The organism is Hydrogenophaga sp. GW101-3F08 (assembly GCF_059424585.1).
The window spans coordinates 1-223,928 of the sequence record NZ_JBWKZP010000005.1 but is presented as its reverse complement, the minus strand read 5'-3'; the positions used below and the strand labels follow the sequence as shown (position 1 = coordinate 223,928).

The 223,928-nt window shown below is 66.4% G+C and carries 206 protein-coding genes, 2 pseudogenes and 1 riboswitch; of the genes and pseudogenes, 98 read left to right on the top strand and 110 right to left on the bottom strand.

What is annotated here, in order from left to right; all coding sequences use genetic code 11:
• The first annotated feature begins 167 nt into the window (after window positions 1-167).
• A riboswitch (guanidine-I (ykkC/yxkD leader) is annotated at window positions 168-286 on the top strand.
• A gap of 59 nt (window positions 287-345) precedes the next feature.
• The 9 genes from AC07YZ_RS15035 to AC07YZ_RS14995 all read left to right on the top strand — a co-directional run bounded on the left by AC07YZ_RS15035 (window position 346) and on the right by AC07YZ_RS14995 (window position 14,923).
• Window positions 346-1,278 (top strand): ABC transporter permease, encoded by a 933-nt coding sequence (locus tag AC07YZ_RS15035; protein WP_494795317.1) that lies wholly within the window; start codon window positions 346-348, stop codon window positions 1,276-1,278.
• A gap of 4 nt (window positions 1,279-1,282) precedes the next feature.
• A complete protein-coding gene (locus tag AC07YZ_RS15030) occupies window positions 1,283-2,125 on the top strand; it encodes an ABC transporter ATP-binding protein (protein ID WP_494795316.1) in 843 nt (280 codons plus the stop codon).
• Window positions 2,126-2,275: 150 nt separating this feature from the next.
• A complete protein-coding gene (locus AC07YZ_RS15025; protein WP_494795407.1) occupies window positions 2,276-2,974 on the top strand; it encodes an urea amidolyase associated protein UAAP1 in 699 nt (232 codons plus the stop codon).
• A 47-nt stretch (window positions 2,975-3,021) separates the two neighbouring features.
• Window positions 3,022-3,666, top strand: coding sequence for an urea amidolyase associated protein UAAP2 (locus tag AC07YZ_RS15020; protein ID WP_494795406.1), 645 nt, complete (start codon window positions 3,022-3,024; stop codon window positions 3,664-3,666).
• Between the two features lie 181 nt (window positions 3,667-3,847).
• On the top strand, window positions 3,848-7,468 hold the full coding sequence (gene uca / locus AC07YZ_RS15015) for an urea carboxylase (RefSeq protein WP_494795315.1): 3,621 nt from the start codon (window positions 3,848-3,850) through the stop codon (window positions 7,466-7,468).
• Between the two features lie 32 nt (window positions 7,469-7,500).
• On the top strand, window positions 7,501-9,330 hold the full coding sequence (gene atzF / locus AC07YZ_RS15010; RefSeq protein WP_494795314.1) for an allophanate hydrolase: 1,830 nt from the start codon (window positions 7,501-7,503) through the stop codon (window positions 9,328-9,330).
• A gap of 288 nt (window positions 9,331-9,618) precedes the next feature.
• Complete coding sequence (locus AC07YZ_RS15005; protein ID WP_494795313.1) at window positions 9,619-11,028, top strand: RNA/DNA-binding domain-containing protein; 1,410 nt, start codon at window positions 9,619-9,621, stop codon at window positions 11,026-11,028.
• Window positions 11,029-11,170: 142 nt separating this feature from the next.
• Complete coding sequence (locus AC07YZ_RS15000; protein WP_494795312.1) at window positions 11,171-12,244, top strand: DUF4365 domain-containing protein; 1,074 nt, start codon at window positions 11,171-11,173, stop codon at window positions 12,242-12,244.
• Window positions 12,245-12,610: 366 nt separating this feature from the next.
• On the top strand, window positions 12,611-14,923 hold the full coding sequence (locus AC07YZ_RS14995; RefSeq protein WP_494795311.1) for an nSTAND3 domain-containing NTPase: 2,313 nt from the start codon (window positions 12,611-12,613) through the stop codon (window positions 14,921-14,923).
• Between the two features lie 262 nt (window positions 14,924-15,185).
• Here the strand turns inward: AC07YZ_RS14995 and AC07YZ_RS14990 are convergent, their stop codons facing one another.
• Window positions 15,186-16,151, bottom strand: coding sequence for a helix-turn-helix transcriptional regulator (locus AC07YZ_RS14990; protein ID WP_494795310.1), 966 nt, complete (start codon window positions 16,149-16,151; stop codon window positions 15,186-15,188).
• Window positions 16,152-16,264: 113 nt separating this feature from the next.
• Between AC07YZ_RS14990 and AC07YZ_RS14985 the strand changes: the two genes are divergently transcribed.
• Window positions 16,265-16,870 (top strand): glutathione S-transferase family protein, encoded by a 606-nt coding sequence (locus AC07YZ_RS14985; RefSeq protein ID WP_494795309.1) that lies wholly within the window; start codon window positions 16,265-16,267, stop codon window positions 16,868-16,870.
• Between the two features lie 55 nt (window positions 16,871-16,925).
• Here AC07YZ_RS14985 and AC07YZ_RS14980 read toward each other — a convergent pair whose 3' ends face one another.
• On the bottom strand, window positions 16,926-17,456 hold the full coding sequence (locus tag AC07YZ_RS14980; RefSeq protein ID WP_494795308.1) for a DUF2889 domain-containing protein: 531 nt from the start codon (window positions 17,454-17,456) through the stop codon (window positions 16,926-16,928).
• A gap of 238 nt (window positions 17,457-17,694) precedes the next feature.
• Here AC07YZ_RS14980 and AC07YZ_RS14975 point away from each other — a divergent pair, with 238 nt between their 5' ends.
• Both AC07YZ_RS14975 and AC07YZ_RS14970 read left to right on the top strand, forming a co-directional pair.
• Window positions 17,695-19,257, top strand: a complete 1,563-nt coding sequence (locus AC07YZ_RS14975; protein WP_494795307.1) for a methyl-accepting chemotaxis protein — start codon at window positions 17,695-17,697, stop codon at window positions 19,255-19,257.
• Between the two features lie 78 nt (window positions 19,258-19,335).
• A complete protein-coding gene (locus AC07YZ_RS14970; protein ID WP_494795306.1) occupies window positions 19,336-19,848 on the top strand; it encodes a cupin domain-containing protein in 513 nt (170 codons plus the stop codon).
• Between the two features lie 10 nt (window positions 19,849-19,858).
• Here the strand turns inward: AC07YZ_RS14970 and AC07YZ_RS14965 are convergent, their stop codons facing one another.
• Window positions 19,859-21,064: a multidrug effflux MFS transporter gene (locus tag AC07YZ_RS14965; RefSeq protein ID WP_494795305.1), complete on the bottom strand. Its 1,206-nt coding sequence runs from the start codon at window positions 21,062-21,064 to the stop codon at window positions 19,859-19,861.
• A 108-nt stretch (window positions 21,065-21,172) separates the two neighbouring features.
• On the opposite strand from AC07YZ_RS14965, the gene AC07YZ_RS14960 reads away from it, so the two are divergent.
• Together AC07YZ_RS14960 and AC07YZ_RS14955 are read left to right on the top strand one after the other, a co-directional pair.
• A complete protein-coding gene (locus AC07YZ_RS14960; protein WP_494795304.1) occupies window positions 21,173-21,640 on the top strand; it encodes an EVE domain-containing protein in 468 nt (155 codons plus the stop codon).
• Between the two features lie 171 nt (window positions 21,641-21,811).
• Complete coding sequence (locus AC07YZ_RS14955) at window positions 21,812-23,005, top strand: Fic family protein (protein WP_494795303.1); 1,194 nt, start codon at window positions 21,812-21,814, stop codon at window positions 23,003-23,005.
• Between the two features lie 6 nt (window positions 23,006-23,011).
• Here AC07YZ_RS14955 and AC07YZ_RS14950 read toward each other — a convergent pair whose 3' ends face one another.
• Both AC07YZ_RS14950 and AC07YZ_RS14945 read right to left on the bottom strand, forming a co-directional pair.
• Window positions 23,012-23,293, bottom strand: a complete 282-nt coding sequence (locus AC07YZ_RS14950; protein WP_226494256.1) for a DUF2277 domain-containing protein — start codon at window positions 23,291-23,293, stop codon at window positions 23,012-23,014.
• A 107-nt stretch (window positions 23,294-23,400) separates the two neighbouring features.
• Window positions 23,401-23,829, bottom strand: coding sequence for an ankyrin repeat domain-containing protein (locus AC07YZ_RS14945; RefSeq protein WP_226494257.1), 429 nt, complete (start codon window positions 23,827-23,829; stop codon window positions 23,401-23,403).
• A gap of 167 nt (window positions 23,830-23,996) precedes the next feature.
• On the opposite strand from AC07YZ_RS14945, the gene AC07YZ_RS14940 reads away from it, so the two are divergent.
• The 3 genes from AC07YZ_RS14940 (at window position 23,997) to AC07YZ_RS14930 (ending at window position 26,258) form a co-directional block, all read left to right on the top strand.
• Complete coding sequence (locus AC07YZ_RS14940; RefSeq protein WP_226494258.1) at window positions 23,997-24,461, top strand: GNAT family N-acetyltransferase; 465 nt, start codon at window positions 23,997-23,999, stop codon at window positions 24,459-24,461.
• A gap of 316 nt (window positions 24,462-24,777) precedes the next feature.
• On the top strand, window positions 24,778-25,395 hold the full coding sequence (locus AC07YZ_RS14935) for a type IV toxin-antitoxin system AbiEi family antitoxin domain-containing protein (RefSeq protein WP_494795302.1): 618 nt from the start codon (window positions 24,778-24,780) through the stop codon (window positions 25,393-25,395).
• Window positions 25,392-26,258 (top strand): nucleotidyl transferase AbiEii/AbiGii toxin family protein, encoded by an 867-nt coding sequence (locus AC07YZ_RS14930; protein WP_494795301.1) that lies wholly within the window; start codon window positions 25,392-25,394, stop codon window positions 26,256-26,258. The genes AC07YZ_RS14935 and AC07YZ_RS14930 overlap by 4 nt, the downstream gene beginning before the upstream one ends.
• Here AC07YZ_RS14930 and AC07YZ_RS14925 read toward each other — a convergent pair.
• The 4 genes from AC07YZ_RS14925 to AC07YZ_RS14910 form a co-directional block, all read right to left on the bottom strand.
• Window positions 26,252-29,413: an error-prone DNA polymerase gene (locus AC07YZ_RS14925; RefSeq protein ID WP_494795300.1), complete on the bottom strand. Its 3,162-nt coding sequence runs from the start codon at window positions 29,411-29,413 to the stop codon at window positions 26,252-26,254. The genes AC07YZ_RS14930 and AC07YZ_RS14925 overlap by 7 nt on opposite strands.
• 114 nt (window positions 29,414-29,527) lie before the next feature.
• On the bottom strand, window positions 29,528-30,829 hold the full coding sequence (locus AC07YZ_RS14920; protein ID WP_494795299.1) for a Y-family DNA polymerase: 1,302 nt from the start codon (window positions 30,827-30,829) through the stop codon (window positions 29,528-29,530).
• Window positions 30,774-31,628, bottom strand: a complete 855-nt coding sequence (imuA, locus tag AC07YZ_RS14915; RefSeq protein WP_494795298.1) for a translesion DNA synthesis-associated protein ImuA — start codon at window positions 31,626-31,628, stop codon at window positions 30,774-30,776. The genes AC07YZ_RS14920 and imuA overlap by 56 nt, the downstream gene beginning before the upstream one ends.
• A 150-nt stretch (window positions 31,629-31,778) precedes the next feature.
• Window positions 31,779-32,459: a hypothetical protein gene (locus AC07YZ_RS14910; RefSeq protein WP_494795297.1), complete on the bottom strand. Its 681-nt coding sequence runs from the start codon at window positions 32,457-32,459 to the stop codon at window positions 31,779-31,781.
• A gap of 314 nt (window positions 32,460-32,773) precedes the next feature.
• Between AC07YZ_RS14910 and AC07YZ_RS14905 the strand changes: the two genes are divergently transcribed.
• Together AC07YZ_RS14905 and AC07YZ_RS14900 are read left to right on the top strand one after the other, a co-directional pair.
• A complete protein-coding gene (locus tag AC07YZ_RS14905; RefSeq protein WP_226494264.1) occupies window positions 32,774-33,214 on the top strand; it encodes a hypothetical protein in 441 nt (146 codons plus the stop codon).
• Window positions 33,215-33,425: 211 nt separating this feature from the next.
• Entirely contained in the window at window positions 33,426-34,682 is a 1,257-nt protein-coding gene (locus tag AC07YZ_RS14900; RefSeq protein WP_494795296.1) for an Hsp70 family protein, read from the top strand.
• On the opposite strand, the gene AC07YZ_RS14895 is transcribed toward AC07YZ_RS14900, so the two are convergent.
• Together AC07YZ_RS14895 and AC07YZ_RS14890 are read right to left on the bottom strand one after the other, a co-directional pair.
• Window positions 34,683-35,624, bottom strand: a complete 942-nt coding sequence (locus tag AC07YZ_RS14895) for an aldose 1-epimerase (protein ID WP_494795295.1) — start codon at window positions 35,622-35,624, stop codon at window positions 34,683-34,685.
• A gap of 151 nt (window positions 35,625-35,775) precedes the next feature.
• Entirely contained in the window at window positions 35,776-36,765 is a 990-nt protein-coding gene (locus tag AC07YZ_RS14890; protein WP_226494267.1) for an SMP-30/gluconolactonase/LRE family protein, read from the bottom strand.
• Window positions 36,766-36,887: 122 nt separating this feature from the next.
• Between AC07YZ_RS14890 and AC07YZ_RS14885 the strand changes: the two genes are divergently transcribed.
• Window positions 36,888-37,694 (top strand): SDR family NAD(P)-dependent oxidoreductase, encoded by an 807-nt coding sequence (locus tag AC07YZ_RS14885; protein WP_226494268.1) that lies wholly within the window; start codon window positions 36,888-36,890, stop codon window positions 37,692-37,694.
• A gap of 96 nt (window positions 37,695-37,790) precedes the next feature.
• On the opposite strand, the gene AC07YZ_RS14880 is transcribed toward AC07YZ_RS14885, so the two are convergent.
• Window positions 37,791-38,750, bottom strand: coding sequence for a LysR substrate-binding domain-containing protein (locus AC07YZ_RS14880; RefSeq protein ID WP_494795294.1), 960 nt, complete (start codon window positions 38,748-38,750; stop codon window positions 37,791-37,793).
• A gap of 123 nt (window positions 38,751-38,873) precedes the next feature.
• Between AC07YZ_RS14880 and AC07YZ_RS14875 the strand changes: the two genes are divergently transcribed.
• From AC07YZ_RS14875 to dgoD, 13 genes are all read left to right on the top strand, one after another.
• Window positions 38,874-40,325 carry an aldehyde dehydrogenase family protein gene (locus AC07YZ_RS14875; protein WP_494795293.1) on the top strand — a complete coding sequence of 484 codons (1,452 nt, stop codon included), beginning with the start codon at window positions 38,874-38,876 and terminating at the stop codon, window positions 40,323-40,325.
• A gap of 47 nt (window positions 40,326-40,372) precedes the next feature.
• Window positions 40,373-41,338: an ABC transporter substrate-binding protein gene (locus AC07YZ_RS14870; RefSeq protein ID WP_226494809.1), complete on the top strand. Its 966-nt coding sequence runs from the start codon at window positions 40,373-40,375 to the stop codon at window positions 41,336-41,338.
• A 75-nt stretch (window positions 41,339-41,413) separates the two neighbouring features.
• Window positions 41,414-42,484: a multiple monosaccharide ABC transporter substrate-binding protein gene (chvE, locus tag AC07YZ_RS14865; RefSeq protein ID WP_494795292.1), complete on the top strand. Its 1,071-nt coding sequence runs from the start codon at window positions 41,414-41,416 to the stop codon at window positions 42,482-42,484.
• A 107-nt stretch (window positions 42,485-42,591) separates the two neighbouring features.
• Window positions 42,592-44,109: a multiple monosaccharide ABC transporter ATP-binding protein gene (gene mmsA, locus AC07YZ_RS14860; protein WP_226494274.1), complete on the top strand. Its 1,518-nt coding sequence runs from the start codon at window positions 42,592-42,594 to the stop codon at window positions 44,107-44,109.
• A 1-nt stretch (window position 44,110) separates the two neighbouring features.
• Window positions 44,111-45,343 carry a multiple monosaccharide ABC transporter permease gene (gene mmsB, locus AC07YZ_RS14855; RefSeq protein WP_494795291.1) on the top strand — a complete coding sequence of 411 codons (1,233 nt, stop codon included), beginning with the start codon at window positions 44,111-44,113 and terminating at the stop codon, window positions 45,341-45,343.
• 142 nt (window positions 45,344-45,485) lie between these two features.
• A complete protein-coding gene (locus AC07YZ_RS14850; protein WP_494795290.1) occupies window positions 45,486-47,027 on the top strand; it encodes a sugar ABC transporter ATP-binding protein in 1,542 nt (513 codons plus the stop codon).
• Window positions 47,020-48,063 (top strand): ABC transporter permease, encoded by a 1,044-nt coding sequence (locus AC07YZ_RS14845; protein WP_226494277.1) that lies wholly within the window; start codon window positions 47,020-47,022, stop codon window positions 48,061-48,063. Before AC07YZ_RS14850 ends, AC07YZ_RS14845 begins: the two co-directional genes overlap by 8 nt.
• On the top strand, window positions 48,060-49,100 hold the full coding sequence (gene yjfF, locus AC07YZ_RS14840) for a galactofuranose ABC transporter, permease protein YjfF (protein WP_226494278.1): 1,041 nt from the start codon (window positions 48,060-48,062) through the stop codon (window positions 49,098-49,100). Before AC07YZ_RS14845 ends, yjfF begins: the two co-directional genes overlap by 4 nt.
• A 30-nt stretch (window positions 49,101-49,130) precedes the next feature.
• Window positions 49,131-50,864, top strand: coding sequence for an IlvD/Edd family dehydratase (locus AC07YZ_RS14835; protein ID WP_494795289.1), 1,734 nt, complete (start codon window positions 49,131-49,133; stop codon window positions 50,862-50,864).
• 7 nt (window positions 50,865-50,871) lie between these two features.
• On the top strand, window positions 50,872-51,804 hold the full coding sequence (locus AC07YZ_RS14830; RefSeq protein WP_494795288.1) for a dihydrodipicolinate synthase family protein: 933 nt from the start codon (window positions 50,872-50,874) through the stop codon (window positions 51,802-51,804).
• Window positions 51,805-51,937: 133 nt separating this feature from the next.
• Window positions 51,938-52,912 (top strand): 2-dehydro-3-deoxygalactonokinase, encoded by a 975-nt coding sequence (locus tag AC07YZ_RS14825; protein WP_494795287.1) that lies wholly within the window; start codon window positions 51,938-51,940, stop codon window positions 52,910-52,912.
• Between the two features lie 34 nt (window positions 52,913-52,946).
• Window positions 52,947-53,591 carry a 2-dehydro-3-deoxy-6-phosphogalactonate aldolase gene (locus AC07YZ_RS14820; RefSeq protein ID WP_226494282.1) on the top strand — a complete coding sequence of 215 codons (645 nt, stop codon included), beginning with the start codon at window positions 52,947-52,949 and terminating at the stop codon, window positions 53,589-53,591.
• A gap of 42 nt (window positions 53,592-53,633) precedes the next feature.
• Window positions 53,634-54,782 carry a galactonate dehydratase gene (gene dgoD, locus AC07YZ_RS14815; protein ID WP_226494283.1) on the top strand — a complete coding sequence of 383 codons (1,149 nt, stop codon included), beginning with the start codon at window positions 53,634-53,636 and terminating at the stop codon, window positions 54,780-54,782.
• Between the two features lie 31 nt (window positions 54,783-54,813).
• Here dgoD and AC07YZ_RS14810 read toward each other — a convergent pair whose 3' ends face one another.
• The 13 genes from AC07YZ_RS14810 to AC07YZ_RS14750 all read right to left on the bottom strand — a co-directional run bounded on the left by AC07YZ_RS14810 (window position 54,814) and on the right by AC07YZ_RS14750 (window position 71,362).
• Window positions 54,814-55,323, bottom strand: coding sequence for a hypothetical protein (locus AC07YZ_RS14810; protein ID WP_494795286.1), 510 nt, complete (start codon window positions 55,321-55,323; stop codon window positions 54,814-54,816).
• Window positions 55,320-55,883 carry a hypothetical protein gene (locus AC07YZ_RS14805; RefSeq protein WP_494795285.1) on the bottom strand — a complete coding sequence of 188 codons (564 nt, stop codon included), beginning with the start codon at window positions 55,881-55,883 and terminating at the stop codon, window positions 55,320-55,322. Before AC07YZ_RS14805 ends, AC07YZ_RS14810 begins: the two co-directional genes overlap by 4 nt.
• Before the next feature lie 58 nt (window positions 55,884-55,941).
• Window positions 55,942-57,537 (bottom strand): GspE/PulE family protein, encoded by a 1,596-nt coding sequence (locus AC07YZ_RS14800; protein WP_494795284.1) that lies wholly within the window; start codon window positions 57,535-57,537, stop codon window positions 55,942-55,944.
• Window positions 57,538-57,543: 6 nt separating this feature from the next.
• Entirely contained in the window at window positions 57,544-58,743 is a 1,200-nt protein-coding gene (locus AC07YZ_RS14795; protein ID WP_494795283.1) for a type II secretion system F family protein, read from the bottom strand.
• A complete protein-coding gene (locus AC07YZ_RS14790; protein ID WP_494795282.1) occupies window positions 58,740-59,222 on the bottom strand; it encodes a prepilin-type N-terminal cleavage/methylation domain-containing protein in 483 nt (160 codons plus the stop codon). Before AC07YZ_RS14790 ends, AC07YZ_RS14795 begins: the two co-directional genes overlap by 4 nt.
• Window positions 59,223-59,233: 11 nt before the next feature.
• Complete coding sequence (locus tag AC07YZ_RS14785; protein ID WP_494795281.1) at window positions 59,234-59,653, bottom strand: type II secretion system protein; 420 nt, start codon at window positions 59,651-59,653, stop codon at window positions 59,234-59,236.
• Window positions 59,640-60,149 (bottom strand): type II secretion system protein, encoded by a 510-nt coding sequence (locus tag AC07YZ_RS14780; RefSeq protein WP_494795280.1) that lies wholly within the window; start codon window positions 60,147-60,149, stop codon window positions 59,640-59,642. Before AC07YZ_RS14780 ends, AC07YZ_RS14785 begins: the two co-directional genes overlap by 14 nt.
• Window positions 60,146-62,437 (bottom strand): secretin GspD/PilQ domain-containing protein, encoded by a 2,292-nt coding sequence (locus tag AC07YZ_RS14775; protein WP_494795279.1) that lies wholly within the window; start codon window positions 62,435-62,437, stop codon window positions 60,146-60,148. Before AC07YZ_RS14775 ends, AC07YZ_RS14780 begins: the two co-directional genes overlap by 4 nt.
• Before the next feature lie 72 nt (window positions 62,438-62,509).
• Window positions 62,510-63,502: a hypothetical protein gene (locus tag AC07YZ_RS14770; protein ID WP_494795278.1), complete on the bottom strand. Its 993-nt coding sequence runs from the start codon at window positions 63,500-63,502 to the stop codon at window positions 62,510-62,512.
• A 24-nt stretch (window positions 63,503-63,526) separates the two neighbouring features.
• The gene (locus tag AC07YZ_RS14765) at window positions 63,527-63,826 is read right to left on the bottom strand and encodes a hypothetical protein (RefSeq protein ID WP_494795277.1); all 300 of its coding nucleotides are present in this window, start codon (window positions 63,824-63,826) and stop codon (window positions 63,527-63,529) included.
• A 285-nt stretch (window positions 63,827-64,111) separates the two neighbouring features.
• A complete protein-coding gene (locus AC07YZ_RS14760) occupies window positions 64,112-64,477 on the bottom strand; it encodes a hypothetical protein (protein ID WP_494795276.1) in 366 nt (121 codons plus the stop codon).
• Between the two features lie 37 nt (window positions 64,478-64,514).
• On the bottom strand, window positions 64,515-68,426 hold the full coding sequence (locus tag AC07YZ_RS14755) for an RHS repeat domain-containing protein (RefSeq protein WP_494795275.1): 3,912 nt from the start codon (window positions 68,424-68,426) through the stop codon (window positions 64,515-64,517).
• Window positions 68,427-68,482: 56 nt separating this feature from the next.
• Complete coding sequence (locus AC07YZ_RS14750) at window positions 68,483-71,362, bottom strand: SpvB/TcaC N-terminal domain-containing protein (protein WP_494795274.1); 2,880 nt, start codon at window positions 71,360-71,362, stop codon at window positions 68,483-68,485.
• Window positions 71,363-71,444: 82 nt separating this feature from the next.
• Here AC07YZ_RS14750 and rpoH point away from each other — a divergent pair, with 82 nt between their 5' ends.
• Both rpoH and AC07YZ_RS14740 read left to right on the top strand, forming a co-directional pair.
• Window positions 71,445-72,419 (top strand): RNA polymerase sigma factor RpoH, encoded by a 975-nt coding sequence (gene rpoH / locus AC07YZ_RS14745; protein ID WP_413465813.1) that lies wholly within the window; start codon window positions 71,445-71,447, stop codon window positions 72,417-72,419.
• A 235-nt stretch (window positions 72,420-72,654) separates the two neighbouring features.
• On the top strand, window positions 72,655-74,379 hold the full coding sequence (locus AC07YZ_RS14740) for a sensor domain-containing diguanylate cyclase (RefSeq protein ID WP_494795273.1): 1,725 nt from the start codon (window positions 72,655-72,657) through the stop codon (window positions 74,377-74,379).
• Window positions 74,380-74,466: 87 nt separating this feature from the next.
• Here AC07YZ_RS14740 and AC07YZ_RS14735 read toward each other — a convergent pair whose 3' ends face one another.
• The 10 genes from AC07YZ_RS14735 to AC07YZ_RS14690 form a co-directional block, all read right to left on the bottom strand.
• The gene (locus AC07YZ_RS14735; RefSeq protein WP_494795272.1) at window positions 74,467-75,501 is read right to left on the bottom strand and encodes a metallophosphoesterase; all 1,035 of its coding nucleotides are present in this window, start codon (window positions 75,499-75,501) and stop codon (window positions 74,467-74,469) included.
• Window positions 75,502-75,511: 10 nt separating this feature from the next.
• Window positions 75,512-77,059: a lysine--tRNA ligase gene (lysS, locus tag AC07YZ_RS14730; RefSeq protein ID WP_494795271.1), complete on the bottom strand. Its 1,548-nt coding sequence runs from the start codon at window positions 77,057-77,059 to the stop codon at window positions 75,512-75,514.
• 211 nt (window positions 77,060-77,270) lie between these two features.
• Window positions 77,271-77,987 (bottom strand): ABC transporter ATP-binding protein, encoded by a 717-nt coding sequence (locus AC07YZ_RS14725; RefSeq protein WP_226494301.1) that lies wholly within the window; start codon window positions 77,985-77,987, stop codon window positions 77,271-77,273.
• A 12-nt stretch (window positions 77,988-77,999) separates the two neighbouring features.
• Complete coding sequence (locus AC07YZ_RS14720; protein WP_226494302.1) at window positions 78,000-78,770, bottom strand: ABC transporter ATP-binding protein; 771 nt, start codon at window positions 78,768-78,770, stop codon at window positions 78,000-78,002.
• A gap of 13 nt (window positions 78,771-78,783) precedes the next feature.
• Complete coding sequence (locus AC07YZ_RS14715; RefSeq protein WP_226494303.1) at window positions 78,784-79,869, bottom strand: branched-chain amino acid ABC transporter permease; 1,086 nt, start codon at window positions 79,867-79,869, stop codon at window positions 78,784-78,786.
• Between the two features lie 13 nt (window positions 79,870-79,882).
• A complete protein-coding gene (locus AC07YZ_RS14710; RefSeq protein WP_226494304.1) occupies window positions 79,883-80,812 on the bottom strand; it encodes a branched-chain amino acid ABC transporter permease in 930 nt (309 codons plus the stop codon).
• 231 nt (window positions 80,813-81,043) lie between these two features.
• Window positions 81,044-82,351, bottom strand: a complete 1,308-nt coding sequence (locus tag AC07YZ_RS14705; RefSeq protein WP_494795270.1) for a replication-associated recombination protein A — start codon at window positions 82,349-82,351, stop codon at window positions 81,044-81,046.
• 17 nt (window positions 82,352-82,368) lie between these two features.
• Window positions 82,369-83,004 (bottom strand): outer membrane lipoprotein periplasmic chaperone LolA, encoded by a 636-nt coding sequence (gene lolA, locus AC07YZ_RS14700; RefSeq protein ID WP_494795405.1) that lies wholly within the window; start codon window positions 83,002-83,004, stop codon window positions 82,369-82,371.
• 46 nt (window positions 83,005-83,050) lie between these two features.
• Window positions 83,051-85,411, bottom strand: coding sequence for a DNA translocase FtsK (locus AC07YZ_RS14695; RefSeq protein WP_226494307.1), 2,361 nt, complete (start codon window positions 85,409-85,411; stop codon window positions 83,051-83,053).
• A 126-nt stretch (window positions 85,412-85,537) separates the two neighbouring features.
• On the bottom strand, window positions 85,538-86,212 hold the full coding sequence (locus AC07YZ_RS14690; RefSeq protein ID WP_226494308.1) for a Crp/Fnr family transcriptional regulator: 675 nt from the start codon (window positions 86,210-86,212) through the stop codon (window positions 85,538-85,540).
• Between the two features lie 157 nt (window positions 86,213-86,369).
• Between AC07YZ_RS14690 and trxB the strand changes: the two genes are divergently transcribed.
• The 3 genes from trxB (at window position 86,370) to rpmG (ending at window position 87,946) form a co-directional block, all read left to right on the top strand.
• The gene (gene trxB, locus AC07YZ_RS14685; protein WP_494795269.1) at window positions 86,370-87,317 is read left to right on the top strand and encodes a thioredoxin-disulfide reductase; all 948 of its coding nucleotides are present in this window, start codon (window positions 86,370-86,372) and stop codon (window positions 87,315-87,317) included.
• A 212-nt stretch (window positions 87,318-87,529) separates the two neighbouring features.
• A complete protein-coding gene (gene rpmB, locus AC07YZ_RS14680) occupies window positions 87,530-87,763 on the top strand; it encodes a 50S ribosomal protein L28 (protein ID WP_056269541.1) in 234 nt (77 codons plus the stop codon).
• A 12-nt stretch (window positions 87,764-87,775) separates the two neighbouring features.
• Window positions 87,776-87,946 (top strand): 50S ribosomal protein L33, encoded by a 171-nt coding sequence (gene rpmG, locus AC07YZ_RS14675; RefSeq protein ID WP_068173845.1) that lies wholly within the window; start codon window positions 87,776-87,778, stop codon window positions 87,944-87,946.
• Window positions 87,947-88,139: 193 nt separating this feature from the next.
• On the opposite strand, the gene AC07YZ_RS14670 is transcribed toward rpmG, so the two are convergent.
• Entirely contained in the window at window positions 88,140-89,366 is a 1,227-nt protein-coding gene (locus tag AC07YZ_RS14670; RefSeq protein ID WP_494795268.1) for a DesA family fatty acid desaturase, read from the bottom strand.
• 166 nt (window positions 89,367-89,532) lie between these two features.
• On the bottom strand, window positions 89,533-90,801 hold the full coding sequence (locus tag AC07YZ_RS14665; RefSeq protein WP_226494310.1) for an RsmB/NOP family class I SAM-dependent RNA methyltransferase: 1,269 nt from the start codon (window positions 90,799-90,801) through the stop codon (window positions 89,533-89,535).
• 79 nt (window positions 90,802-90,880) lie between these two features.
• Here AC07YZ_RS14665 and AC07YZ_RS14660 point away from each other — a divergent pair, with 79 nt between their 5' ends.
• Window positions 90,881-92,500, top strand: coding sequence for a peptide chain release factor 3 (locus AC07YZ_RS14660; RefSeq protein WP_494795267.1), 1,620 nt, complete (start codon window positions 90,881-90,883; stop codon window positions 92,498-92,500).
• Window positions 92,501-92,608: 108 nt separating this feature from the next.
• Here the strand turns inward: AC07YZ_RS14660 and AC07YZ_RS14655 are convergent, their stop codons facing one another.
• A complete protein-coding gene (locus AC07YZ_RS14655) occupies window positions 92,609-93,523 on the bottom strand; it encodes a porin (protein ID WP_494795266.1) in 915 nt (304 codons plus the stop codon).
• Window positions 93,524-93,803: 280 nt separating this feature from the next.
• Window positions 93,804-94,700 (bottom strand): porin, encoded by an 897-nt coding sequence (locus AC07YZ_RS14650; protein WP_494795265.1) that lies wholly within the window; start codon window positions 94,698-94,700, stop codon window positions 93,804-93,806.
• Between the two features lie 346 nt (window positions 94,701-95,046).
• Between AC07YZ_RS14650 and coq7 the strand changes: the two genes are divergently transcribed.
• Window positions 95,047-95,697 (top strand): 2-polyprenyl-3-methyl-6-methoxy-1,4-benzoquinone monooxygenase, encoded by a 651-nt coding sequence (gene coq7, locus AC07YZ_RS14645; protein ID WP_494795264.1) that lies wholly within the window; start codon window positions 95,047-95,049, stop codon window positions 95,695-95,697.
• A 21-nt stretch (window positions 95,698-95,718) separates the two neighbouring features.
• Here the strand turns inward: coq7 and AC07YZ_RS14640 are convergent, their stop codons facing one another.
• Window positions 95,719-96,168: an OsmC family protein gene (locus tag AC07YZ_RS14640; RefSeq protein ID WP_226494315.1), complete on the bottom strand. Its 450-nt coding sequence runs from the start codon at window positions 96,166-96,168 to the stop codon at window positions 95,719-95,721.
• 234 nt (window positions 96,169-96,402) lie between these two features.
• Here AC07YZ_RS14640 and ilvA point away from each other — a divergent pair, with 234 nt between their 5' ends.
• Window positions 96,403-98,028 (top strand): threonine ammonia-lyase, biosynthetic, encoded by a 1,626-nt coding sequence (ilvA, locus tag AC07YZ_RS14635; RefSeq protein ID WP_226494316.1) that lies wholly within the window; start codon window positions 96,403-96,405, stop codon window positions 98,026-98,028.
• A gap of 81 nt (window positions 98,029-98,109) precedes the next feature.
• Complete coding sequence (gene cobT / locus AC07YZ_RS14630) at window positions 98,110-99,144, top strand: nicotinate-nucleotide--dimethylbenzimidazole phosphoribosyltransferase (protein WP_226494317.1); 1,035 nt, start codon at window positions 98,110-98,112, stop codon at window positions 99,142-99,144.
• Window positions 99,145-99,165: 21 nt separating this feature from the next.
• On the opposite strand, the gene AC07YZ_RS14625 is transcribed toward cobT, so the two are convergent.
• The 3 genes from AC07YZ_RS14625 to AC07YZ_RS14615 are packed head-to-tail and all read right to left on the bottom strand — an operon-like array spanning window position 99,166 to window position 102,282.
• On the bottom strand, window positions 99,166-99,807 hold the full coding sequence (locus AC07YZ_RS14625; protein WP_494795263.1) for a 3'-5' exonuclease: 642 nt from the start codon (window positions 99,805-99,807) through the stop codon (window positions 99,166-99,168).
• Window positions 99,804-101,768: a DUF294 nucleotidyltransferase-like domain-containing protein gene (locus AC07YZ_RS14620; RefSeq protein WP_494795262.1), complete on the bottom strand. Its 1,965-nt coding sequence runs from the start codon at window positions 101,766-101,768 to the stop codon at window positions 99,804-99,806. Before AC07YZ_RS14620 ends, AC07YZ_RS14625 begins: the two co-directional genes overlap by 4 nt.
• A gap of 13 nt (window positions 101,769-101,781) precedes the next feature.
• Window positions 101,782-102,282, bottom strand: coding sequence for a type II secretion system protein N (locus tag AC07YZ_RS14615; protein ID WP_494795261.1), 501 nt, complete (start codon window positions 102,280-102,282; stop codon window positions 101,782-101,784).
• A gap of 111 nt (window positions 102,283-102,393) precedes the next feature.
• Between AC07YZ_RS14615 and gspG the strand changes: the two genes are divergently transcribed.
• From gspG to AC07YZ_RS14550, 13 genes are all read left to right on the top strand, one after another.
• Window positions 102,394-102,864 (top strand): type II secretion system major pseudopilin GspG, encoded by a 471-nt coding sequence (gene gspG / locus AC07YZ_RS14610; protein ID WP_494795260.1) that lies wholly within the window; start codon window positions 102,394-102,396, stop codon window positions 102,862-102,864.
• A gap of 144 nt (window positions 102,865-103,008) precedes the next feature.
• A complete protein-coding gene (locus tag AC07YZ_RS14605) occupies window positions 103,009-103,476 on the top strand; it encodes a prepilin-type N-terminal cleavage/methylation domain-containing protein (RefSeq protein WP_494795259.1) in 468 nt (155 codons plus the stop codon).
• Window positions 103,473-103,850: a type II secretion system minor pseudopilin GspI gene (gene gspI, locus AC07YZ_RS14600; protein ID WP_494795258.1), complete on the top strand. Its 378-nt coding sequence runs from the start codon at window positions 103,473-103,475 to the stop codon at window positions 103,848-103,850. The genes AC07YZ_RS14605 and gspI overlap by 4 nt, the downstream gene beginning before the upstream one ends.
• A gap of 146 nt (window positions 103,851-103,996) precedes the next feature.
• The gene (locus AC07YZ_RS14595; protein WP_494795257.1) at window positions 103,997-104,734 is read left to right on the top strand and encodes a PulJ/GspJ family protein; all 738 of its coding nucleotides are present in this window, start codon (window positions 103,997-103,999) and stop codon (window positions 104,732-104,734) included.
• A 302-nt stretch (window positions 104,735-105,036) separates the two neighbouring features.
• Window positions 105,037-106,032 (top strand): type II secretion system minor pseudopilin GspK, encoded by a 996-nt coding sequence (gene gspK / locus AC07YZ_RS14590; RefSeq protein WP_494795256.1) that lies wholly within the window; start codon window positions 105,037-105,039, stop codon window positions 106,030-106,032.
• Between the two features lie 160 nt (window positions 106,033-106,192).
• Window positions 106,193-107,500, top strand: a complete 1,308-nt coding sequence (gene gspL, locus AC07YZ_RS14585; RefSeq protein WP_494795255.1) for a type II secretion system protein GspL — start codon at window positions 106,193-106,195, stop codon at window positions 107,498-107,500.
• A gap of 5 nt (window positions 107,501-107,505) precedes the next feature.
• Window positions 107,506-108,039 carry a type II secretion system protein M gene (locus AC07YZ_RS14580; protein WP_226494327.1) on the top strand — a complete coding sequence of 178 codons (534 nt, stop codon included), beginning with the start codon at window positions 107,506-107,508 and terminating at the stop codon, window positions 108,037-108,039.
• On the top strand, window positions 108,039-108,833 hold the full coding sequence (gspN, locus tag AC07YZ_RS14575) for a type II secretion system protein N (RefSeq protein ID WP_494795254.1): 795 nt from the start codon (window positions 108,039-108,041) through the stop codon (window positions 108,831-108,833). The genes AC07YZ_RS14580 and gspN overlap by 1 nt, the downstream gene beginning before the upstream one ends.
• A 36-nt stretch (window positions 108,834-108,869) precedes the next feature.
• Window positions 108,870-111,047 carry a type II secretion system secretin GspD gene (gspD, locus tag AC07YZ_RS14570; RefSeq protein ID WP_494795253.1) on the top strand — a complete coding sequence of 726 codons (2,178 nt, stop codon included), beginning with the start codon at window positions 108,870-108,872 and terminating at the stop codon, window positions 111,045-111,047.
• A gap of 10 nt (window positions 111,048-111,057) precedes the next feature.
• Window positions 111,058-112,500 carry a type II secretion system ATPase GspE gene (gspE, locus tag AC07YZ_RS14565; protein ID WP_226494330.1) on the top strand — a complete coding sequence of 481 codons (1,443 nt, stop codon included), beginning with the start codon at window positions 111,058-111,060 and terminating at the stop codon, window positions 112,498-112,500.
• Between the two features lie 166 nt (window positions 112,501-112,666).
• The gene (gspF, locus tag AC07YZ_RS14560; RefSeq protein ID WP_494795252.1) at window positions 112,667-113,896 is read left to right on the top strand and encodes a type II secretion system inner membrane protein GspF; all 1,230 of its coding nucleotides are present in this window, start codon (window positions 112,667-112,669) and stop codon (window positions 113,894-113,896) included.
• A gap of 165 nt (window positions 113,897-114,061) precedes the next feature.
• Complete coding sequence (locus AC07YZ_RS14555) at window positions 114,062-114,958, top strand: 5'-nucleotidase (protein ID WP_494795251.1); 897 nt, start codon at window positions 114,062-114,064, stop codon at window positions 114,956-114,958.
• Between the two features lie 123 nt (window positions 114,959-115,081).
• Window positions 115,082-116,857 carry an ABC transporter ATP-binding protein/permease gene (locus AC07YZ_RS14550; RefSeq protein ID WP_494795250.1) on the top strand — a complete coding sequence of 592 codons (1,776 nt, stop codon included), beginning with the start codon at window positions 115,082-115,084 and terminating at the stop codon, window positions 116,855-116,857.
• Between the two features lie 6 nt (window positions 116,858-116,863).
• Here the strand turns inward: AC07YZ_RS14550 and AC07YZ_RS14545 are convergent, their stop codons facing one another.
• Window positions 116,864-117,784 (bottom strand): alpha/beta fold hydrolase, encoded by a 921-nt coding sequence (locus tag AC07YZ_RS14545; protein ID WP_494795249.1) that lies wholly within the window; start codon window positions 117,782-117,784, stop codon window positions 116,864-116,866.
• A gap of 39 nt (window positions 117,785-117,823) precedes the next feature.
• Window positions 117,824-119,284: an efflux transporter outer membrane subunit gene (locus AC07YZ_RS14540; RefSeq protein WP_494795248.1), complete on the bottom strand. Its 1,461-nt coding sequence runs from the start codon at window positions 119,282-119,284 to the stop codon at window positions 117,824-117,826.
• Window positions 119,285-119,371: 87 nt separating this feature from the next.
• Between AC07YZ_RS14540 and AC07YZ_RS14535 the strand changes: the two genes are divergently transcribed.
• From AC07YZ_RS14535 to AC07YZ_RS14505, 7 genes are all read left to right on the top strand, one after another.
• Window positions 119,372-119,992 carry a TetR/AcrR family transcriptional regulator gene (locus tag AC07YZ_RS14535; RefSeq protein ID WP_494795247.1) on the top strand — a complete coding sequence of 207 codons (621 nt, stop codon included), beginning with the start codon at window positions 119,372-119,374 and terminating at the stop codon, window positions 119,990-119,992.
• Window positions 119,993-120,080: 88 nt separating this feature from the next.
• Entirely contained in the window at window positions 120,081-121,199 is a 1,119-nt protein-coding gene (locus tag AC07YZ_RS14530; RefSeq protein WP_494795246.1) for an efflux RND transporter periplasmic adaptor subunit, read from the top strand.
• Complete coding sequence (locus tag AC07YZ_RS14525; RefSeq protein ID WP_494795245.1) at window positions 121,196-124,276, top strand: efflux RND transporter permease subunit; 3,081 nt, start codon at window positions 121,196-121,198, stop codon at window positions 124,274-124,276. Before AC07YZ_RS14530 ends, AC07YZ_RS14525 begins: the two co-directional genes overlap by 4 nt.
• Window positions 124,277-124,316: 40 nt before the next feature.
• Window positions 124,317-125,123, top strand: coding sequence for an oxidoreductase (locus AC07YZ_RS14520; protein WP_494795244.1), 807 nt, complete (start codon window positions 124,317-124,319; stop codon window positions 125,121-125,123).
• A 46-nt stretch (window positions 125,124-125,169) separates the two neighbouring features.
• Window positions 125,170-125,832 carry a Rossmann-fold NAD(P)-binding domain-containing protein gene (locus tag AC07YZ_RS14515; protein ID WP_494795243.1) on the top strand — a complete coding sequence of 221 codons (663 nt, stop codon included), beginning with the start codon at window positions 125,170-125,172 and terminating at the stop codon, window positions 125,830-125,832.
• Between the two features lie 2 nt (window positions 125,833-125,834).
• Window positions 125,835-127,019: an acetyl-CoA C-acetyltransferase gene (locus tag AC07YZ_RS14510; protein ID WP_494795242.1), complete on the top strand. Its 1,185-nt coding sequence runs from the start codon at window positions 125,835-125,837 to the stop codon at window positions 127,017-127,019.
• A 76-nt stretch (window positions 127,020-127,095) separates the two neighbouring features.
• Window positions 127,096-128,037, top strand: coding sequence for a LysR family transcriptional regulator (locus AC07YZ_RS14505; protein WP_494795241.1), 942 nt, complete (start codon window positions 127,096-127,098; stop codon window positions 128,035-128,037).
• A gap of 49 nt (window positions 128,038-128,086) precedes the next feature.
• Here AC07YZ_RS14505 and AC07YZ_RS14500 read toward each other — a convergent pair whose 3' ends face one another.
• From AC07YZ_RS14500 to flgB, 19 genes are all read right to left on the bottom strand, one after another.
• On the bottom strand, window positions 128,087-129,364 hold the full coding sequence (locus AC07YZ_RS14500; RefSeq protein WP_494795240.1) for a glycerophosphodiester phosphodiesterase family protein: 1,278 nt from the start codon (window positions 129,362-129,364) through the stop codon (window positions 128,087-128,089).
• A 148-nt stretch (window positions 129,365-129,512) separates the two neighbouring features.
• On the bottom strand, window positions 129,513-130,580 hold the full coding sequence (locus AC07YZ_RS14495) for a serine hydrolase domain-containing protein (RefSeq protein WP_494795239.1): 1,068 nt from the start codon (window positions 130,578-130,580) through the stop codon (window positions 129,513-129,515).
• 110 nt (window positions 130,581-130,690) lie between these two features.
• On the bottom strand, window positions 130,691-131,896 hold the full coding sequence (locus tag AC07YZ_RS14490; RefSeq protein ID WP_494795238.1) for a tetratricopeptide repeat protein: 1,206 nt from the start codon (window positions 131,894-131,896) through the stop codon (window positions 130,691-130,693).
• 5 nt (window positions 131,897-131,901) lie between these two features.
• Entirely contained in the window at window positions 131,902-133,008 is a 1,107-nt protein-coding gene (locus AC07YZ_RS14485; RefSeq protein WP_494795237.1) for an AAA family ATPase, read from the bottom strand.
• Between the two features lie 11 nt (window positions 133,009-133,019).
• The gene (locus tag AC07YZ_RS14480; protein ID WP_226494346.1) at window positions 133,020-134,114 is read right to left on the bottom strand and encodes an AAA family ATPase; all 1,095 of its coding nucleotides are present in this window, start codon (window positions 134,112-134,114) and stop codon (window positions 133,020-133,022) included.
• A 6-nt stretch (window positions 134,115-134,120) separates the two neighbouring features.
• A complete protein-coding gene (locus AC07YZ_RS14475; protein WP_226494347.1) occupies window positions 134,121-134,795 on the bottom strand; it encodes a hypothetical protein in 675 nt (224 codons plus the stop codon).
• Between the two features lie 233 nt (window positions 134,796-135,028).
• Window positions 135,029-135,769 (bottom strand): 7-cyano-7-deazaguanine synthase QueC, encoded by a 741-nt coding sequence (gene queC, locus AC07YZ_RS14470; protein WP_494795236.1) that lies wholly within the window; start codon window positions 135,767-135,769, stop codon window positions 135,029-135,031.
• Between the two features lie 36 nt (window positions 135,770-135,805).
• Window positions 135,806-137,029, bottom strand: a complete 1,224-nt coding sequence (locus tag AC07YZ_RS14465) for an HDOD domain-containing protein (protein WP_494795235.1) — start codon at window positions 137,027-137,029, stop codon at window positions 135,806-135,808.
• 27 nt (window positions 137,030-137,056) lie between these two features.
• Window positions 137,057-138,277: a flagellar hook-associated protein FlgL gene (gene flgL, locus AC07YZ_RS14460; RefSeq protein WP_494795234.1), complete on the bottom strand. Its 1,221-nt coding sequence runs from the start codon at window positions 138,275-138,277 to the stop codon at window positions 137,057-137,059.
• A 26-nt stretch (window positions 138,278-138,303) separates the two neighbouring features.
• A complete protein-coding gene (gene flgK, locus AC07YZ_RS14455; protein WP_494795233.1) occupies window positions 138,304-140,217 on the bottom strand; it encodes a flagellar hook-associated protein FlgK in 1,914 nt (637 codons plus the stop codon).
• Window positions 140,218-140,253: 36 nt separating this feature from the next.
• Window positions 140,254-141,150, bottom strand: a complete 897-nt coding sequence (flgJ, locus tag AC07YZ_RS14450) for a flagellar assembly peptidoglycan hydrolase FlgJ (protein ID WP_494795232.1) — start codon at window positions 141,148-141,150, stop codon at window positions 140,254-140,256.
• Complete coding sequence (locus AC07YZ_RS14445) at window positions 141,147-142,325, bottom strand: flagellar basal body P-ring protein FlgI (protein ID WP_494795231.1); 1,179 nt, start codon at window positions 142,323-142,325, stop codon at window positions 141,147-141,149. The genes flgJ and AC07YZ_RS14445 overlap by 4 nt, the downstream gene beginning before the upstream one ends.
• A gap of 46 nt (window positions 142,326-142,371) precedes the next feature.
• Window positions 142,372-143,061: a flagellar basal body L-ring protein FlgH gene (locus tag AC07YZ_RS14440; protein ID WP_494795230.1), complete on the bottom strand. Its 690-nt coding sequence runs from the start codon at window positions 143,059-143,061 to the stop codon at window positions 142,372-142,374.
• A gap of 127 nt (window positions 143,062-143,188) precedes the next feature.
• Entirely contained in the window at window positions 143,189-143,971 is a 783-nt protein-coding gene (gene flgG / locus AC07YZ_RS14435; protein ID WP_226494355.1) for a flagellar basal-body rod protein FlgG, read from the bottom strand.
• Between the two features lie 28 nt (window positions 143,972-143,999).
• A complete protein-coding gene (gene flgF / locus AC07YZ_RS14430; RefSeq protein ID WP_494795229.1) occupies window positions 144,000-144,737 on the bottom strand; it encodes a flagellar basal-body rod protein FlgF in 738 nt (245 codons plus the stop codon).
• Window positions 144,738-144,774: 37 nt separating this feature from the next.
• Window positions 144,775-145,989, bottom strand: coding sequence for a flagellar hook protein FlgE (gene flgE, locus AC07YZ_RS14425; RefSeq protein WP_226494357.1), 1,215 nt, complete (start codon window positions 145,987-145,989; stop codon window positions 144,775-144,777).
• A gap of 43 nt (window positions 145,990-146,032) precedes the next feature.
• On the bottom strand, window positions 146,033-146,695 hold the full coding sequence (locus AC07YZ_RS14420; RefSeq protein ID WP_226494358.1) for a flagellar hook assembly protein FlgD: 663 nt from the start codon (window positions 146,693-146,695) through the stop codon (window positions 146,033-146,035).
• Between the two features lie 14 nt (window positions 146,696-146,709).
• Complete coding sequence (gene flgC / locus AC07YZ_RS14415) at window positions 146,710-147,114, bottom strand: flagellar basal body rod protein FlgC (protein WP_226494359.1); 405 nt, start codon at window positions 147,112-147,114, stop codon at window positions 146,710-146,712.
• Between the two features lie 10 nt (window positions 147,115-147,124).
• The gene (gene flgB, locus AC07YZ_RS14410) at window positions 147,125-147,526 is read right to left on the bottom strand and encodes a flagellar basal body rod protein FlgB (RefSeq protein ID WP_226494360.1); all 402 of its coding nucleotides are present in this window, start codon (window positions 147,524-147,526) and stop codon (window positions 147,125-147,127) included.
• 240 nt (window positions 147,527-147,766) lie between these two features.
• On the opposite strand from flgB, the gene flgA reads away from it, so the two are divergent.
• The 3 genes from flgA to AC07YZ_RS14395 all read left to right on the top strand — a co-directional run bounded on the left by flgA (window position 147,767) and on the right by AC07YZ_RS14395 (window position 149,385).
• Window positions 147,767-148,531, top strand: coding sequence for a flagellar basal body P-ring formation chaperone FlgA (flgA, locus tag AC07YZ_RS14405; RefSeq protein ID WP_226494361.1), 765 nt, complete (start codon window positions 147,767-147,769; stop codon window positions 148,529-148,531).
• A gap of 126 nt (window positions 148,532-148,657) precedes the next feature.
• A complete protein-coding gene (gene flgM, locus AC07YZ_RS14400; protein ID WP_494795228.1) occupies window positions 148,658-148,987 on the top strand; it encodes a flagellar biosynthesis anti-sigma factor FlgM in 330 nt (109 codons plus the stop codon).
• 32 nt (window positions 148,988-149,019) lie between these two features.
• A complete protein-coding gene (locus AC07YZ_RS14395; RefSeq protein WP_494795227.1) occupies window positions 149,020-149,385 on the top strand; it encodes a hypothetical protein in 366 nt (121 codons plus the stop codon).
• Window positions 149,386-149,837: 452 nt separating this feature from the next.
• On the opposite strand, the gene AC07YZ_RS14390 is transcribed toward AC07YZ_RS14395, so the two are convergent.
• The 9 genes from AC07YZ_RS14390 to AC07YZ_RS14350 form a co-directional block, all read right to left on the bottom strand.
• Window positions 149,838-150,296 (bottom strand): DUF2846 domain-containing protein, encoded by a 459-nt coding sequence (locus AC07YZ_RS14390; protein ID WP_494795226.1) that lies wholly within the window; start codon window positions 150,294-150,296, stop codon window positions 149,838-149,840.
• A gap of 38 nt (window positions 150,297-150,334) precedes the next feature.
• Window positions 150,335-150,742 carry a hypothetical protein gene (locus tag AC07YZ_RS14385; protein ID WP_494795225.1) on the bottom strand — a complete coding sequence of 136 codons (408 nt, stop codon included), beginning with the start codon at window positions 150,740-150,742 and terminating at the stop codon, window positions 150,335-150,337.
• Window positions 150,743-150,750: 8 nt separating this feature from the next.
• A complete protein-coding gene (locus AC07YZ_RS14380; protein WP_494795224.1) occupies window positions 150,751-154,233 on the bottom strand; it encodes an EndoU domain-containing protein in 3,483 nt (1,160 codons plus the stop codon).
• Window positions 154,234-154,343: 110 nt separating this feature from the next.
• Complete coding sequence (locus tag AC07YZ_RS14375; protein WP_494795223.1) at window positions 154,344-154,883, bottom strand: DUF2059 domain-containing protein; 540 nt, start codon at window positions 154,881-154,883, stop codon at window positions 154,344-154,346.
• Between the two features lie 95 nt (window positions 154,884-154,978).
• Window positions 154,979-155,797, bottom strand: coding sequence for a hypothetical protein (locus tag AC07YZ_RS14370; RefSeq protein WP_494795222.1), 819 nt, complete (start codon window positions 155,795-155,797; stop codon window positions 154,979-154,981).
• Between the two features lie 136 nt (window positions 155,798-155,933).
• Complete coding sequence (locus AC07YZ_RS14365) at window positions 155,934-156,389, bottom strand: hypothetical protein (RefSeq protein WP_494795221.1); 456 nt, start codon at window positions 156,387-156,389, stop codon at window positions 155,934-155,936.
• Window positions 156,389-156,631 (bottom strand): hypothetical protein, encoded by a 243-nt coding sequence (locus AC07YZ_RS14360; RefSeq protein WP_494795220.1) that lies wholly within the window; start codon window positions 156,629-156,631, stop codon window positions 156,389-156,391. The genes AC07YZ_RS14365 and AC07YZ_RS14360 overlap by 1 nt, the downstream gene beginning before the upstream one ends.
• A gap of 146 nt (window positions 156,632-156,777) precedes the next feature.
• A complete protein-coding gene (locus tag AC07YZ_RS14355) occupies window positions 156,778-158,181 on the bottom strand; it encodes a hypothetical protein (RefSeq protein ID WP_494795219.1) in 1,404 nt (467 codons plus the stop codon).
• Between the two features lie 156 nt (window positions 158,182-158,337).
• Window positions 158,338-158,541: a hypothetical protein gene (locus AC07YZ_RS14350; RefSeq protein ID WP_494795218.1), complete on the bottom strand. Its 204-nt coding sequence runs from the start codon at window positions 158,539-158,541 to the stop codon at window positions 158,338-158,340.
• A gap of 231 nt (window positions 158,542-158,772) precedes the next feature.
• Between AC07YZ_RS14350 and AC07YZ_RS14345 the strand changes: the two genes are divergently transcribed.
• Entirely contained in the window at window positions 158,773-161,247 is a 2,475-nt protein-coding gene (locus AC07YZ_RS14345; protein WP_494795217.1) for an HAD family hydrolase, read from the top strand.
• Window positions 161,248-161,310: 63 nt separating this feature from the next.
• Here AC07YZ_RS14345 and AC07YZ_RS14340 read toward each other — a convergent pair whose 3' ends face one another.
• The 14 genes from AC07YZ_RS14340 to flhD form a co-directional block, all read right to left on the bottom strand.
• On the bottom strand, window positions 161,311-161,814 hold the full coding sequence (locus tag AC07YZ_RS14340) for a class I SAM-dependent methyltransferase (RefSeq protein WP_494795216.1): 504 nt from the start codon (window positions 161,812-161,814) through the stop codon (window positions 161,311-161,313).
• Complete coding sequence (locus AC07YZ_RS14335) at window positions 161,811-162,842, bottom strand: class I SAM-dependent methyltransferase (RefSeq protein ID WP_494795215.1); 1,032 nt, start codon at window positions 162,840-162,842, stop codon at window positions 161,811-161,813. Before AC07YZ_RS14335 ends, AC07YZ_RS14340 begins: the two co-directional genes overlap by 4 nt.
• Window positions 162,839-163,972: a hypothetical protein gene (locus AC07YZ_RS14330; protein ID WP_494795214.1), complete on the bottom strand. Its 1,134-nt coding sequence runs from the start codon at window positions 163,970-163,972 to the stop codon at window positions 162,839-162,841. The genes AC07YZ_RS14335 and AC07YZ_RS14330 overlap by 4 nt, the downstream gene beginning before the upstream one ends.
• A 137-nt stretch (window positions 163,973-164,109) precedes the next feature.
• Window positions 164,110-164,826: an RNA polymerase sigma factor FliA gene (locus AC07YZ_RS14325; protein ID WP_226494368.1), complete on the bottom strand. Its 717-nt coding sequence runs from the start codon at window positions 164,824-164,826 to the stop codon at window positions 164,110-164,112.
• 2 nt (window positions 164,827-164,828) lie between these two features.
• The gene (locus AC07YZ_RS14320; protein WP_494795213.1) at window positions 164,829-165,641 is read right to left on the bottom strand and encodes a hypothetical protein; all 813 of its coding nucleotides are present in this window, start codon (window positions 165,639-165,641) and stop codon (window positions 164,829-164,831) included.
• Complete coding sequence (gene flhF / locus AC07YZ_RS14315; protein ID WP_494795212.1) at window positions 165,634-167,124, bottom strand: flagellar biosynthesis GTPase FlhF; 1,491 nt, start codon at window positions 167,122-167,124, stop codon at window positions 165,634-165,636. The genes AC07YZ_RS14320 and flhF overlap by 8 nt, the downstream gene beginning before the upstream one ends.
• Window positions 167,121-169,202, bottom strand: coding sequence for a flagellar biosynthesis protein FlhA (flhA, locus tag AC07YZ_RS14310; protein ID WP_494795211.1), 2,082 nt, complete (start codon window positions 169,200-169,202; stop codon window positions 167,121-167,123). The genes flhF and flhA overlap by 4 nt, the downstream gene beginning before the upstream one ends.
• Window positions 169,199-170,356 (bottom strand): EscU/YscU/HrcU family type III secretion system export apparatus switch protein, encoded by a 1,158-nt coding sequence (locus tag AC07YZ_RS14305; RefSeq protein ID WP_226494372.1) that lies wholly within the window; start codon window positions 170,354-170,356, stop codon window positions 169,199-169,201. Before AC07YZ_RS14305 ends, flhA begins: the two co-directional genes overlap by 4 nt.
• 254 nt (window positions 170,357-170,610) lie before the next feature.
• Complete coding sequence (locus tag AC07YZ_RS14300; RefSeq protein ID WP_226494373.1) at window positions 170,611-171,225, bottom strand: protein phosphatase CheZ; 615 nt, start codon at window positions 171,223-171,225, stop codon at window positions 170,611-170,613.
• A 20-nt stretch (window positions 171,226-171,245) separates the two neighbouring features.
• The gene (cheY, locus tag AC07YZ_RS14295; RefSeq protein WP_226494374.1) at window positions 171,246-171,632 is read right to left on the bottom strand and encodes a chemotaxis response regulator CheY; all 387 of its coding nucleotides are present in this window, start codon (window positions 171,630-171,632) and stop codon (window positions 171,246-171,248) included.
• 49 nt (window positions 171,633-171,681) lie between these two features.
• Entirely contained in the window at window positions 171,682-172,719 is a 1,038-nt protein-coding gene (motB, locus tag AC07YZ_RS14290; RefSeq protein WP_226494375.1) for a flagellar motor protein MotB, read from the bottom strand.
• A 60-nt stretch (window positions 172,720-172,779) separates the two neighbouring features.
• Window positions 172,780-173,640, bottom strand: a complete 861-nt coding sequence (gene motA, locus AC07YZ_RS14285) for a flagellar motor stator protein MotA (RefSeq protein ID WP_226494376.1) — start codon at window positions 173,638-173,640, stop codon at window positions 172,780-172,782.
• A gap of 379 nt (window positions 173,641-174,019) precedes the next feature.
• Complete coding sequence (gene flhC, locus AC07YZ_RS14280) at window positions 174,020-174,556, bottom strand: flagellar transcriptional regulator FlhC (protein WP_494795210.1); 537 nt, start codon at window positions 174,554-174,556, stop codon at window positions 174,020-174,022.
• 155 nt (window positions 174,557-174,711) lie between these two features.
• Complete coding sequence (gene flhD / locus AC07YZ_RS14275; RefSeq protein ID WP_494795209.1) at window positions 174,712-175,050, bottom strand: flagellar transcriptional regulator FlhD; 339 nt, start codon at window positions 175,048-175,050, stop codon at window positions 174,712-174,714.
• A gap of 595 nt (window positions 175,051-175,645) precedes the next feature.
• Here flhD and AC07YZ_RS14270 point away from each other — a divergent pair.
• The 4 genes from AC07YZ_RS14270 to AC07YZ_RS14255 all read left to right on the top strand — a co-directional run bounded on the left by AC07YZ_RS14270 (window position 175,646) and on the right by AC07YZ_RS14255 (window position 178,959).
• The gene (locus AC07YZ_RS14270) at window positions 175,646-176,470 is read left to right on the top strand and encodes a flagellin N-terminal helical domain-containing protein (RefSeq protein ID WP_226494379.1); all 825 of its coding nucleotides are present in this window, start codon (window positions 175,646-175,648) and stop codon (window positions 176,468-176,470) included.
• 142 nt (window positions 176,471-176,612) lie between these two features.
• Window positions 176,613-178,028, top strand: coding sequence for a flagellar filament capping protein FliD (fliD, locus tag AC07YZ_RS14265; protein WP_494795208.1), 1,416 nt, complete (start codon window positions 176,613-176,615; stop codon window positions 178,026-178,028).
• A 200-nt stretch (window positions 178,029-178,228) separates the two neighbouring features.
• A complete protein-coding gene (gene fliS, locus AC07YZ_RS14260; RefSeq protein WP_494795207.1) occupies window positions 178,229-178,663 on the top strand; it encodes a flagellar export chaperone FliS in 435 nt (144 codons plus the stop codon).
• A gap of 2 nt (window positions 178,664-178,665) precedes the next feature.
• Window positions 178,666-178,959 (top strand): flagellar protein FliT, encoded by a 294-nt coding sequence (locus tag AC07YZ_RS14255; RefSeq protein ID WP_226494382.1) that lies wholly within the window; start codon window positions 178,666-178,668, stop codon window positions 178,957-178,959.
• 113 nt (window positions 178,960-179,072) lie between these two features.
• Here AC07YZ_RS14255 and fliE read toward each other — a convergent pair whose 3' ends face one another.
• Window positions 179,073-179,387: a flagellar hook-basal body complex protein FliE gene (gene fliE, locus AC07YZ_RS14250; protein WP_413465791.1), complete on the bottom strand. Its 315-nt coding sequence runs from the start codon at window positions 179,385-179,387 to the stop codon at window positions 179,073-179,075.
• Window positions 179,388-179,567: 180 nt separating this feature from the next.
• On the opposite strand from fliE, the gene fliF reads away from it, so the two are divergent.
• From fliF to AC07YZ_RS14175, 15 genes and pseudogenes are all read left to right on the top strand, one after another.
• On the top strand, window positions 179,568-181,247 hold the full coding sequence (gene fliF, locus AC07YZ_RS14245) for a flagellar basal-body MS-ring/collar protein FliF (protein WP_494795206.1): 1,680 nt from the start codon (window positions 179,568-179,570) through the stop codon (window positions 181,245-181,247).
• A 134-nt stretch (window positions 181,248-181,381) separates the two neighbouring features.
• The gene (fliG, locus tag AC07YZ_RS14240; protein WP_226494384.1) at window positions 181,382-182,377 is read left to right on the top strand and encodes a flagellar motor switch protein FliG; all 996 of its coding nucleotides are present in this window, start codon (window positions 181,382-181,384) and stop codon (window positions 182,375-182,377) included.
• Window positions 182,361-183,071: a FliH/SctL family protein gene (locus tag AC07YZ_RS14235; protein WP_494795205.1), complete on the top strand. Its 711-nt coding sequence runs from the start codon at window positions 182,361-182,363 to the stop codon at window positions 183,069-183,071. Before fliG ends, AC07YZ_RS14235 begins: the two co-directional genes overlap by 17 nt.
• Before the next feature lie 117 nt (window positions 183,072-183,188).
• A complete protein-coding gene (gene fliI / locus AC07YZ_RS14230) occupies window positions 183,189-184,643 on the top strand; it encodes a flagellar protein export ATPase FliI (protein ID WP_494795204.1) in 1,455 nt (484 codons plus the stop codon).
• Between the two features lie 16 nt (window positions 184,644-184,659).
• Entirely contained in the window at window positions 184,660-185,133 is a 474-nt protein-coding gene (fliJ, locus tag AC07YZ_RS14225) for a flagellar export protein FliJ (RefSeq protein WP_226494386.1), read from the top strand.
• Complete coding sequence (locus AC07YZ_RS14220; RefSeq protein ID WP_494795203.1) at window positions 185,130-186,527, top strand: flagellar hook-length control protein FliK; 1,398 nt, start codon at window positions 185,130-185,132, stop codon at window positions 186,525-186,527. The genes fliJ and AC07YZ_RS14220 overlap by 4 nt, the downstream gene beginning before the upstream one ends.
• Before the next feature lie 136 nt (window positions 186,528-186,663).
• Entirely contained in the window at window positions 186,664-187,230 is a 567-nt protein-coding gene (locus tag AC07YZ_RS14215; protein ID WP_413465793.1) for a flagellar basal body-associated FliL family protein, read from the top strand.
• Between the two features lie 19 nt (window positions 187,231-187,249).
• Entirely contained in the window at window positions 187,250-188,254 is a 1,005-nt protein-coding gene (gene fliM, locus AC07YZ_RS14210; protein WP_226494389.1) for a flagellar motor switch protein FliM, read from the top strand.
• Complete coding sequence (fliN, locus tag AC07YZ_RS14205) at window positions 188,244-188,660, top strand: flagellar motor switch protein FliN (RefSeq protein WP_226494390.1); 417 nt, start codon at window positions 188,244-188,246, stop codon at window positions 188,658-188,660. The genes fliM and fliN overlap by 11 nt, the downstream gene beginning before the upstream one ends.
• 131 nt (window positions 188,661-188,791) lie before the next feature.
• Window positions 188,792-189,157 (top strand): FliO/MopB family protein, encoded by a 366-nt coding sequence (locus AC07YZ_RS14200; RefSeq protein ID WP_226494391.1) that lies wholly within the window; start codon window positions 188,792-188,794, stop codon window positions 189,155-189,157.
• A complete protein-coding gene (fliP, locus tag AC07YZ_RS14195; protein WP_226494392.1) occupies window positions 189,144-189,920 on the top strand; it encodes a flagellar type III secretion system pore protein FliP in 777 nt (258 codons plus the stop codon). Before AC07YZ_RS14200 ends, fliP begins: the two co-directional genes overlap by 14 nt.
• A 9-nt stretch (window positions 189,921-189,929) precedes the next feature.
• On the top strand, window positions 189,930-190,199 hold the full coding sequence (fliQ, locus tag AC07YZ_RS14190; protein ID WP_226494393.1) for a flagellar biosynthesis protein FliQ: 270 nt from the start codon (window positions 189,930-189,932) through the stop codon (window positions 190,197-190,199).
• A gap of 139 nt (window positions 190,200-190,338) precedes the next feature.
• The gene (fliR, locus tag AC07YZ_RS14185; protein WP_068171703.1) at window positions 190,339-191,106 is read left to right on the top strand and encodes a flagellar biosynthetic protein FliR; all 768 of its coding nucleotides are present in this window, start codon (window positions 190,339-190,341) and stop codon (window positions 191,104-191,106) included.
• A gap of 41 nt (window positions 191,107-191,147) precedes the next feature.
• Window positions 191,148-191,300, top strand: a pseudogene (locus AC07YZ_RS14180) (IS630 family transposase); the annotation flags it as partial.
• A gap of 42 nt (window positions 191,301-191,342) precedes the next feature.
• Window positions 191,343-192,743, top strand: a complete 1,401-nt coding sequence (locus AC07YZ_RS14175; protein ID WP_494795202.1) for a PQQ-dependent sugar dehydrogenase — start codon at window positions 191,343-191,345, stop codon at window positions 192,741-192,743.
• A 201-nt stretch (window positions 192,744-192,944) separates the two neighbouring features.
• On the opposite strand, the gene AC07YZ_RS14170 is transcribed toward AC07YZ_RS14175, so the two are convergent.
• Entirely contained in the window at window positions 192,945-193,961 is a 1,017-nt protein-coding gene (locus tag AC07YZ_RS14170; RefSeq protein ID WP_494795201.1) for a zinc-dependent alcohol dehydrogenase family protein, read from the bottom strand.
• Between the two features lie 32 nt (window positions 193,962-193,993).
• Window positions 193,994-194,386 (bottom strand): nuclear transport factor 2 family protein, encoded by a 393-nt coding sequence (locus tag AC07YZ_RS14165; RefSeq protein ID WP_494795200.1) that lies wholly within the window; start codon window positions 194,384-194,386, stop codon window positions 193,994-193,996.
• 79 nt (window positions 194,387-194,465) lie between these two features.
• On the opposite strand from AC07YZ_RS14165, the gene AC07YZ_RS14160 reads away from it, so the two are divergent.
• Window positions 194,466-195,431: a LysR family transcriptional regulator gene (locus AC07YZ_RS14160; RefSeq protein WP_226494398.1), complete on the top strand. Its 966-nt coding sequence runs from the start codon at window positions 194,466-194,468 to the stop codon at window positions 195,429-195,431.
• Between the two features lie 154 nt (window positions 195,432-195,585).
• Here AC07YZ_RS14160 and AC07YZ_RS14155 read toward each other — a convergent pair whose 3' ends face one another.
• The 5 genes from AC07YZ_RS14155 to AC07YZ_RS14135 all read right to left on the bottom strand — a co-directional run bounded on the left by AC07YZ_RS14155 (window position 195,586) and on the right by AC07YZ_RS14135 (window position 199,368).
• Window positions 195,586-196,101, bottom strand: a complete 516-nt coding sequence (locus AC07YZ_RS14155) for an OsmC family protein (RefSeq protein ID WP_226494399.1) — start codon at window positions 196,099-196,101, stop codon at window positions 195,586-195,588.
• Window positions 196,102-196,349: 248 nt separating this feature from the next.
• Window positions 196,350-196,766: a hypothetical protein gene (locus AC07YZ_RS14150; protein WP_494795199.1), complete on the bottom strand. Its 417-nt coding sequence runs from the start codon at window positions 196,764-196,766 to the stop codon at window positions 196,350-196,352.
• A gap of 35 nt (window positions 196,767-196,801) precedes the next feature.
• Complete coding sequence (locus AC07YZ_RS14145) at window positions 196,802-197,245, bottom strand: VOC family protein (RefSeq protein ID WP_494795198.1); 444 nt, start codon at window positions 197,243-197,245, stop codon at window positions 196,802-196,804.
• A 41-nt stretch (window positions 197,246-197,286) separates the two neighbouring features.
• On the bottom strand, window positions 197,287-197,748 hold the full coding sequence (locus tag AC07YZ_RS14140; RefSeq protein WP_494795197.1) for a methyltransferase family protein: 462 nt from the start codon (window positions 197,746-197,748) through the stop codon (window positions 197,287-197,289).
• Between the two features lie 39 nt (window positions 197,749-197,787).
• On the bottom strand, window positions 197,788-199,368 hold the full coding sequence (locus AC07YZ_RS14135) for an MFS transporter (protein ID WP_494795196.1): 1,581 nt from the start codon (window positions 199,366-199,368) through the stop codon (window positions 197,788-197,790).
• Window positions 199,369-199,499: 131 nt separating this feature from the next.
• Here AC07YZ_RS14135 and AC07YZ_RS14130 point away from each other — a divergent pair, with 131 nt between their 5' ends.
• Window positions 199,500-199,757 (top strand): FitA-like ribbon-helix-helix domain-containing protein, encoded by a 258-nt coding sequence (locus AC07YZ_RS14130; protein WP_494795195.1) that lies wholly within the window; start codon window positions 199,500-199,502, stop codon window positions 199,755-199,757.
• Window positions 199,754-200,179 (top strand): type II toxin-antitoxin system VapC family toxin, encoded by a 426-nt coding sequence (locus AC07YZ_RS14125; protein WP_494795194.1) that lies wholly within the window; start codon window positions 199,754-199,756, stop codon window positions 200,177-200,179. The genes AC07YZ_RS14130 and AC07YZ_RS14125 overlap by 4 nt, the downstream gene beginning before the upstream one ends.
• Before the next feature lie 3 nt (window positions 200,180-200,182).
• On the opposite strand, the gene AC07YZ_RS14120 is transcribed toward AC07YZ_RS14125, so the two are convergent.
• From AC07YZ_RS14120 to AC07YZ_RS14105, 4 genes are read right to left on the bottom strand one after another with little or no spacing between them, the layout of a single operon-like run.
• Entirely contained in the window at window positions 200,183-200,605 is a 423-nt protein-coding gene (locus AC07YZ_RS14120) for a putative signal transducing protein (protein WP_494795193.1), read from the bottom strand.
• Window positions 200,595-201,026 carry a hypothetical protein gene (locus AC07YZ_RS14115; RefSeq protein ID WP_494795192.1) on the bottom strand — a complete coding sequence of 144 codons (432 nt, stop codon included), beginning with the start codon at window positions 201,024-201,026 and terminating at the stop codon, window positions 200,595-200,597. Before AC07YZ_RS14115 ends, AC07YZ_RS14120 begins: the two co-directional genes overlap by 11 nt.
• Window positions 201,027-201,057: 31 nt before the next feature.
• Window positions 201,058-201,687, bottom strand: a complete 630-nt coding sequence (locus tag AC07YZ_RS14110; RefSeq protein ID WP_068171679.1) for a response regulator — start codon at window positions 201,685-201,687, stop codon at window positions 201,058-201,060.
• Complete coding sequence (locus tag AC07YZ_RS14105; RefSeq protein WP_494795191.1) at window positions 201,665-202,819, bottom strand: hybrid sensor histidine kinase/response regulator; 1,155 nt, start codon at window positions 202,817-202,819, stop codon at window positions 201,665-201,667. Before AC07YZ_RS14105 ends, AC07YZ_RS14110 begins: the two co-directional genes overlap by 23 nt.
• A gap of 182 nt (window positions 202,820-203,001) precedes the next feature.
• Between AC07YZ_RS14105 and AC07YZ_RS14100 the strand changes: the two genes are divergently transcribed.
• From AC07YZ_RS14100 to AC07YZ_RS14075, 6 genes are all read left to right on the top strand, one after another.
• A complete protein-coding gene (locus AC07YZ_RS14100) occupies window positions 203,002-203,430 on the top strand; it encodes a hypothetical protein (protein ID WP_226494407.1) in 429 nt (142 codons plus the stop codon).
• Window positions 203,431-203,491: 61 nt separating this feature from the next.
• Window positions 203,492-203,854: a response regulator gene (locus tag AC07YZ_RS14095; protein WP_226494408.1), complete on the top strand. Its 363-nt coding sequence runs from the start codon at window positions 203,492-203,494 to the stop codon at window positions 203,852-203,854.
• Between the two features lie 46 nt (window positions 203,855-203,900).
• Window positions 203,901-206,042, top strand: a complete 2,142-nt coding sequence (locus AC07YZ_RS14090) for a chemotaxis protein CheA (RefSeq protein ID WP_494795190.1) — start codon at window positions 203,901-203,903, stop codon at window positions 206,040-206,042.
• 52 nt (window positions 206,043-206,094) lie between these two features.
• Window positions 206,095-206,973: a CheR family methyltransferase gene (locus tag AC07YZ_RS14085; protein WP_226494410.1), complete on the top strand. Its 879-nt coding sequence runs from the start codon at window positions 206,095-206,097 to the stop codon at window positions 206,971-206,973.
• A gap of 7 nt (window positions 206,974-206,980) precedes the next feature.
• Entirely contained in the window at window positions 206,981-207,676 is a 696-nt protein-coding gene (cheD, locus tag AC07YZ_RS14080; protein WP_494795189.1) for a chemoreceptor glutamine deamidase CheD, read from the top strand.
• A 12-nt stretch (window positions 207,677-207,688) separates the two neighbouring features.
• A complete protein-coding gene (locus AC07YZ_RS14075) occupies window positions 207,689-208,786 on the top strand; it encodes a protein-glutamate methylesterase/protein-glutamine glutaminase (protein ID WP_226494412.1) in 1,098 nt (365 codons plus the stop codon).
• 92 nt (window positions 208,787-208,878) lie between these two features.
• Here AC07YZ_RS14075 and AC07YZ_RS14070 read toward each other — a convergent pair whose 3' ends face one another.
• From AC07YZ_RS14070 to AC07YZ_RS14040, 7 genes are all read right to left on the bottom strand, one after another.
• Entirely contained in the window at window positions 208,879-209,490 is a 612-nt protein-coding gene (locus AC07YZ_RS14070; RefSeq protein WP_226494415.1) for a hypothetical protein, read from the bottom strand.
• Window positions 209,491-209,633: 143 nt separating this feature from the next.
• The gene (locus tag AC07YZ_RS14065; protein ID WP_226494416.1) at window positions 209,634-210,176 is read right to left on the bottom strand and encodes a VOC family protein; all 543 of its coding nucleotides are present in this window, start codon (window positions 210,174-210,176) and stop codon (window positions 209,634-209,636) included.
• 25 nt (window positions 210,177-210,201) lie between these two features.
• On the bottom strand, window positions 210,202-210,426 hold the full coding sequence (locus AC07YZ_RS14060) for a DUF2783 domain-containing protein (protein ID WP_226494417.1): 225 nt from the start codon (window positions 210,424-210,426) through the stop codon (window positions 210,202-210,204).
• A 23-nt stretch (window positions 210,427-210,449) separates the two neighbouring features.
• Complete coding sequence (locus AC07YZ_RS14055; protein WP_494795188.1) at window positions 210,450-212,162, bottom strand: FAD-dependent oxidoreductase; 1,713 nt, start codon at window positions 212,160-212,162, stop codon at window positions 210,450-210,452.
• Between the two features lie 471 nt (window positions 212,163-212,633).
• On the bottom strand, window positions 212,634-213,071 hold the full coding sequence (locus AC07YZ_RS14050; RefSeq protein WP_494795187.1) for a universal stress protein: 438 nt from the start codon (window positions 213,069-213,071) through the stop codon (window positions 212,634-212,636).
• 28 nt (window positions 213,072-213,099) lie between these two features.
• The gene (locus AC07YZ_RS14045) at window positions 213,100-213,531 is read right to left on the bottom strand and encodes a response regulator (protein ID WP_494795186.1); all 432 of its coding nucleotides are present in this window, start codon (window positions 213,529-213,531) and stop codon (window positions 213,100-213,102) included.
• Entirely contained in the window at window positions 213,528-215,792 is a 2,265-nt protein-coding gene (locus AC07YZ_RS14040) for a PAS domain S-box protein (protein ID WP_494795185.1), read from the bottom strand. Before AC07YZ_RS14040 ends, AC07YZ_RS14045 begins: the two co-directional genes overlap by 4 nt.
• Before the next feature lie 331 nt (window positions 215,793-216,123).
• Between AC07YZ_RS14040 and AC07YZ_RS14035 the strand changes: the two genes are divergently transcribed.
• Window positions 216,124-217,392, top strand: coding sequence for a nitronate monooxygenase (locus AC07YZ_RS14035; protein ID WP_226494422.1), 1,269 nt, complete (start codon window positions 216,124-216,126; stop codon window positions 217,390-217,392).
• A gap of 39 nt (window positions 217,393-217,431) precedes the next feature.
• Here the strand turns inward: AC07YZ_RS14035 and AC07YZ_RS14030 are convergent, their stop codons facing one another.
• Entirely contained in the window at window positions 217,432-217,815 is a 384-nt protein-coding gene (locus AC07YZ_RS14030) for a winged helix-turn-helix transcriptional regulator (RefSeq protein ID WP_226494423.1), read from the bottom strand.
• Window positions 217,816-217,980: 165 nt separating this feature from the next.
• Between AC07YZ_RS14030 and AC07YZ_RS14025 the strand changes: the two genes are divergently transcribed.
• Window positions 217,981-218,886 (top strand): NmrA family NAD(P)-binding protein, encoded by a 906-nt coding sequence (locus tag AC07YZ_RS14025; protein WP_494795184.1) that lies wholly within the window; start codon window positions 217,981-217,983, stop codon window positions 218,884-218,886.
• Between the two features lie 14 nt (window positions 218,887-218,900).
• On the opposite strand, the gene AC07YZ_RS14020 is transcribed toward AC07YZ_RS14025, so the two are convergent.
• Together AC07YZ_RS14020 and AC07YZ_RS14015 are read right to left on the bottom strand one after the other, a co-directional pair.
• Entirely contained in the window at window positions 218,901-220,724 is a 1,824-nt protein-coding gene (locus AC07YZ_RS14020; RefSeq protein ID WP_494795183.1) for a sigma 54-interacting transcriptional regulator, read from the bottom strand.
• A 91-nt stretch (window positions 220,725-220,815) separates the two neighbouring features.
• A complete protein-coding gene (locus AC07YZ_RS14015) occupies window positions 220,816-221,286 on the bottom strand; it encodes an Lrp/AsnC family transcriptional regulator (protein WP_226494426.1) in 471 nt (156 codons plus the stop codon).
• A gap of 253 nt (window positions 221,287-221,539) precedes the next feature.
• Between AC07YZ_RS14015 and AC07YZ_RS14010 the strand changes: the two genes are divergently transcribed.
• Window positions 221,540-222,556 (top strand): 1-aminocyclopropane-1-carboxylate deaminase, encoded by a 1,017-nt coding sequence (locus tag AC07YZ_RS14010; RefSeq protein ID WP_494795404.1) that lies wholly within the window; start codon window positions 221,540-221,542, stop codon window positions 222,554-222,556.
• A 226-nt stretch (window positions 222,557-222,782) separates the two neighbouring features.
• On the opposite strand, the pseudogene AC07YZ_RS14005 reads toward AC07YZ_RS14010, so the two are convergent.
• Window positions 222,783-223,031 (bottom strand): annotated as a pseudogene (locus AC07YZ_RS14005) (IS110 family transposase); the annotation flags it as partial.
• Between the two features lie 130 nt (window positions 223,032-223,161).
• Between AC07YZ_RS14005 and AC07YZ_RS14000 the strand changes: the two are divergent.
• Window positions 223,162-223,854, top strand: a complete 693-nt coding sequence (locus AC07YZ_RS14000) for a hypothetical protein (RefSeq protein ID WP_494795182.1) — start codon at window positions 223,162-223,164, stop codon at window positions 223,852-223,854.
• Window positions 223,855-223,928: the final 74 nt, after the last annotated feature.

Sequence of the window (223,928 nt, the reverse complement as noted above, 5' to 3'; positions counted from 1 at the left end):
CGCATGCTCGGGCAGCCGCTGTATCCCTTTGGGGCACGCACCTCCATCCGAGCCACCGCACACACCAACCTGGTGCATCCACACCACGCCGCACCCCATGCCCATCTGGCACCCTACTTGCTAACACCCTGAACCAGAGAGGCGCCGTGCCACCGCACGCCGCTTGCCTTGAAGACCGCTAGGGTTCCGGGCCCAGACCACTTCACCGAAGAAGTCTGAGCCGTCTGGTCCGAGAGCGGTCGGCCACGATCGTGTGGCTCCACGGAGGGACAAAAGCCCGGGAGACGCTTCGCTGCTTGCGCACGAGCCTCTCTCGCCGTTTGTCCCTTTCGCCAGGAGCCCCGCATGTCCCAGCTTCCTCCCTTTGCGCCGTCCCTTGCCGGGTCGGCCGCCGCATTGCCAAAGGCCCCAGCCTCGGCGGCGACAGCGGTGCCGGCGCCGGCGCCCGCGCCTGTGCCCGCCACGGCACCAACGCCCAAGCCCCCGCGCACCGGCTTCTGGACGGTGCGCACCGGCATTTCGCGCCGTGCCTACTGGGGGTTGGCGCTCACCGGCTTGATCACCCCGCTGCTGATGTGGGCGGCGCTGGCGGCCTGGGGTGGCATGGACCCGACCTTCATGCCCTCGCCGCTGGCCGTGTTGTCAAAGACCTGGGACTGGGCGCTGGAGAACAACCTGCTCGAAGACATGGGCATCAGCGTCTACCGCGTGGTCGCGGGCTTCGTGCTCTCGGCGGTGATCGCGCTGCCGCTGGGGCTGCTGATCGGTTCGTTCCGCTCGGTGCAGGCGCTGCTGGAGCCGCTGACCGACCTGATCCGCTACATGCCGGCGGTCGCCTTCATTCCGCTGGTGATGCTGTGGGTGGGCATCGACGAGGGCTCCAAGATTTCCATCATCTTCATCGGCACTTTTTTCCAGATGGTGCTGATGGTGGCGGAAGACGTGCGCCGCGTGCCGGCCGCGCAGGTGGAGGCGGCGCAGACCATGGGTGCGAGCCGTTGGGAGCTGGTGGAAAAGGTGATCCTGCCGAGCGCCAAGCCGGCGCTGCTCGACACCCTGCGCATCACCATGGGCTGGGCCTGGACCTACCTGGTGGTCGCCGAGCTGGTGGCCGCGAATTCGGGCCTGGGCTACGCCATCCTGCGCGCGCAGCGCTTCCTGCAGACCGACACCATCTTCGCCGGGATCATCGTCATCGGCCTCATCGGGCTGGTGACGGACCAGCTGTTCCGCTGGCTGCACCGCCGCGCCTTCCCCTGGCTGTACCTGAAAGGCTGATGCGATGAACACCCTCCCCAAAGTTTCCATCCGCGGCCTCACCAAACACTTCGACGGCGCACCCACCAACGCGCTGGAGAACGTGGACCTGGACATCGGCGCCAACGAGTTCGTCACCTTCGTGGGCGCCTCGGGCTGCGGCAAGAGCACGCTGCTGCGCACCATCGGCGGGCTCGAAACACAAACCAGCGGCGAGCTGCTGGTGGACGGCCAACCCATCACCGGCCCGGGCATCGACCGCGCCATGGTGTTCCAGCACTACAGCCTCTACCCGTGGATGACGGTGTGCCAGAACATCAAGTTCTGCCGCCAGCTGCACGCCCACACCAAAGACCGCACCTCGGCCGACGTGGAGGCCGCCGACGGCCGGGCCGACGCGCTGCTGCGCCTGATGGGCCTGCAAGCCTCGGCGGGCGCCTGGCCCAACCAGCTCTCGGGCGGCATGCAGCAGCGCGTGGCGATCGCGCGCGCGCTCATGGGCCGGCCCGACATCGTGCTGATGGACGAGCCCTTCGGCGCGCTGGACGCGCAGACGCGCGAGGTGATGCACGACCTGATCCGCTATGTGCACCGGCTGGAGAAAGCCACCATCGTGTTCGTGACGCACGACGTGGAGGAAGCGCTCTACCTCGGCAGCCGCGTGGTGCTGATGGCGCCGCGCCCGGGCCGCATCGACACCATCTACGAGGTGCCCTTCGGCGACCAGCGCACGCAGGACCTCAAGTTCGCGCCCGAGTTCGTGCGCTTGAAGCGCGACATCCTCGAACGCATCCGCGAGACCTCGGGCATGAAGACCGACCTGGAACAGCTGCAGCGCCTGAGCGGTGCGGTGACTGAAGCCGCCTGAACCCTGGAGACACCCATGAACCTCAACGACCTCCCCGACCCGCTGACCACCGTCTTGCCCAACCCGCCGCAGGCCGCACCGGTGGACGCGCCCGCCTTCTGGCAACGGTTCCCCGCGCCCGCGCTGGCCGGCGTGGACACGAACAAAGTGATGTGGAGCGAGGTGCTGCCCGGCGGCAGCCACTGGAGCTGGCGCATGCCGCGCGGCAGCGCGATCCGCTTCGTGGCCCTGGACGCGGGCGCCAACCTGAGCCTGGTGCTCTACAGCGCGCTGGAAAAGCTGGAGCGCTACAACATGCCCGACAGCCTGAAGGCGCAGCACACGGCGCACTACACCCAGGGCCATGTGCTGATGAGCGACATGGGCCGCAGCATGGCCAGCGTCACCGCCGACAGCCTGGGCTGGCACGACCCGCTGGGCGCCCTGCTCGACAACGAACTCATGGCCACGAAGTACGGCGAGCGGCGCTACGAGCAGGCGCGCAACGCCATGTACCGCTCCGGCAAAGACGGCCTGCTGATCGAGATCGGCAAGTACGGCCTGACGCGGCGCGACCTGATCGCGCCGGTGAACCTGTTCAGCAAGGTGAGCGTGGACGCGCAGGGCCGCTTCGGCTTTGCGCCCGACCACGCGAAGGCGGGCGACTTCGTGGAGCTGCGCTTCGACATGGACGTGATCCTCGCCGTGTCCAGCGCGCCGCACGCGCTGGACCCTGCTCCCCTGTACGCGCCGAAGAAGGTGGGCCTGCTGGCCTGGCGCTGCGGCGCCGCGCCGGCACAAGACTTCTGCCGCGCCTTCCGCCCGGAAAACGCGCGCGCCCTGCACAACTCTGATGTCCTGTACCTGTGATCAAGGAGACCGACATGAACGCCATCACCGAATCCACCGCCACCGACATCCGCATCCTGGAAAGCCAGCTCGACCCGGCCCACGCCGTGATGGACCAGCGCCACCCCGCGGGCGAACCCATCCTCTTCGCCGTCAACAAAGGCCAGACCCTGCGCATCGTCGACCTCGAAGGCAACCAGGCCGCGGACGTGATCTTCTACAACCGAGACGACCTGGCCGAGCACTACAGCGCCACCGACACCATGGTCCACCAGGGCGGCATCTACCTGACCACCGGCTCGGTCATCCGCAGCAACGACGCGCGGCCCATGCTCACCATCGTGGCCGACACCTGCGGCCGCCACGACACGCTCGGCGGCGCCTGCGCGGCCGAGAGCAACACGGTGCGCTACGCGCTGCAGAAGAAGTACATGCACAGCTGCCGCGACAACTATTTGATTGCCCTGCAGCGCGCCGACATGGGCCTGACCAAACGCGACCTGGTGCCCAACATCAACTTCTTCATGAACGTGCCGGTGACGGACAGCGGCGACCTGAAGTTCGACGACGGCGTGTCCGGCCCGGGCAAGTACGTGGAGATGCGCGCCGAGATGGACGTGTGGGTGCTGATCAGCAACTGCCCGCAGCTGAACAACCCGTGCAACGCGTACAACCCGACGCCGATTCAACTGCTCGTCTGGGACGAGCAGTGAGCCCCCCCTGCGCCGCTTCGCGTCTTCCCCCCGTTGGGGGGACCACACCAGCGGCCCGGCAAAGCCGGTTCCGCGGTGTGTCCCGGTTGGCGTGCAGGCGCGCACCGGCTTCTTCAATCTGCCAGCAGGACGACCTGTCTGACTTCGTTGTATCGGCAGGACGGCCTGCCCCGGAGACTCCATGTTCAGCAAGGTCCTGATTGCCAACCGCGGCGCCATCGCCTGCCGCATCATCCGCACGCTCAAACAGCTGGGCGTGCAGAGCGTGGCCGTGTATTCCGAAGCCGACGCGCAGGCGCGCCATGTGCGCGAAGCCGACGAGGCCTACCTGCTCGGCCCGGCGCCCGCGGCCGAGAGCTACCTGCGTGCCGACCGCATCCTGCAGATCGCGAAGGACTGCGGCGCACAGGCCATCCACCCCGGCTACGGTTTCCTGTCGGAAAACCCGGGTTTCGCCGAAGCCTGCGAGGCCGCGGGCATCGCCTTCATCGGCCCCACGCCGGCGCAGATGCGCGCCTTTGGCCTGAAGCACACGGCGCGCGATCTGGCGCAGCAGCGCGGTGTGCCGCTGCTGCCGGGCTCGGGTCTGCTCTGCGATCTGGCGCAGGCGCAGACCGAGGCACAGCGCATCGGCTTCCCGGTGATGCTCAAGAGCACGGCGGGCGGCGGCGGCATCGGCATGCGGCTGGTGTGGAGCGCGGTCGAACTCGCCGATGCGTTCGAGAACGTGGGCCGCCTCGCGCAGGCCAACTTCAAGGACGCGGGTCTGTTCATCGAGAAGTACGTCGAGCAGGCGCGCCACATCGAGGTGCAGGTGTTTGGCGACGGCGCGGGCGGTGTGATCGCGCTGGGCGAGCGCGACTGCTCGGTGCAGCGGCGCAACCAGAAGGTGATCGAAGAAACCCCGGCGCCGGGCCTGAGCGACGCGCAGCGCAGCGAGCTGCACGCCACCGCCGTGCGGCTGGCGCAGGCGGTGGACTACCGCTCGGCCGGCACGGTGGAATTTGTGTATGACGCGGCCACCGGCGCCTTCTATTTTCTGGAGGTGAACACGCGCCTGCAGGTGGAGCACGGCGTGACCGAGCAGGTGAGCGGCGTGGACCTGGTGGCCTGGATGCTGCAGCTCGCCGCGGGCGACCTGCCGCCGCTGGCCACGCTGCAGCCGGTGCTGCGCGGTGCGTCCATCCAGGTGCGGCTCTACGCCGAAGACCCGGCGCGCAACTTCCAGCCCTGCGCGGGGCTGCTCACCGAGGTGGTGTTCCCGACCGACGCAAGGGTGGACGGCTGGGTCGAGCGCGGCACCGAGGTGCCCGCCTGGTACGACCCGATGCTGGCCAAGCTCATCGTCATCGCCGACACCCGCGAGCAGGCACTGTTGAAGATGGAAGCCGCGCTGGACGCGACGCGCTTGGCCGGCATCGAAACCAACCTGGGTTACCTGCGCCAGGTGGTGCGCAGCGCGGTGTTCCGCGAAGGCCGGCAGATCACGCGTTTTCTCAACAGCTTCGAGTACCGGCCCGCCACCATCGAGGTGCTGGAGCCGGGCGTGCAGACCAGCGTGCAGGACTGGCCGGGCCGCACCGGCTACTGGGACGTGGGCGTGCCGCCCAGCGGCCCGATGGATGCCTACGCGCACCGCCTGGCCAACCAGCTGGTGGGCAATGCGCCCGACGCCGCCGCGCTGGAGATCACGCTCGCCGGCCCCACGCTGCGCTTCAACACCGATGCCGTGGTGGCCGTGACCGGCGCGCCGGTGAAGCTCACGCTGGACGGTCAGCCGGTTGCCATGTGGCAGGCGCTGCAAGTGAAAACGGGCAGCACGCTGGCCGTGGGCCGCACCGAAGCGGGCGTGCGCCTCGCGCTCGCCGTGGCCGGCGGGCTGGACGTGCCGGCGTATCTGGGCAGCCGCAGCACCTTCACGCTCGGCCAGTTCGGGGGGCATGCGGGGCGGCATCTGCGCGCGGGCGATGTGCTGCACCTCGCGGGCACGGCCACGCCGGTGGTGGCGGCCACACCCGCCGCGCTGATCCCCACCTACGGCCACCACTGGGACGTGGGCGTGCTCTACGGGCCGCACGGCGCACCCGATTTCTTCCAGCCCGACGACATCGCCACCTTCTTCGCCACCGACTGGAAGGTGCACCACAACAGCAGCCGCACGGGCGTGCGCCTGATCGGCCCCCGACCCCAGTGGGCGCGGGCCGACGGCGGCGAGGCGGGTCTGCACCCGTCGAACATCCACGACAACGCCTACGCCATCGGCGCGATCGACTTCACCGGCGACATGCCCGTGATCCTCGGGCCCGACGGCCCCAGCCTCGGCGGCTTCGTCTGCCCGGCCGTGGTGGTGAACGCCGAGTTGTGGAAGCTCGGCCAGCTGCGCCCGGGCGACACGGTGCGCTTCCACCGGCTCTCGCTGGCGCAGGCGGGTGAACGCGAAGCGGCGGTGGAAGCGGCGCTGTCGTCTCTGGCCGGCGCGCTGCCCGCCGCGCCGAGCGACGACGCAGCGGCCCACACCACACCGGTGATCTACGAAGACCCCGCGCGCGAAGACGTGCCCGCCATGCTGGTGCGCCAGGCCGGCGACCGCTACGTGCTGCTGGAGTTCGGTCCGCTGGTGCTGGACATCGAGTTGCGTCTGCGCGTGCACGTGCTGATGACGGCGCTGAAGGACCTGCAGGCCCAAGGCAAGCTGTCCGGCATCATCGACATGACCCCCGGCATCCGCTCGCTGCAGGTGCACTTCGACCCCGCGCTGATCACGCGCGACGCGCTGCTCAAGCTGCTGATCGCCACCGAGGCCGCGCTGCCGCCGGTGGACGACATGGTGGTGCCCAGTCGCACGGTCCACCTGCCGCTGTCGTGGGACGACCCGCAGACGAAGCTGGCGATTGAAAAATACATGCAGTCGGTGCGACCCGACGCGCCCTGGTGCCCGAGCAACATCGAGTTCATCCGCCGCATCAACGGGCTGGACAGCATCGACGAGGTGTTCAAGATCGTGTTCGAAGCGCCCTACCTCGTGCTCGGCCTGGGCGACGTGTACCTCGGTGCGCCGGTGGCCACGCCGCTGGACCCGCGCCAGCGCCTCGTGACCACCAAGTACAACCCGGCGCGCACCTGGACGCCGGAGAACGCGGTGGGCATCGGCGGCGCCTACCTCTGCGTCTACGGCATGGAAGGCCCCGGCGGTTACCAGTTCGTGGGCCGCACGCTGCAGATGTGGAACCGCTGGCGCCACGGGGAGACGGGCACCGTGTTCGAGCAACCCTGGCTGCTGCGCTTCTTCGACCAGATCCGCTTCCACCCCGTGAGCCAGGAAGAGCTGCTGCGCATCCGCGCCGGTTTCCCGCACGGCGGCTACGCGCTGCGCACCGAAGCAGGCAGCTTCAGCCTGAAGGACTACCGCCGTTTCCTCGCCGACAACGCGGCCAGCATCGCCGCCTTCAAGGCCACGCAGCAGGTGGCGTTTGAAGCCGAGCGCGAGCGCTGGGCCGCGGCCGGCCTGGCCGAGGTGGCGAGCGAGGCCGACGTGGAAGCGGCCGGGCCGGACAGCGAGATCGACCTGCCCGAAGGCGGGCGCCTGATCGCCACCAGCGTGCCCGGCAACGTGTGGAAGGTCGCGGTGAGCGAGGGCCAGCAGGTGCAGGCCGGCGACGTGCTGATGGTGATCGAGTCCATGAAGATGGAGTTCAACCTGCTCGCGCCCGCCAGCGCCACCGTGCACAAGCTCATGTGCGCCCAGGGCGGCTCGGTGGCCGCGGGGCAGAACGTGCTGGTGCTGATCGACGAAGCCATCTGACCTTCATTCAAACAACATTCAAGGAGCCCAACATGAACCTGAGCACCCTTTCTTTCGACATCGCCAGCATCAAGGCCGCCTACGCCAGCGGCGCCACCGTGCGCGACGTGGTCGCCGAAGCCATGCGCCGCTGCGCCAGCGACACCAACAACGCCTTCATCCACCGCCTCAGCGACGCTGAGATCGAACCTTTCCTCTCGCGGCTCGACGGCGTGGACCCGGCGAGCCTGCCGCTCTACGGCGTGCCCTTCGCACTGAAGGACAACATCGACCTCGCGCACATCCCCACCACCGCCGGCTGCCCACAGTTCGCCTACACCCCCGGCGAGAGCGCCTTCCTGATCCAGCAGCTGGTGGCGGCCGGCGCGGTGCCGCTGGGCAAGGCCAACCTCGACCAGTTCGCCACCGGCCTGAATGGCACGCGCTCGCCCTACGGCGCCTGCCGCAACGCCTTCAACCCCGAGTTCGTGTCGGGCGGCTCCAGCAGCGGCTCGGCCGTGAGCGTGGCCAAGGGCTGGGTCAGCTTCTCGCTGGGCACCGACACCGCCGGCTCGGGCCGCGTGCCCGCGAGCTTCAACAACCTCGTGGGCCTCAAGCCCAGCATCGGTCTGCTCTCGGGCACCGGCGTGGTGCCGGCCTGCCGTTCGGTGGACACGGTGTCGGTCTTCGCGCTCACCGCCGCTGACGCGCAGGCCGTGCTCGCCGTCGCTGCGGCCTACGACGACGCCGACGCCTTCAGCCGAAAGGCCGAGCCCTTCGGCGTGGACTTCTCGACCGGTCCGTTCCGCTTCGGCGTGCCGCGTCCGCAGGACCTCAACTTCTTCGGCAATGACGCGGCCATTGCCCTCTTTGCGCAAAGCATCGAACGCCTGCATGCCCTCGGCGGCACTGCGGTCGAGGTGGACCTCACCCCCTTCCTCGAAGCCGCGCGCCTGCTCTACGAAGGCCCCTGGGTGGCCGAGCGGTATGTCGCCATCAAAGACTTCATCGACACCCAGCCTGAGGCCGTGTTCCCGCCCGTGCGGACCATCATCGAAGGCGGCCGCAGCAAGACCGCCGCCGAGGCGTTCGCGGCCAGCTACCGGCTGAAGGCGCTCAAGCGCGTGTGCGACGCCGTGTGGAAAGACATTGACTGCCTGCTCACGCCCACCGCCGGCACCATCTACCGCATCGCCGAGATGCAGGCCGACCCGATCCGCCTGAACTCGAACCTGGGCTACTACACCAACTTCATGAACCTGCTGGACTACGCCGCCGTCGCGGTGCCCGCAGGCTTCCAGGCCAGCGGCGACGCGCAAGGCCTGCCCTGGGGCGTCACCCTAGCCGCGCCCGCGTTCAAGGACGTGCCGCTGCTGCGCCTGGCCGACCGTTTCCACCGCGCACAGGCGCTGTCGCTCGGAGCCACTGCCACGCCGCTGGTCAGCACCCCGTCCATCAGCACAACCGACCAGCCCAAAGGCAGCAACACCGCCGGCACCGTCAAGGTCGCGGTCTGCGGCGCGCACCTCAGCGGCCTGCCGCTCAACTGGCAACTCACCCAACGCGGCGCGCGCCTGCTCGGCGCGGTGCAGTCCGCGCCCGAGTACAAGTTCTACGCCCTCGCCGGCGGCCCGGTCCAGCGGCCCGGCATGGTGCGCGTGAAGGAAGGCGGCGCCGCCATCGACATGGAAGTCTGGGAGCTGCCAGCCCAACACTTCGGCAGCTTCGTCGACGGCATTCCCGCGCCGCTGGGCATTGGCAAGGTGAAGCTCGCGGATGGTTCGTGGGTCAGCGGGTTTGTGTGCGAGGCGATGGGGGTTGAGGGTGGGACCGACATCACGGCGCTGGGCAGCTGGCGGGCTTGGTTGGCGAAGCAGGGCTGAGGTTCAGCGCTTTTATTTTTTGGAGCTAGAGACTGCGATGCAGCGGTTGCAGTCGATGGTAGGCGACTTCCGAACTCACGATCTCTTGACAGGAGCGGCCAGACGGTCATGGCGGCGCAGCCCCACCCAAAAGGACTCTTTTGCCAGATAGGAAGATTCTTATCTGATTGATTGAGGTCATAGTTGCGCTAAGGGCTGTCCACGTTGGCCCTTGTTACATTCGTAGCATCGCTGGTGAGACTGAATGGCTCACCGCGCCGTCAGCAATAGATCGTTAGATCAGGGAATATGGACAGAATCGTAGAAATCGGAGAGGTCGAACTGCTTGATCTCTGCCAACGAGGCGAGGACGATTACTTTGACAGGAAGTCGGCCAGGCTCAAACCCAAGGACATTCAGGAACCCGCCATCGCGTTTGCCAACGCAGAGGGTGGAACCCTCGTCGTGGGGATCGAAGACATCGGCAAGGTGCCCGTGCCTCTGGATCGGTGGGTGGGCAAGACTTCGATCGAGGAGTTCAACCCGTTCATTTCGATGCTGTCTTCGCTGAACCCAGGAATCGACTTCAATCATCGCTTTCTATATCGCGAAGGTAACCTGGCTCGCACTTATGTGCTCGAACTCGAGATTCGCAAGAGTCTGAAGGTTCACGAGACCGGCAGTGGCGACGTCGTGATCCGCAAAGGAGCCCAGAACCTGAAGCTGACCGCCAGCAAGGTTCAGGATCTCATGCGAGCCAAGGGCATGGTGTCTGAAGAAGACAGCTACCTCAATGATGTGCGTCCCGAGCCGGTCATCGATGGGGCGCCACTTCGCACCTTTCTCGAAAACCTCAAAATCACCAACAAGGATCCGTTCGCCTTTACGCTCAGCGAGCGCCTCATTCACCACGAGAACTACTCACCCACCGTTGCATGTGCCTTGTTGTTTGCAGAGAACCCAAGTGCAATGCTTCCACGCCAGTGCGCCGTCAAGATCGTTCGCTACGACTCATCTCACGATGAGATCGAGCGCGACAGCCTGACCAATGATCAGCACTCGATAGAGGGGGCGCTTCGAGAGCAGATTGAAGTAGCCTTCAATACACTCAAGAAGGTCATCAGCCGATGCGCGTGCTGGACGATCGGTGGCCTGACGGCTGCGACATACCCTGAAGAGGCCCTGTATGAGCTTCTGGTGAACTCGGTGCTTCATCGCGACTACGGAGTCTCAGACAACGTCCTCATTAGCGTCTATCGCAACCGAGTCGAGTTCCGTAGCCCAGGTCGGCTCCCAGGTTATGTAACCACGGAAAACATCGCCGACGCACGTTTTTCGCGCAATCCGAAGCTCGTGCGACTGCTCTCTAAGTACCCTGACGCTCCGAACAAGGATCTCGGTGAAGGCATCAACACGGTTGTTGAACGCATGCGGCAGGCAGGGTTCATCGATCCAATTTTCAGGGAAGACGGTACCAATCTTTACGTTACGCTGAGACGAGCGCCCAAGAGCGATGCCGCAAGCGTCATAAAGACATTCATTGGTCGCCACGGCTCCATTAACAACCGCCAGGCGCTCGACCTCCTCGCCATGGACTCTGCCGAGCAGATTACAAATATATTCAGTAAGCTGCGCGAGCAAGGTGTGATTGCCCGCGAGGACGGGCATCAAACAGGCGTGAGGGTGCGATGGATTCAGGGAGTATCACGACCAACTTGATTGGAAGTTTCTTCGCTGTCAGTGCAAAGCGACGCTTCGACATGCTCGACCGTCTCCTCGGCGCCGGGTTCGAGACTACTTGGCGGCAGTCCCGTCTGAGCGGACCGAGCAAGCGGCGTGGCGCCTAGAAGGCGGTCACCCCTTGACGGGCTACTCGTCCAGTTATGCCGCGACAATAGGCGGAATGGGCACAAGAGCAAACTCAGCGCTGGCAAAGAAGCGCCAGCGCGTTGACACCAATAGTCAGGGGCAGGAGGGCGTAGCCTGGGTGCGGTGGATCGTCGAAGGAATATGGCGCTGTGGCCTAGAGGTGATCTCGGCGCACAACGACGACGCAGTCGATGCAGTGATCCTACTCAAACGTCGGCGGAGTCTAACGGCCTACGCCGGGCCCACCGGCGATCTAATTTTCGTTCAGATCAAGACGGGGTATGTTGCCAAGGCCCCTACCCAAGACTACGAACTTTCGCTTGGGCGAAAGCATTTGCAAAATCACGAATCGCGCTGGGCCTCATACCCCGGTCCTGCGATCATGATCCATGTCGTGCCGCAGCGATTAACATCTGGTGACCCTGTGGCGTACTGGACGGACCTTAAATCCGGAGCCGTCTCGGAGACCGGTAAGGTCGCCTTCTCCATCGATCGGAAGCTAGACGTCGCAGCGAAGTCGACCATCTACAACCTGTGCTGGCGCTGGGCCGAGTTCCGCAAGCTGCCCACGGTTCGCGCCGACACCATCATCACGGAGTGGACAAACGAGCCATCTCTCCAGTTTCTCGGAAAACAGAGCCTTCTTGAGACGGCAAAGGACTACTACCTCGCCTGGCGTGAGGCTGCAATCGCGCAGCCCAAGAGTTTTGCTGCCTTAATCTCGCGCCGAGGTTGGGAGCACATCACGCGGCTGTCGAGGCCTACCCGTACTAAGCAGCAGTCGCTGCAACTGCTTCCAGTGGCAGCAAGGATGCTATTGAATGCCTCGCGTCCCGAATCAAAGCGACTGACCCCCGTGAAGGAGGAGATCCTTCCCTGCGGACAGACGCGCAAGCGATGGTACGAGGGCGTCACTGCGCGGGTGACGTTCTATGAGCGGCACGAGGCCGTTGTAAGGGTTGTGTTGGAGCGCACGCAGTTGATCGATACCACCGGCTACATCCGACAAGATGTCAGTCAGTTCTACTCGATCTATGAGGTAGCCCGAAGACGCCAGGCAATATAACGGGTGTGACCTCGGCATGGACCAGGACAGACCCAAAACCGTGCCGCTTTACAGCTAAGCGCCTCTTCCCTTGGTGGGAAGTTTGCTAAACCGTCCTTAACCAATACCGAAGCCACACCAGATCGTAGCATCGCAATAACGAAGCAGCAGCTGACGCCCCAGAACAAGTTGAGAGGAGCGAAGTGTGTTGACGCGCGTGAGATTCTAAGATGCCGAACTCGCCGAACTCGCCGAACTCGCCGAACTCGCCGAACTCGCCGAACTCGCCGGACCGCGCTAGTGCATGGCACGAACGCGGCATTGAGGCTCAATCGAATCGGCGATGCTAGTTAGGCTCCTTTGAACACGTGCGGAAAAAGATCGCAGATGCCAAACTACAACTACGGAGCTCTCTCACCTCAGGACTTTGAGGAAGTCTCGCGAGATCTCTTGCAGGCCGAATGGAATGTCGCGTTGGAGGCATTCAAGGAAGGTCGCGATAGTGGCATCGACCTGCGGTACGCTGCGTCCCCTGACAACACGGTGATCGTTCAGTGCAAGCACTACATCAAGTCGGGCTTTGCAGCGCTGCTGCGTCACTTGAGAGACTCCGAGTTGCCAAAGATCGTGAAGGTGAACCCGAACCGGTATGTCGTCATGACGACAGTGAGTCTTTCGCCTGGCAACAAGCAGTCGATCCTCCAAACGCTAACGCCTTATGTGAAGTCACCAGCGGACATTCACGGCGCGGACGACCTTGATGGACTGCTCGCGAAGCACCCAAATGTCGAGAGAGCAAATTTCAAACTGTGGCTGACAAGCGCCAGCGTCATCGATCGGGTCTTGCACAACGCGGAGGTATGTCAGACCGAGTTCGAGGTGGAGCGCATCAAACAGAAGCTGCCACTCTTCGTTCAGAACCAGGCTTATCCCCGGGCGAAAGAGATCCTGAGAGCGACCCGAATCCTGGTTGTTTCCGGTCCGCCGGGAATTGGAAAGACGACGCTGGCGGAGATGCTTCTCTACGCAAGTCTGGAGGAAGGTTACGAGCCGGTGGTTATCCAGGCGGACATTGCCGAGGGGAAGAAGTTGTATCGACGAGGAGCGCGTCAGATCTTCTACTACGACGACTTTCTTGGCCAGACTTTCCTCGGGGACCGTCGGGAGTACTTCGGTCAGAACCGAGACAAGGCTGTGGTCGACTTCATTGAGATGGTCAGGCGATCGCAGGACTCCATGCTCATCCTTACCACGCGCGAGCACATCCTCAGCAGCGCGATTCGCCTATCTGAGCGGTTAGACGGCAATACATTGATCCGTGACCGAATTGTTCTCAAGCTTGGACACTACAGCTTCGGTGACCGTGCAAGGATCCTCTACAACCACCTCTACTTCAGCGAGCTGCCTAACGCACACAAGAGCGAGACGCTTCGCGGAGACTTCTTCTTGCGGATCATTCGTCATCCGCATTTCAACCCTCGGCTTATTGAGTGGTTGGCAGACTTGAGTCGCGTCGGATCGGTGCCGGCTACGGACTATCAAAGTTACGTTGAAGACCTGCTCGACAACCCTGAAAGGATCTGGGATCACGCCTATCGTACGCAGATTCCGGAGGCTGGGCGTTGCCTCTTGCTGGCCTTGTACACGGATGGTGGCGACAGCCTTCTCGGGCTGGCATCCTGTTTCTCAGAGCTTCGCAGTGCGAGAGCAAAGAGGTACAACCAGCAAACTGAGCCTAATGAATTTGATGCGAATCTCAAGATCCTTGAAGGCGGATTCGTGGCCATCGGAACCCGAGGTGTTGGCTACTTGAATCCGTCAATCAAGGGGTATGTCGGGTCTGTCATTGTTGGCGATCCGGAAACCTACTCTGACATCTTTGAATCGGCAACGCGCTTCAAGCAGATTGCAACGCTTTGGCGGCTGAGAAAGGAAGTCGGATCAACGTCGACGCAACTGCTTCCGCAGCGTCACAGTGCGGCCTTCATTTCAAGGCTCACTGCGTTGGCGCATGGGCCTACTTACGCTTGGACGACCTCAGCTGACGGGGAGACGATTGGTCACCGGATTGACTACGACACGGAGGAACGGCTGGGATTTCTTGCCGAGTTCAGCAATGTCGAGCACGCAGAGCCTGGCCTGGATCAGGTCTATGACACCATGGAGCAGCTGATTGCGAAATGGTCCCCGCAATTGGTCGGGCTTTGGCATACGCCGGCACTTGTGCGGGAGATGGCTACGCTGGACAGGTTCGTGGCGGGCCGAGGAGCGAATATTCGGTTGCTCGTGCTCGAGAAGTTGCTGGATGCGTTACCGCACGCTAGGTCGTACCACTGGCAAGACCTGATCGACCTCCCTGAATCCACGCCGGGCTGGCAGCAACGCTATGGCCAGAAGTTCTTTGAGGGTCTACGCTCGTACATGAACGGCGGCTGGCGAAATGATTTGGATAACTGCGAAGACTTGGTTGACAAGAAGCGGCTGGTCGAGAATCTGTCCGAGCTGGCGCAGCGCAAGAAGAGGTCACGATTCTTCGCAGCTCCGTTACGTGAAGTTCACGACGAGATTGCCGCTATTGCGGACGAAGCAGAAAAGCCAGAGCTTGGAACTGGATCACCTGGTCAAGCTCTTCCCCAAAGTTCACTAAGTGAGAATGAAGTCCGAAGTATGTTCCAAACACTGTTGGTGGACGGCTCATGAGTGCATCGATCAAGAACGTCGCTGCTGAGTCCGAACGAGTCGGTAACTCTACATAACCTCGCATAGCCTGCACCTAAAGTTCGTTCCAAAACACCGCCCGCTGTAAGCGGCAAGCGGCGGAGAGTTCTCTTCCAATCGATACCCAGATCGTTGCTGACCGCTCCCGCCTGCAGCGGTCCTCCGGACGTGCAGGGTGCATGCCCGCAATCAGCCTAGATTGGTCTTCAAGTAGACCCAAACCTTTCGCCGGGGCCTCTGAGGCTCACCCACCAGCCCGCGCCAAACTCCGCCCCACCCGCTCACTCGCCCGGCGCAGCCGCTCCTTCAGCGCGGGCGGCTCCAGCACATCGAACTCCACGTCCAGCGCCATGAGCCAGTAGACCAGCGAGTCCAGCTGGCCGGTGCCGCAGAGCATGAGGCAGTGGGCGTCGTCAATCGCTTCCAGCGTGGCGGCCGATGGCGGAATGGTTTTCGCCATCACCTCGCGCGATTGGTGCAGCACCACGCGCGCCTGATCGCCCTGGTGCACGCCGGCCATGGCCCCGGTGACGTAGGCGCGCAGGTCGCCCGCTGGCGCGGGGCGCGGTGCGAAGTGCGCGCCGCTGCGGGGGGTGCCCTGTACGCGGTCGATGCGGAAGGTGCGCCAGTCGTCGCGCGCCGGGTCCCAGGCCACGAGGTACCAGTGGTTGCCGGTGTGCACCAGCCCGTGCGGCTGCACCTGGCGCACGCTGGCCTGGCCGCGCAGGTCGCGGTAGCTGAAACCCACCTGCAACTGGTCGCGGCAGGCCGTGGCCAACGAGGCCAGCACGCCGGCATCAATGGTGGGCCCGATGCGCTGCACCGGCACGATGGCCGAGCGCAGCGCGTGCGTGCGGCGGCGCAGGCGGGTGGGCATCACCTGTTCCAGTTTCACCAGCGCACGCAGCGAGCTCTCTTCCACACCGCTCACGGTGCCGGCCGCGGCAATCTGCAGGGCAATGGCCACCGCCAGCGCCTCTTCGTCGTCCAGCAGCAGCGGCGGCAGCGATTGCCCCGCGCGAAACGCATAGCCGCCCGCCACGCCGCTGCTGGCGTGGATGGGGTAGCCGAGCTGGCGCAGCCGGTCAATGTCGCGCCGCAGCGTGCGCGGGTGCACGGCCAACCGCTCGGCCAGCTCAGGGCCAGCCCAGTGGCTGCGGGTCTGCAGCAGCGACAGCACCCGCAGCAGGCGCGAGGACGATGAAAGCATGTTCGCACTCTAACTTTTATTGCGGGCCGAAGCTGTCCGCAATGGGCGCGACATTGTGGCCACGGGTTCGGCACGGTGTCGAGCCCGCCACCCACACCACCAAGGAGCCCACCATGTCCAAGATCGTTCTCTACTGGCACCCCATGTCCAGCGCCACCCCGGTCGCCTGCGCCCTCGCCGAACTCGGCGTGCCGCACGAGCGCGTCAAGGTCGACATCACCACCGGTGAGCAGCGCCAGCCCGACTTCCTGGCCCTGAACCCCAATGGCAAGGTGCCCACCTTGACGGTGGACGGCGCGCCGATGTTCGAGGCGCTGGCGATCGAGCTGTGGCTGGGCCACACCTATGGCGTGCAGAGTGGCCTGTGGCCGGCCGGCGGCACACCGGAACACCTTCAGGCGATGTCATGGAGCACCTGGTCCTACGTGACCTACGGCGCGCAGCTGGTGCGGCTGCAGGCCGCAAAGAACATGGGCACACCCGACGACGCCCACGGCACCGCGGCGCGCAAAGGCCTTGACGAACTGCTCACCGTGCTCGATGGGCGCCTGAACCAGAAGCCCTGGTTGCTCGGCGATGCCTACACGCTGGCCGACCTGATCGTGGCGTCGGTGATCGGCTACAGCGTTTACCTGGGTGCGCCGGTGGACCAGCACCCGACCACGCTGGCCTGGCTGCAGAAGGTGCAGGCACGGCCGTCGATGCAGATTGACGCCTGACCAGACGATGTGATTCCCGCCTTGTTCGCGGATGAATCGACCCACCAGCGCCGGCTCAGGCCACCGGCTTGGTTTTCACCGGCGGCTGCCAGCGGAAGAACATGGGGTAGACCTTTTCCACCACCGGGCCGTTGAAGTCCCAGGCCAGGCACTGGCCCAGGTGCATCGGCGGGCGGCCGTCGGCGGTGGGCGCGAACGACGCCGAGCGGGTCTGGAACGCGGCGGTGGCCAGGTTGAACAACAGTTCGCGCAGGTGGGTGCAGCCCTGGATGCCGCCCAGGTGGCGCTCGATGGTCTTGCGCCAGCCGCGCCCCAGCGTCTCGCCGATCAGGCGGCGCATCGGCTCCATGGCCTGCGGGCAAGGATCGTGCGGGTGCGCGTCCATGGCCACCGCGATGTCGCGGATCACCATCGCGTCGTCCAGCGTCACGCGGATGTGCATGTGGTGGATCGGCTCGTGGGGCGCCCATTCGCCCTCGCCTTCGATCTCGAAGGCATGGGGCTTGGTGTCGAGCATCTCGCCTTCGATGTCCCACAGGCCATCGTCGCGCTGGAACCCGCGGTACTCGACCTTGCGGGTGTGCATGGGTTGGCGGGGCTGGGGCGCGGGCAGTGGCAAAACGGGACCTCTGGAGAAAACGGGGCAGACCGCGATTTTCGCCGATGGCCTTCCCGCGTGCTGGCCGCTGGCAGATGCCCCGTCTTCGGGGCCCCACCGTAGTTCCACCGGCACCGCGTCCTAGTTCCATTGGGGTATTCAGATCGCGCAACGCCTGCCGATACAGGCTCCACAAAGCCGTGGAGTTCACGGCAGGGAGGAATTCATGGGAGTGATTTCAAGCTTGCGCATTGGTGCGCGTCTGGCGCTGGGCTTCGGCCTGATGCTGTTGCTCATCGCCGGACTGATCGTTTCGGCTTACTTTTCGCTGCAGCGCATCGGAGAAGAAAACAGCCAGTTGATCGACCAGGAGCTGGTCAAGGTGTCGGCGGTGTCCGTGATCGACACCACCACGAGGGCCAACGGACTCAACACCGCCGAGCTGCTGCTGGTGGAGCCCGCGCAGTTGCCCGTGATCCAGGCCCGCATGCAGAAAAACCGCACGGCGATCGACGAGGCGCTGAAGACACTGGACCGGTTGGTGGTGCTGCCGCAGGGCCGGGCCGCGCTGTCGGAACTGCAAACAGCGCGCGCGGCCTACGTGGCCTCGTTCGTGAAGATCGCGCCGCTGGTGCAGGCGGGCCAGATCGACGAAGCGCGGCAACTGGTGCGCAACGAAACCCTGCCGGCGCTGGGTCGGCTGCAGCAGCCGATCGACACCCTGCGCCAACTGCAGGACGACCTGGCTCAGCAGCGCGGCGCCACCGTGACGCATGACATCGTCAGCACCCGCAAGCTCATGCTGGTGCTGGGCGGGATCGCGATGGTGCTGGGTCTGGCCGCCGCGGTCGTGCTGACGCGCAGCATCGTGCGGCCGCTGAGGGAGGGCGTGGCGGTGGCCAACCGCATCGCCGCTGGCGACCTCACGCAGCCGGTACAAGCCAGCGGCCGCGACGAGGTGGCCGACCTGCTTCGCGCGCTTGGCACCATGCAGGCGGGCCTGTGCCGGCTGGTCTCGCAGGTGCACCGGGGGGTGGAGCATGTGGGCTCGGCGTCTTCGCAGATCGCCAGCGCCAACAAGGACCTGAGCGGCCGCACCGAGGCACAGGCCAGCGCGCTGGAGCAGTCGGCCGCGGCCATGGAGCAGCTCACCAGCACCATCGCCCTCAACGCCGACAACGCCCAGGAGGCCCGCACACTGGCGGTGAACGCCTCGACCGTGGCCGAGGCCGGCGGTGAAACGGTGGGCGCGGTGGTGCGCACCATGCGCAGCATCGACGAGTCGTCGCGGCGCATCGGCGAAATCATCGGCGTGATCGACGGCATCGCGTTCCAGACCAACATCCTCGCGCTCAACGCGGCCGTGGAAGCCGCACGCGCTGGCGAACAGGGCCGGGGCTTCGCCGTGGTGGCCGCCGAGGTGCGCGCGCTGGCCGGTCGCTCGGCCGAGGCGGCGCGGCAGATCAAGCAACTGATCACGGCGAGCCTGGACCAGGTGAGCTCGGGCACCACGCTGGCCGATCAGGCCGGACACGCCATGACCGACGTGGTGGGCGCCATCAAGCGCGTGAGCCAGCTGGTGGTAGACATCTCCACCGCCATGCGGGAGCAGAGCACCGGCGTCAGCCAGGTGGGCGAGGCCATCACACAGCTGGACCAGACCACGCAGCAGAACGCGGCGCTGGTGGAAGAAACGGCGGCGGCCTCGCAAAGCCTGGACGATCAGGCGCGCCACCTGGTGACGTCGGTCGGGGTGTTCCGCATCGGTGCCGTGGCACAACCGGCCTGATGGTGGGGCGATGCCCCGGGGGGCTGCGCCAGCGCGGCCAGGCTGGCACACTGGGACTCCCCCGCCAGGAGACCCGCCATGACACACCCGCACGACCCCGAGCACCCACATTCGCACGGCCATGACCACGGGCCGGCCTGGAAGCACGACGGCGTGCGCGTGGTGCCGGGCAACCAGCTCGACGGCAACGTGCCGAGCACACCAGGCATGGACCGCAAGGCCGCGATCAACTTCGCGCGCGTGGGCGCGCAGAAGCTCTGGGCCGGCACCGTGACGATCCACGCCAACGCCAAGACCGGCGCCCACCACCACGGCCCGCTGGAGAGCGTGATCTACGTCGTGAAGGGCCGCGCGCGCATGCGCTGGGGCGAGCATCTGGAGTTCACCGCCGAGGCCGGCCCGGGCGATTTCATCTACGTGCCACCCTATGTGCCGCACCAGGAGATCAACGCCAGCGCCACCGAAACCCTGGAGTGCGTGCTCTGCCGCAGCGACGGCCAGGCCGTGGCGGTGAACCTGGACATCGAGCCGGTGGAGAAGCCCGAGCAGGTGCTGTGGGTGGATCCAACGCACCCGCACGGCGGGGTGTGAGCGCGGGCGCTCAGTGCGCGCGCGCCTGGTGCCGGTGCAGCAGCCACTGCGCGAAAGCCCCGCACAGCGCCAGGCCCAGCATCAGCCACCCGAGGTTGAGCGCGCCCTCGTGCCGGAACAGGCCGACGGCGAAGCCGCCCACAGCGCCCATCATCTGCTGCATCAGGCCGGCCACCGCCGCGGCCGAGCCCGCCAGCGCGGGCACCAGGCCCACCGTGCCCGCGAGCGCCGGTGGCACCAGCAGGCCGTGGCCGATGCCCACCAGCATCAGTGGCAACGAAAACGCCAGCGGCGTGTTCAGCCCGGCCAGCGCCAGCACCACCACCAGGCCGATGCCCGCCAGCGTGCAGCCCTGACCGAGCCGCATCATCACGCGCTCGCCGGTGCGGTGCGCCATGTGCGACGCGAGGTAATTGCCCACGATGTAGGCGCCCGGCACACACATGATGTAGTAGCCGATGCCGTCGGGCCGCACGCCGTAGCTGCCCAGCACGATGGGGGCGCCGCCCAGGAAGGCGTAGAAGGTGGCCGTGGTCATGGAGAGCAGGGCCACGGACAGGATGAACGCCCGCTCACGGCCCAGCCGCGCGTATGAGGACAGCATGGCGCGCAGCCAGTGCGGCTGCGCGGCGGTGGTCTTCTGGTGGTCGGGCAAGCCGCGCCACGCAGCCACGAACAGCACCATCGCCAGCACCGCCATCACCACGAAATTGGCCTGCCAGCCCAGGCGCACGTGCAGCTGCCCGCCGATGATGGTGGCCAGCGGCGGGCACAGGCCCATGGCCATGCCCACGAAGGCCATCACGCGCGTGCGCTCGGGGCCCTGAAACAGGTCTTGCACCATGGCGCGGCCCACCACCATGCCCGCCGCGGCGCCCGCGCCCTGCAGCACGCGCGCGGCCACCAGCAGCGGCAGGTTGAGCGCCAGCGCCGCCAGCACCGACCCCACGAACGCGACCGCCAGACCGAACAGCAGAATCTTCTTGCGCCCGATGCGGTCCGACAGCGGGCCGTAGAGCAGTTGCAGCGAACCGTAGGCCACCACAAAGCCGCTGAAGGTGAGCTGCACCGCCGCCTGGCCGGTGCCGAAGATGGCGCCCCATTCCTGCATCGAGGGCAGGCAGATCGTCATGGCCAGCAGGCCAAACGCGAGCTGCGCCAGCAGGTTGGCGATCAGCAGGCCGTGGGGAGCGGTGCGCGCTGGAGAGGGTGGCATGTGGGGGCGTTTCGGTCGGGGCGGCGAACCGCGTAGGCTAACCGCAATGCGCGCAGGGTGCTGTCAACGGGTATCGCGTCGGCGCTCCGGTCCCGATAAGATGCCGCGATGACCCAGTACTGGCTGATGAAGTCCGAGCCCGAAGAGTGCTCGATCGACGACGCGCTGGCCGCCCCGCGGGCCACCGTGCCCTGGACCGGCGTGCGCAACTACCAGGCCCGCAACTTCATGCGCGACGCCATGCAGGTGGGCGACGGCGTGCTGTTCTACCACTCCAGCTGCGCCGAGCCGGGCATCGTCGGCATCGCACGCGTGGCCTCGGGCACCCGCCCCGACCCGACCCAGTTCGACCCCGATTCGCCCTACTTCGACGCCAAGTCCAAACCGGAAGCACCACGCTGGCTGCTGCTGGACGTGCAGGCGCTGAAGAAGACCCGCCCGATCGGCCTGCCCGAGATGCGCGCCACGCCCGCGCTGGCCGACATGGTGGTGCTGCAGCGCGGCAGCCGGCTGTCGATCACCCCGGTGAGTGCCGAGCACTGGCGCTGGATCACGGAGCGCATGCTGGGCGGTTGAGGCACCAGAACGCCTGCCCCTGCCACTTGGCGATGGGGCGTGGCTTGATGCGCTGCGCGCAGTAAAAGTCGCAAACACATCCGCACGGTTTTGAAAAAACCAAGTTAAGTCATAGACTTAACCATGATTTCAAAGTCGCAAACATTTCCACTGTATGACCATCCAACCCAGATGGAGCCGCTGCTGCCCGGCGAACACCGCCTGGGGCCGTTGCTGGAGCAAGCCAACGACCTGATCCGCCAGGCCGACCGCCTGTCAGGCCAATGCCAACCCGGTGCACTGGGTGGTCTGCGGCGCCTGCTGCGGGCCATGAACTCGTACTACTCCAACAAGATCGAGGGCCAGCACACCCTGCCGCTGGAGATCGAGCAGGCCCTGCACGACGACTACGCGCAAGACGCCGACAAGGCCCGCCGGCAGCGGCTGGCCCTGGCCCACATCGCCACCGAGCAACAGCTCGAAACCCTCTGGCCGCAGTGGGATACGGCCCGCGTGTGGTCGGCCCAGACGGTGCAAGACATTCACCAGGACCTGTTTGCCCGCCTGCCGCAGGCGGACCTGGCCATCCCCACCGCCGATCTACCCCCCGGTGCGGTGCCCGAACAGCTGCAACCCGGCGCACTGCGCACACAACAGGTGAGCGTGGGCCGCCACGCCGCGCCCGCCGCCGAACACCTGCCCGCCTTCCTGAACCGCTGGGCCCAGGTGTACGGGCAGGTGCGGCGCGGCGAAATGCAGGTGGTGGCCATGGCGGCTGCCCACCAGCGCCTGGCGTGGATTCACCCGTTTCGCGATGGCAACGGCCGCGTGGCACGGCTGCACAGCCATCTGGTGCTGGGCCATCTGGGTCTGAGCAACGGCCTGTGGTCGCCGCTGCGCGGCTTTGCACGCAGCCAGGAAACCTACTACGCACGGCTCGCCGCCGCCGACGAGCCGCGCGCGGGCGATCTGGATGGGCGCGGCAACCTCAGCGAACGTGGCCTGGAGCAGTGGATCGCCTACGTGCTGGGCGTGTGTCTGGACCAGGTGGGCTTCATGGCCGACACGCTCGCCCTGTCCACCATGAAAGACCGCATGGCCGCCTGCCTCGCGTTTGAAGAACAGGTGGTGAAACAAGGCGTGCGCAGCGAGGCGCTGCGCGCCCTTCACTACCTCTTTGCCACCCAGGGCGAATTGGAGCGCGCCGACTTCAAGGCCCTGCTTGGCCTGGGAGAACGCCTGGCCACGGCGCAGGTGAGCGCCTTGCTCAAACGCGGCCTGCTGGAAACCGATTCGCCCCACGGCAAGCTGCGCCTGGGCGTGCCGCAGCATGCGCTGCGCTTTTACTTTCCGCGTTTGTGGCCGGAGGCGGAAGCGCAAGGCTGATGGCGTCTACCGACGGGCGCCTTCTTCAAACCGGCGCGCCGAGCGCTCGCGCGCCTTGATCGCCTCCACCTCGCGGTTCTTCGGTTCGGCGTTTGTCACCATCGACCGGATGAGCCGCCGCGCCGAGTCGGCCACCTCGGCCACCGCGCGCTCGAACGCGGCTTCGTTCGCCTTCGACGGCACGTTGAAGCCACTGAGCTTGCGCACGAACTGCAGCGAAGCATCGCGAATCTCCAGCTCGCTGGCGGGCGGTTCGAAGTTGAACAGCGTCTTGATGTTGCGGCACATGGGGCGCTCCTGCGTTGGGGGACGACGCCATGGTACGAAGCCGGCGGCGGGGTTTCAAGCCGACGGGAGACGGTGAGCTGAGGCGAAGCTTGAGGCCTGCCTGTCGATCAAGGCTGTCTGGGCGAAGGCGCCGTTTTCGCGAGGCGCTCCCAGTCCCGCAGCGTCTGCTGCAGGCGGTTTCTGGCGTCGGGGTGGCCCGTGCTGAACGCGGCGTTCAGGCGCTTTTTCAGCGCCTCGTCGGGCGGGGGCGCGGCCGTGGCCTTGAGCCGGTCGATCAGCAGCATGACCGTCTGGAAACTCCGCGACTGGAGTGCCAGCTGCAGCATGCCCCGGCCATCGTCGGTGCGGTCGTGCACGTTCGCGCCGTGTTCGATCATGTACTTGAGCAGGCCGGCCTTGCCTTCCCGGCAAGCCCAATGCAGGGGCACCAGCCCACCATCGAGCCGGGCCGTGAAGTCGGCATCGGGGGCCAGCAGCTCGGCGGCCAGCGGCCAGGCCGAGGCCTTGATCATTTGCTGGTGTTTCCAGTCGGACATCGGGTGGGCGGGTTCGGGTGGATGCACTGTGGATTCGGGGGCCAGTGCAGTCTCTCACACCCCGGTGACTATTTCCAAAAATCCAAAACGAACGCCTCACCCACACCGATAAACTGCCCCGTCTACCGGATCGGCATCCGGCTCTTTGGAACAAGGTACGCACCTGAATGAGCGAAATCAAGTCAGCCCACTTTCCTGAAGATCACGAACGCGTCGTCAGCATTTTTCGGGAATACGTCACCAGCCCCACTGCAGACCTGGGTTTCCAGAACTACGAAACGGAATTCGCCAGCTTGCCTGGCAAGTACGCCGAGCCCGACGGGTGCGTGCTTCTGGCCTGGAACGGTGATGCGGTCGTCGGTTGCGCGGCACTGCGCCGCATCGACGAGCACACTGGCGAAATGAAGCGCGTTTATGTGCGCCCAGTGGCAAGAGGCGAAAACCTGGGGCGCCGCCTGGTCGTACAAATCCTGGAGACAGCGCACCAGATGGGCTACGCACGCATTTGCCTGGATGTGCTGCCGGAGTTCACTGCGGCGCAGAGGCTCTATATGTCGCTGGGCTTTCGACCTTCTACCCCCGTGAGCTTCAACCCGGTACCAGGGACCCTGTTTCTTGCACTGGAGCTCTGAGTCCATTGGCACGCAACATTCCTGGCATGGAAACCCCGGCTCTCCGTCGTCAGCCAGCCTAGGAAGTGTTGCAGCCGATGCCTTCTGCCGCGCAGGCTCCTGATGTCCTGTCCCGCAAATAGCTTGCATATGAAACCGCGCCTTTACCCCCATGGCGGCGTGGAAAATCCTCGCGATAGCCAAGCTATCGCCGCGGTTTGCGCCTTGCCCTGGGCGCGAATCCATCGGCTTCATTATCAGTTTGCCGGCTCAACATGTTCCAATAGTTCGTCAACAAAATATAATCGACGCATAAATGGAACATGCATGAGACCCCATGCCACTCGACGCTGAAAATCCTTCCCACACCCAACGCGTCCACGACCTGGTGGCGCACAAGGGGTTGCTGCGACCGAGAGACCTCGATGCCATGGGCGTTCCCCGGGTGACCCTGACGCGCATGACCGCCGCCGGTTTGCTGGAAAAGGTGGGGCGTGGCCTCTACCGGCTGCCGGACCATTCGCCGACAGAAAACGAAAGCCTGCTGGCCGTGGCCCGGCGGGTGCCGCAGGCGGTGTTTTGCCTGCTGACCGCGCTGCAGTTCCACGAGCTCACCACCCAGCTGCCGCGCCAGGTGTGGATTGCCATGCCGCGAGGCAGCCATGTGCCCCGGCTCGATTACCCGCCCATCAAGATGGTGCAGTTCACGGGCGAGGCCTATTCGGCCGGCATCGAGGTGGTTGAGCGCGACGGCGTGGCGCTGCGGGTGTACAGCGTCGCCAAGACCGTGGCCGATTGCTTCAAGCACCGCAACAAGATCGGCCTGGATGTGGCGCTGGAGGCCCTGAAGGAAGCGAGGGCTCAGCGCAAAGCCACTGCGGACGATCTGTGGCACTGCGCCAAGGTGTGCCGCGTGGCCCAGGTGATGCGCCCTTATCTGGAGGCCATTGAATGACCCAGGATGTGGCGCAGTCGGTGCGGGCGCGTCTGCTGAATCTGGCCAAGGCCGAGGGCGTGGACTTCAATCAGGTGCTGGTGCGTTTTGCGCTGGAGCGCATGCTCTACCGGTTGAGCCAGTCGGCGCACGCCGACCGTTTTGTGCTCAAGGGCGCACTGCTGTTCACCCTCTGGTACGACATGCCACACCGCGCCACGCGCGACGCGGACTTGCTGGGCTTCGGGGCCAGCGATCTGGCCTCGGTGGTGCAGACCTTCCGCGACGTTTCCAGCATCGTGGTGGGCGATGGCATCCGCTTCGATCCGGCGTCGGTGAGCGCCGAAGACATCCGCAAGGGGGCCGGCTATGCCGGAGCGCGGGTCCTGATCAGCGCGGACATCGCCAAGGCGCGTTGCAAGACGCAGATCAACATCGGCTTTGGCGATGCGGTCACGCCCGCGCCGGTGGAGGCGGTCTACCCGGTGTTGATCGCCGACCTGCCCGCCCCTCGCTTGCGCACCTACCCGGTGTACACGGTGATCGCGGAGAAGCTGCATGCGGTGGCCCTGCTCGGCATGACCAACAGCCGCTTGAAGGACTATCTGGATGTGTCGGTCTTGCTGGAGCGCGAAACGCTGGATGCCGGCACGCTGGCGCAGGCCATTGCCGCCACGTTTGAACGGCGTGGCATGGCGGTGCCCGTGGCACTGCCGGTGGGGTTGACCGACGAGTTCGCGAACGACCCCACCCGCCAGGCGCTCTGGCAGGCGTTTCTGAAAAAGAACGGGCTGAGCTTGCAGCCGCTGCCCGCCACGGTGGCGGCGCTGCGCGCGGTGTTGGGCCCGGCGCTGCTGGCCGCCCACGCCCGCACCGCTCAATGAAAATCCCGGCTCTCCGTCGCCAGCCTTCCCAGCAGCGGCGTGAGGTCTTCCAGGTGGCCGGCGATGAGGTTGCAGACTTCGCCTTCGCGCTGCCACACGCCGTGCACGGCCATCAGGCGTGAGCGGACGAGTGCGTTGCGCTGGCGCTCGCGCAGGGCTTTCCAGACGATGACCTGCACCACGCCGGTTTCGTCTTCCAGCGTCACGAACACCACACCTTTGGAGGTTTCGGGTTGCTGGCGGCCGGTAACGATGCCACAGGCGCGCACGAGGCGTCCGTCGGGCACGTCTTTCAGCGCTGCGGCGGTCATGAAGCGGCGCGCCTGCAGGCGCTCGCGCAGCAGGGCCAGCGGGTGGCGGCGCAGGGTGAGGCCGAGTGACGCATAGTCCCAGACGATGGCTTCGCCTTCGGGGGCTTCGGGCAGGGCCAGTGTGTCTTCGTCCACCGGCGCTTCTTTCAACAGCTCAGGCGGGGTTTTGAGGGCGGCGGCGTCCCAGACCTGCTGTCTTCTGTGGCCGCTGAGGGATTGCAGCGCGTCGGCAGCGGCGAGTTGTTGCATGGCTTGTTGATCGAGCGCGGCGCGGCGAGCGAGGTCGTCTGAGTCCGTGAATACCGCTTCTTTGCGCGCAGACATGAGGCGCTTCGCTTCGTCGTGCGACAAGCCGCTGATCAGCCGCAGGCCCAGGCGCACGGACGGCATGGTGGGCTCGGGGGCGGCCCTCACCCCTGCCCTCTCCCAGGGGGAGAGGGGGTCGAAGCCCTGCTCTTCCAGCGTGCAGTCCCAGTCGCTCACCATCACGTCCACCGGCCGCACGTCCACGCCGTGGCGTTTCGCGTCCTGCACGAGCTGGCTCGGCGTGTAGAAGCCCAGCGGCTGGCTGTTGAGCAGGCCGGCCAGGAATTCGGCCGGGTGGTGGCGTTTGATCCAGCTGCTGTCGTAGACCAGCAGGGCGAAGCTGACCGCGTGGCTTTCGGGGAAGCCGTAGCTGGAAAAACCTTTCACCTGCTCGACCACGCGCTGCGCAAACGCCAGCTCGTAACCGCGTTCGGTCATGCCGTCGACCAGGCGGCGCTCGTACTGGCCCAGGCCGCCCGTGCGCCGCCACGCGCCCATGGCGCGGCGCAGGCCGTCGGCTTCGCCGGGGGTGAAGCCGGCCGCGATGATGGCGATCTGCATGCACTGTTCCTGGAACACGGGCACGCCCAGCGTGCGCTCCAGCGCGGCCTCCAGGCCCTTGGGGTAGTCCACCGGCTCCTTGCCCTGGCGGCGGTTCAGGTAGGGGTGGACCGCGCCGCCCTGGATGGGGCCGGGCCGCACCAGCGCCACTTCAACCACCAGGTCGTAGAACGCGCGCGGCCGCAGGCGCGGCAGCATGCTCATCTGCGCGCGGCTCTCGATCTGGAACACGCCCACGGTGTCGGCGGCGCAGATCATGTCGTAGGTGGCTTCGTCCTTGTCGGGGATGTCCTGCAGGCGGAATGCAAAGCCCTTGCGCTGGCTGATGAAGTCGAGCGACTTGCGGATGGCGGTGAGCATGCCCAGCGCGAGCACGTCCACCTTGAGCAGACCCATGGCGTCGAGGTCGTCTTTGTCCCACTCGATGACGGTGCGGTCGGCCATGGTGGCGTTTTCGATCGGCACCAGGCGCGAGAGCGGGCCGCGCGTGAGCACGAAGCCGCCGGTGTGCTGCGAGAGGTGGCGTGGGAACCCCATGAGCTGGGTGGTGAGTGCGACCAGCTGGCGCACCTTCAGGCTGTCCGGGTCGAGCCCGGCTTCGCGGATGCGCTCGGGCGCGAGGCCGTCCTCGCCCCACCAGCGGTGGCCGCTGCCCAGCGCGTCGAGCGCGGCTTCGTCGAACCCCAGGGCCTTGCCCACGTCGCGCAGGGCGCTGCGCGGGCGGTAGCTGATGACGGTGGCGGTGAGCGCGGCGCGCTCGCGCCCGTATTTGCGGTACAGGTACTGGATGACTTCTTCGCGCCGCTCGTGTTCGAAGTCCACGTCGATGTCGGGCGGCTCGTTGCGTTCGCGCGAGATGAAGCGCTCGAACAGCACCGAGGCGCGCGCCGGGTCCACCTCGGTGATGCCCAGGCAGTAACAGACCGCGCTGTTGGCCGCCGAGCCGCGGCCCTGGCAGAGGATGTGCTGCGAGCGCGCGAAGGCGACGATGTCGTACACGGTGAGGAAGTAGTGTTCGTAGCGCAGCTCGGTGATGAGCGCGAGTTCGTGCTCCACCTGCTGCCGCACTTTGTCGGAGGTGCCCGCGGGCCAGCGCTTGCCCATGCCCTCGTCAGTCAGGCGGCGCAGGTAGCTGGCCGGCGTTTCGCCGGGCGGCACCACTTCGCTGGGGTACTGGTAACACAGCTCGTCGAGCGAGAAAGCGCAGCGCTCGGCGATCTTCAGCGTCTCGGCCAGCAGCGCTTCGGGGTAACACTGCGCCAGCTCCAGGCGCGAGCGCAGACGCTGCTCGGCGTTGGGCGCGAGGGCGTGGCCGCATGCGGTCAAGGGTTTGCCGATGCGCGTGGCGGTGAGCACGTCCTGCAGGGCCTTGCGCGAGCGCAGGTGCATGTGCACATCGCCCACGGCCACCAGCGGCACGGCGGTGAGCTCGCTGCTCTGGCGCAGCCGGTGCAGGCGCACCTCGTCGTCCATCAGGCGCAACTGCTCCACGCCGAGCCAGCAGCGGCCTAGGAAGTGCAGCAGCAACCAGCGCGCCACGCTGTCCGTCTGCGCCTGCGCGCTGCCGCGCTGCGGCACGGCGATCACGAGGCAGTCGGCCAGTGCGTCGGCGCTGATGTGCTTCAGCGTGAGGCGGTACGTGCCCTTGGGCGCCGTGCGGCGCAGCCGGGTGATGAACTCGCAGAGGTTGCCGTAGCCGTTGAGGTTGGTGGCGAGCACGACGAGGGTGAAGGGCGCGTCGCACGTGACTTGGAACTGGCTGCCCACGAGCAGTTTCAGGCCCTGCTTTTTCGCGGCCACATGGGCACGCACGATGCCGGCGAGCGAACATTCGTCGGTGAGCGCGAGCGCGCTGTAGCCCAGCGCCTGGGCACGCTCCACCAGCTCTTCGGGCTTGCTGGCGCCGCGCAGGAAGCTGAAGTTGGAGAGGCATCGCAGCTCGGCGTAGTGCGGGATGCCCGGGGGTTGTGGCGTCATGGCGAGAGGGCCCCCTCCGGCGCGAAATGCCCGAACCCAGGATGCGGTGGAACCGGCTTTGCCGGGCCACTCGCATCGCCCCCTGGAAGGGGGTCGCGCGCAGCGCGGCGGGGGTCAAGCAAATATTCCATGCAAGTACCACGCAGGCGCCTCGTCCAGCCGCGTCTGGAACACCCACAACACGCCCGCCTCCGACTGCGCGACCCAGTAGTCGCGCACCACGTGGCGAATCTGCCCGGCGGTCTCATCGCGGTCCCACCAGCCGCCGTCCACCCGCTGCGGGCCGGCGAGCAATTGCAGTTCGCCCTGGTAATACGGCCGGTTGCCGCGCACCAGCAGCTTGAGCGGCGCGCTCAGGATGAAGCCGGGCTGCGGCAACTCACTACCCATGACGGGTTTTCGGGGCAAGGGCTCGGCGGCCGGCTGCCAGCGGCACATCCACTCGGGCCGGTGGTCTTCGCACAGCACCGGGCGCAGCACACGCTGCGGCCCCAGGCGGGCGGCCAGGCGCTCCAGCACCAGGTGCAGCGTCTCGCCCTGGCGCACGGTGTCGGGCAGCAGCGAGGCGCTGGTTTCTTCCAGCGGCATCACGGTGTCGGCCGTCAGCACCAGATCGCCCACCGGGGCCTGCAGCTCCACCCGGGCCAGGTGCTCACCGAGCAAGCGGCACAGGTGCTCGATGTCGCGCGTGGGCTCGGCCGTGCGGATGGTGATCTCGCCGCCCTCGCCCGCGGCCTTCGAGCGCATCGCGTCGTGCGCCCAGCGCAGGGTGAACGCCGTGGTGCCGCTGTGGCGCGCGGCGAGCCAGCCGCACAGCGAGAGCAGCAGGCGGCGCGCGCCGAACAGCAGGGCCGGGGCATCGTCCACGCGGAACATCAGCTCCAGCCGCTGCGCGAAGCGTTCGGGCAGCGCGATCCAGCGGTGCACCTCGGGTGCCAGCCCATAGGCTTGGTCCAACGCACTGAGCAGCTGTTTGTCAAAGCGCCGGCCGATGCCGCCACGCGGCAGGCGCCGCACGTCGCCCAGGCTGCGGCAGCCGATGTGCGCGAGCGTGAGGCGGTGCGGGCGCACGGCACTGAGCGTTTCCATGGGCAGGGCGTCGAGCGACACGTCCAGGGGTTGGTGAAAACCGTCTTCCACGCCGGCACGCGCCAGCGCCAGCGCAGCCAGGCTGTTGGGTGCCCAGGCGACCTGGCGCACCCCCAGCTCGGTGCCCTCCGAGACCACGCGATCACACAGCGCGCGCCAGCCGCCAAACAGGCGCACGCTGGCCGCCAGCTCCATGACCACGGCTTCGTCGGCGACAGCAACCCGGGGCGTGAATTGAAGGGCCCAGAGCGCCAGCGCCTGCAGCGCCGCGTCAGTGGGCAAGGCGGTGTCGTCGGGTGCCGGCAGCAGGAGCGCTGACCAGAGCATGGCCGGCCTCGCGGGAAAAAGGCGATGGGGCGGTCTGCGGCGCCGGGTCGCGCGGCAGCAGGGTGCTGGGCTTGTGCAGCCGCGGCGTCAGGATGGCCTGCAGGCCGCCGGGCACCGAGGGCAGATGCAGCGTGGTCTCCAGCGGCGGGCCTTTGCGTTTGAACACGTCGACCAGCAGCTCCCAGTCCACCCCCACGCGGGCGAGCAGGCGCAGCGGCGCGGCCGACGATTCGTGGGCCGCGGTGGCGGGCCGGCACAGAAACACCGGCCCCTCGCAGCTGGACGCGAGCACCTGCAGGCGGCGCACCTGCTCGGGGCGTGCTTGGGGCAGCCAGGCGATCAGGACCCCGCAGGCGTTGGCCTTGACCAGTTGTTCGGTCGACCACAGGCGCTCGGACGCGGTGTCGGCCTGCACCCAGACCAGGTGGCGCTCGGTGATGCCCTCGAACCGCAGGCCCGGCAGATGCGGCTGCCGGGGCGGGCCGACCGCCACCACGCTACGCCCGGCGGCGCAGACCTGGCGCAGCAGCGGACCGAGCAGGCGCCATTCCAGGGTGCCGCTCTGGGCGCTCAGGATCTCGGTCACCGCGTGGCCGGGCCAGCCGCCGCCGGGCAGTTGGGCGTCCAGCGCGGCAAAGCCGCTGGGCGACACGGCCGACACCGGGCTGCCCAGCTGGTCGCCGCGCCAGAGCGCCGCCGCCACGGCCGCCGGCAGCTCGCCGGGCTGGCGCGCCGGGCGAGAGGGTCTGGGGGTGGCGGCCAACGGGTCGTCGGCCTGCCAGGCGGGGGCGGCTTGCATGGGGTGGGGGCGCTGGGGTGGCTCAAATACTGGTTATGCGTACAGTATATGAAAGCCCGGAGGCTGTCCAGCGGCGGCGCCCCATGCCCGGGCCGACACCACGGGCGCCGGGCCCGCCCCGTCGGAGCGTCTGGGCGACGGCCCCAGCCGCTACTGGATCTCGGGCACCGTGGCCGAATGGGAGAGCGCGTAGAGCGCGTTGATCTGGCCCGGGCGGGCACCGAGCTTGGTCAGGTTGTCTTCGGAAAACAGCGTCTGCGCCAGCTCGCCCAGCATCGTGGCGTCGTACCCGCAGGCCACCAGCACCCAATCGGCCGTCTGGTCCGCGCCGCGGATCTTCTGCTCCGTGGTCGTGGCGATGGGCGGTGCCTCGTGCCGCAGCAGATGCACACCGGCCAGGCCCGGCAGCCCCATCCACTGGGCCATGCGCGGTTTCAGCGCCGCCAGCAGCTCGGCCCCGCGCCCGCTCGCGGGCGACAGCCGCACCGTGAGCGCCTGGCGGGCCACGCCCGCGCCCCGGCTCGCCAGCACGCGGCACTGGCTGCGCACCATGTTGCGGTGGTGCTGCATCATCTTGGCCGACCAGGGCGACGGCGCGTTCAGCGAGGCCAGGTAGGGCGGCGACGACAGGATCTCGTGCGACGCCAGTTCGTACATCACAAAAATGCCCTCGCCCCCGTCCGCGCTGGTCCAGCGGGAGGCGCGGTGAAAGCCGGGAAGGCCCAGGCGCTCGGGAAAGTGTTCGTGCGAGTGCCAGTGCTCGAATTCCGCCCGCATGTCGGCGGCCATGTCCCACCACATCGCGAGGCAGGCTTTTCCGAGAAGAGACATACCGGTCCTCCGGTTGTGAAGTGGCGGTGAAGGAAGCCCTTCGCACACGGCATCCGTCGCGTCCCGCACAAGGTTGAAAGGGGGTTGGATGCCCATCATGCCATCGCCCACCGCGGCGGGCGATCCCGCGCTGGGACCACCGGACCTCCCGATGGGCGGTCGCCCCACCCTCGCGGGCTTGATCTGGCGCAGCACATTGGATAGGCAAAGGTCTATGCTGCATGCACAGACCCCCTTCCCAGGTCTGAGGCGCCCGTTTTAGTGTCGGCTGCGCTCAGGCACAGCCCCCTTTGGTTTTTCAACAGGAGATGTCCATGAACTCGCTCAAGACCCTGCTCGCCGTTTCAACCCTGGTGCTGCTCACCGCCTGCGCGGGCCCCGGCAGGCCCGGCTACGGCCCGAGACACGCCGCCATGGCCACGCCGGGAGCCCCGGCCGCCCCGATGGCGGCGATGCAGGACCGCATGAAAACCATGCAGGCCATGCGCGACAAGATGATGAACGCCAAGACCCCGGAAGAGCGGCAGGCGCTGATGGCCGAACACATGAAGACCATGCACGAAGGCATGGAGACGATGAAGGGCATGCAAGGGATGAAGGGCATGGGGGGCATGGGCATGGGCGGCATGGGCCAGGGCATGCCCGCCGATCCGGCGCAGCGCCAGCAGATGATGGAAATGCGCATGGACATGATGCAGACCATGATGGAAATGATGATGCAGCGCATGCCCGCTGCACCGGCTCCGGCCAAATGAAGCCGTCATGAAGCCGTCATGAAGCCGTGATGGCCTTGGTCATGGGCAAGGCCCTGCGGCGGCGCGGCGCCACCCGCTGCGCCGACTGAGGGGCGGGGCACCCCGCCCCACAAGCTGGCAGAATCCCCCGTCCTCACGGGCTCGCCACCGCGGCGGCCCGTTGGCCCGGCCGCGCGCCGCGCCCGCCCTTCTGCCCCCTTCCCCGCTTCCCATGACCCCTTCGCCCCAAGGCACCCTCGGCATCGATTTCGGCACCTCCAACTCCGCCATGGCCTGGGCCGACGCCCGGGGCACGGCGCGCCTGATACCGCTGGAGGGCGAAGCGGTGTCCATGCCCACGGCGGTGTTCTACAACGCCGAAGACCACCAGACGCATTTCGGGCGCGACGCGGTGGCGCAGTACCTGGCCGGCACCGACGGGCGGCTGATGCGCTCGCTCAAGAGCCTGCTGGGCAGCCCGCTGCTGATGGAGAAAACCGAAGTCAACCACCAGCAGATCAGCTTCCAGGAGATCGTGGCCACCTTCCTCGCGGCGCTGCGCGAGCGCGCCGCGCAGGCGCTGGGCGGCGTGGCACCCACCCGGGTGGTGATGGGGCGGCCGGTGCACTTCGTGGACGACGACCCCGAGCGCGACGCGCTGGCCCAGCGCTCGCTGCTGGAGGCAGCGCAGTCGGTGGGGTTCGAGCAGGTGTCGTTCCAGCTGGAGCCGATCGCCGCCGCGCTGGACTACGAACGCCGCCTGGTGCGCGAGAGCCTGGTGCTGGTGGTGGACCTGGGCGGCGGCACCTCGGACTTCACCGTGGTGCGCCTGGGGCCGCAGCGCATAGCGCTGGCCGAGCGCGGTGACGACGTGCTGGCCACCACGGGCGTGCACATCGGTGGCACCGACTTTGACCACCGGCTCAGCCTGGAGCAGGTGATGCCGCTGCTGGGCTACCGGCACCTGGGGCCGCAGCGGCGCGAGGTGCCCAGCCGCGTGTTCTTCGATCTCTCCACCTGGCACCTGATCCAGTGGTTGTACCTGCCGCGCGCGCTGAGCCAGGCACAGGCGCTGCGTGTGAACTACAGCGACACGCGCCTGCACGAGCGGCTGATGAAGGTGCTGCGCCACCGCGAGGGCCACCGCATCGCCCACGAGGTGGAGCAGGCCAAGATCCGCTGCTCGCAGCAGGGCGAGCGCACGGTGGTGGACCTGTCGGAGGTGGAGCCGGCCTTGAGCGCCCCCATGGGCCCGGCCGACATGCAGGAACACCTGGCGGCCCTGCTGGCGCGCACCGTGGCCTGCGCGCGCGAATGCGTGCAGCGCGCCGGCCTGAACGACGGCGCGCTCGATGCGATCTACCTCACCGGCGGCTCCTCGGCCCTGCGGCCGTTCCAGCAGGCGCTGCAGGCCGAGTTTCCCGGTGTGGCCCTGGTCGAAGGCGACCTGTTCGGCGGTGTGGCCTCGGGCCTGGCGTACAGCCCGTGATCAGCGCGCGCCTGCCGGCGCCTCGACCGGCAGGGCGCCCCAGCGCCATTGCACGTTGAGCGCAAACGCCTCGCCCTGCGCCAGCACGCGCAGGCCCGGCTGGCCGGGCAGGTGGAAGGCGTCGATGGGCTGGGTGATGGGCTCGAAGCAGAACGCCGGGCCCTGCGGCGGCCGGTAGATCAGGCAGTAGTGCTGCGCGGCACCGCCGTCGCGCTCGAAGTCGGGCATGGCGGCGGTGAGCTGCAGGCCGCGCTCGGGCCACTCAATGCGGGCGCTGCCGCCCCAGCCGGTGTAGCCGTTGTCGATCAGGCTGCCGTGGGCCGACACGCCCTCGTTCAGGTTCCAGCCGGGCGGGAACTGCGTGGTGTGCGCCACGGGCATCGGGTCGTCGCCACACAGCCAGACGCCTTGCACCGGCGCGCTGATGCGTGTGGCGGGTGTGCGCGGAAACCAGGGGTGCACGCCGATGCCGTAGGGCAGCGGCTGCGCGCCCAGGTGGCGCACCTCCACGTGCTGGTCCAGCCCGCCGTCCAGCAGCCGGAAGGTCTGCACGGCTTCGTAGTCGTAGGGGTTGCCCTGGAAACCCTGCGAGCGCAGCGTCATCACCAGGGTGTCGTCGGCCGGCTGCGTGAGCGCCCAGGGCTGGAGCCAGCCGTCACCGTGGATCGGGTAGGGCTCGCCCGCGCGGTTGTTCCGCATGGGGTGGAACTGCCCGTCGTGCGTGAAGCCGCCGCCACTGATGCGGTTGGACCAGGGAACCATGGGGAACGAAGCCAGCTGGTACAGGTCCGGAGTCACGCCGTCCCAGGGCCGCCAGAGGTCCAGCGGGCCTTCCGGGCGATCCAGCTGCCAGGCGGCCACGCTGCCGCCCAGCGAAGGCACCAGCCCCAGGCGCTGCCCCGCGTGGTGCAGCCAGACGATGGGGTGATGGGTCTCGGTCATCGGTGCGCTTTCTTTCAAAGGTTTCAAAGGTGAAGGTCAACAGGTATCGGCGTTCCATGGTGCCGAAGCGCTACACCCCAACGCCTGAAGCGGCGCCATCCAAGGACACCGAGGAACCGGCTTTGCCGGGCCGCGCGGCGGGGGGAGCCATCTACCCACCAAAGAGGTTGGCGGGCAGGCCCGGGGCGTCCACGGAGACGGCGAACAGGCCTCCGGCCAAGGGCTCGGCGGCGAGTTGTTCGGGCGTGAGGCCGGTGCGCGCGGTGGAGATGAACAGTGTGCGCAGGTCCGGCCCGCCAAACGCGCAGTTGGTGACGTGGCTGGTGGGCAGCATCACACGGCCGAGCTCCTGGGCGGTCACCGGGTCGTGGCAGCTCACACAGGCGCTGCCCCAGTGCGCGATCCAGACCCGGCCCAGCGCGTCGGTGGCCATGCCGTCGGGAAAGCCGTCGTCGGGCTCGAAGCGGTTCCAGAGCTGTTTGTTGGTCAGGGTGCCGGTGGTGGGATCGCAGTCGTAGCGGTAGGTGCTGCCATTGAGCGTGTCGTTGAAATACAGACACAGGCGGCCCTCGTCCAGCGCCCAGGTGGGGCCGTTGGTCACCACGAAGCCCTCGTCGTGGCGCGTGCATTGGCCGTCGGGGTCGTAGCGGTAGAGCGAGCCGGTGGGGGCTTCGCAGGCGAAGTCCATGCTGCCGGCCCAGAAACGGCCTTGTGCGTCGCATTTGCCGTCGTTGAAGCGGTTGCCGGGCAGCTCGGGCTCGGGCTGGCACAGGTAGCGGGGCTCGTGGTCGGTGGCGGGGTCGAACAGGGCAAAGCCCCGGCGCAGGGTCACGATCAGGCCCGGCGCGTTGGCGCGCTCGGCCAGCGCCGAAATCTCCTCGGCAAAGGTCCAGCCGGTGTGGTCGCCGCTGACCGGGTCCAGCCGGTGCAGCTGGCAGGCCAGGATGTCCACCCAGTACAGCGCCTGTTCGCGCACCGACCAGAGCAGGCCTTCACCCAGCTCGGCGCCCGCTGCCTGCAGGCAGCGCAAGGGCCCGACCACGGGCGCAACAAAGGCGCTCGCCGGGTTGTCCACGCCACCACTCACGGAAATACCTTCGCCCTGCTGGCTGGCTTGGGAAAGGTCGGGTGCTGCGCTCATCGTTGTCTCCGGTTGTTGTTTCTGCACATGTCCGATGAATGCCTCTTGACGGGCCGCATCTTATCAACGCAAAGTGATGCTTGGAACCGACATTTTTCTCATTGACTGATACACATATTGCTATGACAGATTTTTCAAGCACGCCCACCCCAAGCCCTGAAGCGGGTGGACTCTCCCGGTTTCCCAGCCTGCAGAACCGCTCGGTCTTCGTCACCGGTGGTGGCAGCGGCATCGGAGCTGCCATTGTGGCGGCGTTTGCCGAACAAGGTGCACGCGTCGCTTTCGTGGACGTGGCGCGCGAAGCCAGCGAAAGCCTGGCGCAGCAACTCGTTGACGCCGGCCACCCGCGCCCCTGGTGGCGCGTGTGCGACGTGCGCGACGTGGCGGCCCTGCAGGCGGCCATCAGCGACGCGGCGGGCGAGCTGGGCGACTTCTCGGTGCTGGTCAACAACGTGGCCAGCGACGACCGCCACACGCTGGAGTCGGTGACGCCGGACTATTACGACCAGCGCATGGCGATCAACGAACGCCCCGCCTTCTTCGCGATCCAGGCCGTGGTGCCGGGCATGCGCCGGCTCGGCGCGGGCTCGGTGATCAACCTGGGCTCCACCGGCTGGCAGACCAAGGGCGCGGCCTACCCCTGCTACGCGATCGCCAAGTCGTCGGTGAACGGCCTCACGCGCGGCCTGGCCAAGACCCTGGGCCGCGACCGCATCCGCATCAACACGGTGTCACCCGGTTGGGTCATGACCGAGCGCCAGATCAAGCTCTGGCTGGACGCCGAAGGCGAGCAGGACATCCAGCGCAACCAGTGCCTGCCCGACAAGCTGCGCCCGCAGGACATCGCGCGCATGGTGCTGTTCCTGGGCTCGGACGACGCGGCCATGTGCACGGCGCAGGAGTTCAAGGTGGACGCGGGCTGGGCATAACAGGAAGCACCCCTGCCCCGCCGCTGCGCGGGTCGCTGCCCCCCAAGGGGGTTGATCCGCCTTGGGGCGGCCCGGCGGCGGATCGTTTGTGGACCCTCACTCCTGTTCTAGCTTGCGCCCATACTGCGCCATGCTGGTCTGCTTGAGTGCTTTCATCATCACCTTGGCCGCGGGCGAGAGCAGGCGGTCGGTGCGGGTGATGATGCCGAAGGCGTCCATGTGGCAGGGCATGTCCAGCGGCAGCACGGTGACGAGGCCGTGTGAGGCGTAGTAATGCGCCACGTCGGCCGCCAGCACGGCCACCATGTCGCTCTGTTGCAGCATGCGTGTGATGAACAGCAGGGCCGAGCTCTCGATGGTGTTGATCGGCGGGGCCAGGCCGTCCTGTTGGAACATCAGGTCGAAGCGGTGGCGCAGCACGCTGCCCGCGGGCGGCACGATCCAGCCGGCCGCGAGCACGTCGCGCAGGGTCAGCCCGCTCATGCCCGAGAGCGGATGGCCGGGGCGGGCGATGGCACAGATCAGTTCCTCGGTCAGTGGTTCGTAGCGCAGGTGGGTCTTGTCGTGCTCGGCGAACAGCCGGCCCACCACGATATCGAGCGCGCCCTGCTCCAGCCGGTCCAGCAGCACCGGGCTGGTCTCGATGTCCAGCGAGATGCGCAGGCTGGGGTGCTCCTGTTTGACCAGGGCCACCGCCGCCGGCAGCAGGCTCAGGCCCGGCGAGGTGATGGCGCCGATGCCGACCTGCCCGTAGTGGCCGGTCTTGAGCGCGTTGAGCTCGTCGTGCGCCTGGTTCAGGCTGGCCAGCGCCATGCGCGCGTGGCGGATCATGGTCTCGCCGTACCAGGTGGGCCGCATGCCCCGGGGCAGGCGATCGAACAGCGACACCTCCAGCACGTCCTCCAGGTCTTTCAGCAGCTTGGACGCCGCCGGCTGCGTCATGCTGAGCACCTGGGCCGCGCGGTGGATGTTGCCTTCTTCGGCCAGCGCCACCAGCAGCAGCAGCTGGCGGGTCTTGAGGCGGGCGCGGATGAACCAGTGGTTGTAGGTGCTCATGGCGTAAAGGATCGGGGTTTTCCAGAATGTTCGGATAGATATGTATTTTGTCCAAAAAACGATTGGATTGATATACAAACCCAACATAGACTGCAGCCCGAGACAAAAACGGCAAGGGCACCCATGAAACTCGGCGACATGCAGCAGAACCCCCGGCACTTCATCAACGGGCGCTGGGAGATCGGCACCACCACCGGGGTGAGCACCAACCCGTCCGACACCCGGGAAGTGGTGGCCGAATACGCCCGCGCCGACCGCAACCAGACCGAGCTGGCGATCCGCGCCGCGGCCGACGCCCTGCCCCACTGGAGCCACAGCAGCCCCCAGCGCCGCGCCGACGTGCTCGACCAGATCGGCAGCGAGCTGCTGGCGCGCAAGGACGAGCTGGGCGCGCTGCTGGCGCGCGAGGAAGGCAAGACCCTGCCCGAGAGCGTGGGCGAGGTGGCGCGCGCCGGCCAGATCTTCAAGTTCTTCGCCGGCGAGGCGCTGCGGGTGCCGGGCGAGGTCATGGCCTCGGTGCGCCCGGGCGTGCGGGTGGACGTGACGCGCGAACCCGTGGGTGTGGTGGGCATCATCGCGCCCTGGAACTTCCCCTTCGCCATCCCCGCCTGGAAGATCGCGCCGGCCCTGGCCTACGGCAACACCGTGGTGTTCAAGCCGGCCGAGCTGGTGCCGGCCTGCGGCTGGGCGCTGGCCGAGATCATCAGCCGCTGCGGCCTGCCCGCGGGCGTGTTCAACCTGGTCATGGGCAGCGGCCGCGAGGTCGGGCAGACGCTGGTGGACCACCCGCTGGTCAACGCGCTGAGCTTCACCGGCTCGGTCTCCACCGGTGAGCGCATCCTCAAGTCGGCCACGGCGCGGCGCGCCAAGGTGCAGCTGGAGATGGGCGGCAAGAACCCGCTGGTGGTGCTGGCCGACGCCGACCTCGACCAGGCGGTGGACTGCGCGCTGCAGGGCTCCTATTTCTCCACCGGCCAGCGCTGCACGGCGTCGAGCCGCCTGATCGTGCAGGCCCCGGTGCACGACGCCTTCGTGGCCAAGCTGCGCCAGCGCCTGAGCACGCTCAAGGTGGGCCACGCGCTGGAGCGTGGCATCGAAATGGGGCCGGTGGTGGACCGCGCCCAGCTGGAGCAGAACCTGGCCTACATCGAGATCGCGCGCAACGAAGGGGCCGAACACGTCTGGGGCGGCGACCTGCTGCAGCGGCCCACGCCGGGACATTACATGAGCCCGGCGCTGTTCCTGGCCAGGCCCGAACACCGCGTCGCGCGCGAAGAAATCTTTGGCCCGGTGGCCTGCGTGCTGCGCGCCGACGACTACGAACACGCGCTGGCGCTGGCCAACGACACGCCCTTCGGCCTGTGCGCGGGCATCTGCACCACCTCGCTCAAGCACGCGATGCACTTCAAACGCCACGCCGAGGTCGGGATGACCATGGTCAACCTGCCCACGGCGGGCGTGGACTTCCATGTGCCTTTCGGTGGGCGCAAGGAATCGAGCCACGGCTCGCGCGAACAAGGCCGCTACGCGGTCGAGTTCTACACCACCGTCAAGACCGGCTACATGCTGGCCTGAACCCGTTCCCCGCAAGCGCCTTTCCCAATCAACCAGGAGACAACATGATGAAACTGAACCGCAGAACCCTCGCCGTCGCTATCGCCTGCGCCCCGCTCGCCGGGCTGCTCCCCGCCGCCGCCTGGGCCCAGAAGCCCATCGTGCTGGGTTTCAGCCAGGTCGGCGCCGAAAGCGAATGGCGCACCGCCAACACCGAGTCGATCAAGTCGGCCGCCAAGGAAGCCGGCATCGAGCTGAAGTTCTCCGACGCCCAGCAGAAGCAGGAAAACCAGATCAAGGCGATCCGCTCCTTCATCGCACAGAAGGTCGACGTGATCGCGTTCTCGCCCGTGGTCGAGTCGGGCTGGGAAACCGTGCTGCGCGAAGCCAAGGCCGCCAAGATCCCGGTGGTGCTGACCGACCGCGCGGTGAACGTGAAAGACACCTCGCTCTATGTCTCCTTCATGGGTTCGGACTTCGTCGAAGAAGGCCGCAAGGCCGGCCGCTGGCTGGTGGAGAAGATGAAAGACCAGAAGGGAGAGGTCAACATCGTCGAGCTGCAGGGCACCGTGGGCTCGGCCCCGGCCATCGACCGCAAGAAGGGCTTCGAGGAAATCATCAAGGCCGACGCCAAGTTCAAGATCATCCGCTCGCAGACCGGTGACTTCACCCGCGCCAAAGGCAAGGAAGTGATGGAAGCCTTCCTGAAGGCCGAGGGCAAGAAGATCAACGTGCTCTACGCGCACAACGACGACATGGCCATCGGCGCGATCCAGGCCATCGAAGAGGCCGGCATGAAGCCCGCCAAGGACATCACCATCATCTCGGTGGACGCCGTCAAGGGCGCCTTCGAGGCCATGATCGCCGGCAAGCTCAACGTGTCGGTGGAATGCAGCCCGCTGCTGGGCCCGCAGCTGATGGCCGCCGTGAAAGACATCAAGGCCGGCAAGGCGGTGCAAAAACGCATCGTGACCGAAGAAGGCATCTTCCCGATGGAAGTCGCCGCCCAGGAGTTCCCCAAGCGCAAGTACTGATCCGGCCCCCGGATCGCCCCCAACCCCGCACGCCGCGCAAGGCGTGCGGTTTCTCGAAAGACTGGAGACACATACATGAAACGTGCAACCCTCAAGGCCGCGCTGGCCGCTCTGGCGCTGGGCGCCGTCGGCGTCTCGCCACTGGCGATGGCGCAGGACAAAGGCAGCATCGGCATCTCGATGCCCACCAAGTCCTCGGCGCGCTGGATCGCCGACGGCGACAACATGGTCAAGGTGCTCAAGGAGCGCGGCTACAAGACCGACCTGCAATACGCCGACGACGACATCCCGAACCAGCTGGCGCAGATCGAGAACATGATCACCAAGGGCGCCAAGGTGCTGGTGATCGCCTCCATCGACGGCACCACGCTCTCGCGCGTGCTGCAGAGCGCGGCCGACAAGGGCGTGAAGGTCATCGCCTACGACCGCCTGATCAAGGGTTCGAAGAACGTGGACTACTACGCCACCTTCGACAACTTCCAGGTCGGCGTGCTGCAGGCCACCTCCATCGTCGACAAGCTCGGCCTCAAGCAGGGCAAGGGCCCGTTCAACATCGAACTCTTCGGCGGCTCGCCCGACGACAACAACGCCTTCTTCTTCTACGACGGCGCCATGAGCGTGCTGCAGCCGTACATCGACAGCGGCAAGCTGGTGGTGCGCAGCAAGCAACTGGGCATGAACAAGGTGGGCACGCTGCGCTGGGACGGCGCGGTGGCACAAGCCCGCATGGACAACCTGCTCTCGGCCTTCTACGGCAAGGACAAGGTGCACGCCGTGCTGTCGCCGTACGACGGCCTGTCGATCGGCATCCTGTCCTCGCTCAAGGGCGTGGGCTACTGCACGGCGCAACAGCCCTGCCCGGTGGTCAGCGGCCAGGACGCGGAAATCCCCTCGGTCAAGTCGATCCTGAAAGGCGAGCAGTACTCCACCGTGTTCAAGGACACGCGTGAGCTGGCCAAGGTCGCGGCCAACATGGTGGACGCCACGCTCTCGGGCAAGCAGCCCGAGATCAACGACACCAAGACCTACAACAACGGCGTGAAGGTCGTGCCCTCCTACCTGCTCAAGCCGGTGGCCGTGGACGGCTCCAACTGGAACAAGGTGCTGGTTGGCAGCGGTTACTACAAGGAATCGCAGATCAAGTAAGCCGCCCCGCCGGCCAAGAACCCCCGCCGCTCGCGTGCCCACACGGCCACGCGGGCGGCGGGCCTTGCCGGGTGTGAACCCCAGGCCTCTACAGACAAGTCCAGACCATGTTGCTCGAAATGCGGGACATCCGCAAAACCTTCCCCGGGGTGGTGGCGCTCAACCAGGTGAACCTGCGCGTGCGCGCGGGCGAGATCCACGCCATCGTGGGTGAAAACGGCGCCGGCAAATCGACCCTGATGAAGGTGCTCTCCGGGGTCTACCCCCACGGCAGCTACAACGGCGAGATCGTCTTCGAAGGGCAGGAACGCCGCTTCGACGACATCCGCGACAGCGAACACCTGGGGGTGATCATCATCCACCAGGAGCTCGCGCTGGTGCCGCTGTTGTCGATCGCGGAGAACATCTTCCTGGGCAATGAAACGGCGCGCCACGGCGTGATCGACTGGATGGCCGCGCACAGCAAGACCCAGGCCCTGCTCAGAAAGGTCGGCTTGAAGGAGTCGCCCGAAACCCTGATCACCCACCTGGGCGTGGGCAAGCAGCAGCTGGTGGAGATCGCCAAGGCGCTGTCGCGCCAGGTCAAGCTGCTGATCCTGGACGAACCCACCGCCAGCCTGAACGAAAACGACAGCCAGGCGCTGCTCGACCTGTTGCTCGAACTCAAGGGTCAGGGCATCACCTGCATCCTGATCTCGCACAAGCTCAACGAGATCTCCCGCGTGGCCGACTCCATCACCATCCTGCGCGACGGCAGCACGGTGGAGACGCTGGACTGCCGCGCCGGCGCCGTCAGCGAAGACCGCGTGATCCAGGCCATGGTGGGCCGCGAGATGGCCGACCGCTACCCCCGGCGCCAACCGAACATCGGCGAGACCGTGTTCGAGGTGCGCAACTGGCGCGCCTACCACCCGCACCACAGCGATCGCGAGTTCATCAAGGGCATCGACCTGCAGGTGCGCCGCGGCGAGATCGTGGGCATCGCCGGGCTCATGGGCGCGGGCCGCACCGAGCTGGCCATGAGCATCTTTGGCCGCTCCTGGGGCCACCGCATCAGCGGCCAGGTGCTGCTGCACGGCCAGCCCATCGACGTGAGCACGGTGGAAAAAGCCGTGCGCCACGGCCTGGCCTACGTCACCGAAGACCGCAAGGGCAACGGCCTGGTGCTGAGCGAAGACATCCAGTTCAACGTGTCGCTGGCCAACCTCGATGGCGTGTCCTCGGCGACCGTGATCGACAACGGCCGCGAGCACCGCGTCGCCGAGGGCTACCGCGAAAAGCTGCGCATCCGCTGCTCGGGCGTGGACCAGAAGACCGTGAACCTCTCGGGCGGCAACCAGCAGAAGGTGGTGCTGAGCAAGTGGCTCTTCACCAACCCCGAGGTGCTCATCCTCGACGAGCCCACGCGCGGCATCGACGTGGGCGCCAAGTACGAGATCTACACCTTGATCGCCCAGATGGCGGCCGAGGGCAAGTGCGTGATCGTGATCTCGTCGGAGATGCCCGAGCTGCTCGGCATCTCGGACCGCATCTACGTGATGAACGAAGGCCGTTTCGTGGCCGAAATGCCCACTGCCGAAGCCTCTCAAGAACGAATCATGCGAGCGATCGTGAAAGCCAGTTGATATGAGCCAGATGACACCCACCCCCACCGCACCCGCCACCGCCGTGACCCCCACCGATGCCGTCCCCCACCACGGCAAATCGCCGCTGGACCACCTGAAGCACAACTTCCGCGAATACGGCATGTTGATCACGCTGGTGGCCATCATGGGCTTCTTCCAGTACATGACCGACGGCACGCTGATGCAGCCGCTGAACCTGACCAACCTGGTGCTGCAGAACAGCTACATCGTCATCATGGCGCTGGGCATGCTGCTGGTGATCGTGGCCGGCCACATCGACCTCTCGGTGGGCTCGGTCTGCGGTTTCATCGGCGCGCTGGCCGCGGTGCTGATGGTGGAATACGAATGGCATTTCGTGCCGGCCTCGATCGTGTGCCTGCTGTGTGGCGGCCTGATCGGCGCGGCGCAGGGCTGGTTCGTCGCCTTCTCGCGCATCCCCTCCTTCATCGTCACGCTCGCGGGCATGCTGGTGTTCAAGGGCCTGGCGCTGGCGCTGCTGGCCGGTCAGTCGGTGGGCCCCTTCCCCGACGCCTTCCAGATGCTCAGCTCGGGCTTCATCCCCGACCTGTTCGACGCCGAAGGCCTGCGCGTGACCTCGCTGCTGCTGGGCGTGGCGGTGGCCGCGGCGCTGACCGTGGCCGGCGTGCGCTCGCGCGCCAACCGGCTCAAGCACGGTGTGCACGCCGAACCCACCGCCTTCTTCCTGATCAAGACCGCCGCCTTCGCCGCGCTGCTCATCTACTTCGCCTACCTCATGGCGTCGTACAAGGGCCTGCCCAACGTGTTGATCGTGATGGCACTGCTGATCGTGCTGTTCGACTTCGTCACCAGCCGCACCACCATCGGCCGGCGCATCTACGCCATGGGCGGCAACGAGAAAGCGGCCAAGCTCTCGGGCATCAAGACCGAGCGCCTGTCGTTCTACGCCTTCGTCAACATGGGCGTGCTCGCCGCGCTGGCCGGCCTGGTGTTCGCCGCGCGGCTGAACACCGCCACGCCGAAAGCCGGCCTGGGCTTCGAGCTCGACGTGATCGCCGCCTGCTTCATCGGCGGGGCCTCGGCCTCGGGCGGTGTCGGCAAGGTGATGGGCGCGGTCATCGGCGCTTTCATCATGGGCGTGATGAACAACGGCATGTCCATCCTGGGCATCGGCATCGACTACCAGCAGGTCATCAAGGGCGTGGTGCTGCTCGCGGCCGTTCTGGTCGATGTCTACAACAAGAACAAGGCATGAATATGGAACACCCCCGCCGCGCTCCGCGCGACCCCCTCAAGGGGGCGGCACTGGCCGTCCGGCAAAGCCGGCCCGGCGGTGCCCTGGCCTGGGCTGCTTCATGCGTTGCGGTTCGCACTCCGGCACCACATGACGACCTGAGATGAGCACGTCCACCCCCACCCCCGTGCTGGAGCTCACGGGCGTTCACAAGCAGTTCTCGGGCATCCCCGTGCTGCGCGACGTGCAGCTGCGTCTGTACCCGGGCGAAATCCACGCGCTGATGGGGCAGAACGGCGCGGGCAAGTCCACGCTGATCAAGGTGCTCACCGGCGTGCTCGAAGCCAGCGGCGGGCAGATGCGGCTGGGCGGCGGAGCGCAGGGGCAGACCACGGCCTGGCCCGATTCGCCACGGGCCGCGCAGCGCCTGGGCATCAGCACGGTGTACCAGGAGGTCAACCTCTGCCCCAACCTCTCGGTGGCCGAGAACATCTTCGCCGGGCGCTACCCGCGCCTGGGCCTCGCGCAAGGTTTCCGCATCGACTGGGCCACGCTGAACCGGCGCGCCCGCGAGCTGGTGGCGCGCATCGGGCTGGACATCGACGTGACGCGGCTGCTGTCGGACTACCCCGTGGCCGTGCAGCAGCTGGTGGCGATCGCGCGCGCGCTCAGCATCGAGTCGCGCGTGCTGATCCTGGACGAACCCACCTCCAGCCTGGACGACGACGAGGTGCAGAAGCTGTTCGAGGTGCTGCGCCGCCTGCGCAGCGAGGGCCTGGCCATCGTGTTCGTGACCCACTTCCTGAACCAGGTCTACGCCATCTCCGACCGCATCACCGTGCTGCGCAACGGCAGCTGGGTGGGCGAGTGGCCGGTGGGCGAGCTGCCGGCGCAGGCGCTGATCGCGGCCATGCTGGGGCGCGAGCTGGCCGCGCAGTCCACCGAGGCGCCCGTGTCGCCCGTGTTCGACGACGTGACGCCGGCCCTGCTGCAGGCCGAGGGCCTGGGCCAGAGCGGCCAGCTGCAGGCGGTGGACCTGCGGGTGCGCGCGGGCGAGGTGGTGGGCCTGGCCGGCCTGCTGGGCGCGGGCCGCACCGAGCTGGCGCGGCTGCTGTTCGGCCTGGAGTCGCCCGACCGTGGCGTGCTGCGCATCGACGGGAAGACGGTGGCGTTTTCCAACCCCATGGACGCGATCCGCCACGGCCTGGCGCTGTGCCCCGAAGAACGCAAGACCGACGGCATCGTGGCCGAACTCTCGGTGCGCGAGAACATCGCGCTGGCGCTGCAGGCGCGCATGGGCGTGGGCAAATTCCTCTCGCGCGCCGAACAGACCGCGCTGGCCGAGCGCTACGTGAAGCTGCTGGGCATCAAGACCGAGAGCGTGGACAAACCCATCGGCCTGCTCTCGGGCGGCAACCAGCAGAAGGCCATCCTGGCGCGCTGGCTCGCCATCGAGCCGCGTCTGCTGATCCTGGACGAGCCCACGCGCGGCATCGACGTCGCCGCCAAGCAGGAAATCATGGAACAGATCCTGCGCCTGGCGCAGGCCGGCATGGCCGTGCTGTTCATCTCCTCCGAAATGAGCGAGGTGGTGCGCGTGGCGCACCGCATCGTGGTGTTGCGCGACCGCCGCAAGGTCGGTGAACTCCCGGCCGGGAGCAGCGAAGACGCCGTCTACGAACTCATCGCCGCCGAACATGTCTGAAACCCATCCCTTGAGCGCCGCGCTGCGGCACCGCCTCGCCTGGCCGCTGATCACACTGGCGCTGCTGCTGATCGTGAACACGGTGTTCAACGACAGCTTCCTGCACATCGAGTGGCGCGACGGCCACCTGTATGGCAGCCTGATCGACATCCTCAACCGCGCCGCGCCGCTGGTGCTGGTGTCGCTGGGCATGACGATGGTGATCGCCACGCGCGGCATCGACATCTCGGTGGGCGCGGTGGTGGCCATCGCAGCGGCGGTGGCGGCCTGGATGATCGGCGGCTCGGTGGCGGGCACCGAGACCCGTTTCCCCATGCCGCTCGCCATCGGGGGCGCCATCGGCGTGGCCGCGCTGTGCGGCCTGTGGAACGGCGTGCTGGTGGCCAAGGTGGGCATGCAGCCCATCATCGCCACGCTGATCCTGATGGTGGCGGGCCGGGGCATCGCCCAGCTCATCACCGACGGGCAGATCATCACCATCTACTACAAGCCCTTCTTCTTCCTCGGTGGGGGCTACCTGGCAGGCCTGCCGTTCTCGCTGTTCATCGTGGCGGCCGTGTTCGCCGCGCTGTACCTGGCCGTCACGCGCACGGCGCTGGGCCTGTTCGTGCAGGCCGTGGGCATCAACCCGACGGCGGCGCGTGTGGCCGGCGTGCAGTCGCGCCGCCTGATCGTGGCCGCTTACACCTTCTGCGGTGTGTGCGCGGGCATCGCCGGCCTGCTCATCAGCTCCAACGTGAAAAGCGCCGATGGCAACAACGCCGGCCAGTTGCTGGAGCTCGACGCCATCCTGGCCGTGACCCTGGGCGGCACGGCGCTGACCGGCGGGCGCTTCAGCCTGGTGGGCAGCGTGATCGGCGCGCTCATCATCCAGACCCTGACCTACGCCATCTACTCGCTGGGCGTGCCACCCGAGATCAACCTGGTGGTCAAGGCGGTGGTGGTGTTCATCGTGATGCTGCTGCAGTCGCCCGAGTTCCGCGCCCAGGTGGGTGTGCTGGTGCGCCGGCCCGGCGTGCAGGGAGCGTCGTCATGAGTGCGGTCCCCACCCCCTCGTTCGACGCCGCAGCGAATCCCGTGGCGCCTATGCCGCAAAAGACCGTGCGCTCGCGCCTGAACCCCAAGTTCCTGCCGCTGATCGCCACCATCTCGCTGTTCGTGGCCATGGCCACCATGGGCTCGGTGCTCTACACCGGCTTCTTCTCGGCCCAGGTGTTCCTCAACCTGCTGATCGACAACGCCTTCCTGATCATCGTCGCGGTGGGCATGACCTTCGTGATCCTCTCAGGCGGCATCGACCTTTCAGTGGGCTCGGTGGTGGCGCTTAGCACCATGGTGCTGGCCGCGCTGGTGGAGCACCGGGGCTGGAGCCCGCTGGTGGCGATTCCGCTGGTGCTGCTCATGGGCACGGCCTTCGGCGCCTTCATGGGTTTCCTGATCGAGCGCTTCCGGCTGCAGCCCTTCATCGTCACGCTGGCGGGCATGTTCCTCGCACGCGGCCTGTGTTACCTCATCAGCATCGACTCGATCAGCATCACCAGCGAGCCCTACTCGGAGCTGGCGCAGTGGCGCCTGCCGCTGTGGGAAGACGCCTCGCTCTCGCTGGGCGCGGTGATCGCCGTCGCCGTGCTGCTGGCCGCGGTGTTCATCGCCCACAACACGCCGTTTGGCCGCGCGGTCTACGCCGTGGGCGGCAACGAGCAGTCGGCCGTGCTGATGGGCCTGCCGGTGCGCCGCACGCTGGTGGGTGTGTACACGCTCTCGGGTTTCTGCTCGGCACTGGCCGGCGTGGTGTTCACCTTCTACATGCTCTCGGGCTACGGCCTGCACGCCGTTGGCATGGAGCTCGACGCCATCGCGGCCGTGGTGATCGGCGGCACCCTGCTCACCGGCGGCGTGGGCTACGTGGCCGGCACGCTGTTTGGCGTGCTGATGCTCGGAATCATCCAGACCCTGATCTCGTTTGACGGCACGCTGAGCTCCTGGTGGACCCGCATCGTCGTCGGCATCCTGCTGTTCGTTTTCTGCCTGCTGCAACGCCTGCTGACGCACCGCGCGTCCAAGCGGTCCTGATCCCCTGCTTCCCCCCATTCCCCACACACCATGACCACCCCCAAACGCAAACTCCGCTCCACCGAATGGTTCGGTACCGCCGACAAGAACGGCTTCATGTACCGCAGCTGGATGAAGAACCAGGGCATCCCCGACCACGAGTTCGACGGCCGCCCCATCATCGGCATCTGCAACACCTGGAGCGAGCTCACGCCCTGCAACGCGCACTTCCGCAAGATCGCCGAACACGTCAAGCGCGGCATCTACGAGGCGGGCGGCTTTCCGGTCGAGTTCCCGGTGTTCTCCAACGGCGAGTCCAACCTGCGCCCCACCGCCATGCTCACGCGCAATCTCGCCAGCATGGACGTGGAAGAAGCCATCCGCGGCAACCCCATCGACGCCGTGGTGCTGCTGGTGGGTTGCGACAAGACCACGCCCGCCCTGCTGATGGGCGCGGCCAGCTGCGACGTGCCGGCCATCGTCGTCACCGGCGGCCCCATGCTCAACGGCAAGCTGGAGGGCAAGGACATCGGCTCGGGCACGGCCGTTTGGCGGTTGCACGAATCGCTGAAGGCGGGCGAGATCAACGAACACCAGTTCTTCGCGGCCGAAGCCGGCATGTCGCGCTCGGCCGGCACCTGCAACACCATGGGCACGGCCTCCACCATGGCCTGCATGGCCGAGGCGCTGGGCACTTCGCTGCCGCACAACGCGGCCATTCCGGCCGTGGACGCGCGCCGCTACGTGCTGGCCCACATGTCGGGCCGGCGCATCGTGGAGATGGCGCACGAAGGGCTCACGCTGTCCAAGATCCTCACGCGCGAAGCGTTCGAGAACGCCATCCGCACCAACGCCGCCATCGGCGGCTCGACCAACGCGGTGATCCACCTGAAAGCGATCGCGGGCCGCATCGGCGTGCAGCTGGAGCTGGAGGACTGGACGCGCATCGGCCAGGGCACGCCCACCCTGGTGGACCTGCAGCCCTCGGGCCGCTTCCTGATGGAAGAGTTCTATTACGCCGGCGGCCTGCCCGCCGTGCTGCGCCGCCTGGGCGAAAACAATCTGCTGCCGCACCCCGATGCGCTCACCGTCAACGGCAAGAGCATGTGGGACAACGTGCGCGAGGCCCCGCAGTACAACGACGAGGTGATCCGCACGCTGGACAACCCGCTCATCGCCGACGGCGGCATCTGCATCCTGCGCGGCAACCTGGCGCCGCGCGGCGCGGTGCTCAAGCCCTCGGCCGCCTCGCCCGAGCTGCTCAAGCACCGGGGCCGCGCCGTGGTGTTCGAAAACCTCGAGCACTACAAGGAACGCATCGTCGATGAGAGCCTCGACATCGACGCCAGCTGCGTGATGGTGATGAAGAACTGCGGACCACGCGGCTACCCCGGCATGGCCGAGGTGGGCAACATGGGCCTGCCCCCGAAACTGCTGCGCCAGGGCATCAAGGACATGGTGCGCATCTCCGACGCGCGCATGAGCGGCACCGCCTACGGCACCGTGGTGCTGCACGTGGCGCCCGAGGCCGCCGCCGGTGGCCCGCTGGCCGCCGTGCGCGACGGCGACTTCATCGAACTCGACTGCGCAGAAGGCCGCCTGCACCTGGACATCAGCGACGCCGAACTGGCCGAACGCCTGGCCGCACTGGACAACACCGACATGGGCGGGCGCGGCGGCTACCAGCGCCTGTACGTGGACCACGTGCTGCAGGCCGACGAAGGCTGCGACTTTGATTTCCTCGTCGGCTGCCGCGGCTCAGCCGTGCCCCGTCATTCACACTGATCCGATCATGACCTCTTCTTCCCGCATGCCGCGCTACCGCGGCATCTTCCCCGTCGTGCCCACCACCTTCCACGAGGACGGCACGCTCGACCTGGAGAGCCAGAAGCGCTGCCTCGACTTCATGATCGACGCCGGCGTGGACGGCCTGTGCATCCTGGCCAATTTCTCCGAGCAGTTTTCCCTGTCCGACGACGAGCGCGAGACCCTCACTCGTTTGTCGCTCGAGCACGTGGCCGGGCGCGTGCCGGTGATCGTGACCACCACGCACTACGGCACCTCGGTCTGCGCGGCACGCAGCAAGCGCGCGCAGGACATGGGCGCGGCCATGGTGATGGTGATGCCGCCCTACCACGGCGCCACCTTCCGCGTGCCCGAGCCGCAGATCTTCGAGTTCTACGCCCGCGTGTCCGACGCCATCTCCATTCCGATCATGGTGCAGGACGCCCCCGCCAGCGGCACCGTGCTCTCGGCCCCGTTCCTCGCGCGCATGGCGCAGGAGATCGAGCAGCTGGCCTACTTCAAGATCGAGACGCCCGGCGCGGCCAGCAAGCTGCGCGAGCTGATCCGACTGGGCGGTGACGCCATCGAAGGCCCGTGGGACGGCGAAGAAGCCATCACCCTGCTGGCCGACCTGGACGCCGGCGCCACCGGCGCCATGACCGGCGGCGCCTTCCCCGACGGCATCCGCCCCATCATCGAAGCGCACCGCCTGGGCAACCACGATCTGGCCTTCGCCCTCTACCAGCGCTGGCTGCCGCTGATCAACCACGAAAACCGCCAGGGCGGCATCCTCACCGCCAAGGCCCTGATGAAGGCCGGAGGCGTGATCGCCTGCGAAGCCGGCCGCCACCCTTTCCCAGCGATGCACCCCGAAGTGCGCCGCGGGTTGTTGGACATCGCGCGGCGACTTGACCCGCTCGTGCTCCGCTGGGGACGCTGAGAGGTATGAGCCCCCTGCGCCGCTTCGCGTCTTCCCCAAAAAGGGGGGACGCACCTGGTGGCCCGGCGAAGCCGGTTCCACGGGTGCACTGGGCGGAGTCGCTGTGCTCCGGCCAGTTCTTTGAGAAAGTGATATGAACCCATCCGAACTGCTCGAAACACCCGTGCTGATCGCTCTCGACTGGGGCACCAGTTCGCTGCGTACCTATGCCATGGGGGCGCACGGCGCGGTGCTGGCCGCGCGGCGCAGCGAGCACGGCGTGATGCACCTGCCCGCCGGCCCCGGTGTCGACTCACCGGCCGCCGCCTTCGAGCAGGCGCTGCAGGCGCTGTGCGGCGACTGGCTGGCCGACCACCCGTCCGCCCCGCTGATCGCCTGCGGCATGGTCGGCAGCGCACAGGGCTGGCGCGAAGCACCCTACCAGCCGCTGCCCAGCCGCGAGGCCGATCTGGCGGAAGCGGTGACCCGGATCGAACGCCCCGGTGGCCAGCCGCTGCACGTGGTGCCGGGCCTGCTGCAGGCCGGCGAGCTGCCCAATGTGATGCGCGGCGAAGAGACCCAGATCATGGGCGTGCTGCAAAGCCGGGCGACCGGGCGCCACACGCCGTCGCGGCTGCTGATCGGCCTGCCGGGCACGCACACCAAATGGGCCTGGGTCGAGGACGGCGCCGTCACCCGCTTCGAGACCTTCATGACCGGCGAGGTGTACGCCGCGCTCTCCCAACACACCATCCTGGGCCGCACCATGGAGCTGGGCGGGCCGCAGGACGAACCGGCCTTCGCGCGCGGCCTGCGCGTGGCGTGCTCCAAGCTGGGCGCTTTGGGCGTGCTCTCCACCGTCTTCAGCGTGCGCACCCTGGGGCTCACCCGCCAGCTCCCCGGCAGCGCCCAGCCCGACTACCTGTCGGGGCTGCTGATCGGGCACGAGGTGGCGGCGCTGGCGTCCACCCTGCGGGACGGTCCGGCGGTGGTGCTGTGCGGCGAGCCGGAGCTGTGCCTGCGCTACGCGACCGCGCTGGAAGCGCAGGGCCTGCCGACGCCCGAGATCCGTTCCGGCGTGACGCCCCTGGGCCTGTGGCGCATCGCCCAGGCCGCTGAACTGGTATGAAGCGCCCCCCGCGCCGCCGCTCTGGAACACCGACATGAACATCCCCCGCTCCTTTCACCAGGCCCTGTCCGAGTGCGGCCTGATCGCCATCCTGCGTGGCCTGCGGCCCGAAGAGGCCGTCGCCATCGGCCGCGCCTTGTACGACGCGGGCTTTCGCATCATCGAAGTCCCGCTGAACTCACCCGATCCGCTGGCCAGCATCCGCGCCCTGCGCGACGCCTTGCCGGCCGATGCCCTGGTGGGCGCCGGCACGGTCATCTCGGCGCAGGCCTGTGCCGACGTGGCCGCCGCGGGCGGGCAGATCGTGGTCATGCCGCACAGCGACCCGGCGGTGATCCGCGCGGCCAAGGCCGCCGGCATGGCCTGCGCGCCCGGCGTGGCCACCCTGACCGAGGCCTACGCCGCGCTGGCCGCGGGCGCGGACATCCTCAAACTGTTTCCCGCCGAAGCCCTGAGCCCCGCCGTGCTGAAAGCGTGGCGCGCCGTGCTCAGGCCCCCGGTAGCCCTGGTGCCCGTGGGCGGCATCACGCCCGAGAGCATCGCGCCCTATGCCGCCGCCGGCGCCAGCGGTTTCGGCCTGGGCTCGGCCCTGTACCGCCCCGGCGACAGCGCCGCCGACGTGGCCCGCCACGCCGCCGCCTTCATGCAGGCCTGGCGCCTGGCCTGCCCCGCTGCCTGACGCCCCAACACCCCTCACCCCATTCCCGACGAGCACGTTTCCATGAAGATCACCCGACTGACCACGTTCCTGGTGCCACCGCGCTGGTGTTTCCTGAAAATCGAGACCGACGAAGGCATCACCGGCTGGGGTGAGCCCGTGCTCGAAGGCCGCGCCCACACCGTGGCCGCGATGGTCGAAGAGCTCGCCGACTACCTGGTCGGCAAGGACCCGCGCCACATCGAAGACCACTGGACCGTGATGTACCGCGCCGGCTTCTACCGCGGCGGCGGTATCCACATGAGCGCGCTCGCCGGCATCGACCAGGCGCTGTGGGACATCAAGGGCAAGGCGCTGGGCGTGCCGGTGTCCGAGCTGCTGGGTGGCAGCGTGCGCGACCGCATCCGCGTCTACAGCTGGATCGGCGGCGACCGCCCCAGCGACACCGCCGCCGCCGCGAAAGCGGCCGTGGCCCGGGGTTTCACCGCCGTCAAGATGAACGGCACCGAGGAGCTGCAGTTCATCGACACCCACGACAAGATCGAGCGCTGCCTGGCCAACGTGGCCGCCGTGCGCGAGGCCGTGGGGCCCAACGTCGGCATCGGCGTGGACTTCCACGGCCGCGTGCACAAGCCCATGGCCAAGGTGCTGGTGCGCGAGCTGGAGCCCTACAAGCTGATGTTCGTGGAAGAGCCGGTGCTGAGCGAACACCACGAGGCGCTCAAGGAGCTGGCCCACGTGGCGACCATGCCGATCGCGCTGGGCGAGCGGCTGTACTCGCGCTGGGACTTCAAGCGCATCCTGTCCGAAGGCTACGTGGACATCATCCAGCCCGACCCCTCGCACGCCGGCGGCATCACCGAAACGCGCAAGATCGCGGCCATGGCCGAGGCCTACGACGTGGCGCTGGCGCTGCACTGCCCGCTGGGCCCCATCGCGCTGGCGGCCAATCTGCAGATCGACGCCGGCTGCTACAACGCCTTCATCCAGGAGCAGAGCCTGGGCATCCACTACAACGCCGCCAACGATCTGCTGGACTACGTGAGCAACCCCGAGGTGTTCGCCTACCAGGACGGCATGGTCACCATCCCCACCGGCCCGGGCCTGGGCATCGAGGTCAACGAGGCCTACGTGCAGGAACGCGCCACCGAAGGCCACCGCTGGCGCAACCCGGTGTGGCGCCACAAGGACGGCAGCTTTGCCGAGTGGTGAGAGGCCACCGGGGCATCGCCCCGGCCCTCGCTCAACGCTCCCAGACCGCCCGAATGCCGGAGCCCGACAGGGTCTGGCTGTTCGAGGCGCCCACGGAGATCAAGGACCAGTGCCCCGATGAAGCCTTCATGTGGTTCAGCGCATAGGACAACTCCGCCACACGCGTCCATCCGTCCAATTGGTATTCGACCCGAACCTTGTCAGGGTAGGTGCCGGCCTGCACCGACAGCAGTCGTATGCCAGGCATGTCAATGCCTTCGAGCCCCCCCATCAATTTGTTCCAGTCGTGGCGCAGCGTGGCATCGGCCTCTTTGACCCAGGGTGGCTCTGCCTGCGGAGAACCCTCGGGCTTCCGCACCTCCAAGGCCCCCCGGATGTTCGCATGGAGCTCTGCCATCTTCTTCTGCACGTCGGCTCGCGCCGCCCTGGCCTGCCACTCCAGCCACACACCCGCAGACAGCGCCAGCAGCAAGACGACCACCATGGCCGCCGCCAGAAAACGCGGCCGCCGGGTCACAAAGTGAATGTGCAGCGGCTTCATGTCGCCTCCACCTCAAAGCAGGACTTCCAACCGCCCGTGCTGTTCGCCGGATCACCGCTGCGGGATGTCCAGGCCAGCCGCACGCGCGCGCCATCGACACCCGCCGCCAGCACCACCGGCCCGCCATCCGGCTCCAGCAACTCAAGACCGGAGGCATGGCGCAACAGCTTTCGATGGGCGAGGGTCAAGTGCGACCACATGGGTTCAACGGCGACACATCGCCACCCTTGGCTCCCAACCCACTGGCGAATCAGCTCCAGCATGGCGCCAGGCATCGCAGCCGCCAAGCCATGAACCGTGGGCGAAAGCACACAAGCCATCTTGTCGGCCTGCTCGGCAGCCAACCCCCAATGCAATGCCGCCTTGCGCTGTGCGATCCAGGCCCGTTCTTTCCAATGGATGCCTTTGGGCACCTCGAAGATCACCGGCGGGCACAGCTGCGCGCTCAAGCTGATATGGACGCGACAGCGCGACCCGGGTGCATCCGCCCGAAGCGCCTCGTCCACCTTGCGCAGCAACGCCTGCAAGGGCAGCGTCGTGGGTGCGGTCACCGAGGCCATGGGCCGGCCGGGACGCCGGATCCAGACCTGGCCCCTGCACACGTACAAATCGAGTCGCTCAGCCCAGACCGACCACACGGTGGACCTCCTCGATCGTGGTGCGTCCGTCACCGACCAGCTCCAGTGCCTGGTAAGCCAGCCGATGTCGGCCATCGCCGTAGAGCAGATCCTTGAACGCCGACATGCTCTCCTGGGCCAGCATCATGTCGCGAACCCGATCGTTGAGCACATGCACTTCCGCAAGCACGAAGCGCCCTCGGTAACCCGTCCCACGGCAGGCGGGGCATCCCGCCGCCACAGGCACCCTGGCCGGAACGGGCAGAGCCTCCTGCTTCAACTGCGCTTGCTCCAGCGGCGACAGATCACGCCATTGGATGCAATCCGGGCAACACTGGCGCAGCAAACGCTGCACGACCACCCCATTGAGCGCCGAGGCGAGGGCAAACGCCTCGATCCCGAAATGCCGGAAACGGCCCAACACATCCGGCAGGCTGTTGGCGTGGACGGTGGTGAACACCAGGTGCCCGGTCAGGGCCGACTGCACCGCAATCTGTGCCGTCTCCGGATCGCGGATTTCCCCGACCAGAATCTTGTCCGGGTCGTGCCGGAGGATCGAGCGCAGCCCCGTCGCAAAGGTCAGGCCCTTTTGCTCGTTCACGGGAATCTGCAAGACGCCTGGCAGCTCGTACTCCACCGGGTCCTCGATGGTGATGATCTTCTCCAACCCATCGTTGACCTCGGACAGAGCGGCGTACACCGTCGTGGTCTTGCCGCTGCCGGTCGGGCCGGTCACCAGCAGCATGCCGTGCGGCTTGGAGGCCAACGCCCGGACCCTGCGGGCCAGCTCCGCTGAAAACCCCAGCAGGTCCAGCGAAATCGTGGCGGTCTCGTGGCGCAGCTGCGCTTTGTCCAGCAACCGCAGCACCGCGTCCTCGCCAAAAATGCTGGGCATGATGGACACCCGCAGGTCCACGCCGTCCCCTGCATCGCTTTGCCAGCGGATGCGTCCGTCCTGCGGGCGCCGTCGTTCGGTGATGTCCAACTGCCCCATGACCTTGATGCGGGAGATGACTTCCTCGGCCTTGGCCGGGTCCTCCAGGGCCGGCCCTGCCGACATGACGCCGTCCAGGCGGTACTTGACATGAATGCCTTTGCGGTTCGTCTCAAAGTGGATGTCGCTCGCGCCACCCGCATAGGCACCCGCAATGGCCTCATTCACGAACGACACCACCGAACCCTGAGGCACCGCGGGTGAGGCTTCGAGTTTGGAGGTATCCGCAACCACACGCGAACGCCCCGCCCCTGATTGCGCTCGCTGCCCGGGCAAGGCGATGGCCAGGCGCAGGTCCTCTCGGCCCGCGCCGTCCAGCCGGCGCATCGACTCGGCCGACCACGGGTCGTCAACCAGCAGATAGCTGGCCTGTTCGATCACAAGCAGCGCCGCAGCCTCATCGGCCGACAAGACCGTCGCCGCGCGCCAGAACGTCGGCGCCATGGGCAGCACTTCCACCCCTTGCCAGTCGGCCAAACACCGCGCCAACTGCTCGGCCGGCACGCCGCCGGCCGCGAGCAGGCGCTCCCAGAGCCAGCCCTCCAGCTCAGAGGGTTGCCGCCTGGCCTCTTGGATCAAAGATTGAAGTCGTTCTGGTGTCATACAAGGTCAACGCAAACGGGTGGCCATGTCGAAGACAGGCAGATACATCATCACCACGATACCGCCCACCATCAGCGCCACGGCCATCAGCAGCACGGGCTCGACAATGCGCGTCAGTCGCTCGACAAACAGCTCAAAGCGCTCACCATGCATGCGCGAAACCACATCGGCCGCGAGATGAAAGCTGCCGTTGCGCTCGGCCGCCGCCATCAGGCGTCGCCCCACCTCATCACACAAATGCGCGTCGCTCAAGGACTGGGCCACCGGCGCGCCCTGCTCGATCCGGGCCAGCGCATCCCGCAACGACCGGGCCAGGTTTTCGTCCAGCGCGGAGCGGCTGGCCACCGCCAGGGCTTCGGTCATGGGGTAACCGCCCTTGAGCATGAGCGCCAACGCCTGGAACATCATCGCCAGCTGAAAATCTTCCACCCTGCGCCGAACGTACGCTGGTTTCTGAATCCAGACCATGACCTGGCGCCTGGCCATCCCGCTCCAGCCCCAGGCCAATGCGGCCAGGATCAACACAGCCACCGCCGTCAATGCCAGGGCGTGGTGGGCACTGACCCACAGACTCAACTCAATCATCCAGCTCGCGGCACCTTGCGCATCGCCGCGCACCTGCGCGTACATCCGTGCGAAATTCGGCATCACCACCAACAGCAGGAACAAGGAAATACCCACACCCAAGGTCGTGACCAACGCGGGGTAAATGGCCGCGCTGGCGACCTTGCGTTTGAGCGCGGTGATCATCGTGTCAAAACGCAGGTAGTCGTCCAGGGCCTGGGCCAGATCGCTGGTCCGTTCCCCGGCCTTGACCGCCGCTACCAGAACGGACGGCGCACCCGGCGTCTCCACCAATGCGGTGGACAAGGACTTGCCTTGCTCCAGGTGGCGCAACAGCTGGGCCGCCAGGGACCCGCTGTTTCCCATGGCCCGTTCCCGCGCCGAAAGGGTGTCCACCGCTTCCACCACCGTCATGCCCGCCTGAATCAAGGTGCGCAACTCCCGGCAGAACAGCGCGAACGACGGTGCCGCCTTTCGTTTCCATGGCGGGAGAAACTGGCGAACAGGGCGGATACCCAGGGGCACCAGGCCATCGGCCAGCAAGCGGGCCCGCAGCGCGGCCTCGGACGGCGCTTCGCGCACCTCCTCGGTCACGCTCCCCGAAGCCTCCTGCAGCAGACGCACACGGAAGGTCTGGCTCATTGCGGCGCCTCCAAGGCCTTCGAGGGCGGCACATAGACGAAACGCCAGTCGACATAGCGCGCCGCCGGCTCCACCCCATACACGGCCAGATCGACCCCGCTGGTACGGATCGAAGGCGCATGGCTCAAGGAATACACCCCCGCCACCCCGCCATCAGGGGCACGCACCAGGCCCCATTCGTCGGAGCGTTGGATCGGGTCGGCATACAGGCGGCGCAAATGCCGCCGCAGCACCACCGAACGGCGATCGTCCAACAGGGCCTCCAGACTGGGCGGCCACTGTTTCACCACCCCCGGTGACGACTCCACATACCGGCCAATCGCATCCCGAATCGCCGCGCCCACACGCAACAACTCCAACTCGCGTTCACGCTGTGCCTGGGTGGACACCACCCACATCACGCCCTGCAAAGACAAGGCCAGCAGCACAAGCGCCGCCAGCACCGCCAGCATCGTGAAGCCCCGTTGTCGCGCACGCATGGGCCCGATCCTCACCACTGGGAAAACGGGGTGCCGTCGCGGGCGCGTTCAGGCGAGCCGCTTCTGACATCGAACACACCATCGCGCTGGCCAGCCACCGGTGGCACGATCACCCAGCTGTCCGTCCCCCCCGTCATCGGGTCTTCGGGAACGGCCCGTATGTAGCGCGCGTCCACCAGTTCCTTGAGGTTTTTGGGATAGCGACCCTTGTCCCGGTAGAACAGATCGACCGCCTCGCGCAAACCCACCAGGTTCTTGCGCAGCACCGTCTCGCGCGCATCGTCGATGCGGTCGAGGTACTGTGGCGCGATGAGGCTGGCCAGGATCGCGACGACCGCCAGCACCACCAGCAGCTCAATCAACGTGAACCCAGCGAACGCTCCACGTCCGCGTGACGGGCGCGGCCCATTGACGGACTTACCACGACGCATGGGGTGTTCCATCCATTCCCAGCGCATCCGACCACGAGCGCAGATCAAACACATCGGCCCCGGGCTTGGGGTCGTCTGGGGGCGAAGCGAAGCTGCGCAGCCGCCATGTCGCTTCCGGCGGCAACGACGCGGGCGCAAACGGGTCGCGCGGCACCCGGCGCAGAAAGTACAGCTTGCGCCCCGTGCCGCCGGGGCGCATGTCGTCCACCCCCGCCACCAACACACCCAAGCTGGCCGGGTAGCCCGAGCCCGCCGGGCCAGCGGCAATGAAACCCTTGTCCGCCAGGCGTTTGTGCTCGTCGATGGCCGAGCGGATCTCCCACAGAGCCGCCCTCAAATCGCGCTCCTTCTGCGCCTGGACCATGGCTTCACCCAAGGGCATCACCGCCGCCGCCAGAATGCCCAGCACCGCCATCACCACCAACAGCTCGATCAGCGTGAACCCACGGGCCAGTGGCCTGCCCGCACCGCCCCAGCCCAGGAGCCTGGTGTTCATGGCACCTGCACGGACCACTGCGGTTTGACCGGCATGGGCACCACCACATTGACGCCGAGCACATCACCGCTGTGCACGGCAATGCTGGCCGGGCCCGCGGCCAGGGCCTTCACGCGCAGGCTCACCACATCGCCCTCACCGGTCACGCCCTGCGAAACATTGCTCAACAAGCCCAGGCTCAAGCGCCCCTCCTTGGCCCGCACGGCGTGCGTGAAGCTGCTCACCGCATTGCCTTGCTGGAAGTAGTCCCCCTCGTTCACGCCCACGATCTGCAGGGTGTCGGGCGTAAACCGCAGGTTCAATGGCAGGGCGGTCAAAGGCACGTCGGACTTGGCCTGCAACACCACGGTCGCTTCTTCGCCCACCTTTAGCTGGGCCGGCCCCTGAAAGCTCAAGGCAAAACCGGCTGCCTGCGCCTGCGTTTCCGCGGACGTGGTGGGCGTGGCTCCCGCCGTGGCCGGCTCCGCCGCCATGCCTTGGGGCGAGTTGCCCAGGGCGCCCACCAAGGGTTTGACGCCCGAAACGGGCGGCGGGCGCAGTCGCGTGAAGCTCTCCGTGCCCACCCACATCTCGGCCTGCGCCAGGTCTGGGTTGGGCGCACTGCGCAGGATGCGCGGCGTGATGGCCAACACCAGCTCGGTGCGCTGGGTATCGTCCTTCTGGCTGGAGAACAGGCGCCCGGCCAACGGCAGGTCGCCCAGGCCCGGCACGCGGTTGGACGTCATGCGGTCTTCGTTGGTGATCAGGCCGCCCAGCAACTGGGTCTCGCCGTCGCGCAAGCGCAGGGTGGTGTTCGCGTTGCGCGTGCCAATCTGGTAGGCCACCGAGCCGGTGGAACTGCGCACCTCGCGTGCCAGCGAGCTGACCTCCAGGGCCAGTTTGATGGCCACCTCGTCGTCGGGTGAGACGGTGGGCTCCACCTCCAGCTTCAGGCCGACATCGAGGTAGTTCACGCTCTCTGAAACGAAGCCACCACTGGAGGCCGCCGTGGTGGTGATCACCGGCACCTTGTCACCCACCATGATGGTGGCTTTTTCCTTGTTGCGCGCCCGGATGCGCGGGTTGGCCAAGGTATTGAAGTCCCCCACCTCGCGCTTGAGGTTGACCAGCAGATTGCCCACCGACAACCCCACCTGGGCATAGTTGATGCCATTGAAGCCACCACGCAGATTCAGGTTGTTGAAGGTGTCGACCGTGATGCCGGTCTGGTTGGGCATGGGCAGCAGCGAGAGCGAGAAATTGTTGGGGAAATTCACCCCCAGCTCGGTCAACCGAGAAGACTTGACCTCCAGCACCTCCACTTCGAGCATCACCTCGGCCTCGCCCATGTCGTGCAGGGCCACCAGGCGTTCGGCCACCGCCATGAGCTCGGGCGACTCACGCAACGCCAGCATATTGGCCCGTTCGTCCACATACGGTGGCTGTATCCGCAACATGTACTGCAGCAGTGTGGAGGTGGCTTTGGCGTCGGCGTGTGAGAGGTGAAACACGCGGATCACCTGCTCCCGGTGCTCCTTGTGTTTTTCCGGCGTGTTGGGGTAGACCAGCACCGTCTTGCCGTCCACGATGCGGCGCGAGAGCTGAAACGCGCCGAGCACCAAGTCGATGGCGTCTTCGACCCGTGCTTCCCGGATGTACACGCTCGCACTCTGCTCGGTCTGCACTTCCCGGTCGAGCACGAAATCAATGCCTGTGCCGAGACGGATCGCCTCCAGCAAAGACGACAGCGGCGCCTGCCTGAAGCTCAAGCTGATGGGCCGGGTCTCGGCCAGGCTGTGCTGGCGGGCAAACGCACTGTGTTGGCGCAGGTCGGCTTCCAGTTGCCGCTTGTAGGCCAGCAGGTCGGGCTGGCGGGGCGTGCGCACCAGGCCCTGGTCCACCATCTGCAGGGCCTGCACCAGCTGCGCTGGCTGCCCGCCCTGCGCGGTTTTTCGGGCCAGCGCCAGCGCCTGCAGGGCCGCCTCTTCGGCACGCAACTGCGCTTGCAGGTCACGCACCCGCGGGTGTTCGGGGTGCAGGGTGGCCGCGCGCTGGAGCGTGTCTTGCGCGGCCTGCCACTGCCCGGCTGCGCGCTCGGCCGTCACTTGCGCCAACAGACGCGAGACCACGTCCGTCTGCGCCGTGGCCAAACCCGCCCGCAGGAGCGCGCTTTCGGGGTATTCGGCCACGCCTTCCTTCAGGGTCTGGATGGCCTGCTCGTAGCGCCCATCGCGCATCAGTTTGTGGGATTCGTCGCGAATGCGTTGCTGGGCGCAGCCGGCCAGGCCCACCCCGAGCAACAGCACCATCGCCCATGTCCAACCTCTTGTCCAAGGGCTGCGGCCACCCTCTTCCATTGTTTTGCGTGTGTGCATGCTGGATTATCGACGTTCGAACCGGGGGGCCTGCGGCAGGCTGAACCGCAAACGCTCCTGGGTATCGGGGTGCAGCAGTTCCATCGTCTGGGCGGTGATGCGGGCCACCCGATGGCCGCGCGGACTCTCGTCGCCTTCGGCCAGGGTGACCACGGCCGCCGGGTCGCCCCAGTGGCCCGTGATGCGGTACCGCCCGTCTGGCCCCCGCAGGCGCCCCAGTGTTTCCCACACCAGGGGCGGTCGCGCTGGCGGCAACTGAACCGCTGGCGCGGGCGGGGGCACGTAGGCCACCACCGGCGCCGGCGGCGGGGGAGGCGCCGTCATGCCAAAAGGGTCACGCCTCGCTTCGGCCAGCAAGGGTCGCAAGGGCGCGGGCGCGCCCGCCAAGGGCGGTGCGGCCAATGCACCACCCCCTCCAGGCTTGAGCCACAGCCGCCACGTCCAGTCGGCGCTGAGGTGACCCGAGCCGTCACTCGGTGGAGACTGCCAACGCAGGCGCTCCACCCCCAGGCTCGGCAACTGCTGCATGTGGGCCTGCCAGGTTTTCAGGGCCGCGTAGCTGCCGCGGGCCGAGACCTGCAGCACCGCATAGGAAACCGGAGCCGGTTGGCCGACAGCCTGTGGCTCGGGGTAAGTCACGCTCAGTTGCTGCAGCGACACCCCGGCGGCCTCGGCCGCCGCGTGGGCGGCCACCCGCACCCAACCATCCACCCCCTGCGCGCGGCTGGGCCAGAACGCCAGCTCCATGGGGGCCTGTGCGCCGGAAGCCACCCCGGCACCGGATGGGCGCTTTTCAGCCGCATCCCTGGCGGCCCGCGTTTCGGCCCATTGGCTTTGCAACATGCGGAGCTGCGCATGGCTCACGCCCAGCGCGCGCTGCTGCCATTGCCTCTGCCCCAACAGCCCCAACCCAGCAACGCAGAGCACCCCAGCCAGCACCCCCCATTGCGCGGCGGGCGGCCAGGCAGACCACGGCCGGTGCAGGTCCAGCGTCAGCATGCGGGGCCTGCGCATCCCCGCCACTCAGAACGACTGCGACTGGTTGCCGCGGTAGCCAGTAACGATCTTGCGGGTCACCCCGTCCTCGTCATGCAGCGTCACCAGCAGGGTGGTGTGGCGGTAGGTGTTGGCGTCGGTTTCCCAGGTGAGGATCTGGGCCTTATCGCCATCGGCCTGGCGGCGCTGCGGTTCGGTGCCGACCACGGACTTGACCTGGACTTCGCTCATGCCACCTTCGATCACGTCGTAGGCGCCGTAGAGGTCGGTGGCGCCGGCTTGTTCGTTGCCGCCGCCGCAGGCGGAGAGGAACACCACTCCCAGCATAGCGTGGACCGCCGAGCGCTTGACCCAAGATAGTGCTGAGGGCTTCATCCGTTCATCCGATTCCTGTAAATTAACTAAACACACGCCATCTTCTTTCAACCGGAAAAAGCTGAATTCAAGACGCGATCATATCCAATATGTGATAACCAAGACGGGCGGCAGCTGCATACCGAACACGAATGGAATTTAAGACATCAACCGCTCGAACAAAAAATCCAAAATCATCAATGATTTTCAATCAATTTATCGATAAAACTTGATCTTGGTTTTATTACGGACAACCCATCACATCAACGCATTCAGGAGCTGTTCGCCACACGAATAAAACCCATTCCATAAAGTAATTACCGCCACCGCAAGAACAATTACCAACTCAAAAATCATGCAAGACAACAACACGCCAAAACCACTTGATTTCGACAAAACAATTCTCGTTAATGCATGATAAACCTCCTCACCACGCAGAACCTTTCTGTACGCTCGAACCCCCCCGACCTCGACAATCAAAAAAGTGGCAACAAATAGAAGCAATCCACCCACATCAATATTACACAATACACCTGAAATTATCGCAATCATCCCCAACACACATATGAGCCACTCATACCTCAGTCGAGCCAATACAAGGATATTAGATTTTTCAGCATCCATTTTCTACATACAATCCATCACAACAATCCACACAACCTCAATTTCCCGATCCTTTTTGCGACTCCCCCACGCCAATGCCAACTATTTTATCTATAACATAACCCCAGCTCTCCACCACACTATTCGACCAAACATTTCCTGCTATTTTATTTCCGTGCGACAGAACCGATCCTCCAACTGCACCAGCTCCAGTCCCCGCAAGCTGTGAGATCAAAGCGTCCGAATTACCCGTGATCTTTAGATCAATAAGCGCAGACTCATACCCTAGAACCGCATCCGCAAATCGACAAGGAGCGGCGCCTAGTCCACAAACTGCAATAGCAGTTTGACCAACGTTTGCAGTAGCAAGAAGCCCCCTGCGAGCGCCATCAACTGCGGCATGCCCCATGTCTCCATTTGTTCCTCGCAACGGCGCAGAGGAGAATAGCCTGTTCAGGCAACCGTGCGCCAAGCAATTGAATGCGTAGCCCATCGCACCCATCACTGCGCCATCTTCAAAGTTGCCCCCAGCAGCAACCGAGCCAAGCCCCCCGCCAATCACTGACGATGCCCAACTGTGCCCCAGCACCATACCGGTACCGACACCCACCGCTGCCCCCGCGGCACCACTGGAGCAGCTTCCTCCCTGAACCTTGCTGGCGGCGCAGCCAACGACTGCGTGGGCCGCGATTCGTGCCACGTCACCATAAGCTCCAATATCGCCAGCCGCATTGAATGCCATGGCCGTTGCGTATGTGGTTGCCCCAGCCTTGAACGCGGCGTTGGCTGAACCAGTCGCTTGGTATGAGTAGTAGGAATCCCAGGCCGCTGCAGCGTATTGACCAGCGCCCCAAATGCTGGCCACCGCCGTCACGATGATCTTGCCTGCAGCATAGGTCTTTTTGCTGCTCATGACCTTCTTGTCGACCTGCTTCTGCCCCGGGTGAGCCGCAACAGCCTTGAAGACGTTCGTCATTGTGGGCACATGCGTGGCCTTGAACACGCTTCTCACAAAACGACTGAAGCTCCAGTACCCGGTGGGGTCGGTGTAGGCCAACGGATTGTTGAGCACATAGGCATAGCGGTTGAAGCTCTGCAGATTGTCCGGCGCCTGGATGTAAGGGTCCGCGGTAAGGAAGCGCCCGATGGCCGAGTCGTAGACCCGCCCGTTCATGTTGATCACGCCCATCTCGTCCATGTGCTCGTGCATGGTGTAGCCACGCTTGGTCACGCTCGAGGTCAGGTTGCCGCTGGGGTCGCTCGGACCATCCACCTGGCGCCGCTTGCCCCAGGGGTCGTAGGCCAGGCGTTCAACCACGGCCCCGGCCTCGTTGGTGATGGCCGCCAGGCTGCCCAGGTGGTCGTGGTGGAAGTAGCTCACCGCCTTGGCCGGCTTGCCGTTGAGGTTGCCTTCGCGCTGGGTGTGCAGCGCGAACTGTGCCCCACCCGCGCTCAGGTAGTGCTTGTGCTCGATCAGGCCGTTGGCCTTGACTTCCTTCTCATAGCTCAGGCCCAGGCTGTCGGGGCCGTTCATGTACCAGGTGGTGCCCGCTTCCATGTGGCTGGGCGCGTTGCTGGTGAGCGTGATGGTCTGGCGCAGCCGCTGGTGTTCGGGGCCGTAGACGAAGGCGACCGTGCGGTCGGCCACCGCATCGGTGGGGTTGGCCGGGTCGCTCAGGTTGCCAAAGCGCATCTCCCGGATCTTGTTGAAGCTGGTGTACTCCTCCCAGCGCACGGTGTGTGCGCCGCCGGCCTGGTCCTGGCTGACGGTGTACATCAGGTTGCCGTTGCCCATGGCGACGTCGCCCTGGCCCAGGTTGATGTTGCGCACGCCGGGCAGGTAGTCGTCAAAGGCGTAGGCCAGGGCCTTGTTGCCGGTATTGGGCACGGTCACCGCGCCCATGGCGCCCGACCAGTTCTCCTGCGTGGTGGTGATGGCCGTCAGGCGGTTGGGGCGCTGCGCGTCGTAGTGGTAATAGCCGACGTCGCTCTTGTATTTGATGTTGCCGCGCTCGTCGAAGAGCACCTGCACGCTCTGGCTGTTCTCCAGGCTACCGCCCAGCTTGCTGGTCATGCTCAGGCGGTTGAGCGCGTCGTAGCTGAAGCTTTCGGCCACGCCGGTGTTGGCGTCGCTGCGCGTGAGCAGGTTGCCCAGCTTGTCGTAGGTGTACGCGTGGTTGAGCACGTTGCCCGTGGCCTGGCCGTTGAGCGTGGCCTGGATGCCATGGACCTTGCCCGTGACGGCTTCGATGTCGCGCTGCGTGACGATGTTGTTGCCGTTGAGGTAGGCCGTCAGTCGCCCTTGCGGGTCTTTGTCCAGGGCCTGCCAGCTGGCGTTCTGCGTGCCGTTGTCCACCCCGCGCACGCGCAGCAGGTGGCCCGCCGTCCATTCGGTGCTGGCGGTGGTGTATTCGTAGATGGCTTTGTAGCCGCTGGGCCAGGTCTGCTCTTTCAGGCGGCCGGTAACGGCGTCGTAGCTTTGGGTGACCACCGCCGGTTGCGCGGCGTTGTCCAGCACGTTGGAGGTGCTGGTGGGCCGGCCCATCAGGTCGTAGGTGTGCCGGCGGCGGTAGCCGTTGTCGGCCGTGGCTTCGCAGAGTTTGCCGATGCCCGCGCCGCAGCTGCTGCCATCGGCCCGCTGGTCGTAGTACCAGTTGCTCACCAGGTCGGGTTCGGTGCGCTGGCGCAAGCGCCCGAGCACGTCGTAGCTCATGGTGGTGACCTTGCCAAGGCTGTCTTGCTGCCAGACCAGTTCGCCAAAGACGTTGTAGGCGTAGTCCCAGCGGCCCATGGCCGGGTCTTGCATGCTGGTCTTGCGCCCGCGCACGTCGTAGGTGAGACGGGTGACGGAGCCGGCCGCGTTGGTCTGGGTCAGTTGCCCCAGTGCGTCGTAGGTGTAGCGCACCTCCGAACCGAGGTTGTCAACGATGCGATCGGTCTGGCCCAGCGCGTTCTTGTAGATGGTCTTGACCTGATTCAGCGCATTCGTGATGGTCACCACCAAGCCGTTGTAGCTCGTCTGCAGGACCGACGACGCGCCGCTGCCATCGGGGGTGGTCTCTTTGACCACACGCCCGAGCGCGTCGTATTCGTAGCTGCTCCACCAGGGGTTGCCACCCTGGATCAGGTAGGGAATGGACTGGAAGACGGTCTGGCCCAGCGCGTTGTAGACGGTGTCCTGGATGGTGGCCATGCGGAAGGCCGCATCGCGGTGGAAGAAGCCGTCGCTTCGGGTGCGCACCGCCCGGCCCAGGGTGTCATGGAACTGGTAGCTGGACGCCGCGAGGGGCACGCCGTCGGTGCCGTAGGAGGTTTCCTTGACGTACCACTCCAGCGTGTGCGTGAAGCCGCCATGGCTCACGGGAGTCGCACACAGCGGGTCCACCGCCTGCCCGGGCACCTGGCACAGCTTGTACTCCGTGACGGTGTAGGTGCCGTCGGCCCGGTTCTCGCGGATCTTGCGCCCGAAGCTGTCGTACGCCCAGGTGGTGATGCCGCCGTTGGGGCCCACCAGCTTCAGGGGTTGACCCGTACGGGGGTCCGGCTCGCGGCTCTCGCCCTGCTCCGCGGCGTTGGTCTCTTGCGTGGCGAACACACCCGCCGGGGTGGTGTAGCTCACACCATCAATGCTGACGGCCGACGGCGCCTCATAGGCCCTGGCGCTGGCGCGGGCCACCGAAGCGCTGGAGATCGCATGGCCGCTGGCACCCGCGCACGCAGAGGTGCTGGTGCCCGTCGGGTTGCCCTGGGCGCTGTAAGTGTGGGTGGTCTGCAGGCAGTTGTCGGGCTGATCCGGCTCAATCACTTCCTTGATCAACACGCCCGCTGCGTCGTATTCGAAGCTGCTGACGCGGGTGATGGTGCTCTGTGCATGGGCGCTGGCGACCACCAGACCCAACAAAACACCCAGTGCCGACAGCAGCACCCCGCGACCCACACGGCGCGCGCGCGCCTGATCAATGTTCTTCATATTCCCTCCCTCCAGGGCTTGTGTTGTGCTTGCGCTCTGTTCGTCTTGCTTCAGCGTCAGTACTGGGTACTGCTCACCGTGGCTTTCTTGAGTCGCCCGATCTGCCAGTCCGCTCCTGTTGTCTTGGCCGGGTGGTACTCGTTGACCGTGAGCTTGCGGTGCTTGAGCGCACCTCCTTGCAAGATGTCGACCTGCACCTGCGTGATGTCACCGAACTGGCGCACCGTGCCTGAGGTGTCGGCCGTGCCACCGAGCTGACGCGAGCTCTCGATCACGGGCATGACCGCTCCGTTCAGGTCCCAGCTGGACTCAGTGGTCTTGATTGGGAAGACGTGGTACACCAGCCCGGGCGTGGCCAGAGGACAACCCGATGAGGCGGCGGCTCCCATGGTTTGGTAACAGCCGTACGCCACCTCGGTTCGCTTGAGTACCCCCGCATTGCCCGCATTGGCCAAACGCGTCTCGCTCGTTGTCACCTGACCCACATAGGGATGCACCTGCGGGTACTGGGAAAAGGTCTCCACGCCTGTGGCTTCTTCCTTCACCTTCATCCACGCAAAACCCAGGTTGCCTCGACCTCTGCCCGGGCCACTGGCCTGCTCTCCCTTTAAGCCACCGTAGGAATACAAAGACCCATTGGATCCGCCAACACCATTGCTTTGGGTGGTTCGCCTGACCAGGCGCATCGGCATTTGCAGATCTCTGAGGGGATAGACGGCATCGTTGGCCTTGCCGTAGACCTCTTGCCCCTGAGCAGACATACCTTGGTACGTAATGCCCACAGTAGTACTGCCACGGGTTATTTCTTGAATCACGGGCCGTTCATTCTTGAGCGAAAACGAGAAACGCCAGTTGCCGCCCGAACCCGTGTAGGCGGCAAAGTCATTGATACCATCACCGTTGTAGTCGCCTTGGGCCTCGTTGTGGGCAGCACCTGACCACATGGAGCAATTGAAGTTCGTCCCGGTGGAAAGACACATCCGCCACTGGCCCAAACTACCGTTGTAGGCCGCCAGATCGGTGCGTCCATCACCGTTGTAGTCGCCCACGGCGCCCTGCAACCCGGCGTTGTGCGCCGTCCAGTCTGAGCAATTGAACGTTTGACCCGTTGACAAACAGATCTTCCAAGGCGCGACCCCTGACCCTGGCGTGCCAAGGAACCCGGCCATATCGATCAGCCCATCGCCATTGAAGTCCCCCAATGTGGTCTTGCTCACTCCACCCGTGTGGCTAGTCATAAGCGAACAATTGAAACCGCCGCCATTACCAAGGCAAACATGCCACTGTCCATTGCTGCCGGTGTAGCCCGCCATGTCATCCAAGCCATCACCATTGAAGTCAGCCGTCAGGTTGTTGTCGGGGCCACCGCCATGCGAGGTCCAGTTGCTGCAGGAAAACGCAGACCCCGTGGACAAGCACATCTTCCAGATTCCATTGGCACCCGAGTAGTACGCCATATCGGTGCGGCCATCGCCGTTGAAGTCTCCACCGACGTTCTTGGCAACCCCACCCGAATGGCTGTACCAGTAGGTGCAGCTGAAATTCGAACCGACGGACAAACAGACCGCCCATTTGTCGGCCGTACCCGTGTATCCAGCGATGTCGGCACGCCCGTCACCATTGAAGTCACCCGTAACAACCCCCTTGACACCCACGGCCGTGGCCTGCCACAACGAACAATCGAACGCAGGAGCAGCAACGGTTGCGGAAGCCAAACAAACGTGCCAGTCTGCTCCGGACCCGGTGAAGCCCATCATGTCGCTTCGGCCATCTCCATTGAAATCGGCGGTGATGTTGTTGTCTTTCCCTCCCCCATGGCTGACACCGAAAGCACTGGTGTACTCATCAGGCCCAACCGACCCCCAACCAAAGGTCGCCGGAGCCAGGCACTTGTTGTCCTTGTCGCACAACTGCACCGACGCCAGTCGGGACCCGTAGAGGTTGGAAGACGCGTCGTATGTCAGCTTCGTGCGCTGGACCACCGCAGTGCCGATACGGGTTTCAATCTGCGTCAACCTAGCGTAAGGGGCAATCAGCGAGCCGACCTGGTAGCCACGATAGATGTCCGGCCGCACCTCGTAGATGAAATGCACCGAGCGCCCGGCATAGCCAACGCTTTGCAAACGCCAATCTCCGCCAGCGTTGTCCTCACCGTAGTTGAAAACCATGGTGTTGCCCTTGACGTCGCCAACCGAGTGCACCGCCCAGGTAGCCACCACAACCTTGCCTTGCGCTTCGATGCGCGAGTCCTCAGTGGTCCCGTATTGCAGAGTACGCCCGTCTTTGGTGTAGACCGTGAAGCTCTCGGGGCCATTGGCGGCGTTTCCGGCAGCCGCTCCATTGGCCACCACTTTGCTGAATTGATCAAACTCGGTTCTGTATTCGCTGCCCGCTGCACCATAGCCACCGCTGACCAGCATGAGCCGCTGACCATCCATGCAGAAGCGGTCATTGCCATCGTGATTCACCCGGCCTTGCACGCCATCCGTGGCCAGCGTCCCCGGGCACCGCGTAATGCTTGACTCGCCATCAAGCGACCAGCCCAACCCGGCGATTCCATTGCCCCCTTGACTGCTGTAGTTCAACGACAGGCTGGGCGCCATACCCGCAACCCCGGGCGGCACTTGAATAGGAATGCTGTAAATGGCTGCGCCACTGGGCGAGACGGAAAACTCGCCGGGCGTATGGCCCGGCACCAAAGTCTGCGCCTGCGCCATCCCTAAGACCGCCAAAGCGCCCACCAGGGAAAAACGGACACACAACTCCACCAAACGCCGACTGCGCGGCACGCCAAACCATTCCATGGGAATACCCCTCCGCTGCGGCACCGATGACCGATAGAGGTCGGTGCACTTGTCCATATAGGTGACTATCTGTGAAAAATTGTATCCTAACAATGCAATCCTTTTCATTGGTTTTTTGGCGTTCTTGAGCATCAAAACCCCTCCCCACCCCGGCCATGGAACTTCCGCCTTAGCACTCGCTCACAGAGAGTGCTAACATGAACAGCAAGTCAACCTGAGGAGGGTTTTCACGATGTCTGCGTCTCTTGTCCCCGCCGCCCTGCCGTCCGCCACACTGGCCACGGTCAGCCCCTGGGCGAGCCGTTCGCTGACCCTGCCCGCGCTGGGCAACCTGGACGCGTACATTTCGGCCGTCAACCGCATGCCGCTGCTGACGCTGGAAGAAGAACAAAGCGCCGCGCGCCGCCTGCGCGATGGCAACGACATCGACGCCGCCGGGCAGCTGGTGCTCTCGCACCTGCGGCTGGTGGTGTCCATCGCGCGCCAGTACCTGGGCTACGGTCTGCCACACGGCGACCTGATCCAGGAGGGCAATGTGGGCCTGATGAAGGCCGTCAAGCGCTTTGACCCCGATCAGGGCGTGCGCCTGGTGAGCTACGCCATGCACTGGATCAAGGCCGAGATCCACGAATACATCCTGAAGAACTGGCGCATGGTCAAGGTGGCGACCACCAAGGCCCAGCGCAAGCTGTTTTTCAACCTGCGCTCGATGAAGCAGGGCTTCCGCTCGGAAGCGCTGGACGGCGACACCCACCGCGAGGCGTTTTCCGACGGCGAGGTGGACGTGGTGGCGCGCGACCTGAACGTCAAGCCCGCCGAAGTGCGCGAAATGGAAACCCGGCTCTCGGGGGGTGACGTGGTGCTGGACCCGACCCCGGGCGACGATGGCGAAGACAGCTTCGGCCCCATCGCCTACCTGGCCGACGCCACCCACGAGCCGACCGCCGTGCTCGAATCGGCCGAACGCGACGCGCTGGCCACCGAAGGCGTGGCACGCGCCATGGGCGAACTCGACGAGCGCTCGCGCCGCATCGTGACGGAGCGCTGGCTCAAGGTGAACGACGACGGCTCGGGCGGCATGACGCTGCACGAGCTGGCGGCCGAGTACGGCGTGAGCGCCGAGCGGGTGCGCCAGATCGAGGTGGCGGCCATGAAGAAGATGCGCAAGGCACTCTCTGCTTTCGCCTGACCCGGCCCGGCTCACCCCTCAGGCCCCAGACGGCAACTTGCCGGCTGGGGCTTTTTCACGTGGGCGGGTGTCGCAAACAGGCCGCAACCCGCAGGCCATGGGACCGGGCGCCAGCGATGACCACGCGGCCCTCGGCCGGTGGCGACACAATCGGGAGATGCTTCACACGAACCTGGCGGCCCGGGCTTCCGCCCCGCCCGCCCGCCCCCTTTTGCAGGCCTCCCTCCGCCGATTCATGGCGCGGCTGCTCGGGTTGGCGCTGTCGCTGTGCGCCAGCGCATTCGCCGCACCGGCCACCACCCCCTCCAGCCTGCCCCCGGTGCTGCTCGACGGTTCACTGAAAAGCGTGCATCTGGCCCAGCGCAGCGCCTGGTGGGTGGACCCCGACGGCCAGCTCACGGTGCAGGACGTGGAGCAGCGCCAGGCCGACCTGCCGTTCGATTTGCGCGCGGGGCAACACCGCCTGCGGCTGGAAGGCAAGGCCGCGCTCTGGATCGGCTTCACCGCCTGGGCCCAGGACAACAACGCGCACTGGGAGTTGGAGTTGGCGCGCTCGGGCACCGACAGCGTGAGCCTGTACCACCGCGGCGCCAACGGCAGCTGGATTGAGCAGCACGCGGGCGACCGCCTGCCCGTAAACGCCTGGGCGTCGCCCGACCGCTACCCCGTGTTCAAGCTGGCCCCGCGCAGCGATGCGCCGGTGGCCTACTGGGTGCGCATCCAACACGCGCGCGTCCCGTTCTCGGGCGAGCTGTTCATCCACAGCCACGACCAGTTGCGCGAGCAGCGCATCCACCAGCAGTTCATGCTGGGCGCCTATTTCGGCATGACCTTGTTGCTCGTGGTGGTGGCGGTGGCCAACGCGCTGGTGTTCCGCGACAGCAGCTTTGCCGCCTACGCGATCTACATCACGCTGCTGGGGCTGTCGCTGGCGGCTTCGCTGGGGGTGGGAGGGCAGTTCCTGTGGCCCGATTCCGCGCGCTGGAACGGCGCGGCCGAGTTCGTGCTGATGCCACTGGCGGCGGTGGCCGGGCTGCTGTTCGTGCGCCACCTGGTGCAGCCGCGGCGCACCGGGCGTTGGCTGGACCGCCTCTCGCTCAGCCTGGCAGCGGTCATGCTCGGTCTGGTGGTCCTGGATCAGGTGGCCCCGTCCCAATGGAGTTTCGAGGCCATCACCGCCACGGGCGCGCTGGCCATGCTGCTGGTCTACGCCCTGCTCTGGACCGCCTGGCGCAGCCGGGAGGGCTGGGCGCGCTGGATCGCCCTGGGCATCCTGCCGGTGCTGCTGGCCGGCGCGCTGCCGGTGATGCGCAATTTCGGGCTCATCTCCTCGGGCTTTCTCTCGCAGTACGGCATGGTGATCGCGGCGGCCATCGAAGCGCCCCTGCTGATCTATGGCCTGCTGCAGCGCTCGTCCATGCAGCACGAGTCGCAGACCCGCGCCAAGGCGCTGGCGGTCACCGAGCCGCTCACCGGCCTGACCAACCGGCACAACTTCATGCTGCGGCTGCACGACAGCCTGATCCGCGCCCAGCGCTACAACCACCACAACGCCCTGCTCCTGATCGACCTGGACAACCACGAGACGTTCGCGCGCGAGCACGGCCGCGAAACCGCCGACCGGGCCCTGGTGCTCACCGGCTCGCGCCTGCGCTCGGTGGCGCGCGACGTGGACACCGCCGCGCGGGTGGGCGACAACAGTTTTGCCCTGCTGATGGAGGGCCCGGTGCGCACGGCCCAGGCCGTGGCCGCGGCCACCAGCATCGTGGCCAGTGGCCTGCGCCCCTCGGATCTGCTGCCGGTGGGCACCTCGCTGCGCTTCAAGGTGGTGGTGGCGCTGCTGCCCGACGGTGGACACGAACTTCAGGCCGACGCCCAGGCCCACCTCGCCTGGCTGCGCATCGCGCTGGACGAGTTGCTCGCCGACAAGCGCAAACACATCCTCACGCTGAACTGCTGACGCGGACACCTGAACTGGCTTCGCCAGGCCGCATCGCGTTGCCCCCTGGAGGGGGCGTGCGCAGCGCGGAGGGGGGGGTGTTTCGGTCTAGCGCCGCAGCTCCACCACATCGATCGTCGGCACCACCGCCAGACGCGCCGGCGGGCCGATGGTGCCAATGCCGGGCGTGACCAGCAAGGGCCCCGCCGGGGTGGTGTACAGACCGTTCCACCACGGTTGCTCGGTGTTGGTGTGGCGCAGGAACCAGGGCGTGAGCCCCGGAATCCAGATCTGCCCCCCATGGGTGTGCCCGGCCACCGAGAGAAACGCGGCCGAAGGCGGCAGCAGCGCCACGGTGTCGGGCTGGTGCGTGACCACCAGGCGGGCGGGCACCGGGGTGGTCCCCGATGGCCACAGCGCGCGGATCTGCGCCTGGGGTTGACCACCCCAGAGATCGTCCAGCCCCACCAGTTCCCAGCCGCGCCAGGCCAGGGTCCGGCCGTCGAGCAGGCGCACACCGTGGGCCTGGAGCGCCGCGCGAAGCGGCTCGGTGAGGTCCGGCCCCGGGGCCTGCACATCGTGGTTGCCCATCACCCCGAACAGCGGCGCCCGGACCTGGGCCAGGGGCGCCAGGCCGGCATGCAGGTCGCGCGGCGGCTCGTGCACCCAGTCGCCCGCCACCAGCACGGCGTCCACCTCCAGCGCGTTGAGCCGCTCAACCAGCCGCTGCAACTGGTGGTCCCGCAGAAACAGGCCCCAGTGGATGTCGGCGATCACCGCCAGGCGCACCGGCTGGGCGCCCGCCGGGATGCCGGTGAGCGTGGTGGTGCGCACCCGGATGAGCTCGGGCTCCACCAACGAGGCCCACAGGCCAACGGAAACAAACAGCGCCCCCAGCAGCGGGCGCCAGCGCCGCGACCAGGGCAGCGCAACGGCCTGCGCGATCAGCCCCCACAGCAGGAACGGCCCGGCCAGGCGGGCGCCCCAGAAGAGGCCGAGCATGATGAAGTTGCGCAGCTCCAGCCGCGGGGTGTACCAGCGCCCGCCGTAATCCCACAGACTGATGCCCACGGACAGCAGCGCCGCCAGCGCGAACAGCCGCCACGCCCACCGGCCACTTCGCTGGATCGACGCCCCGATCATGGACCGAGGGTCAAGCCTCGCGGCGCAGGGCCGGGAACAGGATCACGTCGCGGATGCTGGGGCTGTCGGTCAGCAGCATCATCAGGCGGTCGATGCCGATGCCGCAGCCGCCCGCCGGGGGCATGCCGTATTCCAGCGCGCGGATGAAATCGGCGTCGTAGTACATGGCCTCTTCGTCGCCACCGTCCTTGGCCGAGACCTGGGCGTGGAAACGCGCGGCCTGGTCTTCGGCGTCGTTCAGCTCGGAGAAGGCGTTGCCGAATTCGCGACCGGTGATGTAGAGCTCGAAGCGCTCGGTCACTTCCGGGCGGTCGTCGTTGGCGCGGGCCAGCGGCGAAATCTCGGTCGGGTGGTCCATGATGAAGGTCGGGTTCCAGAGCTTCTCTTCCACCGTCTCTTCAAAGTACAGCACCTGCAGGCTGGCCAGGCTGCGCGTGCTGAGCTGGTGCTTGGCTTCGGACAGGCCGAGCTTCTTCAGCGCCTCCAGCAGCCAGACCGCGTCGTCCACGCCGGCACCGGCCTCGGTGTACTTCAGGATCGCTTCGCGGATGGTCAGGCGCTCAAAGGGCGAGACCACGTCCACCGGTTTGCCGTTGTAGGTCAGCGGCGCATCACCGTGCACCTGGCGCACCACGTGGCGGATCAGCTGTTCGTTGAAGTCCATCAGGTCGCGGTAGTTCCAGTACGCCGCGTAGAACTCCATCATGGTGAACTCGGGGTTGTGGCGAACGCTGATGCCTTCGTTGCGGAAGTTGCGGTTGATCTCGAACACGCGGTCGAAACCACCCACCAGCAGGCGCTTGAGGTACAGCTCGGGCGCGATGCGCAGGAACATCTCCTGGTCCAGCGCGTTGTGGTGCGTCTTGAACGGCTTGGCGTTGGCGCCACCGGGAATGGGGTGCAGCATCGGCGTTTCCACTTCGAGGAAGCCGTGGCTCACCATGAAGTCGCGGATGCTGGAGAGCGCCTGGCTGCGGGTGACGAAGCGCTTGCGTGCGCTCTCGTCGGTCATCAGGTCCACATAGCGCTGGCGGTACTTGATCTCCTGGTCGTGGATGCCGTGGAACTTGTCGGGCAGCGGACGCAGGCTCTTGGTGAGCAGGCGCACGCGGTCGGCGTGGATGGTGAGCTCGCCGGTGCGCGTGCGCATCAACACGCCTTCGGCGGCCACGATGTCGCCCAGATCCCAGTGCTTGAAAGCCGCCAGCGCCGCCTCGCCCACGCTGTCGGTGTTCAGGTAGATCTGGATGCGGCCACCCGAGGGACCCAACGACGCGTCCTGCAGCGTGGCAAAACTGGCCTTGCCCATGACGCGCTTGAGCATCATGCGGCCCGACACGCTGGCGCGCACCGGCGTGGCCTCCAGCGCCTCCTTGCTCACCTCGCCATGCGCCGCGAACAAGGCCGCGGCCTTGTCGGCCGGCTTGAAGTCGTTCGGGAAGGCCACACCCTTGCCCTCTTGCTGGGCCACACGCAAGGCCTTGAGCTTCTCGCGGCGCTCCGCAATCAGCTGGTTGTCGTCGGAAGCGGGGGCGGCTTGGGCGTGGTCGGTGGTCATGGTGTTGGGCAATGAAAAACGGGTTGCGCCTCAAGAGGCGCAACCCGTCATTGTAAGTTCCGGTGAAATCTGGAATCCGGTGCTTTGCCCATCGGGCCTTGCACAGACCATATCCGGCGCGCAATGCCTTGAACCCAGAATGCGGCGGAACCGGCTCCGCCGGGCCGCTCGCGTTGCCCCCTGGGGGGGGCGCGGGGGAGGAGGGGCGGGCTCAATGCCCGAGGTAAGCCTCGCGAACCTTCGGGTCGGTCAACAGGTCCTTGCCGCTGCCCGTCATGGTGATTTCACCTGAGTCCATCACGTAGCCGCGATCGGCGATCTGCAGGGCGCGCTGGGCGTTCTGCTCCACCAGCAGGATGGTCACGCCCTGGGCCGACACGTCGCGCACCACCTCGAAGATCTTGTCGACCATGATGGGCGACAGGCCCATGGACGGCTCGTCGAGCAGCAGCACCTTGGGCCGGCTCATCAGCGCACGCGCCATGGCCAGCATCTGCTGTTCGCCACCCGACATGGTGCCGGCGAGCTGGTCCTTGCGCTCTTTCAGGCGCGGGAAGATGCCGAACATGCGCTCGATGTCGTTGGCGATGCCCGCCTTGTCGGAGCGGATGTAGGCGCCCATCTGCAGGTTTTCGGTAATGGTCATGCGGGTGAACACGCCCCGGCCCTCCGGCACCATGGCCAGGCCCTGCTTGACCAGGTCCCAGGCGCCTTTGCCGGCGATGCTCTGCCCCAGGTATTCGATGTCGCCGCCTTCGAAGGCCAACGAACCGGTGACGGCCTTCATGGTCGTGGTCTTGCCTGCGCCGTTGGAGCCGATCAACGAAATGAGCTCGCCTTCGCGCACTTCCAGATTGATGCCCTTGACGGCCTTGATGCCGCCGTACGCGACCTTCAGGCCGCTGACTTTGAGTAGTGTGTTTGCCATGTTCTTGTGTCCTCAGGCGCCGCCGGTGCCCAGATAGGCTTCGATCACTTTCGGGTCGCTCTGCACCTCGGCCGGCGTACCGGACGAGAGCTGCTTGCCGTAGTCCAGCACCGTGACACGGTCGCACAGACCCATGACCAGCTTCACATCGTGTTCGATCAGCAAGATGGTGCGGTTGTCCTTGCGGATGCGGTCGATCAGCTCGCGCAACAACACCTTTTCCGTGGCGTTCATGCCCGCGGCGGGTTCGTCCAGCGCGATCAGTTGCGGATCGGTGGCCAGCGCACGCGCGATCTCCAGCCGGCGCTGATCGCCGTAGCTCAGGGTGCGCGACTTGAAATCGGCGAATTTGGCAATGCCCACGTACTCCAGGAGCTCGTGCGCCCGTTCCGTGATTTCGGCCTCTTCGCGCTTGAAGCCCGGGGTGCGCAGCACCGCGCCGACCAGGCCGGAGTGGGTGCGCACGTGGCGCCCGACCATCACGTTCTCCAGCGCCGTCATTTCGGCGAACAGGCGGATGTTCTGGAAGGTACGGGCAATGCCCGCCTTGGCCACTTCGTGCACCGCGGTGGGCGTGTAGGGTTTGCCCGCCAGCTCAAACGAACCGCTGTCGGGCGTGTACAGGCCCGTCAACACGTTGAAGAAGGTGGTCTTGCCCGCGCCGTTGGGACCGATCAGGCCATAGACCTGACCGCGCTTGATTTCGATGCCCACATCGCTCAGGGCCTGCAGGCCACCGAAACGCTTGGAGACATTGGCGACTTTGAGAATCGTATCGGTCATCTGGTTGCTCCGCTCACTTGCTCAGGGATTTGCCGTGCTCGGGCGCGGGCCACAAGCCTTTGGGGCGGATCAGCATGACCACCACCATGGCAAGCGCGATCAACAACTGGCGCAGGATTTCCGGAGCGAGACGACCGTCGGTCATGGCGGTCAGCGGGTGCGCCACATGGCGCAGCAGTTCAGGCAAGCCGGCGAGCAACAAGGCCCCCAGGATCACACCCGGGATGTGCCCGATGCCGCCCAGCACCACCATGGCCACCACCATCACCGATTCCATCAACGAGAAGGACTCGGGCGACACGAAGCGCTGGAACGAGGCGAACAACACACCCGACACGCCGCCGAAGGTGGCGCCCATGCCGAAGGCCAGCAGCTTGAGGTTGCGTGTGTTCAGGCCCATGGCCTTGGCGGCGATTTCGTCTTCACGGATGGCCATCCAGGCGCGACCGATGCGCGAGTCCTGCAGCCGGTAGGACAGGATCACCGCCCCGACCACGAAGAACAGGAACAGGTAGTAGTACAGCGTGACCGGCTGGAAGGTGTAGTCGCCAATGGTCAGGCGTTGGCCCAGGTCGAGGCCGAACACCGAGATGGTGTCGATCTGGCTGATGCCCTTGGGACCGTTGGTGATGTTCACCGGGCGGTCCATGTTGAGCAGGAAGATGCGGATGATCTCGCCAAAGCCGAGGGTGATGATGGCCAGGTAGTCGCCACGCAGTTTGAGCGTGGGCGCGCCCAGGATCATGCCGACGACGCCCGCGATCACCGCGGCCACGATCATCACGATCCAGATGCTGTAGTGAAGGCCATTGGGGAACATCGCCTTGATGGCCGGAAAGGTATCGGCCAGGTGCGGCGACCCCAACAGCGCAAAGACATAGGCACCCACCGCGAAGAACGCGATATAGCCCAGGTCCAGCAGGCCGGCGTAGCCGACCACGATGTTCAGGCCCAGGGCCAGCAACACGTAGAGCAGGGCGATGTCAAGAATACGCACCCAGGAGTTGCTGCCGGTGGACTGCAGCAGGACGGGCAGGAGCAGCAGGGCTGCGCCCGCGAGCAGGAAAACGATCAGTTTGCCGGATTTGGTGTTCATCATGATGGTCAGCTCCTCAGGCACGGTCCGCCACGCGTTCGCCCAGCAGGCCCGAGGGGCGCAGCGTCAGCACGATGGCCAGCACGATGAAGGCAAAGATGTCGGTGTACTGGCTGCCCAGTATTCCCCCCGTGAGCTTGCCGAGATAACCGGCGCCCAGCGATTCGATCAGGCCCAGCGCAATGCCGCCGACCACCGCACCGGCCAGGTTGCCGATGCCGCCCATGACGGCCGCCACGAAGGCCTTCAGGCCGGGCATGAAGCCCATGGCGTGCTGCACCGTGCCGTAGTTGGACGCCCACATGATGCCGGCGATGGCGGCCAGCATGGCGCCGATGATGAAGGTGGCGGAAATCACCACATCGGGCTTGATGCCCATGAGCGCGGCCACGCGCGGGTTTTCGGCCGTGGCCCGCATCGCCCGCCCCAGGTTGGTGCGGTTGACCAGCCACATCAGGAACGCCAGCGTGAGGGCCGTGGTCGCCAGAATGGTGATCTGCGTGACCGAGATCACCGCGCCCCCGAGGTGCACCGGATCGGTGGAGAGCATGTTCGGGTACGACTTGGGGTTGGGCTTCCAGATGATCATGGCAAAGGTCTGCAAGAGCAGCGACATGCCGATGGCCGTGATCAAAGGGGCCAGACGCGAGGAATTGCGCAATGGCCGGTAGGCCAGTTTTTCGATCGTGTAGTTGAGCGCGGCGCAGACCACCATCGCGATCAACGTGGCGAGCAGCAGGATCAGCCACAGCGGCATGCCGGGCGATGCCTCCCGCATGACGCCGATGATGGTCCAGCTGGTGAGCGCGCCCACCATGAGCACGTCACCGTGCGCGAAATTGATCAGTCCGATGATGCCGTACACCATGGTGTAACCCAAGGCGACCAGCGCATACATGCTGCCCAGAACCAGACCGTTGATGATCTGCTGTAGCAAGGTTTCCATGAAAAAGTTCTCCGTGTTTTTATCGGGCCCAGGCGGATTGCCCAATCTGGCCCGATTCAACTTAGCAAAAAACCCGCCAGGCTCGACCTTGAACAGGACAGACTGCGGGTTGGTGGCGGCATTGTATCGAGGCGGTTTGGGTGTTCTTATGCGTGTAAGCCCTTAGATATCGCGGGTTTACCCTGATTTTTGACCGCAGCGAGTCACTGCATCAGAGCGATTGGTATTTCATTAGTTTTTTTGATTGTTCAGTTTCTTGAGTTCCCGCAGCTTATCGGCGATGCGGATCTCCAGCCCCCGCTCGACCGGGCGGTAAAACCCCGGCTCGGCCATGCCCTCGGGCAGGTAGCGCTCCCCGGCAGCGAAGCCGTCGGCCTCGTCGTGCGCGTAGCGGTAGCCCTTGCCGTAGTCGAGCTCCTTCATGAGCTTGGTCGGGGCGTTGCGCAGGTGCATGGGCACCGGACGGGTGCCATCCTTCTTCACGAAGGCCTTTGCCTCGTTGAAGGCCTTGTAAACCGCATTCGACTTGGGTGCCACCGCCAGGTACACCACACACTCGGCCAGGGCCAGCTCGCCCTCGGGCGTGCCCAGGCGCTCATAGACCTCGGCCGCGTCCAGCGCCAGGCGCAGCGCGCGGGGGTCGGCCAGCCCGATGTCCTCGCTGGCCATGCGGATGAAACGCCGCGCCATGTAGCGCGGATCCGCACCACCGTCGAGCATGCGCACGAACCAGTACAGGGCCGCGTCCGGGTCGGAGCCGCGCACGCTTTTGTGCAGCGCACTGATGGTGTCGTAGAACTGCTCGCCCCCCTTGTCGTAGCGGCGCATACGCTCGCCCAGCACACGCATCAACCAGTCGTCGCTGACTTCCGGCAGCTTTTCGCGTGCGGCCGCCACCGCCAGGGTCTCCAGGGTGTTGAGCAGGCGGCGCGCATCGCCATCGGCATAGGCGATGAGGCGGTCGGCCGCGGCAGCCTGCACCGGTGGCACGGCGTCGATGGCCTGTGCCTTGCCGATGATGCTGCGCAGATCGTCTTCGGCCAGCGGCTGCAGCACATAGACGGCCGCGCGCGAGAGCAGTGCCGAGTTGACCTCGAACGAGGGGTTCTCGGTGGTCGCCCCGATGAAGGTGAACAGGCCCGACTCCACATGCGGCAAAAAGGCGTCCTGCTGGCTCTTGTTGAAGCGGTGCACCTCGTCCACGAACACGATGGTGCGCTGCTGGTGCAGGCCATCGCGCGCCGCCTGGGCCTGCTCCACCGCTTCGCGGATGTCTTTCACGCCCCCCAGCACGGCGCTGATGGTGATGAACTGGGCATCGAAGGCGTCGGCCATGAGCCGGGCGATGGTGGTCTTGCCCACGCCCGGAGGCCCCCAGAGGATGCAGCTGTGCGGCTGGCCCGACTCGAAGGCCAGGCGCAGCGCCATGCCTTCGCCCAGCAGGTGCTGCTGGCCGATCACCTCAGCCAGCGTGCGCGGCCGCAGGCGCTCGGCCAGCGGCGTGTGCGGCGATGCGCGGGAAGCGGCGGGCGAACTCACGGCGCGAAAGTGTTCGCTCAGGGGCGGATCACGTCGGCCCCGGCGGGCGGCGTGAAACGGAAACGCTCGGCCTTCAGCGCCACGTTGTCCTGCCACTGGCCAAACGTCAGCACCGATCGCTGGCCCAGGCTGTCCGCGATCTCCAGCGTGGCGAGCTGTCCTTGGCGAAACCCGACGCGCACGCTCTGCAACTGGCCGTCCTTGTTGCGCGGGCGCGCTTCCAGCCATTCCAGCCCGTCCTGCGCGGGCGCCGCCTGCAGCTCGAACACCTCGGACAACGCGCGCATGTCGGTGCCCGCCGCGATCAGGGCGGCCGGCGTGCTGCCCAGCACCTCTTGCTGCTTGCGCGCGGTCACCTGGTTGAGATCGACGTCGTAGAGCCAGAGCGTCTGGCCATCGGCCACGATGGTCTGCTCAAACGGTTTGGTGTATTCGAAACGGAAGCGGTTGGGCCGCAGGAACTCGAAGCGTCCGCTGGAGGTCTTGCTGCGCGCCACGGTTTCGCCCGTGCGTTTGGGCGAGGTCACGACCTGGGTGAAGCTGGCCTGCGCACTGTTGACGTCGCGCAGGAACTGCTCCAGGTCTTTCAGGCCATCGGCGTGGACAGCGAAGGTGGTCAGCGCAAACGCTGCGGTGGTGAGGAGTTTTTTGATCATGTCGGGTCGGACCCGTTTGCGGTCACAAGGTTGCACCGTGGGTTCATTCGCCACGCGATGGCACCAGAATGTCGCGCTGCCCACTCGATGTGAGCGCACTGACCAGGCCCGCGTTCTCCATGTCCTCCAGCAGGCGGGCCGCACGGTTGTAGCCGATCTTGAGTTTGCGCTGCACGTAGGAAATGCTGGCCTTGCGGTCCTTGAGCACGATTTCCACCGCCTGGTCGTACAGCGCGTCCTTTTCGCCGTTGCCGCCACCGCCGTCCCCGAACATGTCGGCGCCATCGCCATCGCCCGCGGCGCTTTCCAGCACGCCGTCGATGTAGTTGGGTTCACCGCCCTGCTCTTTCAGATAGGCCACCACACGGTGCACCTCGTCGTCGCTGACGAAAGCGCCATGCACGCGGATCGGGAAACCGGTGCCGGACGGCATGTACAGCATGTCGCCCATGCCGAGCAGGCTCTCGGCCCCCATCTGGTCGAGGATGGTGCGGCTGTCGATCTTGCTGCTCACCTGGAACGACAGCCGGGTCGGAATGTTGGCCTTGATCAGGCCGGTGATCACGTCCACGCTGGGTCGCTGGGTCGCCAATATCAGGTGGATACCGGCCGCGCGCGCCTTCTGCGCCAGGCGCGCGATCAGTTCCTCGATCTTCTTGCCCACCACCATCATCAGGTCGGCCAGTTCGTCGATCACCACCACGATGTACGGCAGGCGCTCCAGCGGCTCGGGTTGCTCGGGCGTCAGACTGAAGGGGTTGCCGATGATGTCGCCACGCGCCCTGGCCTCGTCGATCTTCTGGTTGAAACCCGCGAGGTTGCGCACACCCATCTTGCTCATGAGCTTGTAGCGCTTCTCCATCTCGCCCACGCACCAGTTCAGGCCGTTGGCCGCGTGCTTCATGTCGGTCACCACCGGCGCGAGCAGGTGCGGAATGCCCTCGTAGACGCTCATCTCCAGCATCTTCGGGTCGATCAGCAGCAGGCGCACGTCCTTCGCATCGGCCTTGTACAGCAGCGAGAGGATCATGGCGTTGATGCCGACCGACTTGCCCGAACCGGTGGTGCCGGCCACCAGACAGTGCGGCATCTTGGCCAGATCGGCCACGACGGGCTGGCCGCCGATGTCCTTGCCCAGACCCATGGTCAACAGCGACTTGGCGTCGTTGTAGACCTGCGAGCCCAGGATCTCGCTGAGCTTGATCATCTGCCGCTTGGCATTGGGCAGCTCCAGCGCCATCAGGTTCTTGCCGGGAATGGTCTCGATCACCCGGATCGACACCAGCGAGAGCGACCGCGCCAGATCGCGGCCCAGGTTGACGATCTGCGAACCCTTCACCCCGGTGGCGGGTTCGATCTCATAGCGCGTGATCACCGGACCTGGCGCGGCCGCCACCACCCGCACCTCCACACCAAAGTCCTTGAGTTTCTTCTCGATCAGGCGGCTGGTCATCTCCAGCGTCTGGCTGTCCACGCCCGCCTGGTGCAGCGGCGCGCCGTCCAGCAGGTCCACCTGCGGCAGCTTGCTGTCGGGCATCTCGGTGAACAGCGGCTTCTGCCGCTCCTTGGCCACACGCTCGCTCTTGGGCACATCGATCAGGGTGGGCTCGATCACCACCGGCATGGGATGGTGCTCTTCAATCTCCACCCGCTCGACCTTGACCACTTCCTCACGCTCACGAGCCGCCTGCTCACCGATGCGCTGGTCTTCCACCGCTTCGCGCTTCTCGCGCCGGGCTTCAAACCAGCCGTCCAGCGTGAAACCCAGACTTTCGGCCCAGTGCCCCCAGGAAAAGCGAAACACGCGCGGCAAGCACAACACCAGCAGCGCGAGCATGGCCAACGCCGAACCCGTGAACCCCAGCCAGCGCATGGCCAGCGTTCCCACGGCATGGCCCAGCACGCCCCCTGCATGCCCTGGCAACAGCCCCTCCAGGCGGTACAGCCGGCTCCACTCCAACGTGGTGCTGGCCACCAGCAACAAGCCCAGCGCGAGCCAGAAAACGGCGCGCTGACCCCGGATGCGTTGCCACACGGTGACTTTGTCCAGCGAATGCGCCTCGTCGTCCGCATCCAGCCCCTGGTACCCCCGTATCCAGCGTGCCAGCGCCGACAGCCAAGCCCGCACACCGGCGAAAAAGCACCACCAGACCGAAAAACCCAGCAGGAAATAGCTCCAGTCGGCCAGCAGGGCGCCGAACCGGCCACCCCAGTTGCCCGCCTCCGGCCGGGTACCCGTGGTGCTCCAGGCCGGGTCGGCCAGCGAGTGGCTCAGCAAGGCCAGCAACCAGAACGCCAGCGCCGCGGCGCCCAGCACGAGCCCGATCTCCTGGGCAAAACGGGTCACCCCCGCCGGCGCCGGGTTGGCACGGTCGGCGTTGAGCGTGTTGAGTGAATAGGTCATAGTCTTCGCAATATTCCGAGGGCAAGCTTACCCCATGGAGATGCGTGTTCACGCCCGGCGCAAGGGCATCCAAGCGCAGGCGGCTGAGCCGCACGAAGGCAACCCCCGCGAGACGGCCAACGTCGGTCAGCCCAATGAATTGAGGCGTTCCTTGATGACGGTGCTGCCGTCCTCCCCCAGCTCGATGAAACCCCGGTCTTCCAGGTCCTTCATCACCCGGCTGACCATTTCGCGCGAGGCGCCGATCATTTTCGCGACGTCCTGGCGCGAGACCCGGTCGCGGATGACGAGCTGGCCATCCTTGCCGGGTTGCGCGAACTCCAGCAGCGCGCGGGCCACCCGCCCATAGACATCCATCAGGGCGAGCGATTCGATCTTGCGGTCGGCATGGCGCAGGCGCTGCACCAAGCCCTTCATCACGGCATAGGCCATGGAGGTGTTTTCCGGCAGGCAGCGCGCGAACTCCACCCGCCCCAGAATCAACACGTCGGTCTGCACCTCGGCACGCACCGTGGCCGAATGCGGCTGGTTGTCGATCAGACTCATCTCCCCCACGTAGTCACCCGGGTTCATGGTGGCCAGGATCACCTCACGACCACGGGCGTCGGCGGTCACCACGCGGGCCCGCCCCGTCAGCACGATGGCCAGGCAGTTGGACTTCTTCCCCTGCTCGACGATGCATTCGCCGCGCTTGAAGCGCCGCTTGACGACCGCATCGGCCACCGATTCGGCCTGCGCCTGCGTCAGCGTGGAAAACAGCGGTACCCGGCGAATCAAATCCAGATTGGACAGGATGGACATGTGTTTATTCCTATGCTTGGACTGCGGACGCAGCGCTCTTTCATACAATGACTTCGATCACCTGCCCACCCTCCCAGGTTGAGCACAAGGCCGCGGAAGCCGCGAATCAACGTCAACTCTAAACCACTTGCCCCAAAGTTCGATGGGGCCTTGCAACATGAAGCACTCCAAAGTTCTCATTCTGGGATCGGGCCCCGCCGGCTACACGGCCGCGGTCTATGCCGCCCGCGCCAACCTCAACCCCGTGCTCGTCACCGGCATCGCCCAGGGTGGTCAACTCATGACCACCACCGACGTGGACAACTGGCCTGCCGATGTGGACGGTGTGCAGGGCCCCGAACTCATGCAGCGCTTCCTGGCCCATGCCGAGCGCTTCAAGACCGAGATCGTGTTCGATCACATCAATGCGGTGGATTTCTCCAAGCGCCCGTTTGTGCTCAAGGGCGACAGCGGTGAATACAGCTGCGACGCCCTGATCATCGCCACCGGCGCCTCGGCCAAATACCTGGGCCTGCCCTCTGAAGAAGCCTTCATGGGCAAAGGCGTGTCAGGTTGCGCCACCTGCGATGGCTTTTTCTACCGCGAGCAGGACGTGGCCGTGGTGGGCGGCGGCAACACCGCCGTCGAAGAAGCCCTGTATCTGTCCAATATTGCCCGCAAGGTCACCCTGGTGCACCGTCGCGACACCTTCAAGGCCGAACCTATCCTGGTCGACAAGCTGATGGAGAAAGTCGCTGCGGGCAAGATCGAACTCAAGACCCATTTCACGCTCGACGAGGTGCTGGGCGACCAGAGTGGCGTGACCGGTGTGCGCCTGAAAAGTGCGAAGACCGGCGAGACCGAAGACCTCACGCTCAAGGGCTGCTTCATCGCTATCGGCCACAGCCCCAACACCGACATCTTCAAAGGCCAGCTCGAGATGAAGGACGGCTACATCGTCACCCAGTCCGGGCTGAAGGGCATGGCCACCATGACCAGCGTGCCGGGCGTGTTTGCGGCCGGCGATGTGCAGGACCACGTGTACCGTCAGGCCATCACCAGCGCCGGCACCGGCTGCATGGCCGCGCTCGACGCCCAACGCTTCCTGGAACAAAACGAGTCCTGACGAGCGGCTGCCGAGTGGCACTGGAGCGCGATTTCCCTTCGCGCTATAATTCAAGGCTTTGCTGCGTTTGACCGACTCACGGTTGTGCGTGACGAATTCGGGTTACCGCCACCCTTTCCTGGCGAGGTGAGGCTGGAACGCCAGATGCAGAACGGGCACATGTCCCACGGCATCCTGGGCCAACAGCTGTATATAAGTATCGGAGTGTCCTCATGGCACGCGTCTGCGACGTCACGGGCAAGAAGCCCATGGTCGGGAACAACGTTTCCCACGCCAACAACAAAACCAAGCGCCGGTTCCTGCCGAACCTGCAATACCGCCGTTTCTGGGTCGAGAGCGAAAACCGCTGGGTTCGCCTGCGCGTGTCGGGCGCTGCCCTGCGCCTGATCGACAAGAACGGCATCGACGCCGTGCTCGCTGACCTGCGCGCACGCGGCCAGGCATAAGGAGCACACACCATGGCAACCAAAGGCGGACGCGAAAAGATCAAGCTGGAATCCACTGCGGGTACCGGCCACTTCTACACCACCACGAAGAACAAGAAGACCACGCCCGAGAAAATGCTGATCAAGAAATTTGATCCCAAGGCTCGCAAGCACGTGGACTACAAGGAAATCAAGCTGAAGTAATTCAGCGGGATACCACCCAACAAAAAAGCCGCTGTGAAAACAGCGGCTTTTTTGTTGGGGAAAAACAATCTCAAGCGTGTCCGGCGCGAAATGTCTCAACCCAGAACACCGTGGAACCGGCTTTGCCGGGCCACTGGTGTTGCCCCCTTGAGGGGGTGACGTGCCGCAGGCGCGGCGCCGGGGGTGCAACCCCTCAAGCGTGCGCGGAGCGCAGGCGAATCGAGAAATCCCGCAACGCGGCGATGCCACTTTCTTCGGCCCGACGACACCAGGCCTGCAAGTCGCTGGCGAGCTGTTCGCGCGTGACGTTCGTGCTGGACCACAGGGCACGCAGCTCTTCGCGCATGGTCACCATCTTGTCGAGCACCGGATGCTCGGCTCGGGCCAATGCCAACTGGGGTTTGACATCAGCCGGCACCTTGTCGTCATCGCGGTGCAGCCAGCGGCGGGCCGTGTCCAGAACCGATGCATCGGCGCTGCGGGACCTCAGACCTTCGATCTCGCGCTTGCAGGCGGTGCGCAGTTCACGCGCAAATCCGGCCATGACTTCATACCGGTTGGCAATGATGGCCTCCAGCGTCTTTTCATCCGCCACCGGTTTAACATCCCCAAAGGCCATCTTCGGTGGCAGCTTTTTCACGTGGGCCAGGCCCAGCGACTTGAGCACACGGATATAGAGCCAGCCGATATCAAACTCGTAGGGTTTGACCGACAGTTTGGCGGATGTGGGGTAGGTGTGGTGGTTGTTGTGCAGCTCCTCGCCGCCAATCAGAATGCCCCATGGCGAGACGTTGGTGCTGGCATCGGTGGCTTCAAAGTTGCGGTATCCCCACCAGTGGCCAATGCCGTTGATGATGCCGGCGGCGGTGATCGGAATCCAGATCATCTGGATCGCCCACACCGTCAGGCCCAACACGCCAAACAGGGCAACATTGATGATCAGCATCAGACTCACACCCAGGCGCGAACGCCCGGTGTACACGTGACGCTCGATCCAGTCGTCCGGGGTGTTGTGCCCGTAGCGTGCCAGAGTCTCCTGGTTCTTGGCCTCGGCCCGGTACAACTCGCTGCCTTCCCAGAACACCTTCTTGATGCCAAACACCACAGGGCTGTGGGGATCACCTTCATGTTCACACTTGGCGTGGTGCTTGCGGTGAATCGCCGTCCATTCCTTGGTAACCATACCGGTGGTCATCCAAAGCCAGAACCGGAAAAAGTGCGAGGCCACCGGGTGCAGATCCAGTGCACGGTGCGCCGAGTGGCGGTGGAGGTAGATGGTGACGCTGGCAATGGTCACATGGGTCAACACCAGTGCCACAACCATGGCTTGCCACCAGGCAGCGCCGGTCAGCCCATGGGCCAGGAACTGGATCAGGCCATCCCACAGAAGGGGAAAAGCCCCCGAATCGGAAGAGAACATTGATTTCCTAAAAGAACGCCTGAAAGCGTTCGGATCAAACAAACCTGGCCCACGAACGAATCGGGCCGAAGGGACGGCTCAATTTTAAAGGCGGGGGTGCAAATCACCTAGCCACAGCAGCCAAACGGAGAAAGTCCAGCCGAAAATCGGGGTTTTTACCGGATTTTCAAGGCTTTTTCCGCCAGACGGCGGCAAAGAAGCCGTCTGTTGCATGCCGATGCGGCCACAGGCGCATCCAGCGACCCTGCTCACCCGAGCACAGAGACGCGGCCTGTGGCACGTGCAGGCTCTCCAGCAAGGAGGACACGGGCACCGCTTCAAACTCGGGATGGGCCAGGGCGAAGGCCTCGCAAACCGCCTCGTTTTCCGCCCGCAGCAGACTGCAGGTGGCGTACACCAGCCGCCCACCGGGTTTGAGCAGGCGCGCAGCGCTGTGCAGGATGGCCAGTTGCAGTTCCGACTGCGCTGCCACGGTCTGCGGTGTCTGCCGCCATTTCAAGTCAGGGCTGCGGCGCAGCGTGCCCAAGCCAGAGCACGGCGCATCCACCAGCACACGGTCGATCTTGCCCGCCAGGCGCTTGATGCGGTCGTCGCGCTCGTGGGCGATGGCCACGGGGTGCACATTGGACAGTCCGCTGCGTGCCAGTCGGGGCTTGAGGGCATCGAGCCTATGACCAGAGGTGTCAAACGCATACAGGCGACCGCTGTTGCGCATGGCCGCACCAATGGCCAGCGTTTTTCCACCAGCGCCCGCACAAAAGTCCACCACCATTTCACCCCGCTTGGCGTCCAGCAGCAGTGCCAGCAGCTGTGACCCCTCGTCCTGCACTTCCACGTCGCCTTGCGTGAAGGCCGGCAGTTTGGCCAACGAAGGTTTGCCTTGCAATCGAATGCCCAGCGGTGAATACGGCGTGGCTTCGCAGACCAGCCCCGCCTGCTGCAACTCGGCCAAGGCCATTTCGCGCTTCTTCTTCAGCACATTCACGCGCAGATCCAGCGCGGCCGGCTGGTTCAGACTGGCCACAAGCGCATCGAACTCATCACCCACCTGCTCGCGCAATGCGGTCGCCAGCCAATCGGGCAAGTTGTGGCGGTGCTGTGCCATCAAGTCGGCGTCGTTCACGGCCAGGCAGTGGTCCCACCAGGTCTTTTCCGCATCGGTCAGCGCGCTCTTGAGAAAGTCGCGATCGCCCGGAAAACCCAGGATGGCGAGCCGGCGCCACTTGGAACCCGTGCCGGAACGGGCCAGCCATTCCAACTTCAGCCGCTCACGCAGGATGGCATAGACCGAGTCGGAAAGCGTGGCACGCTCGCGCGGCCCCAACGATCGGTTTTCGCGGAAATGGCGGGCCACCACGGCGTCGGCGGGGTGGTCAAATTTGAAAACCTGTTCGATCAGGATGGCGCATTCGTCGAGGAGGGCTTTGGGGTGCATAGCCCCGTATTGTCCCCTCTGAACGAGCCCCCTGCGCCGCTGCGCGACTTCCCCCAGGGGGGAACGATAATCATGGGCTATGTCCGAAATTGCCAAACAGGTGAAGCGTCGCCGTACCTTCGCCATCATTTCCCACCCCGACGCGGGTAAAACAACCCTGACCGAGAAGCTGCTGCTGTTCTCGGGCGCGATCAACATCGCCGGCTCTGTCAAGGCGCGCAAAGCCGCGCGCCACGCCACCAGCGACTGGATGGAGATCGAGAAACAACGCGGAATTTCGGTGGCTTCATCGGTCATGCAGATGGAATACCGCGACTGCGTGATCAACCTGCTCGACACACCCGGTCACCAGGACTTCAGCGAAGACACCTACCGCGTGCTCACCGCTGTGGACGCCGCGCTGATGGTGATCGACGCCGGCAACGGCGTGGAACCTCAGACCCGGCGCCTGCTGCAGGTCTGCCGCGCGCGCAACACACCCATCCTCACCTTCGTCAACAAGATGGACCGAGAGGTGCAGGCCCCGCTGGACCTGATGGACGAAATCGAGCGTGAGCTGGGCATGACGGTCGTCCCGTTCACCTGGCCCGTGGGCATGGGCAAGACCTTCCGTGGCGTGTACGACCGGCGGACCGACCAGATGCGTGTGTTCGCCGCGGGCGAAGACCGCCGGGGCGGCGAAGAGGAGGTGCTGGCTGGACTGGACAATGCCGAGAGCCTGAAACGCTTTGGTGCCGAGTTCGAACAGGCGCGTGACGAGCTCGAACTGGTGGCCGGTGCATCTCCAGCCTTCGACGAGGCTCAGTTCCTGGAAGGCAAGCAGACGCCCATGCTGTTCGGCTCGGCGGTGAACAACTTCGGCGTTCGCGAAGTCCTGGACGCTTTGGTTGATCTGGCGCCACCTCCCGGCACACGCGCCGCGATCCAGCGCATCGTGCAACCAGACGAACCCAAGTTCACCGGCGTGGTGTTCAAGATCCAGGCCAATATGGACCCGTCCCACCGGGACCGGATCGCCTTCGTGCGTCTGGCCAGTGGCCACTTCGAACGTGGCATGAAGCTCAGGGTGGTGCGCTCCGGCAAGGACCTGCGCCCCAACACCGTGGTGAGCTTCCTGTCCCAGCGTCGAGAGCTGCTGGACGAGGCCTTTGCAGGTGACATCATCGGCATCCCGAACCACGGCGTGCTGCAACTCGGCGACACACTCACCGAAGGTGAGAACCTCCAGTTCACCGGCCTGCCCTTCTTCGCACCGGAAATCATCCGCAGCGTGGAAGTGGCCGACCCTCTGCGCAGCAAGCAACTGCGCGCCGGTCTGACCCAGCTCGGTGAAGAGGGTGCGATCCAGGTCTTCCGTCCGGTGGCGGGTTCGGTCCTGTTGCTGGGCGCTGTGGGTCAGCTGCAATTCGAAGTGGTCGCGCACCGACTGGAGCACGAATACGGCGTCAAGGCACGCATCATGGGAAGCCCCTACCAGGTGGCCCGCTGGGTGACCTGTGCGCCGGAGGACGGTGGCGAGGTTGAGCTGAAAAAGTTCATCGACGCCAATAGCCACCGGGTGGCACTGGACGCGGTGGACGCGCCCACCCTGTTGGTGGACCACCAGGCGACGCTGCGCGCCGTGGAGGCCAACTGGCCGAAGATCAAGTTCCACGCGATGCGCGAGCATGCGGGTCTTGTGTTCCACAAAGGCGTGTAGCCGCCGCACCAGCGACCCCTGCAGGGGAAGTAGGCAAACAAAAAAAGCCGCTGGGTTGCCCCAGCGGCTTTTGTTCAACTGAGTCAAGCGGCCTTGCGGCCTCCCATATCAGAAGGTGTGCTTGACGCCAGCGGCGAACAGGCTGGTGTCGCCAGCAGCCTTGTTTTCCTTGCGGAAGCCGGTGTACAGCGTGGTGCGCTTGGACATGGAGTAAGTCACGCCCAGGGCAACGCTGTTCATGTTCTCGCTACCGTCAACGTCGACCTTCGACGAGGCCAGGCCAGTCGACAGGGTCAGAGCGGAACCCAGGGGAACGTCGACACCGAAAGAGTACTCGTTGGTCTTGGCGCCCACTTCAGGCTTGACTTGACCGTAGCCAGCCAGCAGCTTCACAACGCCGAGGTCGTAGGAACCGTTCACGCGGGTGAACTTCTTGCCGGTACGATCAGCTTCGTCCTGGTAACCAAAGCCCACGTAGACCGGGCCGCCTTCGTACTTGACGTTCACAGAAGTCACCTTCTGCTTGGAGCCGTCCAGCGCGTAGCTGACAGCGCCGCTCACGCCACCGAAGGACGGGGAAGCGTAGTAGATGTTGGAGTTGGGGTTGCTGATGTAACCGGTCGAAGCCCACACGACGGTAGGAGACAGCACGGAATCGAACACGGGGTTGGTGGCACCGGAGATGTCGTCGTAAGCGGTGTACACGTTGCCCAGCTTCACTTCGCCGAAGCCGCCGGACAGACCGACGTAGGCTTGGCGGTTAAAACCGTTGCCCTTCAGGGCGCCGGTGGTCAGATCGATGCCTTCTTCGAACAGGAAGTTGGCTTTCAGGCCACCGCCGAGGTCTTCGGTACCTTTGAAACCGAGGCGGCTGCCGCTCACGCCACCAGAGGTGAGCTGAGCGCTCGTGCCCTTGGCTTTGGTCAAAGCGATATCGGCAATACCGTACAAGCTCACGGAAGATTGGGCAAACGCGGCGCCGGAGGCTGCCAGAACGGCCAAAGCAATCAGAGTTTTCTTCATGACAGGATTCCTTCTTAAGTGATGTCCGGTCTCGCAATCAAGACCAGCTGTGAGGTTGATTCACGAAGTGATGGTAATGGCCCCGCAGTCAGCGCCAAGGGTTTTCCCTGCAAATTTCGGCTTACATACACCAGATGTCGGTTTTTTGAAACACTCGATCCACCCACAACACCAGCACCCTCACATACAGATACTTGTTGCTCCGGAATAAAAAAACCCCACCGCTTACGCGGCAGGGTTTTCCTTTTTGATCACTGGCTGGCGCAAGGCCAGCGCGAAATCAGAAGTTGTGGCGCAGACCCAAGCCCAGCTTGTTGACGTTCTCAGGGGTCTTGCCCTTGCCGTCACGCACATAAGCCACGTACGTGAAGGTGCGCTTGCTCAGCGGGTACTTCACTTCCACCAGGGTGTCGGTGTCCTTGGCTTCGGTATCGCGGGCGATATCGAGCACGATGTTCACAGGACCGGCTTGCACGCCGCCACCGATGGAGAAGCCCTTGGAATCACCGGCGGGGTCCATGACCGAACCGGCCAGCTGGAAGGCGCCGAAGTTGTAGTTGGCGCCGATGCCCTTGGCAGCTTCGGAACCGGAAGCCTTGGCGTAGGAGAAGCCCACGGCCAGAGGACCATTCTTGTAGATGGCGTTCAGGCTGTTCTTGGCGACGTCGGCGTTGTTGCCCTTGAGCACGTGACCAAAGCTGACGGAGAAGCCACCGAAGTTGGGGCTGGTGTACATCATCATGGCGTCGTTACGCGAAGAACCCGCGAAGCCAAACTGGCTGGCAACCACGGAGTAGTTGGCAGTACCGGTCAGTTCCCAGGCAGCAACACCGTAGAAGTTGGGCGTCAGGCTGCGGCCCAGACGCAGGTCACCAAAACCGCCAGCCAGGTTCATCCAGGCAGCACGATCAAAGGTGTTGGCGTTGGTTGCACCGGTGGTCAGGTTCACGGCCTGTTCAAAGGTGAAACCGGCTTTCAGACCACCGCCGAGGTCTTCGGTGCCCTTGAAGCCCAGGCGGCTGGTGCCGTTGTTCAGGCCACTGCTGGCGCCGAGGGCCGCGGAGGTGCCGGTCACCTTGGTCAGCGCAACGTCGGCCACACCGTACAGGGTCACGGAAGATTGGGCAAAAGCGCTGGTGGCAGCCAGGGCGGCCAGAGCGATCAAGGTCTTTTTCATTGAAGATTTCTCCAAGGGTTGAATGTGAGGCTGCGGGTCTTGTTCGCCCGAGCCAACCTCCGTTCTGGAAGCTGTGGTCATTGCACCAGAATGCACCGCCAGCCGCCACGCCACGAACCGCTTTCGTGGGTAAACCCTGATCCGTTCGATCCCGTTCCGTTGTTAACGAACGACATTCCAGGCCCGTGCCCGCCCAGGAGAAGGGCACGACCGCCGATCCCGTTGACTTGCGCTTTTGAACGAGATGGCTCTTGTGAGCACACCCGTGACAACGCAACACCCCACGCGCCGGCTTCACCAGCCGGCATACTCGTGTGCACATGATTCAAAGATGAGAGTTCTCGCCATGCCTGTGGATGCCCTGTTGATCGCCGCCGACTCGACCCTGCGCACGCTGTTTGTCGCGCCCAGGGCATCGCGTGCCTGTCCCAACCTGCCGGAACATGGAGAGGGCCATCTGAGCGAGGTTGACCGCGCGCAGTCCGGGGCATTGATGCGGGTGAACCACGTGGGCGAGGTGTGCGCGCAGGCGCTGTACACCGCCCAGGCGCTGGCCGCCCGCAGCACGGGCGCAGGGCGGCAACCCGATCACGCTTTGGCTGTGCAACTGGAGACCGCGGGGCGGGAGGAAACCGATCATCTGGCCTGGACCCAGACCCGGCTGGACGAACTGGGCGCGCGGCCTTCGCTGCTGAATCCGCTGTGGTACGCAGGGGCCTTTGGCCTGGGCCTGCTGGCGGGTCGTTTCGGACCCGGCGTCAGCCTGGGCTTCGTGGTGGAGACCGAGCGTCAGGTTGAGGCCCACCTGGCCAGTCACATGGAGCGGCTGCCGGCGCAGGACCACGCCTCACGCGCCATCGTGGCGCAGATGAAAGAGGATGAGGCCCGCCACGCCCGGCAGGCCCAACAGGCGGGCGCATCCGAACTGCCCCTGCCGGTCAAGCGCCTGATGAGGCTGGCAGCCCGGGTCATGACCACCGTGGCGCATCGGATCTGACGCACCACGACGCGCCCCCGATCAGGCCTCCAGCACCTCGAAACCCGTGGTGATCTCGGCCGTCTTGCCCAGCATGATGCTGGCCGAGCAGTATTTGTCGTGGCTCATGGTGATGGCACGCTCCACCGCCGCGGGCGGGATGGCCTTGCCGGTCACCGTGAAGTGCATGTGAATCCTGGTGAACACCTTGGGATCGGTTTCAGCGCGCTCCGTGGTGAGTTTGACGCTGCAGCCACGGACATCGTGGCGTCCGCGCTTGAGAATCAGCACCACGTCGTAGGCGGTGCACCCTCCGGTGCCCGCCAGCACGGTTTCCATCGGGCGCGGCGCCAGGTTGGCGCCACCGTTTTCCGGCTTGGCAGCATCAGGCGCGCCGTCCATGGTCAGCACGTGGCCGCTCCCGGTTTCGGCGACAAAGCCCATGTGGGAGCGGGTGCCGGCTGCGCCGGTCCAGGTGACAGTGCATTCCATAGGGGGGGTCCTGGCGTGACAAAAATGACGAACTTCGGGGAGACTCTCTAAAAAACAGAGCAAAAACCCCCGCTGCCATGTTGCGCCGCAGCATGGCAGCGCTATACTGGCACCATTGTATTTAAGGTTGTCTCCTCTACCCTCCACGGGTGGATTTAAGCCCGGACCGGTTCGCCAGTCCGGGTTTTTTTTGCCCGAATGGCTGCTCGATATGATGGCGACCGAGGAACCACCATGCCCGCCCGCCCACAAAAACCCGCCCCGAGCCCTGTTTTGCCCAGTCCATCCCCCGTCACCACACTCGGGCCCGCCGACTACCTGAAGAAGATCCTGACCGCCCGTGTCTATGACGTGGCCGTGGAATCGGCACTTGAACCGGCAAAAAATCTGAGCCGCCGCCTGCACAACACGGTGCTGCTCAAGAGGGAGGATCAGCAGCCGGTGTTCAGTTTCAAGCTGCGTGGGGCCTACAACAAGATGGCCCACCTGTCGGTGGATCAGCTCCAGAAAGGTGTGATCTGCGCCTCGGCCGGCAACCATGCCCAGGGCGTGGCGCTGGGCGCACACAAGCTCGGTACCCGGGCCGTCATCGTCATGCCCACCACCACGCCACAGGTCAAGGTGGACGCGGTGCGTGCACTGGGTGGTGAGGTCGTGCTGCACGGAGACAGCTACTCCGACGCCTATACCCATGCGGTGGCTCTGCAAAAGAAGCAGGGACTCACTTTCGTGCACCCTTTCGACGATCCGGATGTGATCGCGGGACAGGGCACGATTGCGATGGAAATTCTGCGCCAGCTGCAGAGCCTGGGTTCCGACCACCTGGACGCCGTGTTCGTCGCCATTGGTGGTGGCGGCCTGATCTCCGGCGTGGCCAACTACATCAAGGCGGTGCGCCCGGAGATCAAGGTGATCGGGGTGCAGACCGTCGACTCGGACGCGATGTTGCAGTCGGTGAACGCGGGTGGGCGCGTGACGCTGCAGGATGTGGGCCTGTTCGCCGACGGCACGGCGGTCAAGCTGGTGGGCGAAGAAACCTTCCGGATCGCCAGCGGGCTGGTGGATGAGTTCGTGGTGGTGGACACCGACGCGGTGTGCGCGGCCATCAAGGACATCTTTGTCGACACGCGCAGCATCGTCGAACCCTCGGGGGCGCTGGCGGTGGCCGCCATCAAGCAGTACGTGTCCACGCACAAGAAAAAGGGCGAAACCTACGCCGCCATTCTGTGTGGCGCCAACATGAACTTTGACCGGCTGCGTTTCGTGGCCGAGCGGGCCGAGGTGGGCGAAGAACGCGAGGCGCTGCTGGCGGTCACCATCCCAGAGGAACGCGGCAGCTTCCGGCGCTTCTGCGAGTTGATCGGCGACCTGCCGGCGTTTGGCGGCAGCAAGGGCGCGCGCAACGTGACCGAGTTCAATTACCGCATCCACGACGACCGGCTGGCGCACGTGTTCGTGGGCCTGAGCACCCATGGCAAGGGCGAGTCCGGAAAAATCGCCCAGACGCTGGGCAAGCACGGCTTTGAGACGCTGGACCTCACCCACGACGACCTGGCCAAGGAACACATCCGCCACATGGTGGGCGGGCATTCCCCGCTGGCACAGGATGAGCGCTTGTTGCGTTTCGTGTTTCCCGAGCGCCCGGGGGCCCTGCTGAAGTTTTTGAGCCTGATGCGTCCGGGTTGGAACATCAGCCTGTTTCATTACCGCAACCAGGGCGCCGACTACGGCCGCATCCTGGTGGGCCTGCAGGTTCCGGCCAAGGACGACAAGGCCTTTGCCAAGTTCCTGGAGACCCTGGGTTATCCGTATGTGGAAGAAACCCAGAATCCGGTGTACCGTCTGTTCCTCAAGAGCTGATCCCCACCCGTCCAAGAACCCATGAACACCGCGACCCTTCCCGTCCCAGCGGATTTGAGCACCCGGGAAGAGACGCATGGTTTGCGGCTCCCCTTGGTGTCGCCCACCACCGACGCGGGACTGGAGGTCGAACTGCGCGGGCGGCTCTCAAGGAAAGAACTGCCTGAGCATGCCCTGGGTCGCATCGAGACCCTGGCGCTGCAACTGGCACGCATCCAGCATGCCGATCCGACACAGTTCGACCCGCTCACCTTCCTGGCCCCCCAGATCGTCGTGTTCGCGGGCGACCACGGCATCGCCGACGAAGGGGTTTCCGTCTTCCCCCAGGACACGACCCGCCTGCGGGTGCTGCAGATGCTGCAAGGCACTGCGGTGGTGAACAGCCTGGCGCAACTGCATGGTTTCAACCTGACGGTGGTCGACGCCGGCCTGGCATCCCACATCAACCTGCCCGGCGATACCGTGCCCAGCGCCACCCTGCTGCCGCGCAAGATCGGATACGGCACGCGCAACATGGTGCTGAGTCCAGCGATGTCGCTCACCCAGGCCGTGGCCGCCGTGCACGCGGGCATGGATGTGGTGCGCCACCTGCCGGGCAATGTCCTCGCGCTGGGCGACGTCGGTGTCGCGGCCACGTCTTGCGCGGCGCTGATGCTGTCCCGGTTGTGCGGCGTGCCGCTGGCCGACGCCTGCGGACGTGGCAGCGGGTTGAACGAAACCCAGCTCCAGCACAAGCTGCAAAAGCTCTTCGCCGCCGCCAGCCGGCACCGCAAGGCCACCGCGCCGCTGGAGGTGCTGGCGGCCATGGGGGGCTTCGAGATCGCGATGCTGACGGGTGCGATGCTGCAGGCCGCCAGCGAGCGGCGGGTGGTGCTGCTGGACGGTTTCGTGGCCAGTGCGGCGGCCCTGGTGGCCCGCGCGCTGGCGCCGGCCTGCGCGGACTACCTGATTTTTGCCCACCGCTCGGCGGAGCCGGGCCACCGCCTGCTGCTGATCCACCTGCAGGCGCAACCCCTGCTGGACATGGAGCTGCGCATGGGGCAAGGCGTGGGCACCCTGCTCGCGTGGCCGCTGTTGCTGGCGGCGCAGCGCCTGCTGGAACCACACGGCCATTGACCGCCGAGGGGGCAGGGTCGCTCAGTCCCTCAACCAACGCCGATGACCGGCCAGGCGGACCACATCGTCCCAGCCGCGGCATTGCCGGGACAAGGCGGGCCAGATGCGCAGCAGCAACTCGCTCTCGGCCAGAGCGTCGGCGGCGGCCTGGTGGCGTTGCGCACATTCAATGCCGAAATGCTGAAACCAGTCGTCGAGTGATCGGGCCGGCACGCTGCCCTGCGTCAGGACGCACAGGTGTTCCATGTCCAGCCAGGGGTTGTGCAGCCGGCGGCCCAGGTGCTGCTGGCAATGGCGCCCGATCAGGCTTTCATCGAACCCGCTGCGAAACGCCAGCAGGGGAGACGACTGCACGAAGTCGGCAAAGGCCTGCAGCGCCAGAGCGGGCTCCAGCCCGGCGCGCTGGCGTTGTCCGGTCATGTCGTGCCGCAATTGCACCTCGAAGCTGTCGCCCAGCGTGATGTCCAGGCGCGCCCGCGCCCAGTCCACCCGCAGGGCGACCGCGGCGATCGCCAGCAACTTGTCCTGAGCGGTGTCCAACCCGCTGGTTTCCACATCGAGCACCACCCAGCGCTCCAGCCCGGGGCGCCCGGCCGTGCCCGCACGCGGCCCGGACAGGATCCGCTGCCACCACGCGCGGGCCCGCTGTGGCAGAGCGCTCATCGTTCGTAGTCGAGTTTCACCCGCTGCTGCAGGGTGCGCGCCACACGCAGCGTTTCCTTGAGGATGCGGCGGTCGATGTCGTTGAGCCCGCCCACGGCGATGCGGTTGGCGCTGTCGCCCACCGTGGTGCCATCGAGCTGGGCACGCAGCCGCAGCATCTGCAGGAACTCGAACCCGCCGACCCAGGCCTGGTGTTCGTGTGGCGGCACACCCAGCAAGGGGCCCAATGCCTCGAAACGCTCGCGCGTGCCGGTGGCCGCGACACCGCGGGCCAGCGCATACAAACGCGCCACGTCCACGAAGATCGCCGTGCCCTGCAGCTTGATGTCGAGCGTGGCCACGCCGTCCACCAGGGTGGTGTCGATCTGGCCCAGCCAGTTCAGCGGCGCGCCATGCGCCAGGCCATTGACCGCGAGCTGACTCAGGAAACGCGGGTTGGCCGCGGCGCGCCGGGTGACGAATGCGCGCAGGTCGGCGGCCAAGGCCGGTCGGCCCGCGAGGGCGCGGAAGTCGAAATAGATGCTGGCGTTGAGCAGGTCGTTGGGGGAGCCCTGGTCGATCCACTGGGCAAACCGCTGCCGCCATTCGCTCTCGGTGAGGCAGCAGTCCGGGTTGCTGGCCATGATGTTGCCCCGGCACAGCGGGTAGCCGCAGGCGTCCAGCGCTTCGTTGACCTCGCGCGCAAAGGCCAGCAGGCGGGCCTTGTCGTGGGGCGGCCCGTCGGCCGGGTCGGCGAGGATGAGGGCGTTGTCCTGGTCGGTGGCGATGGTCTGTTCGCCGCGCCCTTCGGAACCCAGCGCGACCCAGCAGAACCGCTGCGGATCGAGCCCGTGCTCCGCCGCCTTGATCTCCAGCAGGCGGGCGGTCAACACGTCGTTGAGGTGGCTGATGAGCGCGGTGAGCTGCTTGGCCTGCACGCCCTGTCCGAGCAGGCTGCGGGCAAAACGCCGGATGTCGTGCGCCACCAGCTTGAGTGTGGGCACGTCGGCGGCGTTGCGGATGCTGCCGCTGACGTGCTTGAGGCTCAGACGCTGCAGGGCAAACAGGTCGCGCTCGGAGACGATGCCCACGGCGCGCCCTTCGCGGGTGATGGGCACATGGCGGATGCCGTGCTGGGACATCAGCAGGGCCGCGTCCTGCGCGGTGTGCGCGGTGGTGAGGCTGTGCACGGGCTGCACCATGACCTGCGCGATGGGGGTGGCCATGGGCAGCTGCGCCAGCGCCACGCGGCCGAGGATGTCGTACCGGGTCAGGATGCCCACCGGCTCGCCGGTGGGGTTGACCACCAGCATGGAGCCGATGCGCAGGCGGTGCATCTGCGACAGCACGTCCTGCAGCGGTGTGTCGGGCGAGCAGGTCACGGGCGCCTTGTGGCACAGCTGGGCCAGCGGGGTCTCCAGCGACTGTTCGGCCAGCGCCTGCGAGGCATAGACCACCTGCAACGCGGCGCGCGACAGGTCCAGGAACTTCAGGATGCGGCGGTTGAGGAAGTCGCCGAACACGGGGCTGGTTTCGGCCAGCGCCTGCATCTCGTCGGCGGGCAGGCCCAGCACGAACGTGTCTTCGGTGGCGCTGTAGGTGGTGGTGGGTGCGCGCCGGGCCAGCACGGCGCTGATGGGAAACAGGTCGCCGGCCTCGTACTGGAAGGCGCCGCCGGCCACGTCCGACAGACCGCGCTTGCCGGTGATGGCCCCGCGGCGGATGAAGAACAGCTCGCGCACCGCTCCGTCCTCCGGACGGACCACCGCTTCGCCCGGTGCGAAATAGGCCTGGCGCGACGCGGCCACAAAGGCCTTCACGTGGGCCGGTTCCATTTCGTTGAACGGCGGATGCCGCCGCAACTCCAGGCAGAGGTTGTTCAACAGGCTGCCCGAGGGCCTCAGCAGCGGGTTCGCAGCAGCAGCGCCGCCAGGGACCGCCTGCGCGCCATGCGGTTGTTCCGGGGGCGCAGCGGGGTTCAAGCAGCGCGCTCCATCAGTTGGCGACTGGCGCCAGTTCCAGTTCCACGCTGCTCGGCCCGTTGAGGGTCGGGCCCAGCCGAGCCACGCGCCGATTCACCGACTGCAGCACCAGCTCGCCTTCCAGCACCGCACCCACGGTGTAGGGGCGCGGCGGCTGGTCGTTCACCGCGATCAGCGCCGCACCGCTCTGGTTGCGCCTGGACACCACACCGACCAGCCGGTAGCGCGTGGCGGGCGTCTGGGGTGGCGCGGTTTCGGCCGCGGCCTGGGGCAAGGACCCCAGCGCACGGGCCACCAGGGCCACGTCGGTCTGGGGCAGGCTGGCGGCCGCGGCGCTCACCGGGACCATCGGGCCACGCCCCCAGGCCAGCAGGACCCAGTAACCGGCGCTCAGCCCCACCAGCAGCCACAGCAGCCCGGCCATCCAGGCCGGCCAGCCCCGCGCGGCGAAGCCCCCGCCCGACGGGCCCGCGAGGGGAAGTCTCAAACGACCAGACAGTGCCGCCTTGTTCATGGCCGCATTATGATCGACCGTTTGTCACGCCCATGGGCGGGCGCCCACGAGACGGGCCCCGTCTGCAGCCCACGCCACCTGCCCGCCTGAGGCCCGATTCGGGAGATCGATTTGAAACGCCTTTGCCCCTCCATACCCGGCATCCACCCCGCTCACGGTGCTGCTCGCCGGGTCCTGCAGCGTGGATTCACGCTGATCGAACTCATGGTGGTGCTGGTCATCATCGGCGTGCTGGCCGCGCTGATCGTGCCCAACGTGCTCGACCGCGCCGATGACGCGCGTGTGACCGCCGCCCGCACCGACGTGAACAACCTGATGCAGGCGCTCAAGCTCTACCGCCTGGACAACCAGCGCTACCCCAGCACCGAACAGGGCCTGAACGCCCTGGTGATCCGGCCCACCACCGCGCCGGTGCCGCCGAACTGGCGCCCTTACCTCGACAAGCTGCCGGCCGACCCCTGGAACCGTCCGTACCAGTACCTGAACCCCGGCGTGCACGGCGAAGTCGACGTGCTGTCGCTGGGGGCCGACGGTCAGCCGGGCGGCGAAGCCAGGGACGCCGACGTCGGCAGCTGGCAATGAACACGCCCGCCCGGCGCCATGGCGCGGCGTCCCTCAGGGGGACGGTGTCCTTTGACCCGTCCTGAGCCTGTCGAAGAGCGGATCGTCGGCAGCGGCGGGATGCGGACAGCTCGCGCGCAAGGCCTGGGGCATTCGATGATGTGCATGAGGCCCCCACAAGCCCACGGAAGCCGGGGCTTCACCCTGCTGGAGCTGATGGTGGTGGTGTCCATCGTGGCGCTGGCCACGGCCGGTGTGAGCTTCGCCCTGCGCGACAACGACGCCACCCTGCTGGAGCGCGAAGGCCTGCGCCTGTCGGCCCTGCTTGAGTCGGCCCGGGCGCAGTCGCGCACCAGCGGCGTGGCGGTGCTCTGGCGCGGTTCGGACCAGGGTTTCGAGTTCATCGGCAACGCCGTCCGGGAGGGCAGTCCCCTGGCCGGCGCCCGCAGCTGGCTGCAGCCCGACACCCACCCGCAGATCACACAACCCGTGGGCGCTGAAACGCTGACCCTGGGCCCCGAACCGCTGATCGCGGCCCAGCGCCTGGTGATCCAGCGGGGCGAGCGCCGCCTCACGCTGGCCACCGACGGGCTGGCGCCTTTCACGGTCGTGCCCGAGGAGCCCGTGCCATGACAAGCCACCAGCGCGCGGGCGGCTTCACCCTGATCGAAATCCTGGTGGCGCTGGCGGTGGTGGCCATCACCCTGGCCGCGGGGGTGCAGGCCACCGGTGCGCTCACGCGCGCCGCCACCCGCCAGAGCGACCAGTGGCTGGCCCAACTCTGCGCCGAGAACGAATTCGCGCGGCTGCGCCTGACGCGCCAGCTGCCCAGCGTGGGGGAGAGCACCGTGGCCTGCGAGCAGGCGGGCCAGATGCTGCAGGTGCGGCTGGCGGTCCAGCCCACCCCCAACCCGAACTTCCGGCGCGTGGACGCGGTGGTCGAAGCACCGGTGGACGGCGTGGTCGCGCGCCTGCTCAGCCTGTCCACGGTGATGGGGCGGTATTGATGAAACACCCCCGCAGCGCTTCGCGCTACCCCCTCAAGGGGGCGACACCAGAGGCCCGGCGAAGCCGGTTCCTCGGTGTCTCTGGGCAGGGACACTGCGCTCCGGAAAGTGCTTGCCGCCTCGGTGCCCCTCGGTTGGAGGGTTGCATGCGTCGCTGGAGTCCTCTAAGACGCAGGTTCCTGGGATTCACCCTGATCGAGTTGCTGGTCGCCATTGCGGTGATGTCCATGTTGGCGCTGCTGAGCTGGCGCTCGATCGACGGCATGACCCGCACGCAGACCCTCACCCAGCAACGCTCCGACGAGCTGATGCGCATGCAGGCGGCGCTGGGCCAGTGGGCCGCCGACCTCGACGCGGTGGTGGAAACCGGCGAGGTGAGCATGCTCGATTTCGACGGCCGGGTGCTGCGCCTGACGCGCCGTGACAGCGCCGAAACCGGCCTCGACAGCCCGGGCCTGCGGGTGGTCGCCTGGACCCACACCAGTGGCTTGGCCCAGACCGCCGGCAGCACCGCCGCCATGCTGGGCGCCGGGCAATGGGCGCGCTGGCAATCGCCCCCGCTGCGCCGGCGCGACGAACTGGCCCGCGCCTGGCAACGGGCGGCGGAGTGGGCGCAAAGTGGCGGCACCGTGCCGGAGAACACCAGCGCCGACAGCGCCATTGCGCTGATGGGCATCAGCCAATGGCAGTTGTTCTACCACCGGGGTGAAACCTGGAGCAACCCGCTCTCGGCGGCCGGTACCGAGGCCGCCGACAGCGCTCCCGCCAACCTGGCCGCCATGCCCAACGGCGTGCGTCTGGTGCTCACCCTCTCGGGTGGACAAAGCCTCTCGGGCACCCTGGTGCGCGACTGGGTGCGCCCGACGCTGGAGGCCGGAAGATGACGCCCCCACGCTCCGCCGCTGCGCGGGTCGCTGCCCCCCAAGGGGGCTGGGCCTGCCTTGGGGCGGCCCGGCGGCTGGCCCTTCGGCCCCCACGCTCCGCCGCTGCGCGGGTCGCTGCCCCCCGAGGGGGCTGTTTCACCTTGGGGCGGTCCGGCGGTGAAACCTTGCCCCCACGCTCCGCCGCTGCACGGGTCGCTGCCCCCCGAGGGGGCTGGGCCTGCCTTGGGGCGGCCCGGCGGCTGGCCCTTCGGCCCCCACGCTGCGCGGCAGCGCGGCAGCGCGGTGCGGCGCTGCTGTTGGCCATGCTGACGGTCGCGCTGGTGGCCACGCTGGCGACGGCGGCGCTGTGGCAGCAGTGGCGTGCCATCGAGGTGGAGACGGCCGAGCGCCAGCGCCTGCAGGCCGGCTGGATACTGACCGGCGCGCTGGACTGGTCCCGTCTGATCCTGCGCGAAGACGCCCGTGGCGGTCGCAGCCGCGGCAATGTGGACCACCTGGGCGAACCCTGGGCCGTGCCCCTGGAGGAAGCCCGGCTCAGCAGTTTTCTGGCGGTCGACAAGAACAACACCGACAACGACGCCCTGCAGGCCTTTCTGTCGGGCGAAGTGATCGACCAGCAGTCGCGCCTGAATTTCATGAACGTCGTGCGGACGACCCGAACCGGCACCGGCACCGGCACCGGCTCGGGCTCGGGCACCGGCCCGGGAACCGGCCCCGGCACTGGTCCCAGCACCGGGAGCACGGTCGAACTTTCAGAGGACGACGTGGCGAGCTTTCTGCGCCTTTACCAGTTGCTGGACCTGCCGGCGGCCGAGCTCAACGCGGCGGTCGCGGCGCTGCTCAACACCTCCCGGCTCGCGGTCGACGACCCCATGCCCTCGCGCTCGGCGCTGATCCCCAAGCGGCTGTCGCAGCTCAGCTGGCTCGGCCTGAGCCACGCCAGCCTGGTGGCGCTGGAGCCGCACGTGACGGTGCTGCCCGAGCGCACGCAGCTCAACATCAACACCGCCAGCGCCCAGGCCCTGAGCGCCAGCGTGCCCGGGCTGGACCTGGCCATGGCGCAGCAAATGGTGGCCCAGAGGGAGCGCGACCCGTTCACCAGCGTGCGCGACGCCGGGCGCCTGGTGCCGGGCGTGGCCGCCCGGCTCACGGACGAGACCCACGGCGTGCGAAGCCGCTTCTTCGAAGTGCGGGGCCGCCTGCGGCTGGACGACACCGTGATCGAAGAGCGTTCGCTGGTGGTGCGCAACGCCCTGAACGTGCGGGTGCTCTGGCGCGAACGCATGGCGCGCCCATGAGCGCCGCGCTGGGCCGCTCCCAAGCAAGCTCGCACCGCAGCCCGCAGGGCGAAGGTACTCCAGTGAGCACGCGCCCCCCACCGGCCGGGGCGCCGCACCGCTTCTCTAGAATGGAGCGCCTCATGTCCCTGCACCGCTCCGCCTGTCGGCCACTCCTCCCGTGTTGATCCTCACCCCTGCCCACTTTTCGGTGGCGACCGAACCCGGACCGACGGCCCTGCTGGACTGGGTCGGCTCGACCCTGGGCCAGCAGGTGGCGGAACACGGCCAATGCGCGGTCTCGCTGCTGCCGCGCGACGACGACGTGGTGCTGGTGCTGCCGCCACGGGCCGTGTCCTGGCACCAGCTCGCCCTGCCCAAGGTGGCCGCGGGCAAGCTGCGCGCTGTGCTCGACGGCATGCTCGAAGAACGCCTGCTCGGCGACACCGAGCAACTGCACTTTGCCCTGGAACCGGGTGGCCGCCCGGGCCGCACGGTGTGGGTGGCCGCCTGCCACAAGGCCTGGCTGCAAGGCTGGCTGCGGACGCTGGAGGCGGCGGGGCGACCGGTGTCGCGCATCGTCCCGGCCCTGGCGCCCCTGGGCCAGGGGACGCCGCAGGACGCCGGCCCCACCGATGCGCCCCCGGACGTGATCCACTGGGCCCATGTGGGCGCCGAACGCTCCTGGCTGGCCAGTGCCAGCGCACGCGGCGTGAGCTGCATCCCCTTGCGCGAGCCCACCACCGGCGGGCTCAACGAACCCGGCCCGGGCGCCGCAGGGCTGGACGCGGCCACCCCGGGGCCAGACGTGCCCGGTCTGCACCCCGAGACCCCGCCCGCCCAGGCCCGCTGGATGGCCGACCCCGCCGCGGTGGCCCTGGCCGAACAGGCCCTGGGGCAACGTTTCGAGCTGGTGCCCCTGTCGTCGTGGCTGCTGCGCAGCAGCCAGACCGGCTGGAACCTGGCCCAGTTCGACCTGAGCCTGTCGTCGAGCTCGCGCCGCCAGCAGCGCTGGTTGCAAAGCCTGCGCCAGTGGCGCAGCGCGCCGGCCTGGCGACCCGCCCGCTGGGCGCTGGTCGCGCTGGTGGCCATGCAACTGGTCGGGCTCAACGCCACGGCCTGGTACGAACGCCGCAGCCTCGACCGCAAGGAGCAGGCGGTTCGCCAGACCCTGCAGCAGGCCTTCCCCAAGGTGACGCTGGTGCTCGACGCGCCCCTGCAGATGCAGCGCGAACTCGCCGCGCTGCTGCAGGCCCACGGCGCGCTCTCGGGTGCCGATCTGGAAGCCCAGCTCGCGGCGCTGGCCCAGTCGTCCACCGGGGCGCCACTCGCTCCCCGCTCCATCGAATTCACCCCCGGCGAGGCCCGTTTCGGCGCGTGGTCGGCCCCCGAAGAACCACTGCGCCAGCTGCAGCAGACGCTGGAGCGCAACGGCTGGCGGGCCACGCTGGAAGGCGACGTGCTCACCCTGCGCGCAGAAACCCGGTGAACCGCATGCCCGAACCCTCCCGCTTTTCCGCGCTGGCCGCCATCGGCCAGCGGCTGCACACCACACTGGCCCGCCTCTCGCCCCGCGAACGGCGCGCCGTGACCCTGGCCGCCTGGGTGCTGGGCCTGGGCCTGCTCTGGTGGCTGGCCCTGTCGCCCGCGCTGAACACGCTGCGCCAGGCGCCCGAACAACACGCCAGGCTCGACCAGCAGTTGGCCCGCATGCGCGGCCTGGCCGCCACCGCCGAGGCCCTGCGTGGACAGAACACCGGCCAGCCGCCGGGCCGTGCGGCCGTGCTGCGCGCGCTGCAAGAAGCCAATGCCGCGGCGGCGGGCACGGTCGAGTTCTCGGTGATGGGCGACCGCGCCACCGTGACCTTCAAGGGCACGGCCCCCGAGGCGCTGGCCCAGTGGCTGGCCCAGGTGCGGGTCAACGCCCGGCTCCTGCCGGTGCAGGCCCAGCTCAACCGCACGGACAACCCCGCCGGCTGGAGCGGCCAGATGGTGCTCACCAGCCCGGGGCTGGGGTTGGCCAACTGATGCAGCACCGCTCCACCACCCGCATGGCATGGCTGGGCGCCGCGCTCGGCCTGGCCCTGGCGCTGCTGCTGTTCGCGCCGGCGCGCTGGCTGGGGCAGGCGCTGCAATCGGCCACCCAGGGGCAATTGCAGCTGGTCAACGCGCGCGGCACCGTCTGGCGCGGTCAGGCCGACCTGCTGTTCACCGGCGGCGAGGGCAGCCGGGGCCAGACTTCCCTGCCCCAGGGCGTGGTCTGGCGCCTGACCCCCACCCTGGCCGGCGCCCGGCCCGCCCTGGCCGTGCAACTGAGCGCGCCGTGCTGCACGCCCGAGCCTCTGTCCCTCACCGCCGTGCTCGGCCTCAACGGCGCCGAGCTGCGCGTGGCGGCGTTCAACAGCCAGTGGCCGGCGGACCTGCTCGCGGGCCTGGGAACCCCCTGGAACACCCTGCGCCTGGAAGGCCAGCTGGCGCTGCGCTCGCCCGGCCTGAGCGTGCGGTGGTCCAGCCGCGGCACCCGCTTTCAAGGCACGCTCACGGTGGACGCGCTGGACGTGGCCTCGCGCGTGTCCACGCTGCGCCCGCTGGGCAGCTACCGGCTGGCGCTGCAATCGGCCGACGAAGGGCGCGGCGCCACCCTGGCGCTCAACACCCTGCGTGGCGAGTTGCGGCTCAAGGGCAAGGGCCAGTGGATCGCAGGCCGCCTGCGCTTCCAGGGCGAAGCCCGGGCCGCGCCCGGCCGCGAAGCGGCGCTGACCAACCTGCTCAACATCCTGGGGCGCCGGGACGGCCCGCGCTCGCTCCTCAACATTGGCTAGCCCGCCACGCGCCGGACTTCGCGATAGGATCAAATCATGACTCTGCACTCTCACCACGCCCCCACCGGCACGCCCCGGGCGCCGGTCGCGGGCCGCACGCTGACGGCGCTCGCCCTGCTCGTTGGCCTGGCCTGGAGCCCCCTGCCCTGGCCGGCGGCCCATGCCCAGGGCCGCGCCAGCGAACCGGTGACGCTCAATTTCGTGCAAGCCGAGATCGAAGCGGTGGCGCGCACCATGGCCACCATCACCGGCCGCAACGTGGTGGTCGATCCGCGCGTCAAGGGCACGATCAACCTCTCGACCGACCGGCCCGTGCCGCCCGCCGTCGCGCTCAACCAGTTCGGTGCCGCGCTGCGCCTGCAGGGTTTTTCGCTGGTGGACACGGACGGCCTGTACAAGGTCGTGCCCGAGGCCGACGCCAAGCTGCTGGGCAACCCGGTGAACGCGGGGTCGGTGACCTCGCTCGCGTCGTCCAACCAGATCGTCACCCAGATCTTCCGCCTCAACCACGAGGCGGCGAACAACCTGGTGCCGGTGCTGCGCCCGCTGATCGGGCCGAACAACACGATCAACGTCAACCCCGGCAACAACTCGCTGATCATCACGGACTACGCCGACAACCTGCGGCGCATCGGCCGCATCATCAACGCGCTGGACGTCTCGGGCGCGACCGATGTGGAGATCATCCCGCTGCGCCACGCCATCGCCGCGGACCTGGCGCCGCTGGTGCAGCGCCTGATCGACTCGGGCACGAGCGGCGCGCCCGCCGGCGCCGCGCAGGCCGACCAGTCGTACAAGACCACCCTGGTGGCCGAACCGCGCAGCAACAGCCTGGTGCTGCGCGCGGCCAACCCGGCCCGCCTGGCACTGGTGCGCTCCCTGGTGGACAAGCTGGACCAGCCCACCGCGGAGAGCGCGGCGGGCAACATCCACGTGGTCTACCTGAAGAATGCGGACGCCACCGCACTGGCCACCACGCTGCGCGCGGCCATGGCCGCCGGCTCGGGTGGCGCAACGGCCAGCGTCGCGTCCAGCAGTCCGGCCCCTCAGATGCGCGCCGCCACCACGGCCAGCACCGGCGCCAGCGCCGCGACCACCCCCGTGGCCGCCAGCGCGGCCCCGTCCACCGGCGGCCAGATCCAGGCCGACCCGGCCACCAACGCGCTCATCATCACCGCGCCCGAGCCCCAGTACCGGCAGCTGCGCGCCGTGATCGACCAGCTCGACGGGCGCCGGGCCCAGGTCTATGTGGAGAGCCTGATCGCCGAGGTCAACGCCGACAAGGCGGCCGAGTTCGGCATCCAGTGGCAAGGCCCGCTGGGCCAGGTCGGTAACAGCCTGATCGGCCTGATGGGCACCAACTTCGGCACCAACGGCAACAACATCCTGACCAATACCCTGGCCATCGCCGAGGGCGACTACAGCAGCGTCAAAGCGCCCGGCGCGGGCCTGAACATCGGCGCGGCCCAGCGCAAGGACGGGGTCTACGTGCTGGGTTTCCTGGCGCGCTTCCTGCAGCAGAACGGCGACGGCAACATCCTCTCCACCCCCAACCTGCTCACGCTGGACAACGAGGAAGCCAAGATCGTGATCGGCCAGAACGTGCCCTTCGTGACCGGCCAGTTCACCAACACCGGCAGCAACGAGGGCTCGGTCAACCCGTTCCAGACCATCGAACGCAAGGACGTGGGCCTGACCCTGCGCGTCAAACCGCAGATCAGCGAGAACGGCACCATCAAGATGACCATCTACCAGGAGGTCAGCAGCGTGCAGGCGTCCTCGGTCAACTCCACCACCGGGTTGATCACCAACAAGCGCACCATCGAGTCCACGGTGCTGGTCGACGACGGCGCCATCGTGGTGCTCGGCGGCCTGCTGCAGGACGAGTACGCCGGCAACCAGGACAAGGTGCCCGGCCTGGGCGACGTGCCCTTCTTCGGCAACCTGTTCAAGAGCGAGACCCGCAGCCGCAAGAAAACCAACCTGATGGTCTTCCTGCGCCCGGTGGTGCTGCGCGACGCGCGCCAGACCAGCAGCCTCTCGCTGGACCGCTACGAACTCATGCGCTCGGTGCAGAAAGACGTGCAACCCGCGCCCAGCAGCGTGCTGCAGATCAACGAGGCGCCGGTGATGGCGCCGCAGCGGGCCCCCGCGGCCCAGCCCGCGACCACCGCACCCGCCACGCCAGAGCCGTCGGGCACGCCCGCGCAGTGAGCGCCGCACCATGAAGTACCCCTTGCCCTATGCCTTTGCGCGCGAGCACCTCTGGCTGCTGGAAGACAGCGGCGAGGGCCTGACCCTGCTGGGCAGCCACAGCGCCGTGAGCGACCCCGCCGTGCAGACGCGGCGCCTGTCGGCGCTGTCCGAGATCCTGCGCTGCCACGACGTGCGCGAACTGCATTGGGAAGCGGGCGACACCCTGGCCCAACGCATCAGCGCGGCCTATGCCCAGGGCGAATCGAGCGCGGCGGCGGTGGTCAGCGAAGTGCAGAGCGACGCCGATCTGAGCCGCATGATGCAGGAGCTGCCCGCCATCGAGGATCTGCTGGAAACCGCCGACGACGCGCCCATCATCCGCATGCTCAACGCCTTGCTCACGCAGGCCGCGCGCGACGGCGCGAGCGACATCCACATCGAGCCCTACGAGCGCCACTCCAGCGTGCGCTTCCGGGTCGACGGCACGCTGCGCGAGGTGGTGCGGCCCAACCGCGCCCTGCACGCCGCGCTGATCTCGCGCCTGAAGATCATGGCCGAGCTCGACATCTCCGAAAAGCGCCTGCCGCAGGACGGCCGCATCTCGCTGCGCATCGGCACGCGCGCGGTGGACGTGCGCGTGTCCACCCTGCCCAGCGCGCACGGCGAGCGCGCGGTGCTGCGCCTGCTCGACAAGAGCGAGAGCAAGCTCAACCTCGAAGCCGTGGGCATGCAGGGCGACGTGCTCACCCGCTTCAAGCACCTGCTGACGCAGCCGCACGGCATCATCCTGGTCACCGGCCCCACCGGCTCGGGCAAGACCACCACGCTCTACGCCGGCCTGCAGCGGCTGGACGCGAGCACGCTCAATATCATGACGGTGGAAGACCCGATCGAATACGAGCTGGCCGGCGTGGGGCAGACCCAGGTCAACCCCAAGATCGACCTCGACTTCGCCAAGGCGCTGCGCGCCATCCTGCGGCAAGACCCCGACGTGATCATGATCGGCGAGATCCGCGACTTCGAGACCGCGCAGATCGCCATCCAGGCCTCGCTCACCGGCCACCTGGTGCTCGCCACCCTGCACACCAACGACGCGGCCAGCGCCGTCACGCGCCTGACCGACATGGGCGTGGAGCCCTTCCTGCTCAGCAGCTCGCTGCTGGGCGTGCTGGCCCAGCGCCTGGTGCGCAAGCTGTGCGTGCACTGCCGCGAGCGCGACGAGCAGGGCCACTGGCGGGCCGTGGGCTGCGAGCGCTGCAACCACGTGGGCTACAAGGGCCGCACCGGCATCTACGAGCTGCTGGTCTGCGACGACCCGATGCGCAGCCTGATCCACAACCGCGCCGCCGAAAGCGAGCTCATCGCCACGGCGCAAGCGGCCGGTCTTCGCTCCATGCGCGAAGACGGCCAGCACCTGGTCGAGGCGGGTATCACCTCGGCGGCCGAGGTGATCAGCGTGACGCGAGACTGATGCTCCCCCCGCGCCGCTTCGCGTCACCCCCCAGGGGGCAACACCTACGGCCCGGCGAAGCCGGTTCCGTGGTGTTTCCGGGCTCAGGCATAGCGCGCCGGTGCGGTGTCTGGTTTTGGGGTGGGTGCTCGGTGCAACACGTCCCATGATCTGCTGAACCTCCTCCATGCCCGCCTATTCCTTCGAAGCCCTGGACGCCCAGGGCGCCACCCAAAAAGGTCTGATCGACGCGGACACGGCGCGGGCGGCGCGGAGCATGCTGCGTGCGCGTGCGCTGGTGCCGATCCTGGTCGAACCCGCCACCGGCTCGGGCAGCCGCGCGCGCGCGGGCGGCCTCAACATCACGCTCTGGGGTGGCCGGGTTTTCAACGCCACCGCGCTGGCGGTCTGGACCCGGCAGATCGCCGGGCTGGTGGCCGCGGGCCTGCCGCTGGAGCGCGCGCTGGCCGCCTTGACCGAAGAGGCCGAGAACGACGCCCAGCGCAACCTCATGGCCTCCCTGCGCTCCGAGGTCAACGCCGGCTCGCCGTTCGCGCGCGCCCTGAGCGCGCACCCGCGCGAGTTCTCCGACATCTACACCGCCGTGATCGCCGCGGGCGAACAGAGCGGCCAGCTCGGCACCGTGCTGGAGCGCCTGGCCGACGATCTGGAGGAGCGCGAGGCGCTCAAGAACAAGCTCATCGCCGCCTCGCTCTATCCGGCCATCGTCACGCTGGTGGCGATCGTCATCGTGGTGTTCCTGGTCAGCTACGTGGTGCCCCAGGTGGCGGGCGTGTTCGCCGGCAGCAAGCGCGCCCTGCCCGTCCTGACCGTGATGATGCTGGCCATCAGCGACTTCGTGCGCAGCTACGGCTGGTTCCTGCTGGGCCTGCTGATCGCCGCCGCGGGCGCGCTGGTGATGGCGCGGCGCCAGCCTGCGCTGCGCCTGCGCATGGACGCCGCCTGGCTGCGCCTGCCCCTGGTGGGCAAGCTCGCGCGCGGCTACAACGCGGCGCGTTTCGCCGCCACGCTGGCCATGCTGGCGGCCGCGGGTGTGCCCATCCTGCGCGCGCTGCAGACCGCGGCCGAAACCCTGAGCAACCAGGCCATGCGCGCCGACGCGCTGGACGCGCTGGTGCTGGTGCGCGAGGGCGCGCCGCTGGCCTCGGCCATCGCCAGCAAGAAGCGCTTCCCACCGTTGGTGGCGATGTTCGCCCGCCTGGGCGAGCAGACCGGCCAGCTGCCCGCCATGCTCGGGCGTGCCGCCAAACAGCTCGGCGCCGAGGTGCAGCGCCGCGCCATGCACCTGGCCACCATCCTGGAGCCACTGCTCATCGTGGGCATGGGCGCGGTGGTGATGCTGATCGTTCTGGCGGTGCTGATGCCGATCATTCAGCTGAATCAATTGGTGAAGTAGGTCCACCCCCGTCGCTGCGCTCCGCCCCTCAAGGGGCAATGCGAGCGGCCCGGCGGAGCCGGTTCCGCCGCATTCCCGGCGGGGCTTCCCCTCTCTTGTCGCGCCTCTTCGCTGTTCGGCTACGCTTCGCCATTCCTGTTCGTCTTCTACTCCGGGACCTGACCCATGGCTGCAACACTCGATGGTCAATTGGTGGTCGCGATTTCTTCGCGGGCGCTGTTCGACTTTGAAGAAGAAAACCGCCTGTTCGAAACCGGCGACGACCGGGCTTACATGCAGCTGCAGCTGGACCGGCTGGAGCAGCCGGCGCAGCCGGGGGTGGCGTTTTCGCTGGTGCACAAGCTGCTGGCCTTCAACGACGCCACGGCCCAGCGCGTGGAGGTGGTGATCCTCTCGCGCAACGACCCGGTCTCGGGCATGCGCGTGTTCCGCTCCGCCCAGCACTACGGCCTGCCCATTCAGCGCGGCAGCTTCACGCGCGGCCAGCCCCCCTGGCGCTACCTGCGCCCGCTGCGCGCCAACCTGTTCCTCTCGACCCACCTGGCCGACGTGCGCGCCGCGCTCGACGCCGGCGTGCCGGCCGCGCAGGTGTACCCGCTGTCGGTGCACGCCAGCGACGCCCACCCGCACGAGGTGCGCATTGCCTTCGACGGCGACGCGGTGCTGTTCTCCGACGAAGCCGAGCGCGTGTTCCAGGCCGAGGGCCTATCGGCCTTCCAGGCGCACGAGGCCAGCAAGGCCGCCCAGCCGCTGGCCGGCGGCCCGTTCAAGCCCCTGCTCGAAGCCCTGCACCGGCTGCAAGCCGAAGGCACGAGCGCCATGCGCATCCGCACCGCGCTGGTCACCGCGCGCAGCGCCCCGGCGCACGAGCGCGCCATCCGCACGCTGATGAACTGGAACATCGAGGTGGACGAGGCCATGTTCCTCGGCGGCCTGCCCAAGGGCGAGTTCCTGCGCGAGTTCGAGCCCGACTTCTTCTTCGACGACCAGACCGGCCACATCGAGTCGGCCGCGCTGCACGTGCCCGCCGGGCACGTGGCCAGCGGCATCTCGAACACATGACCCACCCCGGCGCAGCGCTGCGCGCGTCTTCCCCTCAAGGGGACGCTGCGAGTGGCCCAGAAAAGCCGGTTTCACCGCAGCCTGTTTTCAAGACACCTCGCTCCACCCGTTGAGAGACTTCCCATGACAGAACCCCTCTCCAAACTCAAAAGCTTCCGCCAGTTCGCTGGCAAGGTGGGCCGCCTGGCCCTGCCCTATTTCAGTTCCGAAGAAAAATGGAAGGCGCGCGCCCTCCTGGCGGCCATCGTCGCGCTCAATCTGGCCGCGGTCTACATGTTGGTGCTGCTCAACGAGTGGAACCGCGGCTTCTACGACGCGCTGCAAAACAAGGACCAGCCGGTCTTCTGGCGCGAGCTGGGTCGCTTCACCTACCTCGCCTTCGCGTTCATCGTCATCGCGGTCTACCGCTTCTACCTGACGCAGTTGCTCCAGCTGCGCTGGCGCAACTGGATGACCGCCCACTACCTGGACCGCTGGTTGTCCAACAAGGCCTTCTACCAGTTGGAGCTGGCGCGCTTTTCCAAAGAGGCCGACGCGCCGCCCGACAACCCGGACCAGCGCATCGCCGAAGACCTGAACCTGTTCACCGGCGACACCGTCGGGTTGACCATGGGCCTGATGAATGCCGTGGTCACCCTGGTGAGTTTTGTCGGCATCCTCTGGGGCCTCTCCGGCAGCTTCGCCTTCGACTTCAACGGTGGCTCGTACGTGATCCCCGGCTTCATGGTCTGGATGGCGGTGGCCTACGCGCTGGCCGGCAGCGTACTCACGCATTACATCGGCCGCCCGCAGATCGCGCTGAACTTCAAACAGCAGCGCTTCGAGGCCGACTTCCGCCACCACCTTATGCGCGTGCGCGAATACAGCGAGTCCATCGCGCTGGACCGGGGCGAACCGGTGGAGCGCACACAGCTGGGCGGGCGCTTCACCACCCTGCTCGGCAACTACCTGAGCCTGATCAAGGCGCAGAAGCGGCTGATCTGGTTCAACACCTTCTACGGCCAGGCCGCCGTGGTGTTCCCCTTCATCGTGGCCGCGCCGCGCTTCTTCAGCGGCGCCATCCAGCTCGGCGAGCTGATGCAGATTTCGTCCGCCTTTGGCCGCGTGCAGGACTCGCTCTCGTGGTTCGTCGACAACTACAGCAGCCTGGCCGCCTGGCGTGCCACCACCGACCGGATCATCAGCTTCGAAGAGAGCTTCCAGGCGCTACAACAGGCCGAGCTGGCCCACACCCAAGACGCCACCCAGAGCGACCACCTCAGCGTGGACGATCTGCACATCGCGCTGCCAGGCCAGGTGGCGCTGCTCAGCGGCAGCGGCCTCACGCTGTCGGCGGGCGACACCCTGTTGATCAAAGGCCCCTCGGGCAGCGGCAAGTCCACGCTGTTCCGCGCGCTGGCCGGCATCTGGCCCTGGGCCCGCGGGCGACTGCACCTGCCGACCGACTTCGACGACCGCGTCATGTTCCTGCCGCAAAAACCCTACTTCCCCAACGGCCCGCTGCGCACCGCGCTGGCCTACCCCGCCACGCCTGAGAACTACACCGACGCCGAACTGCAACAAGCCCTGCGCAACGCGCTGCTGCCGCGGCTGGCCGACGAGCTGGACCGCGAAGACACCTGGGGCCAGAAGCTCTCGGGCGGCGAACAGCAGCGCCTGGCGATCGCCCGCGCCATCCTCAAGAAGCCCCGCTGGCTGTTCGTGGACGAGGCCACCAGCGCCCTCGACGAAGCCGCCGAGGCCACGCTGTATCAGCGGCTGCGCGCCCTGGTGGCCGAGCAGGACGGTGCCCTGATCTCCATCGCCCACCGCCCGGCGGTGGGGGCGTTTCATGCGCAGCAGTGGACGCTGGTGGACACGGACGGCGGCGAGAGCCGCTTCAAGCTCGTGGCGAGCTGATGCTTGTCATGGCGAACGCCCGGACAGGATGATGTCCGCCACCTCGCCGGGGTTTTCCAGCGCTGTGAAGTGCCCCGATTTTTCGATCGTCCTCAACCTCGAATGGGCAATGGCCTGTCGGTTTCGCAATCTTTCTTCCGGGTTTGACCAATCCTCATTGCCATAGATGAAGGTGACGGGAACCGCGACCCTGGAATAGAGTTGCCGGGCTTCTACCCACGTTGTCCAGTTCTTGAATACGGAATATTCGGCACGGCGATAGCCGTCACGTTGGCCGGTCCGAGAAAATTCGGTCAGCATTTTTTCCGGCAACCGGGATGCGTCATGAAAGCCCCCTCCCAGCACGGCGGCGGTGACGAATCTCGGTTCGAATGTATAGGGGCCAAATACCTGGAACAGACCGACCATCCAGCCGCTTCTGCTCCGACGTATGCCGCCGCCAAAATCCTCTCCGTAATCGTAAGGATTCAGGGAAACAACCCTCTTGACCCTGTCAGGCAACTCTGCGGCGACGGTCAATGCCAGGACACCGCCAATGGACTCCCCCACCAGGGTGGCATCTTTCAGATCCAGCCTGGTCATGAATTCTTTCACCGTCTGGCGCAGAAATTCTTCCGTGTAGTCAACCGGCGGCAGGCTGGATTGCCCATGCCCCGGCAAATCCAGCGCGTAAACCTGGTACTGCCCACTGAGTTCGGGCACCAGCTTTTCAAAATAATCGAGTTGTGTGCGTATGGTGTGCAAAAGCACCAGCGGTTGGCCGGTGCCAGTGCGCACATACCTCAAGGAAATGCCGTTGCTCAATTGCAAGGTTTCTACCCTGTCCTGGCTCCACCGATACGTGTATTCACCTTCGCTGGTGTTCGCGCAGCCGCTGATGAACAGCACCAGGACAATGCCGGTCAAGATGGAAACGATATAGCTCATGGTGTGGACCTCAAGACATTGGGCAGGTAGGCAGGCTGGTTACAGGGTCGCCACGTTCGCCGAATCACGGTCCCGCCAACCGCCCCCAAGCGCCCTGAACGCCGCCACCGCGGCCCGTGCCGATTCCGTTTGCGCCTGTGCGTGTGCATCCGAGGTGCGCAACAGGTTTTCGTCGGCCTGCAGGACCTCGATCAGGCTGAGCACCCCTTTTTGATATCCCGCCAACGACGCGTCTCGCGCGCGGCCCAGTGAATCCACCCCATTGGCGAGAACAGCCGCCTGCTCTTCCCGGTTGACCAGCGCCGAAAAGGCGTTTTCCACATCCTCCGTGGCCCGCAGCACGGCAAGCCGATAGGCCGCCAGCACTTCGGCCTCCCGGCCTTTGGCCTGTTCAATTTGCGCGTTGATGCGCCCAAAATCGAACAGACGCCAACGCAGGCCCAGCACGCCGGCCGCCTGGCCAGCACCGCTGCTGAACAGATGGCCACCGGACACCGATGTCGCACTGCCGATCAGCCCGCTCAGAGAAAGCTTGGGGTAGTACTCGGCCATGGCACCACCAATGCGCGCATTCGATGCGGCCAGGCGGCGCTCGGCCACGATCAGATCGGGCCGACGCCTGAGCAACTCACGCGGGGACCCGGCGGCCGTGATCTGGGGGGCGACCGGGACATTCCCGGCTCCGACCAGCTCCGCCCGATGCGTGCCGGGCGGCGAGCCCAGCATCACGTCCAGTGCGTTCATGGCCACGTCCAGACCCGCCCCAAGGACCGGGATGGATGCCCGCACCTGGGCCAGCGCGCCTTCGGCCTGCCTCACCTGAAGCTCGGCCACCAAGCCTTTGCCATACAGACGCTGGATGGTCGAGAGCAGTTCTTGTTGCGTCTGCACCTGCCGCTGCGCAATGGCCAGGCGGGTTTGCAGTCCACGGATGCTGATGTAGAGGTCGGCGGTCTGGGCCGCCACAGCCAACCGCGTGGCGGTGGCCCCCGCTTCCGACGCCTGGTACTCGGCAAGCACCGCTTCCCGTTCGCGGCGCAGACCTCCGAACACATCCAGTTCCCAACTCGCCCCCAGATGGGCGTCGTAGGCATTGCCGTAACGGTCGAAACCGGGTGTCGAGCTCAAGATCTGCCCCAAGGGCGTCTCGGCGGATTGGTAGGCCCTGGCAGCTTGGCCGGTGATGTTGCCTATTGGCAACAACGCGGCATGGGCCGCACCCCAACCGGCACGCGCTTGAGTGACGCGCGCGGAGGCCTGCGCCATGTCCAGGTTCTGTTCCAGCGCCAGCGTGACGAAGCGTGTCAGCTGCGGATCACCAAAGGCCGCCCACCACTCGGCGAGATCGGCAGGGGCCGTCGCCGGTCTGCGGTCCACGGCCGCTTGGCCCTGGAATCGCTCCAGCATGGGCACATCGGGCCGGACGTAATCGGGGCCGACCGCGCAACCCGCCGTGAGGCAGGCCACCGCGATCGCGGCAAGGGTGTGTTTGTGCAGCATGGATTTCTTCCTTGAAAAAACAATAGTGACCATAATACCAAACAGTCACTAGTTGTCCAGTCTTTTGAAGTGACGTAAGCTGGCGCCATGACGAAAACCAGCACCCCCCTTCCCGCTTCGACCCGAGGTCCGGCCGACCACGAGGTGCGAGACCAGATCGTTGCCGCCGCCACGGAACACTTCAGCCGCTACGGCTACGAGAAGACAACCGTCTCCGATCTCGCCAAATCCATCGGCTTCTCCAAGGCCTACATCTACAAGTTCTTTGGATCCAAGCAAGCCATTGGCGAGGTGATCTGTGCGAACTGCCTGCGTGAGATCGAAACCGAGGTCGGCGCAGCCGTCGCTGGGGCAGACGCGCCCCCGGAGAGGCTGCGGCGGATGTTCAAGGCCCTGATAGAGGAGAGCCTTCGCCTGTTTTTTCAGGATCGCAAGCTCTACGAGATCGCCGCTTCGGCCGCCACGGAGCGCTGGCAGGCCGTTCTGGCCTATGAAGAACGCATACAGACGCTGCTTCGAGATGTGTTGCAGGAGGGTCGCCAATCCGGTGACTTCGAGCGCAAGACGCCCCTGGACGAGACCGCCATGGCGATCTACCTGGTCATGCGGCCTTACCTCAATCCGTTGCTTCTGCAACACAGCTTTGAGTACAACAAGGAGGCGCCGACGCTCCTGTCGAGCCTGGTGCTGCGAAGCCTGTCACCCTGATAAAAAAAGAATGTGAGATGTGACTATTGACTATTTTAGTCACTAGTTTCACAATGGAGGTCCTATTCACTTTGTCAGTGGGACTTCCATGCGCCGGCGTTACCTCACTTCATTTACAACCTTTTGCGCACTGCCGTTTGCGTTGATCGCATGCGGCGAAAAGGCGCCAACCACCGATCCACGTACCGAGGTGCCCCTCGTGCGCGCCGCCACCGTCGAGGGAGCAGCCGCTTCCTCACGTTCGTTCACGGGAACCATTGCCGCCCGGGTGCAGAGCGACCTGGGTTTTCGGGTCACCGGCAAGGTTCTGGAGCGGCTGGTGGACGCCGGGCAAACCGTCAAACGCGGCCAGCCGCTCATGCGCATCGACCCCGTCGATCTGAAGCTGGCAGCGCATGCACAACAGGAGGCGGTTGCCGCCGCACGGGCACGCGCGCAGCAGACGGCGGAGGATGAAGCCCGCTACCGCGACCTGCGCGGAACCGGTGCGATATCGGCGTCGGCCTACGACCAGATCAAGGCCGCGGCAGACGCAGCCAAAGCCCAGCTCAGCGCAGCCGAGGCCCAGGCTGACGTTGCCCGCAATGCGAGCCGATACGCGGAATTGCTTGCCGACGCCGACGGCGTCGTCATGGAAACGCTGGCCGAACCCGGCCAGGTCGTCAACGCGGGGCAACCGGTGGTGCGCCTGGCCCACGCCGGCCGTCGCGAGGCGGTTCTCCAGTTGCCGGAAACCCTGCGCCCGGCCATCGGATCGGAAGGACAGGCCACGCTGTTCGGCAAAGACGGCGTGGTCGTTCCGGCCCGGCTGCGGCAGCTCTCGAATGCGGCGGATCGGCTCACCCGCACTTTCGAGGCGCGGTACGTGCTGGAAGGCGAACTGTCCAGCGCCCCGCTGGGTGCCACGGTGGTGATCCAGATCCCGGACGGCCATTCCTTTGGCCAGGCAGACGTGCAGGTACCGATCGGCTCCGTGTTCGACGCGGGCAAGGGGCCGGGGGTGTGGGTCATCCATGGCGAGCCGGCCAAGGTGTCCTGGCGACCGGTCGCGGTCCAGCACCTCGATGACGATGGCGCACGCGTCGCGGGGCAGATCCAGCGGGGCGACCGGATCGTCGCGCTCGGCGCACATCTGCTGCGCGAAGGCGAGCAGGTCCGGGTGGCGGGTCTTGCCACCACCCCCGTGGCCCAGGGAGTGCACCCGTGAGCGAAAGCCGTTTCAACCTGTCGGCGCTCGCGGTACGCGAGCGCGCCATCACGCTGTTCCTGATCATCTTGATCTCGATCGGCGGGGTCATGTCCTTCTTCAAGCTGGGGCGGGCGGAGGACCCCTCATTCACGATCAAGGTGATGACGATCATCACGGCCTGGCCCGGCGCGACCGCGCAGGAGATGCAGGACCAGGTCGCCGAGAAGATCGAAAAGCGCCTGCAGGAGCTGCGCTGGTACGACCGCAGCGAGACCTACACCCGTCCTGGCTTGGCGTTCACCACGTTGACCTTGCTGGACAGCACCCCGCCATCGGAAGTGCAGGACGAGTTCTACCAGGCCCGCAAAAAGGTCGGCGACGAAGTGCGCAACCTGCCGCCCGGCGTGATGGGGCCGTTTGTCAACGACGAGTATTCCGATGTGACTTTCGCCTTGTACGCCCTCAAGGCCAAGGGCGTGCCGCAGCGCGAGCTCGTCCGCGACGCGGAAACGCTGCGCCAGCGCCTGCTGCACGTGCCCGGCGTGAAGAAGGTCAACATCGTTGGCGAACAGTCGGAGCGCATCTACGTCGAGTTTTCGCACGAGCGCCTGGCCACCTTGGGCGTCAGCCCGCAGGAGGTGTTCGCCGCGTTGGGCAGCCAGAACGCCTTGACACCGGCCGGCTCCGTCGAGACCAAAGGGCCCGAAGTGTTCATCCGCCTGGACGGCGCCTTTGACGAGCTGCAGAAGATCCGCAACACGCCCGTGATGGCGCAGGGGCGCACGCTGAAACTGTCGGACATCGCCACGGTGAAGCGGGGTTACGAAGATCCGGCGACGTTCATGATCCGCAACGGCGGCGAACCCGCCCTGCTGCTGGGCATCGTCATGCGCGACGGCTGGAACGGGCTCGACCTGGGCCAGGCGCTGGACAGCGAGGTGACCGCGATCAACACCGAGCAGCCGCTGGGCATGAGTCTGGCCAAAGTCACCGACCAGGCCGTCAACATCAGCTCGGCGGTCGATGAGTTCATGGTCAAGTTCTTCGCCGCCGTGCTGGTGGTCATGCTGGTGAGCTTCGTGAGCATGGGCTGGCGTGTCGGGGTCGTGGTTGCGGCGGCCGTGCCACTGACGCTGGCCGTCGTCTTCGCGGTGATGCTCGCGACCGGCAAGAATTTCGACCGCATCACGCTGGGGTCGCTGATCCTCGCGCTGGGTTTGCTGGTGGACGACGCGATCATCGCCATCGAGATGATGGTGGTGAGGATGGAAGAGGGCTACAACCGCGTGGCCGCTTCGGCCTATGCCTGGAGCCATACCGCGGCACCCATGTTGTCGGGCACGCTGGTCACGGCCGTTGGCTTCATGCCCAATGGCTTCGCCCGGTCCACCGCGGGCGAGTACACCAGCAACATGTTCTGGATCGTCGGCATCGCGCTCATCGCCTCGTGGGTGGTCGCCGTGGTGTTCACCCCCTACCTGGGCGTCAAACTGCTGCCCGACATCCGGAAGACCCACAGCAGCCACACCGCACTCGCCACCGCGCTCTACAACACGCCACGCTACAACCGCTTCCGCCAGTTGCTGGGGCGCGTCATTGCCCGCAAGTGGATCGTCGCCAGCACGGTGATCGGCCTGTTCGTGGTGTCGGTGCTCGGCATGGCGGTGGTCAAGAAACAGTTCTTCCCGATCTCCGACCGGCCTGAAGTGTTGGTCGAGGTGCAGATGCCCTATGGCACGGCGATCACCCAGACCAGCGCCGCTGCACAGAAGGTGGAAGCCTGGCTGGCCCAGCAAGAGGAAGCCAGGATCGTCACCGCCTACGTGGGCCAGGGCGCGCCACGCTTCTATTTCTCGATGGGGCCGGAACTGCCCGATCCGTCGTTCGCCAAGATCGTGGTGCGCACGGACAACCAGGACGAGCGCGAGGCGCTGAAACACCGGCTGCGCCAAGCCATCGCCGACGGCCTGGCCCCCGAGGCACGTTTGCGCGTCACCCAACTGGTGTTTGGCCCCTATTCGCCCTACCCCGTGGCCTACCGGGTCTCGGGCCCCGATCCCGACAAGTTGCGCCAAATCGCGGCTGACGTGCAACAGGTCATGGACGCCAGCCCACTGATGCGCACGGTCAACACCGACTGGGGCACGCGCACACCCACCCTGCATTTCACCTTGCAGCAGGACCGGCTGCAGGCCGTGGGGCTGAGCTCCAGCGCCGTGGCGCAACAGTTGCAATTCCTGCTCAGCGGCATTCCGGTCACCGCCGTGCGCGAGGACATCCGCACGGTGCAGGTGGTCGCGCGCTCGGCAGGCAACAACCGGCTCGACCCGGCCAAGATCGGCGACTTCACGCTGGCGGGGGCCAACGGGCAGCGCATCCCGCTGTCGCAGGTGGGCCAGGTCGAGGTGCGCATGGAAGAACCGGTCATGCGCCGGCGCGACCGTGTGCCGACGATCACCATCCGTGGCGACATCGCCGAAGGCTTGCAGCCGCCGGACGTGTCGACGGCCATCACCCAGCAGCTCCAACCCATCGTGGACAAGCTGCCGAGCGGCTACCACCTCGCAGAGGCCGGCTCCATCGAAGAATCGGGCAAGGCAACGCTCGCCATGCTGCCGATCTTCCCCATCATGCTGGCCATCACCCTGCTCATCATCATCCTGCAGGTGCGCTCGATCGCCGGAATGGTGATGGTCTTCCTGACCAGTCCGCTGGGGCTGATCGGCGTGGTACCAACCCTGCTGCTGTTCCAGCAACCTTTCGGTATCAATGCGCTGGTCGGCCTGATCGCCTTGTCGGGCATCCTGATGCGCAACACGCTGATCCTGATCGGGCAGATCCGTGAAAACGAAGAAGCCGGGCTGGATCCCTACCGTGCGCTGGTCGAGGCCACTGTGCAGCGCGCGCGTCCGGTGATCCTGACCGCACTGGCGGCGATCCTGGCCTTCATCCCGCTGACCCATTCGGTGTTCTGGGGAACGCTGGCCTACACGCTGATCGGCGGCACCTTCGCCGGGACGATCCTGACGCTCGTGTTCCTGCCGGCCATGTATTCCATCTGGTTCAGGATCAGGCCAGCCCCTTCACAAAGCTGATCCCCCCAACTCCCAATCACTCCCACAAAAAGGAACTGCCATGTCGAATTCCAAAGTTGTCGTCGTCACCGGCGTGTCATCGGGCATCGGGCGCGCCGCCGCCATGAAGTTTGCCAAACAAGGTTGCCGGGTCTTCGGCACCGTGCGCAACACGGCCAAAGCGCAAGCCATACCGGGCGTTGCGCTCATTGAGATGGACATCCGCGACGACGCGTCCATTGAGCGCGGCATCCTGACCATCATCGCGCAAGCCAAACGCATCGACGTGCTGGTCAACAGCGCGGGCGGAACCCTGCTGGGCGCGGCAGAAGAAACATCGATCGCCGAAGCCCAGACGCTGTTCGACACCAACGTCTTCGGCCTTTTGCGCGTGATCAAGGCGGTGCTGCCACACATGCGCCAGCAGCGTTCCGGCCGCATCGTCAACGTCAGCTCGGTGCTGGGTTTTCTGCCCGCGCCGTACATGGCGCTCTATTCGGCGTCCAAGCACGCCGTCGAAGGACTGTCCGAAACCCTGGACCACGAGGTGCGCCAGTTCGGCATCCGCGTGGCATTGGTCGAACCCTCGTTCACCAAAACCAACCTGGACCTCAACGCACCCCAGACCGTCGCCAGGATCTCCGACTACAGCAAGGAGCTCGGCATCGTTTCCCAGGCCATCCAGAACAATGTCCAAAAAGCGCCCCAGCCCGAGGGCGTCGCCGCCACGATGGTCGCAGCCGCTTTGGGACCGTGGAAGATGCGCCACACGCCCAAGGGCGAAGCGTCTCTGCTGGCCAAGCTGCGCAGATTCATGCCCGCTGGCCCGGTTGAGAAAGGTCTGCGCAAGACGTTTGGACTCGCCTGAAAGCACGGCGGCCCCATTTGCGATGCGTCACCCACATGGCACCAACATGATGCTCGCTGGATCTGTTGCACTGGTTGTGGGTGCCGACAGTGCCATTGGCGCGGCCATCGTGCGCGGCCTGATCGCGCGGGATGCGGCCAAGGTGTACGCAGAAACGTGTGCCGACCACGGCGGGAGTCTGCCATCTGGCACCGCAAACCCTGTCGTGGAGATTGCACGAACAGGGCGCGTCGGTGAGCTTGCCCGGGAACTGACCGACGTGACCCTTCTCGTCAACTGTTTGGTCGCCGGGGAATACAGCCGGCGAACGCCAACCGTCGGCCGCACCGTGAAATTGATCGACGCATTTGCCCCCGTGCTGAGGGCCAACGGCGGAGGCGCAGTGGTCAACGTTCTGTCCGTGTTGCACGCCGAACAAGCTCTGGGAAACACGGCGCCCATATCTTCGCGCCCTTTTGCGGAGTGGATGTTGGCCGATGGTCTGCGAGAGCGACTGGCCGCACAACAGACGCAGCTGCTCTTTTTGAGTGCGCAACTCGTCGTCGGCCGGGAAGAGCAGGCACTCGACGACCAGCGCGCCCTGGCTGGCCATATTGCAATGCGTCTGCTCCATCAACTCGAATGGCGGCACCCCCCGGTGAACGCTTGCCTGCATCCGCCCGCTTTTGACGCCGTCTCCGATCCCACAGGTACACATTTCAAGGAGTAAACATGACCACGCCCGACATCGTTCTCTGCAACCCAGTCCGCACGCCGATCAGCGCCTTCGGCGGTGCGCTCAAAGACACCCCCGCGCCCGACCTGGGCGCGGCCGTGATCCGCGAGGCCCTTCGACGCTCCAACCTCGCCGCCGATGCGGTGGACACGGTCGTGATGGGTCAGGTCATCCAGGCTGGCGCCAGAATGAACCCGGCGCGCCAGGCTTCTGTCGGCGCCGGGCTCCCGGTGCAGGTGCCCGCCATGACGGTGAATCGGGTCTGCGGCTCCGGGGCACAGGCGATCGCGACCGCAGCACTCGAAATCGCGGCCGGATACGCCCAGGTCGCGATCGCTGGCGGCATGGAGAACATGGACCAGGCGCCCTATCTGCTGCCGGGTACGCGCTGGGGCCAACGCATGGGGGACGCGCAGATGCTCGACAGCCTGCTGCGCGATGGCCTTCACGACGCCTTCAGCGGCCAGCATTCGGGGTGGCACACCGAGGATCTTGTCAGCCGGTACAGCATCACGCGCGAGGACCAGGACCGCTGGGCCGCGCGGTCGCAACAGCGTTTCAGTGCCGCACAGGCTGCCGGCAAGTTCGACGACGAGATCGTCGCGGTCGAAACAATCGGCCGAAAAGGTCCCGTGAGCTTTTCCAGGGATGAAGCCAACCGCCCCGACACCACGCTGGAAGCGCTTGCCAAGCTCAAGCCCGCGTTTCGCAAGGACGGCACCATCACCGCCGGCAATGCGCCCGGGCTCAACAGCGGCGCCTCGGCAATGCTCGTGGCCGAGCGCGCGTTTGCGGAACGGCATGGCCTGCAACCCTGGGCGCGCCTGGTCGCTCATGGCGTCGCGGCGGTCGAGCCCGGCATGTTCGGCATTGGCCCGGTGCCGGCCGTCAAGCTGGCGCTGGCGCGCGCCAACTGGAAACACACGGACGTGGAGCGCATCGAGATCAACGAGGCCTTCGCCGCGATCACGTTGGCCTGCCTGCGTGAACTCGACCTGCCGGAGGACATCGTCAATGTCGAGGGTGGTTCGATCGCCCACGGCCACGCCATCGGTGCCACGGGTGCCGTGCTGACCACGCGTCTGCTGCATTCGATGCGACGCGACGGGTTGAAGCGGGGCGTGGTGACCCTGTGCATCGGGGGCGGCCAGGGGATCGCGCTCGCGCTGGAGGCTCTTTGAGCTGCAGCCGTGGCCGCACTCAGTGCGGCCACGGCGCCACAGATCTCCGAGATTTCAAGTTGCCAAGGACATCACCATGGACCACCTTCAATCGATGCGCGTTTTTCAGTGTGTCGTAGACGAAGGCGGCTTTGCCGCTGCCGCACGCAAGATGGACCTCGCACCGGCGGTTGTCACCCGTCAAGTCCAGGACCTCGAGCAATCGCTGGCCGTTCGACTGCTGCATCGCACGACGCGAAAGATGTCGCTCACCCAGGCGGGGGAGGGCTACCTGTCGCGGCTGCGTCTGATCCTGTCGGAAATCGAGGAGGCCGAAGACCAGGTTCGGGCGCATTCGAGTGAGATTTCGGGCAACTTGCGCGTCGCCACAACCTCGCTGGTGGCCGTGAATCTGCTGGCCCCCTGCGTGGCCGATTTTCAGAGGCGGTATCCCGCGGTGCAAGTCGAGATCCACACCTCCGATCGTCCGGTGCAGGAATTGCACCAGTTCGATCTGACTATCGTGAGACAGGACGATCACCTGGATGCCGACGCCGTCGTCCGCCCCGTGCTCGACATGAACTATGTCCTCTGCGGCTCAGTGCAGTACCTCCAGGTCCATGGTGTTCCCGAGGCACCGGAGGATCTGTCCCGGCATCGCATGGTGCGTCTGCACACCCCTGGCACCCGTCTGCACGCGATCGCCCTCACCAACCCTGCCGGGGGTGATCGCCGCATCGAAGTCGCGCCTGTCTGGTCCGTGATGTCGAATGACGACGAGACGACGTACCAAGCCGTGTTGGCTGGCGCTGGTCTCACCTTTCTGCCCGAGCTTGCATTGACCGCCCGTCCGCATGGCGGACAACTGCGTCGCGTGCTCGCACCATGGGTCAGCGCTGACGGATTGAAGCTCGTTGCCACCATGCCCAGCAGGCGGTTTCTGCCGCTGCGCACACGCACCTTCCTCGAATTCTTCGTCCAGCACGTTCAGAAAGTGGCGGCGACGGCCAGGGCCGTTCAGCCACCGGCAGTCGCGTAAATGCCCATGAAACCATCACCTACTGGCCGAGTCCTCACGAAGCCTCGCCTCAACGCAGGTTCATGCAGTTGGCGTAAAAGGTGGTGGTGGCGGGCCAGTCGGAGAACACGCCCATCACGCCCACGTCCTTGGCCAGCACGTGCAGGGCGGTGAGCATGTCGCCTTCGTCCTTCACGGCGCTGTCGAAGGTCTGGTAGTACCACCCGTTGTTGCCATCGGCCAGCACGCCCGAGCGCTCCAGCGTCCAGGTGATCAGCCCCAGGCCCGCCGCCTTGGCATCCTTCGCCGCCTGTGAGGCCACGATCTTGCCGCCCTCCGCGGTCAGCAGCGCAAACATCGGCGGCGCCCAGATGTGGATGCCCTGCGCCTTGTACCCCTTGAGCGTGGCGAGGTCGGGCAGGTCTTTGGGCGAGTCGGCGTCGTCCAGGTAGACCGCCTGCTGGCCAAACGCCGGCTCGTTCTTCACCCAGTACAGCAGGTCGTCGATGTTGAACGACTGGGCGAACACGTTGCGCGGCGCCACCTGGGCCCGCTTGTACTCGTCCAGCATCTTCTGCGCGTAGGCCTGCTGCGTGAAGCCGTCGAATGGCATGGTCACGCTGGTGCTCTTGAGTTCGGGCGTCATCTTCACGCCCAGCTGCTTGAACAGCTCGATGCTTTCGGCGTGCGTCAGCAGCGTGCCGCTGCTCGGGCCCGAGTACAGGTCGGTGCGCCAGTTGGCCGTGCCGCCCAGGTACTGCTCGGGCGTGCGCGCGGCCGGGTTGGAAGCGTCCATCTTGCCGCGCAGGGTCTTGAACTCTGCCAGCGTGATGTCGCTGGTGCGGCATTCGGCCTTGGCCGGCGTCACCACCTTGCCATCGGCGTCCAGCACGGCGGGCACGAAAGGCTGGGTGCACTTGGCCGCCAGCGGCGTGACCAGGATGTTGGTCGTCGTGTGCAGGTCGTTCTGCGCGTGGCGGCAGACCAGTTCCTTGTCCTTGGTGAAGGTCACGTCGCATTCGAGGATGCCCGCGCCCATGCGCGCGGCCGCCACGTAGGACTCGCGTGTGTGCTCGGGGAACTGCATGGGTGCACCGCGGTGACCGATGGAAAAGTCGCGCGGCTTGAAATCACCGCGCCGCGCGCACTGCTGCAACTCGCGCTTGAGCGGGCCATCGGCCATGCCATCGACCAGAAAGAACGGGCGCGGGCCCAGCTGGACATGGCTCGGACGCTCGACGCCGCCATGGGACGAACGGCTTTGGGTGGCGGACGGCGACTGGGCCAGCGCCGACGCGGCGGCCAGGCCGAGCACGGCCAGACCCAGAATGCGGGGCAAGAACGACATGGGGATTCCCCTCCGGTGGGATGAACGAATGGTGTGTGTTGAGATGTGACGTCGGCGGCGTGCGCCCGACCGACGGATCATCCGTCGGGTCCGTGAAGGGGGCATGACAAGCGTGCGGGTCGACCACCCGCGTGGCAGGGTGACTTGCTCACCCCAGCGCATCGAAGCGAAACACACCGTGTTCGGCCGGAACGGTGGCGTGGGCCAGCGAAGCGGCCAGAGGCATGCCGCGCTCGCTGTTGGTCAACAAGACAAACCCGTTGCGGGAAGCGACCGAAACCATGGCAAAGGCCCGGAACCCCGGGTTGTTGCCCCATTGCCAGAGGTAGGGGCCGCCGGCCGCGGTCTCGATGCCCCAGCCCTGGCCCCAGGCCAGCCCCAGTGCCGGCTTGGCGGGCATGGGATGGGCCAGCGTCAACGCCAGCAAGGCGGGGTCCGCCAGCCAGGCCGCCAGCAGGCGCGCGTAATCCGCAGCCGTGGTGTAGAGCGACGCCGCCGCGTTGGGTTCGCGCAGGTCAAACCGCACCCGCCCGCCCAGCCACGAAGTGCCGTCCAGCACCTGTGCGCGGATGTCGTCCGTCAGCCGCAGGCGGGAATGCCGCATGCCGAGCGGATCAAACACACGCTGTACCACGACCGACTCGATGTCCTGCCCCGTCACGGCGCTGATGACGGCCTGCAGCAACATATAACCCTCACCGGAATACTGCCAGCGTTCGCCCGGCTCGAACTCGGGAGACAGGGGGCCGCGCGTCCAGTTCGGCAAACCGGAGCTGTGGTTGAGCAAGGTGCCCAGCGGGATGCGCGCCAGCGTGCTCGCGGGCACATGATCGACAGGGTTGTCGTTCGCGCTGTTGAACGGCTTCTGACGGTGGACGTAGCCCTCGGGCAGGTAACGCGAGACCGAGGCCCGCAGATCAAGCTGCCCATCGCGAACCAGCTTCAGGGCCGCGAAAGCGATCACGGGTTTGGTAAGCGACGCCGCCTGGAACACCGGGTCGGAAGGCAACGGACTTGCCGACGTGCAGCCCGACACCAGCACCGGAGCGCCGGGCCGGCCGGCTTTCAGCGTGACATGGCTCGCCGCGCAGACGCCGAGCCGGGTGGCCAGGGCAGGAAGCGGCTCGCCGCTGTAGCGCGTCAGGTCGGTCGCGCAGGCAGCCAGCAATGGGGCGCTGGCGCCCGCGAGGAGGAATTCACGGCGGGAAAGAGGCATCACGTTGAATTGGTGGCTTGATTGGATGTCAGCACGCTCACCTTGTAGCCACCCGAGCACCACGGCTCTGGTGGACCACCCGAATCACTCAGGGCCACATCAACCCACACCTACTCGAACACTCTCTTGCTGTCGAACACCGACTCCAAACTTTGAATCAATTGAGCGCTTCCTTGACCGTTGATGGCCCCATTAAATAAAACCGCTCTTGCCAACCTAGATTGAAGGGCGCGAATGAATTCAATCGGATAGGTATCATTTTTTGCGCCCTCCAAAGCATTTTTGTAACCCAAGGCTATGGCGTTAAGCAAGTGATTTGCCGCCACGTTGTAATTTTTTCGCACCCCCCGTCCATTCAAATAAAAAATGTAGAGGTTGTAATGTCCAATCGAATTACCTGCCTTAGCCGCAAAACCCGCGTACTCGACCGCTTTTTTATAATCGATAGGTGCACCATAGGTGCCTGTGGAATAAACGAACGACAAGTCGGCCGCACTTTTTTCCGAACCCTGTTCATATCCTTTCTGAAAATGATCGATGGCCTTTTTATAATCCTGAGGAACCCCTGATGCCCCATGAAGGTAGATGGAGCCCAATTCATTGTGTGAGTAGCCGAAGTCATCAATATTGCCTGCGACAGCCTTTTCGAAGTTGCTGATGGCTTGCTTGACGTCGGGCGGCGTCTGAATCATGTATGTAATGCCCAGAAGGGCATAGGCGCGGACAGTTCCGGCTGCCCCGGCAGACTCCATCAGCCCAATCCCTTTGGCCTTCTCGGCTGCGACAACTCCATTCTCGGTCGCCATGCAATATCCCGCTTCTGCCATGGCGTCGCCGCGACTGGCATCAGCTTTGAAGGCTTTTTGAAAGTAGCTGCAGGCCTCGTCTGGTTTGTGGCTGCTGCTGAGCATCTTTCCCGCGTTCACCAAGGCGTTGACGCTTCCAAGGGCCGCCGCTTTCTCAAAGTAAGTGAGTGCAACATCAAAATTCGGCGGTACTCCACCAAGACGCGCGGATGTTGGGTCGTACAGCAGCCCCATGTAGTTGAGCGCACGCAGATCATCATCAGCAGCAGCAGCGCGAAGAGCCTGTAGCGTGACAGGATCATTTGCCTTCAAGCCAGCGTCAATTTTCCCCCCTTCCTCGTCGGTATACGACAAGGGCACTGGCAGGACCCGAAGGTTATTGCTTGGAGTAATCCAGAACCCGGATCCGAAAACGAGTATGGCGACCGCCAAAGGCCCCATCAACCAGGCCAGCCGATAGGTCTTTGAGTCCAGCCAGGCGCTGGAATGTGCTTTGAGGATGGCATTCATCGGTGTTACCTCGAGCGCCCAAGCGCTGCAATCAGGTCTGCTTCGTTGAGTTCGGTGAGGCTTTCACTGAGGGTCGACGCAATGCGAAGAGCATGCTCTTCACGCGCCCGCTCCAGCAAAGTCCGCATCTCGCGTGCATTGGCCCAGGCTCTGTCATTCGCACGAACAGACAACCAGGGACGGACGATGTTCTTGTAGTGACCCGGGAGCGTGAACTGCTGTGCCGCCGCCATGTTGGCGAAGATGTCGAGCAATTCATCTTCCGCATAGTTGGCGAAGTGCAATTGCTTGGTGAACCGGCTGGCCAGTCCAGGATTTGAATTGATGAATGTTGCCATTTCACGGGGGTATCCGGCGGCGATCACAACGATCCGGCTGCGGTTGTCCTCCATGAACTTGAGAAGGGTGTCGATCGACTCCTGACCAAAGCCCTGGCCCCCTTGTGCATCGCCTGCCAATGTGTAGGCTTCATCGATGAAAAGAACACCGTCAAGGGCTTCCTTGCACTTTTCCAGTGTTTTGATGGCGGTCTGTCCGACGTACCCGGCCACGAGCGCGGCGCGATCCACCTCGACCACATGGCCCTTCCGGACCACCTTCAGTGCCTTGAAGATGTCGCCCAGGATCCGGGCCACTTCGGTCTTGCCGACACCGGGCGCACCCGAGAACACCATGTGCTGGCTCATCGCAGTGACACTGAGTCCTGCTTCGGCGCGGCGCTGTTCCACCTGTATGCGCGCGACCAAACCTCGGACCTCATCCTTTACCGCTTGCAACCCGGTCATGCTGTCCAGGCGATTCAGACAGGCTTGTACAGGGTCCAGGCGCTCAGGCTCCACCTCTTCATCGGAGGTGATGAGGATGGGGCGAACAGTGCTCCCTGCACGCATGGCACGTCGAGCGTCGATGGTCGCACTGAGCTTCAACGCGATATATGTTCCGATGGCACCAATGATCAGAAGCAAGGACAACCTAAAGAGGTTGCCCGATGCAAGAAGCGTGCTCCATGGGTGACTGGCGGCAAAGTGAAACCCTGCCAGCAACGCCAGCAACGCCAGCACCTGCAGACCGAGATACGCTGCAAAGCTTGTTCGGATGTCCGTGGCGTTCATTTGATGTCGTCCTACAGCTTCGCGATGGCCGACTCAATGTCGTCCAGGGAGATGTGTTGAATGGTGTGGCCGAACTCCGCAGACGTGGCCAGGCGGTTGGCCTGCTCTTCACAGACCCGCTCGAACAGGTTGCGGATGGATCGGGCATTGCCCCATTCGGCTGACTTCATGCGGTCGGCAAACCACGGCTTGAGCAGACGCTCCAGTCCTGCATCGGGAAGCTCATACTGGCGCTCCCGGGCAATGCGCTGGAAGATGGCGAAGAGCTCCGATGGTCGGTATGCCGGAAAGTCGATGGTCTTTGCGAACCGGCTGGCCAAGCCAGGATTGCTGGAGACGAAACGCCTCATTTCATTGGGATAGCCCGCGACGATCACGATGATCCGTGAGCGGTGGTCTTCCATGAACTTGAGCAGAACCTCAATGGCTTCTTTGCCAAATCCGCCGCCATCGGCGCTTCCGTCAGCCAGGGAATAGGCCTCATCGATGAACAGCACACCATCGAGCGCACGCTTGCAGATGGCCAGGGTGCGTTCAGCGGTCTGACCGACATACCCGGCCACCAGGTCTGAACGATCCACTTCCACCAGGTGTCCACTCTCTAGCACGCCCAGCGTTCTGTACACGGCGCCCAACTGGCGTGCGATCTCGGTTTTACCGACACCCGGGGGACCTGTGAACACCATGTGCTGGCTCGTCGCCGTGACGCTCATGTTCTGCAAACGGCGCTGCTGTTCGATCTGAAGGCGTGAGAGGAGTGAATTGATCTCGCGTTTGACCGAGTTGAGCCCGACCATGGACTCGATTTGCTCGATGGGCTTGTTCGGGGACTCAGAAGATTCGAACGCGGGTGGAGCCACAAAACTGCGCCATACGCCGTTCGACTCATAGGTGGTGCCCCGAATCGCCAGACGGGCCGAGGCGTATGTCAGGAGCAGCGCAACGGAGAAAAGGAGCAGTGCAACAGCGATTTTGGTGACGGTCTCGCTGTATGCCATGCCGACCCAAGGGGCCTTTTCCGGGGTGGTGATCCAGACCGTCAGGAAAACGCCGAATACGGTGATCAGAAGTAGAGGAATGTAGAAGCGAATAGAGGATGCATTCATGACCGATCACCTGCAGTTTGGGTTGATATTCCAGACCACCGGGATGTTGACGGTTGTCGTTGACGGGAAATTCAGCTCCATACCCGGCGACAACGACAAAACACCATGCTCTGCATTGCCCTCCACCACCAACACGCCTTTGCCTGTTTCGTAGGGGGCAGGAAACGGGATGATGAATGCCATGGGCCCCTTTGCCAGCGAGTACCAGCGGGACGTGTACGTACCGGACGTGATGCGAACCTGGCCTTGACTCTGAGGGGTCGAAATCAGTGTGAGACGAGCGATCGCCTCTGGGCAACGACTGGATGGTTCCTGATTGGTGCTCGCGAGCCCCGCTGTCAACGTCGGGCGGAACGCCGCATATTCTTCTGGCGACATGGGCACCAGGGTGTAGGTGGCTCCCGACGGATTCTCCGCAATGGACGGCTGCGCGGATGAAGATGTCGCAATGTTGGAAAAGCGCGAGGGGGTCGGCAATGCCGCGCTGAGCATGCCCCATGCACCCAGGGTGGTGACCAGCGAAGCAGATCCGGCGACGATGGCGCCCCGTCGACTCATTGAAGGGGGTGGTGGGTGTGGCGAGCTCGGTGCCTGATGGGACGCCGAAGAATGTGCCGCCATCCCGGCGGCTTTCGGCTGACCAGACGCAATGGCCGCCGCACTCTGCTTCTCAGTTTTCACGTGTTTTCCCTGGCTTATTTATGCTGTCCGACTGACCCAACAGTATATGTTTTCGCATTTGCAAGGCCATTTTTTGACCCGAAAGCATTCAGACAATGGCGCGGACTCTGACCGAGACCGTCGATCAGATCGATCGTTGGGGAAACAGTATCTAAAGACCGAGAAGGGCGTACCGCCAGGGCGTTCGAGACAGGGTCTCGAACGAAACCTCGTTGATGCAGGATGAGTCCACCTCAACGGGGGTAGCGATACCCCGCCCACCCCCGCGCCCGCAGCTCACAAGCCGGGCAGCTCCCGCAGCCATAGCCCCAGTCCTGCCGGTGCTCGCGGTCGCCGAGGTAGCAGGTGTGGGTGTGTTCCACGATCAGGTTGACCAGCGCCTGCCCGCCTCCGGGCACGCCCGAGGCCTGGCCCAGTTCTTCGGCCAGGCGCCAGGTGGCGGCTTTGTCGATCCACATGAGCGGGGTGTCGATCAGGAAGCGGTGGTCCATGCCGAGGCTGAGCGCAACCTGCAGGGCTTTCATGGTGTCGTCGCGGCAGTCGGGGTAGCCGCTGAAGTCGGTTTCGCAGACGCCGGTGACGATGACCTGGATGCCGCGGCGGTAGGCGAGCGCGGCGGCGAGCGTCAAGAACAGCAGGTTGCGCCCGGGCACGAAGGTATTGGGCAGGCCGCTGGCTTCCATGCGGAAGGCCATGTCGCGCGTGAGCGAGGTTTCACTCACTTTGCCGAGCACGGCGAGGTCGAGCACGTGGTCTTCGCCCAGGCGCTCGCCCCAGGCGGGAAAGCGCTCGCGCAGTTCGCGCAGCACGACGGTGCGGGCCTGCAGCTCGACGCTGTGGCGCTGGCCGTAGTCGAAGCCCAGGGTTTCGACGCGCGGGTAGCGCGAGAGGGCCTGGGCCAGGCAGGTGGTGGAGTCCTGGCCGCCCGAGAACAGGACGAGTGCGCTGGTGTGGTGGGGGGGCTGGTTTTGCATCGCGCGATGGTAGCGCGGCTGCGGCTTGCGCTGGGGCTACGCGCCCTGGTCGCGGCTGGTGGTGAGCATGCGGATGAGCGAGCGGTTGGCGTGCTCCAGGCTCATCTCGTGGCGCTCGCAGACTTCGGGCAGGCGGTGCAGGTGCTCCACGTCGGCCTGGGCGCGCGCCACGTCCAGGAAGACGTGGTACGGGCCTTCCTGGCGCAGCAGGGCGCTCGTCACCCGCCCCGACATGGGAAGCCGGTTGAGCAGATCGGCCATGGGCAGGTGCAGCAGCACGTCGAGCTGCGAGAACAGCGCAGTGGTGTAGACCTCGGCGCGCAGGTTTTCGGTGGAGCCCGATTCCAGCAGGTGCTGTGCCAGGCGCGAGTGCATCACCTGGGCATAGCGCACCGGGTGCAGCGCGGGGTCGTTGGTGCTGCCGGCCAGCTGGTCGGCGAGCCAGCGGCTGAGCGCGGTGAAGCCCAGCATCATGAGGGCGTGGCGCACCGACTCGATCTCGTGGCGCAGGCCGTAGGCGGCGGAGTTGACGAGCTGCAGCAGGCGGTAGACCAGCACCGGGTCTTGCCGCACCAGGCGCTCGATCAGGTCGAGCGAGCTGTCCAGCCCGATGGCCTGGCGGATCTGCCCGATCACGCTGGCGTCGCAGCCCAGGGGCTGGTGCCGGTAGGCGTGCAGCACGTCGTCGTCGGGCCAGCCCAGGATGCCCCAGGCGCCGGCTTCGTCCAGGCAGTGCTCGGCCAGCGCGCGGTTGCATACGCCTTCGTACAGCTGGCCCGGCAGGATGGGGCTGGGCCGCGCCGGCACGGCGCCGGGTTCGGCGGGCCGCAGGCGCAGGGTTTCAAACACCTCCTGGGCGCTCAGACGCAAGAGGCTGCACACGTCCAGCGGCGCGGCCGCCTCACCGCGCACCGCCGCCAGGTCGGCGTGGCGCAGCAGGCGGTGCCCGCGGCGCACCGCCATGGCCAGATGCGCCATGCCGTCGGTGCTCTCGAACAGCGCGCCAGGCACTTCGACCCAGGTGTTGGGCACGGGCTCGCTGGTCAGCGCCTGCTGCAACAGCACCGGGGACGAGATGGCGAGGATGAGCGTGGGTGCGGCCACCGGCCAGCCCCCGCCCAGCAGGCGCAGCAGGTGGGACCCGTCGACAGCTTCGGCGTGCTGCGTGAGTACGCGCAGGCGCACCGCGGCCAGCTGGCGGCGCCGGTTCCACACGGGCTGGTAGCCCAGTGCGATGCTGTCAAGAATGGTCTGGCTCATGGTGTCTCATGACGGCGACCGTCCGCGTCACCCCAGGTACTGGAACAGGGACAAGCGTTGCACCTGGGCGTAAGACTGCAGCGCGGCCTGCAGCCCCACCTGCTGATTCTGGAAGTCCGAAATGCCCTTGATCATGTCCAGGTCTTCGAGACGCGATTTTTCGCTCTCGTGCGCCACCATGCGGTCGGACAGCTGGCCATCGACCGCCTCGCCGCGGTTGAGCCATTCGCCGGCCTGGGCGCGCGCCAGCAGCACGCGGTCGTGCCCGGCGTCGAGCTCGGTGAGCGAGCGGCCGATCGCCTGCGTGAGCTGGGCGGTCTGGCCGGTGCTGGCGCCGCGCAGGGCGTCCACCGCGTTCTGCATCACCTGGAACAGATCGGTCGGCGCCGTCACCGGGCGCAGCTCCACCGAGTCGCCGCTGTCGGGCTGGCCCTGCATCACGAAGGACATGCCGTCGAACTCGATGGCGCTGCCGGCGGTGTAGGGCACGCCGACCTGGCCGGCCACCGGCGTGGCGGTGGTGGTGTTGGTCACGGTGTACTGCATCACGCCGGCCACCTCGGCAAAGCCGATGCTGTAGTCGTTGCCGGTGAGCGCGCCCGGGTCGGTCACCTGGCCCATGTCGGTGCGCACGCCACCGGTGTTGCCGGTCGGCAGGTCGAGCCGGAAGGTGCCGTTGCCTTCGGGCACGCGCATCCAGATGGCGTTGCCGTCCAGGGTCTGCGGCAGGCTGTTGATGCCGGTGGCTTCCTGGCCGCGCTGGCCGTCGAAGCGCACCACGCCGGAGCCGCTGGGGCCGTAGAGCTCGACAAAAGGCGTGGACGAGCCACCCAGGCCGCCAAAGAGGGTGCGGCCAAAGCTGTCCTTCTGGTTGACCACGCCGAGCAGGCGCTCGCGCAGGCCTTCGATCTGCTGCGCCAGGTCCTTGTATTCGTTGCTGCCGTAGCCGCCGTTGCCGGCCGCCACCAGCAGGTCGCGCACGTCCTGGATCAGCTCGCCGGCCTCGCCCAGCGCGCTCTCGGCCTGGGTCAGGCTGCTGCGCGAGGCTTCGAGCGAGCGCTGGTCGGCGCCTGCGCGCGCGAGGCGGTTCTGCGCGCTTTCGGAGAGCACGGCGGCCACCGGGTCGTCGCTGGCGCGCTGCACCCGCTTGCCGGTGGAGATGTGTTCCTGCAGGGTGGACAGCTCGGCCTGGCGCTTGTTCAGGGCGGCGATCGTGTTGTCGTAGCTGTTGGCGGTGGCGACTCTCATGGCGGGCTTCCTTCGGTGGCGTTCGCTCAGCGGCCCACGGTCTGCAGCAGCGTGTCGAAACTGCTCTGCGCGATCTGCAGGAACTTGGCCGAGGCCTGGTAGGCCTGCTGGAACTGCAGCAGCCGCGCCGCCTCTTCGTCGAGGTTGACGCCCGAGACCGCGGCGCGCGCACTCTCGGTGCTGGTGGCCAGCTGGCCGGAAAAACTGGACGAGAACTTCGCCCCCTGCACCTGGGTGCCGAGGTGGGACAAGACGCTGGTGTAGCCGTCGGCCAGCGCCACGCCTTCGAAGGTGGCCTGGTCGCGCAGGGCCAGCACGGCCTTGGCGTTGCCGGCGTTCTGCTGGGTGCTGCCGGCCGGGGCGGCGGCGATGTCGAAGCTGTCGCCCGCGCTCGGGCTGCCGCGCAGCGTGAGGCTCCAGCCGTTGAACTGGATCGGCTGGCCCGGTGTGTAATTGTAGCTCGCGGGCGGGCCGGCGTTGTCGGGCGGCGGGTTGCCCGGGCCCAGGCCGGTGGCGGTGAAGCTGCCGTCGGCCAGGAAGGTGATGTTCACCGGGTCGGTGAGGTTGGCCGAGGCGTCGGTGGCGTACAGGCTCTCGATGCTCAGGCCACCGGCGTTGGCTGTGCCCGGCGTCACGGCCACCGGGCTGGCCGCGGCCAGGCGGTCGGGCGAGCCGATGGCCAGGGTCATGGCGCGCGCCACGTTCACGTAGGGGCGCACCAGGAAGCTGTCGCCCACGGCACCGGCGCCCGCGTCGAGTTCGAAGCTCAGGCCGTCGAGCTCAGCGGGCAGGCTGGCGAACGAGGTGCTCACGCCGTCGGACAGGCGCTGGATGCTCACCCCGCCGGCCTCGAACCGGATGCGGTAGTCCGACGCCATCAGCGCGGTCGGGTCGCTGACCTCGCTGTGGATCTGCGCCGTGCCGGTGTTGGTGGCCGCGGGCAGGCCGGCGGCGTCCGCCGCGGGCACGAAGAAGTCGCCACCGGCGTTGCCCAGCAGGTCCACCCCCAGGCGGTGCTGGGCGTTGATCTCGGTGTTGAGCGCCAGCGCCATGCGCCCGAGCAGGTTCTGCATCTCGGGCAGGTCTTCGTTCAGGAACTCCAGGTCGCCGCCGATCTGGCCGCCGAGCGCGGTCTGGGGCAGCTCGCGCGTGACGCCGCCTTGCACGAACGAGACGCGCAGCTGCGAGTTGTCGGTGGTGTCGCGCGTGGCGACCAGGGCGTTGGCCTGGCGCCCGAGCACCAGCGGCTGGCTGCCGGCCACGAACACGCTGACGCTGCCGTCGTCGGCCGCCACGGTGCTGGTCTGCACGTATTTGTTGAGCTCGGTGAGCAGCGCGTCGCGCTGGTCGAGCAGGTCGTTGGGCTCGCCGCGCGCGCCCGCGGTGTCGATGATGCGCTGGTTGATCGAGGCGATGTCCTGTGCCAGGCGGTTGACCGCCGTCACCGAGCTTTCCACCTGCTGCTGCGCGCCATAGGCCAGCGCGTCCATCTGGCCGGCGGTGTCGCGCAGGCGGGCGGCCAGCTCGTCGGCGCGCGCGATCACCACCACCCGGGCCGACGGGTTGGTCGGCGCGGAGGCCACGTCCGCCCAGGCGTTGAGCATGTCGTTCATGGCCGCGCCCAGCCCGTTCGCCCCGGTGGGAAACAGGGATTCGAGCTTGGTGAGCTTGGCCAGGCGCTCGGCGTCGGCCGCGGCCACCGAAGTGGCCAGCTGCGCCTCGCGCGTGAGGTAGGCGTCGTGCGAGCGCGAGACGGTGCCCAGCTCCACGCCCTTGCCGAAGTAGTTGCCGCCGAGCTGCTGGTAGCCCGCGCTCTGGGTGTGCACCGTCTGGCGCGAGTAGCCGGCGGTGTTGGCGTTGGCGATGTTGTGGCCAATGACCTGCAGCGCCGCCAGGTTGGTGGACAGTGCGTTGGCACCGATGTTGAGGGCGGAGGACATGTCAGTGACTCATGAAGTGGGCAAGCAACGGGGTGGTCATACTTGTGCTCGCTGCAGGCTCAGGGCCACGTTGATGGAGCGGCTGAGCTTGGCCGCGTACTGCGGGTCGGTGGCGTAGCCGGCGCGTTGCAGGCCGCTGGCGAAACCCTGGACCGAGTGGAGCTGGTCCATCACCTGGTCGTAGCGCGGGCTCTTGCTGATCAGGCGCGCGTAGTCGCGGAAGGACTCGGCGTAGGAGTCGTAGGCGCGGAACTTCGCCACCGTCTTGCGCGGCGTGCCGTTGACGTATTCGGTGGTCACCACCTCGGCGACCTTGCCCTTCCAGGCGGAGGTGGCCTTGATGCCGAACAGGTTGTGCGAGGGCGAGCCGTCCCGGTGGCGGATCTCGCTCTTGCCCCAGCCGGTTTCGTGGCCGGCCTGGCCGATCATGAAGCTCGCCGGGATGCCGGACTCGCGCGCCACGCTGGCGGCGGCCTGGCTGTGTTCGGCCACGAAGCCGGCCTGGCGCTGCCCGGCCGGTGCCCGGCTCACGGTGCTGGCGGCGGGCGCGCGCGGCGCGGCGGGGGTGCTGTTGTCCGCCCCAGCGGTGCCCGCCTTGGCCGCCGCGGCGGCGTCGGTCTGGCGGCTGAGCTGGCGCTCGATGGCTTCGGACAGCCCGCCGGGCATGCCGGTGAGCTTCACGGCGAGTTGCTGGTCCAGCAGCTCGGTGCCCAGATCGCCCTGGCCACCCTGCCCGTCCATCAGGCCGGACTTCATGGTGGCCTCGCGCATGCTCTTGATGAGCTCGCGCATGAACAGCGCCTCGAACTGCTTGGCGGTTTCCTTGAGCGCCGCCTTGCCCTTGTCCCCCGTCTGGCCCGCGCTGAAGCGCAGGGCGTTGAGCGCGCCAGGATCGCTGGCGAGGCTCTGTGTGGACGAAAAGGGGGCGTTCAAATGACTTCCAGCTCGGCGTTCATCGCGCCGGCGGCCTTGATCGCTTGAAGAATGGCCAGCAGATCCTGCGGGGTGGCACCCAGGCCGTTGAGCATGCGCACCAGGTCGGAGAGCTGGGGCGCGGCGTTCATTTCAATCAGGGAGCCGTTGTCCTGGGTGATCTGGATGTCGGTCTTTTCGGTCACCACGGTCTGGCCGCCGGTGGACAGCGGGTTGGGCTGGCTGATCACCGGCGTGGCGCTGATGCTCACCGAGAGGTTGCCGTGGGCCACCGCGCAGGGGCCCAGCGTGACCGCCTGGTTCATGACGATGGAGCCGGTGCGGGTGTTGATGATCACGCGCGCGGCCGGCACCGTGGCTTCGAGCTGCAGCTCTTCCACCTCGGCCAGGAAGCTCACGCGCGCATCGGTGTTGGCCGGTGCGATCAGGCGCACCACGCGGCCGTCCACCGCACTGGCCGTGCCCGCGCCCATACGGGCGTTGACGGCCTCGGCCACGCGGCGCGCGGTCAGGAAGTCGGCCGAGTTCAGGCCCAGGTCGATGGTGTTGCCCAGCGCGAACGGCGTGGGCACGCTGCGCTCGACCTGCGCGCCCGAGGGGATGCGCCCCGCGCTCAGGTGGTTGATCTGCACCTTGCTGCCCCCGGCGGCCGCGCCCGCGCCACCCACCAGCAGGTTGCCCTGGGCCAGCGCGTAGATCTCGCCGTCGGCGCCCTTGAGCGGGGTGGTGATGAGGGTGCCGCCGCGCAGCGACTTGGCGTTGCCCACGGAGGACACGGTCACGTCGATCATCTGCCCGGGCTGGGCAAACGCGGGCAGCTGGGCCGTGACCAGCACCGCCGCCACGTTCTTGAGCTGCATCTTGCCGTCGGCCGGCAGCGTCAGGCCGAGCTGCTGCAGGTAGTTGTTCAGGCCCTGCGCGGTGTAGGGCATCTGGGTGGTCTGGTCGCCCGTGCCGTCCAGCCCCACCACCAGGCCAAAACCGGTCAGTTGGTTGCTGCGCACGCCCTGCACGGCGGCGATTTCCTTGATGCGGATCGCCTGCGCCGGCGCCGGCCAGCCCAGCGCCACCACCCCGAACACCAGCAGCGCGCTCCAGGCCAGCAGGCGGCGCAGGGCCGCCCTGTGGGGGCCGATGGGGGCGAGCCGTGCGCGGGTGTTGGAGCGGGTGTTCATGGTGGGTGCCTGCAACCGGAAAGTCATGCCTGCATGCTAGGCCGGCTCAGAAGGGGAAAACGTTCAAAAAGAACCGTCCCAACCAGCCAATTGAGAGCGCTTCGTCCACCGGACCGCGCCCTTTGGACTCGATGCGGGCGTTGGCCACCTGCGCCGAGGGCACCACGTTGCCGGGCTGGATGTGGCGCGGGTCCACCGTGCCGGAGAAGCGCAGCACGTCCACGTTGCTGTTCACGCCGATCTGCTTTTCGCCGGCCACCAGCAGGTGGCCGTTGGGCAGGACTTCCTGCACCGTGACGGTGATGATGCCGGCGAAGTTGTTGGCGTTTTCGTTGTCGCCCTTGCCCGAGAACTGGTTGCTGGACTCGCCGCCCAGATCGAAATTGCGGTCGCGCAGCAGCTCCTTGGCCTTGATGCCCGGAATGGCCGAGACACCACCCGAGACGCTGCCGCTACGGTCGATCGACGAGGACGAGGACTGGCTGGCGCTGACCTTCTCGGTGATCTGGATCGTGAGGCTGTCGCCCGGCAGGCGCGCGCGCGGGTCCTCAAACGCCGGGCGGTAACGCGCGGCCTGGAACAGGCTGCCGTTGCTCGGCGCGGCGGGCGCGGCGGCCGCGTAGTTGATGGGGCGCACCGGCACCACGTCGACCGGCTTGGTCATGCAGGCGGTGAGCAGCATGGGCGTGCCGAACGCGATGAGGCGAGCGATGGAAGGAAAACAGATCTTGAACATGAAGCACTTTCGTTTCGGTGATCCGGTGGCCAGAGGTGCCTGATCCAGAGACACCGCGGAACCGGCTTTGCCGGGCCGCTGGTGTCGCCCCCTGGGGGGTAACGCCGCAGGCGGCGCGGGGGGTGGGTCAGAGCTGTCCCAGGCGCTGCAGCATCTGGTCGGAGGTTTGAATGGCCTTGGAATTCATCTCGTAGGCGCGCTGGGTCTGGATCATGGTCACCAGCTCCTGCACCACATTGACGTTGGAGGTTTCCACGTAGCCCTGCATCAGGTTGCCCAGGCCGTTGGCGCCGGGCGCGCCGGTCACGGGGTTGCCCGAGGCCGCGCTCTCGGCGTACATGTTCTGGCCCAGTGGCTCCAGGCCGGCGGGGTTGATGAAGCCGGCGAGTTCGATGTTGCCCACCTGCTGCGGCGTGGCATTGCCCGGCATCTTCACGGAGACCACGCCGTCGGCGCCGACGGTGATGCTCTGCGCTTCGGCCGGGATGGTGATGTCGCCCGCGACGGGGAAGCCGCTGGAGGTGACCAGCCGGCCCTGCGAGTCGGTCTGCAGGCTGCCGTCGCGCGTGTAGCCGGTGGTGCCGTCGGGCATGGTGACCTGCAGGAAGCCGCTGCCGTTGACGGCCAGGTCCAGCTGGTTGCCCGACTGCTGCAGGCTGCCCTGGGTGAACGAGCGGCTGGTGGCGACGGTGCGCACGCCCAGGCCGATCTGCAGGCCAGTGGGCAGGTTGTTCTGCTCGGTGGCGGCCGCGCCGACCTGGCGCAGGTTCTGGTACATCAGGTCCTCGAACACCGCGTTGGCCCGCTTGAACCCGTTGGTGGACACGTTGGCCATGTTGTTGGAGATCACGTCCAGCTGCGTCTGCTGGGCCTGCATGCCGGTCTTGGAAATCCACAGGGAATTGATCATGGTGTGCTCCGGGTCGGGGGAAAGGGGGTCATCCGTTCAGGCTCAGCAACTGGCTGGCGGTCTTGTCGTTGGCCTCGCCGTTTTGCAGCATGCGCATCTGCACTTCGAACTGGCGCGCCACGGCGATCATTCCGACCATGGCCTCGATCGGGTTCACGTTGCTGCCTTCGAGCGCGCCGCTCTGCATGTGGGCCTGCGCGTCGGCGGGCAGCGCCGTGCCCTGCGGGCCGCGGAACAGGCCGTCTTCGCCGCGCTGCAGGCGGTTGTCGGCGTCGGGCGTGACCAGCTTGAGCCGGCCCAGCACCTGGGGCGGCTGGTTGCCCACGCGGGCGGTCACGCTGCCGTCTTCGCCGATGCCCAGCGTCGCGTTGGGCGGCACCACCAGCGGGCCGCCGTCGCTGAGCATGGGCAGGCCCTGCGCGTTCACCAGCGTGCCTTCGGTGTTGACCTCCAGCGCGCCGGCGCGGGTGTAGGCCTCGGTGCCGTCCAGCCCCTGCACCGCAAAGTAGGCGTTGCCGCGCGCGGCCACGTCGAGGTCGCGCCCGGTCTGGCTGATGGCGCCCGGCGTCTCGGAGTGGCCGGCGGTGGCTTCGAGCGCGAACACCCGCGTGCTGGCGCCGTCGCCGCGCACCGGCACCGCGCGAAACGTGGACAGCTCGGCGCGAAAGCCCGGCGTGGACGCATTGGCCAGGTTGTTCGCCAGCACCTGCTGGCGGTGCATCGACGCACTCGCGCCGGTCATGGCGGTGTAGATCATGCGGTCCATGGCGTGCTCCCGGGTTCTTTCGCGTCAGTGAATGGCATCAGCGCATGTTCAGCAGCGTGCTCAACACCTGGTCCTGCGTCTTGATGGTCTGCGCATTGGCCTGGTAGGCGCGCTGCGCCGTCATCATGTTGACCAGCTCGGCGGTGAGGTCGATGTTGGAGTCTTCCAGCGCGCCCGCGCGCAGGGCACCGAGCTTGCCTTCGCCCGGCGCGCCGCGCACGGCCTCACCCGATTCGAAGGTCGTGACCCAGTTGCCGCCGCCCGTGGGCACGAGGCCCTGCACGTTGCGGAAGTTCACCAGCGAGATCTGGCCCGCCGCCTGCGACTGGCCGTTGGAATAACGCGCCATGATCACGCCCGACTCGTCGATGCCCAGGCTGGTGAGTTCACCCGGGCGGTAGCCGTCCTGCGTGAGGTTGGAGACCGCGAAGTCGGCGCCGAACTGCGTGGCGCCGGTGAAGTCCAGGTCCACGTTGAAGGTCTGGGTCGGGTCGTTGGGCGAGGCCAGCTGCAGCTGCGGGATCACGCTGGCCGGGTCGAGCGAGCCGTCGGCCAGGAAGGAGATGGTGAACGGGGTGGACAGCGCCGGGTCGGAGTTGTTGACGCTGGTGTAGACGTTCCACTGGTTGTTGCCGATCTTGTCGAACACCAGGCCGACCGGGATCTCCAGGCCCTGGGGGTCGAAGGCGTTGAGCGAGGTGGCGTAGGTGCCCAGCGGCGTGGGCGGCACCACCGAGGCGGCGATGGGCGCGCTGGCGTCCAGGTTGAACTCGGCCGTGATCGCCGAGGTCTGCTGGGCCGGGATCGGGCCGCCCGTGGGCAGGGTCAGCGGCACGGAGTCGAAGCCCTGGCGCACGCCCGCGGCGTCGGTGGGGTAACCCATGAGCTGGCCGCCGGTGTTGGTGATGATGTTGCCGTCGCGGTCCAGCTTGAACATGCCGGCGCGGGAATAGGCCATGGAGCCGTCGGGCATGGCGAGCTCGAAGAAGCCGTTGCCGTTGATGGCCACGTCCATGTCGTTGCCGGTCACGCTGATGTTGCCCTGGGTGAACATCTGCGAGACGGTGGCCACCGTCACGCCGATGCCGGAGTTGACACCGCCCGAGGCGTTGATGGAGCTGGCGTAGAGCTCGGCGAACTCGGCGCGCGAGGCTTTCATGCCCACGGTGTTGGCGTTGGCGATGTTGTGGCCGATCACGTCCAGGTTGCGGCTGGCGCTGTTCAGACCCGAGAGACCTTGCTGGAATGCCATGGTGATGTCCTTTGGAGGGGGTGGGGGTGAAAACGAGTCGGCCTTACATGAAGGCGCGGACCTGGTCGTAGGTGAGGGTTCGGCCGTTCTGCAGCTGCAGGTTCAGAGCCCCCGAGGAAAAGCCGACGGATGAGATCTCCAACCGCGACAGCGGCTTGGCGGTGACCGCTTCGCTGCCGCTGGTGGCGCGCACTTCGAAGCGGGTGGCCGCGCCCGCGCCAAGCGCGCCGGAGTCCCACTCGAAGGCGTGTTGCCCGGCGCCCAGCGCGCCCATGTCCACGGTGTCGATCACCGCGCCGTTGGCGCCGATGACGTCCACATAGACCTGGCTGGCCTCGCCGTCGAGCGCCACGGCGCCCTTGGCGATGGCGCCGTCGTAGGTGAGCTGGTCGCCGTCGATCAGCGCCTCGCGCCCGATCAGCGAGGTGCCCTGCAGCGACTGCATGGCCGCGCTCTGCTCGGCCATGCCCTTGAGCGTGGCGTTGAGTTCCTGGATGCCGCTGACCGTGTTGATCTGCGCCATCTGGGTCGTCATCTGCGCGTTGTCCATCGGGTTGAGCGGGTCCTGGTTGTTGATCTGCGCGACCAGCAATTTGAGGAACCGGTCCTGCGAGGCCTGGGGGTCGGTGGCGTTGTTGCTGTTGACCGCCGTGGTGCTGCCCACGGTGGTGCCGAGGTTGCTGAGGTCAAGGGCTGAAGTGAGCATGGTTCAAAGGCCTTTCACTGCCCCATCTGGAGCGTTTTGAGCAGCAGCGATTTCGCCGTGTTCATGACTTCGACGTTGTTCTGGTAGGAGCGCGAGGCCGACATCATGTTGACCATCTCCTCCACCGGGTTCACGTTGGAATGGGTCACGTAGCCCTCGGCGTCGGCGCTGGGGTGGCCCGGGTTGTGCACGCGCCGGCCGGGCTCTTCGCTCTCGCGGATGTCCTGTACCTTCACGCCCGCGGTGCCCGCGCCGCCCATGGGCACGGTCTGGAACATCACCTGCCGCGCCTTGTAGCTCTGCCCGTCCGGGCCGGCCACGGCATCGGCGTTGGCCAGGTTGCTGGCCACCACGTTCAGGCGCTGCGACTGCGCGCTGATCGCGCTGCCCGAGACACCGAAGATGGAAAACATCGACATGAGGAACTCCTTACTGCCCGGTGATGGCGCTCAGCATGGTTTTCACATGCGAGTTGATGAACCGCAGCGTGGACTCGTAGCGGATGCTGTTGTCCACGAAGTTGGCGCGCTCGCGGTCCAGGTCGACCGAATTGCCGTCCTGGCTGGGCTGGGTCTGCACCGTGTAGGCCATGTCCGGGCTGCGCGGATCGGCCGAACCCAGGCGCATGTGCTGCGCGCTGGTGACGCTCACGCCCGCGCCCGACGCGCCGCCCGAGGCGTTTTGCAGCGCCTTGGCGAAATCGAAGTCGCGCGCCACGTAGCCCGGCGTGTCGGCGTTGGCGATGTTGCTGGCGATCACCTGCTGGCGCTGCGAGCGCAGCACCAGCGCGTTGGCATGGAAGTCCAAGCGTGCGGTCATCTGTTCAAGCATGGTGCGGCTCCAGACAGGGTGGGCGGGTCGGCAAAAGCGCAGGCTTTCACCGGGATGAAGGCAAGTATGGGAAAACTTGAGCCTGCGCAATGGCCCGAACAAACGCCGCTTTTGCGGGCATTTCGGTGCTTTGTGCCCGCCCCACCCCGCCTACAGTGCAAACCTGACGGCATGCGCCGCCCCCTCGCTTGCCCCACCCGCGCAAACCCGATCAACCACCCACACCCCAAGAGAACCGCCATGCAAGCCAACGCCTCGACCCACCCGCCGCTGCGGTCGCCCGCGCGCGCCCTGTCCCGCTGGCTGGCCGCGGGCGCGCTGCTCGCCCTGAGCTGCTGGTTCATCAACCCCGCCCGGGCGCAAGACAACGCCGGGCTGGAGCAGATCGCCAGCGACTGGCTGCAGCCCGCGCTGGCCTCGGGCCTGGGCCAGGAAGCCGGCGCCCCGCTGCGGCCCGAGGTGGTCATTGGCCGGCTCGACAGCCGGCTGCGCCTGGCCCCCTGTGCGCGCGTGGAACCCTATCTGCCCACCGGCACGCGCCTGTGGGGCCGCAGCCGCATCGGCCTGCGCTGCCTCGAAGGTGCCACCCAGTGGAACGTGTACCTGCCCGTCACCGTGAAAGCCTGGGGCCCGGCCTGGGTGCTCAAGCGCCCCGTGGCCGCCGGGGCCACGCTCACTCAAGAAGACGCCGACGTGGCCGAAATCGACTGGGCCGAACAGTTCGCCAGCGTGCTGGCCACGCCCGCGCTCTGGGTCGGCCAGCAAGCCGTCTACGCGCTGCAGCCCGGGCAGGCCCTGCGCAGCAACATGGTGCGGCCCATCCCCGCCTTCGGCCCCGGCGCGCAGGTGCGCGTGAGCAGCGCGGGCGCGGGCTTTCACGTCATCGTCAGCGGCGTGGCACTGGGCGCCGGCGTCACCGGCCAGTCGGTGCGCGTGCGCCTGCAGGGTGGCCGGGTGGTCACCGGCCTGGTGCGCGACGGCCAGACCGTGGAAGTGCAGCTGTGAGCACGCTCCTGGCACCACCCGCGCTGTGGTTTCGTGAAGAAATCAACACAAAAAGGCTAAAGTCCCCCCGCTTTTGCGCCGATAGTCTTTCCACAACGCCCTGACTTCGGGGTTTGGAGAGTGATCATGAAAGTCGAATCGTCACCGGATTCCTACATCGGTTCCGTCGCCGGAGGCCCACAAAAGGCCGCCGAGCGCCCCGCTGCGGGCGCTGAAGCCGCCGCAGCGGCGCAGCCCCAGGCCGGCGTGACCGTGACACTGTCGTCCTCCACCGTCTCGGCCATGCAGGGCTCCGCGGCGGGGGGCAACGACGTGTTCAACGCCGAAAAAGTCGAGGCCATGAAACAGGCCATCGCCAACGGCACGTTCCAGGTCAACGCCGAAGCCATCGCCGACAAGATGCTCTCCAACGCGGCCGAAATGCTCAGCAGCAGCGCCGGCGGCAGCCGCGCCTGACCCCTCCTTCCCCCCGAAGAAAGCCCCAGGCCATGACCCCACAGCCCGCCACCCACCCCTGGTTGACCTCGTTGCAAACCGAGCTTGACGGGCTGGAAGCCGCGCTGCTGCAGGGTGACGCCACGGGCGTGGAACGGGCCAGCGCCCGCGTCCAGGGCGTGCTGCAAAAAGCCCCCAAAGCCATCGTTTTCAGCGCCCCGGGCCACGCCGCCCTGCGCGAACAGATGCACAGCGCCGCCGAGCGCTTCGGCCGCCTGCGTCAGGCCGTGCTGCGCGCCAGCGCCCAGAGCCAGCGCGCCGTGCACAGCCTGCTGCCCCAGCAAGCCCAACCCACCTACGGCCACATGGCCGGCCCCTCGTCCACCGGCGGCGCCGGCCGGGCTTACCTCGCGGCCTGAGCGGCTGGCGGCCCTGGGCGGGCCTTTCTATTGCATGGCTGGCCTGATCGGCTGGCGTAAAAAAACCGGCAAATGCCGGTTTTATTGTTTTAGGGGTGCTGCCCAGGGAGGCGTCGAAGGCAGCGCCGGGGTCGTTGCTGCTGCCGTCCCAGTGACTGGTGGCTCCGTTGCCCGGGCCTTTGAGGGTCTGCTGGCTGAAGAAGATGGTGCCGCCCAGCAGCTTGACGTTTTGTGTCTGCAGGTGTTGCAGGTGGGTCTTGGCTTGTTCGCCTTGCACCAGGGTGCCGTCTTTGGTGTACCCGCTGTAGGGACGCCCTGTGCTGCCCAGGATCGGGCTGACCGCTTGCGCGAAGCTGCTGACGTTGATCGTCAACATCAGGGCGCCGGCAATCAGACGCTTGAACCAGCGGTTCATCAATGGGCTTTCAAGAAACGCTGGCTTGCATGCACCCTTACTGCGTCACCACCAGCTTGGTCTCCAGCACACCTTTTTTCCCTTGCTCGGGTGAGACCAGGTGCAGTTTGGAAGCGGCAGCCCACATGCCCATCTTCACTTCCTGCCAGATGTAGGTCAGGGTGCCGGCCTTCACGTCGACTTCGATCTTGTTCTCGGAGCCTTCGGTCAGCGACTCGACCTTGTGTTTTCCCGGCGCCACTTCCTTGTACAGGTAGGTATTCGCAGCCGTCTGGCCAATCATCTGGCCGTCCACCGTCACCGGCATCTTGACGGCGGCGCCCATGGTTTCGTTGCGGTAGATGTAGATGCCGGCTTTGTCCGCAGGCGCGGTGAAGGTCTTGCGGGCTGCGTCTTGTGTGGCGTCGGCCATGTTGACGGAGGCGCAGCCGGTGGTGAGGCTGGCGGCCAGCATTGCAGTGGCCAGGAAGGAAAGACGGGTGGGGGAAGATTTCATGGGGGACTCCCTTGGGTTAAAAATGGTGTCGTTGCTATTCAAACGGTAAATTTCTTGATGGGTGAATCACCATCTTGGCCCGGCCCTTGCTGGACAAAATCGATCCATTCGCACAGAACTCTGTAGAAAAGTTCTGTATCCATGTTTTGATCATACGATTCATCGTAGGCAAACGAGATGTTGGTTACATCGCCTTTGACCTCGGCGCACCACGATTCGGTGCAGCAAGACTTATTAACAGAGGCATCAAACTTGGACATACGTATTTGATCTCTTAACTCAATAAAAATTGGAATATACACATCGTAACGCATGCCTCCGTGATCACCCAAAAATGCAAGAAATAGTTTCTCCTTTATATCATCCAATGAATGAATATAAATTACCGGAAACAAACCATGCCCATAATATTGTTCATCGCACACCCAAGCGAATTCAACATCCATACAATCTCTCACTTTTTTGGGAATACTGTTACATTGGGACTCAAATAGCCCTGCACCTTTACGCCAGACGGGGTAACACCTTCCCACATTGGTGCAGCATTGAATGGATTTTTAATGATTTGCCTATTTTTATACGCCGCATCCACTTCAACCTTGATTCGATCCCCCGTCCAGTGATCGGGAAACATGGTTGAATTTTTTGTCAAATATTGACCCGGATTCTTTGGATCAGGCATTCGAACCGTCGCCTCATAGACACCCAGGGAGTCCGGGGCGCCTCTCGTTACCACGTCCACCGTCCCCGTCGATGTGCTGTGCCCTCCAACCACCTTCCCGCTCTTACTGATTTCAGTCGACAAGATGTGCCCATCAAAATCAATAGGCGCCGTGACCTGGCCAACCTTCTTTGAAGCCTGCAGATTGAGTATCGCATCTGGGTCTTTTCCAGTCAGATTCGGGCCTGTCGCATTGTCTCTAATTCGATTCAGCGCTGAAATCTCATCATCGACCTTGTTAGCGACACTCCCCGCATTCTTGACCAGCTTGACGGCATCGCCAACCGGTCCAGCCACGATCATCAAGGCTCCACCGATGGTCGGGTCACTGATGAAGTCCCGGATGTCCAGAGCAATACCTGCCGGGGTGAAGCCAGCCGCGATGTCCTTGATCTTGTTGGCCGTTTCCTGCGACTGCTCCAGCTTGGTCGTGCAGGCGCTCTGGCTCAGGCCTCTGCACGTGGACGCGATGAACGCGTCCATCTCCTTGCGGCCCTGCTCGATCTGCTGGACGATCTGGTACTGCTGCTGGACGGCTCTGTCGGCCCGATCCTGATTCGCGGCCAGCTCAATGCTGCTGACCTGGCCCAATGGATCGGGGCCGGCCTTGCTCGCTTCGATGATGGCCTGTTGGTGCGTCCTGACGCACTCAGTGCTCTTGCACTCCGCCAAAGCCCGGGCGTTGGCCCGCGAGGTCTCGGTGTACTTGTCCTCGATCTTTTGCTGGCTGTCGGGCGTACACCCCCCCGGCTTGGCCCTGCAATCCGCAAGTTCCGCTTGCAGCTTTTTGAGCTCGTCGTGCTTGAGGTAGTTGTTCTTGACCGCGTTCTCGGCCGTGGCCTGCCCCAGCCCGAAGTTGCCCTGCGTCTGGTCTTTGTCTCCCACCAGCGCCGCAGCGCTCCCGCCGATGAGTCCGCTGATGAAGGTGACGTTGTCGTTGAGCGTCTTGCCCGGTGCGGCTTTGAAGATGTTGGCGAGCAGCCCGGGGTCTTTGTCGTTGCTCAGCGCGACCTTCACGCTGTCGGCCGACATGTGCCCGATCACGGCTCCGGTCGCTGCCGGCACACAACCATCGCCGCTGCCGCTCTTGGCCATGCCCACGCCGCAGCCGAGCAGGGCGTGCGAGGCGTACTTCTCGAAACTGCCCACATCCGTGTTGGCGCCGATGTAATCGGCCACGTTGGCCGAGACCAGGTCCACCCCGGCATTGAGGGCATTGGTCATCAAGGCGCCCCCGAGGCTGCCCCCGTGGGCAATGCTCTGGCTCAGGCTGTTGGTGACGGTGCCGTAGATGGCTTCACCGACTTGTTTGCTCATGCCCAGTGAGCCACCAAGGTTTCCTGCGCTCACGCCCGCAGCTGCCATGGCCGTGTTGACAAGGATGCCGGCCACACCGCCCTTGAATGAGTTCTCACCAGCCGCCAGCGCCTTGCTCAGGCTGCCGGTCTGGATGCCCGCGCTGATGACCGCTCCGGCGTAGGCGCCCACGGCCGAGCCGATGGCGGTGGCCGCCACGCCCGCCACGCTCACCGTGCCTGCCGTCGTGGTCACGGCCACGGTGGTCACTCCCGCAACGGTGGTCGTGCTGGCGCCTGTCAGTCCCGCGGCCCATACGCTGGCCGCCCCGGCGGTGAAGTACACGACGACAGCGGCGATCACCACCGCGACCAGCGTTTTGAGCCAGCTGCCCTTCTTGGGCGGCTCCAGCGCCTTGGCGTAGGCCACCTTGTAGCGCGCCTCGGCCAGGCCCCGGATCTCGGCGTACCTGGGGTGGTCGGGCTTGAGTTCTCCGTTCTCCAGCAGCTTGAGCAGGCGCTCCTGTTCGGGGTCGCCCCGTTTGTCGTACAGGTTGAGCCCGCTCTTGAAGAGTTTGCCGTTGTCGTAGGCCGCCAGGTCGAGCTGATCGGCCTGGTATTTCGCGGCCTCGGCGGTGAAGTGGGCCTTGGTGTTGTATTCCACCTGGCTGGCGTAGGCGAGTTTGAAGCGCTCTTCGGCCAGCGCGCGGGCGCGCTCGTAGTCGGGGTGCCCGGGGCCGATCTGGCCGTTCTGCAGTTGTTGCAGCAGGCCGTTGTCGCCCCGGTTGCCGAATTTGTAGAGGTCCAGCCCCTGCAGGAAGAGGCTGCGGTCTTCCTGGAAGTAGCCAAAGTCGATGCCGGCGGCGGCCTGTTGTCCTTTCTGGTTCTGCAGGCCCGCGGTGCGCAGGTTCTGACCCAGGGCGGCGTCGGTGTTGCCCTGGCCACCCCATTCGCCGTAGCCTTGCTGGCGCTGGAAGTCCTGGAAGTGCGGGTCGCGCTGCAGGTTGAATTCGTGGGCCTGGCCGTCGGGTTTGATGTAGCCCACGACGAAGCCGCCGCTGCCACTGCTGGCGTTCACGCTGGGGGCGCTGCCCAGGGCGGCGTCGAAGGCGGCGCCGGGGTCGTTGCTGCTGCCGTCCCAGTGGCTGGTGGCGCCGTTGCCCGGGCCTTTGATGGTCTGCTGGCTGAAGAAGATGGTGCCACCCAGCAACTTGACGTTTTGTGTCTGCAGGTGTTGCAGGTGGGTCTTGGCTTGTTCGCCTTGCAGCGCGAAGAAGGCGGTGGCGCCGCCCAGGGGGTCTTGCGCGGCGAGGAAGACGGGCTTTTCCTGGTAGAGGTTGAAGCCTCGGTTGAAGATCTCCGCGCTGCTGCTGTCGTGGGTCTTGCCCAGGTGGGTGCCGCTGGCGGTGGCGACGTAGCCGGTGGCCGCCGCGTCGAGCAGGATCTGGTTGTAGACGGCCTGGTTGCAGGTGGTGGCGGCGTCGCAGCCGGCGGCTCCTGCGTTGGCGTCGGCGTAGGGGTTGGTGGGGGTGAGGTACAGGCGCGAGAGCGCCAGGCCTCCGGGCTCGGGGGTGACGGCGATGGCCGATTCGATGTCGCCCAGGATGGCTTGGGTGAAGCTGGGGTCGGTGGTGTTGCTGAAGGCCACGGCCGCGGTGGTCCACAGCGCGGGGTTTTGCAGGTCGTGCAGGCTCTGGTGCGGGTTGCCTACCACTTGCCCGCCTTGCACCAGGGTGCCGTCTTTGGTGTACCCGCTGTAGGGCCGCCCTGTGCTGCCCAGGATCGGGCTGACCGCTTGCGCGAAGCTGCTGATGTTGATCGTCAACATCAGGGCGCCGGCGATCAGACGCTTCCAGAACGCGGGTTTCTGATGGGGGTCTGTCGACAGCGCCAATGATCGCGTGTCTGTTGCTTGTGTCATCACGCTCCTCCCGAACTTCTTCTTGCGTCAAGGGGCTGGTGTGCCCGCTTCAAAAGGGTGCGCGAGCGACCAACCATCCACGCACCCGGCCTGCATTGCGGGGAGCACCGCTACTGCTTCAGAGCGTCTTTCAGGGCGTCTTCGAGCACGGGCTGGATCTTTTGCAGGATGCCGGGCAATTGCCTCTGGATCAGCTGGGCGGACTCCAGGTTGACGGTCTGCATCTTTTGCATCAGCGCCTGGTAGCCCGGGTCTTCGTAGAGCTTGATCAGGCGGTTCACTTCGTCCTGGCTGAGCTGGGCCTGGTAGAGCCGGATGTAGGGGTCCTTCAGGCGCGGCCAGCCCATCTCCCGGCGCAGCACCACCCCGATGCCGGGCACGGCCTTGTCGACCGCGGTCTGCTGCTGCGCGTTGAGCGGCGCGCCACCGTTTTGCTGCAAGAGGCTGGTAACGATCTGCTGGCGCACTTGGACTTCGATGCCGCCCACGGCCTGCTCCAAAGCCTTTTGCGCGCCGTTGATGGCCACGAGTTTCTCGACCGAGGCCGCACTGGCGCGGGCAGTTTGAGCCGCCGCGGGGAAAGCCGCCACGGCCATGAGAACGGCGAGCGCGAGGCCAGGAAGGACGTGACGATGAGAGCCGATGTTCATGAGAGGTGCTCCTTTGGGGATAGGCCTTGTATACGGCCAGACGGGTCGGGCCGTCTGGCCGTGGGGCCTCGGTTTCCGAAGACGAAAGGGTCCGATCAGCGGTAGGGGTAGTACACGCCAGTCATCCAGCCGGGCAGATCGGGCTGCTCGAACACTTTATGGCTGAAAGCCCAGAAAGCCACGCGTTCGTATTTGTAGGTATTGGTGGCGCTGTTGGCCTTCACGAACACAGCCTCATCAAGGTCGGCTGTGTAAAAGTGGCCGCGGCTCGGGCTGTAGAAGCGGTACACCGGCGTCAAGCCGGTGCTTGGCGCGGGTTCCATTTTGCAGACGGCCGGTGACACACCCGTGCTCGTGTCGAGAGCCCTGCTGGCGCACGCCAGCGGGTATTGGCTGACCCGCGTGACCTCCCCCGTCTGTGGGTCGGTCTGGTCGAGCTGCATGGGAGCGCTGTGGATATCCGGCACATAGAACGCAATGCCCTCCGACACCCAACTGGCGGACAGCTGGTTCAGCGTATACATGTATTCGGCGTAGGTCGATGTGTAGAAATAGCTGCCAATGACTTTGTGCCGGAACCGATACACCGGAACACCGCCCTGGAACGCATGGGACGAGGCGCGGAAGTTGTGGAGCACGCTGCCGCCCGCGCCGTTCCAGGTGGACATGTGCCATGTCGGGAGGTTGCACACATGGTTGATTTCATTCACGTCCAGCGAATAGAGGTAGGCGCGGTTCGCATCGTTGAAAAACCGGCCCACCTTGAGCGCCTGCACACCTGGCCACACCTGGTAGAGCGTGTTTGACATCGCAATGAAGCAGTTGGCCGCAGCGGCCGAGCCGGGCACTTCGGCCATGGCGGGTGTGGACACCAGGCCCGCAAGGCCCAGCACGAGTGCACAAATTTTCTTCATGAAATCCTCCAGCATTTTTTTCTTGACTCAATGGAACACGCACATCGCAACACGGGCTCTCAGCCCCCGTGAAGCAATCGATCAAGGGGCAACCACCGGCATAGGCGGCGGTCGGTTGCCCCACTCAGCAAGCGGCTTACTTCAGCTTGGCCTGGCCGTTGTAGCTGATCGAGCAGGTCTCGTTGCCGGACTTGGCCACCACGGAGAACCCGGCACCGTACAGCCCCGGGGTGGCGGTGCTTCGATAGACCATGGTGGTGGTCAAGAGCACGCCATCGGACGTGGTCTGAAACGATGTCGACAGACCCGCGTTGTCCGCGTCCACCGAGCCTTGCAGGGTAACGGTGTTGCTGACCAGGGTGATGGCGCGGCCCGACTGGGTCACGGTCTGAACAACCTTGGAGGACTTGGCAAGACCCGTGGCGCACGTGTCCGACGTCTTGGTGAGCGTCACGTCATAGGTGCCGGCAAACGACGGCACTTCGGCCGAGGCGTCGGTATCCGATGAGGACCCACCGCCACAGGCCTGCAGCCCCACGGAAAGGACCACCACCGAGCAGGCAGAGAGAAACTTTTTGTCCCATGCAAACATCATTTCGCTCCTTGTCGTTGGGTGTTCGTGCCGGTGGACTGCGCCTTGCTCACTTCGGTGACCAGGGCCGTTTGCGCGGCGGCACGCGGATCAACCGAACTTTTCACGGCAACGGCTGGAGCCTGGGCAGACAACGACAGTGCCAGTTCCAGCGCCCGTTGGTCGGGCTCGGTGGCGAAGCTGGCGGTGGATACGAAAAGAATCGCTGCGGCGGTGGAGATGCGCCACTGGATGGTGGTCATGGAAATTCCCTAAAAGTAAAGTGATCGTGAGTCGTCAAAGTAGGCGGCCTGCGGCCGACCCTTCGGGTTTCGAAGCAAGCGGTGCGTGCGTTGGTATTCCTCCCCATATGGCGGTGAACACCCATCCGTACGGACGGGCCTGTGGTTCAGTTTTTGCCCAGCAGGTGGCTGCGCTCAACGGGCGCTTCGGCGTTGTAGCTGGCCTTACTGCCGTCCACGTCGGTGAAGTCGACCAGCAGCCCCTGGCCCTGGCTGACGCGCTCTTGCGTGGTGACGGGGCCGGCCCACATGAGGTAGTGCTCGCGGTACCGCGACTCCCGGTTGGCCACCTGGGGGCGCATGATGAGGTGGCCCTCGCGGTCGAAGGCGCTGATCTCGAAGCTGGTTTCGGCCTTGACGGTTTCGTTGTTGTAGACCAGCGCATCGAAGCGGCTGCGCACGGTGCCAAAGATGTCCACCGTGATGTAGACCAGCACCTCAGCGCTGGGGTCGGTCGGGGTGGTGGGAATGACGCCGCTGAACAGCAGGTAGTTGCGCACCAGGCCCATGAGCAAGCTGGCGTCGCTCTTGGGCACGTTGAAGTTCTGGTAGTCGCCCAGGCCTTTGTATTGCAGCGTGGCGGTGTGCTCGCGCCGGGTGCCCTCGGTCACGCTGGTGGTTTCGCTGGGCGTTGGGCTGACCGCCTGGCGCTGGCTGTTGAAGCCACCCCGGGTGGTACTGCCGCCGTTGTTGCTGCTGGTCGAGGTGGTGGTGCTGCTGCCGCTGTTGCTGCCGGTGCTGCTGTTGGTACCACTGCCGCTGCTGGAGGTGTCCTGGGTGTTGGTGCCGCTACCTGTGCTGGTGGTGTTCTGGGTATTGGTGCCGCTGCTGGTGCTGGTGCCACTGCCCGTGGTGGCGTTGGTGCTGTTGTCGGTCTGGTTGAAGTTGCTGTTGGTGGTGGTGCCACCGGTGGTGCTGGTGCTGCCACCCGAGCTGGTGCCAGTGTTCGTGGTGTTGCTCGTGTTGGTGTTCGAGCCGGTGCTGGTGTTGGTGCCACTGCTGCTGCTGCTGCCGTCGCTGGTGCTGCTGCCGCTGCTGGTCGAACTGCCTTGCTGGGTGCTGCTGCCGCTGCTGGTGTTGCTGCCGCTTTGCAAGGTGGTGCTGACGGTGGTGGTGCCACCACTGGAGCCGCTGTTGCTGTAGTTGCCGCCCGATTCGGCCAGGTTGAACACCTGGAAGGCATTGCTGGTGGTGGTCACCGGGCTGAGCACGCTGCCCGCGCTGAACAAGAGGCCCGGGGTCCAGCGGCCACCCGACAGGGTGCCGCCCCCTTCGTCGGCCACCAGGTCAAACACCAGGGCGGCGCGCTTGCCCCGAAGCGCGGTGACGTCGATGTCTTTGAGTGCGGCCCGGATGCTGGCCGACACCAGGCGTTGTTCGGTGGCGAAGCGTTTGCCACCACCGTGCGCGGGGATGCCGGTCAAGGTGCCACAAGAGGCCAGCGCGAGGAGCGCCGCCAGACCGAGCAAAACAATGGGCGTGCGTTGCCCCACGCGAGAAGCGGATTCCATGAAACTCCCTGAATACGGATGATTTTTCTGCCACCGGCATGGTGGAAAAAATTTGCGGCAATTGTTACATCAAAAAACACGGCGTCCAGCAATCGATTGCGCCGATGAGCTATCTGGCCGGAAAATTCTCAAAAAAAACATATCGAACCGACTCCTTCACTCAGACAGCGCGCGCCTGATCAGCGCCAGCGGCGTCCAGCAGGCCACGTGCTCGGCCGTCGCCCCTTCAGCAGCCGCGGCAGCGACTTGAAATGCTCGACCGGTTCGGTGAAGCCACAGGTCGTCGGTGTTGAGCCCGGAGCCGAAGAAGCTCACGCGCGCGTTGTGCTTGCGTTCCCGCGCATGGAACTGCAGCAGCATGCCGTGCGAGGCTTTCAGCGCGGCATGGCTGCACGGGGCCACGTTGACGCGTTCCGTCCACCCAGGGGGCCGATGCGATCCCCGGGGCAATCGTCCGAACAACCGTCTTCAGAGCGATGTGTTCCGGGCTTCAGCCCGAAAGCGCGCTGCTACATTGACTTTCACCCCCGCAAGGCAGGACCACGGCTGGCCCTGCGCTCACGGCTCCAGGCCCTGCAGGAAGTCTCCCCCATGAATCAAGAAATTGGCGCTCACGAACTGGACACCTTGCTGGAGCAGCTTGCGCCCCAGACCAAGGTCCTTTCGCTCGATTGTTTTGACACCATCCTGTGGCGCAAGGTGGCCCGACCGACCGATGTGTTTTTCAGCCTGCAGTCGCTGGAGCCTTTCCGTTCGGCCGGCATCACCGCCGCCTTGCGGGCCAAAGGTGAATCGGAACTGCGCCGCAGGAAGCAGCTGCTCACCGGCATCAGCGAAGTCACCCTGGAAGACATCCACCGGGAACTGCTGCCGCACGCAGACCCCCAAGGCATTGCCCAGGCCGCAGAGGTCGAAATCGCCTGCGAGCTCGCACACGCCTTCATCTTCGAACCGATCGCGCGACTGATCCGGAGCGCACGCGCCAAGGGGTTGCGCGTGATCGTGGTCAGCGACATCTACTTCACCGGCAAGCAGCTCGGCCACATGCTCGGCACCCTGATGGGCGAGACCGCCGACGCCATTTCGCACATCTATTGCTCTTGCGATTTCGGTGCTTCCAAGACATCGGGCATCTGGAAAGAGGTGCTGCGGCGAGAAAAAGTCCAGCCGCAACAGGTGTTTCATCTGGGGGACAACCGCCGCGCCGACCTGCAAGGCCCGGCAGCGCATGGCATCGCCTCGGCCTGGCTCCGACAACACCCCGCGTCCGTCACCAGCCAGCTGGACCAGCGCGCCAGCGCTGCCGTTCAGCTCATGCCCGAGCTGCGCCACACGCACGCGCTGCCCAGCTACTTTCACGGCCTGCTCGCCGCGACCGATACAGAAACGCTGAACGCGGCGCAGCAAATCGGCTACAGCTCGCTGGGCCCCATTCTCTACAGCTTTGGCCGCTTCATCGAGCAGCAACTCCAGGCGCTCAAGGCGGCCGGCAAGCACGTCAAGATCGCCTTTCTGCTGCGCGATGGCTACCTGCCCGCCAAGGTGTGCGAGGTCCTGATGGGTTCCGAGGGCCTGCATCAGATCAACCTCTCGCGATTCACCGCCATCGCATCCTCGCTGCAGACCAAGGCCGACGTGGTCCGTCTGTTGACGAGCAGCCTGTCGGACAGCTCCATGCCGGCCATGGCCAAACAGCTGCTGCTTCCGCCAGCGAAGGCCCAGGCGCTGCTGGACCAGGCCAACCGGTCGGACCAACCGGCCCAGGCATTTGCCCGCCTAGTGTTGCGCGACGACACCTTGAAACTGGTGTTCGAGCAATCGGCCGCTTTTTGCGAGCGCATGTTCACCCACGTCCGGCAGCGCACCGGTCTGGCACCGGGAGAGACCCTGGTCGTGGTGGACCTCGGCTACAGCGGCACGGCACAAACCCGCCTGGCCTCCGTGTTCAAGCAGGCCATGGATGTCGATCTCTTCGGCCTTTACCTCATCGCGAGCCGCATCAAGGGCCAGCAGACCGATCGCAAGGGCCTGATCGATGCCAGCTGGGCCGACGAGCGCCTGATCCTGACCATGACGGCGTACATCGGCCTGTTCGAGATGATGTGCACCACGCCAGAGGCCAGCACGGTGGACTACACCGAACAGGGCGAACCCATCCGAAGCCAGTCCAATACCGCGCGTCCGCAGTCGGAGGTGGTGGCCGACATCCAGGCCGCCTGCCTGCGTTTCGTGGCCGACATGGCGCGCACACCCGAACGCCATCAACCGCGCCAGACCCCCCTGGAACTGGCGCAGCAGGCGGCGGCCGACCTCGGCCGACTGCTCTACTTCCCCAGTGCGAAGGAGATCGCCTGCCTCTCCTCGTTCGAGTTCGACTTCAACCTGGGGACCGACCTGCTGCTGCCCACGGCCAACCTGCAAGCCGGTATCAGCGAGTACCGCAGGGAGGGCTTCGCCCTCATGAACCAGGAACTCAAGGCCATGCGCATCAGCTACCCCATGGAGATGCGGCAAATGGACATCTCGCTGGCCACCACGCTGCTGTCGGCGCAGCGGTTTGGCTACAGCCTCGCACCGTCCGAAGCCAGCTTCCGGACCATCACCGTTCCGACGCTGGTCGCGAGTCGCGACCAGCACGCCGTCGTCCAGACGCTGGCCACCGCCACCTTCGACGGCTACCACCGCCTGCACCTGCCCATGAGCGCCGCCTTCGACCAGAGCCTGCTGCTGGGGCAGACCCACGAGTGGCTGCAGCTGGACAGCATCCAGAAGGTGCCACTGGACGGCAAGGAACCGGGCGAAGACCTGGCGCTGGGCGAGGCGGTGCTCCTCGACGGCCTGGAACAGGTCGAAGGCACGCTGGTCAAATTCGGTCCTGGCGGGATGATGTATTTCCCGGCCTGCGGCTCGAAGGAACACGGCAAATTCATGATCCGCGTGGTGTTCCGCCCGGTGCTGGCGCGCGATGGATCGACCCCGGTTGCTTCGTACAGCGCCCACGAAGAAGCAGCGGCGCCCCACCGACCGATCATCGCCGCATCAAGCCCCGTCAAGGAGCCGGCATGAAGGGCGTCGCATGGAAGGCCTCCGCGGCATGGGCGGTCACCGCTCGATCAATGGGCGATGCACCTACTTGAACGCCTCGACGTTGAGGTGCCAGGGCTCGCTGTCCTTGCCTTGCTCGAGTCGTCGGACATTCGTGAATCCGATCTCTTGCAGATGCGCGGCCAGTGTTTCAAATGAGTATCCCCAGCGATGGCTGTCATGAATGTCGCCACCACGGTCCGGATCACACCAACCATAGAACCCGGCCATCGCATGCTCATGTTGATCAGGAAAGGCGCTGGATTCCAGTCCCAGCAGTTGCCTGGCATGAAAAAGAATGTCGGGAACAACGATGTGCAAGCGTCCCGCGGGTGCCAGCAGGTGAAACCATGAGCGCAGGGTCAGAAACGCCTGGTGTCGGGGCAGGTGCTCCAGCATGTGGCGAGAGTAGACCTCGGCAACCTGTCCTTGTGGAAGATCGATCGCCCATGCATCACAGACCAGGTCTGTGATCGGCGTTTGCCTGGCATCCACGTGTACGTATCCCTCCAGGCGGTGCACGTTGCCGCAGCCGACGTTGAGCTTCATCCGAGGACTCCTGGTTGGGCGGGATTCGCTGTCTGTCCGACGGGTTGTCCGCCTGCTTGTTCGCCTTCACGCGAGAACATGAGCATGATGAACTGGCTGTGATCGGTCAGGGGTCGCAAGTGCATCTGGCTCTCGGGCAGCAGACCCGTCAATCGCTGGTCTTGCACCTGGTACACCTGCTGTCCGGCACTGGCCAGCACGCGCGGGAAGCCCAGACGGCACATGAACTGGCAGATGTCTTCCGATGTGAAGTGACGACAGTGGAAGCCGAACTGGGCCGAGAAGTCGGCATGGGGAAGGGCTCGCTCATTCGGAACCGACAGGAACACAGGGCCCTTCGTGGAACGGCAGATCTGTGCCAGCAGCGCTTCGCTGTCGGGAACGTGTTCAACCGATTCGAAGGAGACCGCGTAGTCGAAAAGTCCGGGCGTCAGTTCGAAAGGAAATACGGCCTGCCCAAACGCCACCAGATGGTTGCCGTAGTGTCTTTCTGCCAACTCCACGGCTTCGGTGGAGCCGTCAATCCCGATCACGCGCGATCCGGTCAGATTGCTGATCATCCGGCTGCCGTAACCGTTCCCGCAAAAGGCATCCAGTCCTGTGAGGCTGGTGTTGTCTCTGAAGCAACTGCGCAGCAGCCGAGCCGCCCATGCATACCGGGCACGGTGATCGGCGCGAATGCTGTGAATCTGGGGGGCCGTCTGACGCTCGCCGCTGTCCAGAGAGAAGTCGTGTCCGTCGGAGGGGGCCAAACCCACATGTTCGGAAACACAGAACAGCAGTTCCTGCCGGGCAGTTTCATCCTTTGGGGAGAGCACCAGGGCCTTCCAGCTGGCGTCCAATGCCGCCTCCGGATTTCCACATGCGCGATGAAGAATCGCCTGCATCGTTCGCAGCCGGGCATCACCGGGAAAACCGTTGATCGCCGCTTGCGCGTTTTGCAGCAAGTCGGCGGCGGGCACTTCTTGCGCGCACTTGAGCAAGTGGGCAAGTGCCTCATCCGGATCTGAATAAGCCCTTGTGTTCATGCCACCACCTTGCCAATTTGCCCATAGCCCCAGTCCGCGTTCATGCCTCTGCGCAGTCGATCAGGCATCCATTGCGCGACCGTCAGCGATGGCACCGTCTCAAATGACAGCAGCTCCCCCCAGAATGCCGCGTCCAGCCATGCCGGAGTCTGGGAAAGGAGGGCTCCGGGAAGACCACCGCGAGGACCATGGTGGGCATCGAAGTCATAGAGACAGGGTTTGAAACGCACCACCTCTTTGTCGAAATAACGGGCTTCGAACAGGCAACTGGAGTTCAAGGCGGCGATGGTCCTGATGTTGTCCTGTGCCATCAGGTGGTACGCATTGGCGGATGTGAACGCAACGGAGCCTATGCGGCAAATGGCACGAACGGAGGGACTTGCCTGAACGTCATAGGGGTGCGGCTTGAAGTACGCATGAGCATGCGAATGGCACAGCTCGACCAGTTCTTGCAGATGGCCCTCCAGGCTGCAGAATCCGCCACCATCGGTTTCGACCAGCGACCGGTCGCCGTGGACCTGTCCGAAGATCACCAAGGAGCCTGGAGCTGCGTCGACGGGTGCAGACATCCAGGCCGTCTTGGCCTTGATGTCGGCTGCTCGGCTCCGGATATCGGCTTCCTGAACGGTGTTGAACGACAGCGACTCATGCAGATCCGGGTGGTTGGTTCGCATGGCAAAAATCAGGTCCGGCATGAACCGCACAGCATGCAGGACCACATCGATGTAGGGCACCCCCAGGTCCGTCAGTGCGTCCAACATCACATCGGGCATCTCGTAGCCGATGACCAGCGCGTCTTTGACGGTCGGTGCGAGTTGATCGATCAGGGCCTCTGGTGCCGACTTCAGGGACGCCAGGGTTGTCCAGTTGAGCATGCCAAGATCAAGCCCGAGACGGTCATACAGCGCGGGTGTATCAAAGTAGGTGCTCCTTGTCGGATTGAGTTGCGGATCCCATGTCAAGGATCTGTGATCGACGCCCAACCGCTCGAGATGTGGCGCGACGAGGGCCTGCAGCCATCGGATGTTCTTCCATGTGGCGCTTTCCCATTCGCTTCCGTTGGCAAAGGGCCGAAGCAGATCGCCGGTGAAAACGACCTGCGTGAACTTGGGTTTTCTGGCTGTGTGCATGTCGGTGGCTCGTGCGTTGGATGCAAAAAACCGGCGCGTTCGTCAAAGCAACGCCTGCTTCGTCGCCCACCCGATCGCCAGAAAGGACTGCACGGAGGCGACGCGACAGGCTACGAATCGATCTCCACTCAGAGCGCTCAGTGCTCCCGCAGCTTGGCCCGCAGGCGCGCGATGGACTGGCTGTGCAGCTGGCAGATGCGCGACTCGGTCACGCCGAGCACGGCGGCAATTTCCTTGAGATTCATGTCGTGCTCGTAGTACATGCTCATGATGTGCTGCTCGCGCTCGGGCAGCACCTTGATGGCGGCCACCAGGGCGGTGCGCATGCGGTGGTCCTGCAGCACGGCCGAGGGCTCGGCCTCGGTGTCGCCCATGTGGCGGTCCAGGAAGCTGTCTTCGTCGTCGCCGTGGCCACTGATGTCTTCCAGGTACACGAGCTGGGTGCCGCGCACCTTGGCCAGCAGGTGCTGGTATTCGGCCAGCTCCATGCCCAGCTCCTTGGCGATCTCGGACTCCATGGGCGCGCGGTGCAGCTTCTGCTGCAGGCGGTGCACGGCGCCCTCGATGTCTTTCTGGCTCTTGCGCGAGCCGCGGCTCATCCAGTCGCCCTCGCGCAGCTCGTCGATCATGGCGCCGCGGATGCGCTGGCTGGCGAAGGTCTCGAACTGCACGCCCTGCGCGGGCTCGAAGCGCGCAATGGCTTCGGTCAGGCCGATCATGCCGACCTGGATCAGGTCGTCGAGCTCCACGCTGGGCGGCAGCTTGGCGATCATGTGGTGGGCCAGGCGACGCACCAGCGGGCTGTATTTGCGCAACTGGTCGTCCCGGTTGAGGGTGCCTTTGGCGGTGTACATCGTCAGCTCCAGGAGGTGTGGGCGGTCGCGGCGCGGCCGGCCTGCGGGGCGGAAAATTGGGGCAGCCACAGGTTGCGGTGGGCATCCGCGCGCGGGTCGCAGCGGGTGAGCGCGCTTTCCTGCACGCGCAGGCCCCAGGTGTTCAGGGGCCAGGCGTCCACCGACAGGTCCAGGTAGCGCCGGGCACAGTCGGCCACCGTGTCCACCACCTGCCGCAGCGGTGCCGTCTCGGGCTCCAGGCCCTGCGCCAGCGGCGCGAGCACCGGCGAGATGCCGGCCGCGTGCAGCAGCTTGAGCGCGCCATAGGCGTCGATGCTGGCCTGCGGCTGGGGCAACACGGGCACCAGCGCGCGCGCGGGCAGCCCCGACAGCAGCGTGGCAAGGCCCTGCGGGGGCGCGAACAGCAGCACCAGCGCGCGCGGCCCGAAGGGCGCGAGCAGGCGCGAGAGCGCCACCGCGCCGCCCGAGGCCAGGGCGGTCTGCTGCAGGGCCTGCATGCCGAGCGCGCCGGGCATGACCAGCCAGTCCACCCCGTCGCCCGAGCGGGCCAGGCCGCAGATGGACGGGTCGTGCATCGCGTGCAGCAGGCCCAGGTGGGCGCCGTCGTTGCCGCGGCGCACCGGTGTTTCGCTGGCGGTGGCGTCGATGATCACGACCTCGCGGCCAAGCGCGGTGAGGTGGGCCGCCAGGGTGCACAGAAGTTCGTAGGCGCGCGCGGGCTGCGCGGGGCTGGCCACCGGCATCACGCTGGGACCGCTGGCGCGGGCGGGTTCGGCGCGCAGGCCAGCCGCCTGATCGAAACCGAACTCAAACATGCGAGGCTCCCAGGTCGAGGCCGAGGCTCGAAGCCTGGGCGAAATAGAAACCCATGTCGGTGGATTGCGGGTCAAAGGCGGACTTGCCATCGGTGCCCATGGACACCCGCACCAGCGCGCTGGCCTCGGGGTTCTGCCAGTCCTCGGGCACGCGCTGGCCGTTGGCCACGCCGCGCAGCACCACCTGGTGGCGGATCAGCGCGTCCAGCGCCGGGCCGAGCTTGACGGCCTCGTCCACCTTGGAGAGCACCACGCCGTGCAGGGTGTTGGCCTTGAAGGCGGTGAGCACGTCGTCCAGCGTGTCGCCGTGCGAGCTGGCGTTGAGCACCAGGGTCTTCTTGACCTTGGGCATGTCCAGCACGTCGAGCATGTCCTGGATGCGCTGGTCGCGCTGGCCCAGGCCGGCGGTGTCCACGATCACCATGCGCTTGTTGGCCAGCAGGCTGAGCAGGTCCTTGAGCGCGGCGCGGTCGTGCGCCAGGTGGGCCACCACGCCGAGCATGCGGCCGTAGGCGCGCAGCTGTTCGTAGCCCGAGACGCGGTAGGTGTCGAGCGTGATCATGCCCACCGAGGCGGGGCCGTACTGCTTGACGCACTGGGCCGCGAGCTTGGCGGCGGTGGTGGTCTTGCCCACGCCTGTGGCGCCGATCAGGGTGACCACGCCGCCTTCGTCGCACAGGCCGGCGCCGGGGCTGGCGGTGCGCAGGTTGCGCGCCAGAACGTCCATGACCCAGCGCATGGCCTCGGGCGCGGTGGCGTCGGCCGGCATGCGCTCCAGCACCGCGCGCGCCATGGCGGGCGAAAAACCGGAGCGGATGAGCTTGAGCATCAACCCGGACTGGATCGGGTTCTGCTTGGACGAACCCAGCCAGGCCAGGGTGTTGAAGCGCTCTTCGATCATCTCCTTGAGCGCGGAGAGTTCGACCGCGACGCTGTTGTCGGCGCGTTCGCCCAGGCGCGGTGCGGGCTGCGAGTCTTCCCACGAGGCGTTGACCACCGGGCGGGTGCGGATCGGGGCCGGCATGGGGGTGGGCACCGGGGGCGCGTTGAAGCGCTGCACCGGGATCTGGATCGGCTCGGCGCGCGGCGCGGCGCGGCGCGGTTCGGCGGGCGCGGGTGCCGGCGCGGTGTCGGCCTGGGCCGTCTCGCCGGCCTGCTCGGCGCGGCGCTTGCGCAGCATGCGCTCGCGCACGTATTCCTGGAACGACAGCGTGCTCATGGCCAGGGTCTCGGTGTCGCTCTCCACCGACTCGGGCGTGGTGGCGGGGGCCGACCGGCCGCGGGCCGGCTGCGCCCGCTCGGCGCGCACGGCCTGGGGCGTGGGGCTGGCGACGGGGGCCAGGCTCTCCTCGGCCGCGGCCATCACTTCAAAGCCGCCGTCGGTGGAGCGGGTGGAGAGGATGACGGCGCTGTCGCCGAAGGTGTGGCGGGCCTTGGCCATGGCCTCGCGCGAGGTCGGGGCGGTGAAACGCTGGATGTTCATGCTGCAAGCTCCCCAAGAATCGGGCCAATACGGATGAGGTGGGTGTCAGGAATTTCGCTGTGCGCCAGCACCTGCAGGCGCGGCGCGGCGCGGCGCAGCAGGCGGGCCATGGCGTTGCGGATCGCGTCGGGCACCAGCAGGCAGGCGGGCACGCCTTTTTCTTCCTGCTTGTTGGCCACGTCGGAGGCGGATTTGCTCAGCATCTCGGCCACGCCCGGGTCCAGCGCGCCGCTGGCCGCGCCCGAGAGCGCCTGCATCAGCAGACGCTCCAGGCCGGGCTCGATGGCGATCACTTCGAGCTCTTTCACCGAGCCGTAGATCTGCTGCACGATGGCCGGCGAGAGCGCCATGCGCACGCGGCGGGCCAGCTCGACCGGATCGGTGGTGTGCGGGGCGTGCTCGGCCAGGGCCTCGATGATGGTGCGGATGTCGCGCACGTGCACCGACTCTTCCAGCAGCAGCTGCAGCACTTTCTGGAAGGTGGCGACGGAGACCATTTTGGGCACGACCTCTTCGATCAGTTTGGGGGCCAGGCGGGTCACGTGTTCGACCAGTTCCTGGGTCTCTGTCCGGCTGAGCAACTTGGCCGCCTGGACTTGCATCAAGTGTGAAAGATGAGTGGCCAGCACAGTCTCGGAATCAACCACCGTAAAACCGGCCATCTGCGCGTTTTCACGTTGCTTCTCTTCGATCCAGTGCGCCGGCAGGCCAAAAGCCGGGTCGGTGGTGGGGGTGCCGATCAGCGGGGTGTTGATGCCACCGGGGTCGATGGCGAGGAACATGCCGGGGAACACCTCGCCCTCGCCCACCACCACGCCGCGCAGCGTGATGCGGTAGGCGCTGGGGCGCAGTTCCAGGTTGTCGCGCACGTGCACGGCCGGGGGCAGGAAGCCCACTTCCTGCGCGAATTTCTTGCGCACGCCCTTAATGCGGGTGAGCAGGTCGCCCGCGCGGTTCTTGTCCACCATGGCGATCAGGCGGTAGCCCAGCTCCAGGCCGAGCAGGTCCACCGGCTGCAGATCGTCCCAGCTGGCTTCGCCGTCGCTGGGCGCTGGCGCCTCGGCGGCCACCGGCGCGGGCTTGTTTTCTTCCTGGTGGCGCCACCAGGCGATGCCGCCGGTGATCATGGCGAAGATCAGGAACACGGTGTGCGGCATGCCCGGCACGATGCCCAGCATGAACAGCACCGCGGCGGTGATGCCCATCACCTTGGAGGACATGAACATCTGGTTCATCACCTGGCCACCCAGGTCCTCGTCCTTGCCCACGCGCGAGACCACCATGGCCGCGGCCACCGAGATCAGCAGCGAGGGGATCTGCGCCACCAGCGCGTCACCCACGGCCAGCAGGATGTAGCTGTCGGCCGCTTCGCCCGCGCTCAGGCCGTGCTGCACCACGCCGATGATCAGGCCGCCGATGATGTTGATGACCAGGATCAGGATGCCGGCGATGGCGTCGCCACGCACGAACTTGGAGGCACCGTCCATGGAGCCGAAGAACTCGGCCTCGTCGCCCACCTCGGCGCGGCGGCGCTTGGCCTCGGCCTCGTCGATCAGGCCGGCGTTCAGGTCGGCGTCGATCGCCATCTGCTTGCCGGGCATGGCGTCCAGGGTGAAGCGGGCCGACACCTCGGCGATGCGCTCCGAACCTTTGGTGATCACCACGAAGTTGATCACCACCAGGATCGCGAACACGATGAAACCGACCGCGAAGTTGCCGCCGATCAGGAAGTGGCCAAAAGCCTCGATCACCGCGCCGGCCGCGCCCGGGCCGGTGTGGCCTTCGAGCAGCACCACGCGGGTGGAGGCCACGTTGAGCGACAGGCGCAGCAGCGTGGTGAGCAGCAGCACGGTGGGGAAGACCGAGAAGTCCAGCGGCCGGCGCATGTAGGCCGAGACCATCATCACCACCAGGGCCAGCGCGATGTTGAGCGAGAAGAAGGTGTCGAGCAGCCAGGGCGGCAGCGGCAACACCATCATGGACAACACGGTGATGACCAGCAGCGGGGCGGCCAGGCCGTTGGCCCAGTCGGCGTGGCGGCCGAACCATCGCCGCAGGATCTGCAGTTGTGCGTTCATGGTGTGGTCTCGGTAGCGGGTTTCTTCCAGTGGGGATCGAGCTCTGGCGGCACCTGCGGCACCGGCATCTCACCGGGCATGACGCCCTGGCCCTTGAGGGCGGCCTTGAGCTGGTACACGTAGGCCAGCACCTGCGCCACCGCGGTGTACAGCGCGGAGGGCACTTCGCCGTCGATCTCGGCGTGGGCGTAGAGCGCACGCGCCAGCATGGGGGCCTGCAGCACCGGCACCTGGCTGGCGCGGGCCACGTCGCGGATCTTCAGCGCGATCAGGTCGGCGCCCTTGGCGATCACGCGCGGCGCGTTCATGGTGGCGTCGTCGTACTGGATGGCCACGGCGTAGTGGGTCGGGTTCATGACCACCAGGTCGGCGCGCGGCACCGCGCCCACGCTGTTGCGCTGGGCCAGCTCGCGCTGGCGCTGGCGGCGCTTGCCCTTCATGTGGGGGTCGCCCTCGCTTTCCTTGTGCTCGCGCTTGACCTCTTCGAGCGACATCTTCATGCGGTTGGCGTGCAGGTACTTCTGCAGCGGCAGATCGACCAGGGCGAAGAACAGCACCACCAGCAGCAGCAGGCCCACGCCGGTGCCCATCCAGCTGCCGAGTTGGCCCAGGGCGCCTTCGAGCGGGCGCATGAGCAAGGTGCTGAAGGGCTGCACATGGGAGGCGATGAAGCGCCAGGCCACCACGCCGACCACGGCGGTGACGCCCGCGAGCTTGGCGGTCTCGACCAGTTGATGCTTGGAGAACAGCCGGCCGATGCCCGACAGCGGATTGAGCCGGGTGATGTCGGGCATGATGGGTTTGGTACTCAGCGCCCAACTGCCCGAGGCGATGGCGGTGACGATGGCGATGGCCACCACCAACAGACCCAGCGGCAGGTAGATCATCAGCCCCTGACCAAAGCCGGCGGTGAGGCGCTCCAGCACCAGTTGGGGCTGTTGCAGCATGCTGTGGTCAAAGCGCAGCTGCTGCTGCAGGCCGCCACGCAGCATCTCGAAGCCCATGGGCAACAAGGCCATGAGCACCACCGCGCCGCCGCCGAGCACGGCCAGGTTCGAGAGGTCCTTGGAGCGCGCGATCTGACCGTCGGCGCGCGCCTTTCTCAGGCGCTGCGCGGTGGCGGGTAGGTTCTTGTCCTGACTGGAGGATTCCATCGCTCTGACTCATCGGGTTGATGAATCAGATTGTGGAAGTCGGGGTGAAAAACTAAAGCGCGATAAAGCGGCCTCTGACGGCGCTTTTCCGGGAGCAGCAGCGCGGAATCAGATGGCGCCGCGCGTGTCAAAAGCCAGTGTTCCCTTCCCCGGAGCGAAATGCCCGAACCCAGAACACCGCGGAACCGGCTTTGCCGGGCCGCAGGTGTTGCCCCCTGGGGGGTGACGCGCCGCAGGCGCGGCGCGGGGGGGACTCAAAACCCCAAACTCGCGAGCAGGTCGTCCACCTGTGCCTGGTCGTTCACCACGTCGGTGCGGCCTTCGGCGTTCACCACCGGGCCGGCCAGTTCGTAGGCCTGGTCATGCCCGGGCTGGCCGGACGGCGCGGCCTGCAGCAGCAGGCCCAGCAGCTGTTCTTCGATGGTGCTGGCCAGCTGCACCACGCGACCGATCACCTGGCCGGTGAGGTCGTGGAAATCCTGCGCCATCATGATCTCGGTCAGGCGGGAGTCGCTCTTTTCGCTGGTCTCCACCACGTCCTTGGACCACTGCAGCAGCTCCGGCATGGCCTTGGCCAGGCCGGGCACCGCCGCGATGGTGCCGGAGAGCTGGCGCCCGCGCTCGATGATCAGGGTCTGCTCGATCTTGGCCGCCTCCACGTGGTTGAGCACCTTTTCCGCCGCCTCGCCGGTCAGCCGCGCGATGTAGGACAGGCGGCTCTGCGCGTCGGGCAACTGGTTGACGGTGCCCTTGAGCTTGTCGGTGTAGCCCAGCTCCTTGAGCGCGTCGTGCAGCTGGCGCGTGATGTTGCCGAGCTGCTGGAACATCTCCGGGTTGCCGGACGATTCTTTGGAAACGCTGTGTGTCATGGCATGTCTCCGGCGGCGGCTTACAGGCCGAGTTTCTTGAAGATGTTGGCGAGCTTTTCTTCCAGCGTGGCCTTGGTGAAGGGCTTGACGATGTAGCCGGCCGCGCCACCCTGCGCGGCCATCACGATGTCTTCCTTGCGCGCCTCGGCCGTCACCATGAGCACCGGCAGGTGCTTGAGCTTGTCGTCCTGCTTGATCTTGGTCAGCAGCTCGAAGCCGTTCATGTTGGGCATGTTGATGTCGGAGACGACGAAGTTGAAGTTGCCGTCGCGCAGCTTGTTGAGCGCGATCACGCCATCCTCGGCCTCGTCGGCATCGGCATGCCCGATCTCCTTGAGCAGATTGCGCACGATGCGGCGCATGGTGGAGAAATCGTCAACGATCAGAAACTTCATCGGGGTGGACATGGATGCCTCCGTGGGAGGAAAAGGGACAAGGGAGCGGACCGGCGGCGTTTCAACCACCGGCCTGTGCAAGGGTTTTCGGCGTATCGGGAGAAATCTGAAGCCCACCTGCGGCCTCCGGCCCGGTCAAGGGCAGGGGCGGCGCCCCGGGCGCCGTGACGGGCAGCGCCCCAGGCGCTGTCTCGGGTACCGGCTCGGGCGTGGGCAGGGGCACGGTGGTGGGCGCGGCCATGGGCAGCAGGCGCTGCTCGGCCTCGCTGGTCAGCACCATGATGCTGATGCGGCGGTTGGCCGCGGCGGTGGGGTTGGCCTCGTCGAACAGGCGGCTCGACGCCAGCCCCTCCACCCGCACCAGCTTGTCGTCGGCCATGCCGCCGGCCACCAGCTCGCGGCGCGAGGCGTTGGCGCGGTCGGCCGAGAGCTCCCAGTTGCTGTAGCCGCGCTCGCCGCTGCCGTAGGGCGTGGCGTCGGTGTGGCCCGAGAGCGCGATGCGGTTGTCCATGTCGCCGATGGCCGCGCCGATCTCGCGCAGGATCTCGCGCATGTGCGGTTTGACCAGCGCGCTGCCCACATCGAACATGGGCCGGTTCTGGGTGTCCATGATCTGGATCTGCAGACCGTCGCCGGTTTTCTCCAGCCGGATCTGCGAGCCGTACTCGGCGATCGAGGCGTTCTGGGCAATCACCTCGGTGATCTTTTTCTCCAGCGCGTCGATGCGTTGGGCCTCTTTGCGGGCCAGTTCGGCGCGCGCCATCTGCGCGCCCATGAGCCGGGCCGCACGCTCGGCCTCGCCCCCGGCGACCTGGCCGGAGGTCTGGCTCAGATCGCGCCCGCCACCGGGCAGGATGCTGTCGCTGTTGCCGGTGCCGTTGCCACCCATGAGCGTGACCTTCACCGGGTTGTTGAAGTAGTCGGCGATGCCGTTGAGCTCGCCCCGCGAGGTCGAACCCAGCAGCCACATGAGCAGGAAGAACGCCATCATGGCGGTGACGAAGTCGGCGTAGGCGATCTTCCACGCGCCCCCGTGCGGAGCGTGCGCACTTTTCTTGATGCGCTTGACGATGATGGGCTGCAGCTTTTTACCGTCCATGGCCATCTTGACCTCCCTTCAGGGAGAAAGACGCGAAGCGGCGCAGGGGGAGGCTCGTGTTCACTTTTTGCCTTTCACGTGGGCTTCGAGTTCGATGAAGTTGGGCCGCACGTCGGAGAACAGCACCTTGCGGCCGAACTCGATGGCCGTGGCTGGCGCGTAGCCCTGCATGCTGGCGAGCAGGGTGGTCTTGATGCACTCGAACTCCTTGCCGCTTTCTTCCACCTTCTGGTCCATCAGGCCGCCCAGGGGCTCGAACACGCCATAGGCCAGCAGGATGCCGAGAAAGGTGCCCACCAGGGCCGAGCCGATCATGGCGCCGAGCACCGCCGGGGGCTGGCCCACCGAGCCCATGGTGTTGACCACGCCCAGCACGGCCGCCACGATGCCGAAGGCCGGCAGGCCGCCGGCCAGGCGCGCGATGGCGGCCACGGGCGCGTGGGCTTCCTGGTGGTGGGTTTCGATCTCGGCGTCCATGAGCGACTCGATCTCGTGCGCGTTGAGGTTGCCCGAAACCATCATGCGCAGGTAGTCGGTGATGAACTCGACCACGTGGTGGTCGGCGGAGATGGTGGGGTACTTCTTGAACAGCGCCGATTGCGCGGGGGTCTCCACGTCCTGCTCAATGGCCATCAGGCCTTCCTTGCGGGCCTTCTGCAGGATGTCGAACTGCAGCGCCATGAGCTCCATGTAGCGCGCCTTGGTGTAGCGGCTGCCCTTGAAACAGCTGGCCAGGCCCTTGGCCGAGGCCTTGACCACCTTCATCTGGTTGTTGATCAGGAAAGCACCGAACGAGGCGCCCAGGATGGTGGTCAGCTCGAACGGCAACGCCGCGAGCACCACACCGATGTTGCCCCCATGGCCGATGAACACGCCAAAGATGCAGACCATCGAGATCACGAAACCGATGATGACGAACATGTTCTAGACCTTGAGAGAAAAAACACCCCCGCGCCGCCTTCGGCGTCACCCCCTCAAGGGGGCGCCAGCAGCGGCCCGGCACAGCCGGTTCCGCGCTGGCCTGGATCGCGACACCACCGCGATCGGCACACACTGGAGGAAGCCGACAACTGCACTTTCCATCGGGCAACTTTAGGTGCGATCGACCCAGCCCATGAACGCGAAAAGGACCCGGATGGGGGTCCTTTTCAAACTTTGAATCACCGGCAATCCGGAACGCGACAAACTCTCCGAAGCGCAGTCCCCAACCCAGGACACCGCGGAACTGGCTTCGCCAGGCCGCAGGTGTTGCCCCCTTGAGGGGGTGACGCGCCCTTAGGCGCGGCGCGGGGGTGGGGGATCAATGCAAACGGAGTCCTCCGTTTGCATTTCCCTTGCCCGCCCGCGCCGGTGGCTGGCACAGGCCGCACACGAAATGGCGGTTCTGGTACGGCTCGGTGACGAAGTGGCCGCCGCAGCAGGAGCACCTGGTCAGCGTGAGCATGCCGTTGTCCACGAACTTCACCAGGCGCCAGGCCCGGGTGATGGACAGCAGGGGCTCGATGGCGCTGGCCGTCATCTGCTCGCTGTACAGGCGGAAGGCCTTGATCACGGTGTCGATCTCTTCGAGCTCGCTGGTCTTGGACAGGTACTCGTGGATATTGAGGAACAGCGAGGCGTGAATGTTGGGCTGCCAGGTCAGGAACCAGTCGGTCGAAAACGGCAACTGGCCCTTGGACGGCGACTTGCCCGCCACTTCCTTGTACAGGCGCAGCAGGCGCTCATACGACAGGCCGGTTTCGTACTCCAGCACCTGCAGGCGCGCGCCCAGCTGGATCAGGGCCACCGCGCGCTCGATGTCACGCGACTCGTTGAGGATGCTCTTGACAGTGCCCATGGTGAACTCCGGAAGAAAGTGAGGGGTGAGAGAAGTGATGCAGCCAACCCAGGGCGCCGAGGAACCGGCTCCGCCGGGCCTCCAGCGCCGCCCCCCTGGGGGGTGACGCCGCAGGCGGCGCGGGGGGAATCAATTGACTGCGGCGCGGGGGGAACTCAATGCGCCGCGCTCATCGACTCGGCGAACTTCCCGGCCATCAGGATGGAAGCGTGCAGCTGGGTGGTGGTGGTGTTGTCCACCTTCTTCACGTTGTGGTTGGTCAGCAGGTTCCACACCAGATCGTCGTCCACCCGGAAGCGGCACAGCAGCATGTTGCTCGACGCGATCTTGAGCAACTGGGCGGTGGAGAGCATGCCCAGCAGATCGGCGGCCTCTTCCGTGATGCCCAGGCGGTACAGCGCTTGGGCGCGATCCTTGCGGATCAGGTTCTGCGCCAGCATCAGGTAGGTCAGATTGGCTTCGCGGATTTCGCTCAAGAGTTGTTCGCTGTCCATGGTGTTCTCCTTGCATGAGAGCAGGTCGTCGGTGTCTGCGGTGTGCTTACATCTGCTGACCTGTTGTTAGCAATTGTGTCGACCGTAAAAAATTCTTGAATCGGCGAATGGCTGTTTGGGCTGTCAGGCACAGCGCCTTGGCGTGTCAGGTTTTTTCCTACACCGTTGTTACACGCAGCGTGGCGTGGCAAGGGGTGCGGCAAAGAGGGGTGGCGAGGCTGGGGGCGCTGCGCCAGCGGGGTGCCATCAAGAGATGGCGCGACGCGCCGATGCCAATCCAAAGGTACCCCGGTTGAAGGCGCTGCGCGCACCGCGCGACGGCGATAACGCGAGAAATGGCACACCCATCCCACGCTTATCCAAGGAAATCTTTGCATCGGGGCGCTAAAGAATAGGCCCGGACCACCGAAATTGAACTCAACGAACTTCTAAAAAGGTTCGTCGTCCGGCAAGCGGAAGCGGCGAGACGGTCGGAGGCCACAGGGCCTGACCGGCTTGGCACGACGGAAGCTCCGGTCATGGCGGCCAGCCACATGGCTGTCGTTGGGACTGGCAGTGATGCCGGATTACTTTTTCATATTTTTAGGAGTTAAACATGAGCACCATCAACACCAACGTGATGTCTCTCAACGCCCAGCGCAACCTGTCCGCCTCGGGCGGTTCGCTGGCCACTTCCATGCAGCGCCTGTCTTCGGGTCTGCGCGTCAACAGCGCCAAGGACGACTCGGCCGGTCTGGCCATCGCCGAGCGCATGAACGCACAGGTCAAGGGCATGAACGTCGCGATCCGCAACGCCAACGACGGCATCTCGCTGTCGCAGACCGCTGAAGGCGCGCTGGGCAAGATCGGCGACTCGCTGCAGCGCATGCGTGAGCTGGCCGTGCAGTCGGCCAACGGTTCGAACTCCACGGACGACCGCGCCAACCTGGACGCCGAGTACCAGCAACTGGCCCTGGAAGTGACCCGTGTGCTCGATGGCACGAAGTTCAACGGCACCAACCTGCTCAACGCCGCAGCGACCCTGACCTTCCAGGTCGGCGCCAACAACGTGGCCGAAGACCAGATCGACATCGCCACCACCGACCTGTCGGCCGGCGCGGGCGTCACGGCCGTTGTCGCTGGCGACATCACCACCGACGCCAACGCCCTGACCGCCATGGACAACCTGGACGACGCCATCGACGAGATCACGACGGCCCGCGCGACCTTTGGCGCCGTGCAGAACCGCTTCGACTCGGTGATCTCCAACCTGCAGGTGTCGTCCGAGAACTTGGCCGCTTCGCGCGGACGGATCATGGACGCCGACTTCGCGGTGGAAACCTCGAACCTCTCGCGCGGCCAGATCCTGCAACAGGCCGGCACCGCGATGGTGGCCCAGGCGAACCAGTTGCCCCAGGGCGTGCTGTCCCTGCTGCGCTGATCGGCACCGAACGCTGCGCACCACCCGAGGGTGGTGCGGGCCAGCGGCGGCGGCAGCCCCCTGCCCCGCCGCGCTCCCATTCGTGGGATGCACAGACCGCATGCCTTCGCGTGCGGTGCGTCCATCCTGAGGAAGGCACACCATGGCCACCATCTCTTCGCCCGGCATCGGCAGCGGGCTCGACGTCCAGAGCATCGTCTCGCAACTGGTGGCGCTGGAAAAAGCGCCGCTCAAACAGTTGCAGACGCAGGCCTCCTCGTTCCAGACCCGCCTCTCCACCTACGGCAACATCAAGTCGCAGATCACGGCCCTGGGCGACGCCGCTGGCAAGCTCGCCGGCGCCAGCGGCTGGAACGCCGTGAACGCCACCTCGTCCAACCCCAGCGCCATCGGCGTGACCGTGGCCGCCGGCGCACCCGCCACCTCGCTCACGATGGCGGTGCAGCAGCTCGCCAAGGCGCAGTCCACCGCGTCAACCGCCGTCGCCGCCGACACCGCCATGGGCACGGGCAGCATGACCATCGAACTCGGCAGCTGGAGCGGCAGCAGCTTCACCGCCGGCGCCGGCACCCCGGTGGCGGTGACGATCAACGCCGGTGAGGATTCGCTGGCCGAGATCGCGGCCAAGATCAACGACGCCGATGCGGGCGTGAGCGCCACCGTGCTCAAGGACGCCAGCGGCGAACGCCTGCTGGTGCGCTCGAAAGAGACCGGCCTGGAAAACGGCTTTCGCATCACGGTGGACGACGACGACGGCAACGACACCGACGCCAGCGGCCTCTCGCGCCTGGCCTTCGCCGTGGGCAACGCCAACGGCATGTCCTCATCACAGAGCGCGCAGAACGCTCTGGCCACCATCAACGGCGTGTCCATCAGCTCGGCCAGCAACCGGCTGGGCGACACCCTGCCCGGCATGACGCTGCAGCTCAGCCAGGTCACCACCGAGCCGGTGGAGATCGAGGTGAGTTCCGACACCGAGGCTGTGCGCGCCAATGTGCAGGCCTTCGTGGACGCCTACAACACCATCAACACCACCCTGGCCACCGCCACCCGCTACGACGAGGCCACCAAAGTGGCCGGCGCCCTGCAGGGCGACTCGACCGCCACCGGCCTGCACAACGCGCTGCGCAGCATGATGCGGTCGATCACCGCCAGCAGCCCGTACACCCGCCTGGCGGACGTGGGCATCGAACTCCAGACCGGGGGCAAGCTGAGCATCGACAGCGAGAAGTTCGACGCCGCGCTCGCCGACATGGACGGGCTCAAATCGCTGTTCACCATCGAGACCGGCGTGAGCACCACCGAGGGCTTCGGCCGCAAGATCCAGGCCTTTGCCGAGGGCCTGGTCGATGCCGAGGGCCTGGTGGGCAACAAGACCACGGCCCTGCAGGCCTCGATCAAGCGCAACGGCCTGGAGCAGGACAAGGTCAACGACCGCGCGCTGCGCGCCCAGGCGCGCTACCTGGCGCAGTACAACGCGATGGACGCGGCGGTGGGCAAGCTCAACGGCCTGAGCGCCTTCGTCTCGCAGCAGATCACGCTCTGGAACAAGAGTTGACCCGGGTCGAAAAGGTTGACCGATCCGCACGGCCCGAGCGCGCCCCAGGCGATGCGCCGGGCCGTTTTGTTTGAAGCGCACCGAGCGACGCACAACGTGGGAACACCATGACATTTCCGCCCCAAAAGCCCGCCATGGAAACTACAGTCCCTGCCGCCGGTGCCGATACTAAAAGGCATCAGACACAAGGAAATGACACCATGTTCACCTCTGTCAACTCTCGCGCCGCCGCTGCCTACAAACGCATCGCCGCCGAAACCAGCGTGCAGGCCGCGGACCCGCACCAGCTGGTGGGCCTGCTGTTCGATGCGCTGCTCCAGTCCATCGCCGCGGCGCGCGGCGCCATGTCGCGCGGTGACACCGCGGCCAAGGGCGCCGCGCTGGGCAAGGCGGTGCGCATCATCGAAGAAGGACTCAAGGCGGGCCTGAACCTGCGACAAGGCGGCGATCTCGCCGCCAACCTGCAGCAACTCTACGGCTACAGCGTGCTGCGCCTGACCCAGGCCAACCTGCGCAACGACCCCAAGGCCCTCGAAGAAGTGACCCAGCTCATCGAGCCGCTGGCGCAGTCGTGGAAACAGATCAAGGGCCCGGGGCCCGCCTACCTTCAGCCCGTCGTGGGCCGTGGAGCCTGATCATGGAGCACAGCTTGCTGGATTACTACACCGCCATCGAAAACGCCAGCGTGCGGATGCTGGAAGCGGCCAAGGCCGAAGACTGGGACGCCGTGGTGCACCTGGAAAGCACCTGCGCGGTGCTCATCGCCCAGCTGCGCCACAAGTCGCGCCACACCGAACTGGCCCCGGAAGAACGCAAGGAAAAGAGCCGCATCATGCAGCGCATCCTCAGAGCCGACGCCCAGATCCGGGTACTGGCCGAACCGTGGCTCAGCGACCTAGAACAGTTGATGGATGCAAAACCGGTGCACTGAAGGAACCGAGCCGGAGAGCGTGCCCCAACCCAGGGCACCGCGGAACCGGCTTTGCCGGGCCGCCAGTGCCGCCCCCTGGGGGGTGACGCCGCAGGCGGCGCGGGGGGGACTCTCTAGACGCTCATGTTCATGATGTCGGTATAAGCCTGCACCATCCGGTTGCGCACATGCAGCGTGGCCTGGAAGCCGATCTGGGCTTTCTGCATGGCCAGCATGGTTTCTTCCAGGCTGACCTTGGGGTTGCCGAGCTGGACTTCGGTCTGCAGGCGGGTGGCTTCGTTCTGCGCCGCGCTCACGTCTTTCAGCGCGGTCTTGAAGTTGTCGGCAAAGCCGCCGCCCACACCGCCGGTGGCGGCGGGCCGCTTCATGCCGGTCTGCCCCACGCCGGTGAGTGCCTGGCTGGGCATGGGGTTGATTCGCAGGTCCATGGCGGATTCCTTCCACATAAAACGTGACGCTTCGATGCTAGTGAGCCCGCTGCCCAGGCGCGGCGGGAATAGGGGCACAAACCGGGGCCTTTTCACGGCTATGCCGCGGGCGGCGGGGTCGAATAATCGGTCGCAACGGGGGTGATTTCCCCCAGCAAACCCGAACCTCCAAAGCCGACCATGAGCAACACCGTCGCAGAACTGGGCCTTCAACCCGCGAGCCGCAGCGCTTTCGGCGCGGGGCTGGCGCGCATGGACAACACCCAGAAGATCCGTCTGGGTCTGGGTGCGCTGGCGCTGCTGGCGATCGCGCTGGCCCTGTTCTTCATGGGCCAGCAGCCCGAGTGGCGCGTGCTCTACACCAACCTCGGCGACAAGGACGGCGGCGCCATCGTCGCCCAGCTCACGCAGATGAACGTGCCCTACAAGCACAGCGAGGGCGGCGGCGCCATCATGGTGCCGGCCGACAAGGTGCACGACACCCGCCTGCGCCTGGCCTCGCAGGGCCTGCCCAAGGGCACGGTCAACGGCTTCGAGCTGATGGAGACCAACCGATTTGGCATGACGCAGTTTCAGGAGCGCCTGACCTTCCAGCGCGGGCTCGAAGGCGAGCTCACGCGCTCGATCCAGTCGCTCTCGTCGGTGCAGGCCGCGCGCATCCACCTCGCGCTGCCCAACCAGAACGGCTTCTTCCGCGAACAGCAAAAGCCCTCGGCCTCGGTGCTGCTCACCCTGCACCCGGGCCGCACGCTGGACAAGGCGCAGATCGCCGGCATCGTGCACCTGGTGGCCTCCAGCGTGCCCGAGATGAACCCCAAGGCCGTGAGCGTGGTGGACGACGCGGGCTCCCTGCTCTCGGCCTCCAGCGAAGGCGCGGCCCAGGGCGCGGACACGCAGAAGCTGCAGTACACGCAGCAGATCGAGCAGATGTACACGCGCCGCATCCTGGACATGATCGAGCCGCTGGTGGGCCAGGGCAACGTCAAGGCCCAGGTCAACGCCGACATGGACTTCTCGTTGGTGGAGTCCACCAGCGAGCTGCACAAGCCCAACCAGGGTGGCGAGCCCGGCGCGGTGCGCAGCCAGCAACTGGTGGAAGACGGCAGCCCCGCCACGGCCCAGGCCGCGGGCGTGCCCGGCGCGGTGAGCAACCAGCCCCCCGCCACCGGCAGCGCGCCCATCAACGGCCCCGCCGCCGCGCTGGGCGTGGCCGGCAACGGTGGCGACAAGCCCGGCTCTTCGCGGCGCGAGTCGGTCATCAACTACGAGGTGGACAAGACCGTGAAGGTGGTGCGCGAGGCCAGCGGCACCGTGCGCCGCCTGAGCGCGGCCGTGGTGATCAACCACCGCAGCGCCACCGACAAGAACGGCAAGGAAGTCTCCACCCCAATCCCGCCCGAGCAGCTCGAACAGATGACCGCGCTGGTGCGCGAGACCATCGGCTTCAACAAGGACCGCGGCGACTCGGTCAACGTGGTCAACGCGGTCTTCAACGTGGCCAAGCCGGTCGAAGAGGTGCCCATCGCCTGGTGGCAACAGCCCGCCAACCAGGAACTCGCGCGCTCCATGGCCTGGCCGGTGGGCATGGTCGGCATGGGCCTGCTGGTGCTGATGGGCCTGGTGCGCCCGGGCATCAAGCTCATGCGCTCGCCCGCCAACGCCAGCAAGTCCGGCGGTGCCCTGCCCCAGTTCAACGCGATGCTCAACGAAGCCCCCGAGCGGCCCGGCCTGCCGCTGGCCGTCGCCGCGCCGACCACCGAAGCCGCCCGCCTGGCCGACGCCAAACGGCTGGCGCTGGAAAACCCGATCGCCGTGGCCAACATCGTCAAGACCTGGGTCAACGGCGAGGCCACGGCATGACCATGAAACACCCCCGCCTCGCTTCGCTCGACCCCCTCAAAGGGGCGGCACCTGCGGCCCGGCAAAGCCGGTTCCGCGGTGCCCTGGGTTCGACCCCGGCACGCATGCGTTCGCACAGCTAAGGAAACACGATCATGGAAGACCAGGGTACCCAGGACGCCGCGATCTTTCTGATGTCGTTGGGCGAGGAAGAGGCGGCCGAGGTGTTCAAGCACCTCAGCCCCAAGGAAGTGCAGAAGCTGGGCGAGACGATCGCCAACATGCGTTCGGTCACGCGCGAGCGCGTGGACCAGGTGATCGGCAAGTTCACCGACGAGGCCGCCTCGCACAGCCTGCTGGTGTCGGACACCAACAACTACGTCAAGGCCGTGCTCAAGCGCGCCCTGGGCGACGACAAGGCCTCGCTGCTGATCGACCGCATCATGCAGGGCAGCGACGTCTCGGGCATCGAGAGCCTGAAGTGGATGGACCCGGTGTCCATCGCCGAGCTGCTGCGCAACGAACACCCGCAGATCATGGCCGCGATCCTGGTGCACCTGGAGAGCGATCTCACCGCGGGCGTGCTCAAGCAGCTGCCGGACCGCCAGCGCAACGAGGTGATGCTGCGCATCGCCACGCTCGAAGGCATCCAGCCCACCGCGCTCAACGACCTCAACGAGGTGCTCTACAAGGTGCTCGCCGGTGGCGACAAGATCCGCAAGACCTCGCTCGGCGGGGTCCAGACCGCCGCCGACATCATCAACATGATGGGCACCCAGATCGAGACCGCGGTGATCGAGTCGATCCGCACGCTCGACGCCGAGCTGGCCCAGCGGATCATGGACAAGATGTTCACCTTCGAGGACCTGCTCAAGATGGACAACAAGTCGATCCAGATGGCCCTCAAGGAGGTGTCCACCGACTCGCTGGTGATCGCGCTCAAGGGCTCGTCCACCGAACTGCGCGAACACATCCTGGCCAACATGTCCGCGCGCGCGGCCGAGGGCCTGCGCGACGACCTCGAATCGCGCGGCCCGGTGCGGCTCTCGGAGGTGGAGAACCAGCAGAAGGAAATCCTCAAGATCGTGCGGCGCCTGTCGGACGAAGGCCTGATCGTGATTGGCGGAGGTGGCGATGACAGCTTCGTCTAAGTCCAGCCCGAGCTCGCGCTTCATCCCGCGCGAGGAGATCGACGAGGTCTCGGCCTGGAAGTTCTGCTCCATGGACGGCAGCGACGAGGCCAGCGCGCCGCAGATCGAGACCGACGGCCACAACGCCGATGGCCTGGGCCAGCAGGCGCTGAACGACGCGCGCGAGCAGGCCTACGCCGAAGGCTTCGCCCACGGCCACGACGCGGGCGGCCAGGAGGTGCGCGACGCGCTGGAGGCCACGGTGCGCAAGACGGCGGAAGAAACCGCCGTGCGCATGGCCCAGCTGCTGCACACCACGAAAGAACACCTGACCCGCAGCGAGGAACAGATCTCGCGCCACATCCTGGAGCTGGCCTGCGATCTGGCGCGTCAGGTGGTGCGCCAGGAGCTGCAGGTCAACACCCAGCACCTGCGCCCGGTGATTCACGAAGCACTGGCCCAGCTGGTGGACGACGGTCTGCCCGCCACCGTGCGCATGAACCCGGGCGACCTCGCGCTCATGAAGGGCGCGCTGCAGGAAACCCTGACCGGCACCCGCCCGGAATTCGTCGCCGACGCCAGCATCAGCGCCGGCGGCTGCCTGATCGAATCGCCCAGCACCTCGGTGGACGCCACGATCGAAAAACGCTGGACGCGCGCCGTGGGCAACCTCGGCCTGGACACCCCCTGGAACCCGGAGAACGCTGATGTCTAGCAATGAAACACCCCCGCCGCGCTGCGCGCGACCCCCTCAAGGGGGCGTCGCTGGCCGTCCGGCAAAGCCGGCCCGGCTGCGACTCTGGGTTGGGTCACTGCACGCGAGGGTCTCCGCATGACCGACAGCACACTGGGTACCGAAAACCGCTGGGGCCACTTCATGGAAGACGTGCGCACAAACGCCAGCGTGCACACGCCGCTGGAGGTGCGCGGCACGCTCACGCGCCTGGCCGGTCTGGTGCTCGAAGCGGTGGGCCTGAAGGTACCGGTGGGCTCGCAGTGCCTGATCGGCAACGGCAAGAAAGAGCCGGTGCTGGCCGAGGTGGTGGGTTTCTCCAGCGACCGCGCCTACCTGATGCCCGCGGGCGACACGCACGGCCTGTCCAGTGGTGCGAGCGTGACGCCGCTGGCGCCCTACCGGCCCGTGCCGCGTGTGGGCCAGGTCAACAAGCCGCCGTCGCCCGACGACCGCGGCACCCTGCGACTGCCGCTGGGCCGCGGCCTGCTCGGCCGCGTGGTGGACTCGCACGGCAACCCGCTGGACCGCCTGGGCCCGATCCACCATGTGGACATCGAGCCGCTGGACCGCCAGCCGCTGAATTCGATGGACCGCGACCCGGTGCGCACACCGCTGGACACCGGCGTGCGCGCGATCAACGCCCTGCTCACCGTGGGCCGTGGCCAGCGCATCGGCCTGTTCGCCGGCTCCGGCGTGGGCAAATCGGTGCTGCTGGGCATGATGGCGCGCTACACCAAGGCCGACGTGATCGTGGTCGGCCTGATCGGCGAGCGCGGCCGCGAGGTGAAGGAATTCATCGAGGACATCCTGGGCGTGGAGGGGCGCAAGCGCTCGGTGGTGGTGGCCGCGCCGGCCGACGCGCCGCCGCTGGTGCGCATGCAGGGCGCCACCTACGCCACCGCGATTGCCGAGCGCTTCCGCGAAGATGGCCTGCACGTGCTGCTGCTGATGGACTCGCTCACCCGCTACGCCATGGCGCAGCGCGAGATCGCGCTGGCCATTGGCGAGCCGCCGGCCACCAAGGGCTACCCGCCCTCGTGTTTCGCCAAGCTGCCGCAGCTGGTGGAGCGCAGCGGCAACGGCCTGAACGGCAAGGGCTCGATCACCGCCTTCTACACCGTGCTCAGCGAGGGCGACGACCAGCAGGACCCGATCGCCGATGCGGCGCGCGCCATCCTGGACGGCCACATCGTGCTCTCGCGCGCGCTGGCCGAGTCGGGCCACTACCCGGCCATCGACGTGGAGGCCTCGGCCTCGCGCGTGATGCACAACGTGGCCAGCACCCAGCACCTGGAGCTGGCGCGCAAGTTCCGCGGCCTGTATTCGCGCTACATGAAGAGCCGCGACCTGATCCAGCTCGGCGCCTACGCCGCCGGCAGCGACCCGGAGACCGACCGCGCCATCGTGCTCTACCCCGCGCTGCAGCGCTTCCTGATGCAGGACATGCACGAAGCGGCCAGCCTCGGGGGCAGCCTGCAGCAGCTCGCGGGGGCGCTGCAGGAAGACAAGCCGGCGCGCGACCCGAACGCCCGCCAGGCGCGACCCACATAGATGAAGGAGCACCGACATGAGCAACATGAAGACCCTGAACAAGGTGGTGGAGCTGGCCGAGAAGCGCCGCGACGAGGCGCTGGCCGCGCTGGCCCAGCTGCAGCGCGAACTGCAGATGGCGCGCGAGCAGATGGTGCAGCTGGAGTCGTACGCGCAGGAGGCCATGGCGCGCTGGTCGGCGCGCAGCAGCGTGGGCGTGGACGCCAACCTGCTGCACCACCACCGCCAGTTCATGCAGAAGATCGACCACGCCATGAACTTCCAGGCCCGGGTGCTGCAGGACCGTGAGGCGATGATCGAGCGCGGCCAGTCGCAATTGCACGCGGCCGAACGCGACGTGGCCGGCCTGCGCCGTTTTGCCGAACGCAAGCAGCAGGCCATCGACCACCGCGCGCAGCGCCTGGACCAGAAGAACACCGACGAAATGGCCCTCACCATCCACCTGCGCCAGAGCCTGGCCCAGGCCCAGCTCCAGGGAGTTCGTTCATGAGCGCAGCGCCCTCTGCCACCCAAGGCCACAGCACAAACGCCAGCGCCAACGCAACCGGCACCACGCGCAGCGGCGCCGGCAAGCCCGCGCGCGAGGCCTCGGGCACGGCCACCGGCGCCGACCTGTTTTCCAACCTGCTCTCGCTGCTGAGCGCCACGTTCGAGCCGGGCGCCGAGGCACTGAGCGACGCAGCCACCGGCACCGACACCACCGCGACCACCGCGAGCGACGCGCAGCCCGAACCCGACGCCAACCCGCTGGCCGCCCTGTTGACCTGGCCCGGCCCGGGCAGCGCCCTGGCCCCGACCCCGCCCTCGGGCGCCCTCGCAGCCCAGGCCATGGGCGGTGCTGCGGGCAAGCCGCTCCCCAGCGCCGACACCCCCGCCGCCGACCCGGCGCTGCAGGGCATGACCCTGCTGGACACCCCGGCCGAACCCGACGCCCAGACCCTGGCCGCGCTGACCCGTGGCACGGCGGGCGACCCCGGCGCCGAGGCTGCGACCGCGCTGGAGCCGGCAGCCCCCGCCGACCTGGCCCAGGCACCGGGCAAGGCCGCGCCGGCCCTGGGCCAGGTGCCCACCACGCGCAGCCTGCAATGGCGCAGCGCCGGGGCCATGGCACAACACGCCGCGGCCGCGCCCAGCACCACCGTTTCGGCCCACCAGCAGCACAGCGTCGCGGTGTCCGTCGACGGCGGGCCGGGCCAGACCACGGCCTCGCTCACGGCCATGCACAGCACCGTGGCGCTGCACGACCGCATGGGCCGCACCAGCACCACCGAGGCCCCGGCGCTCGCGGCCGCGGGCGCCGGCCCCTTCGCGCTCGGCGCGGCGAGCGGCGCCGGCGCACAAGCCGATGCCGGCGCCAGCGGTGGCGGTGGCGCCCAGCCAGGCGCCCTGGCCGAGAGCGGCGAGGCCGAGCTGGCCACCGACGAGGCCTGGGCCGAGTCGGCCCAGGAAGCCGCGCTGAACGGCGAGACCGACACCGAGGCCGAGGTCGTCGGCCACTGGGGCACGCAGAACCTGCGCCACGCCAGCCTGCGCGTGGGCGAAGGCGGCGAAGACGCGATCGACATCCAGCTTTCGATGTCCGGTCAGGAGGTGCAGGTGGACTTCCGCACCGACAGCGCCGAGGCCCGCGCCAGCCTCACGCAGAACGCGGGCGAGTCGCTGGCCGAGCTGCTGCAGCGCGGCGGCATCCAGCTCGGCGGGGTGTCGGTGGGCGGCGGCCAGGGCCAGGCATCGGGTGGACCCGGTGGCCAGCGGCCCGCCGAAGCCGGTGTGCGCCCGGCGCGCGCCGGTGGCGCGGCCGGCGGTGTGGACAGCGCTCCGGCGGCGCCCACGGTACCGCGTCCACGCGCCGACGGCAGCCAACCGCTGGACCTTTTTGTCTGAACCGATCAGACCGGAATAAGGGGCTTTTCCCGCCCTTTTCCGGGGAGCGCCGCAGGGGGGGGCGCTCAATAATTCTTCCGAACACCGCGCCTTTCCTGGCGTGGTCCGCCCCCGGTCCGGGGCGATCTTCTGGAGAATGCCCATGTCCGCTGCCGCCGCGACCGCCGAAGCCCCGGTTCCCGTCAAACCGAAGAAGAGCCGCAAGCTGCTGTTCATCCTGATCGGCCTGGTGGTGTTCGCGATCATCGGCGCGGCCGGTGCCTTTTTCCTGCTCAGGGCCAACACCGCCGACGGCGAGGACGGCGCGGAAGAAGAGACCTCCGCGGTGGACGAGCACCGGGCGCCCCCGACCTTCCTGCCGCTGGACAGCATGGTGGTCAACCTGGCCGATGCGGGCGGCAACCGCTTTGCCCAGCTCGGCATCACGCTGCAGCTGCAGGACGAGAAGACCAGCGAGGACATCAAGGTCTACATGCCCTCCATCCGCAACAGCATCCTGATCCTGGTCTCCCAGCGCACCTCGGACGAGCTGCTGCAGATCGAGGGCAAGGAAAAGCTGGCCACCGACATCATCAACGAGATCTCGCGCGTGATGCACTACACCCCGCCGGCCAAAACCGGCGCCGGCCCCAAGAGCAAACAACCGCCCGCCGAGCCCCACCCGGTGCAGGGCGTGCTGTTCTCCAGCTTCCTCATCCAATAACCCAGCGGGCACACACACCATGGCCGATTCATTTCTCTCCCAGGATGAAGTCGACGCCCTGCTTGAGGGCGTGACCGGTGAAAGCCAGAAACTGGAAAAGGAAGAGCAGTCCACCGAAGGGGTGCGCAGCTACAACCTCTCCAGCCAGGAGCGCATCGTGCGCGGGCGCATGCCCACCATGGAGATCGTCAACGAGCGGTTTTCACGCAACCTGCGGCTGGGCCTGTTCAACCTCATCCGCCGCAGCCCCGAGATCGCGGTGGGCGGGGTGCAGGTGCAGAAGTACAGCGCCTTCCTGCGCGAGCTGGTGGTGCCGACCAACCTGAACATCATGGCCATCCGCCCGCTGCGCGGCAACGGCCTGGTGGTGTGCGAGCCCACGCTGCTGTTCGGCGTGATCGACAGCCTGTTCGGCGGCACCGGCAAGTTCCACACCCGCATCGAAGGGCGCGACTTCTCCCCCACCGAGCACCGCGTGATCACGCGCCTGGTGGAGGTGGTGGCCGAGGAATACAAGAAGGCCTGGACCGGCATCTACCCGCTGGAGCTGGCCTACCAGCGCTCGGAGATGCAGCCCCAGTTCGCCACCGTGGCCACCCCCAGCGAGATCGTGGTCTCCACCAGTTTCTCGGTGGAGATCGGCGACATCACGGGCGGCCTGCACATCTGCATCCCCTACGCCACGCTGGAGCCGATCCGCGACGTGCTGTATTCCTCCGTGCAGGGCAGCGCCATCGAGGTGGACCGGCGCTGGATCCGCCTGCTGAGCCACGAGATCCAGGCCGCCGAACTGACCCTGGTGGCCGAGCTGGCCAAGACCGACGCCACCGTGGAGCAACTGCTCGCCATGCAGGTGGGCGACTTCATCGAACTGGAGCGCACGCCCAGCATCCAGGCCCGGGTGGAAGGGGTTCCCCTGTTCGAGTGCCAGTACGGCACGCACAAAGGCAAATACGCCCTGCGCATCGACAACAAGCTGCGCGGAACCGAAATCAACTGGCTGGGAGATACCTATGTCAACTGACAACGACGCCATCGCCGACGACTGGGCCCAGGCCCTGGAAGAACAGGCCAGCGCCCACCCCACCGACGGTGCGCCCGCGTTCGACACCGTGAGCGCCCCGGCCACACCGGGCGGCGGCCATGGTCACGGCAACGCCCAGATGCAGGACATCCAGATGGTGCTGGACATCCCGGTGCAGCTCTCGGTGGAGCTGGGCCGGACCAAGGTGCCCATCAAGTACATCCTGCAGCTGGCCCAGGGCTCCATCGTGGAACTCGACGCACTCGCGGGCGAGCCCATGGACGTGCTGGTCAACGGCTACCTGATCGCGCAGGGCGAGGTGGTGGTGGTGAACGAAAAGTTCGGCATCCGCCTGACCGACATCGTGACGCCCTCCGAGCGCATGCGCCGTATTAGTAAAAGTTAACCCCCTGCGTCGCCTTCGGCGCCTCCCCCCTGGAAGGGGGGCGACACCAGAGGCCCGGCTAAGCCGGTTCCTCGGTGTCCTTGGGTTGAAGGCACTTCGCTTCTACGGACCACTTTCCACTGGACTTCTTCATGTTGCAAAACGCCGCTCCGGCCGTGATCCTGCTCATCGTGATGGTGGGTGTGGCCTGGCTGCTGCAACGCTACCGCCGCCACCTGCCGGGCGTCTCCAGCCAGCGGGGCCCGGCGCTGCACGTGCTCAACTCGCTCTCGCTGGGCCCGCAGCAACGCGTGGTCACGGTGCAGGTCGGCCAGGGGGCCGACAGCGTCTGCCTCGTGCTGGGCGTGGCCCCGGGCGGTGTGCACACGCTGCACAGCCTGCCGCTGCCCGCCGAACCCGTGGCCCCGGCCGACGCCAGCCACCCCGCGGCCACCGGCTTCGCGGCGCGCCTGGCCCAGTTCACCTCGTCCCACAAGGCTTCCCATGCGCCGCGCTGACTGGCTGCGCAGCGGCCTGCTGCTGACCTCACTCGCCCTGCTGGCCACCGGTGCGTGGGCACAGGCCGCGCCCGCCGCCCCGGGCGCTGGCGCCTCGCTGCCCTTGGTGATCGGCCAGGGCTCGGGCGGCAACACCTACTCGGTGCCGATCCAGACCCTGCTGTTCTTCACCGCGCTGTCGTTCCTGCCCGCGGTGCTGCTGCTCATGACGGGTTTCACCCGCATCGTGATCGTGCTCTCGCTGCTGCGCCAGGCGCTGGGCACGCAGTCGGCCCCGCCCAACCAGGTGGTGGTGGGCCTCTCGCTCTTCCTCACGCTGTTCGTGATGGGCCCCACGCTGGACAAAGTCTACAGCGACGCCTACGCGCCCTACACCAGCAACCAGATCAGCTTCGAGCAGGCGCTGGAGCGCGGCCAGGAGCCCATGCGCGCCTTCATGCTCAAGCAGACCCGCCAGAGCGACTTCGAGCTGTTCGCCAAACTCGCCAAGCTGCCCGCCGACGTGACCGCGCAGACCGCGCCGTTCCGCGTCATCGTGCCGGCCTTCGTCACCAGCGAGCTCAAGACCGCGTTCCAGATCGGCTTCATGATCTTCATCCCCTTCCTGGTGATCGACATGGTGGTCGCCAGCGTGCTGATGTCGCTGGGCATGATGATGCTGTCGCCCGTGCTGGTGGCGCTGCCGTTCAAGCTCATGCTGTTCGTGCTGGCCGACGGTTGGAACCTCTTGCTCGGCTCTTTAGCCGCCAGTTTCGCCACGTAGGAAAGAACCATGGACCCACAAGCCGCGCTCACGATGGGGCAGAACGCCCTCTTCCTCATCCTCATGGTGGCCTCGCCCGTCCTGGCCACGGTGCTGGGCGTGGGTCTGCTGGTGAGCCTGTTCCAGGCCATCACCCAGATCCACGAGGCCACGCTGTCGTTCGTGCCCAAGCTGATCGCGGCCATCGCGGTGTTCGCCGTCGCCGGCCCCTGGATGCTCACCACCATGGTGGAGTTCATCCGCAGCACGATCTTGTCGATCCCAGCCCACGCGATCTAGATACCCCCCGCGCCGCTTCGCGTCACCCCCCAGGGGGCGGCACTGGCGGCCCGGCAAAGCCGGTTCCGCGGTGCCCTTGGCTAGCTTCCCCTCTCTCGTCTCCCGCCTCTTCACTCCCGTCACTTCGAAGACCCGCCCCATGCCCACCTTCAGCGAAGCCGACATCATGGCGCTGGTGTCGCCGGTGTTCTGGCCCTTTCTGCGGGTGCTGGCGGTGTTTTCCAGCGCGCCCATTTTTTCGGCGCGCTCGGTGCCGGTGCGCAGCCGCGTGGCGCTGGCGTTTCTGATCGCGGTCTGCGCCCAGGCCGGCCTGCCCGAGCAGCCCGTGGTGGCGCTGACCGACCCCAACGCCTTCGCCGTGGTGCTGCAGCAGGTGGTGGTGGGCGTGGCCATCGGGTTGGCGGTGCGCATCGTGTTCGCCTCGGTCGAGCTCGCGGGCGAGATCATCGGCCTGCAGATGGGCCTGAACTACGCCGGCTTCTTCGACCCCTCCACCAACCAGCAGACCAGCGCCGTGGGCCGCTTCTTCGGCAACACCACCATGCTGCTGTTCGTGGTGCTCAACGGCCACCTCATGGTGCTGCAGGCCGTGGTCTCCAGCTTCGAGACCTTCCCCGTGGGCGCCAGCGCCTTCGAGTCGATCAACCGCCTGCGCCTGCACGAGCTGGGCGCGGTGGTGTTCCGCTACGGCCTGTGGATCGCCTTGCCCATGATCGGCATGCTGCTGTTCATCAACATCGTGCTCGGCTTCGTCTCGCGCATCGCACCCCAGATGAACGCCTTCGCCATCGGCTTCCCCATCACCCTCTCAGCCGGCCTGCTCGGCATCGCCTTCACCCTGCCCATGCTGGACGCGCCGGTAGTGGCGCTGATGAAACTGGCGACGGACATCTTCACGGGCGGCTGAAGCCCGGAGCCGGCCCGCGAAGGGTCGAGCCGAGCCGCTCTGAGGAGCGGCTCAACGCCGATCTCAAACAGGAAATGGGCCAACGCGTGCCGGTGCGAACCCAGGCCAAGTTACGCGAAGTTGCGAACGGTCACATGGCGATGCTGGAACAAAACCCGCAGCGTGTGATCAGCCACTTCCGTTCCCCTGCCTGAGCCGTCCCCTTGCCCATGCGACGATTCCCGCTGTTTCTCCTCATGGCCGCCTTCGTCGCTGCTCCGGCGCTGCACGCCGCCGAGCCGCCTGCACGCAAAGCCGCCATGCTGTACGCACAGTTCTGCTCTGGCTGCCACGGTGCCGACCTCCAAGGCGGTCGGGCCACCAGCCTGCTCGACCGGAAGTGGATGGCCTCGGACGACGCCCGCCTGCTGGGCGCCATCCGCGGCGGCGTTCCCCGCTCCGGCATGCCCGCTTTCCGAAAGACCTTCACCGAGCCGGAGATCCGCGCGCTCGCCATCTTCATCCGCGAGTCGGCCCACCGCCGCGCTGACCCCGCCGTGGGCCAGGCTGGGGGGCTTCCGGAGGGCATACAGCGCACCGCCTTGCACGCCTACCGCGTCGAGACGGTGCTCTCCGGCCTGGACGTCCCTTGGACGCTGGCCTTCCTGCCCGACGGCCGCCTGCTCGTCACCCAGCGCAAGGGCATGCTCGTCGAGGGCATTCAGGACGACGGCCGCTGGACCGCCCGCCCCATCAAGGGCCTGCCGCGCGTGTGGGTGCGCGACGAAGGCGGCCTTCTCGACATCACCCCCCATCCCGACCATGCGGCCAACGGCTGGCTCTACCTCACCCTCGCGGACCCCGGGCCTGAGGACAGCGGCAACACCAAGCTCGTGCGCGGCCGCATCCGCGACGGCCGTTGGGTCGACCAAGAGACGATCTTCAAGGCCCCCGTGGCCACCTACACCGACCTCGGCATCAACTTCGGCAGCGCCGTCGTGTTTCACAATGGCTACCTCTTCTTCTCCTTCGGCGAGCGCGGCAACGTCGGCCAGGCGCAGGACCTCTCACTGCCCAACGGCAAGATCCACCGCCTCTTCCCCAACGGCCGCGTTCCGCCCGACAACCCCTTCGTCCATACGCGCGGCGCGCTCCCCTCGATCTGGAGCTACGGCCACCGCAACCCACAGGGCCTGACGATCGACCCGCGCAGCGGGGCGCTCTGGGAGAGCGAGCACGGTCCGCGGGGCGGCGACGAACTCAACCACATCGTGCGCGGCCGCAACTACGGTTGGCCCGTCATCACCCACGGCATGAACTACGACGGTACGCCAGTCTCGGCGCTCACCCGGAAGAAGGGCATGGCGCAGCCGGTGCGCCACTGGACACCGTCGATCGCGGTGAGCCCCATCCACTTCTACACCGGTGACGCTTTTCCCGCATGGAAGAACCAGCTCTTTCTCGGCGCGCTCGCGCAGCAGGAACTGCACCGCCTGAAAGTGGAAGGCGACCGCGTGATCGGGCAGGAACTCCTCCTCAAGGGTCGGGGCCGCGTGCGCGGCGTGACCACCGGGCCCGACGGCTACCTCTACGTCGCGCTGGAGATTCCCGGGCCGGACACGCCCGACCTCGTCGTCCGCCTGGTTCCGGCGGACTGAGCCCTGCTCATATTCCCACGCGAATCCGGCGCGGGTAGGTTGTTTTTGAATCGGTTCTGATCGCGGTCTACGCCCAGGCCGGCCTGCCCGAGCAGCCCGTGGTGGCGCTGACCGACCCCAAGCAGGTGCCTGTAGCGCGATTGCGGCGATCAGTTCTGTGGGAGGGGTATCGGCCCATTCGGTTGGTCTTGGCGGCCGCGGTCATGCCGCCACTCGAATCACGACTTTGCCGAAGCCACGGCCCTCGGCGTACCAAGCCAGCGCCGCCGGAGCCTCATCGAAACCGAACACGCGGGCGATCACTGGCCGCAACTTGTTCACCACCATCGCGCGCGCCGCGCTGTCAAGTTGCGTGCGGCTGCCCGCAGCCACGGCGCGCAAGGTGGCGCCCGACGCGAACAGCGCATTCGCGTCGATCATCGAACTGCCACCCGCCACGGTGCCCACGAAGCCGATCTCGCCGCTCATCGCCACCGACTTCAGCGAATGCGGCAGCGTGCTGCCGCCGCCGACCTCCACCACGTGCTGCACGCCGGCGCCGCCGCTCAAGCGCCGCACCTCGGCCGACCAGTCGGGCGTGCTGCGGTAGTTCACCACTTCGTCGGCGCCCAGCTCGCGCAGCCGCGCCGCCTTGTCGTCACTGGAGGTCGTGGCAATCACCCGTGCCCCGAAGGCTTTGGCGAACTGCAGCGCAAACAGCGACACACCGCCCGACCCCAGCGTGAGCACGTCGTCGCCGGCTTTCAGGGGCAGCCCGCCGGTGAGCGCATTCCAGGCCGTCACACCGGCGCAGGGCAGCGTGGCCGCTTCTTCGTACGACAGGTGGGGCGGAACGGCCACCAGCGCATCTTCGTGCACCACGGCGTACTCGGTGAGCATGCCGTCCAGGGAGCCGCCCAGCTGCGCCGCGCGCTCCACCGCGAAGGGCCCGTCCACCCAGCGCGGGAAGATCGACGCGATCACGCGGTCGCCGAGTTTCGCCCGGGTGACGCCGGCGCCCACCGCGGACACTTCGCCGGCGCCATCGCACATGCCCACCACGTCGGGCTTCACCGGAAGCGGGTAGCGACCCTGCTGCAGGATCATCAGTTCCCGGTAGTTCAGCGATACGGCGTGCACGCGCAGCAGCACCTCGTTCGGGCCGGGCTGCGGTACTTCGTGCCGCTTCAGCACCAGGCCGTCGAGGCCTGCACCCATGCTCATGTGATAGCTCTTCATCGTGTTGTCTCTTTCTGTAGGTGAGGCTGTGTTCAGGTGGCCTTGGCCTTGACATAGCCGCGGCCTTCGACAATCCGCCCGTCGCGGACGGTCATCACGTTCAATCCGCGCGAAACGTCACCAGGCCTGGGACCGGTGCGGTATTCCCAGAAAATCAGACCGCGCTCACCCATCACCACCACGTCTTCCAGCGTGAACACGCCTTTGCGATTGGCGGCAATGGCCCGCCACGAAGCGAGGCAGGCGGCACCGCCGACAAGGTGCGTGCCGTCGGCCGTAGGCTGCGAACGTTCGACCACGCAGTCGGGTGCGATCAGCTCGACTAACAGGGTGGGGTCGTGGCGCAGAAATGCCTGGTTGAAGCGGTGCAGGATGTCGGCCGTGCTGCCCGGTGTGTGCTCGTGTGTGTCCATGTCGATACCCATTGATGAGTTGTTGCACTGGGGTCCAGTGTGCGAATTCAGGGGCTATTCGTCCAACGCATTCGAGTCATACACTCAATGCATGAACAGCATTGAAATACCCCCCACGCCTCGGCTCGACAGCCGCGACCTGCGTCTGGTGCTGGCCCTGGCCACCGCGCGCACCACTGCGGGCGCCGCGACCAGACTCCACCTGACCCAGCCGGCCGTCAGCCGTGCACTGCTCGCCGCCGAAGGCAAGCTGGGCGCGCGCCTCTTTGAGCGCACACCGCGCGGCCTGGAGCCCACACCGGCGGGCAACACCTTGCTCGACAGTGCGCCACGCCTGCTCACCGAACTGCACGAACTCGAGTCGCGCTTGCAAGGCCCAGCCGCACCTGCGCAGCGCTTGCGGCTGGTATGCGAGTGCTACACCGCCTATCACTGGATGCCCAGCGCACTGAAAGGCCTGCGTGCCAGCCTCCCGGGCATGGACTTGAGCATCGCCATTGAGTGCACGCGTGACCCCATCGCCGCGCTGCTGGACGGTGAGATCGAGGTAGCGCTCATCAGCGAGGCTCCGACGCCGCGCAGCCGCCGCCTGGTCGACAAGCCGCTGTTTGCCGACGAGATCGTGTTCGTCATGGCCGCTTCGCATCGCCTGGCCGCACGCACCTCGCTCACCCGCGCCGACCTGTGCAAGGAAACCCTGCTCACCTCGCGCATGCCCACGCGCGACATGGCCTGGTACCACAAGCCGCTGGCCGCAACGCGCGAGGCACCGCTCAACTACCAGGTGCTGCCTCTCACGGAAGCGGTGATCGACTTCGCGCGCGCAGGCATGGGCATCGGTGTGCTGTCCGAGTGGGTGGCCGAGCCGCACCTGCGCCGCGGCGACGTGGTTGCCAAGCGCTTGGCCTCGGGCCCGCTGCGCCGGCCCTGGCGGCTGGTGTGGCGCAAGGAGATCGAGAACGCGGCCATGGAGCTGTGGCGCGTGCTGGAGAAGGCGGCTCCGCGCGTCAACGCCTTGCCGCTGGCTCGGCCACGCCGCGAGCGCTTGCGCGCTTGAGAGGTCGGTTGATTCGTGCTGCCTCGTGAATCAGTGAAGCAGCCTCAACCCTCAACACAAGTTGAAACGTCTGAGGCTTCAAGAGCCGACACCATCTCGTTCCAAGCGGCGGTTTGGAATTGGCGTTGTAAAGAGCTGGACACGCCCCGCTCCATTACCCAACGGTGACTTCGGTGGTGACCGGCACTGCCCGGCGCACGGCGTCACTGACCGGAGAGTGCTTCTCCGCCCACTCAACCAACTCGTGGAGTTGCTGGGCGGAAGCGTCTTCCGCTGCAATGCGAACGTTGACACGCATGCTCAGCGGGCCGGGTGGAATGGATTCGGCGACCCCGAAAAGGCCCCGATTGTCCGACTCACTACCGACCGTGACCTCAAGCCGGCTGAGGACGATGCCCAGCTGCGCGGCACGCATGGCGATGACTGTCGCGTCGCAGTTCGCGAGCGCTGCGCGAAGGAACCAGCCGGGTGTGGGGGCACTGGCATTTCCACCAACGGGCGCCGGCATGTCGCTGACCAGCGTGGCGCCGTTGGGTCCGTCGGCTCTGCAACGTAAGCCGGACTCGAGGACTGCAACGGCGGGCTTGTCTTGCGACCGTGCATCTTGCGGATGCTCGGCGAAGTACGTGGCGACTTGGCCCAAAGACTCCCTGATGTGCTTGATGCTCATGGTGCCTCCCGCTGCTGCGCGATGAAGTGGGTTTCGAGTGCCCGAACGCAATGTGGATCGTCGTCCAATCTGGAAAACCCAGACCAGGCGACGGGACAAATCGGAGCAAGTGCGCGCCATTCATGAAGCCGGTCGCCATATTGCCCATTCGCCACGTCTGTATGCCCAGACGCGAGAAATGTTACACGCACTGTCTCGGCCGATCCACCGTGATCGCGCCAAATGCTTTGGCATTCCGCCCCACGCCCTCACTCCCACTTCAAGTCATAGAGCTTCCAGTCGTCCCCATCACGCCGCCACTCCAGCCGCACGGTGTAGGGCGTGACCCGCTCGGGGATCAGGCCCTGTGCGCCGGTGACCAAGAGCTGGGCTTCGGTGTGGCCGGTGAGCGCGGAGCCGGGGTCGATGCGGGTCTGGCGCCCGAGCGAGACCACCTTGACCTGGGCGTAGCGGTGGAACAGCAGCAGCATGGTCTGGCGTGCCCATTGCGCATCAAACTGGTCCTGGGCGCGAAAGCGCTTGTCCAGCTGGTCGAGCACGGCGCCGCTGTCGCGCGCTTCCAGGTTGTCCTGCAGCTGCTGCACCGCCGCTTCCAGCCGGGCCTGCGGGTCGTCCTTGCCGCAGGCAGACAGCAGCAGCAACAGCAACGCAGCCAGCAGAAGCACCGGAAACAGCCGGCGCGCCGGCCTCTGGAGCCCGTTCAACCGCACGCCATGCCCCCTTGTGGGAGCCCGGCAGGCACCGCCTGCTGGTCCGGCGGCAGGTGGCAGGCCACGCAGAGTTTGTTGCCGTCGGGGTCGCGGAAGTAGGCGCCGTAGTAGTGCTCGTGGTACTCGGGCCGCAGCCCCGGCGCACCGTCGCAGACGCCGCCGTGTGTCAGCGCGGCCGCATGCGCGCCGTCCACCCGCGCCCGGCTGTCGGCCAGGAAGGCCACCATCTGGCCGTTGCCCGGCGCGTGGGGTTGGGCGTCGTAGGGCCGGCCGATCAGGAAGAGCGGCCGAGGGCCCGGGTGGGACTGCCAGCCCGCCCAGGGGCGGCTGAGGTCGCAGAAGCGCGGCTCGATGCCGAGCGCGGCCATCAGCGGGTTGTAGAAGGCCAGAGCGCGCTCGAAGTCGCTGACGCCGACAAAGATGTGGGAAAACATACGGTCCTTTCGCAACCCAGTGCAACGCGGCGCTCAGCCTCTCAGATCCACCGCCGCACCTTGTGCCGGTAGGTGGTGAACACGTCGCCAAACAGCGCCGTGAGCGCCCGCTCTTCCGGGCCGATCTGGAAGCGGTTCATGTACACCACGAAGGCCGGCAGCCCGAGCAGCGCCAGCGCATGGGCCAGCCACAGGCCCCACCCGGCCAGCACCAGCAGCAGGCCCAGGTACATGGGGTTGCGGCTGAAGCGGTAGATGCCGCTGTCCACCAGCGCGGACGCGGCCCCGGGCGTGGTCGGGTTCACAGTGGTTTTCGCGCGCCGAAAAGACGCCACACCGAGCAGGGCCACGAGCGCGCCGGCCAGCACGAGCAGCAGCGCCACGGCCGGCAGGCGGGGCAGCGGCCCGGCCAGCGCAGGCGCCCACGCCGACACGCCCCACATGGCCGCGCCCACCAGCAGCGCCAGGGCCACGGGCGGGATCTTCAGTTCGAGTGCGTTCATCGGGTGTCCAGGGTTGATGCAGGGAACGGGTTCAGGGGGTCAGCGCTCGGCGATGTAGTGCGACATGCGCGCGGCCTCGCCCGGCGCCAGGAAGGCGCGCACCTCGGCTTCGATGGCGCCGTCGGCCAGGGTCGCGCGGGCGCGCTGGTGCAGGTAGTCGGCCCACGAGGCGACGATGAAACGCTCCACGTAGCGCGAGGGTTCGCCCAGGTCTTTGTAGACGCGCCAGAAGGTGGCGCCGTCGCGCCGGCGCGGGGCCTTCATGCGGGCGATGGTGTCGAGAAAGGCCTTGTCTTCCCCGGGCCGGATGCGGTAGCCCACCTCCACCGCCACCGGGCCGGCCTCGGGGCTGGGCTCGGCTTCCACGAACAGCTCGTCCCAGGGCGTGCCCTGGGTCACGTCGTGCGCCTCGCCCACGCGCAGCGGAAACGGGCGTGCCAGCAGCAGGCCCGCGGCCATGAGCACGCCGGCCGCGGACAGCGCGGCGGTCAGGCCGGCGATGTCGGAGACCGCGCCCCAGAACGCCGAGCCGATGGCGAACGCGCCCAGCGCGGACACGATGTGCAGCGCCACCGCGCGCGAACGCACCCAGGGCGGTGCGCTGGCCTGGGTGGCGGTGTTGAAGGTGGACATGGTCGCCATCCAGGCCGCGCCGCCCACGGCCATGGCGGCGTACACCAGCAGCGGCACGCGCACCCAGGCCCCCACCAGCATGACGGCGGCAAACGCCGCGCAACTGGCGGCCACGATGCCGTCGAGCCCGAAGCGGGCCCGCACGCGCCCGATCACCAGGCCCGAGGCCACCGCGCCGGTGCCCAGGCAGCCCATGAGCAGGCCGAAACCTTCGGCGCCGGTGCCGAGCTGGCGCTGCGCGATCACCGGCAGCAGCGCCCACAGCGCCGAGCCGGCGGCGCTGAAAGCCATCACGCGCACCAGCTGCGCCAGGATCATGCGCGAGTGCCAGGCAAAGCGCAGGCCGCTCAGCGTGCCGCCCCAGAGCCGCTCGGCCGGCAGGCTGGAAGGCGGGTGCGCTCGCGGCGGCCAGCGGCGGATCGACTCCCACATCACCGCCGTGGTGAACACCGTGACCACGAACACCCAGCCCGCGCCCAGCCGCGCGAACAGCAGGCCGGCCAGCGTGGGGCCGATGGCGCGCGCGGCGTTGTAGGCAATGCCGATGGCGGTGATGGCCTGCGGCCACTCGTCGCGCGGCACCGGGTCGATCACCGACGAGTTCCAGGCCGGCGTGAGCACGGCCGTGCAGCAGCCGCAGACGAACACCAGGAACAGCACCGAGGCCGGCCCGCCCCAGCCGGCCAGCACCAGCGCCGCCAGCAGGGCGCAGGCACCCACCTGCGCGATCAGCGCGCCCGAGATCAGGCGGCGCCGGTCGGTGGTGTCGGCCAGCACGCCCGCGGGCAGCGCCAACAGGAACATGGGCAGGAACACCGCAGTCTGCACCAGCGCGGCCAGAAACGACGAGCCAGTGAGCTCGACCATGAGCCAGGCAGCGGCCATGGTCTGCATGCCCGCGCCAATGAAAAAGACCCCGCCACACACCCAGAGCCCCCGAAAAGCGGGTTGTCGCAAAGGACTCCAGATCGAGTGGGATGTGACCATCGGGTCAGTATGCCGGAGCGGCCTGGGAAGGCGGCTGCACGAGGTTATTGCGGTGGGTTTGCCTCATTTTGCGAGTTGACTTCACTTTGACTATAGTGACATCATTGATGGCAATTACAGGAGATGAAGTCATGGCCGTCGTTACCGTCAGAAATCTGCCCGATGAGGTGCACCGTGCGCTTCGTGTGCGGGCGGCCCATCATGGCCACAGCACCGAGGCTGAAATCCGCGACATTCTGGAAGCTGCCGCTCGGCCACCGGAGCGTATCAAGCTCGGTTCCTTGCTGGCCTCCATCGCCCGTGAAGCGGGGGTGCTGACCGACACGGAAGCGGAGCAGTTCAACCAACTCCGCGACAAGACCCCGGCCGAGCCGATGAGGTTTGAATGATCCTCATCGACACCAACGTGATTTCCGAATCGTGGAAGCTCGCGCCCGATGCGCGTGTGCTGGCATGGCTCGATGCTCAGACGATAGAAACGCTGTACCTGTCCGCCGTGACCGTGGCGGAACTGCGCTTTGGCTTGGCGGCGATGCCGGCAGGCAAACGGCGCACGGTCTATCTGGATCGCCTGGAGCGAGACGTATTGCCGGCCTTCACGGGGCGCGTTCTTCCCTTCGACCTGGATGCCTCACAGGCCTATGCAGACCTGATGTCGCAGGCGAGGGCGGCAGGAAGGGCAATAAGCATGGCGGACGGCTATATCGCCGCGACGGCGGCAGCACATGGGCTCATGGTTGCCACACGCGACACGCGTCCTTTCGAGGCTGCAGGGCTGAGCATCATCAACCCTTGGGAGGCGGTCTGTTAAAGCTCAGAGCCCGACACTCCCGCAGGCTGTGCACTTCCGGTTTTTGATGGGAGGAAAGAAAGCCTTGCAAGAAAAAAGCAGTGCGAGCGACAAGGCAACTGAAAGCCAGCTTCGGTTCTCAGTGAACTCTGTGGAACCGCATTTTGGGCAGGTGTCCACGCTTGGCCCGATTTGCGCAGCCAAGGCCGCCTGGAGTTCGCCGCGGTCTCGCATGGCAAGAACAGCTCGCGCTGGCTCAAGGTGCAGGGCGGGCACGAGAAGCCTCACGCCACCAAGCATGAGCGATGCAGACCAGTTGGCCCAAACATGATGCTCATTGGCAAGAAAGGCCGGAACCCCTTCGGATTGCAGCAGCGCACGAGTGATATGAGCCTCCCATGGACTCATATGGACTTCAACAACGACGAAACGCAATTCACCTGCCATGCGGAGTTCTGGCGTGGGAATTCACCGGATTTGCGGCGCGCCCCCTCTTGATCGCAGTGTTGGACCCTAGCCATACCCATGCGGCAAAGAACAAACCCAGCCCATAAGCAAAAATAAAGGTGACATCAAACCACCATAGAGCCAACCCAAAGAGCACAACGGAAACACCGAGCAAAACGGAAGAACAGGGGCGGGCCGCAGCCGGCCTAAACCAGTACGACATTGCTACAGCGGTGGTAACAATCGACGACACAGCCAGCCATGTAAAAAATGGCCGCAGCTCATAGCCGGGAGCAAAAATAAGCCGCAGTTGTTCGGCCGCCTCGTTGATTGGAAACAGAAGGGACCACCACGTTGAAGCACAAAATGTGGCAATACCCGTGAACTGCGCTGCCGCAAGGTGCCGAGAATTGATGCTCATGGGGCCGGACTCAAGTCTGAACCGCAACCCCTCAAACCAGGCTGTTGCGGATCGCGTAAACCGTCAGTTCCGCGTTGTTGCTCATGTGCAGTTTCTCCAGCACGCGCGCGCGATACACGCTCACGGTCTTGGGGCTGAGCATGAGTTCTTCGGCGATTTCGGAGAGCTTCTTGCCGGTGGCGATCTTCTGCAGGGTCTGCAGTTCGCGCTCGGACAGGCTGGCGTGCAGCTCTTCGCTTTCGGGCGCGCTGAGGTTGTCCACCAGCATCTGCGCCACGTCGGCGGTGACGTATTTTCGGCCTTGCTGCACGGTGCGCACGGCGTTCACCAGTTCGGCGGGCTCGCCCGCCTTGTTCAGGTAGCCGCGCGCGCCGGCGCGCAGGCAGCGGATGGCGTACTGGTCTTCCGGGTACATGGAGACCACCAGGGTCTTGACCGGCGAACCCTCTTCGCGCAGCGCGGCCAGCACTTCCAACCCGCCGCGCCCGGGCATGTTCAGGTCGAGCACCAGCACGTCGCACGGGGTCTTGCGCAGCAGTTCGCGCAGCTCGGGGTAGCTGCCGGCTTCGCCCACCACCTGGATGTCCACCGCCTCGGCGATGGTGTCGCGGATGCCGCGGCGCACCATCGCGTGGTCGTCACACAAAATCACCTTGATCATGGTCGTCCTCCTTGTCAGCATCTGCATTGTCGGGGTTCGTCGATGCGCGCAGCGGCACCGACAGGATCACCGAGGTGCCGCGCGGGGAAGAACTCACGTCGAGCCAGCCGTCCACCTTTTCGGCGCGCTCCTTGAGCCCGAGCAGGCCAAACGACTTGGCCTTGCGCAGCGCCTCGGGGCCCATGCCCCGCCCGTTGTCTTTCACTTCCAGGGTCAACACCCCTTCGCGGTCGTTCAGGTCGATGTCGACCGCGCTGGCCTGCGCGTGCTTGCTGACGTTGGTCAGGGCTTCCTGCGCGGTGCGGTAGGCCACCAGCTGCACCTCGCGCGGCACATCGATGAATTCGGACGAGCGGCGCACCAGCACGCGATGGCCGGTGCGCCGCTCGAAGCTCGACGCCAGCCACTGAACCGCCGCCACCAGCCCCTGGTCGAGGATGGGCGGGCGCAGGTTCATCATGATGCGCTGGCTCGCGCCCAGCGCGTGCTGCAACATCTCCAGCGCGTTGTTCACGTGGGTGCTGATCTCCTCGTCGGCCACGCGGCGCCCGACCCAGGCCAGGTCGAGCTTCACGGCGGCGAGGGCGCCGCCGATGTCGTCGTGGATCTCGCGGGCGATATCGGCGCGCTCCTGTTCGATGCTGGTCTGCAGGTGTTCGGCGAGCTCGGCCAGCCGGTGGCGCGAGTCGGCCAGCTCGGCGTCGGCGCGGGCCTTGGCGCGGCGGGTCTCGCTCACTTCCAGGGCGCGCTCGATCACGTGCGACAGCCGGTGCATGCTGTCCTTGAGCAGGTAGTCGCTCACGCCGCGGTGCATGGCCTCGACCGCGGCGGCCTCACCGATGGCGCCTGAGAGGATCACGAACGGAAGCTCGCTGTGGCAGGCCCGGGCCACGTCCCAGGCGTCCAGGCCGGTGAAACCGGGCAGGTGGTAGTCGGCCAGCACGATGTCGTGGCGCCCGTCGGCCAGCTCCCGGCGGAAATCGTCGAGCGAATCCACCAGGGTGAGCTCGCAGGGCATCTGGCTGCGCTGCAGGGCGAACTTGACCAGAGCGTGGTCCACCCGCGAGTCCTCCAGATGCAGGATGCGGACCGGGGACTTGTCCAAAAGATCGGGGGCGGGCGCTGCGTTCATGGTGAGAGGGGTTGGACGCCTTGAATAAAGCACGCCGTGCTGGGACGCGTGGACAACGCCACGAAATGGCGCTGAATTCGGCCCGTTATCTGCCGATACAGAGGATCACAGGTCGGGAAAATTGTAATGCCCGCCCTTCCACCGCCAGGCCACACCTCGCCCACACCATGGACCAACCGACGATGCCACAGCCCCAGCCGTCCGTCTCGCTGCCCGTGAGTCTGGTGGCCGATGTGCAGGACGCCCTGCTCATGGCCATGACCGATCTGCAACGCCTTGAGGGCCTGCTGGACCACGCCACGGGCAATCTGCTGGAGCGTTTCGGCTCCGCCAACCACGCGCTGGCCCACCTCGCGCGCCACGACGACGAGGACCTCCACCGCATCCGCCACAGCCTGCACCAGGCCGTGACCGAACTGCAGTTCCACGACATGGCGACCCAGCTGCTGGTGCACACCGGCAAGATTCTTCAGGGCTGCGCCTGGAAGCTGGCCGACGAAACCATGGAACCGGAAGAAGGCGAGCTGCCAATATGCCTGGACCCGGTGCCCGAGCGCCCCAGCCCGGTGACGCAAAGCGAGATGGACGCGGGTTCCATCGAATTGTTCTGACGATGCGCTGTTCAAGCCCACCCTCTTTCTGTCGATATCTGTTCGAAACACGGAGTACTCCATGCAATCGATTCTTGCCGTAGACGACTCGGCCTCCATGCGAAAAATGGTGTCGTTCACCCTGACTGGCGCGGGTTTTCACGTGGTGGAAGCGGTGGACGGGCAGGACGCGCTGGAGAAGGCCCAGACCCACGCCATCGACCTGGTGCTGACCGACCAGAACATGCCGCGCCTGGACGGCCTGGGGCTCACGCGCCGGTTGCGCGAGCACCCCAAGTTCAAGAACACCCCCATCCTGATCCTGACCACCGAGTCGAGCGATCTGATGAAGCAGGCCGGGCGCAGCGCCGGCGCCACCGGATGGCTGGTCAAGCCGTTCGATCCGGGCCGCCTGATCGAGGTCATCCAGAAAGTCATCCGCTGAACAGTCGCCCCACGAGCGCACACGCCACACAGGCAAGGAGTCCCCCATGGGTGAAATGATGAACGACGGCCAACACCTCGGTGACAACATCGACCTGAGCCAGTTCTACCAGATCTTTTTTGAAGAGGCCGGCGAAAACCTGGACCAGATGGAGCAGATGCTGCTGCAGCTGGACCTGGAGCAGGCCGACGACGAGGAGCTCAACGCGATCTTCCGCTGCGCCCACTCCATCAAGGGCGGCGGCGCCACCTTCGGCTTTGCCGACGTGGCCGAACTCACGCACCAGATGGAGTCGCTGCTGGACAAGCTGCGCCGCCACGAGCTCCAGCCCAACGCCGCGATGGTGGACGTGCTGCTCGAATCGTCCGACGCGCTGCGCCTGCTGCTGGCGCGCCACCAGGGCCGCAGCACCGACTCCCCGCCGACCGACGCGCTGGTGGCCCGCATCGCCGTGCTGGCGCAGGGCGATGCCGAGGCGGAACCGGAGCTGGTGGCCCCGCCCGCCGCGGCGCCCGCGCCCAGCGCCGCCCCCGCCATTGCCATCGTGCCCCCGCCCGCCGCCGCCCCGGCGGCACGCAAGGCCGCCCCGGCCACGCGCGAGCTGGAGATCCACATCGGCCCGCTGGAGAATCCGAGCGAGGCCGACTGCATCGCCGAGCTGTTCCGCGACATCCCGGGCCTGGGCGAGATCAGCCCTCTGCCCTGCGACCAGAAAGACCGCCGCATCTTCCGCGCGCTCACCACGGCCAGCGACACCGACCTGCTCGACCTGTTCACCTTCCATGTGAGCAAGGAGCAGATCCAGATCGTCGATCCGGCCGCGATCCTGGCGGCCCAGTCGGCCGCTCCCGTGGCGGGCGGCGAAGGCACGGCCTTCGGCTTCTTTGAAGGTTCCCCGGGCTCGCCCCCGCCGAGCGCACCCGCCCAACCGCTCGAAGCGGGTGGCACGCCCTCGGCCAGCGCCGCCCCGGCCAAGGCGGCTCCCAAGGCCGATGCCCGCGCCGCCCCCAGCACGGCCCAGCTCGAATCGAGCACGCTGCGTGTCTCGGTGAGCAAGGTGGACCAGCTCATCAACCTGGTGGGCGAACTCGTCATCACCCAGGCCATGCTGGCGCAAAAGAGCCGCGAGCTCGACAGCACCGCCAACCAGCCCCTGCTGGCCGGCCTGGCCGACCTGGACCGCAACACCCGCGATCTGCAGGAAGCGGTGATGTCGATCCGAATGATCCCGATGTCGGTGGTGTTCAACCGCTTCCCGCGCATGCTGCGCGATCTGGCGGGCAAGCTGGGCCGCAAGGTCGAGCTGATCACCCACGGTGAAGCGACCGAGCTCGACAAGGGCCTGATCGAGAAGATCACCGACCCGCTGACGCACCTGATCCGCAACAGCTGCGACCACGGCATCGAGCCACCCGAGGAGCGGTTGGCCAAGGGCAAGACCGAACACGGCACCATCACGCTCTCGGCGTCCCACCAGGGCGGCTCGATCCTGATCGAGGTGCGCGACGACGGCAAAGGCCTCTCGCGCCAGAAGCTGCTCCAGAAGGCCCGCGAAAAAGGCATGGACGCGCCCGATTCGCTGAGCGACCCCGAGGTCTGGGGCCTGATCCTCGCGCCGGGCTTCTCCACCGCCGAGGTCGTCACCGACGTGTCGGGCCGTGGCGTGGGCATGGACGTGGTCAAGAAGAACATCGCCTCGCTCGGCGGCACGGTGGAGATCGACTCCGCCGAGGGCTACGGCATGAGCGTGAAGGTGCGCCTGCCGCTCACGCTGGCCATCATGGACGGCATGACGGTGCGCGTGAGCGACGAGGTCTACATCCTGCCGCTGTCGTCGGTGATCGAGTCGTTCCAGATCAACCCGAAGGACATCAACACCGTGGCCCAGGGCGCGCAGCTGGTGAAGGTGCGCGACGAGTACATGCCGGTGATCGAGCTGGAGCGGGTGTTCCAGGTGCCGCGTTTCGAATACAACGCGGCCAGCCCGATCATGGTGGTGGTGGAGGCCGAGGGCGCGCGTGTGGCGCTCATGGTGGACGAGCTGCTCGGGCAGCAGCAGGTGGTGATCAAGAACCTGGAGTCCAACTACCGCAAGGTGCCCAACATCTCGGGCGCCACCATCCTGGGCGACGGCAAGGTCGCGCTGATCCTCGACACCTCCGGCCTGGTGAGGCGCTCACGCCACTGAACCCCTCTCGCGGGCCCCAGGCCCGCGCCCAACCCACCGGTCAGGACACCCCATGCTGCAGCAGACGACCCTCCCCCGCCGTGCTCCCGTTGTGCTGCCGGCCCCTCAAGAAGAAGGCCCGCTGGCCCAGGGGCGCGAGTTCGTCTGGACCGACGGCGACTTCACGCGCATCAAGGCCCTGATCTACAAACGCGCCGGCATCAGCCTGCACGACGGCAAACACGCCATGGTGTACAGCCGCGTCTCGCGCCGCCTGCGCGACACCGGCCACACCAGCTTCAAGGCGTACCTGGACTGGCTGGAGCAGCACGACGGCCCCGAGTGGCAGGAGTTCATCAACGCGCTGACCACCAACCTCACCGCCTTCTTCCGCGAGCAGCACCACTTCACCATCCTGGACGAGCTGATGCGCGCGCGGCGCGGGCACGACTGGCGCATCTGGTGCTCGGCGGCCTCCACCGGTGAAGAGCCCTACTCCATCGCCATGACCGCCACCGAAGCCCTGGGGTCGGGCGGATCGTTCCACCTGGTCAACAGCGACATCGACACCAAGGTGCTGGCCACCGCCGCGCAGGGGGTCTACAAGAGCGACGGCGTCAAGGGCCTGAGCCCCGAGCGCCTGCAGCGCTTCTTCATGCGCGGCAAGGGCGGCAACGCGGGCCTGATGCGCGTCAAGCCCGAGCTGCAAAAGCACATGGAGTTCCTGAGCGTGAACCTGATCGAGGAACTGCCGTTCAGCGAGCCCTTCGACATCGTGTTCTGCCGCAACGTGATGATCTATTTCGACGCGGAAACGCAGCGCCGCGTGCTCGAACGCATCCACCGCGTGATGAAGCCCGGCGGCATGCTGTTCGTGGGCCACGCCGAGAACTTCAGCGACGCCCGCAAGCACTTCGAACTGCGGGGAAAGACGGTCTATGAGCGCGTCTGAATCCGCCATGCCACAGGCACTCGGCGCGCGCACCGCCCTGGCCCTGCCCAACGCGGGCCTGGTCAGCCGGGTGGGCAGCGTCACCAAGAGCCCGTCGCTGGACGCGCTCAAGGCCCGGCCGCGCAAGCCGGGCGAGGCCGCGTTTTTCTTCCACGACCCGCACTTCGGGCACGACGCGGTCAAGGTGCTGCCGGGCGAGTACTTCGTGACCGCCGACGACATGCTGATCATGACGGTGCTGGGCTCGTGCATCGCCGCCTGCATCTGGGACCCCCAGGCGCGCGTGGGCGGCATGAACCACTTCATGCTGCCCGAGGGCGGCGCCGACACCTCGGGCCGCTACGGCTCCTACGCGATGGAACTGCTGATCAACGAGATGATGAAGCTCGGCGCCCGGCGCGAAAGCATGCAGGCCAAGGTGTTTGGCGGCGGCCAGGTGATGCACAACTTCACCAGCCTGAACGTGGGCGAGCGCAACACCCGGTTCGTGCTGGACTACCTGCAGACCGAGCGCATCGCCATCGTCTCCAAGGACGTGCTGGACATCCATCCGCGCAAGGTCTGCTACTTCCCCGCCAGCGGCAAGGCCATGGTCAAGCGGCTCGCGCATTCGCACCCCGACACCCTCGAAACCCAGGAACGCAAGGGCAGCGCCGCGGTGGTGGCCAAGGCGACTTCTGGCGGCTCAATCGATCTCTTCTGACGAAACACAACCATGGCCCAGATCAAAGTGGTGGTGGTGGACGACTCCGCGCTGGTGCGCAGTCTGCTCACCGAAATCATCAACCGGCAACCCGACATGCGCTGTGTCGGCGCGGCCAGCGACCCGCTGGTGGCGCGCGAGATGATCCGCGAGCTCAACCCCGACGTGATCACGCTCGACGTGGAAATGCCGCGCATGGACGGGCTGGAGTTCCTCTCGCGCCTGATGCGCCTGCGCCCCATGCCCGTGGTGATGGTCTCCACCCTGACCGAACAGGGCGCCGAGACCACCCTGCGCGCGCTCGAAATGGGCGCGGTGGACTTCGTGGCCAAGCCGCGCATCGGCGTGAGCAGCGGCCTGAACGAACTGGCCGGCGACATCGTGGACAAGATCCGCGTGGCCGCCAGCGCGCAGGTGCACCGCCTGGCCAGCCCGACGGCCGCGCCCGACGCCCGCCCGGCCCACAGCGGCGCCGTGGCCGACGCGCCCCGCGCCCCGCTGCCGCGCCTGTCCACCGAAAAGGTGATCTGCATCGGCGCCTCCACCGGCGGCACCGAGGCCATCCGCGAGGTGCTGACCCGCATGCCGGCCGACTCGCCGGCCATTGTCATCACCCAGCACATGCCGCCGGGCTTCACCACCAGCTTCGCCAACCGGCTCAACACCTTGTGCCGCATCCAGGTGCAGGAAGCGAGCGACGGCCAGCGCATCCTGCCCGGCCACGCCTACATCGCCCCCGGCGGCCACCACCTGCGCATCGACCGCAGCGGCTCGAACTACGTGGCCGTGGTCGAGGACACCGAGCCGGTGAACCGGCACCGGCCCTCGGTCGAGGTGCTGTTCAAGTCGGCCGCGCGGGTGCTGGGCCCGAACGCGCTGGGCATCATGCTCACCGGCATGGGCGCCGACGGCGCGCAGGCCATGCGCGAGATGAAGGACGCCGGCAGCTACAACTACGTGCAGGACGAAACCAGCTGCGTGGTGTTCGGCATGCCCCGCATGGCCATCCAGTACGGCGCGGCCCACGAGATCCTGCCGTTGACGCAGATCGCCGACGCGCTGCTGGCCCGCCTGGCGAGCAGCCCGGGCGGCGTGCGCCACCGCATTTAAGCCCCCTTCGGGCACCGCCGGGCCGGCTTTGCCGGACGGCCAGTGCCGCCCCCTTGAGGGGGTCGCGCGCAGCGCGGCGGGGGTGCTTCTTTTCAAACCCGTTGGTTGACCAGGCTGCCCGACTCCGGCGGTGCCAGGCTGCTGGCGCCGCGCTCGTCGTAGGCAACCACGTCCTGCGTGTCACGCAGATCGCTGACGCTATCGGCCTGGAGCACTTCGCCAGGCAGTGGCTGCGCGGCCGCCACCAACGAGGGATCGGGCGCGGACCGGGCGGGGTCGTCGCCCTGCGCCGGGGCAGGGCCGGCCCCGTCGCGGCCCAGCACCGCGTCCACCACCGCCGCGCTGGCTTTCCAGACATTGGCCAGCACCTCTTGCAGCTTCAGCTTCGCCGCCTTTTCTTCGGCCTTGTCCTGCGCCCGCTCGTGCTGCTCGGCCTTGGCCGCCGCATCCGCCGTTTCGGCCGACGCCTGCTCACGTCCGCCATCGGTCCGTTCGCGCGGCAGCAAGGGCGCCGCTTCGGGCGCATCGGCCGCTGGCGCGCCGCCGTTCTGCGTCTGACCGCGGCGGCCCGAGTCCAGGCCCGCGTTGCCATCGCCCGATGAACGCTGCGCGGGGGCAATGGCGGTGACGGCGCTGACCGGTGCGACCGTCACCGGCGCAGCGGTGGGCCAGGCGACGGCCGGGCCGGAGTTGATGCTCAACATGGCAGATCCCTTCTCCACTGAGTCAGCGATCCGAAAAAACACGGCCGCTGTTCTCAGGGGTTTCGGCCCGTGCCGAGCGAACTTGAGCCCTTTTACCCCCTACTTTCCGATGGACGGCAAGGCGGGAATCGGCTACGCACGGTTCAAACCGCCGTGAACTCTTTTTCGTGCATCCAGGCGGCGTGCTTGGGCGCGCGCTTGGTCTTATCCCACTCATTGAGCATGTCCCATTTCACGTCGTCGAGCTTCTTCATCATCTCGGGCGTGGCGGTGTTGGCGGCCAGCTCCAGGCGGTGGCCGTTGGGGTCGAAGAAATAGATGCTCTTGAAGATGGTGTGGTCGGTGACGCCCACCACCGGAATGCCGGCGGCTTCCAGGCGGGCCTTGGTGGTTTCGAGTTCTTCGACCGTGTCCACTTCCAGCGCGATGTGCTGCACCCAGTCGGGCGTGTTCGGGTCGCGGCCCATCTCGGGCGCGTTGGGCAGCTCGAAGAAGGCCAGGATGTTGCCGCCACCCGCGTCCATGAACAAATGCATGTAGGGGTCGGGCGCGTGGGTGGACGGCACCTGGTCTTCGGCGATGGCGAGCACGAAGTTCATGCCCAGGTGCTTCTGGTACCACTCGACGGTGGTCTTGGCGTCCTTGCAGCGGTAGGCGACGTGGTGAATCTTGCGGATGTTGGACATGGTGTTCTCCTTCGGGTGAATGGGTTCAGACGCCTTCGCGGGCGATCGCGAGGGCTTGCTTGAGGGCGCTGATGTCGCCCACCTGGTTGGCCAGCAGCAGGATCAGCTTGGCGTTGAGCAGTTGGCTCTGCTCGTCGCTGAGGTCGCGGTGGGTGTCGATGAGGGCTTCGTAGAAATCGTCGCCGGGCGTGAAGTCGCGGAAGTAGCGCTGACCGGGTTCGGCGAGGTTGGGCTGGAGTTGCAGGGGCATGGGGGTCTCCTCGGTGTTCGGGTTCAGGCGGCGACCGCTTGCGTGGCGGGGCGCTGGGCGGCGGTTGAAGCCGTGTCCTGCGCGGTGGCGCGGGCCAGCGCGCTGCGCACCGCGACCACGTCGAAGCGGCGCCAGCGCGCGGCCACGTGCTGGTCGGGGCGCACCAGGTAGCAGGTGCCGGGGCGGGCGTCGAGCCGCTGGTCCACCATGCCGTCGCGGTCGTGCAGCACGGTCAGGCCGGCTGCGGCGGTTCCCGCGTGGGCCGTGACCAGCACCACCTCCACTGGGATGGCACCGCTCGCCAGCGCGGCGGCCTGTGCGCGCAGCGCCGGATCCATCTGCTCCACGCTGTCGGCAAAGGCGACCAGCTTGAAGCAGTTGCCCAGCTGGTCGAGCAGCCAGCCGTCTTGCCCGGCCACACGCACCGGCGCGTCGTCCAGCGGCGCGCCCGGGACCATGTCGCCTTCGAAGGCGTCCACGTCGGGCGTGTTCAGCGCCGAGTTCACCAGGAAGGCCGGCACCGAGAGGCGGCCCGAATTCACCAGCTTGCGGGCAAACGGCTGGGTACGCGCCAGTTCCAGCGCCGCGTTGCGGAACAGGCGGCTGACCGCGCTCTTGGGTGTGATGAAGTCGGTGGAGCGGGTGGAGTTGCGGATGTTCTCGTCGGCCGCATAGGTGCGATCGGCGTCGTAGGTATCGAGCAGGGCCTCGGGCGCCAGGCCTTTCATGACCAACGCGAGTTTCCAGAGCAGGTCGTCGGTGTCCTGGAAGCCGGAGTTGGCGCCGCGCGCGCCAAACGGCGAGACCTGGTGCGCCGCATCGCCCACAAACAGCAGGCGGCCGTGGCGGAAGTGCTTCATGCGCCGGCACTGGAAGGTGTAGATGCTGGCCCACTCCAGCTCGAACTCGCGCTCGTCGCCCAACATGGCTTTCACACGCGGGATGATGTTTTCCGGCTTCTTCTCTTCTTCCGGGTCGGCGTCCCAGCCGAGCTGGAAGTCGATGCGCCAGACGTTGTCGCTCTGCTTGTGCAGCAGCACGCTCTGGTTGGGGTGGAACGGCGGGTCGAACCAGAACCAGCGCTCGGCGGGGAAGTCGGCCTTCATGATCACGTCGGCGATCAGGAAGCGGTCCTTGAACACATGGCCCTCGATGTCCAGGCCGAGCTGGCGCCGCACGTTGGAACGCGCACCGTCCGCCACGATCAGCCAGTCGGCGTCGATCTCGAAGGGGCCATCGGGCGTCTCCACGCTGACGCGGGCGCCATCGTCCAAAGGCTGTACGCCCGCCACCTTGTATTTCCAGCGCAGGTCCACACCGAGTTGCTCGGCGCGCCGCACCAGCGCCTCTTCCAGGTGGTACTGCTGCAGGTTGATCATGCCCGGGCGTTTGTGGCCGGCGTCGGGCACGAGGTTGAAGCGGTAGACCTCTTCTTCGCGCAAGAAGGTGCGGCCGACGTTCCAGCTCACGCCTTTGTCGACGATGGGGTCGCCCACGCCGAGGCGGTCGAGGATTTCGAGCGCGCGCTTGGCGTAGCAGACGGCGCGCGAGCCGAAGGAGACGCTGTCTTCTTCGTCGAACAGCAGCACCTCCAACCCCTGCAGGCGGGCGTCGATGGCGGCGGCCAGACCCACCGGGCCGGCGCCGATGACCACCAGCGGTTTGCGCTGCGGCGCGCCCTGCATGAGGTCGGCCGGGCCGCGGTACGGGAAGGTGGGGTAGGTGTAGGTGGCCATCCGTCGTTTGCTCCTTCGTTGTCGCCGCGCGTGCGAAATGCGGCGGCGTTGTCAGGGCTGGACTGTAGCCGATAATTTCACATCAGTAAATACGTTTCTCTAAACGTAATTCTAAGAAGACAGGCTACCTCGCAGGCTTGGCGGATCGGGGCGCTCTGCGCCGCTCATGTCCCCCGGGCCGTTCCGGCCCTCCTCCTTGACTTCGCTGTGCAGAACACCCCGCCCCGCCAAGCCACGGACGCACGGGCGCGCCTGCGTCGGGAGTCACCCCGAGAACATGGTGCACACGGGCTCCCCGCGTCGAGCGCCCATCCGCAGGCAAGTCGCGCATGCTGGGTGGCTGACGAAGCGAAGTCAAGGAGGAGGGCCGGAACGGCCCGGGGGACATGAGCGCAGTCGGCCACCCAGCATGCGCGCCCCCCCACAGAGCAGGCCTGCCAGCGGCAGCCCCCCAGGGGGAGCCCAGAGAAATCAGTCGGCCAGCGGTTTGACCACAGTGACCGGCACAGGCGAGAGGTGCACCAGCTCCTGCGACACCGAGCCCAGCACCGCCGCGCTCAGGCCACTGCTGCCGCGCGCGCTCATGATGAGCGCGCCGCAGCCGTTGCGCTCCACCATGTCCACCAGCACGTGCGCCGGATCGCCAATCGCCACGTCCTGCTCCACCTGCAGACCGGCGGCCTGCAGCAACTGCACCGCCGGGGCGATGAGATCGTGGCCCGCTTCCTCCGCCACCTTCTGCAACACGGCCGGATCGTGCGCCACCACCAGCTCGTAGAGATTGGCCGTGGGCTGCACATTGGCCACCACGAAACGCGCCTTGAGCCCCCAGCCCGTGAGCCGCAGCGCGTAGCGCACGGCCATCAAAGAGAGTTCCGATCCATCCACGGGAATCAGGATTTTCAGCATGGTTCTTGTCCTTGTCGCACTGGAAAATTCAGACGGGCCGCTCGTTGAGCACGCACCAGTAGAGCTCGATCTGGCCGGCCACCTCGATGAACTTGCTGAAGCTCACCGGCTTTTCAATATAGGAGTTCACGCCCAGGTCGTAGGCGGCCTTGAGGTCGCTGTGTTCGCGCGACGAGGTCAGCATCACCACCGGGATGCGGCGGAACTGCTCGTGCGACTTGAGCTGCTTGAGCACGTCCAGGCCATTCACCTTGGGCAGGTTGATGTCCAGCAGGATCACGGCCGGCATGGCCTCCCCAGCCGCCCAGCGCGGCAGGAAGGCCAGCGCCTCTTCGCCGTCGCGCGCCACCTGGATGCTGTTGGAGAACTTGCGCTTGGCGAAGGCCCGCAGCGTGAGGTCCAGGTCCATGGGGTTGTCCTCGACCAGCAGGATCGGCGGCATGTTGATGGCTTTGCTCATGCAGGAAACTCCAGATAGAACGTGGCCCCGTCACCCGGGGAACTCTCGGCCCAGACGCGACCACCCATGCGTTGCACCGCCTTGGCCACCAGCGCCAGGCCCACGCCGGTGCCGGGGTAGTCCTCGGCCCGGTGCAGCCGCTGGAAGATGCCAAAGATGCGGTCGTGGTACTTCATGTCAAAACCCACTCCGTTGTCGCGCACCCACAGGATACGCCTGCCCGCCTCGCTGCGGGCCCCGATTTCCACGCGGGGAGACGCGCTGGCCCGGCTGAATTTCACGGCATTGCCGATCAGGTTGCGCAACACCACCGCCATGCCGTCCCGGTCCAGCACCAGGGTCATGGGTTCGAGCGCGCGGCTCAGCGCGCAGCCGCTGCCGTCGATGTCGGCGGCGTGGCTTTCGATCACCTCGTCCACCAGTTGCTCCAGCTCCACCGGCTGCAGCTCCATGGCGCGGCGCTCCATGCGCGAGTAGTCGAGCAGATCGGCGATCAGGTCGCTCATCTGCTGCACGCCGCGGCGGATGCGGCCGAGGAACTGGCGGCCATCGTCGTCGAGCCGGTCAGCGTATTCCTCCTGCAGCAGCTGGCTGTAGCCGTCGATGCCACGCAGCGGGGCCTTGAGGTCGTGTGAAACCGAATACGAGAAGGCTTCGAGCTCGCGGTTGGCCTCGCTGAGCTGCTCGGTGCGCTCGGCCACGCGCTGCTCCAGTTCGGCCTTGGACGCCTGCAGGGCCTGCTCGGCCCGCACGCGCTCGCTCACGTCCTGGATGGTGGTGAACAGGTGCTTGAGCGAGCCGTCGGCGTGGCGCACCGCACGCACGTGGATCTCGGTGTGCACGAAGTGCCCGTCCTTGCGCACGAAGCGCTTGCCCAGCTGGTAGCTCTCGCACCGGCCCGCGAGCATGTCCTGGAAATGCCCCAGATTGATCTGCAGGTCGGGCTCGGGCGTCATCTCGGCCCAGGTCTTGCTCAACAGTTCGTCCCGCCCGTAGCCCAGGATCTCGCACAGCCGGTCGTTCGCCTGCAGCCAGCGCCGGCTGGTGGGCGAAGAGATCGCCATGCCGATGAAGGGCAGTTCGTAAAACAGCCGCAGCAGTTCGGCCTGTTCGATCGCGGCCACCTGGGCCGTCTTCTGGGGCGTGATGTCCACCAGGATGCCGCTGGAGCCCACGACCTGGCCCGCCGCGTCGCGCCGCAGGGTGGTGCGGTCGCCGACCCAGGCCCAGCCCCCATCGGCACGGTGCAGGCGGTATTCCTGCTGGTATTCGTCCGGACCGTGTTCGTGGTGGTGCGCGGCCTGCGTCAGCACGCGGTCCATGTCTTCGGGGTGGATCAGGTCGTCGAAGCGCCAGGGCGCCTGGAGCCAGTCGGCCTTGTCGTAGCCCCACTGGGACACCGCGTCGTTGACGTAGTCCACCGGGCAGCCCGGTGCATCGCGCCATTCGATGACCACCGCGGGCGAGCGGTTCACCACCGCGTTCAGGCGCCGGATCTCGGCCTGATCGGTCTGCAGCCGCTGCGCCATCAGGTCGACTTCCTGGCCGATGCGCGCCAACTCGTCGCGCCCCTGCAAGCCGCTGCGGGCCTCCAGCTGGCCCCGGCCGATCTCGCTCAGGGTGTGCACCAGCCGCTGCGCACGCAGGAACCAGACGTGGTGCAGCACCCAGGCCAGCAACGCCGACAGCACCAGCAGCAACAGCGCCTCGCGCAGCACCTCGTTGCGCAGCTCGGCCTCGCGCGCCGCCAGAGCGGGGCCCAGATCCACCACGGTCAACAGTTGCCGGTCGGGCTGGATCGGCGCCATCCCCACCACACGCAGCGACCCGGGCGGCCGGGCCACCCGGATCTCGCTGGCGCGGCTGTCGCCGGGCGGCAAGCTCCAGGACTCGAACAGCCCAGCCTCGGCCCCCAGCACCTCGGGCAACGGGCGCCCGACATCGGCCGGGCTCAGCGAGGCCAGTACCCGGCCATCGCCCTGGACCAGCCAGGCGCGTTCCATGCCGCTGTACGGGCCCAGGCTGCCCACCAGGCGCCGCGCCAGCACGCCGCTGTCATGGCTGTTCTGCAGCTCCACCAGGGTCTGCTCCAGGCCCAGGCGCTCGCGCAGCCGGGCGGACTCCTGTCCGGTGATCCGCTCGTCCATCGCGCGCCACTGCAAGCCAAGGTTCAGCAGCGCGGCCAGCAGGGCAAACAGGGCCAGCAGCAAGGGCGCCAGCCAACGGCCCGGCAGTTGCACGAGCCAGCGGCCCGGCGTCACAGAGCCGGCTCCACGGCGGGCGCCCGATCGGCGCAGGGTGGCGCGACCGGCCGGCGCGCGCCACCACCCACCCCGAGCGTCCGATGCTGCAACCCCTTGCGGGGCGGCCCAACCTGTCCTGACATGGTGTGCCCCTCTGATTTGCTTGCATTTTGTCACCTCTGTCGCACCGTCAGGCCTGAACTTGAACACCGGGTGCGCCCGTTCAACGGATTCGCCCCATGGGGCCTTGCGCCCCTGCGGGGGTGGCGCGGTTCATAATCCCAGGTTCAACAAACGATCGTTGGGCCGGGTCAAACCGGGCTGAAACCGAGAAATCGAGAAACCGAATATGAAACGTCTGGACGACTTCCGCCTGCAGATGGGCCAACAGGAACTGGTGCCTATCGTGATTGGTGGCATGGGCGTGGATATCTCGTCCTCCGACCTCGCGCTGCAGGCCGCCCGGCTGGGCGGCGTGGGCCACATTTCCGACGCCATGGTCAAGACGGTCACGGACCGCCGCTACAAGACCAAGTTCGTCAAGGCCAAGCAGGCGATGTACCAGTACAACGTCAACTCGGAAGACAAGTCGGCCGTCAAGTTCGACCTGGGCGACCTGGCCGAGGCCACGCGCCTGCACGTGGAACACACCATGGCCCGCAAGGAAGGCCCGGGCATGGTGTTCATCAACTGCATGGAAAAGCTGACGATGAACGGCCCCAAGGAAACCCTCCGGGTGCGCATGGCCTCCGCGCTGGACGCGGGCATCGACGGCATCACGCTGGCCGCCGGCCTGCACCTGGGCTCGTTCGCGCTGATCGAAGACCACCCGCGTTTCCGCCACGCCAAGCTCGGCATCATCGTGTCCTCGCTGCGCGCGCTGCAGCTGTTCCTGAAGAAGAACAGCCGCCTGAACCGCCTGCCCGACTACGTGGTGGTCGAAGGCCCGCTGGCCGGTGGCCACCTGGGGTTCGGCATGGACTGGGCACAGTACGACCTGGCCACCATCGTGGCCGAGATCCTGGCCTGGATGAAGGCCGAGCAGCTGGACATCCCGGTCATTCCGGCCGGCGGCATCTTCACCGGCAGCGACGCCGTGCGCTTCATGGAAATGGGCGCCTCGGGCGTGCAGGTGGCCACGCGCTTCACCGTCACCCAGGAGTGCGGCCTGCCCGACGACATCAAGCAGGAATACTTCAAGGCCAACGAGGAAGACATCGAAGTCAACGAGATCTCGCCCACCGGCTACCCGATGCGCATGATCAAGAGCAGCCCGGGCATTGGCGACGGCATCCGCCCGAACTGCGAGGCCTACGGCTACCTGCTCGACGCCAACGGCAAATGCGCCTACGTCACCTCGTACAACCGCGAGGTGGCGGCCCACCCGGGCGTGCGCCGCATCTCGGTGATGGACAAGACCTGCCTGTGCACCCACATGCGCAACTTCGACATCTGGACCTGCGGCCAGCTGACCTGGCGCCTGAAGGACACCACGGTGCGCCATGCGGACGGCAGCTACCAGCTGCTCAGCGCGGAACACGTGTTCAAGGACTACCAGTTCAGCACCGACGACCAGGTGCAGCTGCCCGAGCCGCAGGCGCTGGCCACCACGCCCTGAGCCCCGCGCTCACCACCACGCTGCGGGGTTGATCCCCGCCTACTTGGCCGCGATGGCCTGGGGCGCCACGTAGGCGCGCCGCGCGGCGTGCACCGCCTCCTGGTTCTGCACCGCCCACTGCAGCATGGACTGGATGCTCTGGAAAAACGACTCGCCCAGCGCGGTCAGGGTGTAGTCCACCCGGGGCGGAACGCTCGCGAACACCTCCCGGCCCACCAGGCCATCCTCTTCCAGCTGGCGCAGGGTCTGCGACAGCATGCGGGGGGAAATGTCTTCGATGCGCTTGCGCAACTCGCCGAACCGCAGGGTGCCGAGCGCGAGCTCGTGCAGCACCAGCACGGTCCAGCGGTCGCCCAGACGATCCAGCACATCGCGGATCGGGCACAACTCCGACAGCGGTGCCTTTGGCTTGTGAAGCCCCATCTTGAAAGCCTTTCGTTACTTTCCAGTAACCAGGTTACGGCGGGCTCCCTACTTGAGGCCCAAACCGGACATAACTACCATTTCGGAACTGACTACCGATTTGGTATCAGAAGCCCGATTTTCACCACTTTCAGGTGGTTTGTCATTTTTTTCCGGAGTTCTCTCATGCCCTTGACCTCGTCGTATCCCCTGCTCGTGACCGGCGCCTCCGGCCATTTCGGCCAGCGCGTGCTGGAGCACCTGGTCCACACCCTGAAGGTGCCGGCCAACCAGATCATCGCCACCAGCCGCAAGCCCGAGAGCCTGGCCGCCTGGGCGGCCCTGGGCGTCACGGTGCGCAGCGCCGACTTCGACGACGCGGCCTCGCTGCGCAACGCCTTCGCCGGCGCCAAGCGCCTGCTGCTCATCAGCACGGATGCGCTGGACCGCCCGGGCCGCCGCCTGGAGCAACACCAGAACGCCGTGGCCGCCGCGCAGGCCGCCGGTGTCCAGCACGTGGTCTACACCTCCATGCCCCTGCCCGAAGGCTCCCCGCTGCTGATCGCGCCCGATCACGCGGGCACGGAAAAAGCCCTGGCCGCCAGCGCCCTGCCGGGCTGGACGGTGCTGCGCAACCACTGGTATTTTGAAAACCTCTTCATGTCGGTGCCCTCGGCCCTCGCCTCGGGCCAGTGGTACAGCGCCGCCGGCGACGGCCGCGTCGCCTACATCGCGCGCGACGACCTGGCCCGCGCGGCGGCGACCGCCCTGGCCAGCGATGCCAGCGGCCAACGCACCCTCACCCTGAGCGGCGCACAGGCCTTCACCACCGCGGAGATCGCGTCCCTGGTGAGCGCCGCGGTGGGCAAGCCGATCCAGGTGGTGCCGGTGCCGCTGGAAGGCCTGGTGCAGGGCATGGTCGGCGCCGGTCTGCCCGAGCCCCTGGCCCGCGTGTTCGCCTCTTTCGACACCAACACCGCCGCGGGCCGCGTGGCCGAGCTGAGCGGCGACTTCAAGGCGCTCACCGGCACCGACCCCCAGCCCTTCGCGGCCTGGCTGGAAGCCCACAAAGCGGCCCTGGCCGGGGCCTGATCGCCCAAGCGGGGTTATGGCCGGGTGGCGTCCAGACCGTACTTCTTGATCCGGTAGGCCACGGTGGCCCGGCTGATGCCGAGCTGGCGGGCCGCCGCGGCCAGGTTGCCACCGCTGCGCCGGATCGCCTGGCGCAGCAGGGTCACCTCGGCCTGCTCCAGCGGCCGGGCCGCGGGGTCGGCGGCCTGCGGCTGCGCCGCGAGACCGAACGCGCCCGGCAGCGGCGCCCGGCTCAGGGTGGCGGCGCTGTCGCCATGCATCTCCAGCGACAGCACCTCCTGCGTCAGCGGCTCGCCGCTGCTGAACAGGTGGTGCACCTCGATGGGCTCGCCATCGGTGACCAGGATCACGCCGCGTTCGACCAGGTTCTGCAGCTCGCGGATGTTGCCCGGGAACGCGTAATTGAACATGGCCTTCACGGCCGCCTGGCTGAAGCCGGGCACGTTGCGCTGGTGCTTCTTCTGGTAGTGCGCCAGGAAGTGGCTCATCAGCAGCGGGATGTCGTTGCGCCGGTCGCGCAGGGGCGGCAGGTGGATCGGGAACACGTTGAGGCGGAAGAACAGGTCTTCGCGGAAGCTGCCATCGCGCACCGCCTGGCGCAGGTCCACGTTGGTGGCCGCCACCACCCGCACATCCACGGGGATCGTGCGCGTGCCGCCCACGCGTTCGATCTCGCCCTCTTGCAGGGCCCGCAGCAGCTTGCCCTGCGCGACGAAGCTCAGGGTGCCGATCTCGTCGAGAAACAGCGTGCCGCCGTTGGCGCGCTCGAAACGCCCGGGGCGCGACTGGCCCGCGCCGGTGTAGGCGCCGCGCTCCACGCCGAACAGCTCGGACTCCATCAGCGTCTCGGGAATGGCCGCGCAGTTCAGGGCGACGAAGGGCTTGTCGCAGCGTGGGCCGATGCGGTGCAGCATGCTGGCGAACATTTCCTTGCCCACGCCCGACTCGCCGGTGAAGAGCACGGTGGCCGTGGTGGGCGCCACGCGCTGCAGCATGTGGCAGGCGGCGTTGAAGGCCGAGGAAGCGCCCACCAGCGTCGGGTCCGGCCCCGGCCGCTCGGGGGCGTAGGCGTCGAGATCGACCACGCGCGCGGCCGGGCTCTCGGGCAACGCGGCGCCCACGAAGGCCTGCGCGTTCAGGTAGCGCAGATCTTCCTGCGGATCGTCCCAGCGCTCGACCGACTTGCCGATGACCCGGCACAGCGGGTCGCCCGACGAGCGGCAGTTCACCTCGCGGAACACGATCAGGCGCCCGAACAGGGTGCTCACGTAGCCGGTGGCGTAGCCCACCTGCATCCAGCAGGCGGGCGAGCCGCCCACGCCGTAGGCGGTGATGTGTTCGTCGTCCTCGCTGGAGTTGTGCCAGAGGAACTCGCCTTCGTAGTCGCCCGAATCGGCGTCGTAGTGGACGTGCACCACCTCGACCTTGACCACCCCTTCGAGCGCGTGCAGCCGCGTGCCCGCGATGGCGGCGGCCGGCGGGTCGGCGTCGGGCCACTGCTGGCGCACCAACTGCGCGTCGCGCGCGCCGCTCACGTAGCCGGCGCGCGTGAGCAGGCCACGCGCCTTGTCCAGGCCGATGCTGTCGATGAGTTCGCGGCGCAGCGAGCCCAGGGCCTCCGAGTGCAGCAGGATCATGCGCTGGTCCTGCAGCCAGATGCGGCCGTCTCCGGGCGAGAAAAACAGGCATTCGCTGAGGTCGGCCACGGTCGGGTGCGACTGGCTGTCGACGCTGCGTGTGTCAAAGCCCCCCAGGGCGGCGGACAGCGGCCCCGCCCCGCCGCTGGGCACGCCCGAGCTGCGGACGAGGTCGGCCAGGGAAATGCGTTGTTTGGGCATGGGGCTGGCTCAGGAAGTGATCATTTGATGAAGCGCACATCCAATATGTTTATGAATGATAAGTTTTTGGATGTTCTCGCGCCATCGTGGTTCACCCCATGACCGGCAGCACCGTGGTCTCGAAAACCTCCTTCAGGCAGACGAAGGTGCGCACCTGGCGCACGCCGGGCAGGCCGATCAGCTGCGCGCTGTGCATCTCGTTGAACGAGTCGATGCCCTGGATGCGCAGCTTCACGAAATAGTCGAACTCGCCCGTGACCAACTGCACCTCCAGGCAGCCGGTGAGCTTGGCAGCCGCCTTTTCGAACGCGGCGAAAGAGTCCGGCGTGGAGCGGTCCAGCACCACGCCAATGATCACCAGCCCCGTGTAGCCCAGCGCGCGCGGGTCGGCCAGCGCCACGGTCTTGCGGATCACGCCCGACGCCTTCAGGCGCGCCACCCGCCGCGAACAGGCCGGCGGGCTGAGGTGGGTGCGTTCGGCGAGCTCCAGGTTGGGCAGAGAAGCGTCCTGCTGCAGCAGTTCGAGCAACTTGCGGTCAATGCGGTCGAGCGGTGTTTCCATAGCCGGAACTTTCATTTGTTGCGTCAGATGGCCATTTCACACCATCTATTCGACAAAGACCATGGAATGAGCATGGAAGGCCGGTTTTTGAAGCTCAGTTCGCAATTCATAGCAGCGCCGCCGCCCTACGATGAACTTCGTTTTCACGAACCCGAAGTTCCACCCCATGCCCACGTGTTTTGCCGCCATGACGCTGTACGCACCTGGGTTGCAACCGCTCCTCCACGCCATGACCACCACCACAGCCCATACCCTGAACCTGCAGAAGTTTCCCCGCTACCCGCTGACCTTCGGCCCCAGCCCCATCCAGCCGCTCAAGCGGCTGAGCGAGCATCTGGGCGACAAGGTGCACCTGTATGCCAAGCGCGAGGACTGCAACAGCGGCCTGGCCTTCGGCGGCAACAAGACGCGCAAGCTCGAATACCTGATCCCCGAAGCCATCGCGGGCGGCTACGACACGCTGGTGTCGATCGGCGGCATCCAGTCCAACCAGACGCGTCAGGTGGCCGCCGTGGCCGCGCACCTCGGCATGAAGTGCGTGCTGGTACAAGAGAACTGGGTCAACTACTCCGACGCCGTGTACGACCGCGTCGGCAACATCGAGATGAGCCGCATCCTGGGCGCCGACGTGCGGCTGGACGCGGCCGGCTTCGACATCGGCATCCGCCCCAGCTGGCAGCAGGCGATGGACGACGTGAAGAAGGCCGGCGGCAAACCCTTCCCCATCCCCGCCGGCTGCTCCGAGCACCCCTATGGCGGCCTGGGCTTCGTGGGCTTTGCGGAAGAGGTGCGCCAGCAGGAAGCCGAGCTGGGTTTCCGGTTCGACTACATCGTGGTCTGCTCGGTGACGGGCAGCACGCAGGCCGGCATGGTGGTCGGCTTCGCGGCGGACGGCCGTGCCCGCAAGGTGATCGGCATCGACGCATCGGCCAAGCCCGAACAGACCCACGCACAGATTCTGCGCATCGCCCAGAACACCGCGCAGCTGGTGGAACTGGGCCAGGACCTCACCGCCGACGACGTGGTGCTGGACACGCGCTACGGCGGCCCCGAATACGGCCTGCCCAACGAAGGCACGCTGGAAGCCATCCGCCTGTGCGCGCGGCAGGAAGGCATGCTGACCGACCCGGTGTACGAGGGCAAGTCCATGCACGGCATGATCGACAAGGTGCGCCGCGGCGAATTCCCGGCCGGCTCGCGCGTGCTCTACGCCCACCTGGGCGGCGTGCCGGCGCTCAATGCGTACAGCTTTTTGTTCAGGAACGGCTGAACACCCGCCGAGCTGGACACGACCTCAAAGAGCGGTGCGCCGTGCCTTCACTCCCTCCCCCGCTGGGGGAGGGCTGGGGTGGGGGCCACGCCTGCCCGTACGGAACTTCATCTTGAGCGTCCGCAGCCCCCAACTGCGAATTGGTGTTCTCGACCCGGAGCAGTCCTATGTTCGCGAACCTCGAAGCGGACCTTCAATGCCCATGTGCAATGGCATCCAGCGGGAGGTAGGGGATGACGAACTTGGGCGCCATCAGGCGCACGGTGTGGCCGAACTTCGCAAACTCGCGCGCCCAGTGGTGGGCGCCGGAGCAGGCCTCCATGCCGATGAGGCAGGCGGGTAGCGAGACGATGAGTTCGAGCAGCCTGGCGAGCGGCACTCCGGGGCGCACCAGCGCGGGCTTGCCCGATTCATCCACGCCGTGAATGGCAAAGACGTTCTTTGCCAGATCGATGCCAACGGATACGATTGCCATGGGACTTCCCCTTCCAACAAACGAGTGAGTTGATGAGAGTTCGAACTTCCCATCGTGGCACCTGGTTGCCGTACCCCGCAACTGCGCGGATCGCTCGGGACGGGAAACTCCCGTTCATTCGTTAGGCCTCATGTATCGAGTCGTACTTACCTGCAGCGGAGTCCCTGAGCATGCCGGTCCTGCGGCGGCGACCGATATCACGGAGGAGTTCACTCATCGGCCGTGGCAAGGGAACGCCCAATGCACATGGGACGGCCTTGTCCTCCGGCTCCAGGCGGACAACGACTTTGACGAAAATGGGGCAGCTCTGACCGACGAATTCTCAGATGCAATTGCAGCGTGCATTGCGGAAGGGTTCGATGGCAGCATCACAGTTGAATCGGTCACGATAATACCGGGGTCTAAATCAAAGTTTGGCTGCACCAACATGCATCTGTGGGACATCGACGAAACCCGCACTCTCGTGGAACGGCTGCATGGAAGAAGCCAACTTGAGCGCGCACGGCCTGCACTTCGGTCAGTAGCAGATCGGCTCAGCTACGCCCGAATCCACATTCAGGCGCTTGAAGTGGCGATCAAGACCTATCTATCGCCCGAACGGCGTGAGAAGGAACTCATGGAGATCATCTTCACCGACTCGGGCGACGCGTGGCACGACTTCAACCTGTTCCTTCGAGAAGTTGGAGCTCACGCTACAGCCGCAATTCAGAGTATCCATGCAGTCGGGGATCTCTTCTCGCATGCAATCTACTACTCCTGCGCCGTAGATGCGACGAATCCCATCGACGAACGGAAGATATCCGTCAGCACGGTTGTCAGTTGATCTTGCCCCCGTATTCCCGGACCCGTCCTATTCGCAACGTAACGCCGTGCCCTTGATGGGCGATTGGCGCGCCT

What these genes read in the sequence shown, in the direction of transcription:
- cheY (WP_226494374.1), bottom strand. Translation starts at nt 171,632, where the DNA reads ATGTCCACCCCGATGAAGTTTCTGATCGTTGACGATTTCTCCACCATG.
- AC07YZ_RS14605 (WP_494795259.1), top strand. Translation starts at nt 103,009, where the DNA reads ATGAGGCCCCCACAAGCCCACGGAAGCCGGGGCTTCACCCTGCTGGAG.
- AC07YZ_RS14130 (WP_494795195.1), top strand. Translation starts at nt 199,500, where the DNA reads ATGGCCGTCGTTACCGTCAGAAATCTGCCCGATGAGGTGCACCGTGCG.
- AC07YZ_RS14155 (WP_226494399.1), bottom strand. Translation starts at nt 196,101, where the DNA reads ATGAGCATCAAGCACATCAGGGAGTCTTTGGGCCAAGTCGCCACGTAC.
- AC07YZ_RS14870 (WP_226494809.1), top strand. Translation starts at nt 40,373, where the DNA reads ATGAAACTGAACCGCAGAACCCTCGCCGTCGCTATCGCCTGCGCCCCG.
- motB (WP_226494375.1), bottom strand. Translation starts at nt 172,719, where the DNA reads ATGGACGGTAAAAAGCTGCAGCCCATCATCGTCAAGCGCATCAAGAAA.
- flgK (WP_494795233.1), bottom strand. Translation starts at nt 140,217, where the DNA reads ATGTCCTCCGCCCTCAACATCGGTGCCAACGCACTGTCCACCAACCTG.
- AC07YZ_RS14890 (WP_226494267.1), bottom strand. Translation starts at nt 36,765, where the DNA reads ATGAGCGCAGCACCCGACCTTTCCCAAGCCAGCCAGCAGGGCGAAGGT.
- AC07YZ_RS14355 (WP_494795219.1), bottom strand. Translation starts at nt 158,181, where the DNA reads ATGGAATCCGCTTCTCGCGTGGGGCAACGCACGCCCATTGTTTTGCTC.
- AC07YZ_RS14510 (WP_494795242.1), top strand. Translation starts at nt 125,835, where the DNA reads ATGACCACGCCCGACATCGTTCTCTGCAACCCAGTCCGCACGCCGATC.
- lysS (WP_494795271.1), bottom strand. Translation starts at nt 77,059, where the DNA reads ATGACCACCGACCACGCCCAAGCCGCCCCCGCTTCCGACGACAACCAG.
- AC07YZ_RS14060 (WP_226494417.1), bottom strand. Translation starts at nt 210,426, where the DNA reads ATGCCCCTGCAACTCCAGCCCAACCTCGCCGAACCCGGTCAGCGCTAC.
- AC07YZ_RS14490 (WP_494795238.1), bottom strand. Translation starts at nt 131,896, where the DNA reads ATGAATGCCATCCTCAAAGCACATTCCAGCGCCTGGCTGGACTCAAAG.
- AC07YZ_RS14170 (WP_494795201.1), bottom strand. Translation starts at nt 193,961, where the DNA reads ATGAAGAGCTATCACATGAGCATGGGTGCAGGCCTCGACGGCCTGGTG.
- flgE (WP_226494357.1), bottom strand. Translation starts at nt 145,989, where the DNA reads ATGGCATTCCAGCAAGGTCTCTCGGGTCTGAACAGCGCCAGCCGCAAC.
- AC07YZ_RS14825 (WP_494795287.1), top strand. Translation starts at nt 51,938, where the DNA reads ATGAACCCATCCGAACTGCTCGAAACACCCGTGCTGATCGCTCTCGAC.
- AC07YZ_RS14625 (WP_494795263.1), bottom strand. Translation starts at nt 99,807, where the DNA reads ATGAGCGCTCTGCCACAGCGGGCCCGCGCGTGGTGGCAGCGGATCCTG.
- AC07YZ_RS14535 (WP_494795247.1), top strand. Translation starts at nt 119,372, where the DNA reads ATGACGAAAACCAGCACCCCCCTTCCCGCTTCGACCCGAGGTCCGGCC.
- AC07YZ_RS14785 (WP_494795281.1), bottom strand. Translation starts at nt 59,653, where the DNA reads ATGCGTCGTGGTAAGTCCGTCAATGGGCCGCGCCCGTCACGCGGACGT.
- AC07YZ_RS14920 (WP_494795299.1), bottom strand. Translation starts at nt 30,829, where the DNA reads ATGCTCTGGTCAGCGCTCCTGCTGCCGGCACCCGACGACACCGCCTTG.
- AC07YZ_RS14055 (WP_494795188.1), bottom strand. Translation starts at nt 212,162, where the DNA reads ATGGCCACCTACACCTACCCCACCTTCCCGTACCGCGGCCCGGCCGAC.
- AC07YZ_RS14030 (WP_226494423.1), bottom strand. Translation starts at nt 217,815, where the DNA reads ATGGGGCTTCACAAGCCAAAGGCACCGCTGTCGGAGTTGTGCCCGATC.
- AC07YZ_RS14390 (WP_494795226.1), bottom strand. Translation starts at nt 150,296, where the DNA reads ATGAAATCTTCCCCCACCCGTCTTTCCTTCCTGGCCACTGCAATGCTG.
- AC07YZ_RS14960 (WP_494795304.1), top strand. Translation starts at nt 21,173, where the DNA reads ATGACCCAGTACTGGCTGATGAAGTCCGAGCCCGAAGAGTGCTCGATC.
- flgF (WP_494795229.1), bottom strand. Translation starts at nt 144,737, where the DNA reads ATGGACCGCATGATCTACACCGCCATGACCGGCGCGAGTGCGTCGATG.
- chvE (WP_494795292.1), top strand. Translation starts at nt 41,414, where the DNA reads ATGAAACGTGCAACCCTCAAGGCCGCGCTGGCCGCTCTGGCGCTGGGC.
- flhF (WP_494795212.1), bottom strand. Translation starts at nt 167,124, where the DNA reads ATGAACATCCAGCGTTTCACCGCCCCGACCTCGCGCGAGGCCATGGCC.
- AC07YZ_RS14075 (WP_226494412.1), top strand. Translation starts at nt 207,689, where the DNA reads ATGGCCCAGATCAAAGTGGTGGTGGTGGACGACTCCGCGCTGGTGCGC.
- AC07YZ_RS14125 (WP_494795194.1), top strand. Translation starts at nt 199,754, where the DNA reads ATGATCCTCATCGACACCAACGTGATTTCCGAATCGTGGAAGCTCGCG.
- gspK (WP_494795256.1), top strand. Translation starts at nt 105,037, where the DNA reads ATGCTGACGGTCGCGCTGGTGGCCACGCTGGCGACGGCGGCGCTGTGG.
- AC07YZ_RS14690 (WP_226494308.1), bottom strand. Translation starts at nt 86,212, where the DNA reads ATGTCCATCCTGTCCAATCTGGATTTGATTCGCCGGGTACCGCTGTTT.
- queC (WP_494795236.1), bottom strand. Translation starts at nt 135,769, where the DNA reads ATGCAAAACCAGCCCCCCCACCACACCAGCGCACTCGTCCTGTTCTCG.
- fliE (WP_413465791.1), bottom strand. Translation starts at nt 179,387, where the DNA reads ATGGACCTGCGAATCAACCCCATGCCCAGCCAGGCACTCACCGGCGTG.
- AC07YZ_RS14085 (WP_226494410.1), top strand. Translation starts at nt 206,095, where the DNA reads ATGCTGCAGCAGACGACCCTCCCCCGCCGTGCTCCCGTTGTGCTGCCG.
- AC07YZ_RS14300 (WP_226494373.1), bottom strand. Translation starts at nt 171,225, where the DNA reads ATGACACACAGCGTTTCCAAAGAATCGTCCGGCAACCCGGAGATGTTC.
- fliD (WP_494795208.1), top strand. Translation starts at nt 176,613, where the DNA reads ATGGCCACCATCTCTTCGCCCGGCATCGGCAGCGGGCTCGACGTCCAG.
- flgL (WP_494795234.1), bottom strand. Translation starts at nt 138,277, where the DNA reads ATGAGAGTCGCCACCGCCAACAGCTACGACAACACGATCGCCGCCCTG.
- flgM (WP_494795228.1), top strand. Translation starts at nt 148,658, where the DNA reads ATGAAAGTCGAATCGTCACCGGATTCCTACATCGGTTCCGTCGCCGGA.
- AC07YZ_RS14910 (WP_494795297.1), bottom strand. Translation starts at nt 32,459, where the DNA reads ATGTCTCTTCTCGGAAAAGCCTGCCTCGCGATGTGGTGGGACATGGCC.
- AC07YZ_RS14350 (WP_494795218.1), bottom strand. Translation starts at nt 158,541, where the DNA reads ATGCTGCTGCAGTTCCATGCGCGGGAACGCAAGCACAACGCGCGCGTG.
- rpmB (WP_056269541.1), top strand. Translation starts at nt 87,530, where the DNA reads ATGGCACGCGTCTGCGACGTCACGGGCAAGAAGCCCATGGTCGGGAAC.
- AC07YZ_RS14940 (WP_226494258.1), top strand. Translation starts at nt 23,997, where the DNA reads ATGAGCGAAATCAAGTCAGCCCACTTTCCTGAAGATCACGAACGCGTC.
- AC07YZ_RS14495 (WP_494795239.1), bottom strand. Translation starts at nt 130,580, where the DNA reads ATGCCTCTTTCCCGCCGTGAATTCCTCCTCGCGGGCGCCAGCGCCCCA.
- uca (WP_494795315.1), top strand. Translation starts at nt 3,848, where the DNA reads ATGTTCAGCAAGGTCCTGATTGCCAACCGCGGCGCCATCGCCTGCCGC.
- gspF (WP_494795252.1), top strand. Translation starts at nt 112,667, where the DNA reads ATGCCCGCCTATTCCTTCGAAGCCCTGGACGCCCAGGGCGCCACCCAA.
- AC07YZ_RS15035 (WP_494795317.1), top strand. Translation starts at nt 346, where the DNA reads ATGTCCCAGCTTCCTCCCTTTGCGCCGTCCCTTGCCGGGTCGGCCGCC.
- AC07YZ_RS14270 (WP_226494379.1), top strand. Translation starts at nt 175,646, where the DNA reads ATGAGCACCATCAACACCAACGTGATGTCTCTCAACGCCCAGCGCAAC.
- AC07YZ_RS14385 (WP_494795225.1), bottom strand. Translation starts at nt 150,742, where the DNA reads ATGGATGTTGAATTCGCTTGGGTGTGCGATGAACAATATTATGGGCAT.
- mmsB (WP_494795291.1), top strand. Translation starts at nt 44,111, where the DNA reads ATGAGCCAGATGACACCCACCCCCACCGCACCCGCCACCGCCGTGACC.
- AC07YZ_RS14990 (WP_494795310.1), bottom strand. Translation starts at nt 16,151, where the DNA reads ATGCTTTCATCGTCCTCGCGCCTGCTGCGGGTGCTGTCGCTGCTGCAG.
- AC07YZ_RS15005 (WP_494795313.1), top strand. Translation starts at nt 9,619, where the DNA reads ATGGACAGAATCGTAGAAATCGGAGAGGTCGAACTGCTTGATCTCTGC.
- AC07YZ_RS14480 (WP_226494346.1), bottom strand. Translation starts at nt 134,114, where the DNA reads ATGAATGCATCCTCTATTCGCTTCTACATTCCTCTACTTCTGATCACC.
- AC07YZ_RS14255 (WP_226494382.1), top strand. Translation starts at nt 178,666, where the DNA reads ATGGAGCACAGCTTGCTGGATTACTACACCGCCATCGAAAACGCCAGC.
- AC07YZ_RS14710 (WP_226494304.1), bottom strand. Translation starts at nt 80,812, where the DNA reads ATGGAAACCTTGCTACAGCAGATCATCAACGGTCTGGTTCTGGGCAGC.
- AC07YZ_RS14465 (WP_494795235.1), bottom strand. Translation starts at nt 137,029, where the DNA reads ATGAGCCAGACCATTCTTGACAGCATCGCACTGGGCTACCAGCCCGTG.
- AC07YZ_RS14640 (WP_226494315.1), bottom strand. Translation starts at nt 96,168, where the DNA reads ATGGAATGCACTGTCACCTGGACCGGCGCAGCCGGCACCCGCTCCCAC.
- AC07YZ_RS14235 (WP_494795205.1), top strand. Translation starts at nt 182,361, where the DNA reads ATGACAGCTTCGTCTAAGTCCAGCCCGAGCTCGCGCTTCATCCCGCGC.
- AC07YZ_RS14985 (WP_494795309.1), top strand. Translation starts at nt 16,265, where the DNA reads ATGTCCAAGATCGTTCTCTACTGGCACCCCATGTCCAGCGCCACCCCG.
- AC07YZ_RS14665 (WP_226494310.1), bottom strand. Translation starts at nt 90,801, where the DNA reads ATGCACCCCAAAGCCCTCCTCGACGAATGCGCCATCCTGATCGAACAG.
- AC07YZ_RS14945 (WP_226494257.1), bottom strand. Translation starts at nt 23,829, where the DNA reads ATGTCCGACTGGAAACACCAGCAAATGATCAAGGCCTCGGCCTGGCCG.
- AC07YZ_RS14105 (WP_494795191.1), bottom strand. Translation starts at nt 202,819, where the DNA reads ATGAACGCAGCGCCCGCCCCCGATCTTTTGGACAAGTCCCCGGTCCGC.
- AC07YZ_RS14765 (WP_494795277.1), bottom strand. Translation starts at nt 63,826, where the DNA reads ATGCTGGGAGTGGTGTTCCTCTCCGCCTGCGGCGGCGGCAACGAACAA.
- AC07YZ_RS14615 (WP_494795261.1), bottom strand. Translation starts at nt 102,282, where the DNA reads ATGAACAAGGCGGCACTGTCTGGTCGTTTGAGACTTCCCCTCGCGGGC.
- imuA (WP_494795298.1), bottom strand. Translation starts at nt 31,628, where the DNA reads ATGCAAGCCGCCCCCGCCTGGCAGGCCGACGACCCGTTGGCCGCCACC.
- cheD (WP_494795189.1), top strand. Translation starts at nt 206,981, where the DNA reads ATGCCACAGGCACTCGGCGCGCGCACCGCCCTGGCCCTGCCCAACGCG.
- ilvA (WP_226494316.1), top strand. Translation starts at nt 96,403, where the DNA reads ATGCCCGCCCGCCCACAAAAACCCGCCCCGAGCCCTGTTTTGCCCAGT.
- fliJ (WP_226494386.1), top strand. Translation starts at nt 184,660, where the DNA reads ATGAGCAACATGAAGACCCTGAACAAGGTGGTGGAGCTGGCCGAGAAG.
- fliR (WP_068171703.1), top strand. Translation starts at nt 190,339, where the DNA reads ATGCCCACCTTCAGCGAAGCCGACATCATGGCGCTGGTGTCGCCGGTG.
- atzF (WP_494795314.1), top strand. Translation starts at nt 7,501, where the DNA reads ATGAACCTGAGCACCCTTTCTTTCGACATCGCCAGCATCAAGGCCGCC.
- AC07YZ_RS14050 (WP_494795187.1), bottom strand. Translation starts at nt 213,071, where the DNA reads ATGCTGAAAATCCTGATTCCCGTGGATGGATCGGAACTCTCTTTGATG.
- flhC (WP_494795210.1), bottom strand. Translation starts at nt 174,556, where the DNA reads ATGGGCACTGTCAAGAGCATCCTCAACGAGTCGCGTGACATCGAGCGC.
- AC07YZ_RS14830 (WP_494795288.1), top strand. Translation starts at nt 50,872, where the DNA reads ATGACCTCTTCTTCCCGCATGCCGCGCTACCGCGGCATCTTCCCCGTC.
- AC07YZ_RS14580 (WP_226494327.1), top strand. Translation starts at nt 107,506, where the DNA reads ATGCCCGAACCCTCCCGCTTTTCCGCGCTGGCCGCCATCGGCCAGCGG.
- AC07YZ_RS14595 (WP_494795257.1), top strand. Translation starts at nt 103,997, where the DNA reads ATGCGTCGCTGGAGTCCTCTAAGACGCAGGTTCCTGGGATTCACCCTG.
- AC07YZ_RS14880 (WP_494795294.1), bottom strand. Translation starts at nt 38,750, where the DNA reads ATGAGCACCTACAACCACTGGTTCATCCGCGCCCGCCTCAAGACCCGC.
- AC07YZ_RS14845 (WP_226494277.1), top strand. Translation starts at nt 47,020, where the DNA reads ATGTCTGAAACCCATCCCTTGAGCGCCGCGCTGCGGCACCGCCTCGCC.
- AC07YZ_RS14760 (WP_494795276.1), bottom strand. Translation starts at nt 64,477, where the DNA reads ATGGATGCTGAAAAATCTAATATCCTTGTATTGGCTCGACTGAGGTAT.
- AC07YZ_RS14035 (WP_226494422.1), top strand. Translation starts at nt 216,124, where the DNA reads ATGAAACGTCTGGACGACTTCCGCCTGCAGATGGGCCAACAGGAACTG.
- AC07YZ_RS14045 (WP_494795186.1), bottom strand. Translation starts at nt 213,531, where the DNA reads ATGAGCAAAGCCATCAACATGCCGCCGATCCTGCTGGTCGAGGACAAC.
- AC07YZ_RS14715 (WP_226494303.1), bottom strand. Translation starts at nt 79,869, where the DNA reads ATGATGAACACCAAATCCGGCAAACTGATCGTTTTCCTGCTCGCGGGC.
- AC07YZ_RS14905 (WP_226494264.1), top strand. Translation starts at nt 32,774, where the DNA reads ATGAACTCGCTCAAGACCCTGCTCGCCGTTTCAACCCTGGTGCTGCTC.
- AC07YZ_RS14360 (WP_494795220.1), bottom strand. Translation starts at nt 156,631, where the DNA reads ATGACCACCATCCAGTGGCGCATCTCCACCGCCGCAGCGATTCTTTTC.
- AC07YZ_RS14365 (WP_494795221.1), bottom strand. Translation starts at nt 156,389, where the DNA reads ATGTTTGCATGGGACAAAAAGTTTCTCTCTGCCTGCTCGGTGGTGGTC.
- AC07YZ_RS14500 (WP_494795240.1), bottom strand. Translation starts at nt 129,364, where the DNA reads ATGTCGTTCTTGCCCCGCATTCTGGGTCTGGCCGTGCTCGGCCTGGCC.
- AC07YZ_RS14375 (WP_494795223.1), bottom strand. Translation starts at nt 154,883, where the DNA reads ATGAACATCGGCTCTCATCGTCACGTCCTTCCTGGCCTCGCGCTCGCC.
- flgA (WP_226494361.1), top strand. Translation starts at nt 147,767, where the DNA reads ATGCAAGCCAACGCCTCGACCCACCCGCCGCTGCGGTCGCCCGCGCGC.
- AC07YZ_RS14520 (WP_494795244.1), top strand. Translation starts at nt 124,317, where the DNA reads ATGTCGAATTCCAAAGTTGTCGTCGTCACCGGCGTGTCATCGGGCATC.
- AC07YZ_RS14750 (WP_494795274.1), bottom strand. Translation starts at nt 71,362, where the DNA reads ATGCTCAAGAACGCCAAAAAACCAATGAAAAGGATTGCATTGTTAGGA.
- AC07YZ_RS14165 (WP_494795200.1), bottom strand. Translation starts at nt 194,386, where the DNA reads ATGGGTATCGACATGGACACACACGAGCACACACCGGGCAGCACGGCC.
- AC07YZ_RS14885 (WP_226494268.1), top strand. Translation starts at nt 36,888, where the DNA reads ATGACAGATTTTTCAAGCACGCCCACCCCAAGCCCTGAAGCGGGTGGA.
- AC07YZ_RS14345 (WP_494795217.1), top strand. Translation starts at nt 158,773, where the DNA reads ATGAATCAAGAAATTGGCGCTCACGAACTGGACACCTTGCTGGAGCAG.
- AC07YZ_RS14655 (WP_494795266.1), bottom strand. Translation starts at nt 93,523, where the DNA reads ATGAAGAAAACTCTGATTGCTTTGGCCGTTCTGGCAGCCTCCGGCGCC.
- AC07YZ_RS14780 (WP_494795280.1), bottom strand. Translation starts at nt 60,149, where the DNA reads ATGAACACCAGGCTCCTGGGCTGGGGCGGTGCGGGCAGGCCACTGGCC.
- AC07YZ_RS14795 (WP_494795283.1), bottom strand. Translation starts at nt 58,743, where the DNA reads ATGAGCCAGACCTTCCGTGTGCGTCTGCTGCAGGAGGCTTCGGGGAGC.
- flgC (WP_226494359.1), bottom strand. Translation starts at nt 147,114, where the DNA reads ATGTCGATGTTTTCCATCTTCGGTGTCTCGGGCAGCGCGATCAGCGCG.
- AC07YZ_RS15030 (WP_494795316.1), top strand. Translation starts at nt 1,283, where the DNA reads ATGAACACCCTCCCCAAAGTTTCCATCCGCGGCCTCACCAAACACTTC.
- AC07YZ_RS14965 (WP_494795305.1), bottom strand. Translation starts at nt 21,064, where the DNA reads ATGCCACCCTCTCCAGCGCGCACCGCTCCCCACGGCCTGCTGATCGCC.
- AC07YZ_RS14975 (WP_494795307.1), top strand. Translation starts at nt 17,695, where the DNA reads ATGGGAGTGATTTCAAGCTTGCGCATTGGTGCGCGTCTGGCGCTGGGC.
- AC07YZ_RS14485 (WP_494795237.1), bottom strand. Translation starts at nt 133,008, where the DNA reads ATGAACGCCACGGACATCCGAACAAGCTTTGCAGCGTATCTCGGTCTG.
- AC07YZ_RS14380 (WP_494795224.1), bottom strand. Translation starts at nt 154,233, where the DNA reads ATGACACAAGCAACAGACACGCGATCATTGGCGCTGTCGACAGACCCC.
- AC07YZ_RS14325 (WP_226494368.1), bottom strand. Translation starts at nt 164,826, where the DNA reads ATGTACACCGCCAAAGGCACCCTCAACCGGGACGACCAGTTGCGCAAA.
- fliM (WP_226494389.1), top strand. Translation starts at nt 187,250, where the DNA reads ATGGCCGATTCATTTCTCTCCCAGGATGAAGTCGACGCCCTGCTTGAG.
- AC07YZ_RS14805 (WP_494795285.1), bottom strand. Translation starts at nt 55,883, where the DNA reads ATGGCCTCGGTGACCGCACCCACGACGCTGCCCTTGCAGGCGTTGCTG.
- AC07YZ_RS14810 (WP_494795286.1), bottom strand. Translation starts at nt 55,323, where the DNA reads ATGAAGCCGCTGCACATTCACTTTGTGACCCGGCGGCCGCGTTTTCTG.
- AC07YZ_RS14215 (WP_413465793.1), top strand. Translation starts at nt 186,664, where the DNA reads ATGCCCATGTCCGCTGCCGCCGCGACCGCCGAAGCCCCGGTTCCCGTC.
- gspD (WP_494795253.1), top strand. Translation starts at nt 108,870, where the DNA reads ATGACTCTGCACTCTCACCACGCCCCCACCGGCACGCCCCGGGCGCCG.
- AC07YZ_RS14110 (WP_068171679.1), bottom strand. Translation starts at nt 201,687, where the DNA reads ATGATCAAGGTGATTTTGTGTGACGACCACGCGATGGTGCGCCGCGGC.
- AC07YZ_RS14800 (WP_494795284.1), bottom strand. Translation starts at nt 57,537, where the DNA reads ATGACACCAGAACGACTTCAATCTTTGATCCAAGAGGCCAGGCGGCAA.
- AC07YZ_RS14100 (WP_226494407.1), top strand. Translation starts at nt 203,002, where the DNA reads ATGCCACAGCCCCAGCCGTCCGTCTCGCTGCCCGTGAGTCTGGTGGCC.
- AC07YZ_RS14735 (WP_494795272.1), bottom strand. Translation starts at nt 75,501, where the DNA reads ATGATCGGGGCGTCGATCCAGCGAAGTGGCCGGTGGGCGTGGCGGCTG.
- AC07YZ_RS14790 (WP_494795282.1), bottom strand. Translation starts at nt 59,222, where the DNA reads ATGCGTGCGCGACAACGGGGCTTCACGATGCTGGCGGTGCTGGCGGCG.
- coq7 (WP_494795264.1), top strand. Translation starts at nt 95,047, where the DNA reads ATGCCTGTGGATGCCCTGTTGATCGCCGCCGACTCGACCCTGCGCACG.
- AC07YZ_RS14340 (WP_494795216.1), bottom strand. Translation starts at nt 161,814, where the DNA reads ATGAAGCTCAACGTCGGCTGCGGCAACGTGCACCGCCTGGAGGGATAC.
- AC07YZ_RS14875 (WP_494795293.1), top strand. Translation starts at nt 38,874, where the DNA reads ATGAAACTCGGCGACATGCAGCAGAACCCCCGGCACTTCATCAACGGG.
- fliN (WP_226494390.1), top strand. Translation starts at nt 188,244, where the DNA reads ATGTCAACTGACAACGACGCCATCGCCGACGACTGGGCCCAGGCCCTG.
- AC07YZ_RS14420 (WP_226494358.1), bottom strand. Translation starts at nt 146,695, where the DNA reads ATGCTCACTTCAGCCCTTGACCTCAGCAACCTCGGCACCACCGTGGGC.
- trxB (WP_494795269.1), top strand. Translation starts at nt 86,370, where the DNA reads ATGAAGCACTCCAAAGTTCTCATTCTGGGATCGGGCCCCGCCGGCTAC.
- AC07YZ_RS14650 (WP_494795265.1), bottom strand. Translation starts at nt 94,700, where the DNA reads ATGAAAAAGACCTTGATCGCTCTGGCCGCCCTGGCTGCCACCAGCGCT.
- AC07YZ_RS14505 (WP_494795241.1), top strand. Translation starts at nt 127,096, where the DNA reads ATGGACCACCTTCAATCGATGCGCGTTTTTCAGTGTGTCGTAGACGAA.
- gspI (WP_494795258.1), top strand. Translation starts at nt 103,473, where the DNA reads ATGACAAGCCACCAGCGCGCGGGCGGCTTCACCCTGATCGAAATCCTG.
- AC07YZ_RS14140 (WP_494795197.1), bottom strand. Translation starts at nt 197,748, where the DNA reads ATGAACGCACTCGAACTGAAGATCCCGCCCGTGGCCCTGGCGCTGCTG.
- AC07YZ_RS14540 (WP_494795248.1), bottom strand. Translation starts at nt 119,284, where the DNA reads ATGCTGCACAAACACACCCTTGCCGCGATCGCGGTGGCCTGCCTCACG.
- AC07YZ_RS14755 (WP_494795275.1), bottom strand. Translation starts at nt 68,426, where the DNA reads ATGAAGAACATTGATCAGGCGCGCGCGCGCCGTGTGGGTCGCGGGGTG.
- AC07YZ_RS14445 (WP_494795231.1), bottom strand. Translation starts at nt 142,325, where the DNA reads ATGAACACCCGCTCCAACACCCGCGCACGGCTCGCCCCCATCGGCCCC.
- AC07YZ_RS15025 (WP_494795407.1), top strand. Translation starts at nt 2,276, where the DNA reads ATGTGGAGCGAGGTGCTGCCCGGCGGCAGCCACTGGAGCTGGCGCATG.
- fliQ (WP_226494393.1), top strand. Translation starts at nt 189,930, where the DNA reads ATGGACCCACAAGCCGCGCTCACGATGGGGCAGAACGCCCTCTTCCTC.
- fliS (WP_494795207.1), top strand. Translation starts at nt 178,229, where the DNA reads ATGTTCACCTCTGTCAACTCTCGCGCCGCCGCTGCCTACAAACGCATC.
- fliG (WP_226494384.1), top strand. Translation starts at nt 181,382, where the DNA reads ATGGAAGACCAGGGTACCCAGGACGCCGCGATCTTTCTGATGTCGTTG.
- AC07YZ_RS14950 (WP_226494256.1), bottom strand. Translation starts at nt 23,293, where the DNA reads ATGTGCCGCAACATCAAGACGCTGTTCAACTTCGAACCGCCCGCCAGC.
- fliI (WP_494795204.1), top strand. Translation starts at nt 183,189, where the DNA reads ATGACCGACAGCACACTGGGTACCGAAAACCGCTGGGGCCACTTCATG.
- AC07YZ_RS14440 (WP_494795230.1), bottom strand. Translation starts at nt 143,061, where the DNA reads ATGTTCAAGATCTGTTTTCCTTCCATCGCTCGCCTCATCGCGTTCGGC.
- AC07YZ_RS14995 (WP_494795311.1), top strand. Translation starts at nt 12,611, where the DNA reads ATGCCAAACTACAACTACGGAGCTCTCTCACCTCAGGACTTTGAGGAA.
- AC07YZ_RS14220 (WP_494795203.1), top strand. Translation starts at nt 185,130, where the DNA reads ATGAGCGCAGCGCCCTCTGCCACCCAAGGCCACAGCACAAACGCCAGC.
- AC07YZ_RS14305 (WP_226494372.1), bottom strand. Translation starts at nt 170,356, where the DNA reads ATGGAATCCTCCAGTCAGGACAAGAACCTACCCGCCACCGCGCAGCGC.
- mmsA (WP_226494274.1), top strand. Translation starts at nt 42,592, where the DNA reads ATGTTGCTCGAAATGCGGGACATCCGCAAAACCTTCCCCGGGGTGGTG.
- dgoD (WP_226494283.1), top strand. Translation starts at nt 53,634, where the DNA reads ATGAAGATCACCCGACTGACCACGTTCCTGGTGCCACCGCGCTGGTGT.
- AC07YZ_RS14895 (WP_494795295.1), bottom strand. Translation starts at nt 35,624, where the DNA reads ATGACCGAGACCCATCACCCCATCGTCTGGCTGCACCACGCGGGGCAG.
- AC07YZ_RS14120 (WP_494795193.1), bottom strand. Translation starts at nt 200,605, where the DNA reads ATGGCAGGTGAATTGCGTTTCGTCGTTGTTGAAGTCCATATGAGTCCA.
- flhD (WP_494795209.1), bottom strand. Translation starts at nt 175,050, where the DNA reads ATGGACAGCGAACAACTCTTGAGCGAAATCCGCGAAGCCAATCTGACC.
- AC07YZ_RS14670 (WP_494795268.1), bottom strand. Translation starts at nt 89,366, where the DNA reads ATGTTCTCTTCCGATTCGGGGGCTTTTCCCCTTCTGTGGGATGGCCTG.
- AC07YZ_RS14820 (WP_226494282.1), top strand. Translation starts at nt 52,947, where the DNA reads ATGAACATCCCCCGCTCCTTTCACCAGGCCCTGTCCGAGTGCGGCCTG.
- AC07YZ_RS14835 (WP_494795289.1), top strand. Translation starts at nt 49,131, where the DNA reads ATGACCACCCCCAAACGCAAACTCCGCTCCACCGAATGGTTCGGTACC.
- AC07YZ_RS14900 (WP_494795296.1), top strand. Translation starts at nt 33,426, where the DNA reads ATGACCCCTTCGCCCCAAGGCACCCTCGGCATCGATTTCGGCACCTCC.
- AC07YZ_RS14550 (WP_494795250.1), top strand. Translation starts at nt 115,082, where the DNA reads ATGACAGAACCCCTCTCCAAACTCAAAAGCTTCCGCCAGTTCGCTGGC.
- fliF (WP_494795206.1), top strand. Translation starts at nt 179,568, where the DNA reads ATGAGCAACACCGTCGCAGAACTGGGCCTTCAACCCGCGAGCCGCAGC.
- fliP (WP_226494392.1), top strand. Translation starts at nt 189,144, where the DNA reads ATGCGCCGCGCTGACTGGCTGCGCAGCGGCCTGCTGCTGACCTCACTC.
- AC07YZ_RS14115 (WP_494795192.1), bottom strand. Translation starts at nt 201,026, where the DNA reads ATGAGCATCAATTCTCGGCACCTTGCGGCAGCGCAGTTCACGGGTATT.
- AC07YZ_RS14095 (WP_226494408.1), top strand. Translation starts at nt 203,492, where the DNA reads ATGCAATCGATTCTTGCCGTAGACGACTCGGCCTCCATGCGAAAAATG.
- AC07YZ_RS14725 (WP_226494301.1), bottom strand. Translation starts at nt 77,987, where the DNA reads ATGGCAAACACACTACTCAAAGTCAGCGGCCTGAAGGTCGCGTACGGC.
- AC07YZ_RS14515 (WP_494795243.1), top strand. Translation starts at nt 125,170, where the DNA reads ATGATGCTCGCTGGATCTGTTGCACTGGTTGTGGGTGCCGACAGTGCC.
- AC07YZ_RS14770 (WP_494795278.1), bottom strand. Translation starts at nt 63,502, where the DNA reads ATGCTGACGCTGGACCTGCACCGGCCGTGGTCTGCCTGGCCGCCCGCC.
- rpmG (WP_068173845.1), top strand. Translation starts at nt 87,776, where the DNA reads ATGGCAACCAAAGGCGGACGCGAAAAGATCAAGCTGGAATCCACTGCG.
- AC07YZ_RS14145 (WP_494795198.1), bottom strand. Translation starts at nt 197,245, where the DNA reads ATGTTTTCCCACATCTTTGTCGGCGTCAGCGACTTCGAGCGCGCTCTG.
- AC07YZ_RS14000 (WP_494795182.1), top strand. Translation starts at nt 223,162, where the DNA reads ATGTATCGAGTCGTACTTACCTGCAGCGGAGTCCCTGAGCATGCCGGT.
- AC07YZ_RS14200 (WP_226494391.1), top strand. Translation starts at nt 188,792, where the DNA reads ATGTTGCAAAACGCCGCTCCGGCCGTGATCCTGCTCATCGTGATGGTG.
- gspN (WP_494795254.1), top strand. Translation starts at nt 108,039, where the DNA reads ATGCAGCACCGCTCCACCACCCGCATGGCATGGCTGGGCGCCGCGCTC.
- AC07YZ_RS14930 (WP_494795301.1), top strand. Translation starts at nt 25,392, where the DNA reads ATGACCCAGGATGTGGCGCAGTCGGTGCGGGCGCGTCTGCTGAATCTG.
- AC07YZ_RS14980 (WP_494795308.1), bottom strand. Translation starts at nt 17,456, where the DNA reads ATGCACACCCGCAAGGTCGAGTACCGCGGGTTCCAGCGCGACGATGGC.
- flgG (WP_226494355.1), bottom strand. Translation starts at nt 143,971, where the DNA reads ATGATCAATTCCCTGTGGATTTCCAAGACCGGCATGCAGGCCCAGCAG.
- yjfF (WP_226494278.1), top strand. Translation starts at nt 48,060, where the DNA reads ATGAGTGCGGTCCCCACCCCCTCGTTCGACGCCGCAGCGAATCCCGTG.
- AC07YZ_RS14935 (WP_494795302.1), top strand. Translation starts at nt 24,778, where the DNA reads ATGCCACTCGACGCTGAAAATCCTTCCCACACCCAACGCGTCCACGAC.
- AC07YZ_RS14695 (WP_226494307.1), bottom strand. Translation starts at nt 85,411, where the DNA reads ATGACCTATTCACTCAACACGCTCAACGCCGACCGTGCCAACCCGGCG.
- AC07YZ_RS14320 (WP_494795213.1), bottom strand. Translation starts at nt 165,641, where the DNA reads ATGTTTGAGTTCGGTTTCGATCAGGCGGCTGGCCTGCGCGCCGAACCC.
- gspE (WP_226494330.1), top strand. Translation starts at nt 111,058, where the DNA reads ATGAAGTACCCCTTGCCCTATGCCTTTGCGCGCGAGCACCTCTGGCTG.
- AC07YZ_RS14775 (WP_494795279.1), bottom strand. Translation starts at nt 62,437, where the DNA reads ATGGTGCTGTTGCTCGGGGTGGGCCTGGCCGGCTGCGCCCAGCAACGC.
- AC07YZ_RS14530 (WP_494795246.1), top strand. Translation starts at nt 120,081, where the DNA reads ATGCGCCGGCGTTACCTCACTTCATTTACAACCTTTTGCGCACTGCCG.
- AC07YZ_RS14555 (WP_494795251.1), top strand. Translation starts at nt 114,062, where the DNA reads ATGGCTGCAACACTCGATGGTCAATTGGTGGTCGCGATTTCTTCGCGG.
- AC07YZ_RS14070 (WP_226494415.1), bottom strand. Translation starts at nt 209,490, where the DNA reads ATGTTGAGCATCAACTCCGGCCCGGCCGTCGCCTGGCCCACCGCTGCG.
- AC07YZ_RS14925 (WP_494795300.1), bottom strand. Translation starts at nt 29,413, where the DNA reads ATGACGCCACAACCCCCGGGCATCCCGCACTACGCCGAGCTGCGATGC.
- flhA (WP_494795211.1), bottom strand. Translation starts at nt 169,202, where the DNA reads ATGAACGCACAACTGCAGATCCTGCGGCGATGGTTCGGCCGCCACGCC.
- AC07YZ_RS14720 (WP_226494302.1), bottom strand. Translation starts at nt 78,770, where the DNA reads ATGACCGATACGATTCTCAAAGTCGCCAATGTCTCCAAGCGTTTCGGT.
- flgB (WP_226494360.1), bottom strand. Translation starts at nt 147,526, where the DNA reads ATGCTTGAACAGATGACCGCACGCTTGGACTTCCATGCCAACGCGCTG.
- AC07YZ_RS14090 (WP_494795190.1), top strand. Translation starts at nt 203,901, where the DNA reads ATGGGTGAAATGATGAACGACGGCCAACACCTCGGTGACAACATCGAC.
- AC07YZ_RS14660 (WP_494795267.1), top strand. Translation starts at nt 90,881, where the DNA reads ATGTCCGAAATTGCCAAACAGGTGAAGCGTCGCCGTACCTTCGCCATC.
- AC07YZ_RS14335 (WP_494795215.1), bottom strand. Translation starts at nt 162,842, where the DNA reads ATGAACACAAGGGCTTATTCAGATCCGGATGAGGCACTTGCCCACTTG.
- AC07YZ_RS14020 (WP_494795183.1), bottom strand. Translation starts at nt 220,724, where the DNA reads ATGCCCAAACAACGCATTTCCCTGGCCGACCTCGTCCGCAGCTCGGGC.
- AC07YZ_RS14370 (WP_494795222.1), bottom strand. Translation starts at nt 155,797, where the DNA reads ATGAAGAAAATTTGTGCACTCGTGCTGGGCCTTGCGGGCCTGGTGTCC.
- AC07YZ_RS14955 (WP_494795303.1), top strand. Translation starts at nt 21,812, where the DNA reads ATGGAGCCGCTGCTGCCCGGCGAACACCGCCTGGGGCCGTTGCTGGAG.
- AC07YZ_RS14740 (WP_494795273.1), top strand. Translation starts at nt 72,655, where the DNA reads ATGGCGCGGCTGCTCGGGTTGGCGCTGTCGCTGTGCGCCAGCGCATTC.
- AC07YZ_RS14330 (WP_494795214.1), bottom strand. Translation starts at nt 163,972, where the DNA reads ATGCACACAGCCAGAAAACCCAAGTTCACGCAGGTCGTTTTCACCGGC.
- AC07YZ_RS14065 (WP_226494416.1), bottom strand. Translation starts at nt 210,176, where the DNA reads ATGTCCAACATCCGCAAGATTCACCACGTCGCCTACCGCTGCAAGGAC.
- AC07YZ_RS14175 (WP_494795202.1), top strand. Translation starts at nt 191,343, where the DNA reads ATGGCCGCCTTCGTCGCTGCTCCGGCGCTGCACGCCGCCGAGCCGCCT.
- AC07YZ_RS14025 (WP_494795184.1), top strand. Translation starts at nt 217,981, where the DNA reads ATGCCCTTGACCTCGTCGTATCCCCTGCTCGTGACCGGCGCCTCCGGC.
- AC07YZ_RS14015 (WP_226494426.1), bottom strand. Translation starts at nt 221,286, where the DNA reads ATGGAAACACCGCTCGACCGCATTGACCGCAAGTTGCTCGAACTGCTG.
- AC07YZ_RS14850 (WP_494795290.1), top strand. Translation starts at nt 45,486, where the DNA reads ATGAGCACGTCCACCCCCACCCCCGTGCTGGAGCTCACGGGCGTTCAC.
- AC07YZ_RS14160 (WP_226494398.1), top strand. Translation starts at nt 194,466, where the DNA reads ATGAACAGCATTGAAATACCCCCCACGCCTCGGCTCGACAGCCGCGAC.
- AC07YZ_RS14135 (WP_494795196.1), bottom strand. Translation starts at nt 199,368, where the DNA reads ATGGTCACATCCCACTCGATCTGGAGTCCTTTGCGACAACCCGCTTTT.
- AC07YZ_RS14970 (WP_494795306.1), top strand. Translation starts at nt 19,336, where the DNA reads ATGACACACCCGCACGACCCCGAGCACCCACATTCGCACGGCCATGAC.
- AC07YZ_RS14545 (WP_494795249.1), bottom strand. Translation starts at nt 117,784, where the DNA reads ATGAGCTATATCGTTTCCATCTTGACCGGCATTGTCCTGGTGCTGTTC.
- motA (WP_226494376.1), bottom strand. Translation starts at nt 173,640, where the DNA reads ATGTTCGTCATCATCGGTTTCGTGATCTCGATGGTCTGCATCTTTGGC.
- AC07YZ_RS14395 (WP_494795227.1), top strand. Translation starts at nt 149,020, where the DNA reads ATGACCCCACAGCCCGCCACCCACCCCTGGTTGACCTCGTTGCAAACC.